This window comes from Streptococcus sp. S5 (assembly GCF_034134805.1).
Lineage (GTDB): Bacteria > Bacillota > Bacilli > Lactobacillales > Streptococcaceae > Streptococcus > Streptococcus lingualis.
The window spans coordinates 459,873-690,558 of the sequence record NZ_CP139419.1 but is presented as its reverse complement, the minus strand read 5'-3'; the positions used below and the strand labels follow the sequence as shown (position 1 = coordinate 690,558).

Genomic DNA, 230,686 nt, shown 5'->3' with positions numbered 1-230,686 from the left:
GTTCATTAGCTTGGGCCTGATGAGGGACTAGTTGAGATCCTGTATTCGATGAGGAAGGGCTGTTTTGATCCGTTGCTTGGACTGTATTTCCTTGTTGATCATCCGTCGGCGTTCCTGGAGTTTGTGCTCCACTAAAGTCGATTTGGACCAAGACAGGATCATGGTCTGATGCACGACCGTGTTCCTTCATAAAGGAAGCATTGATATGGACTGGTTCAAACCTTGCTTTAGCTGCCATGTTGTTTGAGATAAAAATGTTATCCAAAACCTGATTGCTTCCACGGTAGAAATAAGAATAGCGATCGCCTGCATCATGTTGGGCCATTAAGTTGGTTAGTTCGTTGCCAGCAAGGATCTGCGCCGTGGTTGAGAAATCGTAGTCATTAAAATCACCCGTCAAAACAAAGGTGGTCTTCGGATTTTGCTTCAAGCCTTCTTGAACGAATTGATGGATGACACTAGCTTGTGCTTCACGAGTTGGCAAGGTATGTTCCACTGCTGGTTGGCTTGCCCCATAAATAGCATCATCTCCGATTTTTGATTTCAAGTGATTGGCAATCACCACAACTGGTTGACCTTTGAATTCAAATTCAACAGCTAAGGACTTGCGAGTATGATCAAACGATGGGTCATTAGGGGCAATCCGAGCTGGATTTTTAACCAGGTGTCCCTTGTCAAATTGCGCTGCCTCGTTGCTAGTTGCTGCCTCTTTTTTGGCTAAGGTTACGCGTTCTGGATTGTAGAGGATTCCCAAACGAATATTGGAACCAGGCTTTCCTCCGTCAGCGCCATCTACTGGAGCAACCTCCGTATACTCATAGCTCTTGCCACCCAATTCCTTGATCCGATTGGCTAGTTTGCGTCCACTTTCAACACCACTGGTCGTTCCGTCATCCACACTACCATTATTGTCCTGCACTTCGATCAAAGTAATGATGTCTGGATTGTGAATTTCATGGATAAAGGAATTGGCAATCAGCGTCACCTTATCCTCTGGGGTTTCATTTTTGGCATTGTTGGCCGAGAAATTTTCAATATTGTAGGAAGCGATGGTCAGCTTGTCCTCACTTGGTTGGGTTTGAGCTGCTTGACGCTGCAAACCACCATCTTGGACTGTCAACTGTTGAGTAGGTTCTAACTTATAAAAGCTATTCCGATACGTTACCACTCCTGTTACGTCTTCTGTAAAGTAATCCTTGGCTTTTGCGACAAATTGATTCCCAACATAAATCGGGATCGTCGCTGTATTTTGCGCATGTGGCCGTAGATTCAGACCTCCAATATTGTTTAAAGGAAGGCCAGTAAAATCTTCTCCCAAGACATAGATATCTCCTTTGTACTGGGGACCAAGGACATGCGGTTTCTTCACCACCGTGAGCATTCCTTCCAGGCTTTCCCAATAATCGAGAGCATCAGTTTCTGGAGCATAAGCAGTCGGATTAGGCTTCACATCTGCTGGCATGCCCTCAGTGATATTCACAGCTTCTGGAAGAGGGGCTGTCCCATCTTTTGTGATCCAAGCATCGACCAGCATGGTCACCGTTAAACTATTCGTTGGTTCCTTAAAGGTTTTCCCAGCTCCCAAGGTAACCTCTTCCATATAGCCTTCCTTGACGGTACCAGTGATTTTCACCTTGTCACCGACTTTCACCTTGTATTTGGAAACAACATAAATCCCATCTGAAGTACGGCTATTCCCATCCGACTCAATATCTTGGGCATAAAAACCATAGCGGTCTGTCTTAGTCACCACTGCATTTTTGATGGCTACCTTTTGGCCTTCCAGTGGAGAGCGTTGCGATTCCCCTTGAATGTCCCCGACCTTAACCGTTTTCTCCTCAGTAGCGTCTGAGGAACTGCTAGATGTCTCTTCTTTATCACTCGAAGCTCTCGTCGTAGCTTCTGTAGTTGTTGTTGTAGCAGAAGTCGAATGATTTGTCGAGCTTTCCTCGCTGCTAGTGTTCGTCACAAGCGCTGACTCTGAAGTCGAAGCTGTGGTCTCGTCTGCAACTACCGTGAGGGCACTGCTAAAGACCCCCAACTGACTAGCCAATAAGGCGGCTACTCCCAGTAGGCGAATCTTTTTACCGTTTTTTCTCATGCGTTTCTCCATCCCTAAAAATTTTTCCTCTTTTATTATAAGGGAATGACTTTGCATTTTCAAGCGCTTTCAAAAATGTTATTCAAAAAAACAGACAAGCGAGTCCAAATCATGAAAAAATACCAACAAATCTACCAAATTTTAAAAGAGCAAATACTAGAAGAAAAATATCTAGTCGGGGATTTTCTGCCTAGTGAGAACGACTTAAAAGAGCACTACCAGGTCAGTCGCGATACCATCCGTAAAGCCCTCAAGCTCTTGCAGGAAGAAGGCTTTATCGAGACTGTTCAAGGAATGGGGTCGCAAGTTTCTAGACAAGCTCACTTTGACTTCCCCGTTTCCCAATTAACCAGCTATCAAGAAATCGTCAAAGCTTCTGGTCTTCACTCAGAAACCAATGTCATTCGTTTGGAAAAAATCAGTATCGATGAAAAAGGAGCTAAAAAGACAGGTTTTCCCCTTCACCGTTTGGTTTGGAAAGTAACCCGGCAACGGGTGGTGGATGGCGTCGCTTCAGTCTTAGATATTGATTACCTAGATAGAGAGCTCACCCCTGGCCTTACTAAGGAAATTGCCCAGCACTCTATCTACCACTATATAGAAGAAGACTTGAAATTGCAGATTGGCTATGCTAAGAAAGAAATCTTGATTTCACCAATCGATAATCGCGATAAAATCTTACTGGATCTTGGAAAAGACCAACACGTGGTGACGGTCCGCTCCCAAGTTCACCTAGCAGACGGTCGGCAATTCCAGTTCACCGAAAGCCGACACAAATTAGACAAGTTTCATTTTGTCGACTATGCAGAGCGGAGAAAATAAAGGAGGCTGGGACAAAAGTCCTAGCCTCTCAATTATTTTTGGATTGTCGAGCAAGACGCAGTGGTTGAGTGGGCTCTACTACGCTGATTTCATCAGCTTTTACAGCCCTACTCAACTGTGCGGAGGTGGGACGACGAAATCGAATTCTAACGAATTACCGATTTCTGTCCCACTCTCATTTTATCCTAATACCAATTCATCACTCACCAGGGTTTCACCACTGTTTTGTTGGAAGAGGCGCATCAAATCTTCAACCGTTAGGTTTTTCTTTTCTTCTCCTTTGACGTCGACCACGACCTTGCCTTGGTAGAGCATGATCAAGCGGTTGCCGTATTCAATCGCATGGTTCATATCATGCGTAATCATCAAGGTTGTCAAATCATGGCTTTCCACGATCTTTTGGGTCAATTCCATGACCATTTCACTAGTCTTTGGATCGAGCGCTGCGGTATGTTCATCCAGAAGCAAGAGTTTTGGTCTAACCAAAGCTGCCATGACCAAGGTCAAAGCTTGACGTTGCCCACCAGACAAATATTGGGTATCTACCTTGAGACGATTCTCTAAACCGATATTCAGTTCCTTCAAGGCTTCACGGAACAATTCGCGATCTTTCTCCCGAACTCCCCAGCTCAAACCACGAGATTTCCCCCGACGTTGGGCAATGGCCATATTTTCTTCAATGGTCAAACGAGAAGCCGTCCCCATCTTAGGATCTTGGAAGACACGCGCAATATCTTTCGCACGCTTCCGAACACTCGTATTTTTAATGGAGTTACCTTCTAGCAAGATATCCCCTTCATCCACGACTAGATTTCCTGCCAAGATGTTCATCAAGGTTGATTTCCCAGCTCCATTTCCACCGATAACCGAAATGAAATCCCCTTCTTCTACTTGGAGATCCAAGCCTTTTAAGACATGGTTTTCATTAACCGTTCCTGCTTCAAATGTCTTATGAATGCCTTCAATTGATAATAATGTTGCCATACTTTTCTCCTACTTATTTCCTAACTTCAATCCGCGAACACGAAGACGTTTTTGCGCCTCAGGAGCGAACAAGACAATCGCGAGCAAGATCGCATTGAAGAGACGAACCATATTTTGATCGAGATTTGGGATCTCATAAATATTTAAGATAATCAAACGGTAAACAATGGCTCCAACCCCGATGGAAAGCAAGCGCCAACCAATGGTCAATTCGTGGATTAAAACTTCAGCGATAATCACAGCACTCAAGCCGACTACGATCGTCCCTGTACCAGAAGTCACATCTGAGAAACCATCATTTTGTGCAAACATGGCTCCACAAAGGGCAATCAAGCCATTGGAAATCATGTAGCCCAACATCTTCATGTTATCTACATTGACCCCATTGGCCTCACTCATTGGAATGTTATCACCAGTCGAGCGCAAAACCAAGCCAAGTTGCGTCTTCATTAAGAGGGTCAATAAGATACAGACGATGATCAAGCAAGAAATACTAATCAAAAAGACTGCTTCTTCATTGGACAAGCCCAATTTCATGACACTTTTGAAAATGGTACTGGCATCGCCAATAGAGAGGTTGGGTACTCCCCCCATGATTTTAATATTGATAGAGTAGAGACCGGTCAAAGTGACAATCCCTGTCAAGAGGGCTGGAATTTTCATTTTTGTATGGAGAATCCCAGAAACCAATCCTGCGATCATTCCTGCCAGAAAGCCCAACAAGGTTGCAAGCCAAGGATTTCTTCCGGCTTGAATTTGGGATGCTACAACTGCTGCCCCAAGTGGAAAGGCTCCTTCTGCCGTCATATCAGCAATATCTAAAATTCGAAATGTTAAGTAAACACCGATCGCCATGATCGACCACAATAAACCTTCTGATAAACTTGATAAAACAAAATTCATCTCAAACCTCCTATTTTTCTACCTTCAACGAGCTAATATCAATTCCAAGCTCTTTAGCCATCTCTTTATTGGTGTGCAATTCTAATTTTTCAGGTGTTTCAACTGCGACTTTGCCGGGTTTCTCACCCTTCATGATGCGAATGGCCATCCGAGCAGCTTGTCTTCCCAATTCCTCATAATCAGTACCAAAGTTGTACAAGCCACCAGTAGCCACCATTTCAGCAGAACCTCCAAAAACTGGCACCTTATGACTAATCGATACCTGTTTTACAGTTTCCATTGTAGAAGAGATAATATTGTCTGTCGGAACAAAGACGATATCTGCTTCTGACATGATACTGTCTGCTGCAGCTTTCACATTGTTACTATCGAGAATTGTTTTTTCAACCACTTGATAGCCTTTAGCTTCAAGGATCTTCTTCGCATTATCTTTTTGGACGACGGAGTTAGGCTCACTTTGCGTATAGAGGATCCCAACTGTTTTCGCCGTTGGAAGCACTTGCTTAATCATGTCTACCTGTGTAGAGATCGCATCTTCTGACTGGTCACTTGTCCCTGTGATATTGCCACCAGGCTCTTTCAAGTTTTTCACCAATTTCGCTGCCAATGGATCGGTCACAGCTGAGAAGACAACCGGCGTTGTTTTAGTCGTATTAGCCAAACTTTGAGCCGAAGGGGTTGCAATCGCAAAGACTAGATCACTTTTCTCCGCCAATTGTTTGGAAATGTTTTTCAGATTTCGTTGCTCTCCTTGAGCATTTTGGAAATCAATCTGGATATTTTTCCCATCCACATATCCCTCTTTCTTCAACTCATCGATAAAGCCTTTCCGTGTCGCATCGAGTGACTTATGGGTGATGTACTGGGAAATCCCAATCCGAAAGACATTGTCTTTTTTTGCATCCTTCAGATGGTGTAAGGTCACCAATGATGTTAACAAAAGGCCTACGACCAAAACTGGTGCCAGTAATTTTTTGACTACTTTCATTTAAAACTCCTTTTCTGCAAAATAAACAAAAAATCCGCTTAGATGATTCTCTAAACGGATGCTGAAATTCTCCAACAAGTTACAAAACCTCGGTCCATTTAGATACTAGCTCTATGGACCATCATCAAAAATCTTAGCCACATAGATACAAACAAATTGCTTGGGTTGTTTGCATCCATGAGATCATGTCTACAAACACTATCTAAAGTAGCTAAAGTAAAATTTTTGAGTTGAAATAGCTTGTTGCTTCATGTTTATTTTCTGCTTTCTTTATTTATGGGTATTATCTTACCTTAATTTTTTTTGGCTGTCAAGATTATTTCAGAAATTTTTCAAATTTTTTGAAAATTCAACTAGCCCTGACAAGAAAAAAACAGAGGCTAGAACACGTCCAGGCCTCTATTTTCTAATCTTCTTTTGATTTGGTTTCTTCATCTTCTTCGACGATTTCAGAAATTTCAACCTTCACCTTGGTCACACGACCGTTTTTCACCTTGTCATTCGTCAAGATCAAGTGTTTCTTTTGACTATCGACTTCACAGCTGAGGCGTTCTTTCAAGGATGGAATCCGCCCAACTTCAGTCAAATAATACCCTGCAATAGTATCCACATCATCACTTTCCAACTCAACGCCAAAGTATTCATTAAAGTCGTTTAGTGACATAGCTCCTTGCACGACATAAGTATTATCCCCAATTTCAAAAACATCAATTTCAGCTTTGTCAGTCTCATCGTCAATTTCACCGACGATTTCTTCCAACAAGTCTTCGAGGGTAACCAATCCAGACATCCCACCATATTCATCGAGTAGAATGGCCATTTGATTTTGCGTATTACGCAATTCCTTCAAAAGATCATCCACAAAAATGGTTTCTGGAACAAACAAAGGTTCTTGTAAAATCTTTCTTAAGACAATATTATCAAAGCCATTGATAAATCCTTCGTTCAAGAGACGTTTGGTATGGATGAGGCCGATGACATTGTCCTTGTCATCATCATAGACAGGAATCCGTGAAAAGTTTTGCTTAAGGATACTTTCAATAATTTCTTTGGTATCATCATTGATATCAACCATGAAGGCATCTGTCCGTGGCACCATGACTTCACGCGCTACCATTTCATCTAATGAAAAGATCCCTTGGAGCATCTCAATCTCGTCCGCATCTAGTGTTGCTTCACTATTGGTCAGCATATACTCGATTTCATCCCGCGTCATCTTTTCATCCGGATCATCGAATTCCATTGGCGTGATACGGCTCAAAAGGTTGGTCGATGCTGAAAGCAACCAAACAAAGGGGCTGACAATTTTTCCTAATAGAATCACAATCGGAGCTGTTCGAACAGCCAACTCATCTTTCAAGTTCATAGCGATTCGTTTCGGATAGAGTTCACCAAATACGATCGAAATATAAGTCAAAAATGCTAGAGATAAAAAGCTTCCAGTTGCAAGAGCCGTTTTAGTATTGCCCATCCATCCAGCAATGACATGACCGAGACTTTCTGCAAGACTCGCCCCAGATAAGATGGTAATCAAGGTGATCCCCACCTGAATAGTGGATAAGAAATGGTTCGGTTGTTCCAATACGCTAAGAAGACGAATGTATTTTTTATCTCCTTCTTCAGCTTTTTGCACTACACGAGAGCGATTCAACGATACCATTGACATTTCAGTCGCCGAGAAAAAGGCGTTCAATAATGTCAAAACAATCAATAAAATAACTTCCAGTAAAATTTCCTGACTGCCAGGGTCTTCCATGGATAATTTCCTCCAGTATATAATATTGTATATTATACCACAAAATAGGAGAGCCTGCATTCTTCTATAAAATTTTCTTTTTTTACCATCAAAAAATCAGGAACAAGTCCTGATTTTAGAATGTAAACATATTGTTTTTTTCACATAAAATAACCTAAGTGACGCTGAAAACTTAAAACAATCTATATAATCAGTTTCATTCAAACCTACACTGAAACTTTTCGCCGTGAGAAAAGTGCTAGAAACACGATTGTTTCTAGCACTCGGGAGTTTTGGGAGTAAAACAGTTTGGGAAACTGTTTTAGCCTGAGCCTAAAAAATTAAAAAGCGAAGGGGTCCAAAATGAATTGAACACGGGCTACGGATCGTGTCAAAAAGATAAGTTTTCCTAGAATCTAAAGATTCTGCGTCAAACTTCCTATTTTGACTTTATCCGCGAACGCCCTTTGTATCTTAATTAGTCATGGAACTTCTTCGAAGTTCGCTGACGTCCGTACTCACCTAAGGAAAGTTTCTAAGAAGGCTTTGTCTTTAGTGTTCTGCACTGGTAAAATCATAAAAGAAGGCATTGAGTTTTTCAACCAGCTCAAGCGATGAGAGACTACTTGTACAAATAAATGGTTTTTTCTTTAATTCAGGCATCATAAAGTTGGCCACCACCACATCTGCATCCGAAGCTTCAATATCATCTACTGTCAGATTGTACTTGATCATCTGCGTAAATTCAAAGTTATCCGTACAGTAGAAATCAAGGAAATCGATCATGGATTTGGCATGGTGATCGTCAAAACGACTGATAATCAAGACCTTAATGGACTTCCGACGGCGCAATAACTGCGGTAAGAGACGTTCCCAGTGAGTATAGACCGTATAGATCATGTGCTTGATGATCTCATCATTCAGATCATGCTTCATGGTCTTCATATAAGTGATGATATGCTCCTTCAAATCATCATAGAAGGCTGGGAAGATGCTCATGAAATCTTCGTTGGTATTGGTCTTGGTATCAAACAAGAGAAACTCAGAGAATAATTCCTTCCGATCGAGATGAGACGTGTTATGGACATGCATCAACATCTCATCAAGATTTTCAATGTCTAAATCATAGGTATAGCATAGATCCTTGAACATATCTTTGATGAGTCTAGTCGATTCTTTGGCATAAGGATCCGTTTCTGCAGCTTCGATCAAGCTTTCTGGACTGAAATAGAAATTCTCTTGAATAAAGATAATAAAGAACTGTTCCAGCACTTTTTCATTCAACTCGACACCCAACTGCAAGCTAAAGTAGCGCAACATCTCCTCGACATTGGTCACCCCTTGATACTGGTCCTTATACACATCATAGTTCGTTGGCATGTCGATGAAGTAACCTTGCTTAATCCGTGACAAGTAGACTGTCAAGAGAACTTTATAAGACCTGAGGACAGAGAAGGTCAATGGATAGCCATAGAGCTTGAAGAAGAAGGTGATCAAATCGGTCACCGCCTCTTCCTTAAATTCTGGGAAAGGCCACTCCATGTAGTAATAACGTTCCGCAAAATATTGGGCATAAAAGAAACGAACGTCAATCTCATCCCCGACAAGATTCAAGGGTTTCAAATCAATCTTTACATTGTATTTGGTTTGAAGCTTCTGATTAATCGTCCGAATCAAGCGGTAGAAAGATTGGTAACTCAAATCAAACTTTCTGCAAATATATTCATTGGAAACATCCTTGTTGAAGAAAAGATATTCAATCAAGGCGAAGGCTTGTGATTCTTTAAAAAAGTGATGATAGATCACTTCTAGTCCAACCGAATCCTCATAACTGATCTTGATCCCATTGGTGGACGATTCAATTAAAAAGTCATCAAATGTACTACGAAGATTAGACAAATCTTCTTTTAACGAACGTTCTGTACAATCCAAACGCTTGGCCAACTCTTTCAAGTGGAACCATCTTTTTTCCTTAATCAAGATTTCCAATAATTGCAATTGGCGTCTCTGTTTTTTCGATAAGAGCAGTCTCATCTTTTCCTACCTTTTCATATTTTCTTTCAAAATCACTTATATTTTAACACATTTCATAGCACTTGTTGACTTTTTTCCAGCATTTTTTCAAAAAACTGTACAAAAAAGACTCCAAGGCCCATATAGGCGCTAGAGTCTATGATTTATTAATGATACCAAATTCTTCTTTTTTCTTCTGCTCCTTAGCAGCACGGTGGTTATCATAAAGATTCACCAAGAATTTTACAATTTCTTTTCCAATCGAATAAACTGGAATCGCAACGACCATCCCGATAATGCCGTAGATATTACTTGAGAGCAATAAGAGAACCATAATGGTAATCGGGTGAACCTTCATCACGCCTCCAACGATACGCGGATAAAGAATATTCCCATCAATCTGCTGGATAATCAACATGTAAATGACTGCTTTGATCATCATATCCATATCTGTGAAGGCATAGGTGATGATCATCGGAATCAACCCGATGGTTGGTCCTACATATGGAATGAGATTGGCCAATCCAGAAAAAATGGCAAAGACCAAAGCGTACTTCAATCCAATAAAACTATAGCCAATGTAGGCTAGGGTTCCAATGATAAAGGCATCGATCGAAATCCCACTAATATAGCGAGAGACCGTTTCATTCAAACTAATCAAGAGGCTTGAAATGTGGAGTTTGTCATTGCGTAAAATGGTCCGCTCCAACATCGGTAATAACTTCTTCCCATCGACCAAGAAATAAACCAAGAAGACGGGGGTCATGATCAAAATAAAGACCGTATTGACAATGGTGTTAACCACACTTCCTAAACTGTTGGTCACACTATTCAAGAGATTTTGTAGGATATCCATATAAGAGAGATTCAACTGCTGAATCGTCGACTGGATATTCACATTCTGGAACAAAGGATTGGTCGAGAGTTTTCGAACCAAACTTTGAACTTCCCAGTAAAGTCCTTGAGTCGAATTGATCAAGCTGGTTAACTGATTGATCAAGATAGGGAGCAGATAAAAGATCCCTAAGCCAATGATCCCAAACAAGAGGACTAAGGTGATCAAAATTCCAAACACACGCTTGATTTTTAAATGTTTTTCCAACAATTCAACAATCGGATTGGTAATGTAATATAAAAAACCTGCAATTAAAAATGGTAAGAGGATGGTATTCAGAACAGATACAAATGGAGAAATTAAAGTCCCCATTGATTTCCAAATATAGAAAATCACCGTCAATAATAAGATCTCACATGTCCAGAATAACAATTTACTATTTCGAAACATTCCTTACCTCCTGTTTTCTATTCTACCATATTTTATGATAGAATAAAGGAGATTTTAATCAAAAGGATGAAGTTATGAATAATTTGATTGAACTACAAGACGTCAATTTGATCCGCAATGGAAAAGCCCTTTTAAAAGAGATTAATTGGCAAGTGAAAGAAAATGAATGTTGGGCCATTTTAGGCCTCAATGGGGCAGGAAAATCGACCCTCCTCAAACTTCTCATGTCTGAATACTGGGCTAGTTCTGGCCAGGTAACGGTCCTTGGAACCCGCTTTGGAGAAGGGGGTATTCCTGAGTTACGTAAGCGTATTGGGATCGTTAGCTCCTTTATTTCAGAAAGACTGCCAGAACATCTTTTGACAGAACAAATTGTCCTAACTGGTCAATACAAGAGTAGTATCTTATATGCTGCTTACGGGGAGGAAGAACTAAACTGGGCACGGGATATGCTAACTTCAATTGGAGCTAGCTCTTTGATCGGTCGCAAATACCGGGAGCTCTCCCAGGGAGAAAAGCAGACGGTCCTCATTGCACGAAGCCTCATGGACCAGCCAGATCTGATCATTTTTGACGAAGCTTCTAGTGGATTGGATCTCTTTGCCAGAGAAAAGCTCCTCCGTCAGATCCATCATATCAAACAACTGGATCACGCACCTACCATGATCTACGTCACCCACCATGCCGAGGAAATTACAACAGACATGACCCATGTCCTCTTACTCAAACATGGCCAAGTGGTCGAGCAAGGACCAAAGGAAAAGATCCTAACTCCCCATGTCCTAAGCCAATTTTATGAAGCACCAGTATCCCTTATTGATCTTGGTGACGAGCGACTCTTTGTCAAACCAGAAATCGCACACTGAAAAGAAAGTAAATAAAGCAAAAGAGAGTGGGACAGAAATCGGTAATTCGTTAGAATTCGATTTCGTCGTCCCACCTCCGCACAGTTGAGTAGGGCTGTAAAAGCTGATGAAATCAGCGTAGTAGAGCCCACTCAACCACTGCGTCTTGCTCGACAATACAAAAATAATTGAGAGGCTAGGACTTTTGTCCCAGCCTCTTTTACTCTTATCTCAACGATTCCGTGCATACTCGATCAAATCGTATGGAAGCGTATTGGCACTTTCTCTTAGGGAGTAGCTTTCTAATTCATTGACATTTTGTCGCATACGTCGCGCTTGCTTGGCAGTAATCAGGTGTTGCGCTTCATATTCAAAAATAATCTTACGCTCCAAATAATAGCCTCTCAACATTTCATCGATATTATTTGGTTTCACGCGATTAATAACCCGCTCCACAAAGGCCCCACTGGTAATAATAGCTGTCTCTCTCAGACGAGATTCTTGTAGGAAAGAAATCAAACTGCTCCGATAAACCCCCTTGAGGTCTTCCAAACTTTCGATGATGATTTCCGTATTGGCCAGATAAAGGGCCGCAATCTGGTCATAATCAATGGCCTCTAACTTGCTGTCTTCTCGGGTCCACCAGTTTCGCAAGCCAGACCCAAAAGTTAAGATCTCATGGACTAATAAACGCAAAAGGCGGAAAGACACCAAGAGGTAATAGGTTAAGCGAGACGAAAGATTGCGATTGACACGTTGCTCCATATTGCGAAGATAACGTTGGTAGACGCGGTAGCCCCGCTCTCGAATCTTCCCTTCTTCATAGGCTTGTTCCAAGCCGTCACTTTCAATACTCAAAATCAGGAGCTTCAACTGTTCCCAGTCCTTTTGAATGAGCCTGTTTTCTTGGACCAGAATCAAGTTTTCTATGCGACCATGGTAGTTATCAATCGCCGCATACAAGGGTCCCTTGTGCTTGCTATTCTTTAGGTCTGCTTCTAATTCCATGACGACATCATTTAAAATCGCGATCTGCATCAGGTAGTCATTGGTTTCTTCCTTGTCTTCTGATAATTTTGGAAGTACCACTAAGCCAGCAATAAAGCTGACAAGGGTAACTCCTGCCACTAAAAAGAGTAGGATAGGGTATTCTTTTTCGATCTTGGTTGGAATCAAAAGAATCGTCGCAATCGAAACCGTTCCCTTCACACCCGAAAAGGTCAGCAATAAGGCATCTTTTAGATAATTTCTCAACGATTTTTTTAATCGAACAGTTCGGTACCAATAAAAGAGGTAAACCATGACAAAACGAATCAAAAAGAGCAAGGCTGTCAACAAAAAGACAGAAAGAACTAAAAGCAGATTATTGTAAATGGGACTACTTAAGATGGGCTTGGAAATCATTTCCAATTCCATTCCTAAGATGACAAAGACCGACCCATTTAAGATAAAGTTGACCGTATTCCAGACAGTATGACTCACAGTATCTACCCGCGCTTCAAGGAGGGTAATGTGCTTAAAGCGACTGGCTTTTAGGATTCCTGACACAACTACTGCAATGATACCAGAGACATGGAGTTCTTCTGCTAAGAAGAAGGTCAACAAAGGGAGACTCAGTTCTAATAACAATTCACTAGCAATATCACTGGCGCGAACACTCAAGAGCAAGGTTTGCAGCCACCGGTTCACAAAGGCCGTCAAGATCCCCACCGCAAATCCTCCAATAATGGAGATTCCTAAGGAAATCCCTGCCTCTCCAAGAGAGAAACTCCCGGTCGCAAGAGCTGCCAAGGCCACTCGAAAGGCGACTAGACCAGAGGCATCATTTAGTAATCCTTCGCCTTTTAAGATATTCGAAACCCGCTTTGGAAAGCTAAAGCGCTCAGACAGGGAAGCAAAGGCTACTAAGTCTGTAGGCCCAAGGGCTGCCCCCACGGCCATACAGGCTGCTAATGGAAGGCTCAGCCACAAAGAGTGAGCTGCCCAGCCCAAACTAATGGTTGAGATAAAAATCACTGGAAAAATCAAATAGAGGATGACCCGCCAGTGCTTTAAAACAGAAGTAATATCTGCTTCTTCTGCTTCTCGAAATAAGAGAGGGCCAATGACCAAGGCCAGAAAGAGCTCGGTATCCAGATGAAAATTTTCTTCTGGCACAAAGAGAGCCCAGCCAATCCCTAGTAAAATTTGAATCAAGGGTAGAGGAAGACTCGGCACAAGTTTATTCGTGGCATTTGAGACGATCAAAATCATCGAAAAGATCACTGCATAAAGGAGTAGTTCCATATCACTCCCTCCCTAGCGTTCTTGGCAGCAGGTCTCAAATTGCTGTTTTAACTCCGCAATCTTTTGGTCTGTCTTGGTTACATCCTTGTGCTCAATCTTCTTTTGGCACCGTTCCATCTCAAGCGAAACCAATTTCTTTTTTATTTTGAGCATCTTTTTGGTCATATGGGCTTCATCATAAAAACCTATTGCACGCTCGTGGATGGTTGATTCGACAAAATGATGTCTTAATCCTTCGATTTTATTCTTTAAATATTCTTTATCCATGACGGTAGCTTTCTAATTTTTCGATCATGACCAAAAACGGTGGCTGATTCACTTGATTCAGTGTCCGGTAGATGGTCGCTGTATAGTCTTTTTGAGGAAGCTGACTGACAAAATCCAGCACTGCATCACGCTCGATGTCTCCTCCCTCATGACCATAATAGATCATAATAGCCATTCGCCCACCTTTTTCTAGGCGAGCACAGATTTTTTCCATCGCTTCAATCGTGGTAGCTGGAAGAGTAATGACCGATTTATCTGCAGATGGTAGATAACCCAGATTAAAAATAGCTGCTTTGAGGGTCTCCACATATTGGTCCACATGCTGGTGGCCATCCAAAATCAACCGGACATGTTGAAGTCCCAACTTTTCCAATCTTTCTTGGGTATTTACAAGGGCCTGCTCTTGAATATCAAAGGCATAGACCTGGCCTGCTAGTTGGGCTAAAAAGGCCGTATCATGTCCATTTCCCATGGTCGCATCCACCACCACATCTTCTTTGGTGATGACTTCTGCTAAAAACTGATGGGCCATTTCAAGTGGTCGAAGCATCGGCAGTCTCCTTTTCTTCTAGCTTACATCCTTGGGTACTTCCACGGCGACGCATTTCAGTTTCAATGGCGTTTAGGACTTCCCATTTGTTGAGGCTCCACATAGGGCCAATCAACATATCCCGTGGCGCGTCCCCTGTAATCCGGTGGATGACAATGTGTTTGGGGATGATCTCCAACTGGTCACAGATGACCTTGACATACTCCTCCTGGCTCATAAGTTGAAGTCGTCCTTCATGATAGTCCCGTTGCATCCGTGTATTGGTCATCAAATGCAAGAGGTGCAACTTGATGCCATCAATTTCATTATCGGTCACACAACGGCGAACATTTTCCACCATCATCTCATGGGTCTCCCCAGGAAGGCCATTGATCAAATGGGAGACGATCTCTGCCTTGGGCACCTGTTGGCGAATCCGCTTGACTGTTTCAACATAGAGGTCATAACTATGGGCCCGATTGATCAATTCAGAAGTCGCTTCATAAGTCGTCTGAAGGCCCAACTCAATCGTCACATGCATGCGCTCTGTCAGCTCTGCTAGGTAGGCCAAGGTCTCATCTGGTAAACAATCCGGACGCGTACCAATGTTGATTCCTACCACTCCTGGTTCATTGATGGCCTGTTCATACCGCTCTCGAATGACTTCCACTTTATCGTGGGTATTGGTGAAGTTTTGAAAATAGACCAGATACTTCTTCACATCTGGCCATTTCCGATGCATAAAATCAATCTCTTTGTAAAACTGTTCTCGGATTGGAGCTTCTGGAGCCACAATGGCATCTCCTGAACCCGAGACCGTACAAAAAGTACAGCCACCGTGGGCGACTGTTCCGTCTCGATTAGGACAATCAAAGCCTGCATCAATTGGGACTTTAAAGGTCTTTTCTCCAAATAAGGTTCGATAATAATCATTCAAGGTATTGTAGGATTTCATACCCTTCATTATAGCAAAAAAAGAGTCGAACTCAAAACGCGAGTTCGACTCCTAGTTGTTAGATACTTATTTTTGCTTGCCAGTAAAGCGCCATTGAAATCGCAAGCGATCATACAAGGGATACTCAAACTGTAAGACAGCAAGACCCAAAATCATACTGCCGAGAACGTCTGATGGGTAGTGGACCCCGACATAAACGCGGGAAACCACAATGGTCACGATTCCCAGAACCAGCAAGCCTTGAAGGCAATAGCGGGCTGTTTTATGTTTTACATGTTGGCTGATGATGATGATCAAACTTCCCAAAACAAGGGTAGACGCCAGTGAATGACCACTCGGGAAAGAAAAGCCTTTTTCCTCTACTAGATGAAGAATACTTGGTCTCGGTCTCTGGTAGATATTCTTTAGAAGAAGAACCAAAAGACCAGTCAATACCAGATTGCTTCCAAGGAAGAGGGTCTCACTGTACCATTTCTTATAGGCAAAGACCGCTAGCAGAAGACCCACCCAGATGACAATGATCTTGGTATCCATGACATGGGTCACCTTGGTAAAGAAGACCGTCAGTGTTGCAGGCAGATCGCCTCGAATAGCAGATTGAATGGTGCTATCAAAGCCTGTTAATTGTTGCGGGTAAAAGCGAATCACATACCCAAGAATGACAAAAATGAGAAGGGCGAAGCTTGCCTTCGCCCAATGTTGTTGTTTATTTTTCATATTTTTTCAAAATCGGTTGCAATAAGGTATAGATCAACCCAAATGCGATGGCCCAAATCACCCCTTCGATCAGGTTAAACGGTGCAACCATTGCGGCTAAATAGTGGACAAGCCCTAGTGTTTTCGAAATATCATAGTTCATAAAACGAGCATATAAAGGGATTGCATAGACATAGTTTACCAATACCATCGTGATACTCAAGCTGATCGTTCCAACAATCGTTGCCAGGACAAATCGACCATGGGTCCGTTCCTTGTTCCAAATCCATGCAAAAGCAAGAACAAAAACAAGAACTCCAATGATATTGATTGGTAATCCGATCAAGGTTTCAAGCCCCTTATTATTGAGGGCTAATTTAAGGACAGATCGGATCAAGGTCACCCAAACGGCACTTTTAAAATCCAACAGGACCAAGGCCAACAAAATGGCGATAATACTCAAATCAATTTTGAAGAAATCTATCAAAAAAGAAAATTGATAGAACATCAAAATAAAAGATAAAGCGGATAAAACAGCCACTAGGGTCAGTTTACGTGTATTTGTCATAACAGGTTCCTCCAATTTTTTTAAAAATTAGAGAAGCTGGAAAGACGTCTACCCCATCATTCTACTCTAAACTATTTAAACAAAGCTTAAACTAGAAACTATTCTAGTTACTTTAGCTGATCTCCATCGAAACATGCCGTTAGTCAGTCCCAGCCACTAACGTTTTATTCCCATGCATCAGCTCTAAACAGATCAGAATAGCTGTCAGTCTATTCGTCTCTCGTCTTCTCCCATCCAGACTATACTGTCGGTTGTGGAGTCACACCACATCAGCTTGCGCTCGCGGACTTCTTTTAGAGCATGGAAAAGAACATTTCCTAGTAAAAGTCACCGCCGGTCGGGAATTACACCCTGCCCTGAAGACCCTTTTATGATAACAAAAAAAACTTGCCTAGGCAAGTTTTTGTAACGTCATGGATTACATCGTTCGGGTTTTAATTTTTCGTTTTTATTTGAGCTTGTCATGCTCATAACGATGGCTCAACTCCAGCCCCTTAAAACCTTGCTGACGGAGAGCCTCATAGACAATCATGCAGACGGTATTGGAGACATTTAAACTACGGACATGCTCGTCATTCATCGGAATGCGAATGGCCTTCTCTTCGTGCTGGCGCATAAATTCTTCCGGCAATCCTTTATCTTCGCGTCCAAACAAGAAATAATGGGACTTCCCATCCTGATAAGAAACGTCCGAATAGGTCTGATTTGCAAACTTGGACACTAGGTGTACCTGACCGTCGCTCGCTGCTTCCATAAACTCTTCTAGGCTATCATAAAAACGGACATCCAGCTTGTCCCAATAATCGAGTCCTGCTCGCTTCATTTTGCGATCATCGATCGGAAAAGCCATGGGTCGTATGATATGCAAGGGGGAATTGGTCGCCGCACAAGTCCGTGCAATATTTCCCGTATTTTGTGGAATCTGAGGTTGGAACAAGACGATGTGGTTTTGAGCAGCTGACTCTTGGTAGTCCAGTTCTTCAATATTCATACTCGATCTCTTTCTGATAAAAAAATAGCCACACTGCCCGGAGTCAAGCTCAGCAAACAGCGTGGTTACAGCTTCATTAACTTAACTCACAACAGGTTTGAGGTAAATCAACGAAGGTACTTTCTAAGTATAACACTTTTGAAGCTCCTGTCAATAGTTTTTTTAGATTTTTTTAAGAAACTTTACCAAAGTTTTCAATCCCTCCTCGTTCTACTCTTTTGACGATTTTTCCTACTTGTTCTTAGCTTCTCACAATTCCACCAGAAAATCCTTAAAAAAGATGAATTTTTCTTGAAAATAGAGTATGATAGAAGCATACTCTGGAGGTATTCTATGAAAATTATTGTTGTTGGTGGAGGAAAGGTCGGAACGGCCCTTTGTCGTTCTCTCGTTGCTGAAAACCACGATGTTATTTTGATCGAAAAAGACGAATCCGTTCTTAACCATATTACCAAACGATTTGATATCATTGGAATTTTAGGAAATGGGGCAAACTTCAAGATCTTGGAGCAAGCGGATGTTGAAGACTGCGACATCTTCATTTCCATGACCGAGTACGATGAAGTGAATATGGTCTCTGCTGTTTTGGCTAAAAAAATGGGAGCCAAAGAGACCATCGTTCGGGTACGGAATCCGGAATATTCTAATTCCTACTTCAAGGAAAAAAATATCTTGGGCTTCTCCCTAGTTGTCAATCCGGAATTGCTGACAGCACGTTATATTGCCAATATCATTGACTTCCCAAATGCCCTTTCTGTGGAGCATTTTGCCAATGGTCGGGTAGCCTTGATGGAATTTAAGATCAAGCCAGATAGCAATCTCTGCAATATGAGTCTATCCCAATTCCGGAAGAAATATGGAAATGTCATTGTTTGTGCGATCGAGCGTGGAAACGAACTCACCATTCCAAACGGGGACTTTGTCTTGCAACCTCAAGACAAAATTTTCGTAACAGGTAATCGGATCGAGATCGTTCTCTTCCACAACAATGTTCGCCCTCAGGTCATTAAGAGCATGATGATCATTGGCGCTGGGAGAATTGCCTACTACCTACTCAATATTCTTCAAGATGTGCGCCGCAAGATCGATCTCAAGGTCTTAGAGGTCAATCGCGAACGGGCGGAATTCTTTAGTCAGGAATTTCCTGATCTCTATGTCGTCCATGGAGACGGAACTGCTAAAGACATTCTTTTAGAAGAGAGTGCCAATAACTTCGATGCTGTGGCTACTTTGACAGGGGTCGATGAAGAAAATATCATCACCTCCATGTTCTTGAATTCTGTCGGAGTCAAAAAGAACATTACCAAGGTCAACCGAACTAGTCTGTTGGAGATCATTGGCGATCAAGATATGACCAGTATCGTTACGCCAAAACGCATCGCCGTAGACACCATTATGCACTTTATTCGCGGGCGCTACAATGCACAGTTCTCAAACCTAGAAGCTTTGCACCATGTCGCAAACGGCCGAATTGAAACCTTGCAGTTCCAAATTAAGGAAGACAATAAACTAACCCAATATCCCCTCTCTGAATTGAAATTGAAAAAAGGCGTCTTGATCGCTGCCATTATTCGAGATGGTAAGGCGATTTTCCCTAATGGAGATGACCGTTTGATGGTAGGAGATCGGATTATCGTAACCACCTTGATTCAAAATGTCACTAAAATCTACGATTTAGTTGAGAGGTAAGCCTGATGAATAGAAGCATGATTCGTTACCTCTTGTCCAAGCTCCTCTTAATCGAGGCAGCACTCCTGATCGTTCCCTTAGTGGTCGCTGGCATCTATCAGGAACCGGCCAAGGTCTTTGTCTCTATTGGGGTAACCATGGCCATCTTACTTGGGCTGGGGCTCCTTGGTAGTTTTCACAAACCAAAGGACTTTCACATCTATGCTAAAGAAGGAGTCCTGATTGTAGCCCTCTGTTGGATCCTCTGGTCCTTCTTTGGTGCCCTTCCCTTTGTCTTTTCGGGACAAATCCCCAACATTATCGACGCCTTCTTTGAAGTCAGCTCTGGCTTTACAACAACAGGGGCAACGATATTAGATGATGTGGGTGTCCTCAGCCACTCTCTCCTCTTTTGGCGCAGTTTCACCCACTTGATTGGGGGGATGGGAGTATTGGTCTTCGCCCTTGCCATTATGGACAATAACAAGAACAGCCACCTCGAAGTCATGAAGGCGGAAGTTCCTGGTCCAGTTTTTGGAAAGGTCGTTTCCAAATTAAAAAATACAGCTCAAATCCTCTACTTCTTGTACTTGGGCTTGTTCTTCCTCTTTGTGGTTCTTTATTTCCTTGCCGGCATGCCCCTTTATGATAGTTTTGTCATCGCCATGGGGACGGCTGGGACCGGGGGCTTTACCGTTTTTAACGACGGAATTGCCCACTACAATAGTAGTTTAATCACCTATTTGGTCAGTATCGGGGTTTTAGTCTTCGGGGTTAACTTTAACCTCTACTACTTCCTCATGATCCGAAAATTCAAGGCCTTCTTTAAAGATGAGGAATTGCGGACCTATATCACCATCGTCCTCGTGTCCAGTGTCTTGATCGCTTACAATGTCCTTCATCTCTATGCCAATGTCGCTAAGAGTTTTGAAATTTCCTTCTTCCAAGTTTCCAATATCATCACCACCACCGGTTTTGGTTATGGAACGACGGAAAAATGGCCTCTCTTTTCTCAGTTCATCCTCTTGATGCTGATGGTCATCGGTGGTTCTGCTGGATCGACCGCTGGGGGGCTTAAAGTCATTCGGTGCTTGACCTTATGGCGAATCGCAAAAAATCAGGTTCTTTCGACCTTGTCTCCGAATCGCGTTCTAACCTTGCATGTCAATGATACGGTATTAGATAAGGATACACAGCATCAGATCCTCAAGTACTTTACAATATACAGTTTTATCACAATCGGCCTACTCTTTGTAGTCAGTCTAGACAATAATAACTTCATGACGGTTGTCAGTGCTGTCTTTAGTTGTTTCAACAACATTGGACCTATGATTGGAACAGGTCAAACCTTCTCCATCTTTAGTCCGATTTCAAAACTATTACTTTCCTTAGCCATGATTGCCGGACGGCTTGAAATCTATCCAATGATTCTTCTCTTCCTCCCTAAAACATGGTCTAAACGCTGATAGACAACTCTAGTACAAAATCAACGAGAGTGGGACAGAAATCGGTAATTCGTTAGAATTCGATTTCGTCGTCCCACCTCCGCACAGTTGAGTAGGGCTGTAAAAGCTGATGAAATCAGCGTAGTAGAGCCCACTCAACCACTGCGTCTTGCTCGACAATCCAAAAACAATTGAGAGGCTAGGACTTTTGTCCCAGCCTCGTTTCTGTTTATTTGCGATCGTCCTATTTTGATTCTTCATTTCGCTTCAGACTAAAATGGTCTGGCAAGGGGTCCGGTCCTGCTTTGGTTCCAGGATGGCAACGTAGAATCCTCGCAATCCCCATCAAGACACCTTTCACACCAAAACGTTCAATCGCTTGGATCATATAATTGGAACAGGTCGGTTGAAAGCGACAAGAAGGCGGAAATAGGGGAGAGATCCATTTTTGATAGCCTCTGACCAGCGCAATCAGGATTATTTTCATGCTTTTTTAGATTTAGTCACTGCTAGATTGTGCAACTGGCTGATTTCTTTTTTATTCAAGCGACGGTATTCACCCGGACGTAGTCCTGAGACGTCCAAATTTCCAAATTGGGTCCGAGAGAGTTTATCCACTAAAAGTCCCACAGCTTCAAACATCTTTTTAACCTGGTGGTTACGCCCTTCATGAATGGTCAACTGAACCACTGAACGGTTCTTTTCGACATCCACTTTTAAGATCTCGTAAGTCGCTGGCTTGGTTTTCTTTCCATCAATGGTCACCCCTCGCGTCAAGGGACGCAAGTTTTCCTTATTGGCAATCCCTTTGACACGCGCCACATAGACCTTATCAATTTCATTTCGCGGGTGAATCATCTCATCTGTAAAATCACCATCATTGGTCAAAATCAAGACACCAGATGTATCCCAGTCCAAACGTCCTACTGGGTAGATACGCTCTGGTACTTGAGATAAAAGGTCAACGACTGTTGTCCGCCCTTTATCATCCGATACACTAGAGATGACACCACGTGGCTTATTTAAAAGATAATAGACCTTTTCTTCGTTATAGATTGGAGTCCCCTCTACTTCAACCTGATCACCGGTTTTAATGATGGTCGCTAATTCACGCACAACTTGGCCATTGACCGTCACCAAGCCTTGCTTGATCAGTTCTTCGGCCTTGCGACGACTAGCCACGCCTGCATGGGCAATATATTTGTTAATTCTCATCTAGTTCCTCTGTTCTCTCTGAAAATAATTGACCTTCTTCTGGATCAATGTCCACTTCCTCAACCTTTGGCAATTCCTCCAAATGATTGATCCCCATATAATCCAAAAAATACTCCGTCGTGACATACAAATTAGGACGCCCGAGGACTTCTTTTTTTCCATCTTCACGGATCAGATCAAATGACAGTAGTTTGGTAATAGCACCACTGGAATTGACACCTCGAATATCATCGACCTCCACGCGGGTGATCGGTTGCTTATAAGCAATGATTGACAAGGTTTCAAGGGCAGCCCGAGACAAACTTTGGTTCATAGGCGTTCTAGAATAGTCTCGTAAAACCGAAGCGTAGTCTGCCTTTGTCACCAATTTATAACGGGAAGCTGTCTCCATCAAACAGAGACTCGTATCTGTATCCTCCTGGTATTTTTGGGCCAATTTTTCTAAACTTTGCACCACACCTGTTGGGGGTAAAGAGAGAAGATCTGCGATTTGTCTGGCAGTAATTCCTTCTTCACCCGCTACAAATAAGAGTGCTTCAATTTCAGCTAATTTGCTCATGTTCAATCCTATTTAAGTAAATTTCTCCAAAAGCCCTATCCTGTACCACTGTTACCTCTTGAATCTTGATTAATTCAAGGGTTGCAAGAAATAGGGTAATGACCTCTTGGAGATCCGCTGCTTCTAGAAACAAGTCCTGTAAGAGAACTTGTGAGCGATCGTGGAATCGGTGACGCAGCTGGTCCATCAGATCCTCAATCTTGTATTCATCCTTGACAATGGTTGTATGGTTCTGGCGGAATTCTTCTTTTTTCTTGGTCAATAGTTTTGAGAAAGCCAAGAAGAGATCCACCGTGGTGCGATCATGAAGTAATTCGGTATCGTCATAGACCAATTCCATCTTCGGTTTCGAATAATAGAGGGCGCGCTCCTCGTGCTGCGAGGCCATCAACTCTCCTAATTGCTTGTAAGTACGGTACTCTTCCAGTTGAGAAAGGAGGTCCTGCTCTAGATCCTCTGCTTCATCCATCTCCTCTGCGACCTTAGGAAGAAGTCTACGACTCTTGATCAGGGTTAATTGACTAGCCATCAGCATGTATTCCCCTGCTACCTCTAGTTTCATCGCCTGAAGAGTCGCCAGATAAGCCAGATACTGTTCGATCACCTCAATCAAGGGGACCTCATAGATATCCATCTGGTATTTAGAGACCAAGTGGAGCAAGAGGTCCAAAGGCCCTTCAAAATCTTTAATTTTAATATCCATTATTTATATTTTTCTAATGTCACCATGGTTTTTAGGCCCAATTCACGCGAAATACTAAAGAGATCCACACCGAGTTCACGTTGTTTCAAAATATACTGCTCACGAATCGATTGCGCCGAAAGGTCTTGGTTGCCTTTTTCGATCAAGAAGGCTTCTAATTGTCGGAATCCCCACTGACGGGAGTATGATTTTCCTTTATTATCAAAGAGATAGACACCATCGAGGAAGAGTTGCAACTCATCCAGTAAAGGATCTGGAACTTTTAAAACCCGTTTTTGGCCATCTTTGCCCACTCGAATGACATGAAAGTCCAGCTGAATATCTTCGACTTTGACTTGGAGGATCTCACTTGGCAATAAGCCCATCTCCAGAATCAATAAGGCCATCAAGCGTCCCTGTGGGTTGGTTGATTCTTCCCAAAAATGGGTCAGATCCAATAATTCACGATCATGGGTTTTGGCCGGTTGAATTTTAGGCAAGACCAAACGATGGTATTCAGAAATAAAGCGTTCTTGATACAAATAATATAAAAATTGGTTAACAGCGGATAATTTTCGTTTTTGAACCGCCGGTTTAAAATCTTTAATCGAAGCTTGGTAAATTCTCAAATTTGTCGGTGTCACTTTTCCATGAATTGATTCAATAAATTGGTCCAAATCATAGAAATAGGCTGACTGAGAATTTTCACTTAGTTCTTTTTGATCAATAAAACTTGCAATAAATTCTTTCATTTTGGAATCATCTCGTATTCATTTGAAAAATTATGCATTAGCGAATTGATGGCTTTGAGAATCGATTTCCGCGTAATAATCCCTTGGAAATACCCTTCTTCATCCACCACTGATAAGAAGGAGTCATCCACCAACTTGTGAAGGACTTCTGTCAAATTGAAGTCTAAGCCGATGACCCCGACCTCCTTCTTTGCAACGTCTACGATATCCATCGAAGCAAAAGTCTCCTCAGGAATCTCGTGTTTCAATTGATAAGATAGAATATCCGTTAGGGAGATCGTCCCCACAAACTTGCGTTCATCCGTCACTACCGGGATGCGACTATAGCTAATCTGACTCAACAGCAAAACCGCATGGTCTACATTGTGGGTATCAATCAAGACCGCTAAATTTTTGGCAGGAGTTAAGAACGTCTCTTCCTGCGCCAGTAAGAAACGCTCAAATTCCTTTGCTATCATCTGCTAAACTCCTTTGTCAATTCAGGGTACAATTCATGATCTCGCGTATAATACTCTACCTTGAAGTTCGAATCGGTAATCTCTATCTTGGCATACAAACACTCGCGAATCAGACCACGAGGTTGGCTAATGGATCCAGGATTCACAAAGAGGGTTCTTCCTTCCTTCCAAGCATCTGGAATATGAAGGTGGCCGTATAGACAGATATCTGCTTCCTCCTCTTGGGCCCACAGATCCAATTTTTGAAAACTAAAATTGATCTGGAAGAGATGTCCGTGGGTCTGGATGATCCGTGTTGGCCCCAGTTGGGTCACCAAGCGTTCCGGATAGCCTTCATAAAAATCCATATTTCCTTGGACAACGTGGATCCCTTCCCAGACAGGATCATCACTTTTTAGTTCAGAATCCCCATTGTGAAAGATCCCATCGACCTGACCTAGGTATTTTTCTTTAATAGCTTCAACAATGGAGCGGTCTCCATGCGAGTCACTCATAACGATGATTGTTTGCTTTGCCATGATGGAAATACCTCCAATAACTTTTTAACAGCTAAAGCACGATGTGATTGTGTATTTTTTTCTTCTAGCGTTAATTCAGCAGCAGCACGGCCCGTTTCCCCAACTAAGAAGAGAGGGTCATATCCAAAGCCATGTTCCCCTTTGGGCTCAAAATTAATATACCCTGGCCAATCTGCTTCCACCACTAGGCTTTCCTTGCCTGGTCTTGCAACCACCAAGGTCGTATGGAACTGAGCTGAGCGATCTTTCAAGTCAAAAACCATGGCCAATTCGTGCAACAATTTCGCATTGTTTTCCGCATCTGTCGCACCAACTCCCGCAAAGCGAGCTGACCAAACTCCTGGTAAGCCTCCCAAGATATCCACCTTCAAACCTGAATCATCCGCTAAGACTGTTTTCCCAGTTAGCTCTGCAATGGTTTCAGCTTTTAGGCGGGCATTCTCTTCAAAGGTCATACCTGTCTCTTCGACTTCTGGAAGCTCTGGGTATTGATTGAGATTTTCCACTTCAAAGCCCAGCTTTTCAAACATATTACGGAATTCTTTGGTTTTTCCCTCATTTCGAGTCGCAATAAGAATCGTATCTTTGACCTTGTCTTGACCCAAGAAGGCTTCCAAATCCACCCCATCACTTGGCAAATGCAAATAGAGCAATTTCCCTTTTTCAACCAAGAGCAAGGCTCCTTGACGCTGTACAATCTCAAAAGCTCTTCCCTTGACTTCATTCAAGATTTCGGTCAAAAAGGTTAGAAAACGGAAGGCTGAACCATAGCGCATCACCGATAGATTGAGAGGGAATCCTTCAGGATCCTTGGCAAAGAGAAGTTCCAGCTGGTCTAACAGAGTGGAAGCTTCCGCAGGAACTTGACTAAATTGGTTGTAGTCTGCATCTTCTCCCCATTGGGCAATATACCAATCTTGGGGATCTTTGTATTCAAATAGTTTGTCACTCATAAATTTATGTGCTCCACATTCACTGAACGTTCTAGCCATTTTTCGGCAATCGCTGCAAAGCTATTGGCATTTGCAGTGGTATAAAAGCGGTGGGTCTGCTCTAAGAGTTCGCGACTCTTATTGAGCTCAAAATAGTTTAATAAAACGGAAATATCCCGAACACACTCTGCCCCACTATCAATCAATTTGACATCCGGTCCCATCACATTTTGAATGATCGGTTTTAAAAGGGGATAATGGGTGCATCCCAAGACTAAGGTATCAACCTTTCCAACTAGTGGTTTTAGGGTTTCGTAAACCACCTTTTTGGTCACACTGGATGCCAACTCGTTTGATTCCACTAAAGGAACAAACTTGGGACAAGCTAAACTGGTGACTTTCATATCTGGTGCTAGACTTTGAATCTTCTCTTTATAAATTCCAGAAGAAACCGTCATCGGTGTCCCAATGACCCCAATTTTTTGATGGGTCGTCGATTTAATGGCTGCAGAAGCTCCGGGCAAAATCACTCCTAAAACAGGAATATCAAGTTTCTCCTTGACTTCTTCCCAAACAACTGCCGTCGCTGTATTACAGGCTAAGACAATCATCTTGACATTTTTGGTCAGAAGGAAGTTCACCATCTGCCAAGTATACTCGCGAATTTGGTCTGCTGGTCTAGGACCATAAGGTGCACGCGCTGAATCTCCAATATAGACGACATCTTCGTGAGGAAGCTGACGGAGCAATTCGCGGACAACAGTCAGGCCACCTACTCCAGAATCTAAAAAACCAATCGGTCGGTTATCCATATCTCTTCCTTCCAAAAGGAGGGACTAAGAAATTCCTCCAAGCCCCTCTCATTTATTATCGTGAGATTGCCCCACTCTTATTTTTTCTTGTTTTTCGCCATTGCTGATTTTTGTTGGTTCACAATTTGGCGATAGACTTGTTGAACTTTTGCTTCGCTTGGACGTTGGCCGCTGGCACCTAAAAGCGTACGGACTGCTTCAACATTCAAACGTGGGTTTGATGCAAATTCTTTTTCAAATTGACGACGAAGCAAGAACATTCCTGCAATCATCCCACCAAAGAAAGCTAAAATAATCAACAAAATTCCTAAAAAGAGATTCATACAATTTTCTCCGATCCATTATTTTTACATAACTATCATTATATCAGACAATCGCTTATTTTTCAATGTCAAAGCCGTAGAGTGTCGCAAGATAATCTTCTGGTTTTTCTGCGCGACGAATCAAACGGGCCTGCCCATCTTCTTGAAGCAAAACTTCTGCTGAACGCAACTTAGCATTGTACTGATACCCCATTGAAAATCCATGGGCTCCAGTGTCATGGATCACGAGCAAATCTCCAATCTCCGTCACAGGTAGTTCTCGTTGTTTGGCAAATTTATCGTTATTCTCACAGAGACTTCCCACGACATCGACCACTTCAGTCAGTTCCTCTGGACGATCCATATTGGTAATATGGTGATAAGCACCGTACATAGCCGGTCTAAGAAGGTTCACAGCTGAAGCATCAACCCCGACATAAGTCCGGTAAGTTTTCTTTTTATGCGTCACTCTGGTTACTAAGAGGCCGTGTGAAGCCAGCATAAAGCGACCAAGCTCGGTATAGATTTTCACATGACCAAGTCCTGCCGGTTTGAGAATCGCATCAAAGACGCGGTGTACGCCCTCCCCAATAATGGCAATATCATTTGGTTCTTGCTCTGGCTTGTAATTGACCCCAACCCCACCAGAAAGGTTGATGAAGCCCAAGTGGACACCTGTTTTCTCGACGACTTCTACTGCTAATTCAAAAAGTTGACGCGCTAGCTCTGGATAGTAGTCGTTGGATACAGTATTAGAAGCTAATAAAGCGTGAATGCCAAACTCTTCCACACCTAGTTCTTTCAACTCGATAAAGGCTTGGATCAATTGCTCCTTGGTCATTCCAAACTTGGCTTCTTCAGGATTGTCCATAATATCGGTTCCCAGTTCAAAAACTCCACCAGGATTATAGCGGCAAGAAATGACCTTGGGAATGCTAGTCACAGACTTCAAGAAAGCAATGTCTTCATAGGCGTCCAGATTGATCGTTGCCCCTAATTCTCTAGCATAGACAAATTCATCTGCTGGCGTATTGTTAGAAGAAAACATGATCTCTTTTCCACTAAAGCCCAGTTTATCCGCCATTAACAATTCCACGTAGCTGGCGGTGTCGACACCACAGCCCTCTTCTTGCAAAATTTTTAGGATCGATGGGTTAGGAGTCGCCTTGATGGCAAAGTATTCTTTAAAACCTTCATTCCAAGCAAAAGCTTGATGGAGAGCACGAGCCGTTTCACGAATTCCTGCTTCATCATAGAGATGGAAAGGGGTAGGAAATTCTTGGGTCAGACTTTCTAATTGTTCACGGGTTACAAAGGGTGTTTTCATAAGCGCTCATTTCTATTCTTTAGTCACTATTAGTATAGCACAAGTCGAAAGACAAAAAAAGCCGAGGCAACTGCCCCAGCTCAATCTCTCTTTGATTAGTCGTTTCTTCCGAAGATACGAAGAAGGCTGATAAAGAGGTTGATAAAGTCAAGATAAAGTTCCAAAGCCATCGCTACTGCCCAACCTGTAGCAGGTTGACCATTTGTTTGATCATAGACAAAGCGAATCTTTTGGTTATCCCAAGCTGTCAATCCTGCAAAGAGGAAGACAGAGATAATACTCAAGATATAGTCCATTCCAGAACTTCTCAAGAACATGTTCACAACAGAAGCAATGATCACACCGATCAAGACTCCCATCAAGGCACGTCCCATTCCAGACAGGTCTTTTTTCACGACGCGTCCGATAGCTCCCATGACAATAAACATCAAGGCACTGACCAAGAAAGCCTTATAGACAGTTGCTTGCATGTAGCGAGCAATGATAAAGCTCAAGGTAAAGCCATTCAAAGCTGAGTAGATCAAGAAGATCGGAAGAGCAGACGGGCTATTTTTAACAGCCTTCCCACTTGCAACAAAGACCAAGATCAATTCTACAACCACTGCTGCGTAGTAAACCATTGGTGCGGTTGTCAAGATTTGTACGAAGAAGTCTTGAAAGACTGTCATCATCAGGCCAGACACAAGGGCTGAAATCCCCACACCGATCCCAACTAATGAGTAGATTTTGTTATAAAAAGCATTCAATCCACTTTGTTCTTGGATTACTGAATCATTATACATATTAACAAGTTCCTTTCAAATTTGTTTACTACGATTTTAACATTTTTCGATGAAAAAATCTCCTTTTAGCCATCTTTTTACGCCATGGTTCTGAAGCTTCTTTAACAGCCCAGTATTTATCCACCATGGTCACTACGAAGGATTCTTTGTAGCGAGGCGGGGCAAGGGTAGCTCCCCACATGTGTTTAATGATGATGTCTTCTTCCTTGGCATTGAGATCTGTAATCTTTCGCGCATTTCTCACGGCGATGCGGGGATGGATCCAGGCGTGACTCTTGGTAAACTTGGTCTCGCGCCAATCATAGTAAAAGAGGTCATGCAAGAGCCCACCCCGAGCCGTACTTTTGGCATCCCAGCCAAATTTTTTTGCCAATTTATAACTAGTATAGCTAACATGAATGGAATGCTCCAAACGATTGGAATGAATATGGTGGGGAATGTCGGCTAATTTTTGAACCTTAGGATGCTGGATCAGATGGCCTACATAGGTCATGTATTCTTTGTCACGATGATATTGCATAAGATAACCACCTTTCGTTGATAAGCTCTCCCAATAAGATCTCCATCAACTTCTTCTTACAGGTTAAGTATACTTCTTTTTCTCAAAATTTCCTTAAAGAAAACATCAAAATTCCTGCTGCCACTGCAACATTCAAACTCTCGGCCCGACCTGGCATAGGAATATGAACCAGCTGGTCTGCTTGTGCCGCCATTTCCTGGCTGATGCCATTTCCTTCATTCCCCATAACCAGAATAAACTGATCGGTCTGAGAAAGCTGACGGTAGTCAATGGAAGCTTCTGAAAGCGTCGTTGCGAGAACTGCTAGATGAGATTGCGCAGCTCGCTCCAATAGTTCTTCTCGATCCAGTTTCCAGATAGGAATATGGAAATGACTGCCCTGCATGGATCGAAGGGTCTTGAGACTGTATAGATCTGCGGAGGCTTTCGAAAGCATGACGCCATCAAAACCTGCTGCATCTGCTGTTCGAATCATCGTCCCTACATTGCCAGGATCCTGTACATCCTCCAAATAGAGGAAGCGTCCTTGAAGCTGATCCGGAAGCTCTGGCTGATCCAGAGCGATCTCTGCGACAATCCCTTGCGGAGTCTTCGAATCTGCCAAGAGACTTAAGATCTCCGGAGTCACGACGGTGACTTTTTGGATGTCCTCTACCCGGTCTAAATAGGCTTCTAAAACAAAGACCTGCTGAATCTTCGCTTGATTTTCTACTGCTTCTTCAAACAGATGCCAGCCTTCAATGAGATAAGAATCTGTCCGGTATTTTTTTTGATGTAATTTTTTAGCATTTTTGATTACATTATTGGATTTAGACGTTATAATATTCATAGAACTATTATAGCACAAAGAAAAAGAAGAAATCATGCCTCAGATAGATTTCTTCGAGTCAAGGAGGTCGCACATGCAAAAGGTAAAAATGATTGCCCAAGGACGGGTTCAAGGGGTTGGCTTTCGCTGGGGAGTGTACAGTCTTGCTTTAGAGATCGGTGGGATTACTGGCCGTGTCTGGAATAATGACGACGGAACGGTTGGCATTCTGGCCCAGGCAGAGTCTAGTAGCCAAATGGCCAAATTCATTCAAGAAATTCGCAAAGGTCCTACACCTTTTGCACATGTAACTTATTTAGATGTTACGCTCGCAAACTTTGAAAACTATACAGACTTTAAAATTGCAAATTAAGACTAGAGAACTATTGTGTATTTTAAAAAAAAACAGTAGAATAGAAAGGTAACATTTTAAAAAAGAAGGAACTATTTGTGAAAAAAAATAAACTTGCATTACTTGCATCGATGGGACTAGCTTCGCTTGTCTTCTTGTCAGGATGCGTGAGTGTCGATCGGAAAACTGGAAATCCGACTGGATTGATCTGGAATCTTCTTGGCCGTCCGATGGGCGAAGCCATCAAATTCTTTGCCAACAACCTTGGCTTGGGCTTTGGGATCGGGATTATTATCGTCACCTTGATCGTGCGGTTAATCATCTTGCCACTTGGTTTGTACCAATCATGGAAGGCAACCTACCAATCTGAAAAGATGAACTACTTAAAACCTATCCTTGGGCCAATCCAAGAGCGCATGAAGAACGCTAGCACACAAGAAGAAAAGCTATTGGCGCAACAGGAATTAATGGCTGCTCAACGTGAAAATGGAGTTAGCATGTTTGGTGGAGTTGGGTGTTTGCCACTCTTGATCCAAATGCCATTCTTCTCAGCTCTCTTCTTTGCAGCTCAACACACCAAAGGGGTAGCAGATAGTAGCTTCCTTGGCATTGCTCTCGGCAAACCAAGCTTGCTCTTGACAGCAATCGTAGCAGTTCTTTACTATATCCAAAGTATGCTCTCTCTTCATGGAATTGAAGATGAAACCCAAAAGGAAAGCATGCGCAAAGCATCACTGATGAGTCCGATTATGATCGGTGTCTTCTCATTGATCTCTTCAGCCGGAGTGACTCTTTACTGGGTAGTCGGTGGGGTGATCCAAATTATCCAACAATTTGTCATCAACTACTTGATTCGTCCAAATCTTCGCAAGCGCGTCGCTGAGGAATACAAAAACAATCCTCCAAAAGCGACTAGTCACCGCGTGAAAAAAGATGTCACACCTACTGCAACGACACAAATCCAACACAAACCAAAAAACAACCGCAATGCAGGAAAACAACGCAATAGAAAGTAGTACAAACTACTAATTCTAGCGGTATACAGTAGCACTTGAACCCAAGGTTCAAGTGCTTTTTTTGATATCGTTCAGTCAGCAAAGAATTTTCACTCTCACAAAAAGATTAAGAGCACAAAAAAACAAGCCCTCTTGGAGGGCTTGCGTTTTATAGTTACGCTGTTTTTTCTACGTTCAAAATTTTCACTTGGTAGCTTCCAGCTGGTGTCTCAACAGTGACAACGTCACCTGTCTTCTTACCAATCAAAGCGTGACCGATTGGGCTTTCGTTAGAAATCTTTCCTGCAAAGGCATCTGCCCCTGCTGAACCAACGATGCTGTATACTTCTTCATCTGTTTCGCCAACTTCTTGAACTGTAACGGTTTTTCCAATCGCTACTTCGTCTACTGCAACAGCGTCACTATCGACGATTTCCGCATAACGGATTTTTGTTTCCAAGCTAGAGATTTGACCTTCCACAAAAGCTTGTTCATCTTTTGCTGCTTCGTACTCAGAGTTTTCTGAGAGGTCACCATATGAACGAGCGATCTTGATCCGTTCTACCACTTCAGGTCGACGGACCAATTTCAATTCTTCTAATTCTTGTTCCAATTTTTCTTTTTCTGCTAGGGTCATTGGGTATGTTTTTTCTGCCATTATTCTTCTCTTTCTATTATTTGAATGAAAAAGCTGTGGACGCGCCACATGCTTTTTCTAGTTTGAACTTGCTTGTGTCAATTTACTATTGACGTGTTCTTCAACATTTTTATTGTGTTCTTCGTATGTCTTAGCGAAGAAAACTTCACCATTTTCGACATTTGCGACAAAATACAAGTAATCGGTCTTACTTGGGTTCACCGCCGCTTCGATCGCTGATACTCCAGGGTTATCCACTGGGCCAGGCATCAAGCCGGTATTCTTATAAATATTATAAGGTGAATCCAGCTCTGTATCGATCGTTGCATCTTCTTTTAAGGTCGTCTTTTGACCAAGTTTCCCTTCGGCATAAAGAATTGCAATATTACTTTGCAAAGGCATATCTTGGTTCAAACGGTTATAGAAGACACTCGCGATATCTTTGCGGTCCTGATCCGTCGCCCCTTCTTTTTCAACCAAGGAAGCAAGAGTCAATACTTCGTTTACATTGATGTTCTTGCTCTCAAGTGTTTCATAGTATGGGCTTAAGTTTTGATCCATTGCCGCAAGCATCTGATCGATCATCTCTTTCACTGTGGTATCTTTCCCATAGTTATAAGTTGCTGGGAAGAGATAACCTTCTAAACGGTAGCGAACACCAGAATCCTTACTTGGCAGATTCGCCAAGAGCTTAGGATATTTGGCCACCATCTTCTCAATAAAGGCATCGTCTTGGACAGCCTTCAAGAAATCTTCTTTCTTAAATGGAGTCTTGCCTGCCTTCTTAGTGGAGACATCGGTGGTGATAGCCGTCGCAATCTGATCGATCGTATAGCCTTCTGGAATCGTCACCTTCCCAAGAACTGGAGCTTGAGGAGTTTTGGTTCCCTCTTCCTGCAGTTTTTGGATGATGGTTTCTAGATCCATGCTCTTTTGCAAATTGAAATAACCAGATTTGAAATTGCTATAGTTCTTGAACTTGGTATAGTAGTTAAAGAACTGACCATTTTTCACGAGTCCTTTTTTCTCAAGGATCGCGCCAATCTCACGATTACTTGAACCTGCTGGAATCTCAACCGTTACGAATTCTGTTGCATTTTTATCCATTGGCTTGACAGCTGAATGGATATAGGTCACAGCAAAGATCCCTGTAGCCACGATCACAATCAGCAAAAGGCTGACCACTGTCCGCACAATTCGTTTAGCGATTTTATTTTGTTTCTTTTGTTTTTGTTGGCGCTGGTTACGAGAAGAGCGCGATAAGCTTTCCTCTACCGGTTCCTGACTTGGTTCTTTTTTAGCAGGCTTTATACGCTCACCCTTTTCTTCCACAGCAGGAGTCGCCTTTACCGGCTCCACTGGTTCTTCTTTGGGAGCCAACGCAGATTCTTCTACTTTTGGAGGTAGTGTTGCTTCTTCCTCCTCTTTCAGTGAAGAAGGGGTTTCAATACTTCGATCAGGTAGATCATACTCTTTTTCGATTTTTAGAAGTTGCTCATTGGCCTCTTCTAAGTCTCTGAGGATCTGCTCTTTGAAGCTTAATAACTTCTCACTGTCTTGTGATTTATCAGTCAAATAATTGACCTCCCTCATCATAATCCTTAATATTATATCTTAAAAGATTTAGAAAAGCAATACAAATCGCTCTTCTTCTTCAAAATACCTATTTAATCAAGTTTTTCATTTTCCCAGACCAGATTGTACCAAACTTCACCCGCATATTGGGATTCTGAGAGACCCTCATTGGTAAATCCTTGCTTTTCATAATAAGGAATCAAATAATCATGACAGGTCAAATTGATCCCTTGGCGATTATCTTTCAACGCAATCTCTTTCATCGCTTCAAGCAAAAGGGTTCCCACTCCCAGTCCTTGAGCTTCTTTAGCAATGGATAGACTCGTAATGGAAATAAAGCCCTGTTCTAACTGACTTAGATCTTCAACCTCTGAAAAAGAGGAATCGATCAAATAGCGCTCCAGTCTAACAGGTCCTTCTAAATAGCCTAAAATCTGACCTCGGCACTCTGCTACAAGAAATGTCGTTTGAATCTTTTCGATGTGATCTTTTAAAATCTCACGCGCAATCGCTTCTTCTTCTGAGAAATTCTCAAGCTCAATACGCTCGATGGCATCCAAATCCTGCAGCTCTGCCTGTCTAATGTGAATCTTTTCTTTCATCATTTACCCCTTCTATCGTTCCCAAACCATATGGACACCTCGATCAGACTCAGCTTCATCTCGAAATCCTTGCTGGGAAAAATAAGATAGCAAGTCTTCTGGGCAATCGATCCAAATGGCTTCCTTTTCCTTTTGAACAGCTAGATCCTTTAAAGCAGCGATCAAAATAGAGCCATAGCCTTGACCTTGAAAGGCTGCTCTCACTGCTAGTCGCAATACAATTAGGTCTCCTTTTAAAGGCTGGTCTTCTGTCGCCAACAAGTAAGCCACAGCATCCCCCGCCTGCTCTGCAAGCAAAGAAATGGCTTCCTTCGAACCTAGCGCTTCCTCAAGAGTGGCCTTGTGCTTCTTTTCTTCATTGTCATGAAGTTCTTCTTCTAGCAACAGCAACTGTTCTTGATCAGCTGGGGTGATTGATCGAATCATCATCCTGCTTTCCTCATCTCATACTCCTTCAGTGGACAGATAAATTTGAGTCTGGAACCAATCGATTCCAGACTCAATCATCTCTTATTGTACACTATGTGTCAAACTAGATAATAAACGCTCAAATGAGTATTCATAGGTTTGAATATCTCCTGCTCCCATAAAGACATAGACTGCATTATCATGGTCAAGAAGAGGAGAAACATTCTCAGCTGTAATAATCGCTGAACGTTTGACAATTTTTGCTTCCAAATCTTCAACTTTCACATCGCCGTGATCGACTTCCCGTGCAGAACCATAGATCTGTGCCAAGTAAACAGCATCTGCTTGATTCAAGGCTTCAGCAAATTCATCCAACAAGGCAATGGTCCGTGTAAAGGTATGTGGTTGGAAAATAGCCACAATCTCTTTACTTGGGTATTTTTGACGGGCTGCATCCAAGGTTGCAATAATTTCCGTTGGATGGTGCGCAAAGTCATCGATGATCACTGTTCCATTGACTACTTTTTCAGTAAAGCGACGTTTCACTCCAGCAAAGGTCTTCAAATGCTCGCGGACTAAATCTAAGTCAAATCCTGCAATGTAAAGCAAACCAATGACTGCTGTGGCATTCATGATGTTGTGGCGACCAAAAGTTGGAATATGGAATTGCCCCAAATCTTCTCCACGGAAATGAACGTTGAAGGTTGAACCAGTCGTTGAACGAAGCAAGTTGCTTGCCACAAAATCGTTCGTCTCCTTATCAAAACCATAGTAATAAATTGGTGCTGATGAGGTAATCCGACGCAATTCTTTGTCTTCTCCGTAGATGAAGAGGCCTTTGCTGATTTGTTTGGCATAATCGTTAAAGGCATTAAAGACATCTTCCAAGCTCGTGAAATAGTCTGGATGGTCGAAGTCAATATTGGTGATGATGCTGTATTCCGGATGGTAAGGCATAAAGTGGCGTTCATACTCATCTGATTCAAATACAAAGTATTTGGCTGCTGCAGAGCCACGACCTGTCCCGTCACCAATCAAATAACTGGTATCAGTGATATTTGATAAGACATGCGAAAGCATCCCTGTTGTTGAGGTTTTTCCGTGTGCTCCGGCAACCCCCATGCTGACGAAGTCACGCATAAATTCACCAAGGAATTCATGGTAGCGTTTATAGGTTAGGCCATGCTCATCTGCATAAGCAATTTCCACATTGTTATCTGGACGGAAAGCATTCCCAGCAATGAGGATCTTGTCGCCTTCCAAATTTTTCACATCAAATGGATAAATTTGAATTCCTGCTTGTTCCAAGCCACGTTGCGTAAAGTAATACTTCTCAACATCTGACCCTTGAACCGTATGTCCCATTTGGTGAAGCATGAGGGCTAAAGCACTCATCCCTGCTCCTTTAATTCCAATAAAATGGTATGTATTAGACATGTTTTCTCCTTATTCTTGATCTAGATGGGTTAAATCCAATTCTTGTTTGATTGGCTGTGGTTTCAACTTGTGCTGATCTTTATTGTATATTTGGCTAGTCTTTAAGAAATCATAATTGTTTTTCTTTTCAGTCGGTTCTGCCACTTCTGGTTCTCCTGCAGATTCGAACTCTGCAAGGATCAACTGATCTTGTCGTAATCGTTTGCTATATTTCAATAATTCACCCGGATTTTCCTTTTGGAAGGGAGCCGTTGGCTGACCAGGTTTCCGTTCTGAAATAAACGGTTTTTTCCGCTTACTTGTAGTAGCTGCTGGATCCGTTGTCAGATAGGGGGCTGTGCGTTTCTTTTTCAGATCTTCACGCGCACGCTCTCTCGCTTCCTCTGCATAACGGTTGGCAGGACTTTTTTTATCAATCGGCTCTTTAAAATCAGGTTTTCTTACTGGCCGTCTTTTCGGTAGGGGCTCTTCTAGTGGTTGATGGTAAGGATGCTTAGGTTTGGTGTTTTCAGCAATCGGTTGCCATTCCAAATAATTTTTATCCACATAGTCGCCTGTAATGTTACTAATCAAGTCTGTTTCATCATACAGGTTCATGTGGGGCATCTCTTTTAACATCAACTCATTATCCCCTACTTGAGGAAAATATTTTTCTGTCATGCTTTCTTCCTTTCGACACTCCATTAATTATAAACTATTCACAGAATTTTTCAAGCTATTCTGACGGAATTCCAAGAATCTCACGAATTTCCTCAACAGATAAGCTGGACCGTGTTTCCGTTCCATCTAAAATTGTTGAGACCAAGTGTCTTTTAGATGCTTGAAGTTCCTGGATTTTTTCTTCAATCGTGCCACGAGTAATCATACGGTAAACTTCAACATTTTGTTCCTGTCCCATTCGATGGGCACGTCCAATAGCCTGGTCTTCCACTGCAGGATTCCACCACAAATCGACTAGGATGACGGTATCGGCTCCCGTGAGGTTCAAACCGACTCCTCCAGCCTTCAAAGAAATGAGAAAAGCATTACGCTCACCTGCATTAAAGGCATTGGTCATTTCTTGACGATCTTTGGCCGGAGTGGATCCCGTGATTTTGAAGGAGGTCATGCCAAGCTGGTCAATTTCCTGCTCTAGGATATCCAGCATGCCTCTAAATTGAGAGAAGATCAAAACCCGGTGTTCGCCATCCTTGATTTGACCCAAAAGATCTCGAAGGCTCTCCAATTTCCCACTATCTCCTTGATAGTCTTCCATAAAGAGGGCGGGGGTATCACAGATTTGGCGAAGGCGCATGAGACCAGAGAGAATTTCCACCTTGCTCCGATTTAGTTCTTCCTCACTAGAGGTTCGAACCCGATCTTGAATTTGTTTTAATTGAGCCAAATAGATCGTTTTTTGACTTTCATCCAATTCATTGTGGTAGATTGTTTCAATCAAGTCCGGTAATTCTTGGAGCACTTCATCTTTTTTCCGTCTCATGACGAAAGGTTTGACAAATCGCGCAATAGTCTCAGGACTCAACTTTTGAAATTCTTTTTTAGCTGGGAAGAGCCCTGGAAGGACAATTTGGAAAATAGACCAGAGTTCTCCCACATGATTTTCAATCGGTGTCCCAGATAAGGCAAACACATGCGGAACCTCAAAGCCACGTAAGTGTTGGGCAATCTTGGTTTGGGCATTTTTCATGACCTGGGCTTCATCTAGAATCAAGTACTCATACTGATTCTTCTGGTATTCCTCCACATCTTGACGGAAAGACGCGTAACTAGTGATAACTACCTGTGGATTGGTTGCGATGAGTTCATCTCGGTGCTGCTTGAGACCATAGACGACCGCCACCTCCATCTGAGGAGCGAATTTTGAAAATTCTTGTTTCCAATTGTAGATGAGACTAGATGGAGCTAGAATCAAGATTTTAGTTTCTTTTTTTGCAACACTGGTCAAGAAGGAAATAGTCTGCAGGGTTTTCCCAAGCCCCATATCATCCGCTAAAATACCACCAAAACCATAATGATTTAACATGGAGAACCATTTGACCCCTATTTCTTGGTAATCCCTTAGGGTCGCTTGGATTGTCATCTGAGGGAGTTGGAAGTCTTCTGGATGAGTCAAATCATGAGCTAAAATTCGAAATTCTTCTGAAAAATGAACATTGTCTTGATCTGCCAACAAATCAGATAGCTGATAAGCGGCAATCCGGCGGGCTTGTAGTTTCCCACCCTTGCTCATTTTCGCCCGCAGATCTGCTAGGGCTCGACTGATTTTCTTGGTTTCTTCATCAAAGACAAGAACTTTACCTGTATGGCTGACAAAATAGTCTTTTTGCCCTACTAGAGCTTTGAGGACCTGGTCCACTTCGGCTGGATCCACACTTTCAAAGTCAAAACCGATCTCCAGTAGACTGCCATTGGTTTTAACATCAATTTTTGGACGCTCCACTTGATAAAGATCTAAAAGGCTATCAGAGAGGGTAACCTCTCCTAAGGCTTCAAAAGCCGGGATCTGTTGGTGAAAGAACGGATAGATTTGCTCACTTGATAACGGACTTCTTTGGGAAGAAAAGTCGTCTGTAAAACCTGCTGCTAGCATGGTTGAAAAGACTTCTTGCTCCTTATCGAAATCACTGGAATAAGGAAGATTAAGGAGTTCCTCACGCGTGGTCACCACACGATCCTGGTATTGAAAGACAACATCCAGTAAAACAGTCTGGTCCTGTGCTAGATCAAAATGAAATTCTGGAGTGAAATCGTGGATTAAAAAGCTGGTCGGAGCTGTTATTTGCCCCAGTTTTTTGAACTCTTTTAAACTATAGGAAAGCTTTGTTTGATCCGTTGGATCAAAATGCAGTCGTTTTTTGCGATCCTGATCCATTGGTAAGTCTTGAATCGCCTTCCATAGGGTTCGCTGTTGGGGCGTCAGGTGATAGAAGACACCATTTCGAAACAGGTAAACAGCAGACTCGACAACCTTCACTTGTGGCTCAGTAATGATCAATTCGTAAAAATCACCATGGTCTTCCACCTGAAAATGAAAGAGATCTTCCTCCCCATGGACATCCTGAAAATAGACTTCAGAAAAATCATACATGCTGTATTGCAAGAGGAAGGAATCCAAATTCATTAGTAATTCTACAGCTTCTTCAAAGAGAGTCGGTGGAAAATAAAGATGGCGCCCAGCATTGGGAAAGAAATCTTGCTCTTTCGAGCCACTATCTGTGACCAAGCCTTGTAGGAAATTGATCACATCCTGACTAGGCCCATCAAATTCTAAGTAAGAAATGGGTTCATAGTAACTTTTGCCAATTGCAAAGTGGCCTTCTTTCTGAAGGGTCTGCAAAAAAGCTAGCACATCTCTGATCACATAAGAACGCTCGTCTGGCAAGCGACGAATGCGAAGAGTCCATAAGAATTGACCAGAGTATTCATCCTCCTGCCCGACTGCTGATAAGACATAGCGTGTTGCTTTCTTTTCGATTTTTGGAAGGACCTGGTCTAAAAACAAACTTCCAAAAGAGACCTTCTCCTGCGTTTCTTCAGTCGCCGTGGCGTCTTCTTCAAGGCTTGTAAGAGCTGCTTTCCCACTGTCATCATTCTTCAAAAAAGCTTCCACAGCTGCTAGATGTGTACAGAATTTTTTCTTTTGAAAGAAAGCACAGCTACAAAAAACAGCATCGTCATCCAAACTGTACCGCAAGCTTTCTTCTTCCACCCGAAAATACAGGTATTTTTCTTTTACTTCCTGAAGGGAAACTTTCCCAGCTTCATAGAGAAGGCTCCCTTGTGAACGAACCTTCCCAGGAATTAATTTTGCCATGTTTACCACCTTAGATTAATCCCTTTATTATACCATATTTAAGAAAAAATTAGAAAAGATAATTTTACTATTAAAAGGATTTTAACTTACTTTTAGAAAAAAACTGAGACAGTATTGTCCCAACTTTTCACCTGATTTCGTAATAGAGTTACCTCAATCAGCTATCCATGATTTTTCTCTTTTAACCGTCTGAGCGAACAATAGACAGAATAGATAAATAGAGAGGAGAAAGATCCCGATAGCCCACAGAAAAAGACAAAAAACACGACCTATTTTTTAATAAAATCCCCAACAATAGGATCAAGGGCTCCAAGCTTACGATCGAACCGAGAAACAAGAGATACAGATAGATTTTAAATAATAAGTACACAAACCTAAAGCTCTCATGATCTTCATGAGTTTACTCTACTCATCCTTAAAAAAGCATAAGGAATAAAGAATATCCGGACTATGAAACTACGCATCTGACTATTCTCCACTTCATTTTACCAGCTTATTAAAAAAAGCAACGCTTATGCGCTACTTTTAGTTGTTTTCATAGTTGGAAGAATGAGCATTTTATCATTTGAAATATCCTTCTCCACTTTGATCCATTTGTCTCGTATTCCCTACTTCCGTTTCCGCGCAATCAAATGGATTGGAGTTCCTTCAAAAACAAAGGCCTTGCGAATTTGGTTCTCCAAGAAACGAAGGTATGAGAAGTGCATCAGTTCTTCTTCGTTAACAAAGACCACAAAAGTTGGCGGCTTGGTTGCCACTTGTGTCGCATAGAAGATCTTGAGGCGTTTTCCTTTATCGGTCGGAGTTGGATTAATGGCAATGGCATCCATAATCACATCGTTCAAGACAGCTGAAGGAATCCGTGTATTTTGACTCTCACTGATCTGTTTGATCATCTCTGGCAACTTGTGCAAGCGTTGTTTGGTTAAGGCAGAGACAAAAACAATCGGCGCATAAGAAAGGTATTGGAATTGATCACGAATGTCATCTTCCCACTGCTTCATGGTATGGTTGTCTTTTTCAATAGTATCCCATTTGTTGACAACAATGATCATCCCTTTACCAGCTTCATGAGCAAAGCCAGCGATCCGCTTGTCATACTCCCGAATCCCTTCTTCGGCATTGATAACCATCAAAACCACATCTGAACGGTCGATGGCACGCATGGCACGCATGACAGAATATTTCTCAGTGTTTTCATAGATTTTACCAGATTTGCGCATACCGGCTGTATCGATCATGGTAAATTCTTGGCCATCTGCATCGGTAAAATGGGTATCGATGGCATCCCGTGTAGTTCCAGCAACAGGGCTTGCGATGACCCGGTCTTCTCCAAGGATCGCATTGATCAAGCTTGATTTCCCAACATTTGGGCGACCAATCAAGCTAAATTTGATGATATCTGGATTTTCTTCTTCTGTGTCATTCGGAAGATTTTCGATGATGGCATCGAGCACATCCCCAGTTCCGATCCCGTGGACAGAGGATACCGGTAGTGGCTCGCCCAGTCCTAAGGCATAAAAGTCATAGATATCATTGCGCATCTCTGGGTTATCCACCTTGTTGACTGCAAGAATCACCGGTTTATGGGTCTTATACAAGATACGAGTGACATATTCATCCGCATCCGTGATCCCTTCTTTTCCAGAAACAACAAAGACGATCACATCTGCTTCGTCCATGGCAATTTCTGCCTGATGCTTGATTTGCTCCATAAATGGGGCATCTACGTCATCAATTCCCCCCGTATCGATGATACTAAATTTTCGATTCAACCACTCAGCTGTTGCATAAATGCGGTCACGAGTGACTCCTTCTACATCCTCAACGATGGAAATCCGCTCACCGGCAATCCGGTTAAAGAGTGTAGATTTTCCGACATTGGGACGGCCTACAATCGCAATAGTTGGTAGGGCCATGATTTCCTCTTTTCTAATGAAAGGCGAGACCTCGGTTCAAGAACGCCTCTCTTCATTTCATAATAGTTTGTGTTTTTCTAGTAGTTTTTTGGTCTCTTCTTGTTCAGGTTGACCAAATTGAGCTGCAAGGCGCTCGCTCCAGCTGTCTGTTGCACGCGCTCCAGCATAATCTGCCTGAACCTTGTCATAGGCAGTCACAACTGATGGGTCTTGTTCTTGGTATTCTTCTTCAAAAGCAACCTGCTCCAATGGCAAACGTGGTTTCACTGCATGCTGCTGATTAGGTACTCCGAGAGCAATCCCAAAAACAGGATAGGTATAGTCTGGCAGACGGAAGAGTTCTGCGACTTCTTCTGAACAGTAGCGCAACATGCCGATAATCACTCCACCATAGCCGAGACTTTCAGCTGCCAATAGCGTATTTTGAGCTGCTAGAGCCGCATCCACTGAGGTGATCAGTAAGTTGTCCACCCCTTCAGGATGGAAATCCTGCTCATGAAGTTTGACAGCTTTTCCAGCGCGGTTTAAATCCCCAACAAAGAGGAGAAAGACGGCTGATTGGCGAATCGCTTCTTGAGGAAGAAAGTCGTAAAGAGCTTCTTTCTTTTCCTTGCTTTTGACCACAATCACAGAATAAGACTGAAAGTTTTTCCAACTTGATGCCATCTGCCCAGCTGATAAAATTTCCTTGAGGTCAGCTTCTTTGATGGCTTCTTCCTTAAAACGGCGAACAGAAAAATGAGATTTCATTAAACGGATGGTTTCATTCATCGGCGATTGACTCCTTCCAGATGGATTTCCTTGGCTAAAAATTTCACGCGCTCCATGACCCGTTTGGCCTGCCAGGTTTCATCTCCATTACGCGAAGCTGCAAAATGACGTTCCAACTCTTCAAAATTAAAGTTAGAAGTAAAGAAGGTTGGGAGATTTTCCTGCATTCGGTGCTGCAAAATCACTTGTAAGATTTCATCTCGCACCCAGGCTGACATCTGTTCCGCACCTATATCATCGAGAATTAAAATTTCGGCTTTTTTCACCTGATCGACGGTTTCTTTGACCAAGCCTGAACTGATGGCATTTTTAACATCGATAGCAAAACTTGGAAAATGAAGTAGGGTAGTAGAGGCCTGGCGTTTTTCGGATAAATCATGAGCCAAGGCTGCCATCATGTAGCTCTTTCCTACTCCGAAATCACCATAGAGGTAGATCCCCTTTTGATATTCAGGATAGTTGGCCACAAAATTAGCTAATTCTTCAAAGGCCTCAAATCGCCCCTTATCATCGAGTTCCACCTTGGCTAGACTCGCTTCTTTCAAGGTTGAAGGGAGATTGATCAAGTTGAGACGTTGGTTGATCGCAGCTCGTTTTTGGGCTTCGATTAACTCTGGCGTTTCCTCATAAGCGACATCCGCATAGCCTTCATTCATGGTGAGGATGGGCTTATAACCTTTGGCAATATAATCCGGATCTCCCAATAAGAAACGGTTGCGTTCACTAATGTATTGATTAAATTTTGAAATACTCCGTCGAATTTCTTGTTCAGACAAAGACTGGTCCTTGATAAAGGCAGCCACTTCTTGGTCTGCCAAGATCTGTGCGACCAAATCCTCATAGTTAAATTGACGCGCACGGTTCATGTGAGACATGGTTTGACCTACACTTTCCATCTACTCACCTCCTTGATTCAGTTTTTCTAATAGGCGTTGTTTCTCTTTAGCAAGATCCACCTTTTCTGCTTGACTGGTTTGATTTTGATAGTTTGGTTGGCTCCACTTGGGAACATTGCTGTTCTTGCCCTTGGCTGATGTAGGACTCGTCCCCTTGTTTCCTTGAGCTTTAGCTTGTTCCTGGCGTTCTCGAACTTTTAAAATCGCTAGTTCTGCACTGTTGACCCCTTGATAAGAAAAATCATTTCCCACCTTCAAAGCATACTTTTCATTGAGATTAGCAGACTGGGTCTTGTTAAAGGTCAACAACAAGATAATATTGATCACCTCGTCTAGTAAGCCTAGATCAGCTAACTTGGATAATGTCTTGCGTTCGCTCTGCGTAATGGTCGCATTGCGCGCCTTCTTAATCTCTGCTAGAAATTGTAGGCTGGATTTTGCCTTAGCTTCCCTCAGAATGGTTTCTTCCTGACGGCTATAGGACATGCGTGGTTGCTCTTGGCTCGCCTGAGCCAACTTTTGCTTCATTCTCTTTGGAGAGACAATCCGGTCTACAGCTGTTTCTTTCGCTAAAAGATAAGTTTCATACCAGGTCCATTGTTGCTCTTCTGCGATGGCAAAGAGGGCTAGGGTTGCTTCTCCTTCATCCACAAAACGAAGTCCATCACGCCCCATCATTCGCTTAAACATCTCCATATCAAACTGCTGTTTCTTACTTGGAAGAACAGTCACCTCCCCAGCATCTAGTCCAAAGACTTGCGAGAAGGAAACTTGCCGTCTAGTCCCTAAAGAGCGTGCTGGGAGCAGATCCTCCACGGCCTTTTCCCCAATCTTTTTTTCAAGCAAGCGTTTGAAAACAGCATTCGAAAAAAATTGTTCTGAGGCAAGAGGAGCATGTAACTGGATGGTGATCCCAACTTCTTCCTCATAGAGATCGATCAACCCCATAGCAATTAAGCGATCAAAGGCGAGTAGCAACTGTGGAAATCCTATATTTAAGTGATTGAGGATTTGAGCAAGTAAATATTGTTTTTCACCCTGATCATAAGAGGCGAGCAGATAACGATAAACTGCTACTGTTTCCGTCTCCAAAATAGGCAGGTAATACTGCTCCAATGCAGCCCCTGCCGGTGGAAGAAGATTATTTTTTAAAAATGCGAAAGGCGTATTGGGCTTCATCTATTTTTCCTTTTTCTTCTTGGTTCCCTTCGTAATTTGTTTCAAGAGGGTCTCTAACTCACCGACATCCTTGAAACTCCGGTAAACACTAGCAAAACGGACATAGGTGATCTCATCTAGATCTGCTAACTCATCCATGACCAACGAACCAATATATTCACTGTTGATTTCATTATCACTTTGGCTGCGAACCTTTTGCTCGATCCGGTTTACAATTTCTTCGATTTCGTCACTAGAAACAGGCCGTTTTTGAGCTGAGCGGATAATACCATTAAAGATTTTATCACGAGAAAATTGCTCGCGTGTCCCATCCTTTTTGACGACCACTAGAGTCCGCTCTTCCACTCGTTCGTAGGTAGTAAAGCGATAATGGCACTCTTCGCATTCCCTGCGACGACGGATGGTATTCCCATCTTCAGCTTGTCGACTATCCACCACACTAGACTTACTTCCACCACATTTTGGACAACGCATTTGCTACCTCCTTAAACTGTTTTAACACTTCATTTTACCATAAATTGAATCGTAAAGAAAGCAGAAGAACAGGAGAATCCCCTATGCTTGCTCCTCATTGATCCATAAAAAAGAGTCGAAGGACGATTGAATAAAATCGTTTTCCTTTCGACTCTCCATTTATATTAAAGTGATAATTCGGCTTCTAAGCCATAGTGATCACTGACATGGGGTTTGTTTTGATCATCAAAAATGACATGTAGACGCTGGATGTCCCATTCTGGACTTGCAAAGACGTAATCGATTCGCAATGGAACTTGATTATCCGTCCAGCCATCGATTCCAGGACCTACAGTATAAGTCCCCTTTGTTTCTTTAGCTTCGATAAAGCTGTCTTGAAGCTTAAGGGAACTGGATAGAATCGTCTCATACCCTTCTTGACCGGCAGGATTATTGAAATCACCAGCTAGAATAAAGGGTTTGCCTACTTGGCTGAAGTAGTTCTCAATGCGTGGCCACTCAAATTGGAAACCTTTGTCCCACCAAGAAAGATGGACGCTGGCAACAGCAATCTCTTTGCCATCTACACTTGTATGGGCAACGGCTACTCGACGAGTATGGTAGTCCGTTGGATCATCCATATTGGATACCAAAATCTCATCCGCCTTCAAGGGTTGACGCGAAAGAACGGCCACACCCTCATTGAGGTGATCATAGCCAATATGGTTATAAGCCCAAGTCCAATAATAGTGGAGTCCTTGAGCAGCTAACTCTTCTACCAATACGCGAACAAAGTGATCTTTGTGAATGGCTACAGATGATGGCAAGGCTTGATAATACTCATCTGTTTCGACTGCTTCTGAGCCCATTTCTTGATTGACCTCTTGGAAACAGATCACATCATATTGCGCTTCCAAAATTTGTTCCTTGAGGGTTTCAAATTTTTGCTGAGCATTCTCTTCCATCCAACTATGGGAATTTAATGTTAAAAATTTCATCCCCTGATTTCTCCTTCTCTCCAAATCAAGAAACGGCAAGAGGCCGGGTGCACTGCCCCAACCTCATTTTCTTTGCCGATGTCTTTTATAATTCTACTGTTGCAACTGGCGCATTTGCTGCCAATTTACCAGTATGTTCGACCTTAACGGATTTAATCGCATCTGCATTTGTGAAGACAACAATTGTTGAAGTTTCACGACCAGCTTCACGGATCGCATCAAGGTCTGCTTCTACCAAGAGGTCTCCAGCAGCCACTGTTTGACCTTCAGAAACTTTAACCTCAAATGGTTTTCCTTCAAGACTAACAGTATCTAGACCGATGTGAACCAAGACTTCCAAACCATTATCTGTTACCAAACCAAGGGCATGTTTGGTTGGGAAGACGCTAGTAACTTTACCAGCAACTGGTGAAACGATGTGGCCATTTTCAGGCTCAACCGCAAATCCGTCACCCATCATTTTTTGTGAGAATACAGGATCTTTCACATCTTCGATGTTGATCACTTCACCATCTGCAACGGAATGCACTTCATCAGTTACCCCTTTAAAGGTTGCTTCAGCTTTTTGAACTGCTGTCATTTGGCTAGGAAGTGTTTCAGGAATAACTTCACCTGAATCAAGAACGTCTTGGATATCAGATTTCAATACGTCAGCTTTAGGTCCGTAGATCGCTTGGACCCCTTGTCCTTTCATGACAAGACCCATAGCGCCTTCAGCTTTCCATTGTTCTTCTGTTCCTACTTTTTCAGCATCCTTAACGGTTACACGAAGACGAGTCATACATGCGTCAACGTCGACGATGTTAGCACGTCCACCAAGAAGGTTGATAATGTTAATGACTTGTGAGCTTGCTGAGCTTGTAGCAGCACCTGCTGCTGCACCATCTCCTGCAGGGGCATCATCATTTTGTTCATAGTTACCGTTACGTCCTGGAGTTGCATAATTGAATTTCTTAATCATGAAGTTAGCAATGAAGTACATGATAAAGGCAAAGAGGACTGTTACCCATACAAAGTTAAAGATATCTAATGCCAAACCAGCGTTGATGGCCATTGGGGTACGTGTCAAGAACTCGATTGAACCGAATGAGTGGACACGAAGGTGAACCAAGTCAGCCATTGCAAAGGCAGCACCTTGAACAAAGGCGTAGATCAAGTACAATGGTGTTGCAATGAACATGAACATGTATTCAATTGGTTCTGTAACACCTGTCAAGAATGTAGCAAGGGCAGTTGCAAAAAGCATCCCTTTGTATTTTTCTTTCTTATCTGGGTCCACATTGCGATAGATAGCAACTACAACCCCCATCAAGATACCAAATGATCCAATCATTTGACCAACTTTGAAACGAGCTGGTGTGTACGCATGAAGCAAGTGTTGGTATTGGCTAGGATCTGCCTTCTTCAAGTTAACAAGGTCTGTTACCCAAGCTAACCAAAGTGGATCTTGTCCAAATACAGTTGTTCCTTTGGCAGCACCTGTAAGAACTTGGTAGCTACCACCCAATTGAGTATAGTTGATTGGAATGGTCAACATGTGGTGAAGACCAAACGGCAAGAGAAGACGTTCCAAGGTACCAAACAAGAATGGTGCCAATACTGGAGCTGTTGATTGTGAGTTGGCGATCCAGACACCGAATCCATTAATTCCTGATTGAACCACTGGCCACAAGGCTGCCAAAACCAAGGCTGTAAGAGCTGAACGAACGATAACAACGAATGGGACAAAGCGCTTCCCGTTAAAGAAAGAAAGGGCTTCTGGAAGTTTACGGTAGTTATAGTATTTATTGAAAGCAGTTGCTCCAACAAAACCTGAGATAATCCCTACAAACACCCCCATATTAAGTGCCGGTGCCTCAAGGACACTAATGAAGTAGTCTGCAACTTTAATTGATCCACCTAAGATCGTATGAACGGTAGCATCCTTATCAGCCAACATTGCAGATGTAACTCCAAAAACTGCACCGGTAATACGGTTAATCAAGATGAAAGAGAGACCAGCCGCAAAGGCACCCCCAGCACGCTCTTTGGCCCAGCTACCACCGATAGCGAGTGCAAAGAGGATGTGAAGGTTACCGATAACCCCCCAACCGATTTGTTCGAGAATCCCACCTGTAATAACAAGTGGAGATAAATTCGGGTTGATCATAGGGATTGATTTCCCGATTGAAATCATCAACCCAGCAGCTGGCATGACAGCGATAACGACCATCAAGGCCTTACCAAACTTCTGCCAGAATTCAAAGCTAAATAAACTTTTGAATGATCCTTTATTCATCATTCAACCTCCTTATATTGTTTAAGGCTTTTGTTTTTAAGAAAACGTTTGCGCTTAATTTGTTTCTAGTATACCACATTTTAAAAATTTGTAAAGCCTTACATTCATTTTTTTCTCTAAATTTTATCTTTTTTTATCTTTTTTTAGCCAAATCCTTTTTTAAACCCATCCTTTCCAAACGCAAACGTTTCCCTTGAGTCATAAAAATATTCGAACCCTCTAAGGGTTCGAATATTTTATTCTAATGTGTCTTGCATGGCATAGCCAATCCCACGAACGGTCTTAATATAGCTTTTTTGACCGGGTAGATCAATTTTCCCACGGAGATAACGGATATAGACGTCCACAATATTAGTCTCACCTGTACTCTCGTACTTCCAGACACTTTCCAACAACTGATCTCGTGTCACCACCCCTTTGCTTCCCATCAGAGTCGCTAAGAGATCATACTCTCTGCGGGTTAAACTAATCATGTCTTTCCCACGATAGACGGTATGGTGTTCCACATCAATGCGCAAATTGCGGTATGATGTTGGGATTTTCATCTGGCTACAATGTTGGTCAATATAATCACGTCCTCTAAAAATGGCTGTGATCTTATCTACCAAATCGCTGATAATAAAGGGTTTAACCATATAGGAAACGGCAAAGCGCTGAATACTCTCTTTGTGCTCAGCAATTTTTTCGCGGCTATCCAAAACAATCAAAACAGAAGCTGGGCGAATCCGACTGATTTCCTCTGCGAATGTTTCACCAGACATATCTGACAAATCGTAATTAAACAAGATCAGATCATATTTGGTCGCAGCAATCAAAGCCAGACCCGCTTTTCCATCCTCGACCACATCAACTTGGTACCCTTCTTTTTGAAGTTCCAAATCAATGAAGCGAGCGATTTGCTTCTCATTTTCTACTAGTAGAACTCGTTTGACCATAGAGCAAGATTATTTTTCGTCGTACCAAGAATAGTGGAAGGTACCTTCTTTGTCTTTACGTTGGTAAGTGTGAGCACCAAAGTAGTCACGTTGTGCTTGGATCAAGTTTGCTGGAAGATCCTCTGAACGGTAGCTATCAAAGTAAGTGATGGCTGCTGAGAAGGTTGGTACGGGTACACCAGCTTGAACAGCAAGAGCTACGATATCCCGAACTGATTGTTGGTACTTAGCAGTAACATCTAAGAAGTACTCATCCAATAGAAGGTTAGCAAGATCTGCATCGCGGTTGTAAGCATCTGTGATCTTTTGCAAGAAACGAGAACGGATGATACATCCATCGCGCCAGATAGATGCGATGTCCGCAAACGGCAAGTTCCAGTTGTTTTCTTTAGAAGCAACACGCAATTGCGCAAAACCTTGTGCGTAAGAGATGATTTTTGAGAAGTAAAGGGCTTGACGAATTTTTTCGATCAACTCAGCCTTGTCTCCTTCAAATTTGAATGCAGCTGGTTTTGGAAGAACCTTGCTAGCGTGTACACGTTCTTCTTTGTAGGCAGAGATGTAACGGGCAAATACTGACTCAGTGATGAGTGACAATGGCACACCAAGGTCAAGCGCTGATTGGCTAGTCCATTTACCAGTTCCTTTGTTTCCTGCAGCGTCCAAGATGTAGTCTACGATTGGTCCATCTTGACCTTCGTCGTCTTTGCGTTTCAAGATATCAGCAGTGATTTCGATCAAGTAGCTGTCCAATTCACCCTTGTTCCATTCAGTGAAGATTTCAGCCATGTCTTCTGCAGAAAGACCAAGCAAGTGTTGCATGAGGTCATAGCTTTCTGCGATCAATTGCATATCCCCGTACTCGATACCGTTGTGGACCATTTTCACGTAGTGACCAGCTCCATCAGGACCGATGTAAGTCACACATGGTTTTCCATCTTCAGGCGCTTTTGCAGAGATTTCTTCAAGAACGTCAGCTACCAAGTCATACGCTTCTTTTTGTCCACCAGGCATGATTGAAGGACCTTCAAGGGCGCCTTTTTCCCCACCAGATACACCAGTACCAATAAAGTTGATCCCTGAATTCGCCAACTCTTCGTTACGACGGATAGTATCTTTATAGAAAGTGTTTCCTCCGTCGATCAAGATGTCACCTTTGTCCAAGTGTGGAAGAAGGGCTTGGATAGTTGCGTCTGTACCAGGTCCTGCTTGAACCATGAGCATGATACGACGTGGTTTTTCGATAGAGTTTACGAAGCTTTCGATATCATAGCTTGGCACAAAGTTTTTATCAGGATGGCAAGCAATCACATCTTCTGTTTTTTCTTTACTACGGTTAAAAATGGCAACTGTGTAGCCACGAGATTCGATATTAAGGGCAAGGTTACGACCCATTACGGCCATACCAACAACACCAAAGTTTGCTTTAGTCATGTGACACTCCTCTTTATAGTTTGCCTTTATTCTACCATTTTTCCTCCTCAAAAGAAAGCAGAAAATAGCTTCCCGCCTTCTCCAAGAGGGAGAAGATCATGCAAGTCATTTGATCTTAAAAACAAAAGTGCCCGAGAAACAGTTCTCAGACACTTCTTGATGAATGGCATTAATCTTCTTTAGAAGCTAACTCCTCTGCTTCAATGACCGGTTGTTCTCCTTCTTTGAGTTTATTGACCGTCATATTAACTCCAAGAGCTCCTGCTAGCAATTGACGAATATCAAATCCAGCTCCTTGAGAGACTTGGTCGATACTTTGCATAATATCGCCCACCATCTTAGAAGCATTGCCTTCCCCGTACATGGTGATCTTATCAACCTTGGTTAATGGTTCTGCGACAGCACGCGCAATTTCAGGCAACTTGTCAACGACCATTTCAGTAATGGCTGCTTCTTGCATTTTCTTCATTGCTTCGGCCTTTTGGTCTAAACCTTTGGCTTCGGCTTCCAGTTTCAAGCGAATGGCTTCAGCCTCGGCACGACCTTTAGCCTCAATAGCTTCGGCCTCTTGCAATTGGGCAAATTTCTCAGCTTCGGCTTGAGCTTTTCGAGCTTCGGCTTCTTTTTGTGTTTCGAAGAGTTCTGCTTCCGCCTTGCGTTGGCGTTCAATCAATTCTGCTTCTGCAGCTTGTTGACGCGCATATTTTTCAGCTTCAGCTTGTTTGCGGATGTTGGCATCCAATTCTTGCTCACGAACCTTAACTTCGCGCTCTTTGACTTCCGCTTCTTTTTCCTGTTTCATGATATTGGCTTCGGCTGCCACGCGCTCTTGTTCACGACGTTGCACTTCTGCCTCAATCCCTTTAGCGGCATCTGCTTTTGCTTGGGCAATATCTGCTTCTTGCTTGAGGGCTGCTTGTTTGAGTTTTAATTCGTTTTGTTTTTGCGCGATTTCAAGATCGGCAGCGACGCGTTTGTCGTTGGCCAATTTATCTTGTTCTGCTTCGACTTCCTTGCGTTCGCGTTCTGCTTTGGCTTTGGCAATCAAGGCATCTTTCTTAATGGTTTCAACATTTTCAATCCCGAGGTTATCGATGACTCCCCCTTCATCAGAGAAGGATTGAACCGTAAAGGCGATGACTTCTAGACCCATTTTAGCCAAGTCTGGTGCTACGTTATCTTGCACTTTTGAGGCAAACTCTTGACGGTCATTGACCATCTTACGGAGCTCCATCTGACCGATCACTTCCCGCAGGTTTCCTTCCAAGACATCTTGGACAGAGTTGGAAATATCTGTCGTATTCCAGTTCAAGAAGTTTTCTGCAGCCCGGGCAATCATTTCATCGGTTGTACCAATTTTTAATTTAACAGCTGCATCGGCACGGACGTTAATGAAGTCCAATGTTGGGACTGCTTCTGACGTCCGAACATCTGTCGAGAATTGCTCAATATCAAGATAAGAGCGTTGTTCGACAAAGGGAATCATAAAGCCAGCTTTCCCACGCAAGTGACGTTGCTTCCGAAGACCGGTAATGACCACGACTTCGTTGGGTTTAGCGTTCACATAACCTTTAACAAGCAAAATCAAAATAATAACTGCGACTATTAGGCCGGTAATCAACCAACCTGGAATAAATAAAGTATCCATACTTTTTCTCCTTTTTAGAGGTCTCCCCTCTGTTGTTTATTAATCCTAGTATATCAAAAGAAGGCCTTTCCTCAAAGAAAAGACCTGTATTTATGTCTAAATTTATCAAATGCAATCTCTAGCTTATTCTTCGTCAAACAAGCCATTTAGACCGGCGAAAGGACTGTTTTCTTCTTTCTTAATCGCTTGAGCGGCTTGGTATTCTTCTTCGGATAGGATTTTCCAATCATTGCCTTCGATAAAACCTTGTCCAGCCTCTTCTTCTGGAGTGAGAACCTTGAGAGGAATATTGAGCAGAATATTATCCGCTACACTCTCACTCAGGTCAATCTTCCCACCTTCGATTGGAAGGATCAAGTCTTCCTCTAGGGCCTCGATATCTGCGTCAGACTGTACATCCTCCGCAAACACCTCTGTTACAGGATAGCTCTCTTGAAGCTCAACAGGCTCCATGCTTCGGCTAGATGCCAAAACGATGGTATAGCTCAACTGGTAATCCAAGACATAGAGGCCTGTATCATAGGCTACTCGTCCTGTCGCTGTCACATTCTTTAAATCAAGAATTTCTGGATTACGCTTTTGCAATTCTTTGAGCAAATCCAACTCTTGATCAAAGGCTAGTCCTTCAGGATTTTTACGGATTTCTTGTGTAAATAGGTTCATTCTTTTGTCCTCAAATCTTCTAGATACTACTAGTATATCATGAAGCTGCCCCTCAACCAAGAAGTCTCCTCAAAAATTTGTTATAATCATGAAAAAAGATACAGTAACTAGGCCAATTGGTGTTGTACACAAGGTCCCACCATCTCTTGGACAAAAGAGGGTCACTGGCTAGGGCATTGTTAGATAGAGGAGAATTCATGAAAGAAATCGGAGCTGTTTTTCGGCAAATACGTGAAAGTCGTCACATCTCTTTAGAGGAAGCTACGGGTGGCGAATTTTCGCGCTCCATGTTATCTCGATTTGAAAGAGGGGAAAATGACCTGACGACCCAACGGTTTTTTCAGGCTTTGCAACAGATCAAAACGAGCCTCAGTGAGTTTTCCCATCTAGCTGGAATCGATCAGCACTCCTTTATTCCCAAATTGTTGAAAGAGCACTATGAAAACATGAGCTTGGAACACGATCAAGCCTTGTACCAAAGCTACCAGCTAGCCTACCAGAAACATCAGAAAAAAGAAGACTTCTTAGCCAGCATTATTCTCAAGGCCCAAATGCTTGGCAACTATCCTGAGGTAGAGTTGGCTGCTAGCCAAGAGGAACTAGATTTCCTCTATGACTACCTTTTCTCTGTCATGGTCTGGGGAAATTTTGAGTTAAGCCTATTTTCACTGACCTCTCCTCTTTTCTCTAGTCAGCTCTATCGACAATACACAGAGGAGTTGGTCCAACGGGAGGATTTCAAGCTTCTCCTAGATTCCTCTCGTCCTGCCATCAATTCTATTTTCCTTAATGGCTTTTTTCTCGCCATTAGTTCAAATGAATTTGAAGATGCATCTTTTTTTGACCACCTAATTAACGACCACTTTTACTCTGAGAACGAAGCCTACCTTCGGACGGTTTATCTCTACGCCAAAGGAGAATTTCTCTATCGAAAGGGAGGAAAAGAAATCGGTCTTGAAAAGATGGAACAGGCCATCCAGGTTCTCTCTATTCTGGATTGTAAGGACAGCGCCAACTACTACAAACAGGGCCTGCAAGAACTGATCAATAAATCCTAAAAACTCACAGATCTACTCTGTGAGTTTTTGTTGAAAATATGCAACATTAATTTTTTCTTGCTTTTTAGGTTTACAATAGGACTATCAAGTAAAGAAAGAAGGTTCTTCCCATGATGACCAAACTAAAAAACCACTTCCTCCGCTTTCTTCTCTCACATACCTGCGTTTATCTGAAGGATCAGGAACTAGCTCTCTCTGAAAAGGAGAAGTTGGATCTCTTCAAACAGATCTTTCGATCTATCAAACAAGTCATACCAACTGATCACGTGAAGGAGGAAGGCTTATGAAACTCTTAGTCCGTAATAAGATTTTTGCCTTACTTAGTCTTTCTCGCTTTTTGAATACCCTTGGTGCTGCCATCTACAATCTGGTCTTTGTGGTCTTTGCTGCCAGCATGCCACAACCGAGTCTGGCGGTTGGCATTGCCAATCTCATTGTATTTATTCCTAGCCTCTTTACCATTTTTGTCGGAATGAAGGCTGATCGCACGAAGAAAAAAGCTAACTGGTTGATCCGCATTGGCTATCTTCAAGCCAGCCTCTTCATCCTTATTGCTCTCATGACCAAGATTCCGGGTTACCTTGCCTTTTCGATTGTTTGCTTCTTAAACATTGTTTCAGATTGTTTGAGTGATTATCGCGGAGGTTTGCAACTCCCTATCATGAAAAAGAACATCCCCGACGAGGATTTGATGGAGGCCTATTCCTTCAACCAACTGCTTAGCATGGTCTGTTCGATTTCTGGACAAGCTCTAGGAGTTTGGCTGCTAGCTATCAGCCATCAAAATTTTGCTATGGTCGCTTCGATCAATGCCGTGACTTTTCTCCTGTCTTCCACTTGTCTCCTGATGAGAAAAAAGCAGCTGACACATGCTCCCGTCATTGAGCCCAAAAGTAAGAAATCTTTGGTACACGATTGCCAAGAGATGTACCAGAACGCAAAAAGTATTTTTGCAGATGAGGAGGTTCACCACTTTGGCAAGTTGCTCTTCTCATTGGTTCTCATCAATGCCCTAGGGGGATCCATCTCTGGTATCTACAATTTGCAACTGCTTCACTCCCCCTTCTTTCAGTTGAGTTTTAGCCAATCCCTCTTGATCTTAGAGGCTGTGACTATTTTAAGCATGGTCTGGGCTAGCTTGACACCCCATGACTATTTTTCCAAACAATCGCTCCATCATATCCTCCTGTGGATCGCAGGTGGGCTGACCATGCTTGGGCTCACAAATATCCTGGTACACTGGGACATTCTTTCTCTTCTACTCATCACTTTCCTTGGTTATCTTGTAGCAAAAATCAACCCAAAAGTTTCCAGTCTTTTAATGAGCAAATTGCCTGCTGAAAAATTAGCTTCTACCTCTAGCTTTTTGGGACTGATGGTCAGCTTTGCCATGCCACTTGGGACAGCTCTCTTTTCTAGTCTAGCTATCTGGAGCCTTCCCCTAGCTTGGGGGACCTTTGCCATGCTTGGTTTCACTACCCTCCTCTTAACAACCAAATAAAAAGTCCACCGTTTGGTGGATTTTTTTTTTTACATTTTTCTTAGGCGAGCCACCCGTTCAGCAATGGGTGGGTGGGTATAAAAGAGTTTTTGCAATCCGGATTCTTTTTTTGGATCGTTGATAAAAAGAGCACTGCTCGCATCATCGACATGTCGTTGCATTGGTTCGCTATTGTCTAGCTTTAACAAAGCATTTATCATTCCTTGAGGATTCCGTGTCAATTCAACACTTGAAGCGTCTGCTAGGAACTCCCGTTGACGAGAAATGGCTAACTGGACCAAGGTCGCTGCTAATGGTGCTAAAACGATGGCAAGCAAGGAAAGGATCAAAATTACAATCTCCAAACCACCGCTACCTTCTCGATCATCGTCCCGGCTACGACCACCGCCCCACCACATCATCCGGCCACCAATGCTAGAAAGCATGGTGATGGCACTGGCAAGGGCCACTGCAATCGTAGAGATGCGAATATCGTAATTGCGAATGTGGCTGACTTCATGTCCGATGACTCCCTCCAATTCCTCACGGTTCATCACAGCTAGAAGACCTGTCGTTGCTGCAACAGCAGCATTTTGAGGATTGGACCCTGTCGCAAATGCATTCATAGAAGGATCATCTACAATATAGACCCGAGGCATGGGGATCTGAGCTACCATAGCCATATCTTGTACAATATGGTAGAGCTGAGGGGCTTGCTCTTCCGTCACTTCACGCGCCCCATTCATCCGCATGACAACTTCCGTGGATTGGAAAATCATGCTAAAGGCATAAATCCCACCAATAATCAAAGCTAGGATGACGCCACCAAGGGAGGAGCCTAACCAGAGGTAACCAACGGCTGCTCCGATAAGAGCTAAGAGTATGAAAAAAGCAATAAGGAGAATCCAGGTTCTCCTTTTATTGCTTGCAATTTGGTCAAAGAGCATATTAGTCTCCTAATCCGCTAAAGTCCACCTTTGGTACTGCTTTTTCTTCTTCAGGCACTTGAAGAAATTCAGCTTGTCTGAAGCCGAACATTCCAGCAATTACGTTTGTTGGGAAAGTTTCCAACTTGACATTGTAATTGCTTGTGACACTATTGTACAATTGACGAGCATAAGAAATTTTGTTTTCTGTGTTGGTCAATTCTTCTTGCAATTGCATGAAGTTGGTGTTGGCTTTCAAGTCTGGGTAATTTTCAGCCACCGCAAAGATGCCTGCTACTTGGCGTGAAAGAGCATCACTGGCTGCCATTGCTTCTGCAGGTGAAGAAGCTTGCGCTACTTGTTGGCGAAGTTGAGTCACTTTTGCTAGTGTATCTCCTTCGTACTTGGCATAGCCTTTAACGGTTTCGATCAAGTTTGGAATCAAGTCATTCCGACGTTTCAATTGCACATCAATTTGACTCCATGCTTCACGAGTTTGCATCCGGCTTTTCACCAAACCGTTGTAAACTCCTACTACAATCAACACAAGGACCACAATGATCCCAAGAATAATCCAAATCATTTTATTGAATTCCTTTCATTTCTTTCTACCAGTATATCAAATTTCCCTTATTTTGTGGTAAAATAAAAGCATGAAACCAGAAGAATTTTATGTCCGTTTAGCCGATCTCGGCTTTCCATTAACTGATCGTCAAAAAGAGCAATACGAACGCTATTTCGAGCTCCTCGTGGAATGGAATGAAAAGATTAATCTCACTGCCATCACCGAAAAAGACGAAGTCTATCTCAAGCATTTTTATGATTCGATCGCACCCATTTTACAAGGTTTGATCGAAAACCAACCCATCCGTCTCTTGGATATCGGAGCTGGCGCCGGCTTTCCAAGCCTACCCATGAAGATCCTTTTCCCTGAGCTGGATGTGACCATCATTGATTCCCTTAATAAGCGGATCAATTTTCTCCACTTGCTGGCTGAAGAGTTAGGTTTGAGCGGAGTTCATTTCTACCATGGACGTGCGGAGGACTTTGCACAAGATAAGGCTTTTCGTGCCCAATTTGACCTCGTAACAGCCCGCGCTGTTGCCCGCATGCAGGTCCTCTCTGAACTGACCATTCCTTACCTGAAAGTAGGAGGACGTCTTCTTGCTCTCAAGGCTAGCAATGCTCCAGAAGAGTTGGAAGAAGCCAAAAACGCCCTCAACCTGCTCTTTAGTAAGGTTGGAGACAATCTACAGTATGAATTGCCAAATGGGGATCCACGCTATATCACTGTTGTCGAAAAGAAAAAAGAAACCCCTAATAAATATCCAAGAAAAGCAGGCATGCCCAATAAGCGTCCATTGTAGTAAGATACAAAGGGCTAAGCGGATAAAGTCAAATAAGAGGCTGGGACAAAAGTCCTAGCCTCTCAATTATTTTTGGATTGTCAAGCAAGACGCAGTGGTTGAGTGGGCTCTACTACGCTGATTTCATCAGCTTTTACAGCCCTACTCAACTGTGCGGAGGTGGGACGACGAAATCGAATTCTAACGAATTACCGATTTCTGTCCCACTCTCTTTTTTATTTTTGTTTCAATTCTGTTCGCAGGGCTTCTTGTTGCTCTTTTGTCAGATGAACGCCCTTACTTGCAACAATCTGGCTAGAGACTTTGTTGGCAAATCTTAAGGCTTGCGTCATATCTAAACCTTCTAAACGAGCGGATATAAAGGCTCCCACATGGCTATCTCCAGCACCTACTGTATCGACAACTTCTGTTGGAAAACCGTCTGCTTCATACCAGTTGCCATCATAGGCAACCGCTCCGTTTTCACCCAAGGTGACAATGACTAATTGTCCCGTTCTCTGATACAAGTGTTCGATGGCTGGCTGGATCTCTCTACACCCTGAAAAAGCCAGTGCTTCAGCCTCATTAACATGGAGAATTGGATGCAGATCATAAATTGCTTCCAGTCGATCCTTTGGAATCAAGAGTCCGCGTGGCCCTGGTGCAAAAATCACCTGACCTTCTAGTTGCGAAACAGACTGGACCAATGCAAGACCGGTTGGCTCCTCGACTTCAAGGCCACATAAGTAGATGTAATCAAACCGATCTGTCTCAATCTCTTTTAGCCACTCTGCTTGGAAGCTATACTCCACTCCGTGGTCCGATAAGAAGGTCCGCTCACCATCAAACTCTACAAAGCAGTAACAGCAACCATTGGCCCCTTCTAATGAGATGCTAGAGGAAATCCCTAATTGTTTTAGCTCTCTCCGAATAAAATCACCATATATTCCAGAACCGACTGGCGAGACAAACTGGTAGGGTTGCTTCAAAAAATGAAGGATATTAACGACATTAAAGGCACAACCTCCCACAGACCATTGCTGGTGATCAATATGGGCATCTCCTTCACGACTTGGCAAACGATCCAAGTAAATCATCACATCACAAACGGTTGAACCAATAATTAACGCAGCTGTCATCTTTTTCTCCTTACTTTGCCTTCTATTATACCAGAGGAAAGATAAAAAACAACCAACCCCTTGTGGAGTGGTTGCTTCTCTTTTTAATCACGATAAACGGGTTGAGGACCAAAGGTTTGGGAAACCGGCATGATTTCAATCCGGTTGACATTGACATGCTTGGGCTGTTGGATCAACCAAGCTACTGTGTTGGCAATGTCTTCCGGCTGAATGGCATGGGCATCTCGATAGAGGGCTTCTACCCGTTTTTCGTCTCCTTTAAAGCGAACAGAAGAGAACTCTGTCCCTTCACAAAGACCGGGTTCAATATTGCTGACACGAATCTTCTTGCCAGCTAGATCCGCCCGAAGATTGAGGGAGAATTGCTTGACAAAAGCCTTGGATGCCCCGTAAATATTGGCCCCTGGATAAGGCACAGTTCCTGCTGTAGAGCCCAAATTGATAATATAGCCATCATTTCGTTCCACCATCTGGGGCAAGATTTTCCTTGTCAGATAGGTCAAACCAACAATATTGGTCTGAATCATGGTCAGCCAGTCTGCGACCTCTGCTTCATAAGCTGGGGCGAGGCCTAGAGCCAAGCCAGCATTATTGACCAAAACATCCACTTTCTCCCAAGCTTTTGGCAAACTGGCAAGTGCATGATCTACCTGAGAAAGATCCGTCACATCCATTTGCAGGGGATAAAAGGCTTCTCCCAACTCTTCTTGGAGGGCCTGTAATTTTTCGATGCGTCTAGCTGATCCGATCACACGATATCCATCTGCTACTAAACGACGGCAAATCGCTTGACCAAAGCCAGCTGAAGCTCCTGTTACTAAAATCGTTTCTGACATGTCATTACCTCCATGGATTGTAAAAAAATTCAGATTGAGCAGATCCATCAGGTTCTGTCTCGAATTAGAATCTAGATGAACCATCCCTCACTTGCAAAATTACTTCTTGTATTGGAAGGAAAAATCCTTCAGTTCAATCATTACTTCTTTCATTTAGTTCGCCTTTTCCCATAAGAGCGCAAATTGGATGGCTAACTCCGCGATTCGATCCTTGCTATCTAAATCCTCATGACTAGATAAGGTTCGGATATCCCATTTTTCTTCCGAGAGGTGGTCAGCTGCATAGAAGAAATGGCAGAGCTCAAAGCCCCTATAAGCTGCTAAGGCTGCCACTGCCGAACATTCCATATCCACACAGATGGCTCCCGCTTCCTTTCGTCGCTTCATCTTGTCGATGGTTTCCCGGTAGGGTGCATCTGTCGTCCACACTTTTCCTGACTGATAGGAAACCTTGTGGCTTTCAAGAAAGGCTTGGAAGAGAGGAAGGTTTTTCTTGTTTACTTCCACTTCATCACTAGCCGGAAGATAGTGGTAACTGGTCCCCTCGTCGCGAAGAGCAGCCGTTGGAATGATGATGGAAGTCGCTTCGATATCACGGTCTAAAACCCCACAGGTTCCAAAGAGCACCAGTTTTTCCATCCCAAATTGAATCAGGTCCTCTATAATCCCCACACAGGAAGCAGCCCCAACTGGTGCATTAAAGGCACCAATCTGTTGGTCTCCAATAGTGATCCCATAGACCACGACTTCAAAATTGGCCATGGAGGTTCTTGCAATGACCTCATGTTCATAATTTTCAAGGAGGCGAGCAAAAGTTACTCTTGAAAAGCAAGAGATGACTACTTTGGGAAATCCTTCAATTGGTTGGTGTAAGTCTTGTGGATTGATAATCGCCTGTCGATTGGCATCAAATTCTTCTAACAGCATTTCGTGCACCTCTTTCATTCTACTTCTAGGCCCCTATTATACCATAATTAGCCTAGTCATTGGTTTTTGATCAAAGGAAGAAGCATAAAAAAAAAAGAACTGCTCCCAGACGTTAGATTTTTCGGATCAAACGTCGGAAGAACAGTTCACTTCGATATTTTTTACTTGTTCTCCAATTGCGCTAATTCTAGCAATCGTTCTTTGGACAATTTTTTAATTTCAATTTGACTAGCATCAAGCAACTGGAATTCATCTGGCTCTAGTGCTTCCAGTAGATTCTTCAGAGCAAGAGAACCAATTGGATGGTAACTTTCTGGCTTATCAGGATCTCCATCGATCGCAACCAATAGAACTCGCCAATCAATGATACCCGCTAAGCCCACAATTTCTACATATTCTGCAGGAACATGTGGCACGCTTGGCAAGACCGTATCCGTATCTTCTGTCAAGCTATAGCTAGCTAAGAAGGCTCCTGTCTCCTCCTGTTGATAAAAACGGACTTGACTGAAATAAGCTGCACTATATTGAATCTTCTTGATAAAGGCAGAGTAGGCTTCTAGTGGATGGACATGGTTCAAGACTTCCTGCACTGTATCCCGATCCAAATAAACCAGATGAGCGAAGCCTTGTACTTCAAACTCTTTTAGATCTTTTTCTTTCGTCAAATTACCCAGCGTTTCTAGGATGACGACTTCATAATCAAAATGGAAAATAGAATCTGGAGTATAGCTCACGCCGTCGCTGGCCACAATCTCCGTTCCTAATACTTCTGCGAGGCGACTAAGCCATCGAAGGGCCAACTGCCAATCTTCTTCTATCGCAAAAGAGGGCACCTGAATCTGATAAGACTCTTCCTCATCAAAATAGCGTAACTGCAGAGGAAGACCGCTCTTACCAAATACGATACAGTTCAAACCTTCAAAATCATTTAAGGGACGATGAAGGGTGGCAGGATCATAGTTGTAGGTCGTCAACCCTTCCACTAATTTAAGAACTTCCTGTGCTGCGAGTACTTTCTGATAGCCAAATAAGCTCTTTTTATTTTTGATTGAAAACACGATACTCATTTGTTTTCTCCTTTGTGAAATCGCTTACCTAAAGTATAGCACAATTTTCAATCAATTTCCATATAAAAACAGCCTGAGCTTTCAGACTGTTTGTTTCCATTATGCAGGTGCTCCATCAAGCGTCTCACCGATAAGGGCTAAACGCTCACGAACTTCTGCTTGTGACAAGTTGTGTTCTTCTACATAGCGATTGCGAGGGTGAACTCGGCACTCATGTGAGCAGCCACGGAGGTACTTGTCTTCGTTTTCTTCTGAGGTCAAGATGCGACGGTTACAGAAAGGATTTCCACAGTTGACATAGCGTTCGCATGGTGTTCCATCAAACCAGTCTTTTCCGACAACGCTTGGATCGACATGGTTGACATCGACTGCAATCCGCTCGTCAAAGACGTACATTTTCCCATCCCACAGTTCGCCTTGAACTTCTGGGTCTTTCCCGTAAGTGGCGATTCCGCCATGCAATTGACCAACATCTTTGTAGCCTTCACGCACCATCCAGCCAGAGAATTTCTCACAGCGGACTCCACCAGTACAGTAGACGACAACACGCTTGTCCATGAATTTTTCCTTGTTATCACGAACCCATTGTGGCAATTCACGGAAGTTACGGATGTCAGGACGAATAGCCCCACGGAAGTGACCAAGATCGTACTCGTAGTCATTCCGAGTATCAAGGACGACTGTATCTTCGTCTAGAAGAGCATCTTTAAACTCTTTTGGAGACAAATAAGCACCTGTCGTTTCAAGAGGATTGATGTCATTATCGAAATTATCATCTTCTAAACCAAGGTGGACAATCTCTTTCTTATAACGTACAAACATCTTCTTGAAGGCTTGCTCTTCTTCCTCATCGATCTTGAACCAGAGGTCTTCCATCCCTGGAAGGCTGTGAACGTAGTCCATGTATTTTTGCGTTGTTTCATAGTCACCAGAAACGGTTCCGTTAATCCCTTCGTCAGCGACTAGGATACGACCTTTAAGGCCGATTGATTTACAAAAAGCCAAGTGATCAGCCGCAAATTGTTCTGCGTTTTCGATGGGAACATATTTATAGTAAAGTAATACACGAATAGGTTTTGCCATGTCATTCTCTTTTCTAAGATTAAATTATCAGAATTTTTCATTCAACTATACCAGTATACTCTCCCAAGAAAACGAATGCAATTTATTTGACTGAAAAATAAAAGCCTGGTTTCCCAGACTTTTATACGACGAAACCAAGGTTCCAACTTTCTACTCTTCCTTTTCCAACTGATCTAGATAGGCTTCATAGCGTTTTTTCTCAACTTTTGCAAGAAGCATTACAAGGGTATTGACTCCCCATACAATTGGAAGATTCAGTAAAAAGGTAATAGGTAGTACCAGTAAGAATTTTGAATGGAAGGGATTTGCCTGATAGACAGCTTGGTTTAATTGAAAATTTTGAGCCCAGATGAACAAGGAAAGAATAGAGGTTACTGCTACAATTCCCGTCACATTTAGATAGCTATAACTGATAAATTTCACACCCAATCGTTGACAACGAACAGAGTAATACAATCCTGAGACGATGAGTAAGGCTACCACCATGATTGGACTGAGCCCCACCTTAGATGTAAAAATGGATCCCACACTAAAAACAGTTAAGGCAAGGAAAAGAAAACCGGCTGTCTCAGCACCAGCCTTATTAGCTAAGCCTTCTTCTCGTTCATCTATGATTTGTTTGTTCAGCAATTGTAATCTCATTGCTTTCTCCTTATTCTTCATCCTCTAACTCTGCCTCGATCTTCTCTTGTTTTTTCCGATTGATAAGAGCAAGTGGTTTTTCAAGCAGATCTGTCAGGATGGCAAAAACGATGATTTCTAATAAAATTTTGATCAGATACTTGGGACTCAAGATAAAGCTCGTTGCCTCTCGCTTTCCAATCACATCCATGGCTATCATCAGCACAGCAAAGACTAGACCTGACCCAAGGCGACTCAACCAGCTATCTTTTTCTAACACATCTCGGATATCAATCCCTGAACTGATCCTTCTTAGCAGAGCATAAGCCCCCATGGCAATCAGAAGGAACATCTCGGGGAGATAAGCGACTAGGTCTAAGTCCAGGATACTGGACTTCACAAAGGCAGATAGGGCAATAAAGCAGGTCATGCCAAGGACAAGTTCTCCTGCGATTTTTCCATCAAGTAGCATAGTCCGTTCATCTTTTACAATTGGTTCTTTCTTTTGTTTCATATTCTTCCTCTTTCTATTATTAAAACTGTTACTCCCAGAACAGTTGATCCAGCGTCTTATCCAAGGTCTTACAGATGGCAAGGCAGAGACTGAGGGTTGGGTTATACTTTCCCGCCTCAATCAGACCGATGGTCTGGCGCGTCACTCCAATGGCATCTGCAAGATCCCCCTGGGTCATATCATGCTCGACCCGGGCCATTTTTAATTTGAGATTTTTCGCCACAGGCTTTTCCTTTCTTATTTTTATAGCTCTATTATACACTATATTTTCTATTTTGCAATATATATCTTGCATTTTGTAAAAAATATTTTTTACAAAACAAAAAAAGCCTGGTTTCCCAGGTTTTCTTAGTTTCCTCTTCTTTTTGTTAGAAATGACTGTAGGATATATGATAGTCCCCATCCTAATCCAGCACCCAATATGACCGTGAGGACAAACCAAGTGATGGTCGCTAGATCTGGTGATACCATCACCCGATTGACATAGTCTATCGATTTACCACGATCCAGTAACGACATGCGGTAACTGGCTGGATAGAACCACATCATAAGAATGGGCCCTGTCGTCGCAAAGGCAAAAATGACAAAAGACAAAGCATTTCGTAAATTCGAGCGAAAACGACCACTTAAGGCGACCATTTCCGCAAAACTTCCGGCGATCAAGGCTGGAATAAAGGCCCCTGCACCATGACGCGAAAAGAGGAAGAAGGATCCAATCACGCAGCCAACTATAAAGATAGATCCAACTCCTTTTATTTTTTCTAGATAATAGCGGTAGATCATCCCGCCAAACAAGGCTGAAAAGGCAGGAGCATAAAACATATTTCCTTGATGATCGACCAGATTTCCAACTAAGACCCCCAGTCCAATCGCAAGAAAATAGAGGAAGATGAAGGCTCCAACTTGTTTTATTTGATTCACATTTATTCTATTCATTGGATACTGATCCTAACGGTGGCTAATTTTCTTCGAAAGGAAGTCCCCGATAAATTGGACCAGAACGATCAGAATCAGGATCAATAGGGTCGCCACAAAGATGACATCATTGTTAAACATGTTTTTCCCGTAGTTGATGGCTAAGGTTCCTAATCCTCCAGCACCAACGGCACCCGCCATGGCGGTTTCTCCAATCAAGGAAATGATGGTCACTGTTGTTACACGGATCAAATCAGGAAGTCCTTCACGCAGGTAGACACCGACAATATCCCAGAAGGTTGCCCCACTGGCTTGTGCTGCTTCAATCACGCCTCCATCCAATTCTGACAAGACTACTTGGACTTGGCGAGCAAAGAATGGAAAGACAGCCAAAGACAGCGGAACAAGGGCCGCTGTAGGACCGATGGTATTTTTCAAGAGCAAGTAGGTCAAGGGATTAATAAAGGCCAACAAGATAATGAAAGGAATGGCGCGGAACAAGGAAGTAATCTTATCCAAAATTTGGAAAACGATTCTATTTTCGATGACACCTCCTGGACGGGTCAAGACTAACAAAAGTCCTGTCACCAAACCTAAAAATCCACCAATAATGAAGGAAATAACGGTCATGTAAAGAGTCAAGTAAATAGCGGTTCCCCATCCATACTGGCCAGACCACCCTAATTTATAGACATTTGGTAAATATGTTTGAATTAACTGGATCATGCTTTTCTCCCATCTTTCACAATAGTCACGGAAACTCCTGCATTTTCTAACTCAGCTTTGGCCGTTTCCAGATTTTGATTTTCACCTGATAAGATGACCACCAACTCTCCAACAGGTGTGTTATCAAGGATCTCGATGTTCCCAAATAAAATGTTGGCAGATACTTGGTACTGCTTGTAAATATCATTGATGATAGCTGTATCTGTCACAGAACCTGCATACTTGAGATGCGCCAAAATCGAATCATCAGGCAAGTTCTTCACAATCGCTTGTTGATTGATTTTCACCATGGCTTCATCAATTCCTGTTGCAACCGTGATAAAGTCTTGCGTCAAAGCATTTTTCGGATTCGAGAAGATATCTAACACAGACCCTTCTTCAATCAGTTCGCCATTTTGCATGACAGCTACCCGGTTGGCAATATCTTTGACAATTTGCATCTCATGGGTGATCAAGACAATGGTTAAACCAAGTTTTTTATTCAATTCTTGCAACAAAGCTAGAATTTGTTTGGTCGTCTTTGGATCCAAGGCTGAAGTTGACTCATCTGAAATCAAAATTTTTGGATCGTTGGCAAGGGCACGCGCTATCGCCACCCGTTGCTTTTGACCACCAGACAATTGGGCTGGGTAATTTTCTGCACGGTCAGCTAGACCAACTAGATCCAACAATTTCGCCACTTTTTCATTCTTTTGTTCTTTATTTAAATTTGAATGTTTAAGAGCGAAGGCTACATTTTCTGCGACGGTCATTTGAGCCATCAAGTTGAAGTGTTGGAAGATCATCCCGATATCCCGACGTTTCTCTCGAAGAGCAGCCGGTTTTAAGGTCACCCGATCTTGGTAAATCACATCCCCATCCACAGTGATGGTTCCGGCACTTGGAACTTGTAAGAGATTGATCACCCGAACCAAGGTCGATTTCCCGGCTCCAGAATAACCTACAATCCCATAGATATCACCTTCATTGATATGAATGGTCACATCTTTGACAGCTTGGATCTGACGTTTCTTTTGCTGGAAGGTCACATCAATGTGGTCCAGCTGAATCATTGCTTTACTCATAACTTGCTATTAACTCCTTTATCAATTCAATATGGGTGTAATAATCGGCGATTTTCACATTTTCATCGCCCCCATGGTCCCGGCTATTGGCATTCCCAATTCCAAAGGCTGCCATCGGCACCTGCAAAGCCTCAAAGACCGTATGCATGGGGCCTGTCCCTGCTGTTGTTGGAAGAACAGAAACTCCTTCTCTATAGAAATCTTTGGCCAGCCGTATGACATTTAAAATCGATGGGGCACTCATATCACTTCGGTAACTCATTTCACCGAGAGTATAGACCAATTCGACCTGATCATAGCCATTTTTCTTCAATTGTTGCTTGATCTTTTCTAAGACATCCTTGGGATCTAGACCTGGAACCAAGCGCACCTCCATCTTGGCACGCGCCTCTGCCGGAAGAATCGTTTTAACACCTTGTCCTTGGTAACCAGAGCCAAAACCTTCAATATTCAGGGCTGGTTCAAAATAGAAACGACGCAGGAATTCTTTTCGGTCTTCCTTCAAGATTGGAAGGGTTAGACCATAGGTTTCCGCTACATCTTCTGGTCCTTTGTTGGCATATTGCTCGATCAAAGCTAGTTCGCGTTCATTGGGTTCTTGGATCTGATCATAAATCCCATCCACCAAGATTCGGCCTTCTTTGTCACGAAGACTGGCGATAGCATTTAACAAATACCAAGAAGCAGAGTCCACCACGCCACCATAGCTGGAATGGATATCCACTTCTGCACTCTTCACCACCATATCAAAGGTGACGATCCCTTTGCTACCACCGGAAATTTCCAACTGACCCTGATTATTTCGGGTACCTTGTTCCCACACTAAGAGGTCTGCCCCACGCAAGTGTTTCTTATGTTTGGCCAAGTATTTATCCAAGTCAGTCGATGCAGACTCCTCTGCCCCTTCGATAATAAAGGTGATATTGACTGGCAAATCGCCACTTTCACGAATGTATTTTCGAAGAGCTGTGAGACGAGCTGTGATATGCCCCTTATCATCATCAACCCCTCGACCGTACATGGTTCCATAATGAACTGACAAGGTGAAGGGATCTCCCGTCCAAGGTTGGTCTCCATCAGCTGGTACCGTATCATAGTGGTTATAAAAAATGATGGTTTTGGCTTCAGGATTTGGCGAGAAAAATTTGGCAATCACAAAAGGAGCTGTATAGCTATCATCAACTTCGACTTTGGCTCCTGCAGCTGTAAAAATTTCCCCCAAATAGTTGGCCACTTCCTTGAGACCAACTTGTTGGGCAAAGATGGATTTTTTTGAAATCAAGGTTCGCAACACTTCAAAATAATGTTGTGCGACCTCATCATTTTCAAATTTACGGATTTGTTCCGCTTCTGTTGCAAAAGGCATGCATTCCTCCTAATACACGATAAGAGGTAGAGAATTGCTTCTCCACCTCCTTCATACACTTGAGATCAAATCTTAGAAGACTGGTTGGTCCATTCCTTCTGAAGATTCTTCGATCACTTTCTTCACATTGTCTTTGTGATAGGCTTTGATGATTTCTTTGATTGCTTTTGCTTTATCAGATTTTTCCCAATCTTTCTTAGCAGCGATCACGTTGTACCATTGTTTTGAGTTGTTGTCTTTCTTTTCAACATAGATAGCTTTTTTGAAATCAACGCCTGCTTCACGAACGAAGGTATTGTTGATGACTGCAGCATCTACTGATGGAAGAGCAGATGGTGTTTGTGAAGCATCCAATTCAGAAATCTTCAAATCTTTTGAATTTTCTTTGATGTTTGACACGTTTGCCAATTGACCATCTTTGGTATCCAATTTAATCAAACCAGCTGATTGCAAGACATACAAGGCACGGCTTTCATTTGTTGGGTCATTTGGTACAGCGATTGTTCCACCTTTAGGAATTTCTTTAATTGAAGTGTATTTGTTTTTACCGTTTTCTGTACCAGAGTAAAGACGGATTGGAGCGATGTACGTATCTGCTACTGCAACAAGGGCATTGTCGTTTTTAGAGTTCCAGTTATCAAGGAAGTTGTAGTGTTGGAAAGCATTGATATCCACGCTACCATCTTTTACAGCCACGTTTGGTTGTGAGTAGTCTGTAAATTGAGTGAATTCCAATTTGATTCCTGTTTTAGCGTCATCCAAGTTCTTTTGAACTTGATCCCAACGAGCTTTTTCAGTGTCGCTCAAAGTCATAACACCCACTTTTACAGTTGTTTCACCATCTTTGCTAGATGATTTTGAAGAACCACATGCTGCAAGAGCAAATGTTGCAATAGCTGCAAGAGCTGTTAAACCAAGAATTTTTTTCAATTTCATTTTGAAGTCTCCTTTAATTATATATTATTCTTTAATATCTTTTGCTTCTGGTAGATAAACTCCACCAAAGTATTTTTTAGACAGTTTTTCAAGGGTTCCATTGTCATAGAGTTCCTTGATCCGTTTGTTGACAAATTTTTGAAGGTCTTTATCTTCTTTTGCAATAATTGGATACACATAAGGTTGTTGGTCGCTTGGAAGCTCGATAACCTTCAAGTTGTCATAGCCTTGATCACGAATGATAGTATCTACTGAGATCCGTTCGAAGATCTTGTAATCTGTACGACCATCCGCTAAATTAGCCATGATGGTTTGAATGGTTCCATCTGTGTATTGCAAGTCAGTTGGATTATCTGAATGTTTTTTATTGTAATCTTCTAATTGTTTAGCAGTAGATGTTCCTTGAACAACTTCTGTTTTCTTGCCACCAATGTCATCCAAAGATTTAATAGAAGAATCTTTTGGTACGACCAATACTAATGGATTGCGAGCATATGGATTCGGATAGAGGTATTTTTCTTCCCGCTCTTTTGAGTAACTAATGTTGTTGGCACCGATTTGGAAACGGTCACTATCTAAGCCAGCAAAGACTGAAGACCACTCTGTTTTGTTAAAGTTTACTTCATATTTGTCTGAACCTTTGAAGATTTCACGCAAAACTTCGATTTCATAACCGGTTAGCTTGCCGTCTTTTTCTTCGTAAGAGAATGGTTTGGTTGTTCCAACAGTCCCAACTTCAATGGTTTTCTTCCCACTGGCTGATTTACCAGATGAACATGCTACTAAAGCACTGGTTGCAAGGACTGCAACTAATCCTAAAGCAGAATACTTAATCACTTTTTTTAGATTCATAGGATCTCCTTATCGTTTCAGGCACATAAAACGCCATTCTAAAAGTATTTTTTTATTTTATCAAAAAAGCATTTACTTGCCTAATATATATTTTTTATGGAGGTGATAGTTTTTCTTTATCACACTTCTTTGGCCTTAAAATACCGCAATAAAGCTTGCGCATTTTCAACATAATAGGGAACCGATACCTCAAAGGCTGCATCATCGATGGTCATGTGATCATGATGAAGGTCTGGAGCATCCGGCTCTCCATTTGAACCGATAAAGGCAAAGACTCCAGGAATTCGCTCTTGGTAAAAGGCGAAGTCTTCTCCAGCAGTAGAAGGATTTGCTGGGATCACTTCAGCCAAACCTTGTGAAGCTTCCCAAACCACTTTCGTCAATTCCTCATCATTAAAGGTAACTGGCGGGGTCACACCCCACTCAAAAGCTACATCTACTTCCAGACTTTCTGCAATGTGTCGAATGATGGAAATAAAATGTGCCTTCAAGTCTCTTTGCACACTTGGATTAAAGGAACGAATGGTCCCTTCAAAATAGCCTGATTTTGGGAGCACATTCCAAGTTGAGCCCACATCCAGGTGCGTAATGGACAAAACAGCTGTTTCAAAGGGAGAAACGGTCCGTGAAATTAATAATTGTACATTCTGAACCATGGTTGTGACGGCCGTTACAGTGTCAACTCCCAAATCCGGTCTTGCAGCATGACTACTAACCCCTGTCACAGTAACCTTGAATTTCTCAACCCCTGCCATCATAGCTCCAGCATTCAAGGCAAGTTGCCCTGCTTTTAGCTGAGGAATGTTGTGAAAACCAATAATTCCTTGAACATCCTCCAACAGTCCTGTTGCCAAAACGTCAGAAGCACCTTCTGAGATTTCTTCTGCTGGTTGAAAGATCAAGCGAACGGTCCCTTCAAGCTGGTCTTCTTTTTCCTTGAGAAGAGCTGCTGCTCCCAGAAGACTGGTTTGATGAAAATCATGGCCACAGGCATGCATGACTCCTGGATTCTGACTTTGGTAGGGCAGATTCGTTTGTTCCAAAATCGGAAGGGCATCGATATCTGCTCGAAGTGCCACCACCGGTTGGCCGGACCCAATTTCTGCAATCAGACCAGTTTTCAATCCACTCTCTAAAATACGAATCCCCAACTCTTCTAAACGCTCCTTTAGAAAGGCGGTTGTCTGGTATTCTTGACCAGACAATTCCGGGTGTTGGTGGATATAGTGGCGAATCTCTGCTAACTCTTCATAAGAAAAAGACACAAGCCTTCATCTCCTTTCAAACTTAAAATTATTTTATCACTAATAGGTGTTTCCGTCTAATTCCTGTTTCTTGGGTTTTGATATAGTTTCAAACTATAGATAAAAACACTCCTAGATTCATGTCCTAGGAGTGCCAACTTCAGCATTAAGAAAGATTTCCCTCGAATTTTTCCATAAAGCTATCACTATTATAGGCTTTTTCTACTTCCCATTTGCCATCTTTCTTAACAAAGGTCAACTGGTAGTCGTATCGATCCGGCGTCGTCAAGGGACGATCTGCAAGAGAAGCCATCATTTCCTCTCTATAGGCTTTGTTTTGAGCCTGGTTTGCTTCGATGATCCCTGGGTAGTCTTTTCGATGTTCCTGATAGAAGGTCTGCATGTGGTTTAAGATCGTCTTTTCCATGCTGACGGTCTCAGGATTTAGACTAATGACCACCTTGTCTGGGAGATATTGTTTGACCTTATAGGTTAATTTCGCACGCTTAGCATTTTCCTTTTCATAAGCATCGATAAACTGGTTCACTTCTTCTTCAGAGAATTGGTAATCATGTAATTGACGAGTAAAATCAGCCGCAAATTTCGCACGGAAATCACTGGCTTCCTTTTTCAAATCAGTTCCCAAAACAAAAGCGTCATCCTTTTTGACCTTTCGTTGGCCACTGAAGTAAACTTGATTGATGTATTCATCTGCTAGAATAGTGGAAGCTTCCACCTTATCCTCATACTGAGAAGAATCCACCGCAAATTTTAAAGGCTTGGATTTTTTATCAGAGCTATAGGTTTTTCGTTCATACTGCACTTCGTACTTCTTGCCTTTTTCGACTGGAAAAACGATATAGCCGGTTAATTTTTTATCCTGGGCCAACTGATCACTCTTGAGCAGTTGGAAGGCTTCACTTTGGTCATAAATTCCTGACTGCAATTTGACCTTGTTATTATCTGCATCGTAAATGGTGATATCTGAATCTGACACGTTGATAGATTCTTTGGCAACATTTTTAAATTCTAATTGAAGGGCTAAATAGGTTCCGTCTTCTGAGTCATTGAGGACAGGTGGTTTGATGTATTGTCCTCCTTTTAAACTCACCTCGACTTGACCGTCAGATGCCGAGCTTTTCGCTGCTTTTTCTGTCTTTGCTTGCTGCGAATTTGTCTTTTGAGCAGTAGTTCCACAAGCCGCTAAACTCAAGGTCGCCACAGCAAATAGGGTCCATTTAAAAATCTTTTTCATCCTCATCTCCTTAAAAAAGTTTTGTTCTATTTTAACATCTTTTTCTATCTATGTATACGCTATATAGTGATAACTCTCCCTCAAAGGGCGAGGATTACAAAAAGGCCAAGACTTTATTCTCAACCTTTTAACTGAAAAATAATTGATCTTGGTTTTACAAGATTCCTTTTTCTTTTTGAATCATGAGATCCTTAAGGGAAATCAAGAGGACCGCAAGGAGGATCATAGCCATTCCTATAAAATCAATGGCAAAGAAATGTTCATTCATAATGGCAAAAGCAAAGAATACAGCTGAAATAGGCTCAATAGCTGCAAGAAGGCTACCTTTGACCGGTCCAATCAGAGTTGTCCCTTTCAAAAAGACCGTATAGGCAAATATGGTCCCAATCACCACCAAGCCAACTAAGCCCATTAGATTGTCCATGCTATATTGGCCATGAAAAAGTCTTCTTCCCGTGAAGGGAATCATCACAAGCCCTGGAATGAGCATACCGATACCAATCACCAACATACTACCCCATTTTTGAATTAACTGAATAGGCAGAATGATGTAGAGGGCATAGGCAAAGGCAGAAACAAGTCCCCAAGCTAGCCCTTTAGGAGTGATTGCCAATTGATTGAGTTGACCATGGGTTGCAATGAGAAAGGTCCCTGCGATGGCTAAGATCATCGAAAAGATTTCCGATACCGTAGGAGCTACCCGGTCCTTAACACAAGAATAGGCCAAAACTCCAATGGGACAGAGATATTGCAAAACAGTTGCAGTACCTGCATTAGTCGCATCAATCGCTTCTAAATAAGTCAATTGGGTCATTAACAATCCCAAAAATGCAAATAAAAGCAAGGGGATGTATGACGAGCGGTCTGTTAGAAAGGCCTTTACTTTTTCCTGGTCCGCTAGATATGCAAGAAGCAGTAGTACAGCTCCTGAAAACACTAAACGAATTGTTGTCAAACCAATTGCTGTAAATCCATGAGCCATCAGGTACTGGCCGCAAGCTCCTGATAAACCCCAAGCGATCCCAGCAATCAAGGTCATGAGCGTCCCCTTCATCGTCTTTGACATAGTCCCCTCCCAAATCTGTTCCTTACTTTTATTGTATCACAAAAGGCCGAAACGAAACGTTTCAGCCTCATATATTTCATATAAAATTATTAGATTATTCAGGTTGAACCAAGATCTTGATTTGAGATTTATCTTGTGTCAATTCAACAAATCCTTCTTCAACGATATTTTCCAATTTGATTTTCTTAGTAACCAATTTCTCAGCAGAGAAGTAGCCTTGTTCCATCAATTCCAAGACTTTAGGGAAGATGTGACGGTAGGCAATAATTCCTTTGAGGGATTTTTCTTGAATAGCGAATTCATTTGGATTGATGCTAGCTTCACGTTCCCAGATAGATACGACCATACATTCCCCAGCTTTATGAACAGCTGCCAAGGCTTGACCTAAAACAACTGGAACCCCAGTAACTTCATAAGAAACATCTGCTCCACCACCTGTTAAACGATGGATCGCTTCAACGATTGATTCACCTTCTTTTGGACGAACCACAATGGCACCCAATTCTTCAGCCTTAGCTTGGCGTTCAGGAGACAATTCAACCGCATAGATTTTTGATGCTCCTGCTGCACGAAGGGCTTCAACAATCAAAAGACCAATTGGGCCCAAACCAAAGATAACAGCTGTATCTCCAGTTTTCAAAGCAGATTGACGAACGGCATACACAGCAACCGCAGCAGGTTCTGTAAGAGCGGCTTGTTCATAGCTCAAGCTATCTGGAATCACATGGACAAGATCACCATCAAGAACACAATATTTAGCAAAACCACCATCTGCAGCGAGTCCGACAAAGTTCAAGTTTGGATCGAGGTTATAATCACCAATTAAGTTGTGCTCTGCAAGAATTGGTTCGATAGTGACACGATCGCCAACTTTGACACGAGTCACATCACTTCCGACTTCTACAATTTCACCAGAGAATTCATGTCCCAAAGTAACCGGTGCTTTTTGACCAGAATACACATGTTCTTCAGTTGGGATGAAGATCGGTCCATCCAAATATTCATGCAAGTCCGTACCACAGATCCCTGTGAACTTAACTGCCACTTTTACTTGATGTGGTTGTACTTCAGGTACTTCCACTTCTTCGATACGAACGTCTTTTGCTGCATGCCAGCGAGCTGCTTTCATAGTAGCCATATGATGATCTCCTTGTTTTCACCTTTTTTGTTTTCTTTTCAGGAAACTTTATATTTAAAATTGTAAACGTTTTCCTTTTGTTTGTCAAGGAAAAACTGAAGATGAAAAAGAGCAGCCCTTTGACTGCTCCTTCTTATTTCTTCTTGATCCGAGAAGATTCCAATCTCCACCCAACAATCCAACCAAGGACTAGGAGATAATTTTCAAGCGCACCGATCCCATTGACCGGCAGATGATAGTGAAAATAACTGTAGAGATGATTGGTCCCGATCCCAAGCCCACCTAGGATCAAAGCCAATAGAACCGTCCGAAGATAAAACCAATCGTATTTGAGATTGACAGCAATCAGGATCACAAGGACCGCCACATTCCAAATCCCAATCTCCCGCTGCCAACCGACAGAAATACCATATCCCGAATGACTTCCCATATAGGATGGAAAGAATAGCTGGAAGATAATCGCTCCAGTCATGGCGATGATAACCAGGACAAATAAGACTCTTAAAAATTTGTTCATGTAACTCCTCCTAATGCCAGTTGATATGTAATGGTCTTTCCTATTCTAACACAATTTTATGGATAGTAAAAACCAACCTCTCGGCTGGTTCTTTATCTATTACTCTTCTTTCAACTTCGCCAATTCTTGGGCAAGTAGTTTAAGAGCTACTTGTGGGTTGGCTTGGCCTTTGGTTGCTTTCATAAGGAAGCCTGTGAAGGCCTTGTCCGCATTCCGTTTGCCTGACTTGAAGTCAGCTACGGCTGCTTCATTGTCTGCAAAGACTTGGTGGATGATTGGTATCAAGACTTCAGGATCTGAAATCTGTACCAAGCCAGCTTTTTCGACGTATTCACGCGCACCGCCACCGTTTTTCGCCAAGTGAACGAAGACTTTCTTGGCAATCTTAGATGAAATGGTTCCATCTTCGATAATGGCAATCATTTCAACCAAGTTTTCTGGTGTCAATTGGATTTCTTCCAGCGTTTTGCCTTCTGCGTTCAAGAATTGTGCGACTTCACCTTGGAGCCAGTTAGACACTTGTTTAGCATCGCCACCAAGGGCTACAGCTGCTTCAAAGAAGTCAGAAGTAACTTTCGTCGCTGTCAATTGGTTGGCATCATAGTCAGACAAACCAAGCTCTGCCACATAGCGAGCCCGACGGTCTTTTGGAAACTCTGGCAACTCAGTACGCATTTCCTCGATCCACTCATCTGAGATTTCAAACAATGGAAGGTCTGGTTCTGGGAAGTAACGGTAATCCGCTGCTCCTTCTTTGACACGCATAAGAATCGTGCTCTTATTCGCTTCATCATAACGACGTGTTTCTTGACGAATGACCCCACCTGAACGCAAGATTTTCGCTTGGCGCTCCACTTCGTATTCAAGACCTTTACGGACGTTTGAGAAAGAGTTCAAGTTTTTCAACTCCGTCTTGGTACCAAATTCCTCTTGACCGTATGGGCGAAGGGAAATGTTGGCATCTACACGCATCGATCCTTCTTCCATTTTGACGTCTGAAATACCAGTGTATTGGATAACTTCTTTCAAAGCTGTCAAATAAGCGTAGGCTTCTTCTGGAGAACGCATATCTGCTTCAGATACAATCTCAATCAATGGCACCCCTTGACGGTTGAGGTCTACATAAGAGAAGCCATCTGTTCCGTGGGTGTTTTTACCGGCATCTTCTTCCAAGTGGGCTCGTTCAATCCCGATTTTCTTAGTTGAACCGTCTTCCAATTGCACTTCAATCCAACCGTTGTAACCGATTGGCTCGTCAAATTGCGAAATTTGGTAGGCCTTTGGATTATCAGGGTAGAAATAGTTCTTCCGGTCAAAGTGCATGTGCTGATGGATATCCATATTCAGCGCCAAAGCAGCCTTGATACCAGCATCCACAACACCCTTGTTCAAGACAGGAAGCACCCCTGGGAAAGACCAGTCAATCACATTGGTATTGGCATTTTGCTCGTTCCCAAAGTGAGCAGAGGTTGGTGAGAAAATTTTTGAGTTTGTATTCAATTCAACGTGGACTTCAAGTCCGATGACTATTTCAAAGTTCATTAATTGTCACCTCCGAAAATAAGGGGTTGTTGCTTGTGGTAATCCGTCGTTGCTTCAAAGGCAGCTGCAGCTTGGTAGATGGTTTCTTCAGAATACTTCGGACCAATCAACTGCAAACCAACTGGAAGACCTTGCGCAAAACCTGCAGGAATCGAAATCCCTGGAAGACCTGCCAAGTTGACTGGAATGGTCAAGAGGTCAGCCAAGTACATGGCAACCGGATCATGGTTGAGCGAATCCAAATCAAAGGCAACGCTTGGAGCTGTTGGACCAAGGATGAGGTCGTAATCCGCAAAGACTTTTTCGAAGTCTTGGATAATGAGGGTACGAACTTGACCTGCTTTCTTGTAGTAGGCATCGTAGTAACCAGATGACAAACTAAAGGTACCAAGCATGATCCGGCGTTTAACCTCATCACCAAAGCCTTGGCTACGAGTGTTCACGTAGATATCATCCAAGTTTTTAGCATCTTCCGCACGGAAACCATAGCGAATCCCATCGAAACGTTGCAAGTTTGAAGAAGCTTCAGATGAAGCGATGATGTAGTATACGGCAACTCCGTATTTAGAATGAGGCAAGCTGACTTCTTCGACAGTTGCTCCCAATTTTTCAAAGTGTTTGGCCGCTTTAAGGATAGTTTCTTTGACTTCTGGGTCAATCCCTTCCCCAAGGTATTCCTTCGGAAGGGCAATCTTCATGCCTTTAATGTCTTGACCAATCTTAGAAATATAGTCTGCTACGCGCACTGGCGCTGAAGTTGAATCTTTATCATCTTCACTGGCAATAACATTAAGCAAGAGCGCATTTTCCTTAACCGTTGGTGCAAACGGCCCAATTTGGTCGAGTGAGCTACCAAAAGCAATGAGACCAAAACGGGAAACTGTTCCATAAGTTGGTTTGAGACCAACAATCCCATTAAAAGCAGCCGGTTGACGGATAGAACCACCTGTATCTGAACCAAGGGACAAACGGACTTGACCTGAAGCGACAGAAGCTGCTGAACCACTAGAAGATCCACCAGGCACCTTGCTGTGGTCCCATGCATTCTTGGTTGGTCCATAGTAAGAAGTTTCACCAGATCCACCCATGGCAAATTCATCCATGTTGGTCTTTCCGATGACAATCATATCTTTGGCTTTGGCATTGGCAACCGCTGTCGCATCAAAGATTGGCTCGTAGTTATAGAGCATTTTTGAAGCCGCAGTTGTCAAGATACCATCTGTTGAGATATTGTCTTTGACAGCGAGTGGAATCCCTGACAGGAGGTTGTCTGCATCGATTCCTTTTTCATCAATGGCCTTGGCTTGTGCAAGAGCTGCTTCTTCGGCTACCGTTACAAAGGCATTAACCGCTTCTTCACGCGCCTTGATATCTTCAAGCGTAGCTTGTGTCAATTCGGTTGCCGAAATTTCCTTAGAGACAAGGAGGTCGTGCAACTCTTCAATGGTTTTATGGTTGAATGACATTAGACATCTCCTCCATCTTCTAGGATAGCTGGTACCTTGATGTAGTAGTTATCTTTTTCAGGTACATTTTTAAACAAGCGGTCTCGGTCAGTCCCTTTTTCAGCAACATCCGGACGCAATACAGTCTTACGATCCGCCATGGTCGTTGTTGGAGCAACGCCTGTTGTGTCCACTTCTTCCAACAATTCCACCATGTCGACAATTTTAGACAAGGTTGTCGCAAACTCAGCTGTCTCTTCTGGAGAGAATTTCAATTTTGAAAGATTGGCAACGTGGGTTACCTCTTCTTGCGTTATTTTCATCTTGCTTCCTTTCGTGAAATGATGATTTTTCAATACCCTCTATTTTACCATAATTTAGCCCAATTTGCTTGCCTTAGAAAAAATCTGTAGGACTTTTTTGTCGCTACAGATTCTTCATTTTATATTTCTTTTCCGCCGAATTGCCCCATCTCCATTAGAGTCTCTTTCCAGACTTCCTGGACCTTAGAAGCGAGGTAAGAAGAGGCCAAGTCATAAGAAGCCTGATGGAATGGAGTGAGGTCGCTTTCAAAGAGCTGGACCAGCTTGTCTGCCAACTCTTTCACCAACTCTTCTTCTGGCACTGTCTCGCTATAAGGTACCAAAAAGCCATTTTCACCCTCTTTTATAAAAGTTGGATTACCATAACGGGCATCAAAGCCCAGCAAGGCCAAACCTGCTCCAGCCGCCTCCATCAAAGTCAAACCAAAGGTCTCCCACTGAGAAGTGGTGAGGTAGGCTTGGTAGCAAGGATAGATCTGCTGAAGATCCGCATGACCGCGTAGGTGAATATAATCTTGTGCTGCAAGCTCCTGAATCAGGTGGCGCAAGTTGTCCGCTTCTCCACCCTTCCCATAAATATCAAACTGAAGGGCTGGGAGTTTTTCATGAGCTTGGGCCACTACTCGAATAGCCAAATCGATGCGTTTCCTTGGATCCAAACGGGAAGCTGTGAGCACACTAAAGGGAGGTCGATCTCCTTGTGATTCTGTCAATTCTTCTAGATGCCCAACCGGAATGCTATAGATTGGAATTCCTTGGCATCCTTGTTTAGCAAGTGTCTGCTCCAAGACTTCTTTTTGAAGATCCGTTGCCGTGATGAAATAATCGAAGCGTTTGTCATACTTGAACACATAATAATATTCATAATTGAGATGGCCATTTTCAAATTCATGCTCCGAATGAAACACCATGGCGAGCTTTGAAGGAGCAACGTTCTCCAACAAAGGACGGGCAAAATCCATGCGCGAAGCCCGGTCAAGCAGAATCAGATCTTCTTCTTTTAGCGACAGCGGCGACAAAAAACGTCTCATCACTTCTGTATGGTTGGTCAAAATCTCAGACCCCAGTTTATAGAGCCAGCGTCCACCAAACCTCAATTCTTCAAAAGCAATACTCCCATCTTGGTTGTGGTAGGTCCGTCTGACAACACTACCATACTGAAAATACTCGGTGACAAGTTTACAAGCTCCATAATACTCTCGCTTGATTCTATTTCCAGCCAAAAGATAGTCTACATAGCGGACACAGTTTGGATGATAGGGATCCAAATGAAAGGTCAGGGCGTTTCCATCCGCAAATTGGTAGCGAATGGCTCTTTCCGTTTTTTCAACAACATCCAGACGCGTCAGTTGAAACTCCATTTGCAAGGCCCCTACCGTCTTTTGAGGGACCGTAGTCTGTTGATCCGTAAAAGCTAAATGGGCAAAAAGCAGTTCCTCATCCCGGTGCCCCAATGAGAGGTAATAGGCCAATTTTTCTGGAGTGGGCCAAGTGGTAAAGATAAACTTCGCTGCTACTCCTAGGCCCCGGAGCATCTTTGCCCGAGAGGCTTGTGCAACATCGACCCCATTGGGTTCAAATCCCACTAATAGATTAAAGGTATAAATGGTCATGCTGTCCCTCCCTCTAATCGCTTAAACAGCTCTTCCAAAGCTTCTTTTTCAGGCAATTTCAAGATTCGTGCCTGCTCTCTTACCAATTCTTTGTGGGTCTCTGGATGCTGGAGCAAGGTATCTAGTTGCTGTTTCATTTCTTCGACTGTATCTGTGATTGTGCTCAAGTTTTTATAGGCTTCCTGATGAACCGTGCTCTTCAAACCAAATAAGACTTGCCCATTTTCAAGAGCATGAAGACTACTACTCCACACTTCTTCTCCCTGGTTGCAATCCAGATAAATAGAGCAGCTGGATAACAAGTCCTCATATTTGTCCGGCGAAATCCCTGGATAGAGGCGCACATTGGGACGAGTTGCTAAGTCTGTTAATTTTGGCCCCATAGCCGTCAAAGCAGCAATGTGAAAGGTCACTTGTGGGAATTGATGGACCAGGCTAGATAGGCCTTCGACCTCTTGAGAAGCCGTCATGACCATGGCTTCTGGTTGAAAACTTTCCTGCTCCACATCTACCAGCCCTGACAAGACTGTGATTCCGGCTTTTTTCTCCCTCAACAGACCATCTTCTACCAATAAAATCTGACTGACTTGTTCTTTGATCTCGTCTAGATCATGCGCATTACTGGCACAGTAGGCGAGTCTTTCCTTTGGTATCTCTTTCACAACATCTAGTAATGACTTGTCCATCAAAAGAACAGCTTCATCTTCCGGCAAGACTTGTTCTAAGACAGCTCTTTGCAGCTCTTTCTTATTGGCATACAGGCGATCCCGTCCCTTAGGAGTTTGAAGCAAAAAGGTTCCTTGTGAGACAAAGTGAAGCAAGACTTCTTCTTGTTGACGGTTCAAATAGATGTCTAAATATGGTTGGCCAGATTCCGTAAGGAGACTCTGTTTGCTTCTCCAGCCATAGCGGTTGTAGACATCAATGGATACGATCTCTTCTCCCTGACCAAACCATTCCACTCTGTCAACTGTTCGAGACAAGATATCCTCTCTCAAAACCACGTTGGCACGACGTTCCTCACCATCAAAAAGATAGGTTGTGATCCCTAGTGTCCAACATTCCCATAATTCTGGAACTGCTAGATCATTGAAAAATAAAGGTTTTCCAATTTTTGATGCTGCGTCTTTTTGGGTAAAAAAGGTCGCAAGACTCTCTGTCTGTTGGTCCAAATCTGTTTCCAGATTGGTCACAAATACTCGGTAGGGCTGGCTAAGTTTGTTCAAGTATTTTTGCAAACGATCCAGCTCTCTGGTCTGCTCTGATGCAATAATGAACATGCTGATCCTTTCTCATCAATAAGGGGTTAGTCCATCGTTTCAATAAAACGGAGGTTGGTCACCACGCGCTCATAGGTTTCTGTCCCTTGCAAGCCTGCTTCCTCTAATTTTTCAAGGGCCCGTTTCAAGCGCGTTTTGTAGATATAGCGATGCCAAGTCAAATCATAGCCCAACATCCCCAGTAGAGCCAACTTCTCCTGCTTAGCTTCCATCTCATCGACGACTCGCTTTTCGGTCCAAACCTGGGACAGAGTATCTGCACGCCCCACGCGATACCAATAAATACATTTCTCCGTATGAACTACTCGATGGGCTTTTAAGAAGAGCTTGTACATCAGGAAGTTGTCTTCAACATTTTTTCCGACTGGAAAACGAAGCCCTTCAAATAAGCTACGCTTATAGAGCTTCATCATGGCACAAGCCCAGGCCATATCTCTGGTCTCCTGGATGGCATCGTGGTCCATGATCTCTCTCCCCTCATAAAGAGTCTCTGAATAATCATCATCCGTTACCTTGATCAAGTATTTGCTACTACTGTCATCATAGAGGTTATAGTTGGCTACGGAAACATCCGCATTATACTTTTGAAGTTGGCGATAGAGCACTTCTACATAGTCCTCCGTCACCCAGTCATCTGGATCAATAAAGGTGAGGTAATCCCCAGTCGCTAGCTCAATCCCTGTATTCCGAGCAGCAGATAAGCCCCCATTTTCTTGGCGAACGTAGCGGATGCGCGCATCCTTCCTAAAAAATTCTTTACAGATCTCTTCTGACTGGTCTGGCGAACCATCATTGACCAATATGATTTCTAAATGTGGGTAAGTCTGATAGATAACCGTTTCCAAACATTGTCTCAAATAAGCTTCTACATTATAGATGGGAATGATGATACTCACTACTTCATTTGTTTCCATGCTTCTTCTCATTTCTCTTTAAATAATCGCGAATCGCTGCCACCATCTCCTGCACCTGATCATCCGCAAATACTTGATTCTCTCCATTCTCCACATGATTGGTTCCTTCAAAAGAGAAAATCGGTAAGCCCAATTGCTGGATCGTTTGCGTCATCTGATCCACCTCATCATAAGGATTGATATCCAAATAGAAATCCAATTTTTCTAAGACCTTTCGACTGGTCAAGGGATCAAAAGAGGGATAAAGAAAGAGGTTGGGGTAGCGTTCCAATTGCACCAAATTAAAACCAAAATGGCTATGGGCAAGGACATGAATCGCTACTTCTGGCAACTCTTTTAACAACGTCTCCAACTCGTGGATATCTGCTGTATGGGTATAAATGGCAGCATGATAAGGAAATTCTCCCACTAGGTCTTGATAGGTTTGCTTCAAAATCGGTTTTCGAAGCAAAATTTCCTCCCAAGAGAGGGCATAGTAAAACCACCATTGTTCCCGAAAACGATTGAAGCGTTTGGAGGTCCAAGGTTTATTATGAGAGGTGTAGTGAATGACCGCTGGAATCCCTTGAAAGGCATCGTACCAGTCTAGATCTCCATAGAGGTATTGATCCTTATCAGACCCCACTTGTAAATTATAGGTCCAAGGTAATGGAAACCACGCATCTTTGAAATACAGATTCAAAATTCCTTGATCTCCATAAACATGCTGATGGTGTTCACGAGTAAGATCAAAAAGCGCCTCTGTCACTTGGTGCTCTTGCCACCAAATCTCATCAATCACCAAAAGTCCAGCATTAAATCCATCTGTCGTCGTTGGCTTATCTACCACTGCACCCAGTCCATAACCTTTTAGATCGACCTCAAACAAAGGCGATAAATCCTGTGTAAAGATCATGTCACAATCCAGATAGAGAATCCGCTCTTCCTCCACCATCTCTGGAATAGCGTAACGGAAATAGGTCGCATAGTGAATATGGTCACTTGGAAGCGAGAAGGATTGGAATTGCTCGGGAGACATCCGACAATTGATCACTTCTGAATCCAACTGGCGCAAGCGTTGATTCATAATAGTAAACCACTCAGTTGGTAGATCTTCATTTAAGACGTAAATTTTCAACTGGTCCTGATGGGCACACAGTGACTTCATAGCGGTTTCCAACTTTTCCATATAAGACAGATTGGCTGAAAACACGACAGCTTTTTTACTCATAACTTCCCCTTTTTTCTTTCATTAGAATACCATTTTCAAGAGAGGAAAACAATTTCTAGGCCCGAAAAAGAGGCCTAGACAAATGTCTATGACCTCTTTCACAATCTTTTCTTATTTAGTATCTAATACAGCTAGTGCGCCGTCTACCAAGCTTGCCCCTAAGACATGCTTGAAATGATTTAAGGCAAACTGGTGATTTTCAGGAGTGAGCGACGCCACTGCAGGTTCCACGACTTCGATCTGGTAGCCGAGATTGTAGGCATCCACCGCTGTATGAAGGACACAGATATCAGTCAAGACCCCAGTTAAAATGACGGTATCTACATGGCGTTCCCGCAGGCGGATATCTAGGTCCGTTCCTGAAAAAGCAGAATAATGACGTTTGTCCATCCAAAAGACGCGTGGATCCGCTTTGTGCTCCCGATAAAAATCTGCTAAAGGGCCGTACAAATCCCGTCCGCTGGTCCCAATGATATTATGAGGTGGGAAGAGCTTGCTTTCAGGATGAAATGGATCCTCTACATCATGCGCATCAATGGCAAAAAAGACATAGGCTCCTTGGTCAAAGGCCAATTGGGTCACCTGAGCAATGGTCTCAGAAATGGCTTGGGCAGGAGCACCTGCCGTAAGCTTACCATCATCTGCTACGAAATCGACAGTGTAGTCAATTGAAATCAAGGCTTTAGTCATTAGTAATCTCTTTTCTTAATTTCCTCAAAGATATCTGGAATCAACACTTTGAGATAGGTTCCCTTCATTCCAAGAGAACGGCTTTCAATAATACCAGCTGACTCCAATTTCCGGAGTGCATTGACAATCACAGAGCGGGTGATACCAATCCGATCTGCAATGATAGAAGCAGTCAACTGTCCCTCATTTCCTTTCAATTCACTAAGGATGGCAGAAACAGCACGCAATTCAGAGTAAGACAAGGTATTAACAGCCATATTCACCGCTGTCCGACGACGAATATTCTTCTCGTCTTCCTCGCGTTGGTAGTTCAACATTTGAATCCCTACCACGGTACTCGCAATCTCAACCAAGATCAAATCATCATCCGCAAACTGTTTATCATTGCGCCAAATGATCAAGGAGCCCAACCGAATCCCAGAAACATGAATAGGCGCAATGGTCGTCAAGCCATCAGGAAATTCAGACTTGGTTTCGACCGGAAAGATACTCAAATCATGGTCCACATCTAAATTAGCTTCTGTATCGTAGACCAAACTAGCTGCCTTGGCATAATCTTCTGGTAATTTTTTATTTTGAAAGAAAGCTTCTACCCGGTCATTGTTGGTCTTGTAACGCATGAAATAACCAAGAAGGGTTCCCTTGCTATTAATGATACAGGCATTACAGTGGATAATATCCGCTAATTGCTGGGCAATATCATTATAAGGCATCTCGAACTGCAACTGTTCATCAGTCCGTTTCAAGATGGATGTAATTTTACGTGTCTTTTCTAATAAGTTTGCCATAATAAACCTCGCATATAGTCAGCTCAAGTATATCATATAAGTGTGGGAATTTCAATCAAATTATCTGAAAATTATTTATTTTTTCTACAATTATGCGCAATTCAGAAAAATATCGTTTCGATGACATGGATTTTATAAAATGAATCAAAAAAAGATTGAAGACTTTCCTCTTCAATCCTTTATCTAATTAACGTTTGTATTGCTTCAAGAAACGAGTCATTTTTTCTTGAATTTGAGCTAACTCATCGACACGTGGAAGGTAAACGATCCGGAAGTGATCTGGATCTTTCCAGTTAAATCCGCGGCCATGAACCAAGAGAATTTTTTCTTGCTTCAAGAACTCTAAAACAAATTGCTCGTCATCATCCACGCGGTACATGTCCCGATCAATCTTAGGGAAGATATAGAGACCAGCCTTTGGCTTAACAGCTGAGAGGCCTGGAATATCATTGATGGCCTTGTAGATAAAATTGCGTTGTTCATAGATTCGACCACCTGGAAGCAAGAGTTCATCCACGGATTGGTAGCCTCCCAGAGAGGTTTGCACAACATGTTGAGACAAAACATTTGAACAAAGACGCATATTGGACAACATATTCAAGCCTTCGATATAGCCCTTCACATGATGCTTGGGACCAGATAGAACCATCCAACCAACACGGAAACCGGCAATCCGGTGAGATTTTGACAAGCCATTCATACTCACACAGAAGAGATCAGGCGCTAAGCTTGCGATAGCCGTGTGTTTTTCCCCATCCATGACCAAACGATCGTAAATTTCATCCGCAAAGATGATCAAGTTATTTTGACGAGCGATCTCTACAATCTCAAGCAGGATCTCATCTGGATAGAGGGCACCTGTTGGGTTATTCGGGTTGATGACAACAATAGCCTTAGTGTTTGAAGTGATTTTCGACTTGATATCCTCGATATCTGGGTACCAGTTCGCTTCTTCATCACAAAGATAGTGAACCGCATTCCCACCAGCTAGGCTGACGGCTGCTGTCCAAAGAGGATAGTCCGGCATGGGAACCAAGACCTCATCCCCATTGTCGAGCAGTCCTTGCATGGACATGACGATCAGCTCACTCACTCCATTCCCAAGGTAAATATCATCAATATCCACATTTGGAATTTTTTTCAACTGGCAGTACTGCATGATGGCCTTGCGGGCTGAAAAAATCCCTTTTGAATCTGAATAACCTTCACTATCACGCGCATTCATGATCAAATCATGGATAACTTCATCTGGAGCTGTAAAGCCAAATTCAGCAGGATTCCCTGTATTCAAACGTAGAATTTTTTCTCCATTTGCTCGCATGCGCATGGCTTCTTCCAAGACTGGACCACGAATATCGTAAGCGACATGTTCGAGTTTGCTTGATTTATTATATTCCTTCATATTCTGCCTCGATTCACGAAATTATCTCTATTATACCACTAGTTGAAATAGAGTACAAACCGAGGACTTTAAAAATTCTGCAAAAATATACCAGAAAAGTGAGACTTTACCTTTACATTCTAGCTTAAAAGGAATAAAATATAAGTGTATGAAGAATAGAAGAACTTCTGTTCTATCCATGTTTTCAAGCTATAAGGAGGTAGGGTTATGTCTCAAAAATACGAAAACATCATGGTCGCTGTCGACGGTTCTCATGAAGCAGAATTAGCCTTTGAAAAAGGGGTTAATGTTTCTCTTCGCAACGGCTCTAAATTGACAATTGCCCACGTCATCGATACCCGTGCCCTTCAAAGCGTCTCAACTTTTGATGCTGAGGTCTACGAAGAATTGCAAGAAGAAGCCAACGAATTGCTCAAGGGCTACAAGGAACGTGCTGAAAAAGTCGGCGTTCAAAATGTTGTGACTGTTGTAGAAATGGGAAATCCAAAAGTCCTCTTAGCCAATGATATCCCAAGTAAAGAAGGGGTTGACCTTATTATGGTCGGGGCTACCGGACTCAATGCCTTCGAACGGTTAATGGTCGGATCCTCCTCAGAATATATCCTTCGCCACGCCAAAGTAGACTTACTAGTGGTACGTGATAAGGATAAAACCATGTAAGAAAGAAAAAGTTTGGAACCTTTGTTCCAAACTTTTTGAATGTAGACAAACTATTGTTTTACATAAAACAGCTAGATGATTTTCAAAAAATGACTTTTATTTTTTGAAGATTAAAAACTTTCCGCCGTGAGAAAAGTGCTAGAAAGGCTATTGTTTCTAGCACTCGGGAGTTTTGAGACCTTAGGCTCAAAACTAAGTCATGGAACTTCGTAGAAGTTCGCTGACGTCCGTACTCACCTAAGGAAAGTTTTTCAGAAGACTTTATCTTCAATCTGAAGAGGCTGGGACAAAAGTCCTAGCCTCTCAATTATTTTTGGATTGTCGAGCAAGACGCAGTGGTTGAGTGGGCTCTACTACGCTGATTTCATCAGCTTTTACAGCCCTACTCAACTGTGCGGAGGTGGGACGACGAAATCGAATTCTAACGAATTACCGATTTCTGTCCCACTCTCTTTTTAGTTGTCTTTTTTTGCTTCTTTTTGTTTTGCATGTTTTTCGTAGGCCTTGAGCTGGCGATCGAGTTCTTTTTTGATAGCTGGTTCCGGGGCGTATTTTTCTTCCCAATCATCTGGCTTCAGAATTTTGTGGGTTACTGGATCAAAGTGCGCCTTTCCATCTGGGAAAATCTTGCCCATATTGGCCCGGTGAACAATCTCAAAGACCTCTTCAGGATCGACTCCCATTAGTACAAAGCTACCATAAGTCAGATAGAGGGTATCAATCAAGGCATCAACCTGCCCTACCATGGAGATCTCAGCTGGATGCTTGCTCCGAACCTTATCTGCAGCCTTATCCAAGGCTTGGTGAAGAGCTGCTACCGAGCGGTCAAATTCTTCCTCACTTGTGCTAGCTGCTCGGACAAATTCTACCAACTCCTCTTGCTTGAACATGGTTCGATAAAGGGCGTCTTGAGGTTGCCAAACAACTGGTTTCTCCTGGGTTTCTCCATCCATCACACCATGGAAGGTTTTGACCTTATTGAAGTGATCATCCTTAGAAAGAAAGAGTTCTTTCTCTGAGAGAATACCAAAGTGTTGCAGGGCCTTTTGGATGCCATCCTTGCCATTACTAGTCGTGGTATGCTTGGCAATTGCCTTGACACTGGTCGTTCCATTTCCCATCGCAATAGACAAGCCAACACCTGACAGCATCTCTAAGTCATTATCCGAATCTCCAAAAGCCATCACTTCATCGATGTCAAAGCCAAATTCCTGACCAACGATGCGGATCCCTTCTAGTTTGGAAATGCCTGGGTTGAGGACGTCTGCTGCAAAAGGACTAGACCGTGTGAATTTCAGATCCGGAAACTCTTTTTCAATTTTTGCAGTCTCCTCTGGACTCGATAAGATCAACACTTGGTAGATTGGTTCTTGCGCTAGTGCATAGAGGGTATCCTGATCTTGTGGGACGACCTTGCTGACCACTTTGTTAAATCCTCGACTGACGGTACGGGCCATTTTGCGGGGCACAAAGCGACTGGACCAGGTTGAAATAGGACTCATCCCAAAACTCATGATCCGAGAACCAAATACCCCATCCTTGGTACCGAGAGCAATTTCCTTACGGTGTTCTCGAGCATAGTCAATTAGTTGGTGCAGACTCTTTTTATCGATTGGGCTGGTATACAACACGCGCTCCTTGGTCAAAATATACTGACCATTATAGGTCACAGCAAAATCAAAGCCATAGCGTTCCATAAACGGTTTGACAAAGGCCGGTCCCCGCCCTGTCGCAAGGCCTACATAGATCCCTTCTTCCTTTAAAGACTGAATGGCTTTTTCTGTTGATTTTAGAACCGCTCGACTATCATTAACCAGGGTTCCATCGATATCAAAAAAGACTGCTTTTATTTCCATGTCTACTGTTTCTTTCTTTTTATGATAAAATAAATTATATCACATATTCCAAGGAGCTTCACATGTTTAAGAAAATTTTAGCACTACATACCGGAGGGACCATTTCGATGGCAGCAGATGACTCTGGAGCAGTGATTACCAATGAAGTCAATCCCATGACCCAAGTCACTTCACCAATTGAAGGGATTGCAGTCACCTCAGAGGACTTCTTCAACCTTCCCAGCCCTCAAATGACCCCCCGTCACATGTTAGCTCTATATCAAAAAATCAAAGAGGAAGCTCACAACTATGATGGCATCGTTATTACCCACGGGACAGATACGCTGGAAGAAACGGCTTATTTCTTGGATACCATGGAGTTACCAGAGATCGCTGTGGTCATTACAGGAGCTATGCGAAGCTCCAACGAGCTCGGAAGCGATGGCGTCTATAATTTTCTGACAGCCCTTCGAGTGGCTGCCGATCCAAAAGCACGCGATAAAGGGGTCTTAGTCGTCATGAACGATGAAATTCATGCGGCTAAGTACGTCACCAAAACTCATACCACCAATGTCAGTACCTTTCAGACACCAACCCACGGTCCACTAGGTTTGGTCATGAAAAAGGAAATCCTCTTCTTTAAAACAGCCGAGCCAAGGGTGCGCTTTGATCTCGATACCATCGATGGTTTCGTTCCGATCATTGCTACCTACGCAGGGATGAAATCCGATCTGCTGGACATGCTGGATCTTTCAAAGCTGGATGGTCTCATTATCGAAGCCTTTGGAGCTGGAAACATCCCTAAAGAAACGGCACATAAACTCCAAGAGCTTATAGATGCAGGCCTTCCAATCGCTTTAGTATCCCGCTGCTTCAACGGGATCGCAGAACCAGTTTACGCGTATGAAGGCGGTGGCGTCCAACTCCATCAAGCCGGTGTCTTTTTCATCAAAGAATTAAATGCCCCCAAAGCTCGCATCAAACTTCTCATCGCCCTCAATGCCGGCCTAAAAGGACAAGAACTCAAAGACTATATCGAAGGGTAAAATAAGATACAAAGGGCGTAGCGGATACAGTCAAAATAGGGAATACGACGAAGAATCCAAAAGATTCTAGGAGGATTCATCTTTTTGACACAATCCGCAGCCCGTGTTCAATTAATAAGATACAAAGCCCGTAAAATGCCATCTTAAAGGGAGTAGAGTGGAATCCAAAGAATTTCCACTCTACTCCCTTTTTATGCTCTAATCTAAATGTTCTTTCTTTTCTAAATGAAGTGAGAGCAAATGCCAATCGGGGTGTTCGCGCCAATCTGGCGTGGCTACGATCTGGCTGGCAACTTTCCTTGCTTCTTCCAGAATGGGATAATCTTCTACCAAATCCGCCACTTGAAATTCTGGGATCCCAGATTGGCGGGTTCCAAAGATTTCACCTGAACCCCGCATTTTCAAATCTTCTTCCGCCAGCACAAAGCCATTGGTCGTCTCTGTCATGATTTTCATGCGCTGCTTGCCACTATCTGTCTTAGGATTGGCTACTAGAATAGCATAGGATTGCTTGTTTCCCCGCCCAACCCGACCTCGAAGCTGGTGAAGTTGGCTAAGACCAAACCGATCTGCATCCATAATGACCATAACGGTCGCATTGGGCACATTGACTCCTACTTCAATAACGGTCGTAGACACCAAAACATCGACTTGGTGCTCTTTAAAGGCCTGCATGATGGCATCTTTTTCTTCACTTTTCATCTTCCCATGAAGAAGAGAAACACGTGCCCGCTGACCAAAGAAGGCCTCTAACTCCGCTTGTAGAGCAAGGGCGTTTTTCAAATCTAGCGCCTCTGACTCCTCAATCAATGGAGAAATAAAGTAAGCCTGAGAACCCTTGCCAAGTTCTTTGACTAACCAGTCGAGGACCACTTCTAACTGCTCATGCTTGACCCAACGTGTGATGATTTCCTTTCGTCCCGCAGGCATCTGGTCAATGATGGACACATCCATATCTCCAAAAGCCGTGATGGCCAAGGTTCGGGGAATAGGGGTAGCCGTCATCATCAGGACGTCTGGATTTTGTCCTTTTTCTCGAAGAATACGGCGCTGGGAAACCCCAAAGCGGTGTTGCTCATCAATAATGACCAAGCCTAGATCTTGGTAGTGAACTCCCTCTTGAATCAAGGCATGTGTCCCCACAATCAGTTGAGCTTTCCCTGAGGCGATCTCTTCTAAGACTTCTCGTTTCTCAGCTGCCTTTAATCCTCCTGTTAGAAGGGCAATTGGCAAGTCTGGAAAAAGATTTTGCAAGCTTTCCTTGTGCTGCTCTGCCAAAATCTCCGTTGGCACCATCAAGGCAGCTTGCTTCCCAGCGCTTAAGGCTGCATACATGGCAAGACCGGCCACGACTGTCTTCCCGCTTCCCACATCCCCTTGAAGCAAGCGGTTCATATGATAAGGAGAAGCCATATCTGTCAAGATTTCATTCAAGCTGTTTTCTTGAGCTTGCGTTAGCTCAAAAGGAAGCTGTTTTTTTCGTTCTGCTAATTTTTCTGGATCCCAGTCCAAGGAAATCCCTTGGCTGGCATCGTGGTTTTCTTCTTTTAGCACTTGGAGTTGCAGCTGGAAAAAGAGGAGCTCTTCAAATTTTACCCGGCGAAGAGCTTGCTTGTACTCTGCTAGATCCTTAGGAAAATGCATAGCTTGCACTGCTTGGGAACGAGACATGAGTTGATAACGATCTCGTAAGATTTGGGGTACGTTCTCTTCTAAAAGCTGGTCTAAGCCCTGATCGAACGCTATTTTGATCAATTTCACCAGGCTGTTTTGGCTCACTCCTTGTGTCACCCGATAGACCGGCTGCAAATCATCTTCCACTTGAGCCAGGAGCTTCATTCCTGTCAAACTGCCTTTGGCCTTGTCCCATTTTCCAAAAATAGCCACTGTCTGCTGGACCTCGATTTTGTCTGCTAGATAGGGTTGGTTGAAAAAATTAACCGCAATGACTTGGTCTCCCTGTTTGATGGAAAAACGCAAGCGATTTCGTTTGTAGCCATAATATTGGACATTGGCTGGTGTTGCTACCACCCCAGAGATGACAGCTTTTTCCCCATCTTCCAACTCTAAAACATTGCGCGTTTTGAAGTCTTCATAGCGAAAGGGGAAATACAAGAGCAGATCTTCTAAGGTTTCAATCCCTAACTTTTTAAATTTTTCCGCCGATTTTGGACCGACTCCAGGCAGTACGGATAAGGGTTGGTGTAGATTCATTTCTCCTCCTTTCTTTTATAAAAAAGCAGGTCCATCCGGGAAAATCCCACCTGCTTCTTCTTATTCTTCACCTGTATAGTCACGAGGAATCCGATCACTCAAGAGACAGACTACTTCGTAATTAATGGTCCCACGGTAGTCCGCAACTTCTGTCGCCGTGATTTCTTTCTCGCCCTCTCGTCCAATCAGGGTAACTCTAGTCCCCAAAGGCAATTCTTCGGGAAGGCGAACCGTTATCTGGTCCATCGAAACGCGACCAACAATGGGACAAAAGTCACCCTTGATCAGCACATGGAAATTTTGCATCTCTCGGATCCAACCATCCGCATAGCCAATAGGAATCGTCCCAATCCATTGGGGGTCTTCCGTCGTATAGGTTGCCCCGTAGCCAATATCTTGACCAGCTTCTAACTGTTTCACATGAACTAATTCGCTCACCAAACTCAAAGCTGGCTTGATTTCATAAGGCAAGGCTAACACAGATCCGCTCGGATTCAAGCCATACATGACATCTCCCAAGCGCACAGCCGTGAAAATTGTATCCGCATGCCACAAAGAGGTGGCAGAATTACTTGCATGGACAATGGGAGGAAGGGTTTCAAGAGTAGCCAATACTTCTTTGAAAAAGTGGTATTGCGCTTGAAATTTTCGATCATCTGCTTCATCTGCTGTCGCAAAATGAGTAAAGATCCCTTCAATTTCAGCTCCAGCTGCCAAGAGGAGGCGTTCAGCCTCTTTGATCTCTTCGATCCTTCGGAATCCAATCCGTCCCATTCCTGAATCCACCTTGATATGGACCTTCAATCCTGAAAGATCTGCTTCTTGTCCAAGCAATTGATCCAACCAAGCAAGACTAGCCACCGTTAAGCGGATGTCATGCTCTTTGGCTAGATTCACTGTTTCACTTGGCACAACTCCCAAAATCAAAATAGGGTGTTGCAAGCCTTCTTCACGGATTTCGAGAGCTTCATCCATATTGGATACACAAAAGCCATCAACCTGAGGTGCCAATTTTTTGGTTACTGCAGCGAGCCCATGACCATAGGCGTTGGCCTTGACGACTGCATATTTCAAAGCTTGACTCGGAATATGCTCACTGACTTGTTGCACATTAAAGGCAATGGCATCCAAATCGACTCTTGCAACAGTTGGTCTATGTTTACTTGCTTTCATTTTCTTCCTCCAAAATGACACTGGTCGACACTAGGTCTCCCTTGTGACTGATCGAAATCCATACCTTCCCAGAAAAAGGAGACTTGGAAAAATAGGGAGCTCCCTGGGCATCATTTAAAATTTCTAAATCTTGAAAACCAACTGGTCCAATCCCTGTTCCCATTGCCTTTGAAAAGGCTTCTTTGGCGGACCATCGGCCCGTTAAATATTCCATTTTCCGTTTTCCAGACAATTCCTCAAAGCGCTCTCTCTCAGCCTCGGTTAAGACTTTTTCAGCGAATCGAGTATTCTTCTGATAGGCTTTTTCAATCGCAGCGATCGATTCGATATCGATGCCATGTCCTTTGATCATCTTGTTTTATCCTTATTTATCGTTTCAGTATTGTTTTACTGACAAAAGAGAAGGGGCTAAAGAATCACTCCTTCCGCCCCTGCCTTTTACTTATTCATCGTTGCAATTTCTTTAACCAAGGCCTGTGTTTTTTCCCAACCCAGGCAAGGGTCTGTGATGGATTGACCATAAACCACTGGTTCATTTTGACGACCATCTTCTAGATAGGATTCAATCATGAAACCACGAACTAAAGTTGCCAAATCCTTATTCCAAGCACGGTTCATCATGGTTTCTCTCACGATGCGTACTTGCTCTTCGAATTGTTTGCCAGAGTTATCATGGTTGGTATCCACCAGGATGAAGGGATGTTGCAAGCCCATTTCGCTATAGCGTTTTGCTGCCGCAAGCAAATCTTCATAATGGTAGTTTGGAATATTCTTACCACTTGAATCCAATCCTCCACGAAGGATCGCATGAGCTAAAGGATTTCCTGATGTTTCCACTGCTTGGTCATTGAACAAAAAGTTTTGGGGATGTTGGGCTGCATAAATCGCATTGAACATGACTGAAAGATTTCCAGAGGTTGGATTCTTCATGCCTGTCGGAGCAGAGATCCCACTAGATACAAAGCGGTGCTCCTGGTCTTCAACTGAACGCGCTCCAATGGCATGATAAGAAATCAAATCCTCAACATACGGAAGACTTGCTGGATAAAGCAACTCATCCGCAGTTGTCAAACCAGTTTCTGTAATCACACGGTAGTGGAGATGTCGAACCGCTTTCAAACCGTCCACAAAGCTTGGTGCTGCATGTGTATCTGGTTGGTGCATCAAGCCTTTATAGCCATCCCCATTGGTCCGAGGTTTAGCCGTATAGACCCGCATCACAATGAAAATCTGATCTTTCACTTGCTCTTGCAAGTCTGCCAAACGACGGGCATAGTCCATCACAGCTTCTTCATTATCAGAAGAGCAAGGTCCGATCACAAGAAGGATCCGTTGGTCTTCTCCTTTGATAATAGCTTCCAATTCTCGATCACGCGCTTCTTTGCGCTCCAAGGCTGGACCTTCCAAGCGGTAAAGCGAAGTGATCTCTTGCTCATCAATCTTATTGCTCTTCGTAATGAATACCATACGGCCTCCTTATGCTACCTAGACCCATCCTCTTTCTATTTCAGAGGAGCTCTTAAAATTTACGCCCGTGACAGTTTTTGAATTTCTTGCCTGAACCACAAGGGCACAAATCGTTGCGTTTCACTTGTGACAAGTCAATATCTGCTGGAATATCTTGTTGTTGCGCTGCAATGTTGCGAGTCGCAGTTGTTGAAATACTGTGTTCCGTACGTGGACGTTCTTGTTCGTGAATTTGGGCTTTCATCATGAGACGAGTCACATCAAATTCAATCGATCCGATCATATCGTTAAACATACGGAAACTTTCTGATTGGTATTCTACCACTGGGTTATTTTGCGCATATCCACGGAGTCCAACTGCATTTCGCAATTGATCCAAAGCATCGATATGGTCCGTCCACTTGCTGTCTACCACTCGAAGGATCAAGACTTTTTGGAATTCTTGCACAGACTCTTCGTCACGCAATTTCGCTACTTGGCTAGCATAGATTTCTTCTGCACGTGCATACAAGTAATCGATAACTTCCTTGTCAGATTTTCCTTCAATATCGCTTGCAGAAATCGTATCTTCCGGAACCAAATTGTATTTGGCAAAGTTCAGAATCGCTTCAACGCGTTCTTCCTTGCTTGAGTGGCTGGCCCCTTCAACAATCCGTTTGATGGTCCGTTTGATCATGGCCTTGATTTCAGGTGCCAAGTCACGGTTAGCTGTGATGACATCATAGCGTTCAGCGTAGATAATTTCCCGTTGTTCCCGCATCACGTCATCGTATTGAAGGACTTGTTTACGGGTATCGTAGTTGTTTCCTTCAACCCGTTTTTGTGCACCCTCTACTTGACGGGTGAACATATTTGAACGGATCACCGATTCTTCTTCGCTCAACTTGAAGCGATCAAGCACTGCTTTGATCCGTTCAGAACCGAAACGGCGCATCAATTCATCTTCAAGAGACAAGTAGAATTGAGATTCACCTGGATCCCCTTGACGTCCTGAACGTCCACGAAGCTGGTTATCGATCCGACGGCTTTCGTGACGTTCTGTCCCGATAACACATAGTCCACCGAGTTCGCGAACACCTTCACCAAGCTTGATATCGGTACCACGTCCGGCCATGTTGGTCGCGATGGTAACAGCACCACGTTGACCAGCGTTCATGATGATTTGCGCTTCTTTGTAGTGGTTTTTCGCATTCAAAACTTCGTGAGGGACACCTGCTTGAACCAACAATTGAGAAAGGTAATCACTGGTTTCAACGGCAACGGTACCTACTAGGACTGGTTGACCTTTTTCATGACGAGACTTCACATCTTCCACAACAGCCTTAAATTTTGATTTCAAGCTTGGGTAGAGAAGGTCTGGATGGTCAATACGGGCAATCGGACGGTTGGTTGGAATTGGAATCACGCGAATGTTATAAATTTCACGGAATTCTTCTTCTTCGGTTTTCCCTGTCCCTGTCATCCCTGACAACTTCTTGTACATACGGAAGAGGTTTTGGTAAGTAATCGATGCAGATGTTTTGGTTTCTTCTTGAACTGGAACACCTTCTTTGGCTTCAATCGCTTGGTGAAGTCCATCAGAATAGCGACGTCCTTCCATGGTCCGACCAGTAAATTGGTCGACGATCAAGATTTCTTGATCTTCGCTGACCACATAGTCGATATCCAAAATCATGATGTAGTTGGCACGAAGGGCGTTGTCGATAAAGTGAGTCAAAGCTACATTTTCAATATCGTACAAGTTTTCAAGATTAAAGTAGCTTTCTGCTTTATCGATTCCTGAATCAGACAAACCGATGGTTTTAGATGGGACATCGATAATGTAATCGTCCTCTGTCAAGGTCTTCACATAAGCATCCGCCATGTGATAGAGCTGGCTCGTATCAGAAGCTGTCTGACCAGAAACGATCAACGGAGTACGCGCTTCGTCAATCAAGATGGAGTCTACCTCATCGACCAAGGCATAGTTCAATGGACGTTGAACCATGTTTTCTGCACGCACAACCATGTTGTCACGCAAGTAGTCAAAACCAATCTCTGAGTTGGTTGAGTAAGTGATATCACAGAGGTAAGCTTCTTTTTTCTCAGCTGGAGATTTTGCTGCAAGGTTGATCCCTACTGAAAGGCCAAGCCATGAGTAAAGTTCTCCCATCTCTGTTGCATCCCGCTCTGTCAAGTATTCATTGACGGTAACAACGTGCACCCCTTTACCAGACAAGGCATTCAAGTACACCGGCATGGTTGCTGTTAGGGTTTTTCCTTCCCCTGTACGCATCTCTGGAACGTCACCATGGTGAAGGACGATTCCCCCCATGACCTGAACCTTGTATGGGAACAAACCAAGAACCCGTTTTGCAGCTTCACGAACAACTGCAAAAGCCTCGTACAAGAGATCATCCAAAGACTCACCATCTTGGTAACGTTGCTTAAACTCAACTGTTTTCGCTTTTAATTCGTCATCCGTCAAAGCTGCCATTTGGTCTTCATAAGAAAAGACCTTATCAGCCATTTTTTCAAGGCGTTTGATTTCGCCTCGATCATTTTCAATAATTGTTTTTAATAAATTTGCCATTTTTTTCCTTACTTTGAATTTTTCAAAATCTAAAATGTTCTTTTTATTCTAGCATTTTTTAAACATTTTTTCAAGATCAAGGCTGTATCTTACAAGACTTTCGAGTGGTTTTTTTCGTGTAAGAAAATCCAAAAAGATGCCTGCTCAAGCAGACATCTTTTCTTTAGGCGATCGTTATTCAGACAAATGGTAAGAATAGCTTGCCACAACCACTTCTTCATGCCAACGAAGTGCATACTTCAATTTCAAACTCATTTGGTTGTGGAGAATATTTTGCCAATGTTTTTTAGGGATAAATTGAGGGACTAGGACTGTAACGGTGTTGCCTTTTTCCTTGGCCTCCTCAGCCACTTTTGAGACAAATTCAACTGTTGGCTGGATAATATCCCGGTAACTGGTCATGACATTTTCAAAGCGAATATGAGGGAAATAGTGCTTAAATTCTTCTGCTACCTCAGCGTCTTTAACCTTGGTTTCTTCCGTTGAGACGTGCATAGCTATAACATCGTTTCCTAGGCTATTTGCATAACTCATAGCTCCCACACTTACCTGAGTGACATTCCCAACAAGGACAATCACGGTATTGCCCGCATAACTTGTCTTTTCGATCTTACCTCCCAAGCGCAATTGAGCCGCAACTTTATCATAGTGATTACGGATACTCAAGAACATCCAAAGCAAGAGACCAATAATAGGGAAGAAGGGCCAGATCTCACGCAAACGGAATAATAAGAGGATCAAGACAATTCCATAACAGATGGCTGCCCCCAGGATATTGGCAAGCGAATACTTAAGAAATCCTTTTTGATATTGGCGTTTCCAGTGGATCACCATCCCTGTTTGAGAAAGGGCAAAAGGAATGAAGACCCCAATGGTATAAAGCGGAATCAAGCTTTCTGTTTGTCCATCAAAAATCAAGAGCAAGACGATGGCACCAATCGCCAAGGTCAAAATCCCATTAGAATAGCCCAGACGATCCCCTTTTTCCATATACATGTGTGGCATGTATTTATTTTTAGCCATGTTAAAGGCCAACATTGGAAAGGCGGAGAAACCGGTATTAGCCGCAACTGCCAAGATCAAGGCTGTTGATAATTGGAAGATGTAAAAGAAGGCTTGTCCAACTGGGGAATTCCCTAAGATGGCTTGGGCCATTTGGGCTAGAGTTGTTACCCCTTTAGCCGGAACGACACCCACCCAGTAATTGAGGAAGGTAATCCCTGCAAACATGATCCCCAAAATCAAAGCCATAATGGTCAAGGTAGAAGCTGCATTCTTTGCTTTTGGTTTCTTAAAGAAAGGAACCGAATTGGAGATGGCTTCAACCCCTGTTAGGGAAGCGGATCCACTCGTAAAGGCCCGCAATAAGAGAATAATACTAACCCCTGAAATGGTTTGACCCACATGAGCAGTTGCGTTATAGGCCAAGTGACCCGTCAAGATTTGGATCACACCATAGCCGATCAAGGCAATGGTACTGACAATGAAAAGGTATACCGGAATCATCAATGATGTCGCTGATTCACGTAGCCCCCGAAGGTTCATCAGCATCAAAATCAAGACCAACAAAATGGAAATGTGAAGATTATAAGGATGAAGAGATGGAATCGCTGACGTGATGGCATCTGCACCGGAAGACACAGATACTGCTACTGTCAGCATGTAGTCGACTAAGAGACTACCACCAGCGATCAAACCCGCTTTGGGAGACAAGTTCTCCGTAGTCACCATATAGGCCCCTCCCCCTTGAGGGTAGGCATGAATGACTTGGCGATAAGAAATCGTTAAACTAGCTAGGAGAACCAGGACCACAATCCCAATTGGAATGGACCACCAAATAGCTCCTGCTGATACGGTCATCAAGACCAAGATAACTTGCTCTGGACCATAGGCAATAGAAGAAAGTGCGTCACTAGAGAGCATGGCCAAAGCCTGCATTTTCCCTAGCAATCCGCCTTCACCTTCTGCACCAGATTTCAACGGACGGCCAATAAACCATTTTTTCAATGTTGAAAACATAAAAAACTCCTTGAAAAAAGATCATGAGGCCGGGAATTCCCTGCCTCTTTTTCATAAAACTGGGGTTATTCTACTCTTTTTTTTCAAGACTGTCAACTGAAATTGTGAAATCTTCGTAAAGTTTTCATTGTGTTCATTTATCCAACCTCTCTTAGATCAGCCAGCTTCTTTTCAAATTGATCCAAGCAAAAAACGAGGCTAGGACAAAAATCCTAGCCTCTCAATTATTTTTGGATTGTCGAGCAAGACGCAGTGGTTGAGTGGGCTCTACTGCGCTGATTTCATCAGCTTTTACAGTCCTACTCAACTGTGCGGAGGTAGGACGACGAAATCGAATTCTAACGAATGACCGATTTCTGTCCCACTCTCTCTTTTTTATTTGGGTTGATGTGCCACATAGTGGGCAATGACATCCGAAGTGTACTGGGCTGTGCCAGCTCCAAACTTGTCGATGTTTTCCTTGAATTCTGGGTTATAGACATAGCCTTTGCCGATATGGCCAAAAACCTCTATAGAGCAGTCAAATCCATACGTTCGAATTGCTTCTAAAAGTTTAGCTGCCTGATTTTGATTTTCATTTGCGGATACGGATAGACCATCTTTGAGATTTTGCGCCAAAGTTTGAAAAACTTGGTTGAAGGCTTCCGTAGCCTCATCTTCACGCCCCTTTTGGCGCTCAAGCGCTTGGTCCATGACTTCTTGACCGTACTTCTCTACCGCCTCTTGCTGGTATTTTTGAGTATCTTGATAGCTAAATCCAGTGAATTTTTCCTCAATGGTCATTTTTCTTTCTCCTTTTTGTTCTTGAATGGTTTTTTGCAAGGTAGAAATCAAGGTATCCAGACGTTGTCTTTCTTGAGTCAAATAGTCCAACTGTTTGGTCAAATGGGGCAATAAGTTAGCTTTTTCTTCAGCTAAGAGTTCTGCTATTTGGTCTAAGGAAAATCCTAGATACTTGTAGTAGAGAATCACCTGTAATCGTTCTAAATCTTCTTGACTGTATGTCCGATAACCATTTTCAGATTTCACAGGAACGAGAAGTCCTATCTTGTCATAGTGGTGCAAGGTCTTGACAGAGACACCCGACAGCTCTGCAGCTTCTTTGATATGGTACATGATTTCCTCCTTGTACTCAATGAAAATCAAAGAGCAAACTAGGAAGCTAGCCGCAGGTTGCTCAAAGCACTGCTTTGAGGTTGTAGATAGAACTGACGAAGTCAGTAACATATATACGGTAAGGCGACGCTGACGTGGTTTGAATTTGATTTTCGAAGAGTATTACAAGGATAGTATAACCCCTCCCCTTAGGTCAGAGTCAAGGCTTAACATAAAAAAAGTTTTCAGATAAAAAAGGCTTGAGTTGTTTCACAACTTTTAACTCAAACCCTTTCTTTTTTATGGATGACTCACGATCAATTCTAAACCTTGCCCTTCCAAAGTCCAAGATTCAACATCGCTCGGTAAGATAAAGTGACTTCCTTTTCGAATAGGATAATCCTTTCCATCTACCGTCAATTTTCCTTCTCCGGCTAAGACGCTTAACAAGCTGTAATCAGCAGTCTTTTCAAAATCAGCTTTTCCAGTCAGTTCCCACTTATAAACAGTGAAGAAATCACTGGCAACCAAGGTGGTCATTCGAAGATCATCGACAACAACTGTATCTGGATGACTATTTGCCGGCTCACCGATGTTTAACACATCAATCGATTTTTCCAAGTGAAGCTCCCGCAAGTTTCCTTGAGCATCCTTGCGGTCAAAATCATAAACCCGGTAGGTGGTGTCACTCGACTGTTGGGTTTCAAGAATCAAAATTCCAGAACCAATGGCGTGCATGGTCCCGCTTGGCACATAGAAGAAATCTCCAGCCTTGACTGGAACCTTTGTCAGCAAAGCATCCCAGTTCTTGTCCTCAATTTGCTGACGGAGTTCTTCTTTTGACTTGGCATTGTGTCCATAGATAATCTCAGATCCTTCATCAGCCGCAATCACATACCAACACTCAGTTTTTCCAAGTTCTCCTTCATGTTCCATTGCATAGGTATCATCTGGGTGCACCTGTACACTGAGCCAATCGTTGGCATCTAAAATCTTTGTTAATAAAGGAAAGACAGGCTCTTTACGATTACTGAATAATTCCCGGTGCTCTTGATAGAGCTGATCCAATCCCATTCCTTCGTATGGACCATTGGCTACTTTAGAAACACCATGTGGATGGGCTGAAATCGCCCAAAATTCACCGACATGGTCGCTCGGAATTTCGTAACCAAATTCTTCTTTCAGACGAGTTCCTCCCCAAATTTTTTCCTGCATGACTGAATGTAAAAATAATGGTTGTCCCATAATATCCTCCTCGCATTTCATGTTTCTATTATACAAAAAAAAGAAAGTTTTTGAAAGCCCTTCCCATTATTTTCCTCTCTCGCCAGAAACTTCATTTTTGTGTATAATGAAAGGGATGACACTAAAAGAAAATATTATCCAACTGGCGCATTCTATTGGGATTTCAAAAATTGGATTTACAACTGCTGATGACTTTGCTTATTTGGAAAAATCGCTCCGCTTGGCCGTTGAGGAAGGACGGAATTCTGGATTCGAGCATAAGAATATTGAAGAGCGCATCCAACCCAAATTAAGTCTCTCCTCCGCAAAGACCATCATCTCAATCGCTGTCGCCTACCCCCACAAACTCAAGCAACAACCTCAAAAAACAGCCTATAAAAGAGGAAAATTTACCCCCAACAGCTGGGGATTAGACTACCATTATGTCCTTCAAGACAAGCTCAACCGCTTAGCTGCTGGGATTGAAGAAATGACGCAGGATTTTGAATATAAGGGTATGGTCGATACTGGAGCACTGGTAGATACAGCCGTCGCCCAACGAGCAGGGATTGGCTTTATCGGAAAAAATGGCTTGGTCATTTCAAAAGAATACGGTTCTTACATGTTTTTAGGGGAATTGATTACCAACCTCGAAATCGAACCAGATCAACCAGTCGACTATGGTTGTGGAGACTGTCGGCGTTGTTTAGATGCTTGCCCAACCTCCTGTTTAATAGGGGATGGCTCTATGAATGCCAAACGCTGTTTGTCCTTCCAAACCCAAGACAAGGGCATGATGGACCTAGAATTTCGCAAGAAAATTAAAACGGTCATCTATGGATGTGACATCTGTCAGATTAGCTGCCCTTATAACAAAGGGCTGGATAATCCCTTGGCAACAGAAATCGATCCTGATCTGGCTCATCCAGAGTTGATCCCCTTTATTGAACTGTCTAACGGACAATTTAAGGAAAAATTCGGGCATGTTGCTGGAAGCTGGCGAGGCAAGAATATCCTCCAACGCAATGCAATTATCGCACTAGCCAATGCCAATGACCGCTCAGCCATCCCTAAGCTCCTGAACATCATCGAAACTTCACAAAATCAGATTCATATTGCAACGGCTATCTGGTCCTTAGGGCAACTGCTTCGTGAAGTCACGCCGGACCTTGTTGAGCTCTTACGGAATATCAAACATCCGACCGATGCTATCATAGAAGAACGAACTGCTTTCTTTGAAAAATTCGGCATTCAAGCAGATTCACAGCTACAATGAAAAAACACTAAGGTTGTCACCTTAGTGTGAAGGCGTATACAAATTGCTATTTTATACAAATCTATTAACTTCTGTAAAAATAAAAAAATTTATTCGTTAGAATTATTCAATCATCAACTGAAACTTTCCGACGTGAGAAAAGCTCTTGAAACTTAATAGTTTCAAGAGCTCGGGAGTTTTGAGACCTTAGGCTCAAAACTAAGTCATGGAACTTCTTCGAAGTTCGCTGACGTCCGTAGTCACCTAAGGAAAGTTTCTAAAATGACTTTGTCATCAATCTGACACTAAGGTTGTATCCTTAGTGTTTTTTTAGTTCTTTCAAGAAATACCAACTACCCATCTCTACTTGGTTAAAGCTAATCTCACTTGAATAGACTTCCTTGTAGCCATTTTTTGTGTAAAAATAGACATTTCCTTTGGTATTGGTATAGAAGGCTAGTTTTTCCCCTTTGATCTCTTCCAAGAAAGGCTCAATTCCTTCTGTCATAAAGCGACTGCCATAGCCCTGCCGTTGGTGTTTAGGGGCGACTGCGAGAAGCATCAAATACCAATCAAAATCTACATTTCCCTCCAATTCCTTATCCGTGTCCTCCATAAATTTAAAGTAGGCCAACATATTTTTCAAGGAAATAAACTTGAGCAAACCGAATCCCCCATTTAAGAGATAGGCCCGAAAAGGAATCGGTCCTTTTTGCAACAAGGCTACCGCATAAATTTCATCGTTTTTTTCTGCCACAAGGCAAATATGGTGCTTGAGAAAAACCTTCACCAAGATGCGCATCATTGCCTCAACAAAGGCAGGATACTGCTTGGGATCACGCACCAAATCCTTGATGACTTTTAAAAATAGATAGTCCTCAAAGGCTGTACTGGCTACTCGAACCACCTGATCCAGATCTGCTTTTTTTGCTTTTCTGTACTTCATCTTCTCTCCTATTCTAAGTCCACTTTCCAGTATACACTATCCCTCGCTCTTAGACAAAGGTCAATTTTTAAGAATTTGTTCATTCAAGCCAGCAAAAAGAGTCCTCCCCAGACGAGTCCCAATCCCCAAGCGACGAGGACATCCTTGGGATAATGAACCCCTCCAAGAACTCGGACAAGGGCTAATAGAAGAGATAGGAGCATCGAGCACATTCCTAGCGGAAGCGACAACTGGCAGACACACATGGAGATAATGGTGGCCGAAAAAACATGTCGGCTAGGAAAGGAATGTCCGGATGAATTCTTTTCCAATAAGGGTTGAATCTCCCATTTCTCATAAGGTCTCGGAATATTAACCCAATGACGAAAGAGGCTAAACAAGACAAAACCCGAAGCAGGGATCCAGATAAAAGGCCAGATGCCTCCCATTGAAGTTTTCTTAAAAAACAGCCAACAAAAGACCAGGCCGTAGATGCCTGGCATGGCGAACGTCAGGATTCGATTCATCCTTTGAAGGACCCGCACACGATGTGGTTTTCTCGCAAAAGGCAGGGTTAGCCAACGATAAAATTTCGGATAATCTTGAAGATTGGGCTTCATGTTGGCACTCCTGTCTTTCATCTTATTTTATACTACTAGTATACGCGATCCTAAGAAAACCTGTCAAGCCAGGCTTCTTTTTTATCCTTTCTTTCTTCTTTTTCACATGATTTATCACTAAAATCTGATGATTTATCATTTTTCTGTCTCTAAGAAACGTCTTTTCCATTACTATTATCGATAAAAAAATGAGGCTGGGACAAAAGTCCTAGCCTCTTAATTGTTTTTGGATTGTCGAGCAAGACGCAGTGGTTAAGTGGGCTATACTACGCTGATTTCATCAGCTTTTACAGCCCTACTCAACTGTGCGGAGGTGGGACGACGAAATCGAATTCTAACGAATTACCGATTTCTGTCCCACTCTCATTTTTTCACTTTGTATGTTACGCCCTTTGTATCTTGTTGGAATTGCGACAGGACGAAGGTGGATCGATATTATCCACCTGAGGAGTTAGTGAGTCGTGTCGGCAAGGCACCATTGTGCTTGCCATTGCACGAATTGAACACGCCCTAAATGCTGTGTGAAAATAGGAAATTCTCTTGTGAGCATGTCTCACTGCAAGAATTTCCTATTTTCACTGTGCATTTTACGGGCTTTGTATCTTGTTCTTACGCTACTTCTTCTGTGAATTGGCTATTGTAGAGATCGGCATAGAAGCCATTTTGGCTCATGAGTTCTTGGTGGTTACCCTGCTCGATAATATTTCCATCTTTCATCACGAGAATCAGATCCGCATTACGGATAGTGGACAAGCGATGGGCAATGACAAAGGAGGTCCGGCCTTCCATGAGTTTGTCCATGGCTTTTTGAATCAACTCTTCTGTACGGGTATCGACAGATGAGGTTGCTTCATCCAAGATGAGGAGCGGGGCATCCTTCAAGAGGGCACGCGCAATGGTCAAGAGTTGCTTTTGACCGACGGACAAGGTGACAGAATCATCTAGCACGGTGTCATAACCATTCGGCAAGGTCCGAATAAAGTGATGGACCCCAACAGCTCGTGTTGCTGCTTCCACCGCTTCGTCTGAAATATCCGTTTGATTGAAGACCAGGTTTTCTCGAATGGTCCCCTCAAATAGCCAGGTATCTTGCAAGACCATCGAAAAGGCATCATGAACTTCTTCTCGGCTCATGGCCTTAGTATCCACACCATCGATGGTAATTTTACCAGCTTGAATGTCGTAAAAACGCATCAAGAGATTGACCATGGTCGTCTTACCTGCACCTGTCGGACCAACAATGGCCACTTTTTGCCCCGGTTTGGCTTCAGCTGTAAAGTCATGGATAATAGTCTTGTCTGGTGAATAGCCAAAGCGAACATGCTCAAAGGTGACATGACCTTTTGGTGTTTCCAATTGACGTGTTTTTTGGGATTCGTCTTCCATTTCTTCTTCGTCTAAGAATTCAAAGACACGCCCCATAGCAGCACTGGCTGATTGCAATTGGGTAATTCCTTGGGCCATTTGACCAATTGGTTGGGTAAAGATGCGGACATAGGTCATAAAGGCCACAATTGTCCCGATGGTAATGTCTCCATTAATGGTGAGGACAGCCCCAACGATACAGACCATGACATAGCCGAAATTCCCTACAAACTGCATCAAGGGCATCATGATCCCAGAGAAGAATTGGGATTTCCACATGCTATGGTACAAATCTTGGTTGATGGCATCAAAATGATCTTTAGCTTGATGGCGGCCATTATAGGAAATAACAACATTGTGGCCACTATAGATTTCTTCAACATAGCCTGAAACTTTGGCAAGATTATCTTGTTGCTGTTTAAACAAAGGCTGACTCTTGACCATAATGATGCTAGAAAGAGCAAAGCCAGCAAAGACGGATACAATCGCTGTGACAGCTAAGTGCCAGTCCGTCTTAAACATCATGAAGATGGAGCCGATCAATAAGACGATAGAGGAGACCATTTGAACCAAGCTTTGGTTAAAGGATTGGGTCATCAAATCCACGTCATTGGTCACACGAGACAAGGTATCTCCTTGTTCGTGACTATCAAAATATTGGAGGGGTACACGATTGATCTTTTCAGCGATGGCATTGCGCAAGCGTTCTGCGAAGCGCTGAATCATCGTTGAGATAATGAAGCTACTGCTGTAGGACACTAGTGCTCCAACTCCATAAAGGATGGCTAAGGTCAGAGCAATCGAAGTGATCTTGTCAATATCAATGACTCCTCCCATCCCTTTTGTGATAGTATCCGTGATTTCTTTTAATTTATCCGGTCCAATAACCGTGATAATACTCGATACGACCGAAAAGAGGATAGCAACTAGGAAAAATAGGTGGAAGCCCTTCAAATAGGGAGAAAGTTGTCTCCAAAGGGACGATTCTTGTTTTGTTTTATGCATGTTCCAACTCCTCCTTAGACAATTGTGAATAGGCAATTTCTTGATAGACTTCATTGGTCGCAAGCAATTCCTTGTGGGTACCTTGACCGACGACCTTCCCTTGATCCAGGACCAAAATCAAATCCGCATCCATAATGGTCGAAATCCGTTGGGCAACGATCAATTTGGTCGTATCTGCCAACTCTTCTTTTAGGGCTTGTCGCAAGATACGATCCGTTTTATAATCCAGGGCTGAGAAGGAATCATCAAAGATGAGGATCTCGGGCTTGCGTGCAAGGGCACGCGCAATGGCCAAACGTTGACGTTGTCCTCCAGAGAAGTTGCTTCCTCCTTGCGCTACTTCTGTATCCAAGTCCTTCTCTTTTGTGGCAACAAACTCTTTGGCTTGGGCCAATTCAAGAGCTTTCCAAATAGCTTCATCCTCTAATTTTCCTTGACTACTTTCTCCAAATTCCATATTGGAGCGAATAGTGCCACTGAAGAGCACTGCTTTTTGGGGAATGTAGCCGACTTTATTGTTCAATTCTTGGTGGCTATAGCCCTTGACATTGACGCCATCCACTAAGATCTTTCCTTCTGTCGCATCGTAAAAACGTGGGATTAAATTGACCAAAGTGGATTTACCAGAACCAGTTGATCCGATGAAGGCAACAGTTTGTCCTTTCTGAGCTGAGAAGGTCACATGTTCAATCACCGCACGGGAAGTCCGTCCATAGCGGAAGGAAACATCTTGAAATTCTACTGTACCTGCTTGGCCTGTTGTTTCTTTTGACTCACTTGGGAAGGCTACAGACGGTTCAAGAGCCAAGACCTGATTAATCCGTTTTGCGGATACTAGTGCACGAGGAAGAATAATCAAGATGGCCACCATCATCATAAAGCCAACGACAACCTGCATGGCGTAAGAAGAAAAGGTGATCATATCTGAGAAGACCTTGGTCCGATCCGCTAATGCAGGACTGGTGAAGATCTTTGTAGGATCTTTTGGCATGGCGATATCATTGATCAAGTGCGCCCCAATCCAGTAGATAGCAAGGGTCAAGCCACTTGATACCACTGTCATGACAGGGTTCATCAGAGACATCAAACGATAAACAAAGAGATTTAGACGGGTTAAGCCCTTGTTTTCAGCCTGGAATTTCTCATTTTGATACGCTTCCGCATTGTAGGCGCGAACGACCCGCACCCCAGTCAAACTCTCCCGTGTCGTCGCATTCAAGGCATCGGTCAAACCTTGAACCTTTTGCTGGCGTGGAAAGGCAATCAGAACCAGAACAGAAAGCAGAATCAAGACCATCAAGACCGCAATCCCAACAGAAGTTGTCCAGGCACTGCTCTTGCCCCAAATCTTGGTCAAGGCCCAAATCGCCATAATAGGCCCACGCGTCACGACCTGCATCCCCATGACAATCATGATTTGTAACTGGGTCAAATCATTGGTCGTCCGAGTCAAGAGAGAGGGAACGGAGAATTTCTTGATCTCTGCATCAGAGTAATCCATCACCTGGTGGAAAATCTCTCCTCGAAGCCGCGTCGTAAAGCTGGCAGCGACTCGTGAAGCCAAAAAGCCCACAAGAACTGCCATCAAAAAGCTTCCAAAAGAGAAGAGCAACATCTTACTCCCTGGCTCCATGATATCAGAAACCTTGGTCCCCTCCTTAGCTAAGAGGGTCGTAATATCGGACAAGTATTCCGGGGTCTTTAAATCCATCCAAACTGCCAGACAGATAAAGACCGTACTAAGGGCAATCACGCCCCATTCTTTGGCGGTTAAGCGCCGAAATATATTGATCATTCCTCGCTCCTTTTTTTCATATTCTCATAAAATTGATGCATAACCTTGAAAAAGATAGCCAATTCTTCTTCTGATACACCCGCTACTAGACTCCGTTCTACCTCTTCAAAGAATTGCTTCATGTCATTCAAATTGGCTTTCACACTGTCTGTTAGGTAGACATACTTGGCCCGTTTATCGGTCGGACTAGCCTCTAAATAAATAAACCCATTTTTCTCCATTCGCTTGATCAGATTACTGGTCACGGATTTTGTGATATGAAGTTCCTGTTCAACATCCCGAATTAAGGTCACTTTTCCCTCCTTTTCACGATGAGATAAGAATCTCAATACCTGACCTTGTGGTCCTGCGCTAAATTCAAACCCTCTCTTCTTGGCCTCTCTTTCCACCATGAGGTGAATGAGATGGCCAATTTTTTTTAATTCTTGTAATGGCTTTTCCATCATTCCTCCAAATAGTTCTCATAAGAACCTTAAAGTTACTATGAGAACTATTTTAGCACAAAAAAGATCCCTGTCAAGAAAAAAGTTTCTATAAGAACTAAAAAAATGGAGCCCAATCGACTCCATTAATGACTTCTAGATAATAATGCCTTCTAGATGATCCATTTCGTGCTGACAGATCTGGGCCGGAAAGCCTGACAAATGAATTGTTTTTGCATTCCAATTCACATCTCGATAGGTCACTGTAATCTCCTCATAACGGGTGGTCGGCCGACTCCCTACCAAGGACAAGCATCCTTCCTCTGTTTGGTAAGGTTTTTTCTTTTCAAGGAGAACAGGATTAAACAGGACCAAATTTTCACTTCCTATTCGGATGATAATCGCCCGTTTTTTCACCCCGATCATATTAGCCGCTAAACCAACACACTCAAGGAGATGAGCATTTAAGGTGTCCTGCAAATCCAAAGCCAAGGTGCGATCCTCAGGTGTCGCTTCTTCTGACTTTTGACCCAAGAATAAGACATCCTTTACAATATTCTTTTTCATTCCTTCCTCACTTCTTGATAGATAGACGAAAGAAGAGAGTGGGACAGAAATCGGTAATTCGTTAGAATTCGATTTCGTCGTCCCACCTCCGCACAGTTGAGTAGGGCTGTAAAAGCTGATGAAATCAGCATAGTAGAGCCCACTCAACCACTGCGTCTTGCTCGACAATCCAAAAATAATTGAGAGGCTAGGACTTTTGTCCCAGCCTCCTCGCTCTTGTTTCTAACCTCTAAGAGACAATTGCTTCTTATTTTTTAAGCTTTTCGCTCACTTCTTTTGCAAGGACAAAGTTCCCCAAGGTCGCTGAACCATTGCCGGCAACTGCAGGTGTCACAATATAATCTCTCACATCTGGTACAGGGAGGTAACCGTTCAAGAGGGCAGTAAATTTCGTGCGAACACGATCTAACATATGTTGTTGAGCCATTACTCCCCCTCCAAAGACAACGACGTCTGGGCGGAAGGTAACTGTCGCATTCACTGCTGCTTGTGCGATGTAGTAGGCTTGAATATCCCATACATTGCTGTTGAGTTCAATGTTTTCCCCACGAATACCCGTACGAGCTTCGAGACTAGGACCAGCCGCAAGACCTTCCAAACAGCCATTGTGGAAAGGACAAACACCCTTGAATTCTTTTTCCACATCCATTGGGTGTTGAGCCACATAGTAGTGCCCCATTTCTGGGTGTCCAGCTCCCCCGATAAACTCGCCACGTTGGATGACACCAGCTCCGATTCCTGTTCCGATTGTATAGTAAACCAAGTTTTCGATATGGCCACCCGCGTTATTGCGTGCGACTACTTCTCCATAGGCAGAACTATTTACATCTGTTGTGAAATAGATAGGTACATTCAAGGCACGACGGAAAGCCCCAACGATATCTACATTGGCCCAATTTGGTTTTGGAGTCGTTGTGATGAAACCATAAGTGTTTGAATTTGGATCGATATCAATTGGTCCAAATGATCCAATCGCAAGCCCAACTAGATCCTCAAATTTTGAGAAAAATTCAATACACTTATCAATCGTCTCAATTGGCTTGGTTGTTGGAAATTGTACTTTTTCCACAACATTATAGTTTTCATCACCAACTGCACAAACAAATTTTGTACCGCCAGCTTCCAAACTTCCATATAATTTTGTCATGTTGGCTCCTTTTTTATTATGAAAAATATCCTGTATTTATTATAGCATATTTTGTAGTCAATCTTTTTCTCTTCTCTAAAGAAAAAACACACTTTTTTTGAGAAATAAAATTCAAGGACTGGAGATGATAGACCAGTCCTTGAGAACTTATTTTTCGATTAAGCTTTGACTTCGATGATCGCATCACCCTTCGCAACAGATCCAGTTGCAACAGGTGTGACAGAAGCATAGTCAGCTGTGTTAGTGACGATCACCATAGTTGTGTCTTCAAGACCAGCTGCGGCAATTTTCGCTGCATCAAATGTACCAAGGACATCACCAGCTTTCACTTTATCACCTTGAGCTACTTTTTGATCAAATCCTTCACCGTTCATTGATACGGTATCAATCCCAACGTGGATCAAGATTTCAGCACCATTAGCGGTCTTCAAACCGTAAGCGTGACCAGTTGCAAAAGCAATGGTTACTTCAGCATCAGCTGGTGCATAGACAACGCCTTCAGTTGGTTTGATGGCAATTCCTTGTCCCATCGCTCCACTTGAGAAGACAGGATCATTCACATCAGACAAAGCAACAGCTTGACCAACGATCGGAGAGATAATGGTTTCGTCTTGAAGAGATGCTGGAAGAGCTCCAGTTGTTTCTTCTTCAATAATAGCTTCTGCTTCTTTGTCCTCTGCAGGAACTGATGAAGCTTCATCTTCATAACCAAACATATAAGTCAAACCGAAACTTAGGGCAGTTGTAAATACAACCATAAATACATATTTCAATAATTGACCGTTTAGATAGAGAAGCGTTCCTGGAATAATTGTAATACCAAATCCTGTACCAGCAAGATTTAACATAGATGCAATCCAACCACCTACTGCACCTGCTCCCAAAGCAATAACGAATGGTTTCACATAACGCAAGTTTACACCAAAGATTGCAGGCTCAGTAATACCTAACAAGGCAGAGATAGTTGCAGGAAATGCTAGAGCTTTCACTTTTTGAGATTTAGATTTCACTGCCACTGCTAAAGTAGCTCCAGCTTGTGCAGTCATAGCCGCTGTAATAATTGCATTAAATGGATCTTTTTTATCTGCAGTAATTAATTGTGATTCAAGAAGATTAAAGATATGATGGACGCCGGTAACGACAATCAACTGATGAACGCCACCAATAAGAAGACCTGCAAGACCAAATGGTAAATTCAAAATAAACTTAGTTACATTTAGTACATATTCTTCGATACTGTGGAAGAATGGACCAATAATAAACAAAGCGAGGAATGACATGATTGTCAATGTGAATAATGGAACCAATAACAAATCTAAGACATCTGGAATTTTCTTATGGAGCCACTTTTCAAGTTTCGCACCAATTAGACCAACGAAGAAAGCGGGAAGAACTGAGTTCTGGAATCCAACCACATGATGGAAGATACCAAAGTATGTTGCTGCTTTAGAAGGATCTTCCGCTACAACCCACGCATTTGGAAGTGTCGGACTAACCATCATCAAACCAATTACAATCCCAAGAACAGGATTTCCTCCGAATACTCGGAATGCAGACCATGAAATCAAGGCTGGGAAGAAGGCAAACGCGGTATCAGTTAAAATTGTTGAATAGGTATAAAAATCAGTAGATTTAAATGCATCTGCTGTTGTGCCAAACAAAGCCAAAACCTGGTCTTGAGCAATGGCACCACGAATCCCCATAAACAATCCAGTCGCAACAATTGCTGGTAGAATTGGAACAAAAACGTCTCCAAAGGTACGGATCGCGCGTTGGAACCAGTTTCCTTGTTTAGCGGCTTCTGCTTTCATTTCATCTTTTGATGATGTTGGTAAGCCAAGAGCTACTACTTCATCATAGATCTTGTTTACAGTACCAGTACCAAAGATGATTTGGTATTGACCTGAGTTAAAGAAAGCACCTTGTACTTTTTCAATGTTCTCAACAACATCTTTGTTGATTTTTGATTCATCTTTTACCATCACGCGAAGACGAGTCGCACAGTGAGCAACACTGCTAACGTTCTCAACCCCACCGATTGCATCGATGACCTGCTTTGCAATTTCTGTATTTGACATTTTGCAAAAATCTCCTTATTTTTTGTAATGTAAACGGTTAAATCGTTTCTACGTTTTTAATTGTACCACGTATTGAAAATATGTCAAGCGTTTTGCAGGATTTTTTTGAAACTTTTTTGGACTTTTTGACACCTTTTGACAGTATGAAACTATTTTCATTTTAAAACAGGCCTGTACTACGCTTTTTAGCACTTTAAATCAGACTTTTATTTTCATTTTCTTTCATATTTTATAAATTTTCAACTTCTCCTCTTTTCTTCAGGCTGCAAAATAGCTGTCAATCGTTTGACATTTTTTGCCATTTTTTTCATTTATTGCTTGCATTTTTAATAGGAAATCGTTACTATGGAAGTAAGAAAAAATTCGGAGGAATAAAATGGAATGGACAACTGAACGTCGTTACAGACGTTACGAAGACTGGACAACAGAGGAAAAGCAAGCCATCCAAGAAAACATGGCGAAATCTCCTTGGCATACACACTATCATGTTGAGCCAAAAGCAGGTCTCTTAAATGATCCTAACGGTTTTTCCTACTTTGATGGGAAATGGATCTTGTTTTACCAAAATTTTCCATTTGGAGCAGCTCATGGATTGAAATCATGGGTACAAACAGAAAGCGAAGACTTGGTTCATTTCAAAGAAACTGGTGTAACGCTTCTTCCAGACACAGATCTGGATAGTCATGGAGCTTATTCCGGATCAGCCATGCAGTTTGGTGACAAACTATTCCTATTCTACACCGGAAATGTTCGTGATGCAGAATGGGTTCGTCATCCATACCAAGTCGGTGCTTTGATGAACAAGGACGGAAAGATTGAAAAAATTGACAAAATCTTGATTGATCAACCGGCTGACTCTACGGATCACTTCCGTGACCCACAGATTTTTAATTTCAAGGGTCAATTCTACGCTATCGTTGGCGGTCAAGACCTTGAGAAGAAAGGATTCATCCGTCTCTATAAGGCTGTAGATAACGACTATACCAACTGGGTTGCAATCGGTGACTTGGATTTTGCAAACGATCGGACAGCTTATATGATGGAATGTCCTAACCTAGTCTTTGTTGGAGGCCAACCCGTTCTCCTCTACTGTCCTCAAGGCTTAGATAAATCCGTTCTCGATTATGACAATATCTATCCAAATATGTACAAGATCGGGGCAAGCTTTGACCCAGAAAAGGCCAAAATGGTCGATGTATCTGAATTGCATAATCTCGACTATGGTTTTGAAGCCTATGCCACTCAAGGATTTAATGCTCCCGATGGACGTGCCTATGCTGTTAGCTGGCTAGGTCTTCCAGACGTTTCTTATCCAACGGATTCCTATGACTACCAAGGAGCTCTCTCACTGGTCAAAGAATTAACCATCAAAGATGGCAAACTCTACCAATACCCAGTTGAAGCGATCAAGGACTTGAGCGCTGAGAGTGAGGCATTTGCCAACAAGGCACAAACCAAGAACTGCTATGAATTGGAATTGCAGTTTGAAAAGGATAGCCAGAACGAAATCGTCCTCTTTGCAGATGCAGAAGGAAAGGGCTTAACTCTCACATTTGATCTGGCTAAAGGATTGGTCACAGTCGATCGAAGCCAGGCTGGTGAGCAATATGCCCAAGAATTCGGTGCGAGCCGTAGCTGCACAATCGCTAACCAAGCAACAACCGCTAATATTTTCATTGACAATTCGATTTTTGAAATCTTTATCAATAAAGGAGAAAAAGTATTTTCTGGTCGGGTCTACCCACATGCAGATCAAAATGGAATCTTGATCAAGTCTGGAACCCCTACTGGAACATACTACGAACTTGATTATGGTCGCAAAGCTAACTGATGTCGCCAAACTCGCCGGTGTCAGCCCTACTACTGTCTCACGGGTTATCAATAAAAAAGGATACCTGTCTGAAAAAACGATCCAAAAAGTCCAAGAAGCCATGCGAGAATTGGGCTATAAACCTAACAATGTTGCTCGTAGCCTCCAAGGAAAATCAGCCAAGTTAGTCGGCTTGATCTTTCCCAACATCAGTAATGTTTTCTATGCTGAATTAATCGACAAACTAGAGCACCAACTCTTCAAACACGGCTATAAAACCATCATCTGCAATAGTGAACACGACTCCGAAAAAGAGCGCGAATACATTGAGATGTTGGAGGCCAACCAGGTAGATGGCATCATTTCAGGAAGCCATAATTTGGGCATTGAAGATTACAACCGGGTAACTGCTCCTATCATTGCTTTTGACCGCAACCTCTCCCCAGAAATTCCGGTTGTCTCTTCAGACAACTACGCTGGCGGGGTGCTTGCAGCAGAAACTTTAGTAAAAACCGGAGCCCGAAAGATTATCATGATCACAGGGAATGACAACTCTAACTCCCCAACTGGCTTGCGTCATGCGGGATTTGCATCAGTTCTACCTGAGTCCATGATCATTAATGTTTCCAGTGATTTCTCCCCTATTCGCAAAGAAATGGAAATCAAACAGATTTTAACCCACCACAAACCAGATGCCATTTTTGCCTCCGATGATTTGACGGCGATCTTGATCATGAAAGTCGCTAGAGAATTAGATATTCAGATTCCTCAGGATTTGAAAGTGATTGGTTATGATGGAACCCAGTTCATCGAGACCTATACACCTGAACTGACAACCATCCAACAACCCCTCGAAGACATTGCTATCCTCATGGTGGATCTTTTACTCCAAAAGATAGAAGGAAAAAAAGTAGCAACTACCGGTTATTTCTTGCCCGTTAGTCTCCACTCTGGAAAAAGTGTCTAAAAGCAATATCCCCTCAGTAGAAACTGTGGGGATATTTTTTACCAAAAAAAGAGCCAGTAGGCTCTTTTTACTTATTCTTCTGTCACAAATTGACTGAGGACACCGTTGACAAATCGTGAAGAGGTTTCATCTGAAAAGGCCTTGGCCAATTCCACCGCTTCATTGACTGCGACGATCTGTGGTGTATCAAACTCTGTCATTTCATAAATTCCCAGACGAAGGATGTTTTTCTCTACCAAGGTCAAGCGCTCAACAGTCCAGCCGGTTTTCAAATGTTGACCGATTTGTTGGTCTAGTTGATCTTTTGACTGATAGACACCCGTCACGAGATTCATGAGAAAGGCAGGAAGATCGACTTCTTTGTCTTCTGCTAGGTCCTTGTCATGTAGATAAGCAAAGCGACAAGCTTCAACAATGTCTCCATCGTATTCCAAGGCCATCAAGGCTTGGAAGGCGCGCTCACGCAAATCTCGACGTGATTCTAATAAAATTTCATCAGTCATTGAGGAAGTCCTCATTAAACAAGTCTTTCAAGTCTGGTTTTGGAGATTTTTCCGTTGCAATACCAACAACGTGAATGTTGACAGCATCCAAGGTTACATCTGCCATATCATAAACTGCAGACTTAACCGCTTTTTGAATGGCTACAGCGACAGATGGTACAGCCACTCCATATTCTAAATAGAGATAGATGTCTACTGAAACTTGACCATCTTCTTCTGTATGAAGGTAAACGCCACGTCCAAGTGAGCGTTTGGATAAGCTATCTGAAACACTCTTGTTTTCAAGCGAATAGACACCCTCTACTTTTGCTGTCGCAATCGCAATAATTTTTTCTAATACACGTGGTGCAATAACGATGTCACCAAATTGTTCAGTTGCCATAGAAGTTCCTTTCTATTTGACACCCTGAGATGTCTCTTATGCACGAGAAACGTAAGTTCCTTCAGTAGTGTTAATGACCAATTTTTGTCCAGCTTCGATGAAGTCAGGAACGTTTACGACCAAACCAGTTTCCATTGTAGCAGGTTTACCAGAACCAGTCACTGTAGCACCTTTGATAGATGGTTGAGTTTCTGCAACAGTCAATTCAACAGTTGTAGGTACTGTTACACCGATGACTTCGCTTCCGTAGAATTGAATTTTTACTTCTGAGTTTTCAAGGATGTAAAGCAATTCTTGTTCTACATTCACAACTGGAATTTCATATTGGTCATATGTTTCAGTGTTCATGAAGTAGGCTGTATCATCCATTTTGTACAAGTATTGAGCTGGAACAGTTTCGATAATCGCTTGTTCAAATTTTTCTTCTGGACGGTAGCTTGTATCAAATGTTGAACCAGTACGGACATCACGCAATTTCATACGCATGATAGTGTTTCCTTTACCTGGTTTGTGGTGGCTAGCTTCCAAAACGCGGATCAATTTTCCGTCAGCTGTTTCAAAAGTCATACCAGCTTTCAATTTACTTGCTTCGATCATGTTTTATTACCTCTTTTTTAAAAATAGATTACTCTTTATTGTAACACACTATTTGATTTTTCTCAAACAGCAATCTTCTCTTTTTGAGAAGAAAGGATTGCTATGGACCGCCCCTGATCCATCCAGATCCAAATTCCCCTTTGCTTCTTTCGTGTTTTGTTATTGTAGTTCCTATACCAAAATGGATAGGGCTCCAAATAAGATGTCTGGGAGAAGAATTACTCTACAATTCATTTCATAGTCTTCTCTTCACATCTCTGTCTAAACAGAAGTTAAGAAAAACGTATATTTTATAGGACAATCAATTCTTTAGGAGCAAGGGTCAAGACTTCACAGCCTGTTTCTGTGATCAAGAGGTCATCTTCGATCCGCACACCAGAGAGACCTTCGATATAAATACCTGGCTCATCTGTTAAGACCATCCCTGCTTGAATCGCTTCTTTAGACGTTTGGCTGAAGTATGGCTCTTCGTGGATATCTAGCCCAATTCCATGACCGATTCCATGAGTAAAGTATTGACCATAGCCGGCTCTTTCGATCACATCACGTGGAATTTTATCAAAATCACGGAAGCCAAGTCCATCTTTAGCCGCATCAATCAAGGCTTGATTGGCTTTCAAAACGGTTTCGTAAATTTCTCTTTCCTTGTCGCTGACATGTCCTGCATAGATAGTCCGTGTCATATCGCTGACATAGTGGTTATACAAGCAACCAAAATCAAGGGTCAAGGCATCTCCTGCTGAAATGACCCGATCACTTGGAGTCGCATGAGGCATGGCAGAGCGTTCACCAGCTGCTGAAATAATATCAAAAGATACACCAGAAGCTCCCAACTCCCGCATTCTAAAATCAAGGAAAGTTGCTGCTTCCAACTCTGTCGTTTTCCCTACCTTGATATAGTCTAAAATATCATGGAAGGCTTGGTCAGAGATGCTACAAGCTTTTTTAATGGCCGCAATCTCAGTTTCATCTTTAATCAAGCGCAATTCCATGACAAAGTTCGCTAGGGATTGAAGGCTAATGCCACTGAAAACAGAAGCCATGCGGGCATGGTAGGCCACCGTCACTTCGTCCTCAAAACCAAGTTCTTTGATGCCAAGATCCTTTACGATCTCTGCAGCTCCAGTCAACTCATCGCGGGTTTCCACAATCTCTACAAAGGGGAAACAAGTCGCATGGGCATGAATGGTGTAGCGCGAATCTGTAAAGAGGACCACGCGTTCTTCTGTCACCAAAGCAGTCCCGTTTGAACCCCAGAAATTGGTCAAGTAATAAACATTTTTCAAATTGTTAATCAATACCGCTTTGAGGTTTTGGGCTTTCATTTTGTTTCTTAAGTTGCTGATCCGTTGATTCATTGTAATTTTCCTTTCAAATATTGTCCTGTGTAGCTAGCAGGATTTGCTGCTACTTCTTCTGGTGTTCCGGTCGCAATAATGGTTCCTCCACCGACACCACCTTCTGGTCCTAAATCGATGATATGGTCTGCTGTCTTAATGACATCCAAATTGTGCTCAATCACAAGGACTGTATTGCCATCATCCACAAATCGCTCTAAGACTTTGATCAAGCGAGAAATGTCTTCGGTATGGAGTCCGGTCGTAGGTTCATCCAAGATATAGAAGGATTTGCCTGTAGAGCGCTTGTGCAATTCAGAAGCCAACTTCATCCGTTGCGCCTCCCCACCTGAAAGGGTGGTCGCTGGTTGCCCCAGCGTTACATAGCCCAAGCCCACATCTTGGATGGTCTTGAGTTTGCGTTCAATTTTTGGAATGTGCTTGAAGAATTCAACTGCCTTGTTGACCGTCATATCCAGCACTTCAGCAATATTTTTTTCCTTGTAGTGGACTTCAAGGGTCTCACTATTGTAACGACGTCCATGGCAGACCTCACAAGGAACGAAGACATCTGGCAAGAAGTGCATTTCAATCTTGATGATCCCATCTCCTGAGCAGGCTTCACAACGCCCACCCTTGACATTGAAACTAAAGCGGCCTTTTTTATAGCCCCGAATTTTGGCTTCATTGGTCTGAGCAAAGAGATCGCGAATATCATCAAAGACGCCTGTATAGGTCGCTGGATTGGAACGAGGAGTCCGACCAATCGGGCTTTGATCAATGTCGATCAAGCGATCGATATGCTCAATCCCCTGAATCGTCTTGTATTTCCCTGGTTTTTCCGAATTACGGTTGAGCTTTTGAGCGATGGCTTTTTTCAAGATGCCATTGATCAAGGTCGATTTTCCAGAACCGGAAACTCCAGTGACTGCAATGAATTTGCCCAGAGGAAAGCGTGCAGTGATGTCTTGTAAGTTGTTCTCACTGGCCCCTGTAATTTCAATATAGCGACCATTTCCTGAACGGCGCTCTGTTGGAACCGGAATCTTGCGTTTGCCGGACAAGTACTGGCCAGTGATGGATTTGCTGTTGCGAGCCACCTGCTTAGGAGTTCCAGCCGCAACGATCTCTCCCCCAAAAACACCGGCACCTGGGCCGACATCGATCAGGTAGTCTGCCTCTCTCATGGTATCCTCATCATGTTCGACGACGATCAAGGTGTTGCCTAAATCGCGCATCTTCTTGAGACTGGCAATCAAGCGGTCATTGTCCCTTTGATGGAGGCCGATAGACGGCTCATCCAAGATGTAAAGGACACCAGAGAGGTTGGAACCAATCTGGGTTGCCAAGCGAATGCGCTGGCTTTCTCCACCTGACAAGGTCCCAGCCGATCGTGACAAGGTCAAGTAATTGAGCCCCACATTGTTTAAGAAGGTCAAGCGATCCTTAATCTCTTTTAGGATCGGTCTTGCAATCGTAGCTTCATTGTCTGTTAAGACCAACTGATCCACAGCTTTTAAGTGGTCCGCAATTGATAGATCTGACACTTCCCCGATATGCATCCCCTTTTCTCCTCCGACACGAACAGAAAGAGCCTGGTCATTGAGACGGTAGCCATGGCAGGTCGCACAGGTCAATTCGTTCATATAAGAGCGCATTTGGTTGCGAGTGAAATCACTATTGGTCTCACGGAAACGACGGTGAATATTGTTTACGACCCCTTCAAAAGGAATCTCGATATCTCGAACTCCACCAAACTCATTTTCATAGTGGAAGTGGAATTCCTTCCCGTTTGACCCATAGAGAACCAAGTCCTTTTCTTCTTGAGAAAGATCGGAAAAAGGTCGGTCCATATCAACGCCAAAATGGATCATGGCCTGCTCCAACATCTGTGGATAGTAGTTGGAAGAGATCGGATTCCAAGGAGCAAGTGCTCCTTCGCGAAGGGTTAAGCGATCATCTGGCACCACCAAATCCAAGTCCACCTCTAGCTTAATGCCCAGCCCATCACAGTCTGGACAAGATCCGAAAGGTGCATTGAAAGAAAAGAGGCGGGGCTCTAATTCAGGAACGGTAAAGCCACAGACTGGACAAGCATAATGCTCAGAAAAGAGTAGCTCTTTGCCATCCATGGTATCAATCACCACATAACCATCCGCAATCCGAAGAGCTGCTTCAATCGAATCAAAGAGCCGCGAGCGAATGCCCTCTTTGATCACGATTCGGTCCACAACCACTTCAATCGTGTGTTGCTTGCTTTTAGACAGTTCTGGAACCTCTGTCACATCATAGATCTCACCATCGACCCGCACCCGGACATAGCCGTCTTTTTGCACCTTTTCAATGATATTCTTGTGCTGGCCTTTTTTCTTGCGAATAATGGGAGCTAGAATTTGCAGGCGTTGGCGCTCTGGTAATTCCAAGACTTGATCGACAATTTGCTCAACCGAAGAAGCTGTAATCGCTCCATGCCCATTGATACAATAAGGCGTCCCTACACGCGCATAGAGCAAGCGCAGGTAGTCATTGATCTCTGTTGCCGTCCCCACTGTAGAACGGGGGTTTTTACTGGTCGTTTTTTGGTCGATGGAAATGGCTGGACTCAAGCCGTCAATGGAATCCACATCTGGTTTTTCCATATTTCCCAAGAACTGACGGGCATAGGCCGATAAGCTCTCCACGTAGCGGCGCTGACCTTCTGCATAAAGGGTATCAAAGGCCAGACTGGACTTTCCAGAACCAGACAACCCCGTCACCACGACTAATTTGTCCCGTGGAATTTCCACGTCTATATTTTTTAAATTATGGGCGCGTGCCCCATGAATGACAATTTTATCTTGCATGTTCTTACTCTAATCACCTTTTTGTTAACCTCCATTATAACAAATTTTTTAGTATTCTTTTATCCAAAACCGTCCTTTTTCTGATATAATGTTAAGGTGTAAAAAAACAAGGGGAGGCACCATGAAACAGGTCTTTTTATCGACAACGACTGAATTTAAAGAAATAGAGACACTGGAACCCGGTAGCTGGATCAACCTTGTTAACCCTTCTCAAAGTGAATCGATGGAAATCGCCTCTGCTTTTAATATCGATATTGCCGACTTACGGGCACCACTCGATGCGGAAGAAATGTCCCGTATGACCATCGAAGATGAATATACTTTGATCATCGTAGACGTTCCCATTAAGGAAGAGCGGAACAATCAGACCTACTACGTGACCATTCCGCTAGGGATTATCCTGACAGAAGAGGCTATTATCACGACTTGCTTGGAGAAATTGCCACTTCTCGATATCTTTATCAACCGACGCTTGCGGAATTTCTATACCTTTATGCGGTCGCGCTTTATCTTTCAGATCCTCTATCGCAACGCTGAACTGTACTTGTCTGCACTTCGTACCTTGGATCGCAAAAGCGAACAGATTGAAACCCAATTGCACAAATCAACGCGTAATGAAGAGCTGATTGAGTTGATGGAGTTGGAAAAAACCATCGTCTACTTTAAGGCCTCTCTGAAAACCAATGAGCGCGTGATCAAGAAATTGACCAGTGCTACTAGTAACATCAAGAAATACCTAGAAGACGAGGATCTGTTGGAAGATACCTTGATCGAAACCCAGCAGGCCATCGAGATGGCAGATATTTATGGAAATATCCTGCACTCCATGACCGATACCTTCGCATCGATCATCTCCAACAACCAGAACAACATCATGAAGACCCTGGCCCTCGTTACCATTGTCATGTCCATTCCGACCATGATCTTTTCGGCCTACGGGATGAACTTCAAGGACAATGAGCTTCCGCTCAATGGCGAACCTCATGCCTTCTGGCTGATTATTTTCATCGCCTTTGCCCTGACCGGGTCTCTCGTCGTCTACCTCATCCATAAAAAATGGTTCTAACCAAACTTGTACATCAAAGGAGTAACTATGTCTCACACCGACCTTCATCAACTTAGTAAGAAAAATCTAGAATTTATCCGGATCGCCAAACACCAATTGCTTGAAAACGGAAAGACAGAGGAAGAAGCAGAAAGCCTCATCCAAGAAATTCTTCCAGCTATCCATGAAAACCAAGGGAAAGGAATTCCGGCACGGACCCTTTTTGGAGCTCCAACTGTATGGGCGAACTCTTTCAGCGAGAAAGAGCGCTATGAAAAAGAGCATCCGAAATTAAACGATGCTCCCTCTCTCATGATTTTGGATTCCTTCCTCTTTATCTTTGGTGTTTTTGCTGCGATTAGCGCCTTTATGAACTTGGTTGCACCACGTCGTACTGGCTATGGGTTGATCACCTTGATTCTTGGAAGTTTGACAGGGGCCCTGCTCTTGTACCTTATGTACTACTTCTTCTATCAGTATATGGATGGTACCAAAGATCGTAGCGAACGTCCTTCTCTTTGGAAATCTATGCCGATTCTTGTCGGAGTCATGTTCCTTTGGGTCATTGTCTTGTCCTTTACTTCCTTACTCCCACAGGTTCTCAACCCAACTATTCCAGATGTTTTTGCCATCGTTTTAGGTGCTTTAGCACTTGTCCTTCGTTTCTACCTCAAGAAACGCTTTAATATTAAAAGCTCGAGCACAGCACCCGCAACTCGACGCTAAAAAGAAACGGATGAAGTTTTCATCCGTTTTTGTTTTACTGTATTTCCCTGTTCAATCTTTTTGAAAAATAGAGGACTAAGTCATCATTGTTTTCACAAGAACTGTAAGGGGCCAAGGGGTGATCACTAAACCAAACCCCAGATCCATCTGGGATATAGCCCCGTTTGACATACAGTCTTTGAGCTGGGCCATAACCCGAGTGTAAACCAACCCCTAAAGTAACAATCTCTGATAGTAGCCGGACTCTTTTTTCCGCCTCTTCTAAAAGTTGATTCCCAATTCCTCGATTTCTAAACGGCTCAAAAACATTAAAATCAGATAGTTCAGGATAGACTCCCACGAAAGGGCCGTGCTTGGCAACAGGCAATATAGTGATATAACCTGCCACAAATCCATCCGACTCAGCTACTAATACGTCCCTCTCTCTATTCTCCTGTTCCTGAAAATAGCTAGTCAGGATATCCTCTCTACCTGGCCACCCTTGGTGGATAAAGGCTTTAGAGATGTGCTCAATATCTGCCTTTATCATCCTCCTGATGATTACACCTTCCTTCATGTTGCGCTCCTTGATACCTTTTTCTTCATCATTATAGCATAATTAGAGCTTGAGAAAGGTCAAAGAGCTTCACACGGACCTAACTCACTACCACATTTCTATGCTCGCAAAAAAAGATCCAAAGGGTCTGAAAAAGAGGTCCACCGGACCTCAACTCGCTCTTACATTTCCACGCTCGTGAAAAAAAGACCCGTTAGGGTCTTACTCGCTTTTTTATTTTCAAGCTCGTGAAAAAGAGGTCCACTGGACCTCTTTTTTAATCTTCGTTTACGAAAGGCATCAAAGCCATTACGCGAGCGCGTTTGATAGCTGTTGTTACTTTACGTTGGTTCTTCGCTGAAGTTCCAGTTACACGACGAGGAAGGATTTTCCCACGTTCTGAAACGAAACGGCTAAGAAGCTCAGTATCTTTGTAATCGACATATTCGATTTTGTTTGCTGCGATGTAATCAACTTTTTTACGGCGTTTGAATCCGCCACGACGTTGTTGAGCCATGTTTAATTCTCCTTTATAGTTTTAATTCGTTAAACCCATTCTTAGAATGGAAGATCGTCGTCTGAGATATCCATTGGATTCGCTCCAAATGGATTTTCTTCACGACCAAAGTTTGGCGCTGCATTGCTTGGTTCAGATCCACCAAAACTTGGGGTTGCATTTCCAGCAAAACCACCGTTGCCTGATGAATAGCCACCACCTGCATGCCCTTCGCGTGCTGCACGGCTTTCCAATAGTTGGAAGCTGTCTGCTACGACTTCAGTGACATAAACACGTTGACCTTGCTGGTTTTCGTAATTACGTGTTTGAATGCGACCGGTAATCCCAATCAAAGCACCTTTCTTAGCCCAGTTGGCTAAGTTTTCTGCTTGCTGACGCCAGATCACACAGTTGATGAAATCGGCTTCGCGCTCTCCATTTTGACTCTTGAAGTTGCGGTTGACAGCTAGGCTGAAAGTAGCAACTGCTTGATTGCTTGGAGTGTAGCGAAGTTCAGCATCACGGGTCATACGACCGACAAGTACAACATTGTTAATCATAAGTCACCTCTGATGATTTCTTACGCGTCAACTTTTACGATCATGTGACGAAGAATGTCACCGTTGATTTTTGAAAGACGGTCGAACTCGTTAAGAGCTACAGCGTCGTTCGCTTCAACGTTTACGATGTGGTAAAGTCCTTCACGGAAATCTTGGATTTCGTATGCAAGACGACGTTTTTCCCAATCTTTTGATTCAACAACAGTTGCACCGTTGTCAGTCAAGATAGAATCGAAACGTGCTACCAAAGCGTTTTTAGCTTCTTCTTCAATGTTTGGACGAATAATATAAAGAATTTCGTATTTAGCCATTGATAATGTTCCTCCTTTTGGACTAATGACCCCCTGTCTTTGCAAGGGGTAAGTGAGGTTTACTCACAAGAAACTATTATACCAGACTTTTCGAACAAAGGCAAGAATTATCTTTAGGATTTGAAAAATGATTCTGGACGTCCCCTTCGAGAAAAAAGAAAGAAATGTCCTAAAATATGACATTTTATAGAAAAAACTCTTTCCCTTCTTTCTCCTCTTTCCTTAAAGAAAACTGATATCAGTTAGCTTTAAGCTTGAGTCTTTATACTAGCTACAACAAATCTCAAGAAACGAGGAACGATTATGAATTATCTTATCATCCCCGCCTATCAACCAGATCTGAATCTTGTCAAACTGGTTCGCTTGGTCCACGCTAAGAGCGATCTCCACATCATCGTTGTCGACGATGGGAGTGACGCTGACAAGAAAGTAATTTTTGACAAATTAGAGGGTCTTGCGACAGTTCTGACTCATGAGCACAACCAAGGAAAAGGGCAAGCTCTCAAGACTGCTTATGCCTACATCCTAGAAAGAGGTACCTATGGAAGCATTGTTACAGCTGATGCAGACGGTCAGCACAAAATTTGGGATATTTTCAGGGTTGTTAACCAATCTCAAGAGCATCCTGGAGCACTTATTCTAGGAGCACGCGCCTTCTCTGGAAAAGTTCCTTTGCGTTCTGCTTTCGGGAATAAATTGACCCGCTTCTTGTTTAAGCAACAAACCGGAGTGGCGGTCAGCGATACCCAAACAGGCTTACGGGCTTTCACTACGAATCTCTTGCCTTTCATGCTTGAGGTTGAAGGACAGCGCTATGAGTATGAGATGAATGTTCTCCTTGCAGCAAGCAAGTCCTTCCCCATCGTGGAAGTTCCCATCGAGACGGTCTACATCAATGACAACGAAGGCTCCCACTTCCGACCTATTCGAGATGGCCTCATGATCTACAAGGACATGTTCAAGTTTGCCCTCTCCTCTCTGAGTAGTTTTATCGTTGACTATCTGGTCTACGCCTTCTTCCTCTTCGTGATGATGGCCGTGCCCATTAGTCTACGTATTCTCCTAGCCAATGGGATCGCTCGTGTAACGAGTTCCATCTTTAACTACTCGACCAATAAGCACCTAGTCTTTAAGAACAAAGACAGCGTCGCTAAAACTGGAAGTGGCTACTTTGGCCTAGCTCTTGGCCTCTTTATTCTCGATACGCTCTTGATTCGACTCTTCTATACTGCTTTCGGGCTCAATCTCCTGATCAGTAAGATTGTTGTCGGCTTCCTCCTCTTTCTGGTCTCATGGGTGATCCAGAAAAAAGTGATCTTCAAAGAAAGGACTGCTCCCCACCATGAAATTCTTTAAAAAATCCTACACCTATGCTGCCTGCTTTGGCCTTCTTTTGACCAGCAGTTTTAGCTACTCGATGCTCAAGACCTTTGTCTTATCCGATGCCATCCAAACTGTAAAAGCTACGACTACGGACACCAAGGCAGCCAAAAAAGCAGCTGCATCGGCTACAACGACCGATACTAGCTATTCAGATGACAATATCCAGGTGAGCCTAACAGAAAAAACGGTTGAAAATACCCAGGTTTACATCGCAGATATCACAGTCAGCTCATCTGACTACCTCAAAACAGCCTTTGCACAAAATACTTACGGAACCAACGTGACTGCTAAGACCTCTGTCACAGCCGCCAACAACAGTGCCATTCTGGCAGTGAATGGTGACTATTACGGGGCTAACAGTACAGGATACGTCATCCGAAATGGAGTGGTCTACCGAGATACCGTTCGGGAAGATTCAAGCAATGGGGACCTAGCCATTTACAAGGATGGATCCTTCAAAATTATCTACGAAGATGAGATCTCTGCGGATCAATTGGTCAAGGACGGGGTCGTCAATCTCCTCGCTTTCGGTCCTTCCTTAGTTGAAAATGGAGAAATTACCATCGATACCAACTCAGAGGTCGGGCAATCTATGGCATCCAACCCACGGACAGCGATTGGGATCATCGATGAAAACCACTACATTATCGTCGTGTCAGACGGACGGACTTCAGAAAGTGAAGGGCTTTCTCTCTACCAATTAGCGGAAGTGATGAAATCGTATGGCGTTAAAACAGCCTACAACCTGGATGGGGGTGGATCTTCTACCCTTTACTTCAATGGCCAAGTCATTAACAAACCAACAACAAATGGTACTATCTCAGAAAGGGCGGTGAGTGACATTGTCTACATCGGTTACTAATCCTATTAAACAACGGTTGAAAAAAACGATTCTCTGGTACACTCTGATTTCAGCTTTCTTCTTTGTCGGAAGTCGCATCTATGAACACTTTAGTTTTGGCGAAACCTCTGCCTTCATGCACTACCTCTTCTTGATTCCTTTGATCGGTGGCGCCCTACTAGTGCTTCTACAGTTGATGGTGAAAGGCCTCTCTCGCCTGAGTCTCAATCTTTGGAATTCAGGAGTGGCTACGCTAACAGCCGGAGCCCTCTACCGAGGGATTGTCAACCTCTCTGGTCGATCTACCACAATGGATCAACCCTATTATTACCTTGGAGTCGCCTTTCTAGCACTAGCTCTGATCAGCCTCTTCTTTGTCCGCAGTGTCTGGGTGGAGAAAACAGCCTAAGATCAAAAACGTCCGTTTCTTTATAGAACGGACGTTTTTTAGGGTAAGTTAACGGATGAAGAACTTAGCCTTCGCGTTTTTTGCTGGCTACAAAGCCTGCTAAAGCTAGTGAGGTCATGCCAAAGAGGCTAAGGACGGTTGAAGCCAATTCTTCTTGACCTGTTTTTGGAAGACCGGTTGCTGGTGTAGCAACTACTTCCGCTTGACCACCTGTATGATAAGTGACAGCGACTGGTTTGTTTGTTGCCACTTCTTTTGTTTCGCTTGCAGCTGGTTGAGCTGGGCTTACTGGGCTTTCAGGTTGAGGAGTTGGGGTAACAGGAGACACTGGAGCTACAGGATGAACTGGATTTACAGGACTTACTGGATCAACTGGCGCTGGCTGTGGTTCTGGAGTTGGTTGAGGTTGTGGTTGTGGTTCTGGAGTTGGTGTTTCTTCTTCCACTTTTTCCACAAAGGTCTTATTGCCCAAGATTGAAGCAGACAACTTCTTCCCTGCCTTATTCACATCTTCGATGTATTGGATAAAGACTTCAGTATCTGGATTAATCGCACCGATCAATTTTGTATCGCGGAAGACTGAGAAGCCATCTCCGCCACCATACAAGAAGTCGTTGATAATCGCCTTGTAGGTCTTGTTGCGATCAATTTCAGTTCCATCTGCCTTGTAAGCTTTCACGACCTTATATGGATTTTCTTCTGTTGCATCAGCTGGTTTCGTATAGGTGTACTTGATCCCTGCCATTTGCAAGAAGTAAAGCTCTTTCTCATCATATTGTTGGTCCAATGCCTTGTAGATTTGGTCTCCAGTAATTTCAACTACTTGAAGGATATTTCCAAATGGTTGCACCGCTTGAGCTGCACCCCAAGTTACTGTTCCGTCTGGTTTCACCACGAGGTCTGCACGGATTCCTCCATTGTTGGTGAAGGCAAAGTCAACATCCGGATAACCTGATTTTTTGGCAATATCTAGTTGCGCTGCTGTGACCAAATCTCCAACAGCACTTTCTTTTTGCGCATTCAACTCACGGGTAATATTTTCAGCCTTGTCTGCTGTACCGATTTTTGCTTCTGTTACCTTTTTAACCGTCGCATTGGCGTCATCGATGATCGCTTGAACCTTGGCATCTTTTGCTTTGCCTTTCGATGGATCCACCGCAATAATTTTAGCAGTTGGAGCTTTGACAAAGTCAGCTGTATCTGTATCTAGGACCCCACGGACATCCGAGTAAGCTTTCCCTTGAGAGGTACCTTGAACGATCAAGGTATTTCCAACCATCCCGTTTGTATATTGGTGGTTGTGACCTGCAAAGACGATATCCACTGAGTTTTCAGGATAGATTTGGTTTAATTTTTTGATCATATCTGCAGCAGGACCTTCTGCTACACCATTCTTACTAGTGGCAGCAACGTGGGCCAAGACAGCGATAGCATGCACACCTTGGTCATTTAATTCACGCGCATATTTAGCAATCGATTCTGCTTCATCCAAAACACGGTATTGTTCGTGATTTTTACGCAAAACAAGATTTGGGAATTCTGTCGTAACAACCCCGATAAATCCGACCTTAACGGTCTTGTCGTTGACTGGGATTTCTTTGATGGTATAAGGTTTCCAGTCAAATGGGATTTTATTGGTATCTTTGTCAACCAAGTTGGCAATTACAACTTCTTGTTTTGAAGCTTCATGAGGATACTCATCGACGATCTTATTGAATTGACCAGGTGTTGGGGCTTCTCCCTTCATGATCCGGTTGAATTCACCAAGTCCTTCGTCAAACTCGTGATTACCAAGAGTTCCGTATTCAAAGTTCATTTCATTGAAGACTTTTACAGTTGGTTCATCTTGAAGGAGGGCAGAGTTGGCTGGACTAGCGCCAACCATATCTCCCGCTTGCACACGGATGCTGGCATTAGGCGTTCCTGCATTCTCTGTTTCAAAGTCTTTTTGCGAATCGTTCAAATAGGTTGCCAAAAGTGGGGCTGTTCCTGCGTTTTTCACAGTTTCACCTTCTAAACGAGCTGTCCCTGTTTGTTCCAAGGCACCGTGGAAGTCATTGACGCCCATAAACTGCACGGGCAATTCGTCTGCAAAAACGCTATTGATCGCAAAAACACTAAGACCCGCAGCGACCGCTAGGATACTGCTTTTCAAGATAATTTTTTTCTTCATAGAATACTCCATTTTCTAATGTAGGATACTTCTCCAAAAAGGAGAACGCAGAACAGTTGATTTGCTGCAATCAGCTCTTCCATTTTACTATTTTTTCGTTTTTACTTCAATATTTTCCTGGAAACTCTTACAATTTTATTGGAAAACGCTTGATTTCCGAACATCTATTTTCAGTCTCTTCCTTTTGTTACTTGCTGTTCATCACAAAAGAGGCTGGGACAAAAGTCCTAGCCTCTCAATTATTTTTGGATTGTCGAGCAAGACGCAGTGGTTGAGTGGGCTCTACTACGCTGATTTCATCAGCTTTTACAGCCCTACTCAACTGTGCGGAGGTGGGACGACGAAATCGAATTCTAACGAATTACCGATTTCTGTCCCACTCTCTTTTCTTATTTATTCACGTTTTCCCATTTCCAGTTTTGAACTTCTGGAATGTCGTCTCCGTTTTCACGGATGTAGTCATGGTGGAAGGCGATTGTTTCATCCATTTGAGCTGCGAATTCAGCTGCTTCTGCTCCAAGAGCTGCATTAGCTGCATCTTGTGCCAAGTGGAAGCGATCCAACTCAGACATCACACGCATATCAAATGGTGTGGTGATATCCCCGTTTTCACGGTAACCATGCACACGAAGGTTATGGTTGTAACGGTTGAAGAAGATATCACGGATCATGCCTTCGTAACCATGGAAGGCAAAGATGACTGGTTTATCAGTTGTGAAGACTTTGTCGAACTCTTCATCTGAAAGTCCACGCGCATCAACGGATGGGTGACGCAATTTCAAGATGTCGATAACGTTGACAAAGCGGATCTTCAATTCTGGGAAGGCTTTGTGCAAGATTGTAATGGCAGCAAGAGCTTCTAGGTTTGGCTCAGTACCCGCGGCTGCAATAACAAGATCTGGCTCTTCATCTGCTGAAACAGTTGATGCCCAATCGATCACCTTGTATCCTTCACGAACCAATTCTTCTGCTTCAGCTGCTGAGTAGAATTGCGGACGTGGGTGTTTAGAAGAAACGATCAAGTTGATCACATCTTCTCCCTTGAAGGCTTCATCCATCACTGCAAGCAAGCTATTGGTATCTGCTGGCAAGTACTCACGGATATATTCAGGAGTTTTTTCTGCCAAGTGAGTCAAGATACCTGGATCTTGGTGAGTGTAACCATTGTGGTCTTGTTGGAAGACAGTTGAAGTTGCAATCAAGTTCAAGGCTGGGTAGTTTTTACGCCATGTTGTATGTGTCTTAGACTTACGCAACCATTTGAAGTGTTGAGTGATCATAGAATCCACAACACGAAGGAAGGATTCGTAAGAAGCGAAGAATCCATGACGACCTGTCAAGACATATCCCTCAAGCATTCCTTCTGCTTGGTGCTCTGACAATTGAGAGTCAATGACACGACCAGCAGGGCTCAAGGCTTCATCGTAGTCTGGTTTCATACGTCCTAACCATTGACGGCTTGTCCGTGTGAAGACTTCTTGAAGACGGTTTGATTTGGTTTCGTCTGGACCGAAGATACGGAAGTTATCTGGGTTCGCATCTACTAAGTCTGCCGCATACTTACCAAATTCGATCATGTCTTGAGCCATGATTTCACCTGGTGTGTTGAATTGAAGGGCATGTTTCTTCCAATCAGCTGTGTTCATTGGTTTGATCACACCAGCATTTGTGATTGGGTTCATCGCCATGCGACGGTCACCTTTTGGTGCAATTTCAGCAATTTCAGGAACTAGTTTACCAGTTTCGTCGAACAATTCAGCTGGACGGTAAGATTCCAACCATGAAAGAAGAGCATCAACATGCTCCATGTGGTGAGCATCTACTGGGATTGGCACTTGGTGCGCACGGAATCCACCCTCGATTGGTGTGCCTTCCCATGCTTTTGGACCAGTCCAACCTTTAGGAATACGAGCAATCAAGACAGGGTAAACTGGTTGAGTTGCTTCTTCAGCAGAACCTTTACGAGCTTCTGCTTGGACTTTCTTGATTTCTTCAATTGCTTCGTCCAATTTTTCAGCGAACAAAGCGTGTGCAGCTTCGTGGTCTTCTGAAATTGCAGTGACATTCGCAAAGATTGGTTTCCAACCAAGACCTTCAAAGAAGAGGGCCAATTCTTCGTCTGTTTTGCGTTCGAAGATGGTTGGGTTGTGGATCTTCCCACCATTGAGGTAGAAGATTGGAAGGATAGCCCCATCGTTGACTGGGTTCAAGAAGGTATTTGACAACCAACCAGCCATCAATGGACCTGTTTCTCCTTCACCGTCACCGATAACTGTGGCAGCAATCACATCTGGATTATCCAATACAGCACCAGCAGCGTGAGAAAGGGCATAACCAAGTTCTCCACCTTCGTGGATAGATCCTGGTGTTTCAGGCGCTGCGTGAGAAGCGATTCCTCCTGGGAATGAGAAGATCTTACACAAGTGTTTGAAGCCTTCTTCATTTTGTGGGATGTTTGGATTTAATTCAGTATAAGAACCATCTAAGTATGAGTTAGATACCATTACTTGTCCACCGTGACCTGGTCCTTCAATGTAGAACATATCCAAGTCGTATTTGTTGATGGCACGGTTCAAGTGAGCATAGATAAAGTTTTGCCCTGGTACAGTTCCCCAGTGTCCGATTGGGTGAGCCTTCAAGTCATTTTCAACGACTTCGCGCTTCAACAATGGGTTATCTTTCAAGTACATTTGAGCAGCTGAAATGTAGTTGGCTGCACGCCACCAAGCGTCTACTTTATCCAAGTAAGCTTTGCTGTTATAATCGACAGTCATCTTGTCTCCTCACAATTTCTAGACAGGTCTGTTGGACAACCTGTTCGTTTGATGAATAATTTAAACAATCTGTTTTCAAGTCAAACAGATGATATTGAAGAAAATATTCAATATTACTTCTATTCTATCAAGAATTTCCCTTTTTGTACATTAGAAAGTAAGAAAAATATTCTTTGAACGTCAAATTTTAATTTCCCACTAAAGTGGTTCCATTCCCTACAGGGATACGTTTTAAAAAAAGACTTTGCTGATTTTTGCAAACCAGCAAAGTCCCAAATGAAATGGAGTCAGTTAAATGACTTTTTGACCTTTCTTGTAGACATCTGTCACGAGATTTGTCGCAAAGAAATAGAAGAGATAATCTAGATTTGGTGCGTCAAAGATGGTAATGTCGGCCTGTTTGCCAACATCGAAAGAGCCGATTGTTTTAGCACGATCAACTGAATAGGCCGCATTGATGGTCACTGCATTGAGAATTTCTACTGGAGTTAGGCGCATCATGAAGCAACCTAGATGCATGGCAAACTGGAGATTGGCTGTTGGACAAGACCCTGGGTTGCTATCTGTTGTCAGGGTGATGGCCATGCCAGCGTCCAACATCTTACGAGCCGGTGCATAGGTATCTTCCATGAGGCTGAAGGTTGTAGCTGGTAATAGATTGCCGATGACTTTGGCTTTTGCTAGTTTTTGAATACCTTCATCGGTAATCACCATCAAGTGTTCTGCGCTGGTAGATTCCAATTCAGCCGCCACATCAACACCACCAATGGACTCGATCTCATCGGCATGAATCCGTAGCTTGAAGCCCATCTCCTTAGCTTTTGAAAGAAGATAGCGAGATTCATCTGCTGTAAAGACACCTTTTTCACAGAAGATATCACAGAACTCAGCTAGTTTTTCTTCCTTCACTTTGGGAAGCATTTGTTCCACAATGAGATCTAAATATTCTTGGGAACGACCCTTGTACTCTGTTGGGATCGCATGGGCTGCCATAAAGGTTGATACCAGATCAATTTCATGGTCACGGTCCAAGGCAGCTACTACATCTAGTTGGCGTTTTTCAGTTTCCCAATCCAAACCATAGCCACTCTTGGCTTCGACAGTAGTCACCCCATGACGCAACATGTAATCCAACAGTCGTTTGGACTTGTCATAGAGATTGTCAAAAGAAGCTTCCCGTGTCGCCCGAACCGTGCTCAGAATTCCACCGCCTTGGGCGAGGATGTCTAAGTAAGAAACACCCGCTAATTTTTTCGCAAATTCATGTTCACGACTACCTCCATAGACCAAGTGAGTGTGGCAGTCAATTAAACCAGGAGTCGCAACTTTTCCTTCACAGGATTTGACTTCCGTATGGTCATCGATCAGTTCTGGATCTGGTTGACCTGTCCCAACTGCAAGAATCTTTCCATCTTTAATGGCGATATAAGCATCGGAAAGAATTGTTGCCTCTGCCATCTCCTTGCCATAGAGAGGATGGCCTAGATCATTTGGACAAAACAATTGGTTAAAGTGGGTTAATAGGATATCAGCAGACATATGAAACATTCCTTTCTATTTCCATTGTTATTCATTTTACAATTCTACAGGAAAAGCGTCAAAAAAAAGTCAAAAAGTTTTTCCCTCATTTTTTTTTGCTTTATTAAAAATTATATTTTTTTTTGACTCTTTATTGACGTTTCTTCGATACAATAAAGAAAATATAAATTCACAGTCCAACTATAAGGAGGGTTCTGCTATGTCATTTATAGACGAGAAAGAAATTGCAGCTGCTATGTCTGTCAAACTTGACTTTGATGTCCTACCTGAAAAGGCGACTTTTCAAGAAGGCATCCGTCGTGCACCTGATAGAGGCTTCCGCTTAACGCAAGCTCAGACTGAAATTGCCCTTAAAAATGCTTTGCGTTACATTCCTAAAAAATTCCACCAAGAGTTGATTCCAGAATTTCTGGAAGAACTGAGAACTCGCGGTCGGATCTATGGCTATCGCTTCCGCCCAAAAGATCGCATCTATGGAAAACCAATCGATGAGTACAAAGGAAAATGCACTGCTGCTAAGGCTATGCAGGTCATGATTGACAACAACTTGAGCTTTGAAATTGCTCTTTATCCATATGAATTGGTCACTTATGGGGAAACAGGATCTGTCTGTGCTAACTGGATGCAATACAACTTGATCAAGAAATACTTGGAAGTGATGACAGAAGACCAAACCTTGGTCGTTGAATCTGGTCACCCTCTTGGCCTCTTTAAATCGAAACCAGAAGCTCCTCGCGTTATCATTACCAACGGTCTCTTGATCGGTGAATATGACAACATGCGCGACTGGGAAATCGCTGAAGAAATGGGAGTAACCAACTACGGTCAAATGACGGCTGGTGGCTGGATGTACATCGGCCCTCAAGGGATCGTTCACGGTACCTTCAACACCCTTCTCAATGCTGGTCGTCTCAAACTCGGTGTGGCTGATGATGGCGACTTGACCGGTAAACTCTTCATTTCATCTGGTCTCGGTGGGATGAGCGGCGCTCAAGGGAAAGCAGCTGAAATTGCAAAAGCGGTTGCCATTGTCGCTGAAGTCGACCGCTCTCGGATCGAAACGCGTCACTCTCAAGGTTGGATTAGCCAAGTGACCGACAGTGCCGAAGAAGCTGTGAAATTGGCTCAAGCAGCACTGGAAGCTGGTGAATCCACTTCGATTGCCTACCATGGTAATATCGTAGACTTGCTTGAATATGTCAATGAACACCAAGTGCACGTTCATCTCTTGTCTGACCAAACCTCTTGCCACAACGTCTATGATGGTGGCTATTGCCCAGTTGGTATCAGCTTTGAAGAACGGACACGTTTGTTGGCAGAAGACAAAGAAACCTTCCATCGTTTGGTAGATGAAACCTTGGCTCGTCACTTCGCAGTGATTAAAGATTTGACTGCTAAAGGCACCTACTTCTTCGACTATGGTAATGCCTTCATGAAATCCGTTTACGACTCAGGCATCAAGGAAATTTCTAAGAATGGTTTGGATGACAAGGACGGCTTCATTTGGCCATCTTATGTAGAAGATATCATGGGACCTATGCTCTTTGACTATGGTTATGGTCCATTCCGTTGGGTCTGCCTCAGCGGTAAACACGAAGACTTGATCGCTACTGACCATGCAGCTATGGAAGCGATCGATCCAACTCGTCGCTACCAAGACCGCGACAATTACAACTGGATCCGCGATGCTGAAAAGAACCAATTGGTGGTTGGTACACAAGCTCGTATCCTCTATCAAGATTGCATGGGCCGTGTCAACATTGCATTGAAATTCAATGAACTCATTCGCCAAGGCAAGATCGGACCGGTCATGATCGGACGTGACCACCACGACGTATCTGGTACAGATGCTCCATTCCGTGAAACATCAAACATCAAAGATGGTTCGAACGTCACTTGTGACATGGCGGTTCAATGTTACGCTGGTAACGCTGCTCGCGGTATGAGTCTCGTCGCTCTCCACAACGGTGGTGGTACTGGTATCGGTAAAGCTATCAACGGTGGATTTGGTCTCGTCCTAGACGGTAGCCACCGGATCGATGAAATCATCAAGTCTGCCATTGCCTGGGACACTATGGGTGGAGTTGCTCGTCGGAACTGGGCACGGAATAACCATGCCATTGAAACAGCGATCGAGTACAACCGTCTCCATGCAGGAACAGACCACATCACCATTCCGTATCTGGCAGATGAAGATTTGGTCAAAGAAGCCGTTCAAAAATTGTTTTAACATCAAAAAATAAAAACTGAGAAAGGGGAGGAAAATGCAAAGACTCCTCCTCCCCAACTTCTCCTATAAAAAGAGGTAATCATATGGCAAAAATTGTTGAGTGTATTCCAAACTTCTCTGAAGGACGCAATCAAGCTGTGATCGACGGATTAGCAGCAACAGCAAAAAGTATTCCAGGTGTCACTTTACTAGACTACTCGTCTGACGCCAGTCACAACCGCAGCGTCTTTACACTCGTTGGGGATGAAGAAAGCATTCAAGAAGTGGCTTTCCAATTGGTGAAATACGCTTCTGAAAACATTGATATGACCAAGCACGAAGGCGAACACCCTCGTATGGGGGCAACAGACGTTTGTCCATTCGTTCCCGTTAAAGATATCACTACAGCTGAATGCGTTGAGATTGCTAACAAAGTAGCCGAACGCATCAATCGTGAATTAGGTATTCCAATCTTCCTTTATGAAGATGCTGCAACTCGCCCAGAACGGAAGAACTTGGCGAAAGTGCGTAAAGGACAATTTGAAGGAATGCCAGAAAAATTGTTGGAAGAAGACTGGAAGCCAGACTACGGTGAACGCAAGATTCACCCAACTGCAGGGGTTACAGCTGTCGGTGTCCGGATGCCACTCGTTGCTTTCAATATCAACCTTGATACAGACGATCTAGAGATTGCCAATAAGATTTCTAAAATCATTCGTGGATCAAGCGGTGGATACAAATACTGTAAAGCGATCGGTGTCATGCTAGAAGATCGCAACATCGCCCAAGTCTCCATCAATATGGTCAACTTGGAACAATTCCCATTGTATCGTGTTGTGGAAACCGTTCGTTTCGAAGCGCAACGCTATGGTGTTCGCATCATCGGAACAGAACTCATTGGACTGGCTCCTGCTAAGGCTTTGATCGACTCTGCTGAATACTACTTACAATTAGAAGACTTTGACTACAGCAAACAAGTCTTGGAAAATCACTTGTTGGGTTAGAAAGGGAGTTCTATGAAACTAGTTGACTTAAGTATTACGGAGTTTGCCAAAGTTCTTGGTTCAGATGCTCCAGCTCCAGGTGGTGGTTCTGCTGCTGCTCTATCTGCTGCGAATGGGATTTCCCTTACAAAAATGGTCTGTGAACTGACCATTGGAAAGAAAAAATACGCAGAATTTGAAGACCACATCAAAGGGGTTCATGAAAAAAGCGCTCAACTCCAAGACCAATTACTAGAAGCCATCGATAAAGATACAGAAGCTTTCAACGTCGTATCAGCTGTCTTTGATCTTCCAAAAGAAACGGAAGAAGAGAAAGCCGCTCGTCGTGAAGCCATGCAAAAAGCTTTGAAACACGCGACAGTATCTCCTTTCTCTATGATGGAGCTCATCGTTGAGGCTCTTGAAACCACCAAAGAAGCTGTTGGCAAGTCCAACACCAATGCGGCTAGTGACCTAGGGGTAGCTGCTCTGAATCTTAAAGCTGGCCTTCAAGGTGCTTGGCTCAATGTCTTGATCAACATTTCAGGAATCAAGGACCAAGACTTCGTCCAAGAATACCATAGCAAGGGACTCGAACTCCTCCAAACCGGTTCTGATCTTGCAGATAACATTTACCAAACCATTTTAGAAAGTCTATCTTAAACCTAGCAAATAAAAATAAAGAAAGAAGGGATTCTATGGTTTTATCGGATATTGAAATCGCCAATTCTGTCCAAATGAAGCCCATCACCGATATCGCTGCTGAACTTGGATTGACCGAAGACGATATTTCGCTCTACGGAAAATACAAGGCAAAAATTGATAGCAACCAACTGGAACAACTCAAGGATAAGGAAGATGGAAAGCTAATCCTCGTGACAGCCATCTCACCAACACCTGCTGGAGAAGGAAAGACAACCACCTCTGTTGGCTTGGTCGATGCTCTTTCAGCTATTGGTGAAAAAGCCGTCATTGCCCTGCGCGAACCTTCTCTTGGCCCTGTTTTTGGGATCAAGGGTGGAGCTGCCGGTGGCGGGTACGCCCAAGTGGTTCCAATGGAAGATATCAACCTTCACTTTACCGGAGACTTCCATGCCATTGGGATTGCCAACAACTTGCTTGCAGCCTTGATTGACAACCACATCCATCACGGCAATGAGTTGGGCATCGATTCTCGTCGCATCACCTGGAAACGGGTGGTCGATATGAACGACCGCCAACTCCGTCATATTGTCGATGGTCTTCAAGGAAAAACAAACGGAGTTCCTCGTGAAGATGGCTTTGACATCACCGTGGCTTCTGAAATCATGGCTATTCTCTGTCTCTCAGAAAATATCCTTGACCTCAAAGAACGCCTCGATCGCATCATTATCGGGTACAACTACCAAGGACAACCAGTCACAGCTAAAGACCTCAAGGCTGGAGGTGCTATGGCAGCCGTCCTCAAAGATGCCATCCATCCAAACTTGGTACAAACCTTAGAACATACTCCTGCTATCATCCACGGCGGACCTTTTGCCAATATTGCTCATGGCTGTAACAGTGTGCTGGCTACTAAACTAGCTCTCAAATATGCAGACTATGTTGTGACAGAAGCTGGTTTTGGAGCAGACTTAGGTGCTGAAAAATTCATTGATATCAAGTGCCGCATTGCCGGACTCAAACCTGCTGCCGTAGTCCTCGTCGCAACCATCCGAGCCCTCAAGATGCATGGTGGAGTTGCCAAAGCAGACTTGGCTACCGAAAATGTCCAAGCCGTTATCGATGGACTACCAAACCTAGACAAACACTTGGCCAACATTCAAGAAGTCTATGGTCTACCAGTGGTCGTTGCCATTAACAAATTCCCACTGGATACAGAAGCAGAGCTAGAAGCTGTCTATGAATCTTGTAAGAAACGCCATGTAGATGTGGTCATTTCAGATGTCTGGGCACATGGTGGAGCTGGTGGTCGTGACTTGGCTGAAAAAGTCATTCAACTGGCTCAAGAAGAAAACCACTTCTCTTATGTCTATGACGAAGAAGACAGCATTGAAACAAAATTGACCAAGATCGTCACAAAAGTCTATGGTGGTAAAGGCATCAGCTTAACACCAGCGGCCAAACGCGAACTCAAAGAATTGGAAGCTCTTGGCTTCTCAAACTACCCAATCTGTATGGCCAAAACCCAATATTCCTTCTCAGACGATGCGAAGAAGATGGGAGCACCAAAAGATTTCACAGTTAAAATCAGTAACCTTAAGGTGGCTGCCGGAGCTGGCTTCATCGTAGCTCTCACTGGTACCATTATGACCATGCCTGGCCTACCTAAAGTTCCTGCCAGTGAAAAGATTGATATCGATGCCCACGGCAATATCACTGGTCTCTTTTAAGAAAGAAGGCGTCCTATGGTGACTCTCCTTCATCTTACCCCCGCAGATTATCAAATTTCTACCTGGTCCGGTGGCCAAACCACCCAACTCTTTCTCTCCCCAGAGGGAGGAAGCTATCCAGATCGGACCTTTGACTTCCGCCTCTCTACTGCAACGGTAGAGGTTGAAAAAAGTAACTTTACCGATCTCACGGGCTACCACCGAATCTTGATGCCCTTGAATGCCTCCATTCGACTCAACCATCAACAGAAAGAAGTGGTTTTGAACCCCTTTCAAAGCTACTTCTTTGATGGGGGAGATCCTGTATCTAGCCAAGGGACTTGTCAAGACTTTAATTTGATTTACAAACCTTCTTATCAGGGGCATATGAGTGCTATATCCCCAAAAGAGAGTGTCAAAAGTCAGAGTCGCTATCAATTGATCTACGCTCTCTGTCCACTAACACTCGAATGGGGAAACAATCATTCTCAAACTCTCCAAACTCACGAGCTCCTGGTGATCGAACAAGCATCTCCTCTTCAAGAGATGACAATCACGTTTTTACCCCATCAGTCTGGGGAGCAACCGATTGCTATCTGGACTGGACTACAATAATGTTCACAAAGGAGAAACATTATGAACGGAGCACATAAACAGTCGATTGAGGAACAAGAAAAAGCGAAATTCAGCTTTAGCGGTGCCACTCTTTACGGTATCAACGCCGTAATCGGATCTGGTATCTTCCTCCTTCCTCAAAAAATTTATTCTGGCCTCGGACCAGCTTCTCTAGCTGTCATGTTCGGGGTTGCCATTCTCGTCATGCTACTATCAGCCTGTCTGGCTGAAACAGCTGGCTACTTCGACAAAAACGGTGGAGCCATGCAATACTCAAAAGCCGCTTTCGGAGACTTCGTTGGCTTTAACGTTGGGATTCTCGGTTGGGCCGTTACTGTTATCGCTTGGGCTGCCATGTTAGCCGGATTTGCTAAGATCTTCATCATCACCTTCCCAGCATTTGAAGGCTACAACCTTCCGATCAGTATCGGTATGCTGATTCTCTTGAGTCTGATGAACATTGCCGGTCTGAAAACCTCTAAGATGTTTACTCTGACAGCTACTGTTGCAAAATTAATTCCAATTGTCCTCTTCTCACTCTTTGCCATCTTCTTCATTCCCGGTGGCGTGAGCAAGGGCAACTTCACACCTTTCCTTCAATTGGAAAGTGGAACAAACCTCTTCAGTTCTATTTCTAGTACAGCCGTCTACATCTTCTACGGTTTCATCGGATTTGAAACCATGTCTATCGTTGCAGGGGAAATGCGCAACCCTGAAAAGAACGTTCCCCGCGCTATTCTAGGTTCTATCAGTATTGTATCTGTTCTCTACATGTTGATCATCGCAGGAACAATCGCCATGCTTGGTGGTCGCATTATGCAAACTGGTGCACCAGTACAAGACGCATTTGTCGAAATGATTGGCCCTATCGGAGCTCCACTCGTTTCTTACGGAGCCCTCATTTCAATCGCCGGTCTAAACATCGGTGAATCCATCATGGTCCCTCGTTTTGGTGCCGCATTAGCAACTGAAAAACTCTTGCCAGAAGGGCTTGGAAAAACAAACTCTAAGAATGCCCCTGTCATTGCCATTATCATTTCTGGTATCTTCGCCTTCTTACTCTTGTTATCTGGCTCTTTCGAAACATTAGCAACCTTCAGTGTTGTCTTCCGTTTCTTCCAATACATTCCAACTGCTTTGGCAGCCATCAAACTCAGAAAAATGTACCCAGACAAAAAGGTTACCTTCCGAGTACCATTTGGTCCTGTTATCCCAGTTCTAGCTGTTGTGATCAGTATCTTGATGATTGCAGGGGACAACCTAATGAACTTTGTTTGGGGTGCCATCGGTCTCGTGATCGCAAGTGGACTCTACTTTGTTTTCCACGGCGATAAACTACATAAATCGAAAACCCTTCCTCACTAATTTTCTTTACACACTAGATGGGAACAGAGACGGGAGTGAAGCTCGGTTTTGCTCCCTAACCCATCTAGGACTCCACGAATGTCAAACCTGAGCCCTTTTCTCTATGACTCCTTTCAATTTTTTTAGATCAATAGACAATGGGCCCATGTTTGGTATTCAAACCGAAGTAAACAACACTACTTCCACAGAACAACTATTCATAATCGGAGGTTTTATATGACTCAATTGATTCATTTAGATGGTAATAGCTTAACACTCGAAGAAGTCATCGCTGTCGCTCGGCACGGTGCCCAATGTGAGCTTGATGAACAAGCCAAAGAAGCCGTTATCGCATCCCGTAAAATCGTTGATGACATTGTCCGGGAAAAACGAGTCGTCTATGGTGTAACCACTGGCTTTGGTTCCCTCTGTAATGTCAGCATCTCTCCAGAAGATACTGTTCAACTGCAAGAAAACCTGATCCGAACTCACTCATCTGGCTTCGGTGATCCACTTCCTGAAGATGCTGTTCGTGCCATCATGCTGATCCGTATCAACTCACTCTTGAAAGGTTATTCTGGCATTCGTCTGTCAACCGTTGAAAAACTGTTAGAATTGCTCAACAAAGGAGTCACTCCTTATATCCCTGAAAAAGGCTCTCTCGGAGCTTCTGGAGACCTTGCTCCTCTTTCTCATATGGTTTTACCAATGTTGGGCCTTGGACGTGCCTACTACAAAGGAGAACTTCTCAGTGGTCAAGAAGCCTTAGATCGTGCTGGAATTGAAAAGATCCAATTAGCTGCCAAAGAAGGGCTTGCCTTGATCAATGGTACGACTGTCCTAACCGGTATCGGTGCTCTTGCGACTTATGATGGTATCCAATTGCTCAAACTCTCTGATATCGCTGGTGCTCTCTCAATGGAAGTTCACAATGGAATTACCAGTCCATTCGAAGAAGACCTTCATTCCATCCGCCCACAAAGTGGACAATTGGCAACTGCTCGCAACATCCGTAACCTTCTTGAAGGAAGTAAGAATACCACTGTTGCGACTCAACAACGGGTACAAGATCCTTATACACTTCGCTGTATCCCTCAAATACATGGAGCCAGCAAGGATTCTATTGCTTACGTAAAAGAAAAAGTTGAAATCGAAATCAACTCTGTCACAGATAACCCAATCATTACCAAAGAAGGACACGTCATCTCAGGAGGTAACTTCCACGGTGAACCAATGGCGCAACCATTTGACTTCTTAGGCATTGCCCTTTCTGAAATTGGGAACGTATCTGAACGTCGGGTGGAACGCTTGGTCAACAGCCAACTCAGTAAATTACCATCCTTCTTAGTCAAACACCCTGGACTCAACTCAGGCTTCATGATTACCCAGTATGCTTGTGCATCCCTTGCATCGGAAAATAAAATTTTGGCTCACCCTGCTAGTGTCGATTCTATTCCATCTTGTGAAAACCAAGAAGATTTCGTCAGCATGGGAACGACTGCCGCTCGTAAAGCAGCAGAAATTCTTAAAAACTCACGTCGCATCGTTGCTACTGAAATCATGGCAGCTTGCCAAGCCTTGGATCTCAAGCCAGAAAATCATGAACTTGGTAAAGGTACAAAACCAGCTTATGAGCTGATTCGTCAAAAACTGAACTTCATTGAATTTGACAAAGATATCGAAATCTTTGAAGAACTTAATAAAGCATCTGCTGTTGTCGAAAGCGAAGAATTCTTAGCAACCATCGAAAAAGCAGTTGACTTAAGCATTCAATACTGATACAGTAAGAATAAAGCAAAAACAGAGGCTGGCGATCTTCTCAGCCTCTGCCTGCTTTCAGAAAAATAAGGGAGGCGACAAGCTTGCTCACAAACTACTATCCAATGACCTACAGCTACTACCAAGGTAGCATCGAGGACAATCCCTACACTGCCAAATGGGGAATGGTCACCAAATTTTTAGACCTGAACGACGAGACCCTCACTCCATTTGAGGGGATGACCTTTGGGATCATCGGCTTTAAGAGCGACAAAGGAGTCTATATCAACAACGGGCGTGTAGGAGCGGTTGAGGGTCCTACAGCCATCCGTTCTCAAATCGCTAAACTTCCATGGCACTGGGGAACCAATGTCACAGTGTATGATGTGGGAAATATTGACGGGCCCAACCATTCACTAGAAGAACTCCAAGAAAGTCTCTCACAAGCGATCCAGCGCATGTACCAATTAGGGATCCAACCTATTGTCCTAGGAGGCGGTCACGGAACTGCTTACGGCCACTATCTAGGGATTCAATCCAGTTTAGAAAAAGATGAACAACTGGCTGTGATCAATCTGGATGCCCACTTTGATTTGCGTCCTTACGACCAAACCGGGCCCAACTCTGGAACAGGTTTTCGTCAAATGGCTGATCATGCGAAAGAAAAAGGGCAGGACTTCCCTTACCTCATCCTTGGGATCCAAGAGCACAATAATAACCTCTTCCTCTTTAATTACGTTGCTAAAACACCAAGTATTGATTTTTTAACTGGCCAAGACCTCTTCCAGATGAGCCACCAAGCCATTCTGGATCGAATCGATCAATTTTTAGAAAACCAAACCGCGATCTATCTGTCTATTGATATGGATTGCTTTGCAGTCGGCTCTGCTCCCGGTGTTAGTGCCATCCAATCACTTGGTGTCGATCCTAAACTGGCCCTCCTGCTTCTCCAACACATTGCTGCCAGTGGCAAACTAATCGGATTTGATGTCGTGGAAGTTTCTCCTCCTCATGACATAGACAACCATACTTCAAACCTTGCTGCGACCTTTATCTTTTACTTGACCCAAATATTGGCGCAACAAAAACTGAACTAAGAAGATTTCTACACACATAAAAAGCATAGAAACACTCATTGCTAGGGTATTTCTATGCTTTTTCTTCGTTTTCAGACACAATGATCTTTGCCTGAAAGGAGGCATGGCCTCTTATCCTTCACTTATGATTTAGATAAGAGACACTACAGGTCTTTTAATTTCTTAAGAAACTGACGATCTCTGTAAGGATTCAAGTGTTGTTCTGCCACTTTCTTGTAGTAATTCTTATCTTCTTTCAAGAAGGTGCTCAGGGCAGGATCGAGCTCTTCCCCCTTCTCCTTTTGATCAGATAAGAAAGCTAATAGATAATGAACCATCCCCTTATCCCGTGAATTAGCAGATGGATTCATCGTCCTTTCTTTTCGAGCCAGATAATCCGCAACCTTCTCCTGATCCCCTTGCTGACAAGCAATCAAGGATTGGTAAAATTCGAGCAATTCTTCCTTCCAAGGGAAGCGAACACTGAACAAAATCTTCTGTGCTCTGTCAAAACAGCGGCGAGCTTGGATCAAATCTCCCTTCCAATAATAGGCGATCCCAAGATCAATATCAAAGACGACGCGGACGGAATCAACAGCTTGATCTCCCACTAAACGCAGAACCTCTTCTAAGTGGGTGACGGCTACTTGGAAATGGCCTCTCACTTGCTCGATTTCAGCGAGGTAGGCCAAAGAAGCCGCAATTTGAATGGCATACTTGGCCTGCATGCTATTGGTCAAACTAAAGCAATCAATGGAGCGATACAGATGCCGGGTCGCCTGCTCCTCATCCCCAACCATCAGGTGATACAAGCCCTTCAAACGCAACTGGATCGCGATGACCTCATGATTATTAGCTTGGATGGCATCTTCCAAAGCCAAATCTGTATAATAGGCCATCTCAGAGATATTTTCCGTTTGAATGCAATAATAAATGATTTGCCGATAACCCTCTAAGAGGAAGTCGGATTGCTTGAGTTCCCGCGCATAGGAGATGACTTTTTGGATATCATGAATCCCCTTTTGATACTCCCCACTTCGAATAAAATAGCGACCTTCTAGGTACAAGTAACGAAGTTGTAAATGCTTGTATTCTCTATCTCTTTGGTGCCTTGAAAAGAGGTTATCTAATTCTTGGTGTATGCGGGATAGCTCTCCAAAAATGTCCAAATGACTATTTGAACCATCTGATAGGAGCCCCTCATCTGCCTTGGAATAAATCGGAAACAGTTCATGTTCCAGCTGAAGGATTTCTTCTAAATAGGTCAACTCAAACGATAAGGAACGCAAAAGATTTTGCGATCGCTTATATTGGTAGGCAATTTCCTTATAAAGAAGAAGGTCCGTCGAATCTTCTAAGCTTTCTTCCAATTTTTGCGCAATTTGTTGGTGGAAGAGCCGCCGTCTAGCTGGCGAAAGAAGATGGTAAAAGTACATGGCTACCAATTGCTTGCAAAATTGAACCAAGAGAGCCTCGCCTTCTTCTACGATTGAGACGATCGCTCTTTCAGATAAAGGCTCGATTAATTCTGTCAAAACAGGAAGCTCTGTAGCCGTCAATTCTGCCAAGATAGACAGAGAAATTGGCTTATGAAAACAAGATAGGTAGTGTAGAAGAGCCTCTTCCTCACTGCTCATATCCCCAAGTTCCTGAGAAAGATAGGCTTGAATGATATCAGGCAAGGGTTCTAAATTTTCATTTTCTTTCCACTCTTCGATATAGCTGGACAGTAAGAATGGACTGCCTTCACTCCATTCGATCATCTGCTCCATCACTGCAGGCTCTATTGCTCCCAGTTCCCCTTTCAAGAGAGCACGACTTTCACTTGGATCAAAATTGGTCAACTCTAGTTGAGACAACCGTTTCTCTACCTTCAAGCTTCCCAAGAAGTTGACAAAGGAAGCTGGCAGAGGCTCTTCCGCTGTAAAAATCAGTTGCCATTTCTCCTGGTTTCTTCTCTCCTCTAGTTGTTTCACTTTTTCTAGAGACACTGCATCGATCCACTGGGCGTTTTCAAGCAGAATCAGGAGCGGTTTTTCTTTGCTAAGGCCTTGAAGCTGATTCCATACAGAAATGAGATCATCCTCCTCTTCCAGAAGGGAAATCCCCATCTCATCCCCCAGTTTCTCTAGCGCTTGTCTGAGATCATTCCAGCTGCTTTCTTCGTAGCGTTGACTAGTAGCTCTTCCTTCTACCTTAATAAAATTAAAACTGCGATTGGACATCAAGACCAACTGTCGCAACAGACGTTTCTTACCTGTTCCAGATTGCCCCATCACGAGAAAAGGACCTACCGCTTCACCTGTCTCGACTAAGGAAAGGTATTCCTCGAGTTGCGAGAGTTCTTGTTTCCGACCAAAGAAAGAAAGTTCACGAATATTCAAGCGATTGGTCAGTTTATGAGTTCGTTTGGCTTCCAAAACGGAGTGATAAAGTTCCTCAATCGCTCGACTGGGACGCACACTGAGCTCGCGATCCAATAAATCGACTAGCTTATAATAGGTCTCGAAAAATTTTCCTAGCTGATGATGGAAGCTATAATACTCCATCAAGAGTTGGTAGTTTTTCTCTTCAAATTCATCCAGTTCTACCAAATGATGGAGCAAGAGTTCTATACCAGGATCTCCGAAACCGACCTTTTCAATTTTTTGATAGCAGCTTTCGACATAGAGCTTCCTATAAGCATCTCGTTTGCGAGAAGCCCACTGATCAAAGTCTTCATCATCCTTGACATAGAAGCCCTCTAGAAAGTCTCCCCGATAAAGATCCAAGGAACTTAGTGGATCTCTTTCAAAGAGCTGAACATCCAAAGAAAGACTCAACTCAGGATTAAGAGCCAAACTACTTCGGCTTGGTGAGACAATGATATCTTCTTCAAAGATTTTATTGGCTTGGTAAACCGTATTCCGTAAGTTTTTGCGAGCTACTTGGTTTTCCTTATCTCCCCAAAGGATACCGGCTATTTCATCACGGTTGACTTGGCCCATGACCGCTAAATAATAAAGCAAGGCCTCCATCTTCGAAAAAGAAAACCGAATATCTTTCTGATTGAAAACAACCTTAGGGGGTCCAAATAACTTTAACGTGAGATCTTTCTTCATTGCAAGCGCCTCCAAAATCGTCTTAGTTATACTATAAAAAAAAAGTTGGCTTTTAGCAAGTGATTTATCCAAATAAAAAGAGATTGAGAACGATTCTTTCTCAATCTCTACACTCCCTACTAAAAGTGTTGATTAATTCACTTCAAAATTCGGTTGATGATCAAATAACGCCTTTGTTGCTTGGTAGACGTGGTAAGCGACATCTTCATTGTTCATGGTGTAAAGGTGGACACCTGCCACATCTTGAGTGACCAAATCAACGATTTGATCGACTGCATAAGCCAAGCCAGCTGCGCGAAGGGATTCTGGATCATGCTCGTACTTATCCAGAATGGCTTTAAACTTCCGTGGGATATGAACATTTTCACAAGTCTTAAGGAGACGAAGGGCCTGATTGCGATTGAGAATCGGCATCACTCCTGCATGAATAGGAACATTGATCCCAGCCAAGGTACACTTATCCTGAAAATCATAGAAACGCTCATTGTCAAAGAAAAGTTGAGTGACCAAGCTAGAGCACCCTGCATCTACCTTCTTTTTAAGATTTTGAATATCTGAAATTTGGTTTGGAGAATCTGGGTGTCCCTCAGGATAGCAAGCACCAATCACCTCAAAATGAGGGGCTTCTGTTTTAATAAATTCAATCAGATCCGTTGCATAACGAAAGTCTTTTAAAGGTTCCACACCAGGGATAATATCCCCACGCAGAGCCAAAATCCGATGCACCCCGACTTCATCTAACTCATGAAGAGTATCGGCCACTTTTTCCTTGCTCAAATAAACGGCTGGCAAGTGAGCAATCGTCGGAATAGACAATTCATTTTGAATGTAATTGGCTAAAGCAACCGTCGTCTCTTTGATATTGTATTTATTATTGCTAGCGGTCACACTAATAAAGTGGGGAGCTAGCTCCTGCATATTTGCCAAGGCACGTAAGAGTTTGGCATTGCCTACTTCAGGATTTGGAGGAAAAACTTCAAATGACAGAGACGGTGTGTGTTGTGACATATTCTATCCTTTTCTTTTGTTTCTTTGATCAAGAACTCTGAGCCACTATTTCTAGGATAAGGGAACGATTCGAAAACCCTCTACACGATGATAGAAGGTCCTCGAAACATTTCTTACAAGTGTTCACGCGCTTCTTTAGCAGCATTAACGAGTTTGATCAAGCTTTCTTTTGTTTCTTTAATTCCACGAGTCTTCAAACCACAGTCAGGGTTGATCCAAACTTTGCCACTTGGTACTTTAGCCAAGATTGCTTCGATGGTGTGATCAATTTCACCGTCTTGTGGGACACGTGGTGAGTGGATATCGTAAACCCCAGGTCCAACTTCTGTTTGGAAGTTTTTGGCTTTCAACTCATCCAAGATTTCAAGGTTTGAACGGCTTGCCTCAAATGAGATAACGTCAGCATCCAAGTTGTCGATAGCTGGGATGATATCTGTAAATTCTGAATAACACATGTGAGTGTGGATTTGGGTGTCTGGTGCGACAGTTGAGTGTACCAAACGGAAGGCTGGAATCGCCCAGTCAAGGTAGTCTTCATACCAGTCACTACGACGGAGTGGCAATTTTTCACGAAGAGCAGCTTCGTCGATTTGGATGATCTTCACGCCTGCAGCTTCAAGGTCAAGAACTTCATCCTTGATGGCAAGAGCGATTTGAAGAGTAGAATCCTTGATAGAGATATCTTCACGTGGGAATGACCAGTTAAGGATGGTCACAGGTCCAGTCAACATCCCTTTAACAGGTTTGTTCGTACGGCTTTGTGCGTAGCTAGACCATTTGACAGTGATTGGGTTAAGACGAGTCACATCACCCCAGATGATTGGTGGTTTCACTCCACGCATACCGTATGATTGTACCCAACCGTTTTTAGAGAAGAGGTAACCAGACAAGTTTTGACCGAAGTACTCAACCATATCGTTCCGCTCGAATTCACCGTGTACAAGCACGTCAAATCCAACTTCTTCTTGCCATTTGATCCATTCGTCGATGGTTTCAGCAAGGAAGGCATCGTATTCTTCTTGAGTCAATTCACCCTTACGGAAGGCCAAACGTTTGGCACGTACTTCCTTAGTTTGAGGGAATGAACCGATGGTAGTGGTTGGAAGAGCTGGAAGCTTGAAGGCTTCTTTTTGGATTTCTTCCCGTTCTGCGAAAGCTGGCAAACGAGTGTAGTCTGCTTCTGTCAAAGCTGCGATACGAGCATGAAGTTCAGCATTCGCTCCAACACGTTCTGTTGCAAAGAGTTCTTTGTTGGCAGCAAGAGCTTCCGCCCCTTGACCATTGCGGATGGCATCCAAGTCACGCAATTCACCCAATTTTTCAACTGCAAAGGCGAAGTGGTCCAAAATAGCTGGTTCAAAATCTTCGTTAGCCGTTGTAAATGGCACATGAAGCAGTGAGCAAGAAGTCGTCAAGACAACCTTTTCAGCTGGAACTTGATCCAAGATTTCTAAGCTCTTTTCATAGTTGTTGCGCCAGATATTCTTCCCGTTCACAATCCCTGCGTAAAGAGTCTTATCAGCTGGGAAGCCACCTTTCACCAATTCAAGTGTTTTCTTCCCTTCAACAAAGTCAAGACCGATACCATCTACTGGCAAGTTTACAAGGTCATTGTAGACATCACGAACATCACCAAAGTAAGTTTGGATCAAGACTTCAAGGCCTTTCTTGTCAGCCAAGAGTTTGTTGTAGAGGTTCAAGAAGAGAGCTTTTTCTTCAGCTGACAAATCTTTGACAAGAGCTGGCTCATCGAGTTGAATACGAGTCGCACCAAGCTCAGCCAATTTTGCAAAGACTTCTTGGTAAGCAGCAACCAAGCTGTCTACGAAGTCCTCAGCTTTCACACCATCTTCAAAGTCAGATAATTGAAGGAAAGTGAATGGTCCAACGACTACTGGACGAGTGTTGATCCCCAATTCTTTAGCTTCTTGGTACTCATCAAAAATCTTGTGACCAGCCAATTTCACTTCTGTTGTTTTTTCAAATTTAGGAACGATGTAATGGTAGTTGGTGTTGAACCATTTTTTCATTGGAAGGGCACGCACATCCCCTTTTTCACCTTGGTAACCACGCGCCAAAGCGAAGTATTGTTCAAGGTCTGTCAAATCCAAGTTTTGAACAGATGCAGGCACGACGTTGAAAAGGAAGGCTGCATCAAGGAAATTGTCGTAGTGTGAAAAGTCATTTGAAGGAATCTCTGAGATGCCTTGTTCTTTAACGATGTTCCAGTGTTTTGCACGCAAGTCTTTAGCAGCTGCCAAGAGCTCGTCTGCTGAGATTTCTTTTCTAAAGTATTTTTCAGTTGTAAATTTTAATTCACGGAATTCACCCAAACGTGGGAAACCGATAATTGTAGTTGACATGTTGTGTCCTCCAAAAATTCTAATTGACACTATCATATCAGAAGATAGCCGTCTTGTATAATTGCTTTTACACGAATTTTGATATAGCCAAAAACTATAACACAGATTTAATGGGCCTTGAGAGCAGAAATCAAAATCAAAAACTAGGACTTCTTATAAATATTTCCTATAACCCAAGCATCCCCAAAACCATTTTTGAGCGGATTTTGCTAGAAGAACAGCCCCTAAAAACAAAGCAGGCCTTCTCTATTGAGAAAGACCTGCTTCTACGAGGAAGTAATTTCCTCTATTTTTCTTACTTGTATTAGGCTAGTTTGATACAGAAGGCATCCCAAGGGGCCAACTTGCCTGATTCAAGGACTTGCTCCACCTTGGTATTGGCAATGAGAACCTCTTCAACCCCATTGACAAGTGGCAACTCTTGCTCTTGACTAGAGAGATTGACAACCACCAGATAGGCGTGCTCTCCTTCTACCCGCTTGTAGGCAAAAACCTTGTCTGCTGCGTCCACCAATTCATAATCAGCAGTCACAAGCCAAGGGTACTCTTTTCTCAAAGCAATGAGGACTTGGTAGGTATAGAAAATAGAGTCTGGATCTGCTAGGGCAGCCTCCACATTGATCTCTTTGTAGTTTGGGTTGACCGCAAGCCATGGACGACCTGTCGTAAAACCGGCTTCTGCTTCATCATTCCACTGCATCGGTGTCCGAGCATTGTCCCGACCAATATGGCGGATTTGATCCATGATCACTTCGAGTGGCACGCCTTTTTCTAAGGCTTCATGAGCATAGTTGATCGACTCGATATCTTCTACGTCCTCAAGGCTCTTAAATGGATAATTGGTCATCCCGATTTCTTCCCCTTGATAAATATAAGGAGTTCCCTTCATCAAGTGAAGCAGAATCGCTAAAGCCTTGGCAGATTTGACACGATAGTTCCCATCATCCCCCCAAGTTGACACAATCCGTGGCAAATCGTGGTTGTTCCAAAAGAGGGAATTCCAGCCTTCCTCTTCTCCTAATTCCGTCTGCCATTTGGTGAAAATTTCCTTCAATTTAGGCACATCCAATTCCTTGGCGTAGTGCCACTTTGGTTGACCCGGTTGGTATTGAAGACCGATGTGTTCAAATTGGAAAACCATGGACAATTCTTGATTTTTTGGATTGGAGTATTGCTTGGCAATCTCTGGAGTCGCCCCCCAAGTTTCCCCCACTGTGAGCAGATCTTTATCGCCAAAGGTCGCTTGATTCATTTCCTTCAAGTAAGGATGGAGCATGGGACCATTGTTGATGATTTCCTGATCTGGGATCTTACCGATCATATCGATGACATCCATACGGAAGCCACCAATTCCCTTGTCAATCCAGAAATTCATCATGTCATAGATCTGATGACGAAGCTCCTCGTTTTCCCAGTTGAGGTCTGGTTGCTTCTTACTAAAGTTGTGCAGGTAGTATTGACCTGAGGTCTCATCAAATTCCCAAGCAGAACCACTAAAAGCAGAAATGATGCCATTTGGCTCATCCCGCCAAATATAGAAATCACGCTTTGGACTATCCGGATTTTCACGCGCCTCGATAAACCAAGCATGCTCATCAGAGGTATGGTTGACCACCAAGTCCATGATGATTTTGATCTTGCGTTTCTGACCTTCTGCGATCAATTCTTCCATATCTTCCATGGTACCAAAGATGGAGGCAATATCCTCGTAATCCGAGATGTCATAGCCGTTATCATCCATAGGACTCTTGTAGACTGGTGAGAGCCAGATGGCTGTAATCCCAAGCTTTTCCAGATAGTCTAGCTTGCTCGTGATCCCCTTGAGATCCCCGATGCCATCGCCATTACTATCCTTGAAACTTTTTGGATAAACTTGGTAAATTACGGCATTATGCCACCATTTTTGTTCCATTTTTTCTTCTCCTTTATGATTGTGAAATCACTTTCATCATACAAAAATAGGGGTGAAATTGCAAGAATTTACAAGTCTTCATTCTCTTCACTGGAATAAATCACTTCAAAGAGACGTTGGCGCAAGCCTTCCTCCAAAGGTGTGATGACCTTCATCAACTGTTTCCAATCCTTGGCTCTTGAACAAGCCGCAAATAATTCGTTTTTCCTATCGTAGGCCAGGTTAGCAGATTTCAAGAGTTCAAACATCCGATCTTCTTTGGCAATCGGACGCGATTGCAGCTCACCCATCGCAATTTCCTGACTTTGATTGCCCACTATGATAGGGTCCGTCTCAAAGGTATGGAGCAAGAAACGGTGCTGTCTCTTTTCAGGAAGCAAGACTAGATCACCTGTCAAATCCAGCCTAATCTTTCTTTCATCCCAATCGACTGTTAGGCGGGTTTCAACCTTGCTAGCTCCTTCTCCTTCGACGAGTACGAAGGAACGATTGTCACCTGGGAAGAGATGCCAGTCTAGCATTTCTGGAAGGTCCACTCCTGTCTGTGGTTGTGCATCCATAGGGATGATGGCTCCCGCACGTGCAAAGACTGGAATATCCTGGCTGGTCCTAAAGACCGTGAGCTTGCCTCTTCCTTCATACTTCCAATCATGGAAGAAATCGTACCAAACGCCGTCTGGGAACCAAACGCTCACAGACGCACTATGAAAGACCGGATGCAGCACTTCTGTAATTGGTGCCACCATGAGTTCACTGCCAAAGAAATATTGATTTTTCGCTTCATAAGCCTCTTCTTCGTTTGGATAGTGGTAATAGAGGGGTTGAACCAAAGGTAGTCCTTCTTCGTGTGTCGCCACATTCATAGTGTAGAGATAAGGCAGTAAGCTATGGCGCAGGCGCAAATACTGCTTCATCAAGCGACAGGTCTCAGACGAGTAAAACCACGGTTCCTTACTGTTAAAGGCATTACAAGAACTATGAAGACGATTGATCGGGCTAAAAACCCCAAACTGCAACCAGCGAAGAGCCAAGTCTTCATCATAGTAGCCCCGCATATGGCCACCGATATCGTGACTCCACCAGGTGTAGCCGATATTGGAAGCTGTGCTAGTAAAATAGGGTTGAAAGGCTAGGGATTCCCAAGTCACAATAGTGTCCCCTGAAAAACCGATCGGATACCGGTGGCTGCCAGGACCCCCATATCGTGATAAAATGAGACCAGCTTGGCCTTTTCGACAATTGTCTAGATAATGATAGTGATTTAACAACCAAAGGGGATCCATCTTGCCATGACTTCCCTGTTGCCAATCAATCCACCAAAAGTCGACTCCTTGATCTTCCAAAGGATGGTGAACATCTTCGAAATAAGCTTCGCGAAAGGCTGGACTATAAAAGTCAAAGCTAGCTGCTTCTTCTTTTTCAGCATCCAGTCCCAAGCGTTTTGCGACCATGGGATAAGCATCTTCGAAGGCGCGAATTCCATCTGCCGGATGGACATTTAAGGTCACCTTTAAACCACGCTCATGTAGGCCATTTAAGAAGGTAGCTGGATCAGGAATCAAATCCCGGTTCCAACTATAGCCCGTCCAACCACTTCCAAAGCGAGCAGGGATCGCTGTCTTGTGCCAGTCCATATCGATCACACTGACCGCAAGAGGCACCCCTTCTGCTTTGAAGCGATCCATCAAATCTGTGTACTCCTGACTGGTATAAGGCCAATACCGGCTCCACCAGTTGCCCAGAGCATAACGTGGCAAGAGGGGTGGCTGTCCTGTCAGATGGTAAAAATCTTTCAAGGCGCCTAGATAATCGCGCCCATAACCGAAGAAATACAGATCCACTTCTGGATAGGGCCGTGCTCTAAACCCGCTTTCGTCATCATACAAGTAGGAAGCGGAATCGTCTAAAAGAGCATAACCGGCCTTGCTCAAGATCCCATCTTGCAACTCCATAGCCCCATCGACCTCGTCAAGCGTCCGACTGGTCCCCTTTAAGGTCTCAGGCTGATCTCCATAGTGCCACCGGCTACCATAGACTGCATACTGACCCTTGAGCTCGATAAAAAGCCGATCCGGTGCAAAAGGTCCCTTTTCAAAATGAAGGTGGAGATGCTCCGTATGCAGCTCGAGGACCTCTTCGGTCTCTGTGATCTCATAAGAAACTGGTCCAAAATCTCGATCTTGCACAACTTGCGTCTGACCATCTTCAAAAACACCATCTTCTGAGTATTCCAAGCGCACCAAAGATTCCGTTAATACGGAGATCCGATAGTTTTCTCCCTCTATCACTGGTCCTGCCATTTGTCTGTCCTCCTCTTTTTATAGGGCATCTGATTTGCCCTCTTTTCATCTGCTTCGCCTTACTAGGTAAGCGCTTACGATTTTACTATAGCACTCAAAAAAAGGCCTGTCAACACTTGACAGAGCCTTTCCTAAAATTTTATAAGATCAACTTCCCCAATTGATCAAGAGATACATAAGACTCGAGCCAAACATATCTGCCAAGGCATGCATGAGGAAAAATGGCAGGAGATTCTTGACGACTTTCTTGTACATGACGTAATAAAAGAGTCCATAAATGACGCCAATCACAAAGGCCCAGAGAAGCCCTTGATAGGTGTGGAAGGAAAAGCGGATCAGGGTTGAAAAGGCCAGCGCCTTCCACTTGTTCTTCTCACTTACCGAAGTCATTAAGCCCAAAAAGAAAAATTCTTCATAAAATCCATTGAGTAATCCATAAGCAATTGCCATGGGACTCAGAGCCATGAACTTATGGAGGATCTGCATAGGATCGATAAAAGGCCAAAGACTCGGACTTAGGTAATTGTATTCACCCGAAACTGTTGAGATTACATCCCCAAAAAGTCCCATCGCTGCAAAGAGCAGGGGTACCCAGATCAAGGTGGACCACTTGAAGCGGATCTGCAATTGTTTAAAGTCAAAGCGACGGAGCAGCAAGTAAAGAAGGGCCAGAGCCAGCAAGATCAACTGCAAGGTCATATTGCTGGAATAAGCAGCTCCTTCACTTGCAGTATTGCTACTGCTTGTGGCTACTGCAGTCTGCGCGACTGGCTGGAAACTGGCTAAAAACAGCTGGGTCGAGCGGATAATGAATTGCCCAAAAAGAATAGCCGTCACAATACCAATATCAAACCATTTGAGCTCTTTTAAGGGCTGTTTGGGTCGTATTCTGTTAAAAAAAGTCATCTTTCATCCTTCTATTCCCACAATGGAAGTATTTTTGTTTCTCTTACTTTAGCAATCAACGCTTAAAGAAGAGTTAACCTAGAGAAGAAAAAAACGACCTTTCGGCCGTTTCCATTACACTATTAGTCTAACAAATCTTGGATTCTATCTAAATATTGGTTGTCTGTCACTGCCATCACGCGCATGCCTTCTGGCCAGATAAAATCAGGACCAATCTGAATCTGAAGTGGCTGGTCTTCCGCATTTCGGTAACCAATAATATTGAGATGGTACTCCTCTCTGACAGCCAAGTCTTGAAGGCTTTTTCCTACCCAGCTAGCTGGAACCGTAAACTCAACCACTACCACTTCTTCGTCCAACTGGAAGACTTCAATCCCATGTTGGAAGAGGATCATCTTAGCTAGGGACATTCCCGCTTCTACCTCTGGTAGGATGACCAAATCAGCCCCAATTTTCTCAAGAACCTCCTTGGTCACTTCATTTTTGACCTTGGCAATGACGTGCTCAACACCAAGTGCCTTACAGTGCATGACAGCCAGCACACTGGACTCCAGGTTTTCACCCGTCGCGATAACGACCGTGTCACAATTCCCAATATCTACTGCATCCAAGAGGTCCAAGTCCGTAATATCTCCGACAATTCCAGTTGTAATCATGGATTCATACTGATTAATCACATCAGCGTGATCATCAATTGCAATAATATCCACATCCTGATCCTGCAGGGTTTTCAGGACACTCTGTCCAAAAATTCCTAATCCTAAAATTCCAATGGTTCGATTTGCCATAAGTCTCTCCTATCCGATAATGATGTCTGCTTTAGCATACTGCAAGGTATCTGCTTTCTTGGCTTGGTAATTGTTCAAGCTAACCATGAGGGTCAAAGGACCGATCCGTCCAATAAACATGAGGACCATGATAATGGCTAGTCCCGCTCCATTTAAGGTCGAGGTTACATTGGCGGTCACTCCCACTGTCGCTAGAGCGGATACCACCTCAAAGACCAAATAAATAAAGCGTTGGCCATCCGGCGTCACTAAACAGATTCCTAATAGCCCCATTAAGAAGGTCAACTGGAAAATCACCGCCGTCCCAAAGGAACGTTGAACCAAGTCTGGTGCAATGGTGCGCTTACCCAGATTGGTATGTGGCAAGCCGAGCAATTCTTTGCGTGCTAAGAGAATCAGCACTAAGAAAGTGGTGATCTTCATCCCTCCTGCTGTCCCGCCTGGTGCTCCACCTAGAAACATCTGCAAGAGATAGATGAAGAGCGTCACTGGCCGGACTGCTGTATAATCTAAGGAGGCAAAACCAGCTGTCCGCATGCTGACGGTTTGGAAGAAGCTGACTAAGATCTTGTCTCCCAATGGGAGAGACCCAATGGTTGCTGGATTATTAAACTCGGTCAAGAGACTGGTTACTGTCCCAAAGAGGAGGATCGCAGCGGTTAACCAGAGAACCACCTTGGTATGGAAGCGAAGAGTTCGCCGTCCTGATTGATTGCGGGCCTTGGTGGCCAGGTCAAACCAAACCATAAAGCCCAAGCCCCCCGTAATAATCAGGGCAGACAAGGTCAGGTTCACCAGCCAATCGGTCTGGAAGCTCATCATACTATCGCCCCCAAAATTATCAAAGCCCGCATTACAAAAGGCGGAAACCGCGACAAAGATGGAATTAAAAATCCCATGGCCCCAGCCAAAGCGAGGAATGAAGCGAATCATGAGGAGCAAGGCCCCCAGTCCTTCGATGGTAAAGGTGGTAATGAAAATAGAACGGACAAAACGGGCCAAGCTCTGGTTATTGCTAAAGCCAAAGCTGTCCCGGATGGTCTGCCGGTCCTTGTAGCCGAGCTTTTGACGACTTTCCATAAAGAAGAGACCGATAAAGGTCAAGATCCCCAGACCACCGATCTGAATCAAGAGCATACAAATCAATTGCCCCCAACCATTATAGGTCGAAGCCACCGACTGGGTAAAGAGCCCCGTCACACAGTCCATGGAGACCGCTGTAAAGAGGTGGTCGACATAGCCTGCTGTTGAGCTTGCTTGCTGGACAAAAGGCAGACTCAATAAGAGGGAGCCAAGCAAGATAACCAAGGCAAAACTAAGAAAAATCCGTCTTGCCGGAGACAGGCTTTTCATCTTGGACTTCCATTGTTTAAAAAATAATTTGACTAACATAGCTTCATTATATCACAAAAAGTGAATAGACCTACAAGTGATGAACCATTTCTAGGCACAATTCTAAGGCTTTCTCAAACGCTTCAGATCCCCAGTCACGCTGGTCATAATTTTCCAGATCTGCAAGAGAATCTGCGGTAAAGAGGAGCAAGCCCCAAACCGCTTCTCGAAGTTGGGCTACTGCTGCAAGTGAGGCGCACTCCATCTCCACAACACGACACCCTTCTTCAATACGGTAGGCCACCTTGTCGGGCGTTTCTCTATAGAAGCCGTCCGTCGACCAAGTCATGACCTCTTGATAGGGAATTTCTTTTCCTTTCAAGACAGTTTCAATGGCGGTCAGTGCACGACTGTCCACTTCGATATAACGAGAAGGCGCTACATAATGGTAACTGGCTCCCTCATCTCGCAAGGCCTTGGTCGGGATCAAAAAGGTATTTTCTTCCATGTCCACCAAGACGCCACAGCTTCCTGAGGAAATGATTTTCCTCACCCCATAGCCGATCAACCAATCCATGAATTGGGCAGCAGCTGCAGATCCAACTGGCGCTTGTGTCAAGCAGAGTTCCTCCCCTTGGTGCTCCAGAACATAGACTGGATAAGCCTTGGTAGCTGAGACAAAGCTAGCTACTTGCTCAGCTCCAGCAGCTTTGGCAAAGCGGTCAATCTCATCCCCTAAGAAAGCATAAACGCATTTTTCAGGTAGGTGCAGGTCTAACCCCTCATGAGTCGGCATAATGACTGCCTGTGGGTTATCGTCGAACTCTAAAATCGGAATTTCGTGTTTATGGATCATTGTTTCTCCTTTTTGACGGGTATTTCTTTGATGACACGGGCTGGGTTTCCTCCAAGGACCACATTGTCTCCAAAGGACTTGGTCACAACTGCCCCAGCTCCAGCGACCACATTGTCGCCCAGTGTCACACCAGGAAGAATGGTGACGCCTCCTCCTGCCCAGAAATTGTCCCCTATCCTAATCGGTGCGCCGTACTCCAGACCAGAATTGCGCTCGTCTGGATCCAGCGGGTGCAAGGGCGTCAAAAATTGACAATTGGGACCGATCATGGCATTCTTTCCAATGGTAATGGGACATACATCCAACATGGTCAAATTGTAATTGGCATAGAAATTTTCTCCCAGATGGATGTTGATTCCATAATCCACAAGAACGTGACGATTGAGATAGAGGTTTTCACCGCTAGAACCAAACCACTCTTTAATAATGCTTGCCCCTTTTTTAGGGTCCAACTCCTGGTTAAAGGCCTCTTGCTTCTCCCGAGAGACTTTTGCCAAAGCCCGTAATTCAGGGTCTCCGGGTCTATAAAAGTCGCCTGCAATCATTTTTTCATATTCACTGGCCATAGGAAACCTCCAATTGATTTTGACATATTATAGCAGAATTCCCCCTTTTAAACAAACGTCAGAAAGAAGGTTTTATAAGAAAAACAGCAAAAATACTTAAAATTACGCAAAAAACACTTGTATCCGCTTATAAAAGCAAGTATAATACAGATAAGAACAGAAAGAAGGAGCCAAGTGATGTACCAGGAACAACGACTCGAAAAAATCCTAAAACTCTTAGAGGAGAAAAAGCAATTATCTGCCAAAGAAATGGTCGACTACTTCAAGGTCTCCAAAGATACTATCCGCAGAGACTTTGCCCTTCTGAGCCAACGCCAGCTAGTCCGTAGGACCCATGGTGGACTTCTCCCCTTAAACAAAGAACCCGGCCCTTCTTACCTAGACCGTAGCCAGAGAGCCAACAAGGAAAAGACTGCCATGGCTCAAAAGGCCCTGCAATTGATCCAAGATGGACAAGTGATCTTTCTCGATGTTTCCACCTCGATGACCCTGCTTGCTGGCATGCTGAATAAGGAAGTCACGGTCTATTCGCATTCCCTTGACAATGCCATCCAGCTCAGTAGCCATTCCCAGATTGACGTTCATCTCTTAGGCGGGAAATTCTACCCTAAAAACCGCTTCTACTATGACGCGAATCAAGCACACATACTGGACAATCTTCGCTTTGATCTTGCTTTTTTTGGAGCGAGTAGCTTAGCCAATGGCGAGGTCACCTTCGAGGATGCTGAAGACGTTGCAGTCAAGTCTCTCGTTTTTGAGCGGACTCGTACCAAGGTGCTGGTAGCAGAAAGTGCCAAGTTCCACCAACATGCTAACTACTATCTCGCTCGTCTCCAGCAATTTGACTATTGGATAACCGATCAAAAACCTAGCCCCGACATCCTTAAACTGGTTGGGAGCGAGACCACTATTCTCTATTAGGAGGTAATCTTTATGTCTCACATTCGTCTCATCATCAGCGACATCGATGGTACTATTTTAAATGATCACCATCAGATCGATCCAGAGTTGGCATCATTGATCCCGGATTTAAAGCGCGAAACCATTCCTTTCGTGCTGGCCTCTGCTCGCTCTCCAAAAGGGATGGCTCCTATTGCCAAAGAGCTCGGCATAGAGGACTGTCCCATGGCCTGCTACAATGGAGCCTTAATCCAAAAAGGAGATCAGGTTCTGTTTGAGCATCCCCTAGACAAGATTGAAGCCCGTCAATTTATTGATTGGGCCAACCAACACTTCCCTCAAGTTTCGATCAACCTCTATAGTGGAAAAGACTGGATGACCGATCATCTCGACCAATGGAGCCAAGAGGAAGCCCGGATTACAGGGGAAAAACCTCTTATTCTTCCCCTATTGGATCCTTTGCTGGATATGACAAAGCCCCTCCACAAATTGCTCTTAATTGGAGAAGCAGAAGAGATCCAAGCCCTCTATCGTGCAATTCCCGCCGACGACTTTCCTTCTACCGCCTTTTATCTCTCCAAAGCCAACTACCTAGAAGTTACTGCTAAGCACGTCTCTAAAGAGGATGCTCTGGTTGAGCTCGCTAATCACTACCACTTGAGCTTAGAAGAAGTCCTCACCATGGGGGACAACTTCAATGACCTCCCTATGCTCAAAAAAGCAGGCATCGGGGTCGCTATGGGCAACGCTCCTCAAGATGTGAAAGAGGGAGCAGCAGTCGTGACAAAGACCAATAATGAAAACGGGGCTGGGCAAGCGGTTGAAACCTATGTGTTGATCTAGTCATCCGTTTAAAAAGGACGTCGAGTATAATACCCGACGTCCTTTTTAACGAATGTATAGCACTAAAACTACATCCTTTTCATATAAATGCTATCCCAACAATGTCTGCAGAATTGGAACCACAATCACAAATAAGACTGTGCTGAGAGTGACCACATTCGTTGAAAACTCAACATCGCCTTTACCTTGATTGGCAAGGATAGGAAGAACTGCCAAGGCTGGTGTTGCTGATTGAATCATAAAGGTTCTAAATTCTGGTGCCACCATATTTGGAGAGAAGAACTTCAGAACCAAGAGCATGATGACCGGTGCAAGAATAAAACGACCAACCAGTGTGATAATGGTATCTTTATCAAAGCGAATGGTGTTCAAACCTGCCTTAGCTAGGACGATACCGATATAGACAAGAGATAAGGGCGTTGTTAAACTACCAATATAAGTCAAGGTGCTTTCCGCAAAACTTGGAACAGGAATACGCAACACCAAAAAGACGAGGGCTACGAGAAAACCTAATAAAGGAGCTGGGAAAAGCTTCTTCCAATTAAATTTTTGAGCCTGTTTTGAAGCCCCTTCTTTACTATCAGAAGTCATTAGATAGACACCTAATGTCCAAGTAGATACTGTATTTGTAATATAATAAACCAAGAAGTAAGGAAGGGCTTGATTTCCAAACAAAGCGATATTTAAAGGCAAACCAATAAATATGGTATTGGCATTAACAAAGGTATTAATCATGGTTCCTCGACGACCCGGGCGCACTTTAAAAACTTTCACTGCGATAAAGGCCGCTAGGTAACCAAGAATGAAGGCGATAAAGGTATACAACAAACCGCCAGACAAGCTAATCAATTTATCTAAAGTTAAATATTTAAGAACAGAGGTAAAAATTGCAACAGGCATGGCCACGTTCATAATCAGTTTAGATAGGTCATTTCCGAAGCTCTCTTGAAACCAACCGCGGACTTGCAAGAAATAACCAAGAATGATGATGACGATAATGGGTACAATACTCTGAATTGAAGTTAAAAAGATTTCCATAGTCTCTCTTTCTATCTAACAGGACATACAAGAAAAGGTGTACGAGGCATCCAGTCGCACTCGTACACCTCCATTAAATCTACTTATTTATATTCTGGATACCATTTCAAATCACGAACTGCTTTAGCCATATCTGTTTCTTGAGCACGCGCAAGACCTTGTTCTTGCGCTTTTTTAGCAACTGCTTCTGCTACTTTGATAGAAACATCAGCTACATACTTGAATGGAGGCAAGACTGGTGCTCCTGGTTCGCCTGGATTGACAATACCACTCAATGAATGTGCGGCTGCTCCAATCATTTCATCCGTCAACAGACTCGCTTCAGAAGCTAGCATACCAAGTCCAAGACCTGGGTAAATCAGGGCATTATTCGCTTGACCAATCACGTAGTCCACCCCTTTATAGGAAATCGTACCAGCTGGAATTCCTGTTGCAACAAATGCTTTTCCGTCTGACCATTCGATCAAATCTTTGGCACTTGCTTCAGCTAGTTTGGTTGGGTTTGACAATGGGAAAATGATAGGACGTTCAGTGTTTTCACACATAGCTTCTACAATTTCTTTTGTGAAAGTATTTGGCTGAGTGGAAGTTCCCACAAGAATAGTTGGCTTAACCGTCTTCACTACTTCAAGAAGGTCCGTCAACTGATCTGCATTGGCAAAATCAGAACGTTTCTTAGCAAATGGTTTTTGTTGCGGAGTCAGGTCATCCATGTCATCAAAGAGCAGACCTTGTTTGTCGACCATAAAGAAGCGTTTATAGGCTTCTTCTTCAGAAAGGCCTTCACTGACCATTTCACGAAGGACACGAGAGGCAATCCCTGCACCAGCAGTCCCACCACCATAGCAGAGATAAACTTGATCCGTTAATTTTTCACCTGTAATATCCAATGAACCAAAGATACCTCCAAGGGTTACGATACCAGTTCCTTGGATATCATCGTTAAAGGTTGGAATTTGTTTTCGGTATTTTTCAAGGATGTTGGCAGCGTTTAAGCGACCGAAATCTTCCCAGTGAAGGTAGAGTTTAGGGAAGAGGCGTTCTGCAGTTTGAACAAATTGATCGATAAAATCATAGTAACGATCACCACGCACACGTTCGTGACGATTTCCTAAGTAATTAGGATTGTTACGCAATTCTTCACGGTTGGTACCTGCATCAATGACCAAAGGAAGTACCATTGAAGGATCAATTCCTGCAGCCCCAGTATAGACCATCAATTTCCCAACAGAAATATCGACACCATTTGTTCCCCAGTCGCCAATACCGAGAATACCTTCTGCATCTGTCACAACAATGAGACGAATTTCACGGTCCCCTGCTGCATTTTTCAAAGTTGCTTCGATATTTTCAGGATGATTGATATCAAGATATGCGGCATATTGTGGATCTACAAAGAGATCGCTATACCCTTCAATGGTATCAGCAATAGTTGGATCATAGACAATTGGATTAAACTCTTCCAAATGTTGAGCAAATAGGTAGTAAAATAGAGTACGATTAGTATTAAAGATTTCCATTAGGAACAAACGTTTTTCCAAATCGTTAACCTTCGTTTGCATTTGCGCATAAGTTTGCGCTGCTTGTTCTTCAATGGTTTGAACGTAAGGTGGTAGAAGGCCAATGAGACCTAGTTGCTTACGTTCCTCTATAGTAAAGGCAGTTCCTTTATTGAGGAAAGGGTTGTTTAAAATATCATGTGCAGTCATCATGTGACCTCCTTATTAGTTTATTCTATTATATCACTTATTTGCATTAAATGACACTTCGTTCTATATATGATACAATATGAATGAATCAGTTAATGAAAGTTCAGGCGATACAACCGAAAATGATGCGATTTCAAAAGATAACAAAATAATAGGTTCATCCATCACTTCCTAGATAGTCACGGTCATCTCTTAAAAAAGCCTGTTCCTTTCCACCTTTTAGAAGGTTATTCTCATCAAAAGATCCACTGTTTTCAGGTATTCTTTTTTCTACTTATGATGATCAATACCTATAAAAGCCATAGATAATAAATCCAAAATATGTTTGTTATAAGATACTTTGTTTTGTTTAAGGTGTTATTTTTGTCATTTAAAACTTGTATTCTGGTTACATGAAAACAAAACATTATTTACAACGGTATATAGCGCAAAAGGTCAAATATTTGCGAAAAAAACAAAACATGAGTCAAGAGGAGCTATCGGAACGGGCAGATCTTGGATTAAAATACATCAATCAATTGGAAAATCAAAACGTGAATCTGACCATTCACAGTCTTGAAAAAGTCATTTCTGCTCTTGAGTTAACGCCTGAAGAATTCTTCAATTTTAATTCACTTGAATCATCTTCAGATCCTAACGACAATCTTTCACTTAAGAGAGTAAATATGAAAATTAAGCAACTTCCAGTTGGAAAAAGGGAGAAGATCCTAACGATTTTCGAAGATCTTTTAGATAGCCTTTAATGATCCTCTGACTCACCTCAGATTGTAACAAACAAAAAATCATATAGTCAAATTAGCTATCACGGATAATTTTTGCTTATCCATGTCTGTCTATTTAGAAGAGGGAGCCCAATGAATCTTAAGGACTTTTATTATTTTCTTGATCTTAGTCAACAGCAATCCTTTACTGGGGTTGCCCAAAAACACGGGATCAGTCAACCATCCGTTTCCTATGCGATTAAACGACTAGAAAAGGAATTTCACTGTCCATTAATCGCGCACGATCCTTCTCATCGTACTTTCAAATTGACGCCCCAAGGAGAAATCTTGCTACGACATATTCAAAAGGTCTTACCTGAGATTCAAGGGGCCAAAAAAGAGATCCTCCGGAGTCTCTCTCAATTCAATACGGTTGGTTTCCCACCAATCATCATTGACTATCTTGTCCGAAAACAACCCGCCTTTATCAGTAATGTTGCAGCTCTTCAAAGTATCCATCCTGTCCAAGAAGGATCTGTCGAACTTTTAGAAATGCTTTCCAAAGGGGAACTAGATGCTAGTTTTTTAGGGAGTTTGGAACCGATTAAAGATCATCGCTTCCAGGTAAGAGAAATAGCCAAACGAGATCTCTTCTATATCCTTCATCATAACCATCCACTAGCCTCCAAAAAAGTATTACAATTTTCAGACGTCATCGATGAAGATTTTATCATTCCAGATGAGCACTTTGTTCATTTAAAAGCCTTTGAACAGTTGAATGAGCGCTATCACCATGAGGCTACACCCTTCTTTCAGACGGATGATATTCAGCTTCTAAAACAACTCCTTCGTAAACAAGTGGGGATCAGTTTACTAGCAGATCTTGCACTAACAGATGGTGAAGAAGAACTGATCGCGATTCCGATGGCAGAAAGTGAACGGATTAGTTTTTACGTTTCACTAGTTGAACCGAAGGAAAGTAATCTCAAACCAGAGGTCATCCAATTCTTTGAAAAATTACTAAACTAATCGTAGTCTTTGTTCTTAGTGCTAATGCAGAAACATAAAAAAAGTGACTAGCTAGTATTTTTTACGACTAAAAAATAGAGTAGAAATGCCGATAAAATAAGGATTCCTGCAAATTTGTGGGAATCCTATTTTCTTTTGCATGTTTTGTATATTTAAATTATTATGTGAATATTTTTCTTGTTCGGCTTTTTATCAATAACTAGAGATATAAAAGTCGGCAAAAGCCTTGATTATTATACCGTTGACAAGTTTTTCAAAAACCTGTATGATAGAAAAAAGTTTATTAAAAAGGGGACGTATTTTGAAAAAATATACTATTTCACGTAAACAAACTTTAACTTTAGCATCCGTTGTTTTAGGAACTGTCTTCACAGGAACGACTATTGCTTCAGCTGATGACGTTGCACCTAGCACAACCCAAGCTGCTCCTGCAGCTACTACAGCCACAAAATCACCTATCACGGCTGCAACAGAAGAAATCAACGCCAAAGCCAATACACCAGTTGTTCCTGCTGATAAAGCAAAAACTGGGGATATCATCGCTGTGGACGTCAAAAAAACTGGCCCATCTGCTAAAACAGACGGTGCAGACACCACCACTACTTCAACAGCAACCATCAAAACGACTAGCTTAGCAGATCCAAACACACCTGTTGGCACTTCAAAACCGGTCTCATCTACTAAGACAGCTACATCAACCAAGGAAACAGCGGACTACACTGAGACAACAACTGAAACAGTTAATAAAACAACTGTAGTCGAAGTGACAAAAGAAGCCGATGTGGTCAATAAAAAAGAAGTTCAAGCAACATCAGACATCGTCTTTGTCATTGACAAATCAACTTCAATGGATTCTCACATCAGGGATACGATGAAGAATGTCGAGACCTTCGTTCGTAATCTATCGGCAAAAAATATTCAAGCTCGTTTAGGATTGGTTGAATACGAAAGAGCTAGTGAAGTTAAATACCATGATTTCAATGGATCTAAGTTCACAAGTGATCCAGAAACTTTCATTTCTGCTTTGAAAACCATCAAAACTAAAGGCTACTATGAAAATGCTACTGTTCCATTGCATCATATCGCTACTTCAGGAGACTACAACTGGGGGACTGGGGCAAACAACCATCGCTTTGCTTTCTTGATTACAGATGAGGACATTGATCTTACAAAGGATACACCAACAAAAGAAGCGACACTGAAAGCCCTTCAAGATGCTGGTATCTCTTTGACAGTGGTTGGTGAAACACGTGAAAAAAAAGACTTTGATCCATTGGTCAATGGAACAAATGGTCTCTACCTAGATATCGACAAAAACTTTGCTAACTTGTTGAACGTTCAATTTGCCAATAAAGTCGTTGAAACTGTCCAAAAAGGTCGTGTCTTCAAAGTCCAAACAGACAAGTATGAGTTGATCTCAAAATCTCATCGTGTGGCGAAAGCAAAACCACAAACACCTAGTATCCAAACGCCTGCAACACCGACTCCTACTCCTCAAAAACCGGCTGTTGTAACCCCTGCGAAACCGACTGTATTCACACCTGCTAAAAACGAGCCTGCCAAAACAGCAGTCTATATCGCACCTGCAGCTCTTCCTCAAAAAGAAGCAAGTCTTCCAAATACAGGAAGCAAAAACTCCATTGCTTTGACGACTCTAGGTCTTGGTCTTCTTAGCATGGGTGCTGCCTTTGGACTCTCTCGTAAAACAAAGAAAGACTAACATGAAAAAGCCTAATCAAATGATTAGGCCTTTTTCAATCTCTATTCCAAAAACTCTACCATCCATTGCTCTAAACAGTCCATAAATCGTTGAACAGCTGGAGATACTTTTTCTTTTTTAGGGAGGGCCATCCCAAGAGAAACAAAGCGTTTCGGACTGAGCGGAACTTGCACCACTTCTTCTTTCCAGTCTCTTGCGATCATCGCTTGGTTAAAGCTGACTCCTAGACCAACCTTGACCATCTGATAGGTCGTAAAGCCGTCTTTTGTTGTGAATCGTGTCTGCAGATTAAGGCCTTCTTGCTTGATTAAACGGTCTTGGTCTGTATCTTGACCAGGTAAGGTATGGATAAAATCTTCTGTTTCCAGATCTTTAATTTTGTAAGTCTTTTGTTCGGCCTTGGGATGATTTTTCGGCAACCAAGCCACCAAGGGGTCTCGATACAATTCTTTCCAGCTGTACTCTCCACTATCCTGAGGCTCCGCGCACAGACAAATATCGACAGATTTCTCAGCTAGCCACTTGGCAATCTCCTTATTTCCACCTTCTAACAGAGTAATCTGAATGGATGGATAGGTTTCGGAAAATGCTTTTAAGAGGCTAGGCATCCACATGGAGGACACGCTAAAGTAGCAGCCAATTGTGATGGAACCTCTGACTAAGCCCTTGATTTCCTCACTGACTTCGACCGCCACCTGATTGGCATCGACAATCTCTCTAAAATAAGGCAACATCAATTGCCCATTTTCCGTTAAGCGAACGCCCTTTTTGTTGCGGATGAAAATTGGAAAGTCCAACTCTTCCTCTAAACTCGAGATCATCCTTGTAATCCCTGACTGGGTATAGTTCAGCTGTTCAGCTGCGGCTGAAAAAGAGCCGGTCTCACTCGCTACTAAAACAGCTTGGCATTTACTGGCATCCATAAACTTCTCCTCCTTATCTATTCCATTATATCATAGATAAGATGAGTTTTTGCCGTTTGTGTAATATCAAAAATTATTTTAAACTAATAGCATCAATAAAGAAAGAGAAGCAACCAAATGAAAACACAACTGAATTTCGCCAACGACTATTTACAAGGAGCACATCCTAACATCCTTAAGCGGATGATGGAAACCAACCAAGTGGAAATGACAGGTTACGGGACAGATCCGATTACTGAAAGTGCCATTGAACGGATTCGAGAGGCATGTGACTGTCCCCAAGCAGAAGTTCGCTTTCTTATGGGCGGGACCCAAACCAATCAAATCATGATCGATAGCCTCCTTCAATCTTATCAAGGAGTGATCGCAGCGAAAACTGGGCATGTCAGTGTGCACGAGGCTGGGGCTATCGAGTTTGGTGGCCACAAGGTTCTAGAACTCGATACAGCAGACGGAAAATTGAACGCCCAACAAATCAAAGAAACCATTGAAGATTACTGGGCAGATGGCAATCACGAACACATGGTCATGCCAGGCATGGTCTACATCTCACAACCGACTGAGCTTGGGACCCTCTATAGCAAATCTGAATTGGAAGCCATTGCTCACGTCTGCAAAGAGCACGAGGTCAAACTCTTTGTCGATGGAGCCCGTCTAGCCTATGCTCTGGCTTGTCCTGAAAATGATGTGACTCTAGCCGACCTCGCCCAGCTCTGTGATGCTTTTTACATCGGTGGCACCAAGTGCGGGGCCATGTTTGGAGAGGCGGTAGTCATTCCCAATCCTCGTCTTCTGCCTTATATGACCACCATCATCAAGCAACACGGTGCTCTCTTAGCTAAAGGCAGACTGTTAGGCATCCAATTTGACGAATTGTTCAAGGACCATTTATATGACACTATCGGTCAAGATGCGATTACTGATGCCAATCAAATCCGTCAAGCTTGTAAAAGAGCAGGACTCCCCCTCTATTTTGAAAATCCGACCAACCAGATCTTTTGCTTGGTGACCAAAGAGCAGATGGAAAAACTCTCTGAAAAAGTGGTCTTCTCCTTCTGGGAAAAGTATGATGATGAACTAACCGTTATTCGTTTTGCGACCTCCTGGTCCACTCGAAAGGAAGATGTAGAAGCCTTGTGTCAGGTGATTGAGTCACTCTAAGGCTTGAAGGGATCGGTCGCTCACCTCATTTATGATATAATAATCCTGATAGAGGGAGGAAACCAATGTTACAAGAACTAGCCTTTACAGGTCAATGGAGACACTATCAAAAACGAGTTCTCGATAAGAGTGACGCTTTTATGGCGGATGGCCACCTGCATTTGGTAGCAGCTCCTGGCTCTGGAAAAACAACCCTGGGAATCGAATTTATCAGACGCTTCGGCCAGCCAACCCTGATCTTGGCTCCTACGGTCACCATTCGTCAACAATGGGTGGACCGGATTATCCAGGCATTCTTGAGTGATGAAAGCCAAGCGGAGCAATTGATCTCTCAGGACCTCAAACATCCTAAGCTGATTACAGTGGCTACCTATCAAGCCCTACACAGCGCCATGAACCAAGTCGTCGGTCAATCACAAGCTGAGGATACCGATGATCAGGCAGAGATTGAAACATTTGATTTCAAAGACTTTGATATCTTTACTACTTTCAAAGCCATCTCACTCGGCACCCTTTGTTTAGACGAGTGCCACCACCTGCGCAATGAGTGGTGGAAGAGTTTGGAAGCCTTTCGTCAAGCCTTCCCTGACTTAAAGATGATCTCCCTTACCGCTACCCCTCCCTATGAAGGAGACCCTGCCCTTTGGGATCGCTATATCCGCATGTGTGGTGAGATCGATGAGGAAATTACGGTTCCCGAATTGGTCAAGGAAGACACCCTTTGTCCTCATCAAGACTATGTCTACTTTGCCTTTCCAACCAAGGAAGAGCAAGAGCAATTGGATGCTTTTAGCCAACAAAAGAATGCTCTCTTGCAACAACTGACTTCCGATCCCCTCTTTTGCCAATACCTCCAAAACTGCCAAGCTTTATCGGGTCAGATCAGTGATGATGAATTGCTCAATGATCCCAAGTATCTCTCTGCTACCCTGATCTTTCTTCGAAGCAAGGGAATTGACTTTCCCCAACGTTTCCAGGACCTTTTAGGAGCCAAAAAACTACCTGCTTTCACCCTGGACTGGCTTGAAATTCTCCTGCAAGGCCTACTCTTTCAGGTGCCTCACTGGTACAATCTACCTGAGGATTACGAAAAGCAAGTTCTCCATGAACTAAAAGCAGCCAGCTTGATCGATCGAAAACAAGTCAAACTGGTCCGCAACAAAAAACAAGACCTTCTGCTCAACCAATCCCTCGGAAAACTCAATGCGGTTCGAGAGATTTTCAAGGCCGAATACCAGACTCTTGGTAGCCGACTGCGCCAACTGGTCCTAACAGACTACATTCGCCAAGACTTTGAGGTTCATCTCGGGAATAGGGACGCCCAATTCACTCAGTTGGGAGTACTCTCTTATTTCGAATCCATTCGCAGGGAAAGCTTAGAGCAAGCAACTCCTCCCGCCATCGCTGTCTTGACTGGTAGCATCGTCATCATCCCGACGGTTGCTAAGCCAAGATTAGAAGAACTTCTAGGGGCGGACAGACTGACTTACCAAAGTGTCGGCCAATTATCTCCAGATGACTTTCTCAAGGTTCGCTTGGTTGGTTCTCAACATGAGTTGGTGACAGCTGTGACCCAGCTCTTTCAAGAAGGGCTTATCCAAGTCGTCATTGGAACCAAGTCACTTCTAGGGGAAGGCTGGGATGCTCCTTGCGTCAATTCCCTGATCCTAGCGAGCTTTGTCGGTAGCTTTATGCTCAGTAACCAAATGCGAGGTCGTGCCATCCGAGTGTGGCCCGAAGATCCAAATAAGACCAGCAACATCTGGCACCTGGTCTCCATTAATCTTTCCCTAAAAAAATGGTATGAAAAGTCCGATCTTGAAAAAGAAGAGATCGAAGCCATCACTGATCAGTTGAAAGAATACAGTCCTGATCTGGAGCTCTTAGAAAGACGGATGAAACAATTTTTAGGCCTCCATTACAAGGAGCCCTTCATCGAATCTGGCATCGAACGTCTAGCCTTTGACAATATCCGCTATACTAAAAAACAGTTGCAAAAACTCAATGAAGAGACCTTAGAGCGCTCTACCCATCGTCAAGAACTCCGAGACGGCTGGAAATCAGCCCTGCCGATTCTGGAGAATATGGAGATTGCTAACGAGGTACAAGTGGATAAACACTTCCTGCCCCTGGCCCTATTTTTTGACGCCAGAAAGCTAGCTCGTTGGCTGACGGCCGCAGCTTTGACCGATTCTGTCGCCAACCTTTTTTACTATTCACATAGAGGCGGAGGGAATAAAGCGTCTCTAATTCTTCTATTCGTTTTAGCTGTTCTCGCTCTCCTTGCTTGGCTGCGCTACTATCTCTATAAGAGCCCTTATAAACGGTTAGAAGTCTTCGGCCAGGCTATTCACCAAGCCCTACTCCTTTCTGGCCAGATCCAGACCCAAGAAACCCGCATCCAAGTCGTACGAGACAGAAAGGATGCCATCAACACGCTGATCTATTTGAAGGGCGGAACCATGCGGGAAAAGGAACTCTTCTCGCAAACCATGATCGAATTCTTCGCACCGATTGAAAATCAGCGCTATATCCTGAAAGCACAGGAAAAGGTATCCGATCAAACAGAATATTTCGCTGTACCAAGCCTCTTTGACAAACGGAAAGAGGATGCCCAAGCCTTTGTGGAGCAAATCCGAAAGAGCCTAGGTAAGTATGACCTCGTCTATACCCGAAGTGCCGAAGGTCGCGCTATTCTCCTTGATGCGCGCATTAAGGCCTTAGCTAATAAACAAGAGCGCACCTTCACCAAGAAACAAGTGATGTCGAATTTGAAATAAAAGTTGTAAAAAACCATATTCCCATTGAAATGGAATATGGTTTTTTGGTTTGTTTCTATCAGATCCCCCTATTTCCACAAGCCACCTAAGATTTGCTTTTCGACCAAGGAAAGATCTTCATCGGTCACTTGCCCATTAGTTCCAAGAATATAGAGCTGACCAAAATAGGCAAGCAGCGGGCCAATCAGAATACGCAGGAATTGGGAAATAGTCAGATCAGGATTGATGCGAGGGTCCGCTTTCAGTTCTTGAAGGAGGTCACCAATTCTACCCTGAATGAAACTCCAAATATGTTCTTGCTCCTGCTTGATCTTTTCATTCGAAAACATCTCCTGTAACACGATTTTTAAGAGAGCTTGATTGGTTTTGAGGTAGTTCATTCGGTCATAAACGAAATAGTGAATTTTTTCCTCTGTTGTTTGAAAATTTAAGAGTTGATCCAGAAAATTTCCCAGAAGACTAGGAAGGATCGGATGTAAAATAGCTGTCAGCAACTCATCTTTGGTCTGGAAATACTTGAAGAGAGTGGCTTGGCTAAGCCCGGCATGCTCCGCAATTTGAAGGGTTGAAGTCCCATTATAACCCTTGGTCGAGATCAAATCGACGGCTGCCTGCATAATTTTCTTCTTTCCTTTGGGATAGTCTGCCCCCTCTAAATAAGCTTCAAACGACTCAAAAATACTCTCGTTCATATCCATCCTCACATCCTTATTATTTTTATACCTTACGATACCGACGCAATCCGACAATATTCAGCATTGTCAAAGCAACAAGGAAAAGCAGTAAAACACCGATATTTGGCAAAATATCCCCAAGGTTACGTCCGTAAAGAATAATCTGACTCATGGCATCACCTGAGTAGGTCAAAGGCAAGAACTTCCCAATTGTTTTTGCCCATTCTCCCATTGAATCAAGAGGAATGATTCCTGAGAAAAAGAGCTGCGGCATAATCACAAGAGGAATAAATTGCATCATTTGGAATTCTGATTTTGCCAAGGTGGACAAGAGAATTCCGAAGGCGAGTGCTACAAGAGCCAATACTACATTAACTATTATAACATTTAATAAACTTCCGACAACTTCAATATTCAACAACCAGATAGCTGCTAAAACAACAACCGCTGTTTGAAGAATAGCGATGATCCCATAAGACATCATGTAACCATAGACGATTTCAGAGCGTTTAACTGGAGTGGCTAATAAGCGATCTAGGGTGCCGCTGGTGCGTTCTTTCAACAGCGCCATCCCTGAAATCAAGAAAACAAAGAAGAAAACGACAAATCCAATCAAGACTGGAATCATACTGGCAAAGAAGCCTGTATCTTCATTCCCATACTCATAAGATTCCTTAATTTCTGGTGATTTTGCATCCAGTTTCAATTGAGGAAGGGCCTGTTTAACACGAGTTAATAGTTGATTGGTGCCTTCACTGGCGATACTGGTCCGCAATACTTGACGGGTCATAGCAGTTTTCGAAGCATCTGTATTGGCATAATCTACCTGATACTCCCCGTCTTTATAAGAAATGACGGCGTCGACTTTCTCATCAGCCAAGTCTTCTTTGGCTTGCTCCATGTCTTTGTATGTTTTCACATTGACATGGTCCAGATCATCCATTTTCTTTACCAAACTAGTTGGTAGATCCTGCGTTGCTAGCTTGATGTTCACGGTTGTACTAGCCGAAAACATGAGGTTCATCAACCACATGATAAAGACTGGAGCCACAAACATCATGGCAAGGGTTCGTTTGTCACGAAGCAATTCTTTGATAACTTTTTTTGCAATGGCAAGGGTTCTCATCTTATTCTCCTTCCGCTTTCAAAAAGACTTCTTCAATACTTGAAACACCATAACTTTCCTTGAGATTTTTTGGTGTATCAAAGGCAATGATGTTTCCACCTAACAAGAGGCCAACCTTATCTGTCAGCTCTGCCTCATCCATGACATGGGTGGTAACCAAAATTCCTACACCCTTGTCTCTAAGAGTAATTAATTCCTTCCAGATTTTCTTTCGAAGAGAAGGGTCGATTCCAACTGTCGGTTCGTCCAAAATCAGGAGTTGAGGATTTCCTAAAAGCGCAATCGCCAGCGACAAGCGTCGTTTCATGCCTCCGGAATAACCAGACACAGCCTTATTTAAGTGCTCTGTTAAATCTACCACCTGAGCCACATGGGCAATTTCATCCTTTAAGTCTTTTTTGGAAAGGCCTTTTAGCTGACCGAAAAATTCCAAATTTTCTTGTCCTGACAAAGCCTCATATAAAGCATCAGACTGGGCCATATAGCCAATATCTCCCAGAATATGACGATTGGGCATGGTGTGGTCTAAGACTAAAGCGATACCGCTATCTGCCTTTTCCATTCCTAACATGGTTTTTATCATGGTTGATTTACCAGCACCAGAAGGACCGATTAGACCAATGATTTCCCCAGACTGTAATTCAAAACCAACGTGGTTTAACACAAGTTGTTGACCAAAAGATTTTTGTAAATCTTGTAAATGTAGCAATGTTTTCATCTACTTCCTCCCAGGTGAGTGTTCACTCACTTTTTAATGATAAATCTATTATAGTGAGTGAACACTCACTTGTCAAGTAGAAAATTTCATTTTTTTCAGAAAGATAAAAACACCAGATGAATACATCTGGTGTTGATAATGGAAATTTCTGCTGTTAAGCTTCTGTCTGCATCTACTCGCGATACTCTGAAATAGTCTGTCCGGTCCATTTTTTAAAGGCTCGTGAGAAGGAAGACACTTCGGAGTATCCTAGTAAATAGGCTACATCAACTGTTGTCATGTAATGACAATTTGCGTCACAATGAAATTGATTGGTCTACTCCCCTTCCTTCCATCATATACTGTCATTTTTCTGATATAATAAATTGTTCAAACATCGCAGAAAGGATAACCCATGTCAAATCTTATCAAACACAAACGGGTTGAGTATAGTGAACTCTTTTATGATCTGGTCTTTGTTTACGCTATTTCCAAAACCACTGCCCTTATCCATCATCTTCACCATGGAGTCTTATCATTAGATGCCATCTTTGGTTTCCTGATGACACTTCTGGTTTTGGTCAATTCTTGGATGATTCAGACCGTCTATACCAACCGCTATGGAAAGAATTCCCTTTTCAATATGACCGTCATGTTCATCAATATGGCAATGTTGCTCTTAATCTCAAACATGATTACCAATGACTGGCAGAGCTACTTTCATACCTTCTGCTGGACAGTGGGAACCCTGACCTTAACCCTATTTCTCCAATACTTAGTAGAGTATTTGCGTAAGTCTACTACTCCAGCCAATCGAAAAAGTATCAAGGGCTTTCTTTGGATGACAGGGCTCAGGACCTTGGCTATCTACATAGCTGCACTTCTTCCGATAGATTTTGGTATCTATGTCTATATGCTAGGGATTCTCTTGACCTTCGTCATGCCTATTATCTTAACTCGACATACAAGTCTTTTTCAGATTAATCTCCCCCACCTGATTGAACGCATCTCGCTTTTAGTTATCATCACTTTTGGTGAGATGATTATGGGCCTTGCAGATTTTTTTACACTTGAAAATTTCTCTATCCACTCTATCCTTTACTTTATCATCATGGTCAACCTCTTTATGAATTACTTTGGTAAGTTTGACCATGCCATTGATGAAGAAGGAAAGAATAAGGGAATCTTCCTAATTTATAGTCACTATCCAATTTTCATCGGCTTGATTATGGTGACTGTGTCTATGAGTTTCTTGGTCAATCCAGAAGTCCATCACCATTTTGCGACTGGCTTCTTCTATACGGGTATCGGCCTCTTTCAAGCTGCTATCCTTGCAAATGGCTATTTTAACAAGAGTCACCTCAAGTATGACAAGCTCTATTATGGTTTGCAAGCAGGGATGTTCCTTATCGGACTGGTTCTCTCCCTTCTTTTCTCAGCCAATCCAACCATTGTCATTACCATCGCAACCGTGATGACTTTAGCAATGGAAGTTCACTTTATCCATTTTTATATGACCCGAACCAAGAAATTTTCAAGTCCGGATTGGGAATTGTATTAAAAAATTCTAGTAGATATTTTCTACTAGAATTTTTTCGTTAGTCCAGTACAATCATAGCCTTAATCGTCTTACGTTCATCCATATCTTTATAGGCTTGATCAATCTCATCCAAGCTATAGCTATGAGTAAAGACGCGACCTGGGTTGATGTCGCCATCAAGTACAGCCTTGAGCAAGAACTGCTTGTCATAGGTAGTAACAGAGGCTGCCCCACCTGCCACCGAAATGTTTTGGGCAAAGGTCGAACCAAGGGCACGATTATTGTAATGAGGGACACCGACAAAACCTAAACGCCCACCATTATGAAGCACCCCAAGGGCTTGATCAACAGCTGCTGCGGTACCGACACATTCAAGGGCCGCATCTGCTCCGCCACCAAGGATTTCACGGACCTTGGCAATGCCTTCTTCACCACGCTCAGCCACAACAGCTGTCGCACCTGACTCCAAGGCCATTTGTTGACGGTCTTCGTGGCGACTCATAAGGACGATTTGCGATGCACCACGCATCTTAGCTGCAATGACAGCACATTGGCCAACAGCACCGTCACCAATGACCACGACTTTGTCACCTTTTTGCACATCTGCTACACGCGCCGCATGATAGCCCGTCGGCATGACATCTGCTAGCGTCAAGAAGGATTTAAGCATAGCTTCTGTATAATCAGAAGGTTGCCCTGGAATTTTGACAAGAGCCCAATTGGCAAAGTGGAAACGGATGTACTCTGCTTGAACCCCGTCAGACCAGTTAGTGCCGATATGGCGGTCACACGTCCCATCATAACCTGCACGACAGGCATCACACTCCCCACAGCCATGGGTGAAAGGCGCGATGACAAAGTCTCCTGGTTTGACCGTGGTAATGGCCTCACCGATTTCTTCGACGATCCCAATGGCTTCGTGGCCACTATTTTGATGACCTGCTTCAATATCTGGATTGCGGTAGCTCCATAGATCGGATCCACAAACACAGGTGCGGACGATACGGAGAATAACATCATCTGGTGCTTCAATCTGTGGACACTCCACTTCTACTAGACCCACTTGCCCAGCTTTTGTATAGACTGTTTTCTTCATAGGAACAACCTACTTTCTATTGCTTCCTTATCTATAGTATACACTTTTTCTTAGGCTTCTGCTCATACCAAGTCGTCATTAATGGTGGTGATGATCATGCCCATGATCTTGATCGGTTTCTAACTCCTCAATATTGCGCTTGTGGGCTCGATGAGTTGCTAAGTCTTCATCAACCTCTATAGTAACGTTTTGAAAGCCGCAATCTTTGAGCAAGGTACGAATCGCTTCTTTACAAACCTCCATGTGGTTAACATGCTCCAGACAAACATGGACAATAGCGTTTTTTTCTAAGCCATCCATGGTCCATAGGTTTAGCTGATTGATACTAGCCACATGGTCCAACTGCTCCAAATCACTCTTGACTTGCTGGATATCTACTCCTTCTGGCACGGCATCGAGGAAAATCCTGAGCGTGCTCCAAAAACGTGGAATGGCTTTTGACAGAATAAAGATGGAAATAGCAAGAGATAAGAGCGGATCCAGGATATACCAGTCGGTAAATCGGAGGACAATAGCCATCAGAATGACAGCCACCCAACCCAAGGTATCTTCAAGAAAGTGCAGGCTGAGAATGGATTCGTTCTTGGTTTGCCCTTTGCGAATGACGAGGCTCGCTAGCACATTGATGCTGACGGCTATGATTCCTAGCCAAAGGATGCCCTCATCGTTGACAGGTTGTGGATGAAAGATTTTCGTTATATTTTCCAAAATAACCAGAACGGACCCTGTCATGAGAATCACTGCCGTTACCATGGCCCCTAAAAGGCTAAAGCGCTTGTAGCCCAAGGTATAGCGGCTGTCTTCTTCACGATTGGAAATACTCTCTAGAAAGGCGGAGATCCCAATAGCGATCGCATCTCCCAAGTCATGGACCGAATCCGCAAGGACTGCGCTGGATCCAAAAATCCCTCCTGCAATAAACTCAACAATGGCATAACTCAAATTCAAGAAAAAAGCGATCCAGACCGCATGTTTTGTCTTCATAATCCTTAATCCTCTGTTATAATGGGAGTGGGACAGAATAAATTTTTATAAAAATTTATTCGTATTCCCACCCCCGCAAGGTTGATTAGGTACTCTTTGTAGTGGAGTTAAAGAGCGAAAAAGAGACCAATCAGCTACTGCGTCAAACATTTATTTCTATAGATTTTCTGAGAGATGAGACTACTATCTCTTCCCTTCATGATCTATTATCCACTACTATCAACAGAAAGGATAGGGGCAAACCGTTTAGGGTGTACGTTACTGAACAGTTTGTTCTAGGTGTCCATATGACAGAACAGGATCGTCGTATCACCAAAACTCGAAAAGCTATCTATCAAGCTTTTTTACAATTACTCAACCAAAAAGACTACGAGGCCATCACGGTTCAAGAAATCATTGACTTAGCCGATGTGGGGCGATCAACCTTTTACAGCCATTACGAAAGTAAGGAATTATTGCTAGATGAACTCTGTCAAAAGCTCTTTCACCATCTCTTTGAGCGTGCTGAACACCTCTCACCACAAGACTACCTGGCCCATATCTTCCAGCATTTCAAGAAAAATCAAGACCATGTGACCAGTCTCTTGCTCTCTAAAAACGATTATTTCATCCGGCAACTGCGAAAAGAGCTGGAACACGATGTCTATCCAATGGTAGCAGATGAACTCATCAAGTCCCATCCAACCATCCCTCACTCCTACCTCAAACACCTGGTCGTCAGCCATTTCATCGAAACCCTCAGCTGGTGGTTGAAAAAAGGCAAGTCCTACACCGAACAAGAAGTGACCCAGTTTTATTTGGAGATACTGAAAGTGGGCTCGAACTAGAAGGGAGTATTTTCAATGACCAGCGTGCAATTTTACTTTCTATTTCCATCACTCTTCATGCTTCACGAACTGGAAGAAATCGTTTGGATGCCATCCTTTGTCAAAAAAATATCAATCCAGTATCCAAACAATCGAATCCTATCTTATTACACTCCTTTTGCTTTCAATGCCATTGTCTTGGAGCAATTTCTGATCCTAATGACATCGCTATATCTTAGTTACCAGTTTAACAACTATAGCATTTACGCAAGCATCATAATCGCTTATATCTACCATGTTTTCGGACATCTGATTCAAACAATCGTTATACGAAAATATGTGCCTGGATTGTTGACGGGCATTTTAACGAGTTTGTTTGCTCTTTGCAATCTCAAAAATGAATTTCCAATTAAACTTTATGGTTACTCTCTTTTTACCTTATTGGTTATTATTTTAAATCTTGTAGTATCATTTATGATTCTTCATAAAATCAGTCATAAAAAATAGTACTCAGGCAATCATATCTTAGAAAGGAAACCCTATGTTCTTCCACATTCTTCTCGGCTTTTTTACAGCCTTCTTTGCCCTTGCTTTTGCTCTTCTTCACTTATTGGCTTCTCTTTCTGAAGTTAAAAAAGGGAATCACACTCTAGGAAATACATTTCTCCTCATCGGAAGTAGCCTTGCGACCTTATCTCTCATCCTCTACTTCTTTTTACCGATTGTCGCTCTAGTCCTTTGGCTGATCGGCTGTGGTTTGATTTGCTACGGGGCCTATTGGAATGGGAAACACAAAGGAAACTTCCATCCAGCCCACCATCTGATTCGGACGGGCATCGCTCTGGTCCTCACCATCTTGTTAGCCTTGTTATAAGAAAAGCTCAAGTTTTTTTAAAACTTGAGCTTTTGTAGTTTCTATTTGTTAAGCCATCAACAGCATAAGAATAGGGATCACCACCATGGTTGCAAGGGTCGTCTCTGTCACCATGACGGCTGCATAATCACTATCAGCTCCGTAGAGTCTGGCAACAACCGGCGCATTGGTCATCACAGGCATGGCGGACTGGATGATAAAGACTTGCTTCATCAAGCTTGGAAGAGGCAACCAGTAGACGATGGTCGCCATCAAGAGAGGGGCAACCAGGAAGCGACCTAGTAGAATCAATAGCTGATCTTTTCCCAGAACCAACTGCTTCACACCTACATGAGACACTGACAAACCGATGAATATCATGGATAAAGGGGTTGTTAAATTACCCAGATACTGCAAATCACTGGCTAGAAAGGCTGGCAACTTGATCTGCAGCATCACCAAGACTAGTCCCAAGAGAAAGCCCATGAGTGGCGGAGAAAAGACTTTTTTCAGACTCGTTTTGAGATCAAACCGAGCTTCTCCCTCACCATCCCGCTGGATGAGATAGGTCCCCAAGGTCCAGAAAAAGGTCGTATTACACATGTAATAGATCAAAACATAGGGAATGCTGTCATCCCCAAAGAGGGCCTGGTTGATGGGAAGACCCACAAAAATCGTATTGGAATTAAAAAACATGGAAATAAAGAGGCCACGGCGGTCCTGTCTCACTGCAAAAATTCTAGCTACTGCTGTCGCGATGCCAAGTAAAATAACCATAGACAGGGCAGGAAATCGCAAGGCTGGCAACATTTTTAGAAGGTCAGCTGCCGTGAAGCGCTGTGTGATGGTGTAGAGCATGTAGCAGGGCAGAGCAACTTGAGTGACCAATTTAGCGATCAAGCCACGTGACTTGTCATCGAACCAGCCTTTTTCACCAATGATAAAGCCCACTAAAATCATGCCCAGGATGACGAGAATCCCTGATATGCTCCTCAAAAAGATGTCCATGTTCTCCCCTTTTCTTTTTTAAATTTGAACTAAAAAAAACATTTTTTACAAGTCTCAAAAACTACTCTAGTATATCATAAAAAGAGGTGGGGCAACATGCCCAACCTCATGCATTTTATTAATTGTCACTAATACCCCTTCTTAGCTGCCTTACTCCATTGGTACCAACCAACGAGACTGTTGATAAAGTAAATCAAGAAAAACCAATAAAATGGTGGGGACTATGGCGAAAATAGATGATTCAGTTAAAAAGAAAGTTCCAGAATTGCGATTTAAAGGATTCACGGATGAATGGGAACAGCGTAAGTTGGGAGACAAAGTTCGAATAGTGATGGGACAGTCTCCTAATTCAGAAAATTATACTGATGATCCTAATGGGCGCTAAAAATGCGAAGACCTATGAAGACCTATTTTGTATTAGTCAAACAAAAGATCCAAAAGAAATGGTATATGATTATGACCATGAAATAAAGTAAAACCAAACCGAGTGATCTGAGGAAGCACCCGATGATCATGAAACGTTATTAAACACAAAAGTCACCCATGTGAGTTCTTGCCAGAAGCTGAAGTTAATCCTTCAACCTGGAAAACCCGCAGAGGTGACTTTTTCTATACATCTCGATTTTTCTGGCAATAATCATTAACCGATAAATATGTCTGTGAATCACCCAGCGACTTCGCTATGTCCATAATCCGCGGTGGTAGTAATCCCACTCGCTGGACAAGTTCGTGATCGCTGAACAATTCCCGTGGACTGCCGGCGAAGCCAAACTTCCCGTGTTCCATAACATACACCGACTCAAACTCGGCGGCGACCCAATCCATGTCATGGGTGATGGTCACAACTTGGTGGCCCGAATCAGCCAACTGATGGAAAATTGCGGTCAACTTGCGCCGGCTTTCCCAATCAAGCGACATCATCGGCTCATCAAATAAATAAATCGCCGGATCCACTGCCAAAACTGTGGCAACGCTCAACAGCTTGCGTTCCGACAATGACAGGTCATATGGACTTTCAGCTGTTTTATCATCCAAGCCAACTCTTTTTAGAGCCGCTAAAGCCCGCCTCGTAATCGTGTCGTGGTCATCCATGACCTGCGCGACACTCCACTCCACCTCTCGTTGAACGGTCGGGTTGAAAAGCTGATCGTCAGGATTCTGAAAAGTAATCCCAACCTTCAGTAACTTTTCGACTGGTTTAAGATCATTAAAATTTTCTCCATCGATCTTAATCACACCGGTTTGTGGTGTCAGCAAGCCCGTCAACAATTTGAAGAGCGTTGATTTGCCGGCACCATTTTGGCCGACAATCGCCACCATCGGATCGGCGAAGAGTTTGTCTTCAACATCCAAGCTAAAGGACCGTTCCGGATAAGTGAACGTCAGGTGGTTCAGTTCAATTGTGGACATAACAAACCTCCTTCAGTTCAGCGTCATTCACCGGACACCGGCCATCAGCCAAGCGCCAATCCATTTTTTGAGCAAGTTGCTGGATTGTCGGGGCTGGAATCTGCCAGTCAGCTTCCAAATGATTAAACACCTCACCCGGCCTGCCCTGGGCTACCATTTGACCCTCGTGCAGCACCCACACAACGTCGGCGACTTCGCACAAATCGTCAATTTCACTGGTGACAATGAAGACAGTCGTCTCTTTGACTTGGGCCAGCCATTGGAAAAATTGTCGGCGGCCAAGGGGATCCATCTGACTGGTCGGATCATCCATAATCAAAACAGCCGGGTTAGTCGCAATCGCCGTGGCAATTGCCAACCGCTGGCTCTGACCACCGGAAAGGCTCTCGGGACGCAAATTCAGCTGTTCAATCAGCCCCATTTGCGTGGCAACTTCTTCAACCCGTTTTTGAATCAGTCCTTCAGCCATTCCCTGATTAATCAAGTCAAAGGCGATTTCATCGGCAACCGTGTCTGCCAACCCGCTTAGTTGGCCAGCTGGATTTTGCAGTACAACTCCATTCATGGCATTATAAACGGGCCAATTGTCGGACACTCGCTGGCCAAACATGTGCCAGTCGCCCTCAATCTCAGCAGACACCATTTTGGGAATGACCCCTGCCAGCACACGGCACAATGTCGATTTGCCGGAGTGGCTATTCCCGATAATCCCAACCACCTGGCCGGTATGAACCTCCGCGTTAATCTGACGCAGTTGTGGTTGCTCAGTACCCGGATAACGGGTGGTCAAATTTTCAATTACAATCCGTTTATCATCGTCCATATCTTCCACCCAATCAATAAAATTGCCAATCCAGTCAGACCAATGTGCAGCGTCCGCGACAGGCGATACACGCGCTGGGAGGTTCTGACAGTCCGGTTGGGATTATCAAAACCTCTCAGTTGGAGAGAAATCGACCGCGCCATCGATTGATCCAAGGTCTTAATCACCAATGGAATTAGAACCGGCAGGATTGACTTTAATTTCTGAATCAACGTTTTTTGCGGATTGGTTCCGCGAACTTTTTGTGCCTGCTGGATTTTCCGCATATTGCGCATCATTTCCGGCAAAATATAACACACCGACATCAGAACGTAGACGGTTTTATAAGACAATCCGGACAGTTCCAAATAGGCCGCGTTTTCTGAAATACTCGTGGTCACCATAAAAAAGCCACTGGTCAAAATAATCACCAATACTCGACAACCCAGAGTGGTGGCGTAAATCAGGCCTTCTTTGTAGAACGACACCCCAAGCACAGAAAACAGCACAGTTTGATTCCGACTGTAAAATAACCCTTGGATGATCAGCATGGTGCAAATCATAAACAGGCTGAATCCCAGCGCCTTAAAGATGGTAGAACTCAATTTGGAAAATAACAGTAGCAGTGTTGCGACAAGAATTAATCCGGCCTGAAGCAATAAATTCATACTGGCAAAGCTCAACAACGTCATGTCCAAGATGAACAAGAGCTTAGTAATCGGATCGATCACCTGGTACCACTTGAACTTGACCCGTGGCGCTCCAGAAATCAATGTTTGATCAGTCATCATTTATCACCGCTAAAGAAGTGCACCATCCGCTTCGGCAGCTGACGATAGATGAAGAATGCCAGGTAGGCCACACAGACTTTATCCAAAATATCCAAGACAAACTCATCGGTAAATGATGCCAGCCACTTTGGTGCATGATTGGCAGACATTACCGCAAACAATGAGTCACCCCAAGCGATACCGGTCTGACCACCCCAAAAGATGACGTTGAGTGGCGTTGAAATGACAGCTGAAACGATGGCAATAATAATAGCAGAAACAAATACTCGTCGCGCTGACGAGAACCACCCATTGGCGTGCAAAACTCCGACAGCAATCCCAATTCCGATGCTGGTAATCGCATACACGGTTGAAATTGGCGATAAGGTCAGCCCATAGATCACGTTGTTGATGAAACCACTGATGGCACCGGCAACCGGCCCAGCCAACATGCTGGCAAGAAAGGTTCCCAAAGACCCCAGCCAAACGGGCAACTTTAACCCCTCCGCCAAGGCTTTGGCAACATAGTTAATCCCCACGGCAGCGGGAATCAAAGTCATGGTGGCAGCACTTAACTTAAATTTCCACATACTGGTACGATGAATCGGTTCTGTTTTCATAATCTTCTCCTTTTGTTTTTAAAGAGCCGTGTCTGTTTAGACTTTCGGACGCAACGCTCTATAGATTTTCGATTTGAACCGCTTCTCCTTTCACAGATCCCTTAGTCGACATCAGGGATTTTCTTGAAAATGATTGTTCAACAGTTCACAACTAATCATACTCCGATTTTCATAGAAGTCAAGAATTTTCTGAATTTTTTTTGAAAACGTTCGGGAATTAAAAAATAGAGCAAGCGCCCATGAGAATGATCGCAAGACAATTATAAGAGGCCACTATAAAAAAACAAACACCATCTCTGGTGTTTGTTTCATTTTATAAAGGAAGCACTAGCTTATTTTTTCTTTTTCTTCAAAATATAAGCTGCAATGCTTGCCAAGACAAAGGCTAAAACTAAGCTAATAATAGAGATGGTCGTACCTGTATTTGGTAAGAATCCTAAGATCTTGCCTGGTTTCTTCGGCTCTGGTTGGCTTGGTTTTTTAGGTTCAGGTTGACCCGGTTTCTTTGGTTCAGAAGAACTTGGAGGAGTTGGTTGTTTTGGAGTTTCTTTTGGAACATGCTTGTTAGTAATCACAACATTTCCTTTACGATCCTCGTCATTACGAGCTTCATAGCCCTTTGGAACACTGACTTCTCTCACTGTATAAGTGATGGTGTTTCCATTTGCTTTTTCATCTAAATCTGCAAAGGTATGGGTCCACTTGTTTTCAGCTGACAATTCTACTTCTTGACCGACTTTTTGATCATTGGCATAGAGTTGAACGCGAATACTCTTCGGACGAATTCCATCCTTGTCATTCTCATCATCCCACTTCTTAGTGACCGTGACGCTTGTCTTACCAGGTGCATGGGTATTGGTAATGGTATAAGCAGCCTGATCAATTGTAGTCGTATATTCAGCTACCTTCTCTTCTTGAAGAGTATAGACGATTTCTTTTCCATCCTTGAATTTTGGTAGACCTGTGAAGCTTTCTTTCCAATCTGTCGCATTCGTGAGTTCTTTTTGAGCAACTTTTTCACCATTGGCAAGAAGATTCACCACGATACTTGCTGGACGAAGACCATCTTGATTGTCTTGGTCATTCCAGATCTTGGTCACTGGAATATCGATCACCGCAGGCGTATGCGTATTGGTCAAGATCGTGTGAGCAGCATCAGAGGTATCAGCAGTGACTTGGTAGCCTTCAGGAACAGAGACTTCTTCCACACGGTAGCTGATAGCTTGACCGGCTTTCTTTTCAGCTAATTTACTAAAGGTATGAGTCCACTGATTGTCCGCTGACAACTCAACTGGATCTCCTACTTTTTCATCACCAGCATAGAGTTGAACCTTAATGGATTTTGGACGAAGACCATCTTGGTCATTGGCATCTTCCCATTTCTTCGTAACTTTCATCTCTGTCAAAGCTGGTTCATGCGTATTGGTCAAGACAACATTGGCCTTGTCCTTATCATTTACCGTCACCTTGTAACCATCTGGGACAGCGACTTCTTTCACCGTATAAGTGATTGCTTTTCCAGCTGCCTTGGCATCAAGGTTTTCAAAAGCACCTTTCCAATCATTCGCTGCTGAGAGTTCTACCACTTGATCCGTCGCAAGGCCATCTTTGTATAATTGAACTTGAATGCTGGCTGGACGAAGGCCGTCTTGGTTGTCTCCATCTTCCCACTTCTTGCTCACTTCTACTTTGGTCTTTTCTGGTTCGTGCGTGTTGGTCACGACTACTTGACCTGGGTTAGTTGCTTCGACAGCTTGTGTGTAGCCTTCTGGAACATCGATTTCTTTGACTGTATAGTTGATAAATTGGCCAGCTTTCTTCTCGTCTAGGTTTGAGAAGGTATGGGTCCATTTGTTATCTGCTGACAATTCAACCGCCTTACCAACCTTTTGATCACCAGCATACAATTGAACCTTGATTGTTTTTGGACGAAGGCCATCTTGGTTATTGGCATCCTTCCAGTTTTTCGTAACAGTAAGGCTTGTCTTACCTGGTTTGTAAGTATTGGTAATCGTAGTTCCATCAATCTTAGTAGTGTAATTGTCCACTTTGTCTTCTGTCACTGTGTAGACAACTTTTTGACCATCTTTATAGACGGGTAGGTCTGTGAAGGTATGAGTCCATTCATCTCCTTCACCAGTCAGATCAAGAGCTTGCACCTCTGTTCCATTTGCCAAGAGGTGAACTTTGATGGTAGATGGGCGAAGACCATCTTGGTTTTGTGCATCATCCCAGACTTTCTTGACTGTGATAGTCGTTGTCTCAGGAGTGCGCTTGTTGGTGATGGTGGCTTTTCCATCTGTGAAGCTGGCTTCTTCTGTATCGACCGTATAATGAGTCGGAACTTTCACTTCTTTAACAGTGTAGGTATTGAGCTTGCCATCACTGTCTTTATCTGGAAGATTCGTAAAGTGGGCTTTCCAGTCTGTTGCGGCTGAAACCGTGACTGGTTTTCCTTGAGCTTTGCCATTCTTGTAGAGTTGGAATTCCACACTTGCTGGGCGAAGCCCTTCTTGGTTGTCTTGGTCATCCCAAACTTTTGAAGCTTCAAGATCGAGATACTTGATATCTGCTTCATTAGCGATCTCGACTGGGACTGCTTTTGAGCCAACCGCTTTTCCATCCACCGTGACGTGGTAGATTTGTTTGTCCGCATCATAGGTGACAACCACAACATGTTCTGTTTCATCCAACTTGTAGTTTTCAGGTGCTTTGGTTTCTTTGAGCGTATAGGTTCCTTCTGTTAAGGTGTTAAAGGAAAGTTCCCCTTTTTTATCAGAAGTTGCCGTCGCAACAACCGCACCATTTGCATCAGTTAAGGTAAATTTAGCACCTTCAAGGACTTTCTTAGGATCATCCTTGTCCACCTTCTTGACTTGGAAAGCAGCCGAGAAGATTTGTGCAGTTACGGTGTTAGACTCACGATTTCCTTCGTGACCTTTGGCCTTGTAACCAAATTGGTTATGGGCTTGAACAAGACCGGAACGACCGCCGTTGTCTTCATTATCTTTGGTACGTTTTTGCATCAAAGCCTTGACTTCATCGGTCAATTCACTTGGATTTACAACCGGGACACCAAAACTTGCTTCACCACGCGCAGGAATCGTAGTACCAGCATTTGCAACTAACTTGATTCCTGTTACTTGACTGTAATCAGCCACAGCTGTCGTCCAGATATCCTTGTCAGCAGCTTGCGCCATGGTATCTGTCGTAACGCCTGTATCAGTTGTATAGTAGACCGTCCATCCTTCTGGAGCTGTCACTGGTCCACGAAGGCTGACCGTGTATTCTGTCATCCGACCAGATCCGTCTAGTGTGTTAACGTCTTTTACTTTTGGTAGGACATCATAGACGACTCCGTCTTCTACTGCCTTATCCGTATTATTTTTAATAGTGAGTTTGTAGTTAAAGGTCTCACCTGGTTTGAAGGTACGTGTCACAATCGAAGCGTCTGACAGGTCATCATTTTTAGCGATATATTTGCGTGCATAGATTCCTTCAGCCGCAACAATCGTATAGTTTGATTGAGCATATGGAATTTTATCCGTTGTTGAACCATTTCCGTTCAGATCATACACATCTTCCGTGACCCGATCAGGGTTGGCATTTTCAAGATCGTGGATCCCATTTCCAGCGACATAAACCTTATTGGTGAAGGTCCCACCATCGTCTTTCCCTTTCAGATCGGCCACGATAAATGGTAGACGCACGCGATTAAGATCTTGAAGAGAAGCTTTAATAAACTCTTTTTGATCCAAATGCATGATGAGAGCTGTCCGTCCAGAATTGTGGTAGTTTTCAATGACATCGTAGCTCTTTAAGAATTTCATACCTTTTTCATTAGAGGCAAGGTTTCTCTCAAAATCTTTATAGTCGACTTTAAGGGTATTTGGATCATAAAGATCAATGATTCGCAGGTCTCCATAATCCTTATCAGGATCTAAAACTACTTTGGTTGCCATCAAACCAAAACGAATATTTTCTCCATCAGTATAACGAACATCATTGTAATCCGTCGTTTTTGAAATCTCAAAGCTTTCCTTCAAAGGAATCAGCTTAAAGGTCCAATCTGATGTTTGGTCTTTAGCAAGGTTTGATTGCGTTTGATAAGTGACACGACCTGTATTCTTGAATTCATTCTTGGTCGCATCATTTTCATCGTAACGAGTCTTTTCTGGATCTTTGAAGCTTGTATAGGTATTGAGGCGAATTCCTTGACCAGATTTTAGGACAAAATCATCCTTCATTTCCATCCGCCAACCGACAACGGTTCCATACTTGGTTAAATCAATCAAGCCATTGCCATCTTTATCGGTTTCTGGCTGAATTTCTTTTTGGCTACCATCTTCTAAAGTAAGGGTCAAGCGTTTTACATATTTACTGATATGCTCACCAATACCGTAAATTCCTTCCATAAGACGAGCGTAATCAATCTTGGTGAATTTTAACCGAGAGTCCACTGTCTCATCATAGAAAACAAAATTCTTTTGTGTCGAAGGAGTTTTATTATCAAAAGCGATGATCCATTTATAGTTTGCTGCCTTGTATTCAGTTGAATCATAGACATCACCATCTGCTTTTTTGGCAAAACTTCCAGCCCCTTCCAGGTCACGAGAGGTCAAGCGGAAAATGAGGGAATCTTCAGCTGTAATATCCGGTTCTCCTTCTCCACGATTGGCAGGAATTCCCACAATACTTCCTGAGTTTGTCAAATCCTTACTAAGGACGTCTTTGAGAGTCTGGTCCTTTTCCAAAACTAAATCAGGAAACTTCAAGTAAAGGTAACTTGTATTCTTGATTTTTGCCATGAATTCTTGGTGATAAGCTGCTGGATTACCATTTGCATCTGCTGTAAACGTCTTAGAAACGGTGCCATCTCCATTATCTACCCAGCCTTCAGACTTAGCTGTATCTAAAACTGCTGTCCGGGTATTGCCATTTTTATCTGTATAGGTTGGCAACTTATCGGTAAGCGTTACTGATTCTAATTGACGATATTGTCCCCCATACTGTCCTTGCATTCCCTCCAATTGAAATGCAAATGGAACAGATGATGGGGTTTCAATATAATTTTTTCCGTCAGCCCCTTTGACAACACCAGGCATGGCTTCCGCATAGTCCTTGGACATGGCTTCGTTCAAGTTTTGGTTGATATACTTGGTTAAGCGATAGTCATTGTACTTGGGTTTCCAAATGATATCATTGAGTTTTGCTTCTTGACCATTGATATTCAAGGTACCCGTAATATCCAATGAATAATTGGTCGGTGCATAACCGACTTTAAATTTTCCAATAAATGGTAAAGTCAGGACCTCAGACTTTTGGTAATTGTTAAAGTGAAGTGTGACTTGATAATCATCTCCAACTTTTGTAACCGTTGGTTTGTCATGCTCTGAAGCACTATTGAAGTCAGGGAAACTAACTTCTCGTAAGTACTTTCCAGGAACCTTCAAGGTCACCGTTACTTCATTAATATCCGTTGTCAAATTCTTAGGGGTGATCTGGATATAACCAGACATGGTATCCCCTGTATAATAGGACATTCCACCTGGATGATCTTGTTTATCCCCATACATAAGGGCAACATCCAAGGCCCCATTATCCCCGACTGCTAGCTCATTGGCAAAGGCTGTGATCGCCCCTTGACCAAGCTGGCCTAGCATCATGAAAATTGTTAAAATGGCAAAACCTTTTTTCAAAAAGTCTTTCCATAATGAACGAAGCTTTTTCATGTCTTATCTCCTTTACTTTTGTTAGCCTTCCAAAAGGCCCTCCCTTTAATTTTATCACTTATTTTTTAAAATATCCTTTGCTTTTCAAATTAAATCATCACTATTCAATAATATAGACATTATTTGCAATGATGTCTATATTATAAATCACTATCTGGTACTGATTTCCCCTTTCTTCTATCCAAGGGCAAGAAAATAAAACATTTATAAACAAGGAGGAGCAGTCTGCCAATTCTTATTCTTCCTTGATTTTCTTCATACAAAAAAACTCAAACACATCTGCTTGAGTTTTGTACACCCTACTATTGGTTGGTTATTTTATCTAACTCTTCACCATTTGAAGGAATCTTTTGTTTTTCCCTTCTCTCTCGTACCCACAGCATGGCTAGTCCAAAGAGGTGGCTGCCAAACAAGGCAGTCACAAAAATCAGCTTGCCCCTGTCTGGATAAGAGAGAGGGAGGCTGCTAAAGCCATAGCGAGCCCACTCGATAAAGATCGGATGCGAGAAGTAAAGAGCTATACTCATTTGCTTTAAATACTGTAAATCATAGCTTTTCAAAAAGGACGATCGCAGGCAGGCATTGACAAAATAAACGGTCACAAAGGGAAGAAGAAAGAAAAAGTTCTTATCAATTCCTTCGTGTTGAAAAATGATGATGCCTTCGAGGCAGAGCAAACCAAAGGCAAGTGCTAGCTTTTGCCAACGGTGAATGCTAAAAGTTTGTGCATGAAAATGGTCATACAGATAATAACCCATATAGATAAAAATGGGCGTGTAAAAGAGACCATTTCGCGCTGTAAAAAATAAATTGCTGTAGAGCTGGTAACCCTTAAGAAGACTTGTGGTGTCCAGATAAGCCGAATAGGTCTCGATCAAGCCCCAGCAGTAAAGAAGAAAAGTGATCACCCCCGTCCAAACCATACCTAGGCGTTTGACCAATTGATTGACCAAAAACAAGCCCAGCAAAAAGGCCGGGATATACCAGAGTTGGTAGCACATTCCCAGATAGATCAGTGCGATGAGAACACCTGCTGGAAAAAGATAGATAGGAAGATGGAGACTAGAGAAAAAGAGCCAGGCATAAGGAAGGTAAACAAAACTCCAAAACAAATAGGTTTTTACGATTTTGACCAGATAGGCCTTCATTTTCTGAGAATTCCCTAGGGATTGCTTGAGGAAAAAGCTGGCACAGACGATAAAAAATGGCACCGCTAGCCGGCCGAGCATACTCTTAAGACCAAAATGCAGTGGCTCATAGGAGGTCAAGCGACCACTATGCACCAAAATCACTGCAATCGCAAAGAGGTATTGAAAAAAGCTGATACTAGAGGTGTTATAGAGGGGATTCTTTTGCATGGTCCTACTCCTTGCCCAAAGCAGTTTCTATGGTTATTTTAGCATGAAAGGAAAGGCCAAGCAAGGAATCTTACATCCTTATCTACCTTTTTTCCTCTATTTTTGATATACTCAAAGCATGCATAAACAAACCATCATTGATTTTAAAGAGCTTGGTTTGCGCCACCTTTTCACCAAGCCCATAAAGGAATTAAAAACTAGAAACCTCGACCAGGTAGAGGCTCTTCTTAGAGAAGTCGAAGCCTACCAGAAGCAAGGCTTTTATGCTGTTGGCTATGTCAGCTATGAGGCTGCTCCTGCTTTTGAGAAGAAGTTTGCTGTCCATCCAGCACCTCTTATGGGAGAGTATCTCCTCTATTTTACGATCCACGAGAAGGTCGAAACCCTTCCTTTTCCAGAGGACTATGAAGCTGTGGATCTTCCAGCCAATTGGAAGGAAGAGGTAGAGGCGCCTGCTTATCAAGAAGCCATCAAGACGATCCATCACCATATCCGCCAGGGAGATACCTACCAGGTCAACTACACTGTCCAGCTTTCTCAAGAGCTAAAAGCAGATCCTTTGGCTATATACAATCGCTTGGTGGTAGAGCAGAAAGCCCATTACAATGCCTTCATCCAGCACGATGATGTCTCCATCCTCTCCATCAGCCCTGAACTCTTTTTTGAGCAAGTCGACCGGCTACTGACCACGCGCCCTATGAAGGGAACGACGCGCCGTGGTCTCACTAACCAAAAGGATCTTCAGGAGGCTACTTGGCTAGAAGCCGATCCGAAAAATCGAGCAGAAAACATGATGATCGTCGACCTCCTCCGCAATGACATGAACCGGATTTCGGAGATTGGAAGTGAGCATGTGACCCATCTCTGCCAAGTCGAGCAATACTCCACTGTTTGGCAGATGACCTCGACCATTGAAAGTCGCTTACGAGCTGAAATCGACCTGATCCAAACCTTCCGAGCTCTCTTTCCTTGTGGCTCGATTACAGGAGCACCGAAGATCTCCACTATGGAAATCATCCAAAAGACGGAGAAGTCTCCTCGAGGTGTCTACTGTGGAACGATCGGCATCCTTTTTCCAAAAGGGAAACGGATTTTTAATGTAGCCATCCGGACCCTTCAAATGCAGGGAAATCAAGCCATCTATGGCGTGGGAGGAGGCATCACTTGGGACAGCAAATGGGAAAGTGAATACCAGGAAACCAAGCAAAAATCGGCGGTCCTTTACCGGCAAGAGCCTCGATTTGAGCTCCTGACGACTGGCCGCATCCACCAAGGAGAGTTGACTTTCCTGGAGCAACACCTAACCCGTTTGAGAGAGGCTAGTCGCTACTTTGCCTATCCTTATGATGAACCCAAACTCCTGAAAGAACTTCAAGAAGAACTCGCTCATTTAGATCTCAACCTTGACTATCGTTGTCGGATTGCCTTGCAAAAAAACGGAACCTTCCACATAGAGATCACAGAGCTGACCGACTTGCCCGCTAGCTATCTACAGGCCCAACTGACAGAACAGAAGCTTGATTTAGCGACGCCATTTACTTATTTCAAAACGAGTCAGAGAGACCATCTCAGCCAGTCAAATCACGAGCAAATTTTCCATCTGCCAGACGGAACCTTGCTAGAGACGACGATTGGCAATCTGGTGCTGGAGATAGAGGGACAACTCTATACCCCACCAGCTCACCTCCCCTTACTCGATGGCATTTATCGGCGCCATCTTCTTGAGACCCAGCAGGTGGAAGAAAAACTCTTAACTCTGAACGATTTAACAGACGCTGATCTTATTTATGCCTGCAATGCTCTTCGTGGTCTCTACGAACTCGATTTTCAAAGAAAGGATTCCTGATGAAACTAATTTTTTTACATGGACTAGGGCAAGATGTCCTCTCTTGGCAAGGAGTCCAATTTGCACTTTCACCCTTGCACTCCAAAACTTTTGATATTTTCTCCCATCCAAAAGAAAGCTATCAGGAAGTCAAAGAAAGGTTGATGGAGCGCCTCCAGCAAGAAAGCGAACCCTTTATTCTGGTAGGACTCTCACTAGGTGGCGTGCTCGCTCTTGATCTCTCCAGACAAGACTTCCCGCAACTCAAGGGCTTGGTCCTTGCAGGAACACAATACAAACTCAACACCAATCCCCTCTATCGGCTCCAGATCCTTCTCTTTCGTCTACTTCCCAAGCATGTCTTTGAAAAACAAGATGCCAATAAACAACAGATGCTTCAAATCTTGACCGAATTAAAAGGGCTCAATTTAACCGATACCGCTAAAGCTTGCCCTCTCCCTAGCTTGGTGATTTGTGGTAGCAAAGATTGGGCCAATCAATCTTCTTCAAAAAAATTGGCCAAGCTCCTGCCAAAAGGTCGCTATCAAGAAATCGCAGACGGAGGCCATCTACTCAATACCGAGAAACCCTATGAACTGGCCCAAGCCATCAAGGAGTTTGTCGCTGGATTTTAATCTGAACAAACCCAGAAATCAACGGTTTAAGACAAAACAAAAAGCCCACTGTAGTAGGCTTTTTGCAAGTTTTTTCTTGAAATTAAAGCATTTTGTTGTAGAATTCAACGACAAGTGCTTCGTTGATTTCTGGGTTGATTTCATCACGTTCTGGAAGACGTGTCAATGAACCTTCCAATTTGTCAGCATCGAATGATACGAATGCTGGACGTCCAACTGTAGCTTCAACAGCTTCAAGGATAGCTGGAACTTTAGCTGATTTTTCGCGAACTGAGATCACTTGACCTGGAGTTACGCGGTATGAAGGGATATCAACGCGTTTTCCGTCAACAAGGATGTGACCGTGGTTAACGAATTGACGAGCTTGACGACGAGTAGTCGCAAGTCCAAGACGGTAAACAACGTTATCCAAACGACGTTCCAAAAGAAGCATGAAGTTGAAACCGACAGTTCCTTCTTTAACTTTAGTAGCTTGTACGAACAAGTTACGGAATTGTTTCTCACCAAGTCCGTAAGAGAAACGAAGTTTTTGTTTTTCAGCTAATTGCAAACCGTATTCTGACAATTTTGAACGGTTGTTTGGTCCGTGTTGACCTGTACGTAGTTACGACGTGCCAATTCTTTACCTGTACCTGTAAGTGACAAGCCAAGACGGCGAGATTGTTTCCAAGATGGTCCTGTATAACGTGACATTTAAAATGTCCTCCTATAAAAATAATTTTTGTAGGAAATAACGTTTTAGACAAACCTGATTCGTTCAGAAAGCCTTCGCCCAAACAGCAAAGGTTACTTTTCTAGCTGACTTCCTGTTGACGAGCTTCATTTTGTCCTGCTGTCATTTCGCACAAAGGCTGTTGTACCATGAAAAGCTAGATTTGTAAAGGGATTTTACGGCTTTATTTCAAACTAAGGCTAAATGTAAACTTGCTTCCTAAGCCATACTGACTTTCTGCTGTAATTTCGCCACCAAGCTGATGGGCTAGTTCTCGTGCAATCGCAAGACCTAAGCCATGCCCACCTGTTTTCATATTACGCGAAGTTTCGACACGATAAAGACGTTTGAAAATATTTTCCAAATCCTCTGGGGCAATACCCTGCCCCTCATCGATCACACTGATTGAAAGCTGGCTATCCTCCAGCTTAGCTACCACCTCCAGCTTGGTTCCTGGAGCAGAGTATTTAAAAGCGTTATTAACCAGATTAACCAAGATACGAGAAAGTTTGGCATAATCTCCTTCAATCCGAGCAGACTCAGGAATCACTTGCAAGTGGACATCTCGCTCCTCCTGCTCAATCAAAAATTGAAACTCACTCATGCACTCAATCAAAAGTTGATCCAGAAAAACGCTGTCTTTACTAGTCGTCTCCTCCTGATTTCTAGCTGTATTAAGGGTTAAAAAATTCAACTCTTCAACCAGTTTATTAAGCCGTTCTGTCTGGCGTCCAATGGTTGCTAAATAATGGGCTTGTTCTCCTTCTTTGATAACTCCATCCAAAATTCCTTCTACCGTTGCTTGAATAGAGGTAATGGGGGTCTTGATATCATGCGACAACTGGGCAATCATCAAGCCCTTTTCTCGTTCGCTTTCTTCCAAGGAATCAAAGGTTGCTTGCAAATCATGTGACATTTCATTGAAAGCTTGCCCTAACTGCTGAAATTCTGCAGGCCCTTGAACCTCCAAATTTGCAGGGAAGTCCTTGTCCGCTACTCGCTTGGCGTGTTCCTTAAGTTTGGCCAATGATGTAAAGACAGGCGATAGGAGAAAGAGACTAATCCCAGCACCGACAAAACTTGCGATTAAAGTCATGCCAATCAGAAAATAAATCTCTCTTTCGTCAATTAACATTCGCTGGATGGCCCAAAAGACAACGATAATCGTTAGGAGTGTTGAAATGATATACCCCACTAAAATATAACTTTTTAATTTCATTGACTACCTCGTGCTTTCTCAATCTTGTAGCCCAAGCCCCAGACAGTTTTGATAGTAGGCGTTTCTGCACTGGCATGTTTAGCCAACTCCTGTCGAAGAGCATGAATATGAACATTCAAGGTATTGGTATCATCCACATAGTCTTCTTGCCAGACCTTTTCATAGAGATCTGTCTTAGAGAAAACTCGCTCTGGATTGCTGGCTAAAAGCCATAGAAGTTCGAAGGATTTGACTGTCAAATCAAGCACCACATCTCCGACTTGTACCTCATGGCTAGCATGATTCATCCGTAAATCTCCGAGACTGACGACCTCTGTCTCACCTCCACGATGAAGGCGACGCAAGATATTGTGGACACGCAAAACCAGCTCACGAGGGCTAAAAGGCTTGGCAATAAAGTCATCTGCCCCTAAGCTCAGGCCATAAATCTTGTCCTGCTCACTAGTCTTAGCCGTGATAAAGAGAAAAGGCTGATCTGGAGATTGATACTGAACTTCACTAATCAAATCATAGCCATCCATACGGGGCATCATGATATCTGTAATAATCAAATCAATCGGTTTTCGCTTGAATATTTCTAAGGCCTCTACTCCATCATGAGCTACCAAAACCTGATAACCTGCCTGAACCAGATAGCGTTGATGAATATCTGTGATTTCTACCTCGTCGTCAACGAGTAAAATTGTCTTTCCCATCTGTCTCTCCTTTGAAAAAAACAGTGCTATACCACAATAGTATAACACTATTTTAATCGCTTTACGAACATTCTAATCGCTATCTGGATTTTTCAAATCCTAGATAGAAAGCCTGTAGCTAGACTAGTCATTTTCCTCTTTTTTAGCTTTCAAACCGAGTCCACCTAGCAGTCCAGCCAAGGCGAGTCCAAAGAATCCAATAGTAGCCATTGATGTTTGAGCTTCACCAGTATATGGAAGCATGTCTTTTTGCTCTTTCATTTGACCAGCCATCATTGGACTTGACACCTTGTTATTAGATGCCATCTTGCCTTTATCAGACATTTTGCTTGAGGCTACTGAAGCTTGATCTTGTTTCATGCTTGGTGTTGCCATTTGCTGGCTAGCAGCTGGCATTTGAGATTTCATCTCATCTTGATGAGCACTTGGCATTTGAGCGTTCATATTAGACGCATCTTGATGACTATTCATCATTGGAGCCGGCATAGCTGAACCATTAGAAGATGGGACGAAGCCTGACTGCATCGGAGCAAGAGACTGATGTCCATTCAAGTTCACTGTCAAATCCTTAGTCGCTACGAGATTGCTCAAGTCTGCCTTGCCATCTTTTGCACCGTAGACTTTGATAGTAGCTTTATAGCTTTGCGTACCATTTTGTTTCAAAAGGTCTAGAAGCTCTTTATCTGATTTGCCTTGAGTACCGGCCAAATCTACTTCGTAGAAGTAGAGGCCTTTGCCCAATTTTTCTACTGGTGGAAGGGCAGGATTTTTAGCTGAACCATTGTCTGACCATGGAGCCTTGTCGGATGCTTTCAAGATAAGGCGAGTTAACATACCGTCACCAGCGAAGAATTCATATGGAATGACTTGGTTGACCCCAGCTGTGAATGGACCAGGGAAGTTGGCCTTGTCCAAGTAAGTGGCTGGGACATCCACTGTGTCTTTGGTATTGTCAGCCACACCTTTTTGCACTTCAGCTGGAGTGGTTAAGCCATTCAAATTGACATCCAAATCTTTTGTCGCTACGAGGTTGCTCAAATCCGCCTTGCCATTTTTTGCACCGTACACTTTGATAGTAGCTTTATAGCTTTGAGTGCCGTTTTGTTTCAAGAGGTCAAGAAGCTCTTTATCTGATTTACCTTGAGTACCTGCCAAATCCACTTCATAGAAGTAGAGACCTTTGCCCAATTTCTCTACTGGTGGGAGGGCGGGATTTTTAGCTGAACCATTGTCTGACCATGGAGCCTTGTCGGATGCTTTCAAGATAAGACGAGTTAACATACCGTCACCAGCGAAGAATTCATATGGAATGACTTGGTTGACCCCAGCTGTGAATGGACCAGGGAATTTGGCCTTATCCAAGTAAGTGGCTGGGACATCCACTGTGTCTTTGGTATTGTCAGCCACACCTTTTTGCACTTCAGCTGGAGTGGTTAAGCCATTCAAATTGACATCCAAATCCTTAGTCGCTACGAGGTTGCTCAAATCCGCCTTGCCATTTTTTGCACCGTACACTTTGATAGTAGCTTTATAGCTTTGAGTGCCGTTTTGTTTCAAGAGGTCAAGAAGCTCTTTATCTGATTTACCTTGAGTACCTGCCAAATCCACTTCATAGAAGTAGAGACCTTTGCCCAATTTCTCTACTGGTGGGAGGGCGAGATTTTTAGCTGAACCATTGTCTGACCATGGAGCCTTGTCGGATGCTTTCAAGATAAGACGAGTTAACATACCGTCACCAGCGAAGAATTCGTATGGAATGACTTGGTTAACACCAGCTGTGAATGGGCCTGGAAAGTTCGCTTTATCCAAGTAAGTGGCTGGAACATCTACTGTGTCTTTAGTATTGTCGGCTACGCCTTTTTGAACTTCAGCTGGGGTAGTCAAGCCGTTCAAATTGACATCCAAATTTTTAGTCGCTACGAGATTGCTCAAGTCTGCCTTGCCATTTTTTGCACCGTAGACTTTGATAGTAGCTTTATAACTTTGAGTTCCGTTTTGTTTCAAGAGGTCAAGAAGCTCTTTATCAGATTTGCCTTGAGTACCTGCCAAATCCACTTCATAGAAGTAGAGACCTTTGCCCAATTTCTCTACTGGTGGGAGAGCAGGATTTTTGGCTGATCCGTTATCGGACCATGGAGCCTGGTCTAAGGCTTTCAAGATAAGACGAGTCAACATACCGTCACCAGCGAAGAATTCGTATGGAATGACTTGGTTAACTCCGGCTGTGAATGGGCCAGGGAAATTAGCCTTGTCCAAGTAAGAAGCTGGAACATCTACTGTGTCTTTAGTATTATCGGCCACGCCCTTTTGCACTTCAGCTGGGGTGGTTGCTGGTTTAGTTTCATTTGCTTCACGCTCTTGTCCAGAAACTGTAGGCGCAGGATTTGTCACAGGTTTAAACGCATCTTCTGTTTCTTTCTCAGATTCTGGTTTTGCTTGCACTTCTTCTTTTGGCGGTACCACTTGGTCTTTATCAGCTACATTCACTTTTTCTGGAGAGCTTGTAGCATCCAGGCTTGCTTTAGGTGTTGAGTCTACCTGTTCTGAAGGAAGAGCTGTATCGACTGCTTCTTTGAGAAGTTCTACTGGTAAGTCACTCTTTTCACTCACCGAAGTAGCATCTGGCACAACTTGAGCAGGGGTCTGATCGACCACATCGGCACGTACAGAACTTGGCTGACCAACTAGGACAAAGAAGCCACTAGCCACAACAACTGAGGCAACACCGACACTAAGACGGCGAATAGACCAACGAGTATATCTTTGATTTGGATTGAATTTCATAGGATTCTCCTTAGAGCTTTTCTTTATTTGATGACTCTAGTATAATCTCCTATAATTAAAAAGGATTAAGAAAAAGTTAAAATTTTTCTTAAATCCCTCTTATAAAATACTTATATTGACTCAATAGTCACTAGAAAAAAGAATAGTCATTTCTCTTTTAATCATTGAGGCGTGCTAGATAATCCAAATATTGGTTGTTAATCACCTCCATGATATAGGTATCAGGTTTTAATAAGTCATTTGGACCAAACTGAACGTCTAGAGGAGCATTTTCATAGTCACGAAAACCAAGAATATTGAGATTGTATTGTCCTCGAAGATCAAGTTGACTTAGACTCTTGCCTGACCACGATTGTGGAATAAGGGAGTAGGTATGGCAGAAAGAAACGCGTGGAAAACAAGCTCTTTGTAGAGATTTGCATGAGAGAGCAAACAGTTATCCCGATTTTAAGACGGAATTCGGCCATCTAGAAGGGGATACAATTGTGGGAGAAAAACACAAAAGTGCCGTCATTACCTTAGTGAAACGCTGCTCAAAAGCCATCATCACACTGAAAACCATCTGGAAATTGAAGTTTATCGGTCATCTCTCTACCTCACTTGATTTGATAGTTCTATTATACCCTTCTCCAACCCGAAGATCTTACAACATCCTAGGAAAAACTGATACTATTCTAAGGTATCTACCACACTCATACAAGAAAACAGATCGGACGAATCCGATCTGTTAAAATGCATACTCTTTTGCCAAATATAATATTTGGCTTTCTTAAATCTAATAAATTCCGTTAAATATAGAAAAATTTTATTCGTTAGAATTATTCAATCATCTACTGAAACTTTCCGCCGTGAGAAAAGTGCTTGAAACACGATTGTTTCTAGCACTCGGGAGTTTTGAAACTTTAGGTTCAAAACTAAGTCATGGAACTTCTTTGAAGTTCGCTGACGTCCGTACTCACCTAAGGAAAGCCTCTAAGAAAACTTAGTCTTAAAGTCACGGCTAACTTTTTAAAAGTTAGTCGTTTTTTTAGAAATATTTGAGAATTGCTTGATAGTTATTTGAAAAGCAAGCTGTATACTAAGAGTGTAAAGAAAACAACTAGTCATTTGGACGAAGGAGAAAACCATGGAAAAAGTATTAGAAATTTCCCATTTGAGTAAAAAATTTGGTCATCAATATGCCTTAAATGATGTGAATCTCACCATTCGCAAAGGCGACGTCTACGGCCTGATCGGTAAAAATGGCGCAGGGAAAACCACCCTCATCAAGGTCATCACCCAGCTAATTCAAGAAACTGACGGAAGCGTCTCTCTCTTTTCTTCTACAAATCGTTCCCAGTGGACCCAAGACCTGAAACGGGTTGGTTCCGTCATTGAGAGTCCCGTGGCCCACAAGCATATGACCGCTTATCAAAATCTGGTCTACTATTGCAAGGCTCGCCATATCCCCAATCCCGACCAGGTCATCAAAGAAACCCTGAACTATGTTGGCCTGAATAATACGGGTAAGAAGAAATTCCGTGACTTTTCACTAGGAATGAAACAACGGTTGGGAATTGCGATTGCGCTCATTGCCAAGCCCGACTTCCTCATTTTGGATGAGCCCATCAATGGTCTCGATCCTGTCGGAATCAAGGAATTCCGTCAGATGATCAAGCGCCTCAACGATGAACTCGGCATGACCATCCTCATTTCCAGTCACATCCTGTCCGAACTTTATCTAGTTGCCAATCGTTTTGGTATTGTCGACCAAGGACGCCTGATTAAAGAAATTAGCAAGGCTGAATTCGAAGAACAAGGAGAAGATTACATCATCCTCAAGACTAGCCAGCTAGCCCTTGCCAGTCAACTGATCCAGGATCAACTCCATCACCGTATCAAAGTCATCGATAAGGATGGAGAAATCCATATCTTCGGCCAGACTCACGATATTAAAGTCATTGTCAAATCCCTCGTTCAAGAGGATATTGACGTGGATGAAATCTACTATGCCCGCCAAGATCTGGAAAAATTCTTTACGGACTTGGTAGACTAGTCAACCCACCGTCTTGCATTACTTATCCCACATATTTCATTTAGGAGATTTATCATGTTGCATACCATTCAAGCAGATTTTTATAGACTTTTTCGCTCCAAAGGCTTTTGGATTACAGAAGCCATTCTCGTTCTCAACATCCTGTCTGGAGTCATCTTTGGAGCTACCGGCCACGTCGGCGTCAATACGGAATCCAAATTACCCCAAGCAACCGAAGTTTGGACGGGCTTTAAAGCCTTGACCAACTACTCTTCCAGCATCAGTGTGACTATCCTCTTTACCATTATTGTCATCACCTTGGTTCTAGGAACAGACTTAACGCAAAACTTATACAAGAATAATCTGGCCTATGGGGTTTCGCGCACCAGCTACTACTTTGCCAAAAGCGCCGTTGTCCTGACCATTGCCCTCTTCCAATTTCTCGTTTCTTATGGTCTCGTCTTCTTGATCGCGACCCTCTACAATGGGCTTGGAACCATGCCAGAGCACTTCCTTGCTCATTTTGGACTGACCGTGCTGATTCAGTTCCTTTCCACCCTGGCTTGGGTCAGCATCATTTCCTTCCTTCTTTACGCTAGCCAATCCATCACCCTAGCCTTCGTTGGCTACTTCATTGGAAATATCCTCTTAAGCCTGCCTGCGCTCTTCTTTAAAGATATTGATATTCTCCACTATCTAAACTTGGAATTCCAATATTCCATGGTACAGAGCACAACAGCAACGAACAACACTCTCTCGATTGCTCTTGGATTCATCCTTGTTTTCGGCTTCCTAGGACTCGCTACTTTCAAACACAAAGATTTATAACAAAAAGGCTTGACGAGTGGTCAAGCCTTTTTTCTCAGTGTAATGGTCAAGATAAACCAATCTGCCTCTGTTGCCAGTTGCAAGTCGCCCCCTAAGATCTCTACAAAATTTTGAATGATATAGAGACCCAAGCCAGATGATTCTTCTGTATCCGATAGATTTTCTGAGTAGAAGCGACTAGCCAACTGGTCTAAGTGCTGGATCGGTTGTTGCACAATATTGCGCAGCTCGACCCGAATCGTGTCCTCATCCGACATCAAGGTCAAGCGGGCCTGATCCTTCCCATGCTTGAGGACATTGCTGAGCATATTTTGCAAGAGGCGCTCCCAGAGCTCAGGATCGGTAGCATAATGAAGATGCTCTTCTAGCTCTACCTCTAAGGCAATCCCCGCCTCAGACAGGCTGTCATAATACTGGAACAACTGCTGAGTCAGGACTTGGCTGAGATCGACGTCTGAAATCCGAGGCTGAATGGCTCCCTCCATCAAGCGTCTGTATTCCAAGAGAGATTCCAAACGTTTTGAGACGACTTGAAGATTGGAAGCAATTTTCTTCAGCTTTTCCTCTTCCTGCGTCCCACCCTTGATGATTTGTTGGGTATAGCCCGATGCAATGGTCAAAGGCGTCCGGATATCGTGGGCAATATTACTAATGGCCATATCCAAGGTCTTTTTCTCTTGAAAGGCAATCCGATTGGTCCGCTCGATCTGATCAAAGAGATCACTGACCTGCTTGGTCAAGGCGACCAATTCTTTTTTTGAAACACATGACGTTAACCGTACTCCACTCCCATTTTGGAGCTTCTGTTGAATCTGCTCCTGCAAATCTTTGAGAGCAGATAGTAGGCGAAGGTAGCCCAGTCCCAAGAGAAGGACAAGGACGACAAGAATTAGAACTAAAACCCACATTACTTGTCTCCTTTCAAGCGAACACCCAAGCCCCAGACCGTTTCAATATAGTCCTCATCTGGGTCAAGCTGGGCAATTTTCTTTCGAAGATTGCTTAATTGGGCATTGAGGGTATTGTCTCCAGGCAGATAGACTTCTTCCCAGACAGCTTCATACAATTCTTCTTTGGTGAAAATCTTCTTTGGATGCGCCAGCAAGGTCTCAAAAATTTGAAATTCTTTTTTGCCCAATCGAAGCGTCTGTTCGCCGGACTCCAGTTCAAAGGTTTCTGGATTTAAGACCAAATTCTTAAAGGATCGCTTTTGCGACGCTTGAGATTCCTGTGCTACCGTCGGTTGATTTCTCAACTGCACCGTCACCCGAGCCGCCACTTCGTCCAGATTAAAGGGCTTGACAATATAATCATTGGCACCTGCAAGGAGATACTGGCTAATGAGGTGTTTGTCTCCCAGAGCGGTCATCATGATAACCGGTGTCTGACTCTGCAAACGGATCTCCTCAAGGACCTGATCCCCATTTTTCCCTGGAAGCATGATATCCAGAAGGACCAAATCAACGGCTTCTTGCTGGAAGAGCCGCAGCCCTTCTGTACCTGAAAAAGCCTGAAGGACCTCATGATCTTCACTTAAGAGACTGTATAAAATTTCTTGGATATCATTATTATCCTCGATTAATAAAATCCGTGTCACTTGCCTCGCTCCTTTTTCCTTTGAACTCCAAATCATTTCTATTTCTCTAGCCTATCAAATAAAAGCTCCTTCGTCAATGAAAATCTGACTAAAAGCCTATAGTCCCCAGCTAGATCTGCATGTTAGGTCATCACAAGATGAACTTGACGATCCTTTCTTTCTAAGGGTATAATAGGACCAATGACACAATAGGGAGACTCATCTATGAAAAATAATGCTAAAACTAAAATCAGTCTTGTATCCATCCTTGTCATCCTGGGCGTTGCTGCAAGAATGATGCGAGTCATCCACCGCCAGCAAATCAGGGAGCAAAACAGACAAACCATTCAAACGACTAAAAAGGTTGCAGAGTTTCAGAAAACACTAGACGAGGAAGAAACGAAGAAACGCAACGAAACCTTCAACAAGATTTATAATGAATCCCTTGTTCGGAATAAGTTTGAGAATTGGCAAAAAGTCGATGAAGTCCATGGTTTGGGACAAAGAACTGGGCAATTTTATATCTATAACTTTGAAAAAAAGGAAGAAATCCTTTTAGAGAATACAGATCAAGCATTTGTTCTACCCATTCGAGACAAGAGCAATAACGTCACATTTGAGGCCATCTTTGCCCACAAGGACGGTCAGTGGCACATCATGAAGCCAGACGGAAGTTCACAGTTGCAACTAGGAGCAGCCAACATTTCCGCTGAATCTAAGTTTGTCATCGAGAACAATGTCTTAGATTACGACCAGTAAATCCGTAATGACTTGGCTAAACTACATACAAAAAGCTTAGGACCCCAGCTTGTGGTTGGGATTCTAAGCTTTTTCGTTGAGAGGAGAAAGTCGGCCAGCAAGTACCGAAAACTTTTATTCAACAGAAGCCCCATTGGTCGCAATGACTTCTTTGTACCAATAGAAGGATTTCTTACGTGAGCGGGCCAAGCTTCCCTTGCCTTCGTTGTCCCGGTCGACATAGATAAAACCGTAGCGCTTCTTCATTTCTCCTGTCCCGGCAGAGACGAGGTCAATACAGCCCAAAGTCGTATAGCCCCAGAGGACAACACCATCTTCATGGATGGCCTCCCGCATGGCCTTGATGTGGGCAGCCAGGTAATCAATCCGGTAGTCATCCTCAATCTCCCCGGCTTCATTTGGGGTATCAACGGCACCTAGTCCATTTTCTACGATAAAGAGAGGTTTTTGATAACGATCCCAGATGGTGTTCAGCGTAATGCGGAGACCAAGAGGGTCAATCTGCCAACCCCATTCTGAGCTTTCTAGGTAGGGATTCTTCAGAGAGGCAAAGATATTGCCCGCTGTTTTTTCCCTTTCAGCTGGATCCCCTGAAGCGACCCGACTGGCATAGTAGGAGAAGGAAATAAAGTCAACTGTATGGTCTTTCAACAATTGAAGGTCCTGTTCCGTCATCTCGACCGTGATCCCCTGACGCTCCCACTCTTTCTTGGCATAGTTAGGGTATTCCCCACGCGCCTGCACATCGATAAAGAAATAGTTCTTGCGGTCTTCTTCTAGACCAGCCCAGACATCTCGCGGAGCACAGGTATGCGGATAGTTTTGCCCAGCTGCCAACATACAGCCCACCTTATTGTTGGGATCAATCTCATGGGCTAGCTTGGTAGCAATGGCTGAAGCGACCAACTCATGGTGAGCCGCCTGGTATTTGACCTGCTCCTCATTCTCCCCTTCTTCAAAGCAGAGACCTGCTCCCATAAAAGGCGCATGAAGGATCATATTGATCTCATTAAAGGTTAGCCAGTATTTGACCAAGCCCTTGTAGCGAGTGAAGAGGGTCCGGCAGAGACGTTCATAACATTCCAACATCTTACGACTGCGCCAACCTCCATACTCGGTAATCAAATGCATGGGACAGTCAAAGTGGGTAATGGTCACCAAGGGTTCAATGCCATACTTATGGCACTCCTTAAAGAGGTTTTCATAGAACTGTAGACCTGCTTCGTTTGGCTCTAGTTCATCTCCTTTTGGGAAAATCCGAGACCAGGCAATGGACAAACGATAGGTTTTAAAGCCCATTTCCCCAAAGAGGGCAATGTCTTCCTTGTAGCGATGGTACATATCAATGCCATCCTTAGCCGGATAAAAATAGCCCTCTTCAAAATCGAACATCTTTTTCTGACCCGTAATAATGGCGTGACGATCAGGCCCAATCGGCACCACATCCACATTGGCCAAGCCACGGCCATCTTCAGTATAAGCTCCCTCACACTGGTTAGCAGCCGTCGCTCCACCCCAAAGGAAACCATCTGGAAATTGAAGTTTGTCGGTCATCTCCCCACCTCACTTGATTTGATAGTTCTATTATACCCTTCTCTTTCCAAAAAATCCTACAAGATCCTATGAAAAACTGAACCTATTCTAAGGTAACTCCTACACTTGGGAACATAAAAAGACCGGATAACTCCGATCTTTTTATGTTCCACTCCAAGAACGTTTAAATTTTTTGATAATAGAATTACCTACTTCATACGATAAAAATCAAGCACTAGGCCAGCTGGGCCTTCAACTAGCAAGCTTTCGGTTCCCCAATCGGTTACAACTGGACCGTTTAAAACCTGGATACCAAGCTCTTTCAATCGTTTGTAGTTCTGGTCTACATCTTCAACCTCGATATGAAGAATGATTCCTGACTGAAAGTTTTCCAAAGGAACCAAATGATTTTGAGACAACATGAGACAGTGACTGCCAATCGTGAACTGAGCAAAACTGTCGTCAACATAATCGGCTTTTTTATCCAAAATACGCTCCAAGCTAGCACAAACTTGGGTAACATCTGAAACGATAATATCTAATTGATTTAAATTCATTTACTATCCTCCATAAAAAGACCGGATGGCTCCGATCTTTTCAAGTTTATCTCCACAAAATCAAAGAAAATAATCTACAATATTTACATTTGATTTTCGACGAGCAGGATTATTTGATTGCGCGTGATTGCAACCCTTCTTCTTCCAAGAAGAGGCGGAATGGTACGAGTTCTTCTGCTTCGTATTTTTCCTTGAAGGCTTTGATCGCTTCTTCTGAGTGTTGTTTTGGATCCAACTCAAGTACTTCTACTGGAAGTGGACGATGTGGAGTGATGCGAGCATCGATAACAACAGTTTTACCTTCTTTGTTCAATTTAACAGCTTCTGCAACGACTGCGTCGATGTCTTCGATACGGTCAACTGTAAATCCAATAGCTCCTTGAGCTTCAGCGATTTTCGCATAGTCAGCATTAGGGAAGTCACAACCAAACAAGTGTTTGTTTGTGTCTTCGTATTTGTCCTTGATGAAGGCATATTTACCATTTGAGAAGACAACGTTGATAACTGGAAGGTCGTATTGAACGTTTGTGATAACGTCTGGGTAGCACATGTTGAATGCACCGTCACCCATGATGTTCCATACTTGGCGATCTGGATTGTCTTTCTTAGCAGCGATACCACCAGGAAGGGCAATACCCATTGTCGCAAAGAGTGGAGATGTACGCCACATGTTCTTAGGTGTCATGTGAAGGTGACGAGTAGATGTTTGAGTAGTGTCACCTACGTCGATTGAATAGATCGCATCTTGATCAGCATGTTTGTTGATTGCATTGTAAACTTGATACAATTGCAATTCACCCTCAGTTTTACCTTCGAGTTTGTTCATGTAATCACGCCAGTTTTGGTTATTCTTAACGTTTGCACGCCACCATGGAGTAGATTCAACTGGATTCACTTTGTCAAGGATTGCTTTGGCTGCTTGACCTGCATCCCCAAGGATTGAAGCGTCTAGGGCATGACGTTTACCAAGTTTGTAAGGGTCGATATCTACTTGGATGAATTTTTCAGTATTTTTGAATGCTTCGTATACTTCAGCAAATGGGAAGTTTGAACCAAGGAAAAGAACTGTGTCTGCTTCAAAGACAACTTCGTTGGCTGGTTTCCAACCAACACGGTAAGCAGAACCTGTCAAACCTTCGTAGTTCCATTCGAACGCTTCGAAGTTTTTACCAGTTGTGATGATTGGGGCTTTGATTTTACGTGACAATTCAGTAATCACTTCACCAGCTTTCACACCACCGTAACCAGCGTAGATCACTGGACGTTCCGCATTGTTCAAGATTTCAACCGCTTTGTCGATCTCCACTTCGTTCAAAGCAGGAGCGATGAATGAACGCTCGTAAGAACCTGAACCGTAGTAAGAGTTTTCGTCGATTTCTTGGAAACCAAAGTTTACTGGAATTTCAACAACGGCTGGACCTTTTTTAGAAACGGCAGCACGGCAAGCTTCGTCGATTACTTTTGGTAATTGTTCTGCGTAAGCTACACGTTTGTTGTAAACAGCGATACCGTTGTACATTGGGTTTTGGTTCAATTCTTGGAAGGCATCCAAGTTCAATTCGTTAACTGGACGTGATCCAAGGATAGCAAGGAATGGAGTGTTATCCATAGCTGCATCGTAAACACCATTGATCAAGTGAGTCGCACCAGGTCCACCTGAACCAACTGCAACCCCGATAGAGCCACCAAATTTAGCTTGCATAACCGCTGCAAGAGCACCAGTTTCTTCGTGACGAACTTGCAAGAAACGGATATCTTTGTCTTCAGCCAAAGCGTCCATAAGTGAGCTAAGTGTTCCAGATGGGATACCGTAGATCGTATCTACGCCCCATGTTTTCAATACATTAAGCATTGCTGCAGATGCAGTAATTTTCCCTTGAGTCATTCTAACTCTCCTTTAATTCTATTTTGATCCCTTAAAATGCAGCATAGCGCTTCTACTTCATCTTTGCGATCATCTCGCCTTGAAAATGAGTTTTTTCTGACTTTTCTCATGAAAACGATTTACAAAACGATTACAGTATTAATTTATCACAAAGAGATTCACATGTATAAGGATCTGCTCAGAGATGCTCAATCCCTATTCCATAACAGATGCTCTTTTTGAGAAATTTTCACAAACTATCCTACAATAGGGTATTTTACTATAATTTGATACCTCCTCTTTTCCTCGTCGCTCTAGGTAAAAGAGAAAAAGAGTGATACAGAATTCTGTACCACTTCTTATTTTCGTTAATCTATTTTCGCAACATTGAGAAGCAGAGAGCTAATCAAAACAGACAAAGAACTAAGGGCCATGGCAAGACCTGCTAGTTCTGGATTGAGGGTCAATCCCAGTCCTACAAAGACTCCAGCAGCAATTGGAAGCCCAAGGAGATTGTAGATAGAGGCCCAGAAGAGATTGAGTAAAATCCTGCGGAAGGTCTTTTGACTCATGTCAAAGGCGCGCACAACGCCAAGCAAATCATTTTGCGTGAGCACGATGCCACCGGACTCGATCGCAATATCCGTTCCAGATCCCATAGCAATTCCGACATCGGCGATCGAAAGAGCTGGAGCATCATTGATCCCATCTCCAACAAAGGCGACCTTGCTATCTTCTTGCAGTTTTTGGATGGCGCTAGCTTTTTCTTGAGGAAGGACATCAGCAATGACGGTGTCAATTCCCACTTGCTTAGCAATAGCTTGGGCCACCCGTTCATTATCACCCGTTAACATGACCGTTTTCAAGCCCCGTTCTTTGAGCTTTTTGATCGCTTCTTTTGAGCTGGCCTTCGGAGCATCTTGAATGGCAATCAAGCCAATCACTTGCCCATCCACAGACAAACTGATCACTGTTTTGGCCTGCTCTTGCAACTCTACCATCCGTTTTTCAAGCTCCGGATCCATCGCTGTCCCGTCATGAAGTTTGCCATTTCCCAAGGTCACCAACTGCTGGTCGATCTGACCTTGGACCCCTTTTCCTTCAATCGCTTGGAAGTTTTCCACAGGGGATAACACCAAACCTTTTTCTTCTGCTTGGGATAACACCGCTTGGGCTAGTGGATGTTCTGAAAAAGTTTCAAGACTAGCAGCCAGTGTCAAGACACGCGCTTCATCTCCTACAACATCGGTTACAAGTGGTTGGCCAATGGTAATAGTCCCTGTCTTATCAAATACAACGGTTTGAATCTTTTGCACTTCTTGAAGAACTGTTCCATTTTTAATCAGAACCCCCATCTTGGCACTACGGCCGGTTCCGACCATCAGGGCTGTTGGGGTTGCTAAACCAAGGGCACAAGGACAGGCAATAATGAGGACAGAGACTGCATAGAGCATGGCCTCTTGAAGCGACGCGCCCAGAAGCACGGACCAAACCCAGAAAGTCGCAATGGCCAAAATCGTCACCACTGGAACAAAGATACCTGAAATCTTATCCGTCAAATCTTGAATAGGAGCACGACTGGATTGGGCCATTTTGACAAAGTCCACAATTTGAGATAAGAGGGTCTCACTACCGACTTTTTCAGCCTTAAAGAGAATGGTCCCATTGCTGTTGATAGTGGAGCCGATCACTGCATCACCAACTGATTTTTCCACAGGCAAGCTTTCACCTGTCACCATCGACTCATCAATGGTCGTACTTCCTTCTACAATCGTCCCATCAACTGCGATCTTTTCCCCAGGACGGACCCGAATCAAGTCACCAATTTGGATATCTTCTGCCGCCACCTCGACATAGTTCCCATCACGGAGAACTTGAGCCGTTTTTGCCTGCAAATCCAACAATTTTTCCACAGCCTCGGAGGCATTGTTACGCATCCGTTCTTCAAAGATTTGCCCTAAGAGGATAAAGAAGATGATAAAACCCGCAGCCTCAAAGTATACTGGCTGACCAGTAAAAAGGGCAAATACACTATAGACATAGGCTACCAGGGTTCCAAGAGCTACCAAGGTATCCATATTGGAATGGTGCTTCTTAAATGAGGCCCAGGCACTCTTGATAAAAGGAACTCCTGCTACCAACATGATCGGCGTTGTCGCTAGAAAGTTTCCCCAGCGATTGACTGGATGGGAGACAAATCCTGCCCACATCCCGATCATCAAGATTAATAAAGGAAGGGTAAAGATACTAGTAATCCAAAAGCGATCCCGTAAACTTAAGACACGACGGCGTTTTTCCACAACCGTGTAGGAACCCTTTTGCATCTTCATTCCACATGAAAACTCAAAGTCCCCTGTTTCTGTCGGGGTAAAGGATATCACCTTATCCACACCGACTTCCAAAGGCTCTAAAATCCCCTGATCTTCAAACAAAATTTCCTTATAACAGCCGGAAGGATTGACCCGATGGAAGGTGATTTCAGCAGGGATCCCTTTTTGAAGTTGAAATTCTTTGGGACTATAGCCCTTTTCTGCTGTAATACGGATCTTTTGCACTCCGTTTTCCACAACTGCTTTTTGTTTTTCTACCATACCTACTCCTTTATTCCACAATCATTTGACCATGCATCATGTTCATTCCACATGAAAACCCATATTCGCCCGCTTTTTCTGGCGTAATTTCAATGACATGTTTTTCACCTAAAGGCAAATCTTCATGAACGCCAAAATCTGGAAAGATCACTTGAGCCAGACATGAAGATGGATCCTTGCGATTAAAGATAATCCGGGCAGGAACATTCTTTTTCAGGACAATGGTTTCAGGCGAATACCCCCCCATGACTTCGACTTCAATTTCTTGATAACCTGATTTCTGACGAGCGTGGCCGCTTACCTTTTCATGCTCTGCAAAGAACCACCAAGCAATAAAAGCAACCCCAAGTAAACAAACAATACTAATTAACAATCCAAACATGGAAATTCCTTCTTTCTATTACATACAATTGCAAGGGACTGTTTCGACAGCCTCAGCTTTCTTTTCTTCCAGGACCTGCTGCAGCTGATTAAGATCTGCAAGCGTAAAGTCACTCTCCTGAATCAAGTTTTCAAGCACCTGGACAATTCTTTTTGAGCAAACCTTGTCTTTCACATCCTCAACCACCAAGTCTAAACTTTGGTCCTGCTTCAACAAAGCCGAGTAGACAAAGGCTTTGCCAGATTTTTCTCTGGTCAGACAGCCTTTCTCCACCAAGCGCGTCAAGAGGGTCTTGATGGTCGACTTCGACCAGTCAAAGCGCTCGGACAAGACGGCGATCAAATCCCTGCTGGTCTGCTTGCCTTCCATCCAGATAATTTTCATGATGCGCCATTCCGCATTGGAAATTTGCATGGCTTCTCCTTTCTAAATCTACATTTGTAAATCTTATGATGCTATTCTACTCCTAAGATTTACATTTGTCAACCAAAAAGACAAAAAAATTTCCTCTTGGAAATAGAGGAAGGTAGACAATCTGTTTTTACAAAAAATCATCTAAAGAAATCTAAAAAGAAATAGAATTGATTTCAATTATAAGAACCATTCAAATATTTCCTGAAACTTTCCGCCGTGAGAAAAGTGCTAGAAACACTATTGTTTCTAGCACTCGGGAGTTTTGGAACCTTAGGTCCAAAACTAAGTCATGGAACTTCAAAGAAGTTCGCTGACGTCCGTACTCACCTAAGGAAAGTTTTTAAGAAGACTTTATCTTCAATCTGAAATTTTTCTTTGAAGATTTGTCTAGTTGGGCTTTTTCGCTCCCTATTTTGTCTCTACAATGTCTCCTGCAGAGCTTGGGCTAGAACTCGGTAACCAGCCACACTTAAATGGAGACCATCTGTCGTATAGGCTTCTGCTAACTGCCTCTTTTCATCCAATAAAGACGAATACACATCAATATAGCTGACCTGGTGGTAGGCTTGGGCCAATTCGCGATAGGCCTGGTTAAGGGATTGAATTTTTTCATTGGTCCGCACATAGACCTTTTGCTTGTAGCGCTCTTCTTGACTCACCGGTAGAACCGAGATCAGGTTGATGTGAGTTAGCGGAAAATCCCGCATAATTGCTTGTAAGACCGCTTCTACATTGTCTAGGGTTTCCTTTTGAGGAATTTCTTTTCCGATATCATTGGTCCCGATCAAGAGAAAGATCTGATCCACCGCCGTTCCAAAGACATGGGCGTCTAGATGTTCACGAAGGAGATCTGTCTTATAGCCTCGCACTCCCCGATTGACCATGTGCTTCGGACTTTGTAATAGTTCATGAATGGGGAAATACTCCACGATGGAATCTCCGATAAAGATCAAACCAGGCTCCTTCAGAGGGGCTTGATTGAGTTCCCGATAGGTTGTTACGATCTTCTCCTGCTCCTTTATGAGCCAGTCTTCTAACAGTTGTACCGCCATCTAATTCTTTTCTTTCACTTGTTCCCAGGGGGGCAATCCTAGATACTCTTCGATCACCTGGTAGACACCACCTTCCTGATGGCTCGGTGCTAGGTGTTTGGCAACAGCCTTGACTCCTGCTTCTGCATTGGCCACAGCATAGGAGTGACCTGCCATTTCAAGCATTTCGATGTCGTTTCCGCTATCCCCAAAGGCCATGACCTGGCTGGCATCAAGCTGCCACATCTCCATTAATTGAGCCAGACCCCAAGCCTTGTGAATGCCTGCTTGTAAGAGATCCATGCTGCCAAAACCGCTCGAAACCGCCATGAGCTGATCTCCAAAAGCCCGCTGGACTTCTTGGCTCACTTGATCGAGACGATCCAAGCCAACCACCAAGCTCATTTTAAGCACCTGATCAAATAGATCTGCTGTCAATTCCGGAACAAACTTCATCCGCTTGTACAAGTCTTCAATCACTTCCGGCTGCATGAATTTCTCAACCTCTGTAAAGACCGTTCCTTCCTTGACAAAGCCACCATTGACAGCTGACACAACCAGCTGGTCTGAGATTTCCCGCCCCTTAAAATAAGCAAGAACCGCCTCTACTAGCTCTCGATCCCAGAATTTCCCAAGAATCATCTGATCATCCTCAAAAATCCGAGCTCCATTGGCTACGACCAGGGTCACCCGCTTGACCAAAGGACCCAAGAGCTGGTGCATGCGATGGATTTCATTTCCCGTCGCAATGACAAAGCGAATCCCTTTTTGATCCAAGTGGTCCAACATCCTTTCCAGACGCGGAAGATCCACCTCTCCTCGCTCATCTAATAAGGTTCCATCCATATCTGTTGCAATCAACTTAATCATACAATCTAACCTTTTCCCTTTCATAGGGTGCAAACTATCTGTTCCCATTATACCACAGATCAAGCAAGTCAAAACCACCCGTGAAAACAGGTGGTTTACTTTTAGTCTGAAAGTTGCTACTAAAGACCAAGTGATATCATAAATATAATCCCTTTTCTACACTTTCCTGAACCAACTCTTCCGTCAGTTTCCATAACGCTTTGGACTCATTTTTTATAAATTTTTTCTTTTCTAATACCATCTCTGAACGGATATGATCGGGATTATAATTTACTTCTGACACTTCCAAGTGATTGATCAGTGGTACCAAAGCGTCAATCACTCTTGCATATCTTGCCTCAGGACTCTGTCCTTTTTCAAACTCCAACCACAAATTTTTCATATTCAAATAGGTTGCTTCTGGAAGGAGGCTCATTGTTTTTTCTATAGATGCTAGCTCTCTATCATGAGCATGAACCTTTTTTTCATCATCAAACACCCAAGTATCTCCGGCATAAATCTCACCTAAATCATGAATCAATAACAGAAACATGACCTTTTCCATATTCAATTTTTCAGGATAATAATCTTGCAAAACCATCGCAGCTATCGCACCCTGCCAGGAATGCTCGGCACTATTTTCAAACCGTCCATCAAGAGTTCTATTAAACCTTGTTACTGACTTTAATTTCTCGATTTCTTTAATAAATTCAACTGTCTGATTCAAATCACTCATGGCGACCCCAACCTCCCTATTCGAAATTACGACTATCATACCAAAAATCAGGTTTTACATAAATGAATTCCCATATTTGCAAAAAGAAAACTCCCTCCTTTTCGGAGCATCTTCATTTTTCTAATCGGAGCATCTTCATTTTTCTAACAAGACTACAAGGACAATCAAAAAAGCTAACCTATCCTTACCGGTTAGCTTCTCTTTTTTACCCAACAAAAGCCCAAATAATGGCAATCAACACTGCTGGAAGGAGGTTGGCGACCTTGATTCGTTTGCCCCAGATGAGGTTGATCCCAACACAGAGAATGAGACTGGAGCCAACCAGTGAGAGATTCGAAAGAGCTTGTGGGGTCATGATCGGTGCGATCAAATGGGCCAAAAGCGTGATCAAGCCCTGAAGGATCATGAGTGGGACTACCGCAAAGATCGCACCCTTTCCTTTCGAAACGGTCAAAACTAAAACGATGACCATATCCAGAATAGCCTTAGCCAACAAGGTCGAAGTGTCACCTGTCAAGCCATCCTGGATAGCTCCGACCACCGCCATAGCTCCGATACAGATGGTCAGGGCCGTGGTCATAAAGGCATCGACAAAGCTGGTATCACCTTGATTGCCCGTCTTTTCCTTCAGCCATGTCCCGAGGTGCTCCAAGCCCTCTTCAATCTTCAAAAGCTCTCCAAGCACCGTCCCAAGCACTAGACTCAGAATCAACATCATACTGCCGTGACTTTCCACATGACTTCCATGCACCACCAGCATCTTTTCCAAGGTCCCCGCGATGCCCAAGACAAAGACAGCAACTCCTGTCACTTTCAGAAGAGTCTCATGAAAATCTTCTGACAAACGTTGGCCGATGAGCAGTCCTAAAAGCCCACCAAATACAACTCCTAAGGCATTATAGAAGGTTCCTAAACCGATCATTTACAAATTCCTTCGTTCATTTTCATTCTTTTTCAATTTCTTTCAAAAACCAGTGTCCCGTCTCTTCATACTGGTCAATCAAGTCCTTGGCTGTTTGCGTAATCTCCTCTGGATAATGCAGGCTTTCTAGAGTATTGACCGCATTCTTGGTTACTGCTGATCCTGGCTTGATCTGGTAGTCAAAGACAATCTTGCCATCCACATAGCGACTGTCAAAATGGTAATTATCATTGACCTTACCAGAAGCTGCGACCAGCTCAATATCGTGACTGGAAATCATGTAGAGGCAGTTTTGGGCAGCCAACCAGCGGACAATCCCAAGACCTGATCCGATCCGCTCGATGGTATTGGTCCCCTTAAAGAGCTCGTCAATAAAGAAGTAGTGAAAGCCAGACTTCTTCAGATGCTGAATCATACGTAAAATAGCTTTACTTTCAGTGATGAAGTAACTATCTCCAACTTCAATGTCATCGCTCACATCCATAGCCGTTAGCACATGACCATAGGGAAGGGCTAATTTTTCTCCATAGGCAAAGCCTAATCCTTGAGCCAGAATAGCATTGATGGCGACAGTTTTAAGGTAGGTCGATTTCCCGGAGGCATTGTCCCCACTGATGACCATATTTTTCTGAAAATGCACATCATTCGCAATCGGATTGGACAGCAAAGGATGATAGAGCGTCTCGCCCTCAATGCCACCTGTCTCCATAAAGACCGGCTCACAGACCACTTCTAGATCCCGCTTATGGCGCAAGAGACTAATGGCGACTTCCATCTCTCCAAGGAGATCCAGAAGCTTCTGGGCCTCTTTTTGATGAGCCTTCACCTGATTGTAAATATAAACCTGAGCGATCTGCGGGAGTAAAAAGAGGACGTTGAGGTAGAGGAGAATAATTTCCATTTCCGAAGTCCCCGTTGGACTCTGCAAGACACTGGCAAGGATCCGCGTTTTCTTAAAGGGTTTGACCGCTTGCTTCAATTCTTCTTGTTGTGGCAAGGCTAGATGGCTCAAGCGTTCTGCCGAAGCAAAGATGCGGACCAAATAGCTAACATTGTCCAGACGGATTTTATTGGACCAATTGCGCAAACTCGAAAAGACAATATTAAAGACCACACTGATAACCAAGAGGGTAATGGCACCGACTGGCTCAAAGGGGATGGCAAAGAGACAGACAATAGGAAGACAGGCCAAGGCTAGATAGAGGGGTAAACCTGCATAATGCTTGCCGGGATTTGCGACAATGCTCCGCGCCATGTTGTGGTTCTTCTTGCCCAGTTGGTTGAAAATGACCTGGACCTTGAGGCGCAAATCAGGATGCTCTTCAAAGAAGGCTTCTAAGTCATGAAGCTGGTCCTGAGGCTGGAATTCCAGCAGGCGCATTTTTTGATAGAGAGCCTCTGCTCCAAGGCTCGATTGGGTATAGTTGAGCTGATCAAAGACCGCATCCAAAGCCAAATCATGCCAGGTCTGATCATCCACTTGGCTATCGATCGTCCTTCCCTTAGCTGGATAAGTCAGACTATCTATCAAACTTTCTTCTGTGTCTTTCTTGCGAAAGAAAGGCGCCCCATCCCAAGCCTTCTTCAGCTTTTGCTTGAGGCGGATGGCTGTAAGAAATTTGGTTGCCCAAATCACCACTATCAATCCTAGGATCCCAAGCGGGATACAGTTCACATTTCCTTCCATGCTCTATTCCTTTCCACTCTGAGGCCAGTCCAAGTGAACATGTTCCTTCATTTCTCGATAAGCCGTGTCCACTCTCTCCTTGGTCTCCTCATCTAGCTTATCGCGGTATTTGCCACCCTTGATAAAATCTTCCAAAATATAGGTTTGGTAGTTGTACAACTCATAACCTTCAGGAGAATAGGTTCCCTTTGGAGTCCGACTGACCCAGGTTGGATGAGCAGTAGCCGTCTTAATCCGTGTCTTGCGACCAACCTTTTCGATGGTCACATCCATCAAAACTCCACGCTCTGTCCATTGGGCAGTCTCTATACCTTCCATAGTTTCCAGACGTTGATTGGAGAGAAAATTCCCCATCGAGTAGATGATCAGCTTGTTTTGACCATCTTTATTGACCACTTCAGCAGGCTCTACAACATGGGGATGTCCGCCAAAAACGATATCAGCGCCCCAAGAAATCATTTTATGATAGAGCTCTTTTTGCTCTTCTGTCGGCTCTAACTGGTACTCAACTCCCATCTGGGGCATAACAATGGTGATATCAGCCTCTTGCTCCGCCTTTTGGATCTCTGCCTTCATCCGTTCTTCGTCTAGGTCAGACAAAACATTCGCCTGCTCTTCTGGAGTAAGGGTCGTTTCCATTCCATTAAAGCCGTAAGCGTAGGCTAGAATAGCAATCTTGATGCCATTCACTTCCTTGATCACTAAGGGGGCCTGGCCTCTCTTTTCATGCGTGTAAACACCGACAGGGGTGATGCCTGCATCTTCAAAGGCCTTGGCTGTCGAATAGACCCCTTCTAGGCCTGAATCCAGGATGTGGTTGTGTCCCAAATCCATGACATCATAACCAGCATCCTTGATGGCTGGTACGACTTCGCTTGGCGCATTAAAGAGGGGATAACCTGACAAATAGTAATTCGGGTCAATGGTTCCCTCAAAATCACCCAAGGCCAGATCCGCCTTTTGTAGCCAGGGTTTGACATACTCATAATTTTCATGAAAATCATAGGTCCCATCTTCTTTTTGTGCACTCATATAGACCAGATCATGATAGAGCTGATCTCCATTAGCCATGATCCGCGCTGTATGAGGAATCTGATCAGCCGGTGTTTTTGCCTTGTACACAACCTCTGGCCGTTCCGTTGCGGTGATCGGAAAGCCTTGAAACTTTTGTACCCACAAGATGGCATTAGCCACGATAAAAACGACTGACAAGAGCACATAGACAAACTGTTCATTAGTCAGCTGAATCCTTGAAAAGAGACGATCAAAAGCCCAATCAAAGGCCGCTGACAACTCTTTTCCCATCGTCTTGATGGTCTCTTTCACATTCTCCCATTTCTCTATCATTTCTACCTCTTCTTCATATCCAGTTTCTCCAATGATCCGCCAACAGATTGAGCTGTCATTGAAATACTTTCTCTTCATTGTATCACAATTTTTAAGAAGAGAAAAAAGAGAGCAGGACAGAAGCGCCATTGTTTAGAAACGCTTCATCGTCCTGCTCTTGCACAGTTGATTGATTCATATAAATGGTCGCTAATCACTTCTTATCGTTTGATTTGGACAAGCTAATCGCAACCATGACAAGACTTAGGAAAAAGGCCGAAAGCAACCCTTTTGTAGTCCGATTCATAAAAGGTTGATGAAATACAAAATGATTATAGGCAATAAATCCTAATCCAATTAGAGTCACCAAAGCCGAAAGCGCAAAAATCGTTCGCCATAAATTTCTATTTTTCATCATAAACTCCGTTTCTCTAAAATGAATGTTTGGGAAATGAATCAACTAAAAAATCGTCCTACAACATCCAAAATATACCGATTCAACAAACAGTTATATATCCTACTGTAGGAAACATAGATTTCTGACATCTTCACCTTTTTTATGATTTCAGTCTAACATAAAATAAAAAAAGCAACATGACTTAAATGTCGGGTTGCTAAAAATCGTTCTTTTTTTCTTCTATTAATCTTTGTACCAGCACTTCATCATCCAATAATTCAGCAAATGTAATTGCCTTTCCATACAACTCCTCAGATTTCTCCTTGCTCTTTTCCACATGGAGCATATATTTTGCTTTAAACATATAAATAAGAGGTTTGTAATAAACATGTCTCGTCTTATCAATTACATCTTCGAAAGTTTGAATATATTTAAGCGTACATTTTTCTTCCAACTGAGCTAGCAAAACAAGCAATATTTTTTCCAACTGTGTCAGGTATTCCTTGTCCCTATAATCTATGTCAAGCATTACTTTATCAGCCAACTCCTGAAAATACCTTTTATCTTCTAATCCTACAGCACAGCAAAAAAAGTAGAGTTCGATAATTAACAAGTCATTAACCGTATAAATTGTTTTCTTTAAGATTTGTTGAAAGTATTCTTCTAAAAGAGCAAGACCATATCTCACATCCGAACTATTATAAATATCTAGACGCGCTTGAATCACATCTATAAGTAATTGTTCATCCTCTGGAAGAAGATCGTAGTAACATTCCCCAATTTCTTCTAAAATCGCTTGTTTCCGCTCAATTCGTTCTTGATCCGCATAGGTCGGACTATCTACCAATTCTTTCTTTAACCTTAGATAATCTTTTGGTATTTCAATTTTGTCAATATCAACAAAATACTGAACTTCGACATTCAGTTTTTTCGCTAAATATATTAATTTGGGTACAGTGGGCATAGCCTGACCATTCTCAATTCGGGCTAATTGCCGAATAGTCAATTCAGATTCATCATCGCAAATATCTGCTTGTGTAGATTTTCTATCTAGTCGTGTAGATTTTATTTTTTTCCCAATCTCTTTTTTTAAATCTTTCATCATCAGTACATCTCTACAAATTAAATATTATACTAATTTTAACACATATTTTGGTAGAATAACGAAAACATTTTCATATTTTCCTTAAAAAGCATCCTAACTTGAAAATCATGCTCCTTATTTATAAAAGTGGCTTCTGTCTCTCAGAATGTGGATCTTTTTCTTACCTAAGGCAACCCAAGTGGTATTGCAGAAAACATCATCACGATTTTCAACTGATGCAAGCATCTACTGAAACTTTCCGCTGTGAGAAAAGTGCCTGAAACAATGATGTTTCAGGCACTCGGGAGTTTTGGAACCTTAGGTCCAAAACTAAGTCATGGAACTTCTATGAAGTTCGCTGACGTCCGTACTCACCTAAGGAAAGTTTCTAAGATGCTTTTTCTATTATTTCAAAGCTTTTAACAAATATCCATAACCTTCTCGCTCCATTTCCTCTTTTGGAATAAAGCGCAGAGAGGCCGAATTGATACAATAACGAAGACCTCCTTGGTCTTTGGGTCCATCGGTGAAGACATGACCGAGATGGGCATTGCCTGAGCGGGAACGAACTTCGATCCGCTCCATCCCGTGGCTATGATCCTGGTAATAGTGGACGACATCTTTGGCAATGGGACGGGAGAAACTTGGCCATCCACATCCAGACGCAAACTTATCCTTGGCAAAGAAGAGAGGCTCCCCAGTCGTAATATCCACATAGATGCCCTCTTCGAAGGTCTGATCATAGGCATTGTGGAACGGGCGTTCCGTCGCACTCTCCTGAGTGACTTGGTACTGTTCTGCCGTCAATTTCGCCTTTAAGGTTTCTTGATCTGGCTTCTGATAGGCTGCTGGATCAATCAAGGGTTGCTCAGCATCCGTCACATCAATATGGCAATAACCTCCAGGATTCTTCTTGAGGTAGTCTTGGTGGTAGTCCTCAGCTAGGATGTAGTGGCGCAAAGGTTCTAGCTCAACCGCTATTTTGCGGCCCAGTTGCTTCTCTTCTTCCGCAAACACTTGGGCGATCACTTCACGATCTGCCTCGTCTGTATAATAGACACCGGTCCGATATTGGCGGCCTCGATCATTTCCCTGCTTGTTAATGGACAAGGGATCGATCACCCGGAAATAGTAGAGCAGAATCGCTCGTAGGGTGATTTTATCTGGATCGTAAATGACCTGAACGGTCTCTGCGTGATCCGTTTCCTTGATCAGTTGGTAGTTGGTCGTTTCTACCTGGCCATTGGCATAGCCCACCGTCGTCTCTTCTACACCGGGGATTCGTGAAAAATATTCCTCTAAGCCCCAAAAACAGCCACCTGCTAGATAAATCTCTGCCATCTTTTCCCTCGCTTCCTGCATTCCCCACAAGGAACGCTTGACATCTATTAGCTCCATCATAATCCAAGAGCCTCAGATTTTCAAGGATTCTGCATCAAAAATCCCTTCTACTATATGTAAAAGGGATTCAATCCTTCTTATTTTTCAAATAAGAAAAAGAGCGAGTAATAAAAATTCCAAAACGATAGGGTTAACTGATGTAGAAAATCATGAAGGACTACCATGACCAACACATCCTCTGAATATCTGTGGACAAACTCAAGGCACATCAACTACAAAACCACCGTCGGTCCATAGACCTGTAAGTGAGGCTTCACAACCTCGAAATGCCAGTGATCATAAGCTCGCCAAGCTTGAAAGGCCTCTTCGTTCAAAGCTAGCCCACCCAGGCCAATCAATAGACTGGCGGTCTGATAAAACTTTTCTAACTCAATCAACAGACGATTGTCTACCCGCCTAGCCTTTCGTAAACCTTTCAACATCTGATCTAGATTTTCTCGAAATCGAAGGGCATCTAAACTGGGGGTGAATCCCTTAGAAAAGGCTGTTTGAAGAAGAATGATCGTCGTTCTTGCTTCTTGAATCACATCCCTTTCTTCCATATAAATCACCTTCCTTTTCACCTCCATTGTACACCTTTTTCTCTCTATAAAAATGGAAAATTCCTAAAACTAGGAACAGAATGAGGTTGGGTCAAAAGTCCTAGCCTCTCAATTATTTTTGGATTGTCGAGCAAGACGCAGTGGTTGAGTGGGCTCTACTACGCTGATTTCATCAGCTTTTACAGCCCTACTCAACTGTGCGGAGGTGGGACGACGAAATTGAATTCTAACGAATTACCGATTTCTGTCCCACTCTCATAAAAAACTTCCCCAAGTTTCCACTTGAGGAAGTTTTTTTTTCGAAAGATTAGTCAATGTAGTGCAATTTCCCACGGAAGTCTTCTAGACTTTGGTAGCCTTTTTCTTCCATGATGGCTTTGAGCTCCGCAGTGATGCGGTCAAAAGCTCCTACTCCTTCTTTATGCAGCGTCGTTCCGATTTGCACCATACTAGCCCCACAAAGGATATGTTCAAAGGCATCTCGACCAGTCAAGACACCCCCTGTCCCCACAATCTGAATTTCTGGGTTCAGACGTTGGTAAAAGGCATGGACATTGGCGAGAGCCGTTGGCTTGATGTATTCTCCACCAATCCCACCAAATCCGTTCTTCGGACGGATCACCACGGATTCATCCTCGATGTAGAGGCCATTTCCGATCGAATTGACGCAATTGACAAACTTGAGCGGGTATTTGTTAAAGATCGCTGCTGCTTGATCAAAATGAACGATATCAAAATAAGGTGGCAACTTGATGCCTAGAGGTTTGGTGAAATAGGCAAAGACCTCAGACAAGATCCGATCTGTCGTATCAAAATCATAGGCGATCTGAGGTTTCCCAGGGACATTGGGACAAGATAGGTTCAACTCTGTCAAGCCTTTAAAGTCGCTGTCTTGCACCTTTTTCAAGATGGTATGAGTTTCTTCAGGAGACATGCCGACGAGAGATAAGAAGAAGGTCCGGTCAGGATCCGTTTCTTGCAACTCCAACAAGTAATTCAAATAATAGTCCAACCCTTGGTTAGGTAGCCCCATCGAATTGATCGAACCAAGCGGCACATCTTGGTAGCGTGGCTCTGGATTACCAGCACGGAATTCTAAGGTTGCTGTCTTGGTCACAAAGGTCCCCGCAGCTGAGTTCTTCACTTCTTCTAATTCCTCAGTGGTCATACAGGCTACACCTGCCGCATTCATCAAGCAGTTGTCAAATTCAAAACCAGCAATTTGCGTCTTTGTCGATACCATCTTGTACTCCTTTTTTGAAACACCACCAACAGAATTGTTCGGGATGCTCTCTATTTTCTTCTTTCATTATACCATCACTTGGAAGCTTCTGGACAATCAAAGCTAAAAATTCTTCCAAACATTCGGACTTTCCTAGTCGCGATAAAATTTTCAGAAAATTCAACTTTTTTCTTTACAAGCCAAAAAAAGTCTGCTATAATGATCCATGTAATAAAACATGACATTGTTTGTCAACTGTCTCAAAACCACTCCCCTAGCGGGTTTACTGGTTTTCGTTTCATTCACAAAGGAGAATTAACATGACAACTGCTAAAGAATATATCCAAAGCACTTTCGAAACTGTAAAAGCTCGTAACGGCCACGAAGCTGAATTCCTTCAAGCTGTTGAAGAGTTCCTCAGCACTTTGGAACCCGTTTTTGAAAAACATCCTGAATACATCGAAGAAAACATCTTGGCTCGTATTACAGAACCTGAACGCGTAATTTCTTTCCGTGTTCCTTGGGTTGACCGTGAAGGAAACATCCAAGTAAACCGTGGTTACCGTGTTCAATTCAACTCTGCTGTAGGTCCTTACAAAGGTGGTCTTCGTTTCCACCCAACTGTTAACCAAGGGATCTTGAAATTCCTCGGTTTCGAACAAATCTTCAAAAACGTCTTGACTGGTCTTCCTATCGGTGGTGGTAAAGGTGGATCTGACTTCGATCCTAAAGGAAAAACAGACGCTGAAGTGATGCGTTTCTGCCAAAGCTTCATGACTGAATTGCAAAAACATATCGGGCCTTCTCTTGATGTCCCAGCTGGTGATATCGGGGTTGGTGGACGTGAAATCGGATACCTTTACGGTCAATACAAACGCCTTCGCCAATTTGATGCTGGTGTCTTGACTGGTAAACCTCTTGGTTTCGGTGGTAGCTTGATCCGTCCAGAAGCAACTGGTTACGGTTTGGTTTACTACACTGAAGAAATGCTCAAGGCCAACGGCGACAGCTTTGCTGGTAAGAAAGTCGTGATCTCAGGTTCTGGTAACGTTGCTCAATACGCTCTTCAAAAAGCAACTGAACTTGGTGCAACTGTTATCTCTGTATCTGACTCAAACGGTTACGTGATCGACGAAAACGGTATTGACTTCGACCTTCTTACAGACGTCAAAGAAAAACGTCGTGCTCGTTTGACTGAATACGCTGCAGAAAAACCAACTGCTACTTACTACGAAGGTTCTGTATGGACTTATGCTGGTAACTATGACATTGCTCTTCCATGTGCAACTCAAAATGAAATCGATGGCGATGCTGCAAAACGTTTGGTCGCTCAAGGTGTAAAAGTTGTCTCTGAAGGAGCAAACATGCCAAGTAACATCGATGCCATCAACGTATACAAAGAAAATGGTATCCTTTACGGACCTGCTAAAGCAGCTAATGCTGGTGGGGTTGCTGTATCTGCTCTTGAAATGAGCCAAAACAGCCAACGTCTTTCATGGACACGCGAAGAAGTGGACGGACGTTTGAAAGACATCATGACCAACATCTTCAACACTGCTAAAACAACTGCAGAAACTTACGGACTTGGTAAAGATTACCTTGCAGGTGCCAACATCGCTGCCTTTGAAAATGTCGCAAACGCGATGATTGCACAAGGTCTTGTATAATCAATCGATATTTTTCTTTAAGACCTTCGGGTCAAAGCCTCTCAACTCCTGAAACCAGTATGTTTCAGGAGTTTTTTTGTAGTCTCCGATCTCTGCGAGGGCAACTGACCCTAAATCATGAGAGTCATTTTTAAAGACAAGGGGCTCGACTGTCTGTAGTGGGGAGATTTGAGCCTTCTCTTTTTCTGTATCTTTTTCTAAAAAATTTTTATTTTTTTTACTTTACCCCCTTGCATTTTTAATAAATTAGTATTAAACTATAGCAAAAGGAGGTGTGCTTATGTTTCTTTTAGCTCAAGAAAAATCAGATACGATCGAATTCCTTAAGTCTGAATTGGTCCAATTACTCTCCAATATGCGACAAGAAATCGCAGCTAGCCGTCAATCACAGACCGGCGCAGCTTGCCATCATATTGAATATTGCATGGACAAGATCCAAAGGGCAAAAAGTTCCGTAGCCATTGCCCTCCCGATCGAATCCTTAAATCTTGAAATCACGACTATGTTGCGCCAGCAACTCATCGTCTTGCCACCAGAGGCTCGAAAAAATTGGGACCAGATTAAAAAGCTGGATTTCAAATACTGCCACTTAAAATAGACCAAAAAAGAGAGTGGGACAGAAATCGATAATTCGTTAGAATTCGATTTCGTCGTCCCACCTACTCAACCACTGCGTCTTGCTCGACAATCCAAAAATAATTGAGAGGCTAGGACTTTTGTCCCAGCCTCTTTTTTGTATTACATGATCCCGTTCTTTCCTGTCGGTAGGCTAATCCCTGCTTCCATCAAGGCATCATGGTAGAGTTTATAGTAGGTATGATAGACAGTCGTCTGGGTTCCATTTTGCGCAGTCATCGCAATTCGGAAGGAATAACGACCATTTTTTTCGATCTGTGGGCCTAAAATCGTAGGACCTGTCAACACCTCTGGGTGTTTATCTTGTTCAGACTGATTAACCTGAGCAATCATCTGATAGATCTTGTCGAGATCGGTATTTGCATCTAGCGGAATATCGATCAGCACGCGCATATCACCACGTGAGAGATTGCTGACGACGGTGATGTTGCGATTCGGAACAAAGTGGAGAGTCCCATCAAAGTCCCGCACCTGGGTCGTGCGAATCCCGACACTGCTGACGATGCCGGCAATATTAATAGACCCATTCGTGAGACGAACATTGTCTCCCACGTCCAACTGGCGTTCTAAAAGGATGAAGAAACCATTGACCAAATCGGAAAGAAAGCCTTGGGCTCCCATCCCAATCGCCACCCCAGCAATCCCAGCACCAGCCAAGAGACTAGAGACTGGAAGACCTAGAATCGACAAAATCCAGTAGATCAAGATGAAATACAAACAATAGTTTAAAAGGCTCTCAACCAAACGGAGAATCGTATTTTTACGGGCTTCATCCTGCACCGTATACTTAAAGGAAGGGGTTAATATCCGCTTAACCAGGCTATGGATGACCTTTTTAGCAATAAAAAATAAAAGAAAGACAAAAATCAGAGAGATACATTTTGATATCAGATCATCAAAAATCTTCGTCCAGTCTATTTTACTGAAATAACGTTGGAAAGCTTGACTCATTTATTCGGGCCTTTCTATCAAAGAATAGTATGATTATATCAAATATTCGGAAATAAGGCTATTTTTTGAAAATTTCATTGCTTTTCCCCCCTAACTATCGTATAATATTCCTTAATTATTTTTTAAGGAGGTCCTACATGATTCATCGATTGATTACCACTTGGAATAAAACCAACCTTATGAAAAGGATCGCAATCGGGATTGTACTTGGTGTTATCCTAGCCCTTATCTTCCCGAAAGCAACTGGCATTGGACTCTTAGGTCAGTTCTTTGTTGGAGGGCTCCGTGCGATCGCACCCCTTCTGGTCTTTGCGCTTGTCGCAAACGCTCTCTCCCAACACCAAAAAGGGACAGAGACCAATATGAAAAAGGTCATCGTCCTCTATCTCCTAGGAACCTTTGCAGCTGCCTTCGTCGCTGTTTTGGTCAATTACATCTTCCCAATCACCATTACCCTGACTGGAAAGGCCGCTGAAGGATCCTCTCCAAACGGGATTGGCGAAGTGATTAGTAACCTCTTGCTCAAGATCGTCGACAACCCGGTCAACGCCTTGCAGCAAGCCAACTACATTGGGATCCTTTCTTGGGCAACTGTCTTTGGGATTGCCATGAGAGAGGCGAGTGAACATAGTAAAGACCTCCTCCAAACTCTAGCAGACATCACTTCAAAAATTGTTGAGTGGATTATCAACCTAGCTCCATTTGGGATCTTAGGCTTGGTCTTCACGACCATCGCTGGCCAAGGACTCAGTGCCCTTAGTAACTACGGGATTCTCTTACTTGTTTTGGTTGGTACCATGGCATTTGTAGCCCTGGTCATCAATCCATTGATCGTCTTTTTCATGATCCGCAAGAACCCCTATCCCCTTGTTTTTAAATGCCTCCGTGTCAGTGGGGTAACAGCCTTTTTCACTAGAAGTTCTGCAGCTAACATCCCTGTCAATATGCGTCTCTGTGAAGAGTTGGGGCTGAATCCAGATACCTATTCTGTCTCCATTCCACTTGGTTCAACTGTAAACATGGCAGGCGCAGCCGTGACGATCAATATTTTGACGCTCGCTGCTGCCAATACCTTGCACATTCAGGTTGACTTTGGAACTGCTCTCATTCTGAGTGTGGTAGCGGCTATCTCTGCTTGTGGAGCATCTGGAGTTGCGGGAGGATCTCTCCTTCTCATCCCTGTTGCTTGTAGCCTCTTTGGTATCACCAATGATTTGGCCATGCAAGTCGTCAGCGTCGGCTTTATCATCGGGGTCATCCAAGACTCTTGCGAAACAGCCCTCAACTCTTCGACAGATGTGCTCTTCACCGCCATCGCCGAAATGAGTAGCTGGCCAAAAGAAAAACGCTATTAAATGCTCCTATCTCAAATAGATAAGAAAACCCAGATCCATCAATCTGGGTTTTCTTATTTCTTAAAGTATTGTTTGCTTTCTTTGATGATGACAGGGGAGAGAGCTAAAAGAGCAATCAGGTTAGGCAAAGCCATCAGCCCATTCACAATATCCGCGATCACCCAGACCAAATCCAGCTTAAGGAAGCCTCCCAGTCCAACCATAAAAACAAAGAAGGTCCGATAGAGGTTGATATGTTTAACACCAAATAGGAATTCAAAACACCGCTCTCCGTAATAAGACCATCCAAGAATGGTCGTGGTCGCAAAAAGCACTAAACATAGGGTCAGAATGATGCCTCCGACTGGGCCAAAGACGCCTGTAAACGTATCCTGAGTCAGGGTACTAGTACTGCCCTTAGCCGTCCACTCACCTGAAACCAAGAGCGAAAGTCCTGTCAAACTACAGATGATAATGGTGTCAATAAAGGTTCCTGTCATGGAGATCAAACCTTGCTCGACAGGTTCATTAGTCTTCGCCGCAGCTGCTGCAATGGGGGCAGATCCAAGACCCGATTCATTAGAGAAAACTCCACGCGCCACCCCTTTTTGGATAGCCATTTTGACCGTTGCTCCTGCGAAACCTCCCATAGCTGCAGTCCCTGTAAAAGCACCCGAAAAGACCGATTTCAAGGCTGGAAGCAATTGATCCAGATGCAAGGCAATGATCGTGACAGTCGCAAAGATATAGGCAGCAGCCATAAAAGGAACCACTTTTTCAGAGACTTTGGAAATCCAGTGAATCCCACCAAAAATGATAGTCGAAACCACTAACGCAATCACTACACTAGCCACTTCTGGAGCTGTTCCAAAACTAGCTTGAAGGGATCCCGTAATGGAATTAACCTGGGTCATGGTTCCGATCCCAAAGAGGGCTACCAGCACTCCTGCAACTGCAAAGAAAATAGCCAGTGGTCGCCACTTCTCTCCCATCCCGTGAAGAATGTAGTACATGGGACCACCCGAGATATGACCGTTGTCATCCTTGGTCCGATAACGAATGGCTAAGAGCCCTTCTGCATACTTGGTCGCCATTCCAAAGAAGGCTGCCATCCACATCCAAAAGAGGGCACCTGGGCCACCTGTCTGAATCGCTGTAGCCACCCCTACAATATTCCCTGTTCCTACAGTAGCCGCAAGGGCTGTCGCAAGGGCTCCGAAGCTTGAGATATCCCCGTGTCCCTCATCTTCTGTAAAGATCAAGCGAAAAGCTTTTGGAAGGTAGCGTATCTGAAGCAAACCCAAACGAAGGGTCAGGTAGATCCCTGTTCCTACCAAGAGCACCAACAGCGGGGCGCCCCACACTAGATTATCGAGCTGCTGAAAAAACTGCAATACATGATCCATTTTCTGTCTCCTTTTTCATCGACCGCTCGACAGAAAAGAGAAAAAGAAAGAGCACATGTCAAACATGTACTCTGGTCCTGCTTAAAATAGGGGCTTCCCCTATCTTTCGCTCTGTCCTTTTACCTGAGAGTTTGAGTAGATATATCCTCTACCTTGCCCCTTCGGTGCCATTTCTGGTCTCTCCAGAGTTCCGTCCATTCACAGTCACTCGCGCTCCTGCAAACTTCATTCGGTCGTATGTAATTTTCTCTATTTTAATTGATTTTCAAAAGTTTGTCAATCGTTTCTGAAAATATCTTGTAAACCACCTGAAAATGTACGGTTTTTAATCACTCAAGGAGAAGTGATTGGTCATGAGGTTGCTAGCATCGAGCAAAATCTTGTCCAAGAGTTGATCTGTTGCTTCCTGGATTTGATCACTCATAGCTTGGTTTTCCGCCTCAAAATCAACGGTTTCACCTGCTGCAAGTGCACGATCGACTTTATTGATGCGCGCATGTCCCCAGGCCATTGTCGTTTCTTGGTAATCGTCCAAATCACCAACATGGTGAGCATAGTGAGGATCTGCTAGTCCTGCAATAATCCGGTTGGCCCAGTAGAAGGAATCCGTTGTTACCTT

201 protein-coding genes, 6 pseudogenes and 2 riboswitches (2 of these 209 only partly in view) are annotated in these 230,686 nt (G+C 43.3%); of the genes and pseudogenes, 48 read left to right on the top strand and 159 right to left on the bottom strand.

The window, feature by feature from the left end:
- Positions 1 to 2,101, bottom strand: partial view of an endonuclease/exonuclease/phosphatase family protein gene (locus SM123_RS03160; protein WP_320909804.1) — the 5' portion only. It extends 209 nt beyond the left edge of the window; the window shows 2,101 of its 2,310 coding nt (coding positions 1-2,101); it begins with the start codon at positions 2,099 to 2,101; its stop codon lies off the left edge, out of view.
- 111 nt (positions 2,102 to 2,212) lie between these two features.
- Here SM123_RS03160 and treR point away from each other — a divergent pair, with 111 nt between their 5' ends.
- The gene (gene treR / locus SM123_RS03155) at positions 2,213 to 2,923 is read left to right on the top strand and encodes a trehalose operon repressor (RefSeq protein ID WP_049514292.1); all 711 of its coding nucleotides are present in this window, start codon (positions 2,213 to 2,215) and stop codon (positions 2,921 to 2,923) included.
- A 180-nt stretch (positions 2,924 to 3,103) separates the two neighbouring features.
- Here treR and SM123_RS03150 read toward each other — a convergent pair whose 3' ends face one another.
- From SM123_RS03150 to SM123_RS03125, 6 genes are all read right to left on the bottom strand, one after another.
- On the bottom strand, positions 3,104 to 3,907 hold the full coding sequence (locus SM123_RS03150; RefSeq protein ID WP_014713718.1) for an ABC transporter ATP-binding protein: 804 nt from the start codon (positions 3,905 to 3,907) through the stop codon (positions 3,104 to 3,106).
- Between the two features lie 9 nt (positions 3,908 to 3,916).
- A complete protein-coding gene (locus SM123_RS03145) occupies positions 3,917 to 4,810 on the bottom strand; it encodes an ABC transporter permease (RefSeq protein WP_003005682.1) in 894 nt (297 codons plus the stop codon).
- Between the two features lie 10 nt (positions 4,811 to 4,820).
- Entirely contained in the window at positions 4,821 to 5,798 is a 978-nt protein-coding gene (locus SM123_RS03140) for an ABC transporter substrate-binding protein (protein ID WP_070588756.1), read from the bottom strand.
- A 406-nt stretch (positions 5,799 to 6,204) separates the two neighbouring features.
- Positions 6,205 to 7,554, bottom strand: coding sequence for a hemolysin family protein (locus SM123_RS03135; RefSeq protein WP_118227907.1), 1,350 nt, complete (start codon positions 7,552 to 7,554; stop codon positions 6,205 to 6,207).
- 531 nt (positions 7,555 to 8,085) lie between these two features.
- Positions 8,086 to 9,567 (bottom strand): AcpB/EbpR/MafR family transcriptional regulator, encoded by a 1,482-nt coding sequence (locus SM123_RS03130; protein WP_049471761.1) that lies wholly within the window; start codon positions 9,565 to 9,567, stop codon positions 8,086 to 8,088.
- A 136-nt stretch (positions 9,568 to 9,703) separates the two neighbouring features.
- Entirely contained in the window at positions 9,704 to 10,831 is a 1,128-nt protein-coding gene (locus SM123_RS03125; protein WP_003008322.1) for an AI-2E family transporter, read from the bottom strand.
- A gap of 74 nt (positions 10,832 to 10,905) precedes the next feature.
- Between SM123_RS03125 and SM123_RS03120 the strand changes: the two genes are divergently transcribed.
- Complete coding sequence (locus SM123_RS03120) at positions 10,906 to 11,697, top strand: ABC transporter ATP-binding protein (RefSeq protein WP_024054785.1); 792 nt, start codon at positions 10,906 to 10,908, stop codon at positions 11,695 to 11,697.
- 210 nt (positions 11,698 to 11,907) lie between these two features.
- Here SM123_RS03120 and SM123_RS03115 read toward each other — a convergent pair whose 3' ends face one another.
- From SM123_RS03115 to SM123_RS03085, 7 genes are all read right to left on the bottom strand, one after another.
- Positions 11,908 to 13,962 carry a cation:proton antiporter gene (locus tag SM123_RS03115; protein WP_320909803.1) on the bottom strand — a complete coding sequence of 685 codons (2,055 nt, stop codon included), beginning with the start codon at positions 13,960 to 13,962 and terminating at the stop codon, positions 11,908 to 11,910.
- A 12-nt stretch (positions 13,963 to 13,974) separates the two neighbouring features.
- Positions 13,975 to 14,229 carry a hypothetical protein gene (locus SM123_RS03110; RefSeq protein WP_023918874.1) on the bottom strand — a complete coding sequence of 85 codons (255 nt, stop codon included), beginning with the start codon at positions 14,227 to 14,229 and terminating at the stop codon, positions 13,975 to 13,977.
- A complete protein-coding gene (locus SM123_RS03105) occupies positions 14,222 to 14,779 on the bottom strand; it encodes a tRNA 5-(aminomethyl)-2-thiouridylate-methyltransferase MnmM (protein ID WP_003013293.1) in 558 nt (185 codons plus the stop codon). Before SM123_RS03105 ends, SM123_RS03110 begins: the two co-directional genes overlap by 8 nt.
- On the bottom strand, positions 14,763 to 15,722 hold the full coding sequence (locus tag SM123_RS03100; RefSeq protein ID WP_151378672.1) for a tRNA modification radical SAM protein MnmL/YtqA: 960 nt from the start codon (positions 15,720 to 15,722) through the stop codon (positions 14,763 to 14,765). Before SM123_RS03100 ends, SM123_RS03105 begins: the two co-directional genes overlap by 17 nt.
- A 57-nt stretch (positions 15,723 to 15,779) precedes the next feature.
- Entirely contained in the window at positions 15,780 to 16,430 is a 651-nt protein-coding gene (locus tag SM123_RS03095) for a phosphatase PAP2 family protein (protein WP_320909802.1), read from the bottom strand.
- The gene (locus SM123_RS03090; protein ID WP_003005658.1) at positions 16,420 to 16,977 is read right to left on the bottom strand and encodes an ECF transporter S component; all 558 of its coding nucleotides are present in this window, start codon (positions 16,975 to 16,977) and stop codon (positions 16,420 to 16,422) included. The genes SM123_RS03095 and SM123_RS03090 overlap by 11 nt, the downstream gene beginning before the upstream one ends.
- 218 nt (positions 16,978 to 17,195) lie before the next feature.
- Positions 17,196 to 17,345: riboswitch (FMN riboswitch) on the bottom strand.
- Positions 17,346 to 17,425: 80 nt separating this feature from the next.
- Entirely contained in the window at positions 17,426 to 17,968 is a 543-nt protein-coding gene (locus tag SM123_RS03085) for a tRNA (cytidine(34)-2'-O)-methyltransferase (protein ID WP_024055209.1), read from the bottom strand.
- A gap of 333 nt (positions 17,969 to 18,301) precedes the next feature.
- Here SM123_RS03085 and trkA point away from each other — a divergent pair, with 333 nt between their 5' ends.
- Positions 18,302 to 19,657 (top strand): Trk system potassium transporter TrkA, encoded by a 1,356-nt coding sequence (gene trkA / locus SM123_RS03080; RefSeq protein WP_320909801.1) that lies wholly within the window; start codon positions 18,302 to 18,304, stop codon positions 19,655 to 19,657.
- A gap of 5 nt (positions 19,658 to 19,662) precedes the next feature.
- Positions 19,663 to 21,102: a TrkH family potassium uptake protein gene (locus SM123_RS03075; protein ID WP_320909800.1), complete on the top strand. Its 1,440-nt coding sequence runs from the start codon at positions 19,663 to 19,665 to the stop codon at positions 21,100 to 21,102.
- 223 nt (positions 21,103 to 21,325) lie between these two features.
- On the opposite strand, the gene yidD is transcribed toward SM123_RS03075, so the two are convergent.
- The 14 genes from yidD to SM123_RS03005 form a co-directional block, all read right to left on the bottom strand.
- Complete coding sequence (gene yidD / locus SM123_RS03070) at positions 21,326 to 21,568, bottom strand: membrane protein insertion efficiency factor YidD (protein WP_037617183.1); 243 nt, start codon at positions 21,566 to 21,568, stop codon at positions 21,326 to 21,328.
- The gene (locus SM123_RS03065) at positions 21,565 to 22,296 is read right to left on the bottom strand and encodes a pseudouridine synthase (RefSeq protein ID WP_003005375.1); all 732 of its coding nucleotides are present in this window, start codon (positions 22,294 to 22,296) and stop codon (positions 21,565 to 21,567) included. The genes yidD and SM123_RS03065 overlap by 4 nt, the downstream gene beginning before the upstream one ends.
- A complete protein-coding gene (gene scpB / locus SM123_RS03060) occupies positions 22,286 to 22,855 on the bottom strand; it encodes an SMC-Scp complex subunit ScpB (RefSeq protein WP_003017403.1) in 570 nt (189 codons plus the stop codon). The genes SM123_RS03065 and scpB overlap by 11 nt, the downstream gene beginning before the upstream one ends.
- Positions 22,839 to 23,558, bottom strand: a complete 720-nt coding sequence (locus tag SM123_RS03055; protein WP_024055478.1) for a segregation/condensation protein A — start codon at positions 23,556 to 23,558, stop codon at positions 22,839 to 22,841. Before SM123_RS03055 ends, scpB begins: the two co-directional genes overlap by 17 nt.
- Positions 23,558 to 24,289, bottom strand: coding sequence for a site-specific tyrosine recombinase XerD (xerD, locus tag SM123_RS03050; RefSeq protein ID WP_320909799.1), 732 nt, complete (start codon positions 24,287 to 24,289; stop codon positions 23,558 to 23,560). Before xerD ends, SM123_RS03055 begins: the two co-directional genes overlap by 1 nt.
- The gene (gene cbpB, locus SM123_RS03045) at positions 24,286 to 24,747 is read right to left on the bottom strand and encodes a cyclic-di-AMP-binding protein CbpB (protein WP_003008353.1); all 462 of its coding nucleotides are present in this window, start codon (positions 24,745 to 24,747) and stop codon (positions 24,286 to 24,288) included. The genes xerD and cbpB overlap by 4 nt, the downstream gene beginning before the upstream one ends.
- Entirely contained in the window at positions 24,744 to 25,265 is a 522-nt protein-coding gene (locus SM123_RS03040; protein ID WP_254732877.1) for a metallophosphoesterase, read from the bottom strand. Before SM123_RS03040 ends, cbpB begins: the two co-directional genes overlap by 4 nt.
- Complete coding sequence (locus SM123_RS03035; RefSeq protein WP_049488452.1) at positions 25,238 to 26,218, bottom strand: nucleoside-triphosphate diphosphatase; 981 nt, start codon at positions 26,216 to 26,218, stop codon at positions 25,238 to 25,240. Before SM123_RS03035 ends, SM123_RS03040 begins: the two co-directional genes overlap by 28 nt.
- Positions 26,215 to 27,009, bottom strand: a complete 795-nt coding sequence (gene racE, locus SM123_RS03030) for a glutamate racemase (RefSeq protein WP_320909798.1) — start codon at positions 27,007 to 27,009, stop codon at positions 26,215 to 26,217. The genes SM123_RS03035 and racE overlap by 4 nt, the downstream gene beginning before the upstream one ends.
- 77 nt (positions 27,010 to 27,086) lie before the next feature.
- Positions 27,087 to 27,332, bottom strand: a complete 246-nt coding sequence (locus tag SM123_RS03025) for a YneF family protein (RefSeq protein ID WP_003013425.1) — start codon at positions 27,330 to 27,332, stop codon at positions 27,087 to 27,089.
- A 55-nt stretch (positions 27,333 to 27,387) separates the two neighbouring features.
- Complete coding sequence (locus tag SM123_RS03020) at positions 27,388 to 28,638, bottom strand: diaminopimelate decarboxylase (RefSeq protein ID WP_155167434.1); 1,251 nt, start codon at positions 28,636 to 28,638, stop codon at positions 27,388 to 27,390.
- Between the two features lie 95 nt (positions 28,639 to 28,733).
- Complete coding sequence (locus tag SM123_RS03015; protein ID WP_320909797.1) at positions 28,734 to 29,420, bottom strand: Bax inhibitor-1/YccA family protein; 687 nt, start codon at positions 29,418 to 29,420, stop codon at positions 28,734 to 28,736.
- A gap of 28 nt (positions 29,421 to 29,448) precedes the next feature.
- Positions 29,449 to 29,940 carry an HDIG domain-containing metalloprotein gene (locus tag SM123_RS03010; protein WP_003005617.1) on the bottom strand — a complete coding sequence of 164 codons (492 nt, stop codon included), beginning with the start codon at positions 29,938 to 29,940 and terminating at the stop codon, positions 29,449 to 29,451.
- An 82-nt stretch (positions 29,941 to 30,022) separates the two neighbouring features.
- Positions 30,023 to 30,769: a TrmH family RNA methyltransferase gene (locus tag SM123_RS03005; RefSeq protein WP_155167432.1), complete on the bottom strand. Its 747-nt coding sequence runs from the start codon at positions 30,767 to 30,769 to the stop codon at positions 30,023 to 30,025.
- A gap of 73 nt (positions 30,770 to 30,842) precedes the next feature.
- Between SM123_RS03005 and SM123_RS03000 the strand changes: the two genes are divergently transcribed.
- Together SM123_RS03000 and yidC are read left to right on the top strand one after the other, a co-directional pair.
- Positions 30,843 to 31,121 (top strand): acylphosphatase, encoded by a 279-nt coding sequence (locus SM123_RS03000; RefSeq protein WP_023918900.1) that lies wholly within the window; start codon positions 30,843 to 30,845, stop codon positions 31,119 to 31,121.
- 77 nt (positions 31,122 to 31,198) lie between these two features.
- The gene (gene yidC / locus SM123_RS02995) at positions 31,199 to 32,116 is read left to right on the top strand and encodes a membrane protein insertase YidC (RefSeq protein ID WP_003008377.1); all 918 of its coding nucleotides are present in this window, start codon (positions 31,199 to 31,201) and stop codon (positions 32,114 to 32,116) included.
- A 154-nt stretch (positions 32,117 to 32,270) separates the two neighbouring features.
- On the opposite strand, the gene greA is transcribed toward yidC, so the two are convergent.
- The 18 genes from greA to SM123_RS02905 all read right to left on the bottom strand — a co-directional run bounded on the left by greA (position 32,271) and on the right by SM123_RS02905 (position 53,742).
- A complete protein-coding gene (greA, locus tag SM123_RS02990; protein ID WP_003005389.1) occupies positions 32,271 to 32,753 on the bottom strand; it encodes a transcription elongation factor GreA in 483 nt (160 codons plus the stop codon).
- 57 nt (positions 32,754 to 32,810) lie between these two features.
- Positions 32,811 to 34,340, bottom strand: a complete 1,530-nt coding sequence (gene mltG, locus SM123_RS02985) for an endolytic transglycosylase MltG (RefSeq protein WP_438271749.1) — start codon at positions 34,338 to 34,340, stop codon at positions 32,811 to 32,813.
- A gap of 59 nt (positions 34,341 to 34,399) precedes the next feature.
- Complete coding sequence (locus tag SM123_RS02980; protein WP_173019372.1) at positions 34,400 to 34,909, bottom strand: GNAT family N-acetyltransferase; 510 nt, start codon at positions 34,907 to 34,909, stop codon at positions 34,400 to 34,402.
- Between the two features lie 12 nt (positions 34,910 to 34,921).
- Positions 34,922 to 35,338, bottom strand: coding sequence for a GNAT family N-acetyltransferase (locus tag SM123_RS02975; RefSeq protein ID WP_155167428.1), 417 nt, complete (start codon positions 35,336 to 35,338; stop codon positions 34,922 to 34,924).
- A gap of 81 nt (positions 35,339 to 35,419) precedes the next feature.
- Positions 35,420 to 36,754, bottom strand: a complete 1,335-nt coding sequence (gene murC / locus SM123_RS02970; RefSeq protein ID WP_003005130.1) for a UDP-N-acetylmuramate--L-alanine ligase — start codon at positions 36,752 to 36,754, stop codon at positions 35,420 to 35,422.
- 9 nt (positions 36,755 to 36,763) lie between these two features.
- A complete protein-coding gene (locus tag SM123_RS02965) occupies positions 36,764 to 37,414 on the bottom strand; it encodes a divisome accessory protein ZapJ (RefSeq protein WP_155167424.1) in 651 nt (216 codons plus the stop codon).
- A gap of 55 nt (positions 37,415 to 37,469) precedes the next feature.
- Positions 37,470 to 40,568, bottom strand: a complete 3,099-nt coding sequence (locus tag SM123_RS02960) for a pilus expression-regulating Snf2 family helicase (RefSeq protein ID WP_320909796.1) — start codon at positions 40,566 to 40,568, stop codon at positions 37,470 to 37,472.
- A 608-nt stretch (positions 40,569 to 41,176) separates the two neighbouring features.
- Positions 41,177 to 42,487 (bottom strand): ribosome biogenesis GTPase Der, encoded by a 1,311-nt coding sequence (gene der / locus SM123_RS02955; RefSeq protein WP_031575509.1) that lies wholly within the window; start codon positions 42,485 to 42,487, stop codon positions 41,177 to 41,179.
- A 57-nt stretch (positions 42,488 to 42,544) separates the two neighbouring features.
- Entirely contained in the window at positions 42,545 to 43,258 is a 714-nt protein-coding gene (locus SM123_RS02950; protein ID WP_049492441.1) for a nitroreductase family protein, read from the bottom strand.
- Positions 43,255 to 44,154 carry a primosomal protein DnaI gene (gene dnaI / locus SM123_RS02945; protein WP_003008404.1) on the bottom strand — a complete coding sequence of 300 codons (900 nt, stop codon included), beginning with the start codon at positions 44,152 to 44,154 and terminating at the stop codon, positions 43,255 to 43,257. Before dnaI ends, SM123_RS02950 begins: the two co-directional genes overlap by 4 nt.
- Positions 44,155 to 45,333: a replication initiation and membrane attachment family protein gene (locus SM123_RS02940; protein WP_049492437.1), complete on the bottom strand. Its 1,179-nt coding sequence runs from the start codon at positions 45,331 to 45,333 to the stop codon at positions 44,155 to 44,157.
- The gene (gene nrdR / locus SM123_RS02935) at positions 45,334 to 45,807 is read right to left on the bottom strand and encodes a transcriptional regulator NrdR (protein ID WP_003005476.1); all 474 of its coding nucleotides are present in this window, start codon (positions 45,805 to 45,807) and stop codon (positions 45,334 to 45,336) included.
- 164 nt (positions 45,808 to 45,971) lie between these two features.
- Positions 45,972 to 46,784 carry an endonuclease/exonuclease/phosphatase family protein gene (locus SM123_RS02930; RefSeq protein WP_049492433.1) on the bottom strand — a complete coding sequence of 271 codons (813 nt, stop codon included), beginning with the start codon at positions 46,782 to 46,784 and terminating at the stop codon, positions 45,972 to 45,974.
- 85 nt (positions 46,785 to 46,869) lie between these two features.
- Positions 46,870 to 49,065, bottom strand: a complete 2,196-nt coding sequence (locus tag SM123_RS02925; RefSeq protein ID WP_118095474.1) for a PTS transporter subunit IIBC — start codon at positions 49,063 to 49,065, stop codon at positions 46,870 to 46,872.
- Positions 49,066 to 49,298: 233 nt separating this feature from the next.
- Positions 49,299 to 49,997 (bottom strand): response regulator transcription factor, encoded by a 699-nt coding sequence (locus tag SM123_RS02920; RefSeq protein ID WP_049492430.1) that lies wholly within the window; start codon positions 49,995 to 49,997, stop codon positions 49,299 to 49,301.
- Between the two features lie 9 nt (positions 49,998 to 50,006).
- On the bottom strand, positions 50,007 to 51,431 hold the full coding sequence (gene gndA / locus SM123_RS02915) for an NADP-dependent phosphogluconate dehydrogenase (protein ID WP_320909795.1): 1,425 nt from the start codon (positions 51,429 to 51,431) through the stop codon (positions 50,007 to 50,009).
- Positions 51,432 to 51,600: 169 nt separating this feature from the next.
- Positions 51,601 to 53,079 (bottom strand): flotillin family protein, encoded by a 1,479-nt coding sequence (locus tag SM123_RS02910; protein ID WP_003005145.1) that lies wholly within the window; start codon positions 53,077 to 53,079, stop codon positions 51,601 to 51,603.
- 123 nt (positions 53,080 to 53,202) lie between these two features.
- The gene (locus tag SM123_RS02905; protein ID WP_003005275.1) at positions 53,203 to 53,742 is read right to left on the bottom strand and encodes a YceD family protein; all 540 of its coding nucleotides are present in this window, start codon (positions 53,740 to 53,742) and stop codon (positions 53,203 to 53,205) included.
- 197 nt (positions 53,743 to 53,939) lie between these two features.
- Between SM123_RS02905 and SM123_RS02900 the strand changes: the two genes are divergently transcribed.
- Together SM123_RS02900 and SM123_RS02895 are read left to right on the top strand one after the other, a co-directional pair.
- The gene (locus tag SM123_RS02900; RefSeq protein ID WP_320909794.1) at positions 53,940 to 54,800 is read left to right on the top strand and encodes a helix-turn-helix domain-containing protein; all 861 of its coding nucleotides are present in this window, start codon (positions 53,940 to 53,942) and stop codon (positions 54,798 to 54,800) included.
- Between the two features lie 283 nt (positions 54,801 to 55,083).
- Positions 55,084 to 56,301, top strand: a complete 1,218-nt coding sequence (locus tag SM123_RS02895; protein WP_049492423.1) for an MFS transporter — start codon at positions 55,084 to 55,086, stop codon at positions 56,299 to 56,301.
- Between the two features lie 29 nt (positions 56,302 to 56,330).
- On the opposite strand, the gene htpX is transcribed toward SM123_RS02895, so the two are convergent.
- Together htpX and SM123_RS02885 are read right to left on the bottom strand one after the other, a co-directional pair.
- Positions 56,331 to 57,227, bottom strand: coding sequence for a zinc metalloprotease HtpX (gene htpX, locus SM123_RS02890; RefSeq protein ID WP_118095475.1), 897 nt, complete (start codon positions 57,225 to 57,227; stop codon positions 56,331 to 56,333).
- A gap of 1 nt (position 57,228) precedes the next feature.
- On the bottom strand, positions 57,229 to 57,789 hold the full coding sequence (locus tag SM123_RS02885) for a LemA family protein (RefSeq protein WP_023918932.1): 561 nt from the start codon (positions 57,787 to 57,789) through the stop codon (positions 57,229 to 57,231).
- A gap of 70 nt (positions 57,790 to 57,859) precedes the next feature.
- On the opposite strand from SM123_RS02885, the gene rsmG reads away from it, so the two are divergent.
- Positions 57,860 to 58,573: a 16S rRNA (guanine(527)-N(7))-methyltransferase RsmG gene (gene rsmG / locus SM123_RS02880; protein ID WP_320909793.1), complete on the top strand. Its 714-nt coding sequence runs from the start codon at positions 57,860 to 57,862 to the stop codon at positions 58,571 to 58,573.
- A 215-nt stretch (positions 58,574 to 58,788) separates the two neighbouring features.
- Here the strand turns inward: rsmG and SM123_RS02875 are convergent, their stop codons facing one another.
- The 29 genes from SM123_RS02875 to SM123_RS02735 all read right to left on the bottom strand — a co-directional run bounded on the left by SM123_RS02875 (position 58,789) and on the right by SM123_RS02735 (position 87,025).
- Positions 58,789 to 59,691, bottom strand: coding sequence for a carbohydrate kinase family protein (locus SM123_RS02875; RefSeq protein ID WP_320909792.1), 903 nt, complete (start codon positions 59,689 to 59,691; stop codon positions 58,789 to 58,791).
- Between the two features lie 83 nt (positions 59,692 to 59,774).
- Entirely contained in the window at positions 59,775 to 60,527 is a 753-nt protein-coding gene (locus SM123_RS02870) for an SDR family oxidoreductase (protein ID WP_049492410.1), read from the bottom strand.
- 153 nt (positions 60,528 to 60,680) lie between these two features.
- Positions 60,681 to 61,454 carry a nucleoside phosphorylase gene (locus SM123_RS02865; RefSeq protein WP_049492406.1) on the bottom strand — a complete coding sequence of 258 codons (774 nt, stop codon included), beginning with the start codon at positions 61,452 to 61,454 and terminating at the stop codon, positions 60,681 to 60,683.
- 161 nt (positions 61,455 to 61,615) lie between these two features.
- Entirely contained in the window at positions 61,616 to 62,521 is a 906-nt protein-coding gene (locus SM123_RS02860) for a DUF4299 family protein (RefSeq protein ID WP_118227885.1), read from the bottom strand.
- A 99-nt stretch (positions 62,522 to 62,620) separates the two neighbouring features.
- Positions 62,621 to 63,604: an oxygen-dependent tRNA uridine(34) hydroxylase TrhO gene (gene trhO, locus SM123_RS02855; RefSeq protein WP_118227884.1), complete on the bottom strand. Its 984-nt coding sequence runs from the start codon at positions 63,602 to 63,604 to the stop codon at positions 62,621 to 62,623.
- A gap of 150 nt (positions 63,605 to 63,754) precedes the next feature.
- On the bottom strand, positions 63,755 to 64,246 hold the full coding sequence (locus tag SM123_RS02850; RefSeq protein ID WP_049492396.1) for a DUF6773 family protein: 492 nt from the start codon (positions 64,244 to 64,246) through the stop codon (positions 63,755 to 63,757).
- A 10-nt stretch (positions 64,247 to 64,256) separates the two neighbouring features.
- The gene (locus tag SM123_RS02845; RefSeq protein ID WP_049492393.1) at positions 64,257 to 64,739 is read right to left on the bottom strand and encodes a DUF6773 family protein; all 483 of its coding nucleotides are present in this window, start codon (positions 64,737 to 64,739) and stop codon (positions 64,257 to 64,259) included.
- Between the two features lie 28 nt (positions 64,740 to 64,767).
- Entirely contained in the window at positions 64,768 to 64,962 is a 195-nt protein-coding gene (locus tag SM123_RS02840) for a helix-turn-helix transcriptional regulator (RefSeq protein WP_003005328.1), read from the bottom strand.
- Between the two features lie 125 nt (positions 64,963 to 65,087).
- On the bottom strand, positions 65,088 to 65,675 hold the full coding sequence (locus SM123_RS02835; RefSeq protein ID WP_049492390.1) for an MptD family putative ECF transporter S component: 588 nt from the start codon (positions 65,673 to 65,675) through the stop codon (positions 65,088 to 65,090).
- Between the two features lie 12 nt (positions 65,676 to 65,687).
- Positions 65,688 to 66,380 (bottom strand): methionine ABC transporter permease, encoded by a 693-nt coding sequence (locus tag SM123_RS02830; protein WP_003008487.1) that lies wholly within the window; start codon positions 66,378 to 66,380, stop codon positions 65,688 to 65,690.
- A complete protein-coding gene (locus SM123_RS02825; protein WP_045759787.1) occupies positions 66,377 to 67,444 on the bottom strand; it encodes a methionine ABC transporter ATP-binding protein in 1,068 nt (355 codons plus the stop codon). The genes SM123_RS02830 and SM123_RS02825 overlap by 4 nt, the downstream gene beginning before the upstream one ends.
- Positions 67,437 to 68,810 carry a M20/M25/M40 family metallo-hydrolase gene (locus SM123_RS02820; RefSeq protein ID WP_003013394.1) on the bottom strand — a complete coding sequence of 458 codons (1,374 nt, stop codon included), beginning with the start codon at positions 68,808 to 68,810 and terminating at the stop codon, positions 67,437 to 67,439. The genes SM123_RS02825 and SM123_RS02820 overlap by 8 nt, the downstream gene beginning before the upstream one ends.
- Before the next feature lie 72 nt (positions 68,811 to 68,882).
- Positions 68,883 to 69,746 (bottom strand): MetQ/NlpA family ABC transporter substrate-binding protein, encoded by an 864-nt coding sequence (locus tag SM123_RS02815; protein ID WP_049492388.1) that lies wholly within the window; start codon positions 69,744 to 69,746, stop codon positions 68,883 to 68,885.
- A 24-nt stretch (positions 69,747 to 69,770) separates the two neighbouring features.
- Positions 69,771 to 70,598, bottom strand: a complete 828-nt coding sequence (locus SM123_RS02810) for an amino acid ABC transporter substrate-binding protein (RefSeq protein ID WP_031572958.1) — start codon at positions 70,596 to 70,598, stop codon at positions 69,771 to 69,773.
- A gap of 119 nt (positions 70,599 to 70,717) precedes the next feature.
- The gene (locus tag SM123_RS02805) at positions 70,718 to 71,863 is read right to left on the bottom strand and encodes an amidohydrolase (protein WP_049492385.1); all 1,146 of its coding nucleotides are present in this window, start codon (positions 71,861 to 71,863) and stop codon (positions 70,718 to 70,720) included.
- A gap of 145 nt (positions 71,864 to 72,008) precedes the next feature.
- Positions 72,009 to 73,097 (bottom strand): DUF4352 domain-containing protein, encoded by a 1,089-nt coding sequence (locus SM123_RS02800; RefSeq protein ID WP_320909791.1) that lies wholly within the window; start codon positions 73,095 to 73,097, stop codon positions 72,009 to 72,011.
- A gap of 154 nt (positions 73,098 to 73,251) precedes the next feature.
- Complete coding sequence (locus SM123_RS02795; protein WP_049492378.1) at positions 73,252 to 74,163, bottom strand: DMT family transporter; 912 nt, start codon at positions 74,161 to 74,163, stop codon at positions 73,252 to 73,254.
- A 94-nt stretch (positions 74,164 to 74,257) separates the two neighbouring features.
- Complete coding sequence (locus SM123_RS02790) at positions 74,258 to 75,301, bottom strand: 2,3-butanediol dehydrogenase (protein ID WP_320909790.1); 1,044 nt, start codon at positions 75,299 to 75,301, stop codon at positions 74,258 to 74,260.
- 133 nt (positions 75,302 to 75,434) lie between these two features.
- Positions 75,435 to 75,818 (bottom strand): hypothetical protein, encoded by a 384-nt coding sequence (locus SM123_RS02785; protein ID WP_320909789.1) that lies wholly within the window; start codon positions 75,816 to 75,818, stop codon positions 75,435 to 75,437.
- 99 nt (positions 75,819 to 75,917) lie between these two features.
- Positions 75,918 to 77,360 (bottom strand): Asp-tRNA(Asn)/Glu-tRNA(Gln) amidotransferase subunit GatB, encoded by a 1,443-nt coding sequence (gene gatB, locus SM123_RS02780; protein ID WP_320909788.1) that lies wholly within the window; start codon positions 77,358 to 77,360, stop codon positions 75,918 to 75,920.
- Positions 77,360 to 78,826, bottom strand: a complete 1,467-nt coding sequence (gatA, locus tag SM123_RS02775; RefSeq protein WP_320909787.1) for an Asp-tRNA(Asn)/Glu-tRNA(Gln) amidotransferase subunit GatA — start codon at positions 78,824 to 78,826, stop codon at positions 77,360 to 77,362. The genes gatB and gatA overlap by 1 nt, the downstream gene beginning before the upstream one ends.
- Positions 78,826 to 79,128, bottom strand: coding sequence for an Asp-tRNA(Asn)/Glu-tRNA(Gln) amidotransferase subunit GatC (gene gatC / locus SM123_RS02770; protein ID WP_320909786.1), 303 nt, complete (start codon positions 79,126 to 79,128; stop codon positions 78,826 to 78,828). Before gatC ends, gatA begins: the two co-directional genes overlap by 1 nt.
- 119 nt (positions 79,129 to 79,247) lie before the next feature.
- The gene (locus SM123_RS10305; protein WP_320909785.1) at positions 79,248 to 80,741 is read right to left on the bottom strand and encodes a glycosyltransferase; all 1,494 of its coding nucleotides are present in this window, start codon (positions 80,739 to 80,741) and stop codon (positions 79,248 to 79,250) included.
- On the bottom strand, positions 80,738 to 82,021 hold the full coding sequence (locus SM123_RS02760; RefSeq protein WP_070595391.1) for a glycosyltransferase family protein: 1,284 nt from the start codon (positions 82,019 to 82,021) through the stop codon (positions 80,738 to 80,740). The genes SM123_RS10305 and SM123_RS02760 overlap by 4 nt, the downstream gene beginning before the upstream one ends.
- Before the next feature lie 26 nt (positions 82,022 to 82,047).
- A complete protein-coding gene (locus SM123_RS02755) occupies positions 82,048 to 82,935 on the bottom strand; it encodes a glycosyltransferase family 2 protein (protein WP_320909784.1) in 888 nt (295 codons plus the stop codon).
- Positions 82,922 to 84,145: a glycosyltransferase gene (locus SM123_RS02750; RefSeq protein ID WP_320909783.1), complete on the bottom strand. Its 1,224-nt coding sequence runs from the start codon at positions 84,143 to 84,145 to the stop codon at positions 82,922 to 82,924. Before SM123_RS02750 ends, SM123_RS02755 begins: the two co-directional genes overlap by 14 nt.
- Positions 84,146 to 84,256: 111 nt before the next feature.
- Positions 84,257 to 84,835: a cysteine hydrolase family protein gene (locus SM123_RS02745; RefSeq protein ID WP_045759798.1), complete on the bottom strand. Its 579-nt coding sequence runs from the start codon at positions 84,833 to 84,835 to the stop codon at positions 84,257 to 84,259.
- Complete coding sequence (gene codY / locus SM123_RS02740; RefSeq protein WP_024054997.1) at positions 84,835 to 85,623, bottom strand: GTP-sensing pleiotropic transcriptional regulator CodY; 789 nt, start codon at positions 85,621 to 85,623, stop codon at positions 84,835 to 84,837. The genes SM123_RS02745 and codY overlap by 1 nt, the downstream gene beginning before the upstream one ends.
- Before the next feature lie 187 nt (positions 85,624 to 85,810).
- The gene (locus SM123_RS02735) at positions 85,811 to 87,025 is read right to left on the bottom strand and encodes a pyridoxal phosphate-dependent aminotransferase (RefSeq protein ID WP_021153766.1); all 1,215 of its coding nucleotides are present in this window, start codon (positions 87,023 to 87,025) and stop codon (positions 85,811 to 85,813) included.
- A gap of 207 nt (positions 87,026 to 87,232) precedes the next feature.
- On the opposite strand from SM123_RS02735, the gene SM123_RS02730 reads away from it, so the two are divergent.
- Positions 87,233 to 87,685, top strand: coding sequence for a universal stress protein (locus SM123_RS02730; protein WP_003008541.1), 453 nt, complete (start codon positions 87,233 to 87,235; stop codon positions 87,683 to 87,685).
- Positions 87,686 to 88,140: 455 nt separating this feature from the next.
- On the opposite strand, the gene SM123_RS02725 is transcribed toward SM123_RS02730, so the two are convergent.
- Entirely contained in the window at positions 88,141 to 89,541 is a 1,401-nt protein-coding gene (locus SM123_RS02725) for a Cof-type HAD-IIB family hydrolase (protein ID WP_320909782.1), read from the bottom strand.
- Positions 89,542 to 89,603: 62 nt separating this feature from the next.
- Between SM123_RS02725 and SM123_RS02720 the strand changes: the two genes are divergently transcribed.
- Entirely contained in the window at positions 89,604 to 90,566 is a 963-nt protein-coding gene (locus SM123_RS02720) for an asparaginase (RefSeq protein WP_150906471.1), read from the top strand.
- Positions 90,567 to 90,764: 198 nt separating this feature from the next.
- Here the strand turns inward: SM123_RS02720 and recG are convergent, their stop codons facing one another.
- The 8 genes from recG to manA all read right to left on the bottom strand — a co-directional run bounded on the left by recG (position 90,765) and on the right by manA (position 102,351).
- Entirely contained in the window at positions 90,765 to 92,780 is a 2,016-nt protein-coding gene (gene recG / locus SM123_RS02715; protein ID WP_320909781.1) for an ATP-dependent DNA helicase RecG, read from the bottom strand.
- 60 nt (positions 92,781 to 92,840) lie between these two features.
- Positions 92,841 to 93,953: an alanine racemase gene (gene alr / locus SM123_RS02710; protein WP_320909780.1), complete on the bottom strand. Its 1,113-nt coding sequence runs from the start codon at positions 93,951 to 93,953 to the stop codon at positions 92,841 to 92,843.
- Positions 93,940 to 94,305 (bottom strand): holo-ACP synthase, encoded by a 366-nt coding sequence (gene acpS, locus SM123_RS02705; RefSeq protein ID WP_061454959.1) that lies wholly within the window; start codon positions 94,303 to 94,305, stop codon positions 93,940 to 93,942. Before acpS ends, alr begins: the two co-directional genes overlap by 14 nt.
- An 86-nt stretch (positions 94,306 to 94,391) precedes the next feature.
- A complete protein-coding gene (locus tag SM123_RS02700) occupies positions 94,392 to 95,420 on the bottom strand; it encodes a 3-deoxy-7-phosphoheptulonate synthase (RefSeq protein WP_320909779.1) in 1,029 nt (342 codons plus the stop codon).
- Between the two features lie 52 nt (positions 95,421 to 95,472).
- Positions 95,473 to 97,992: a preprotein translocase subunit SecA gene (secA, locus tag SM123_RS02695; RefSeq protein ID WP_021153773.1), complete on the bottom strand. Its 2,520-nt coding sequence runs from the start codon at positions 97,990 to 97,992 to the stop codon at positions 95,473 to 95,475.
- A 174-nt stretch (positions 97,993 to 98,166) separates the two neighbouring features.
- Positions 98,167 to 100,011: an APC family permease gene (locus SM123_RS02690; protein WP_155198784.1), complete on the bottom strand. Its 1,845-nt coding sequence runs from the start codon at positions 100,009 to 100,011 to the stop codon at positions 98,167 to 98,169.
- A 375-nt stretch (positions 100,012 to 100,386) separates the two neighbouring features.
- Positions 100,387 to 101,127, bottom strand: a complete 741-nt coding sequence (locus tag SM123_RS02685) for a MerR family transcriptional regulator (RefSeq protein ID WP_049523116.1) — start codon at positions 101,125 to 101,127, stop codon at positions 100,387 to 100,389.
- Positions 101,128 to 101,406: 279 nt separating this feature from the next.
- Positions 101,407 to 102,351 carry a mannose-6-phosphate isomerase, class I gene (gene manA, locus SM123_RS02680; RefSeq protein ID WP_049522813.1) on the bottom strand — a complete coding sequence of 315 codons (945 nt, stop codon included), beginning with the start codon at positions 102,349 to 102,351 and terminating at the stop codon, positions 101,407 to 101,409.
- Between the two features lie 115 nt (positions 102,352 to 102,466).
- On the opposite strand from manA, the gene queG reads away from it, so the two are divergent.
- Entirely contained in the window at positions 102,467 to 103,606 is a 1,140-nt protein-coding gene (queG, locus tag SM123_RS02675; RefSeq protein ID WP_070466486.1) for a tRNA epoxyqueuosine(34) reductase QueG, read from the top strand.
- Positions 103,607 to 103,904: 298 nt separating this feature from the next.
- Here queG and SM123_RS02670 read toward each other — a convergent pair whose 3' ends face one another.
- From SM123_RS02670 to SM123_RS02635, 8 genes are all read right to left on the bottom strand, one after another.
- The gene (locus SM123_RS02670) at positions 103,905 to 104,531 is read right to left on the bottom strand and encodes a GNAT family N-acetyltransferase (protein ID WP_320909778.1); all 627 of its coding nucleotides are present in this window, start codon (positions 104,529 to 104,531) and stop codon (positions 103,905 to 103,907) included.
- An 83-nt stretch (positions 104,532 to 104,614) separates the two neighbouring features.
- Positions 104,615 to 105,130, bottom strand: a complete 516-nt coding sequence (locus tag SM123_RS02665; protein WP_320909777.1) for a phosphatase PAP2 family protein — start codon at positions 105,128 to 105,130, stop codon at positions 104,615 to 104,617.
- Positions 105,131 to 105,739: 609 nt separating this feature from the next.
- The gene (locus tag SM123_RS02660) at positions 105,740 to 107,500 is read right to left on the bottom strand and encodes an ABC transporter ATP-binding protein (protein WP_201036779.1); all 1,761 of its coding nucleotides are present in this window, start codon (positions 107,498 to 107,500) and stop codon (positions 105,740 to 105,742) included.
- Entirely contained in the window at positions 107,493 to 109,295 is a 1,803-nt protein-coding gene (locus SM123_RS02655) for an ABC transporter ATP-binding protein (protein WP_320909776.1), read from the bottom strand. Before SM123_RS02655 ends, SM123_RS02660 begins: the two co-directional genes overlap by 8 nt.
- Positions 109,292 to 109,738, bottom strand: a complete 447-nt coding sequence (locus SM123_RS02650) for a MarR family winged helix-turn-helix transcriptional regulator (protein ID WP_298620032.1) — start codon at positions 109,736 to 109,738, stop codon at positions 109,292 to 109,294. The genes SM123_RS02655 and SM123_RS02650 overlap by 4 nt, the downstream gene beginning before the upstream one ends.
- A gap of 135 nt (positions 109,739 to 109,873) precedes the next feature.
- The gene (locus tag SM123_RS02645) at positions 109,874 to 110,284 is read right to left on the bottom strand and encodes a peptide deformylase (protein ID WP_320909775.1); all 411 of its coding nucleotides are present in this window, start codon (positions 110,282 to 110,284) and stop codon (positions 109,874 to 109,876) included.
- A 247-nt stretch (positions 110,285 to 110,531) separates the two neighbouring features.
- Positions 110,532 to 111,431, bottom strand: coding sequence for a fructokinase ScrK (scrK, locus tag SM123_RS02640; protein WP_023918997.1), 900 nt, complete (start codon positions 111,429 to 111,431; stop codon positions 110,532 to 110,534).
- Positions 111,432 to 111,589: 158 nt separating this feature from the next.
- Positions 111,590 to 113,509, bottom strand: a complete 1,920-nt coding sequence (locus SM123_RS02635) for a sucrose-specific PTS transporter subunit IIBC (RefSeq protein WP_003008594.1) — start codon at positions 113,507 to 113,509, stop codon at positions 111,590 to 111,592.
- 376 nt (positions 113,510 to 113,885) lie between these two features.
- Here SM123_RS02635 and SM123_RS02630 point away from each other — a divergent pair, with 376 nt between their 5' ends.
- Together SM123_RS02630 and SM123_RS02625 are read left to right on the top strand one after the other, a co-directional pair.
- A complete protein-coding gene (locus tag SM123_RS02630) occupies positions 113,886 to 115,340 on the top strand; it encodes a sucrose-6-phosphate hydrolase (RefSeq protein ID WP_320909774.1) in 1,455 nt (484 codons plus the stop codon).
- Positions 115,321 to 116,286, top strand: coding sequence for a LacI family DNA-binding transcriptional regulator (locus SM123_RS02625; RefSeq protein ID WP_024055083.1), 966 nt, complete (start codon positions 115,321 to 115,323; stop codon positions 116,284 to 116,286). Before SM123_RS02630 ends, SM123_RS02625 begins: the two co-directional genes overlap by 20 nt.
- A 71-nt stretch (positions 116,287 to 116,357) precedes the next feature.
- Here the strand turns inward: SM123_RS02625 and nusB are convergent, their stop codons facing one another.
- From nusB to uvrA, 5 genes are all read right to left on the bottom strand, one after another.
- The gene (gene nusB / locus SM123_RS02620) at positions 116,358 to 116,789 is read right to left on the bottom strand and encodes a transcription antitermination factor NusB (RefSeq protein WP_003008602.1); all 432 of its coding nucleotides are present in this window, start codon (positions 116,787 to 116,789) and stop codon (positions 116,358 to 116,360) included.
- Positions 116,782 to 117,171 (bottom strand): Asp23/Gls24 family envelope stress response protein, encoded by a 390-nt coding sequence (locus SM123_RS02615; RefSeq protein ID WP_003005404.1) that lies wholly within the window; start codon positions 117,169 to 117,171, stop codon positions 116,782 to 116,784. The genes nusB and SM123_RS02615 overlap by 8 nt, the downstream gene beginning before the upstream one ends.
- 36 nt (positions 117,172 to 117,207) lie before the next feature.
- Positions 117,208 to 117,768: an elongation factor P gene (efp, locus tag SM123_RS02610; RefSeq protein WP_003005479.1), complete on the bottom strand. Its 561-nt coding sequence runs from the start codon at positions 117,766 to 117,768 to the stop codon at positions 117,208 to 117,210.
- 290 nt (positions 117,769 to 118,058) lie between these two features.
- The gene (locus SM123_RS02605) at positions 118,059 to 119,126 is read right to left on the bottom strand and encodes a M24 family metallopeptidase (RefSeq protein ID WP_155126460.1); all 1,068 of its coding nucleotides are present in this window, start codon (positions 119,124 to 119,126) and stop codon (positions 118,059 to 118,061) included.
- Entirely contained in the window at positions 119,123 to 121,948 is a 2,826-nt protein-coding gene (gene uvrA / locus SM123_RS02600) for an excinuclease ABC subunit UvrA (RefSeq protein WP_129299820.1), read from the bottom strand. Before uvrA ends, SM123_RS02605 begins: the two co-directional genes overlap by 4 nt.
- 121 nt (positions 121,949 to 122,069) lie before the next feature.
- On the opposite strand from uvrA, the gene SM123_RS02595 reads away from it, so the two are divergent.
- Positions 122,070 to 123,014, top strand: a complete 945-nt coding sequence (locus tag SM123_RS02595) for a magnesium transporter CorA family protein (protein ID WP_129299821.1) — start codon at positions 122,070 to 122,072, stop codon at positions 123,012 to 123,014.
- A 27-nt stretch (positions 123,015 to 123,041) separates the two neighbouring features.
- On the top strand, positions 123,042 to 123,719 hold the full coding sequence (locus tag SM123_RS02590) for a DUF1129 domain-containing protein (RefSeq protein WP_049482986.1): 678 nt from the start codon (positions 123,042 to 123,044) through the stop codon (positions 123,717 to 123,719).
- Between the two features lie 34 nt (positions 123,720 to 123,753).
- On the opposite strand, the gene SM123_RS02585 is transcribed toward SM123_RS02590, so the two are convergent.
- From SM123_RS02585 to rpsF, 4 genes are all read right to left on the bottom strand, one after another.
- A complete protein-coding gene (locus SM123_RS02585; RefSeq protein ID WP_049482988.1) occupies positions 123,754 to 124,275 on the bottom strand; it encodes a GNAT family N-acetyltransferase in 522 nt (173 codons plus the stop codon).
- A gap of 256 nt (positions 124,276 to 124,531) precedes the next feature.
- Positions 124,532 to 124,771, bottom strand: coding sequence for a 30S ribosomal protein S18 (rpsR, locus tag SM123_RS02580; protein ID WP_000068664.1), 240 nt, complete (start codon positions 124,769 to 124,771; stop codon positions 124,532 to 124,534).
- Between the two features lie 41 nt (positions 124,772 to 124,812).
- Positions 124,813 to 125,310, bottom strand: a complete 498-nt coding sequence (locus tag SM123_RS02575; protein ID WP_003008622.1) for a single-stranded DNA-binding protein — start codon at positions 125,308 to 125,310, stop codon at positions 124,813 to 124,815.
- 20 nt (positions 125,311 to 125,330) lie between these two features.
- Complete coding sequence (gene rpsF, locus SM123_RS02570; RefSeq protein WP_003005040.1) at positions 125,331 to 125,621, bottom strand: 30S ribosomal protein S6; 291 nt, start codon at positions 125,619 to 125,621, stop codon at positions 125,331 to 125,333.
- Positions 125,622 to 125,924: 303 nt separating this feature from the next.
- Between rpsF and SM123_RS02565 the strand changes: the two genes are divergently transcribed.
- The 3 genes from SM123_RS02565 to SM123_RS02555 are packed head-to-tail and all read left to right on the top strand — an operon-like array spanning position 125,925 to position 128,254.
- Complete coding sequence (locus SM123_RS02565) at positions 125,925 to 126,977, top strand: bifunctional glycosyltransferase family 2/GtrA family protein (protein ID WP_320909773.1); 1,053 nt, start codon at positions 125,925 to 125,927, stop codon at positions 126,975 to 126,977.
- Entirely contained in the window at positions 126,964 to 127,866 is a 903-nt protein-coding gene (locus tag SM123_RS02560; protein WP_320909772.1) for a phosphodiester glycosidase family protein, read from the top strand. The genes SM123_RS02565 and SM123_RS02560 overlap by 14 nt, the downstream gene beginning before the upstream one ends.
- Positions 127,847 to 128,254, top strand: a complete 408-nt coding sequence (locus SM123_RS02555; protein ID WP_049482999.1) for a hypothetical protein — start codon at positions 127,847 to 127,849, stop codon at positions 128,252 to 128,254. Before SM123_RS02560 ends, SM123_RS02555 begins: the two co-directional genes overlap by 20 nt.
- A gap of 64 nt (positions 128,255 to 128,318) precedes the next feature.
- Here SM123_RS02555 and SM123_RS02550 read toward each other — a convergent pair whose 3' ends face one another.
- The 3 genes from SM123_RS02550 to hutI form a co-directional block, all read right to left on the bottom strand.
- Complete coding sequence (locus SM123_RS02550) at positions 128,319 to 130,427, bottom strand: surface-anchored 5'-nucleotidase (protein WP_195424388.1); 2,109 nt, start codon at positions 130,425 to 130,427, stop codon at positions 128,319 to 128,321.
- Positions 130,428 to 130,816: 389 nt separating this feature from the next.
- Positions 130,817 to 133,201, bottom strand: coding sequence for a phosphoketolase family protein (locus tag SM123_RS02545; protein ID WP_320909771.1), 2,385 nt, complete (start codon positions 133,199 to 133,201; stop codon positions 130,817 to 130,819).
- Positions 133,202 to 133,492: 291 nt separating this feature from the next.
- Positions 133,493 to 134,740, bottom strand: a complete 1,248-nt coding sequence (gene hutI / locus SM123_RS02540; RefSeq protein ID WP_320909770.1) for an imidazolonepropionase — start codon at positions 134,738 to 134,740, stop codon at positions 133,493 to 133,495.
- Positions 134,741 to 134,939: 199 nt separating this feature from the next.
- Between hutI and SM123_RS02535 the strand changes: the two genes are divergently transcribed.
- From SM123_RS02535 to hutG, 8 genes are all read left to right on the top strand, one after another.
- Entirely contained in the window at positions 134,940 to 136,970 is a 2,031-nt protein-coding gene (locus SM123_RS02535) for a urocanate hydratase (protein ID WP_320909769.1), read from the top strand.
- 83 nt (positions 136,971 to 137,053) lie between these two features.
- The gene (gene ftcD, locus SM123_RS02530) at positions 137,054 to 137,953 is read left to right on the top strand and encodes a glutamate formimidoyltransferase (RefSeq protein WP_003008641.1); all 900 of its coding nucleotides are present in this window, start codon (positions 137,054 to 137,056) and stop codon (positions 137,951 to 137,953) included.
- 12 nt (positions 137,954 to 137,965) lie between these two features.
- Positions 137,966 to 138,595 (top strand): cyclodeaminase/cyclohydrolase family protein, encoded by a 630-nt coding sequence (locus tag SM123_RS02525; protein ID WP_023919035.1) that lies wholly within the window; start codon positions 137,966 to 137,968, stop codon positions 138,593 to 138,595.
- Between the two features lie 35 nt (positions 138,596 to 138,630).
- Positions 138,631 to 140,304 (top strand): formate--tetrahydrofolate ligase, encoded by a 1,674-nt coding sequence (locus SM123_RS02520; protein ID WP_049497965.1) that lies wholly within the window; start codon positions 138,631 to 138,633, stop codon positions 140,302 to 140,304.
- A gap of 15 nt (positions 140,305 to 140,319) precedes the next feature.
- Entirely contained in the window at positions 140,320 to 140,898 is a 579-nt protein-coding gene (locus tag SM123_RS02515; RefSeq protein WP_031576515.1) for a HutD/Ves family protein, read from the top strand.
- A 21-nt stretch (positions 140,899 to 140,919) separates the two neighbouring features.
- Positions 140,920 to 142,263 carry an APC family permease gene (locus SM123_RS02510; RefSeq protein ID WP_049471849.1) on the top strand — a complete coding sequence of 448 codons (1,344 nt, stop codon included), beginning with the start codon at positions 140,920 to 140,922 and terminating at the stop codon, positions 142,261 to 142,263.
- Between the two features lie 216 nt (positions 142,264 to 142,479).
- On the top strand, positions 142,480 to 144,021 hold the full coding sequence (gene hutH / locus SM123_RS02505) for a histidine ammonia-lyase (RefSeq protein ID WP_031576511.1): 1,542 nt from the start codon (positions 142,480 to 142,482) through the stop codon (positions 144,019 to 144,021).
- A gap of 83 nt (positions 144,022 to 144,104) precedes the next feature.
- Complete coding sequence (gene hutG, locus SM123_RS02500; protein ID WP_024054987.1) at positions 144,105 to 145,097, top strand: formimidoylglutamase; 993 nt, start codon at positions 144,105 to 144,107, stop codon at positions 145,095 to 145,097.
- Positions 145,098 to 145,240: 143 nt separating this feature from the next.
- Here hutG and SM123_RS02495 read toward each other — a convergent pair whose 3' ends face one another.
- The 10 genes from SM123_RS02495 to SM123_RS02450 all read right to left on the bottom strand — a co-directional run bounded on the left by SM123_RS02495 (position 145,241) and on the right by SM123_RS02450 (position 160,208).
- Positions 145,241 to 148,177 (bottom strand): ATP-binding protein, encoded by a 2,937-nt coding sequence (locus SM123_RS02495; protein ID WP_320909768.1) that lies wholly within the window; start codon positions 148,175 to 148,177, stop codon positions 145,241 to 145,243.
- Positions 148,178 to 148,309: 132 nt separating this feature from the next.
- The gene (metF, locus tag SM123_RS02490) at positions 148,310 to 149,185 is read right to left on the bottom strand and encodes a methylenetetrahydrofolate reductase [NAD(P)H] (protein WP_003005168.1); all 876 of its coding nucleotides are present in this window, start codon (positions 149,183 to 149,185) and stop codon (positions 148,310 to 148,312) included.
- A gap of 113 nt (positions 149,186 to 149,298) precedes the next feature.
- Positions 149,299 to 151,548 carry a 5-methyltetrahydropteroyltriglutamate--homocysteine S-methyltransferase gene (gene metE, locus SM123_RS02485; protein ID WP_320909767.1) on the bottom strand — a complete coding sequence of 750 codons (2,250 nt, stop codon included), beginning with the start codon at positions 151,546 to 151,548 and terminating at the stop codon, positions 149,299 to 149,301.
- A gap of 304 nt (positions 151,549 to 151,852) precedes the next feature.
- Entirely contained in the window at positions 151,853 to 153,460 is a 1,608-nt protein-coding gene (locus SM123_RS02480; protein WP_320909766.1) for an alpha-glucosidase, read from the bottom strand.
- 68 nt (positions 153,461 to 153,528) lie between these two features.
- Complete coding sequence (locus SM123_RS02475; protein WP_320909765.1) at positions 153,529 to 155,760, bottom strand: glycoside hydrolase family 31 protein; 2,232 nt, start codon at positions 155,758 to 155,760, stop codon at positions 153,529 to 153,531.
- Positions 155,761 to 155,907: 147 nt separating this feature from the next.
- Entirely contained in the window at positions 155,908 to 156,666 is a 759-nt protein-coding gene (locus SM123_RS02470) for a CPBP family intramembrane glutamic endopeptidase (protein ID WP_320909764.1), read from the bottom strand.
- 122 nt (positions 156,667 to 156,788) lie between these two features.
- Positions 156,789 to 157,454, bottom strand: a complete 666-nt coding sequence (locus SM123_RS02465; protein ID WP_320909763.1) for a TrkA family potassium uptake protein — start codon at positions 157,452 to 157,454, stop codon at positions 156,789 to 156,791.
- 9 nt (positions 157,455 to 157,463) lie between these two features.
- Positions 157,464 to 158,846, bottom strand: coding sequence for a TrkH family potassium uptake protein (locus SM123_RS02460; protein ID WP_320909762.1), 1,383 nt, complete (start codon positions 158,844 to 158,846; stop codon positions 157,464 to 157,466).
- A gap of 31 nt (positions 158,847 to 158,877) precedes the next feature.
- A complete protein-coding gene (locus tag SM123_RS02455; protein ID WP_320909761.1) occupies positions 158,878 to 159,642 on the bottom strand; it encodes a nucleoside phosphorylase in 765 nt (254 codons plus the stop codon).
- A complete protein-coding gene (locus tag SM123_RS02450; protein WP_320909760.1) occupies positions 159,639 to 160,208 on the bottom strand; it encodes a sugar O-acetyltransferase in 570 nt (189 codons plus the stop codon). Before SM123_RS02450 ends, SM123_RS02455 begins: the two co-directional genes overlap by 4 nt.
- 177 nt (positions 160,209 to 160,385) lie before the next feature.
- Here SM123_RS02450 and SM123_RS02445 point away from each other — a divergent pair, with 177 nt between their 5' ends.
- Both SM123_RS02445 and SM123_RS02440 read left to right on the top strand, forming a co-directional pair.
- Positions 160,386 to 161,129, top strand: a complete 744-nt coding sequence (locus tag SM123_RS02445; RefSeq protein WP_320909759.1) for a DeoR/GlpR family DNA-binding transcription regulator — start codon at positions 160,386 to 160,388, stop codon at positions 161,127 to 161,129.
- Positions 161,130 to 161,141: 12 nt separating this feature from the next.
- Positions 161,142 to 161,951: a Cof-type HAD-IIB family hydrolase gene (locus SM123_RS02440; RefSeq protein WP_320909758.1), complete on the top strand. Its 810-nt coding sequence runs from the start codon at positions 161,142 to 161,144 to the stop codon at positions 161,949 to 161,951.
- A gap of 90 nt (positions 161,952 to 162,041) precedes the next feature.
- On the opposite strand, the gene SM123_RS02435 is transcribed toward SM123_RS02440, so the two are convergent.
- Together SM123_RS02435 and SM123_RS02430 are read right to left on the bottom strand one after the other, a co-directional pair.
- Positions 162,042 to 162,989 (bottom strand): AEC family transporter, encoded by a 948-nt coding sequence (locus SM123_RS02435; protein WP_003008680.1) that lies wholly within the window; start codon positions 162,987 to 162,989, stop codon positions 162,042 to 162,044.
- An 83-nt stretch (positions 162,990 to 163,072) separates the two neighbouring features.
- Positions 163,073 to 164,698: a malolactic enzyme gene (locus SM123_RS02430; protein ID WP_320909994.1), complete on the bottom strand. Its 1,626-nt coding sequence runs from the start codon at positions 164,696 to 164,698 to the stop codon at positions 163,073 to 163,075.
- Positions 164,699 to 165,090: 392 nt separating this feature from the next.
- Here SM123_RS02430 and SM123_RS02425 point away from each other — a divergent pair, with 392 nt between their 5' ends.
- The 3 genes from SM123_RS02425 to SM123_RS02415 all read left to right on the top strand — a co-directional run bounded on the left by SM123_RS02425 (position 165,091) and on the right by SM123_RS02415 (position 168,148).
- Positions 165,091 to 165,441, top strand: a complete 351-nt coding sequence (locus SM123_RS02425) for a helix-turn-helix domain-containing protein (protein WP_003008684.1) — start codon at positions 165,091 to 165,093, stop codon at positions 165,439 to 165,441.
- Between the two features lie 111 nt (positions 165,442 to 165,552).
- A complete protein-coding gene (locus SM123_RS02420; protein WP_070586908.1) occupies positions 165,553 to 166,428 on the top strand; it encodes a LysR family transcriptional regulator in 876 nt (291 codons plus the stop codon).
- 301 nt (positions 166,429 to 166,729) lie between these two features.
- The gene (locus SM123_RS02415) at positions 166,730 to 168,148 is read left to right on the top strand and encodes a VWA domain-containing protein (protein WP_320909757.1); all 1,419 of its coding nucleotides are present in this window, start codon (positions 166,730 to 166,732) and stop codon (positions 168,146 to 168,148) included.
- A 41-nt stretch (positions 168,149 to 168,189) separates the two neighbouring features.
- Here SM123_RS02415 and SM123_RS02410 read toward each other — a convergent pair whose 3' ends face one another.
- Positions 168,190 to 169,071, bottom strand: coding sequence for a LysR family transcriptional regulator (locus SM123_RS02410; protein ID WP_320909756.1), 882 nt, complete (start codon positions 169,069 to 169,071; stop codon positions 168,190 to 168,192).
- Between the two features lie 117 nt (positions 169,072 to 169,188).
- On the opposite strand from SM123_RS02410, the gene SM123_RS02405 reads away from it, so the two are divergent.
- Entirely contained in the window at positions 169,189 to 170,232 is a 1,044-nt protein-coding gene (locus SM123_RS02405) for a threonine aldolase family protein (RefSeq protein ID WP_320909755.1), read from the top strand.
- Between the two features lie 65 nt (positions 170,233 to 170,297).
- The gene (locus tag SM123_RS02400) at positions 170,298 to 173,012 is read left to right on the top strand and encodes a DEAD/DEAH box helicase family protein (protein ID WP_320909754.1); all 2,715 of its coding nucleotides are present in this window, start codon (positions 170,298 to 170,300) and stop codon (positions 173,010 to 173,012) included.
- A gap of 68 nt (positions 173,013 to 173,080) precedes the next feature.
- Here the strand turns inward: SM123_RS02400 and SM123_RS02395 are convergent, their stop codons facing one another.
- From SM123_RS02395 to SM123_RS02380, 4 genes and pseudogenes are all read right to left on the bottom strand, one after another.
- A complete protein-coding gene (locus tag SM123_RS02395) occupies positions 173,081 to 173,704 on the bottom strand; it encodes a TetR/AcrR family transcriptional regulator (RefSeq protein WP_037617500.1) in 624 nt (207 codons plus the stop codon).
- Positions 173,705 to 173,729: 25 nt separating this feature from the next.
- On the bottom strand, positions 173,730 to 174,812 hold the full coding sequence (locus SM123_RS02390; RefSeq protein WP_320909753.1) for an ABC transporter permease: 1,083 nt from the start codon (positions 174,810 to 174,812) through the stop codon (positions 173,730 to 173,732).
- A gap of 1 nt (position 174,813) precedes the next feature.
- Positions 174,814 to 175,530: an ABC transporter ATP-binding protein gene (locus SM123_RS02385; RefSeq protein WP_037608085.1), complete on the bottom strand. Its 717-nt coding sequence runs from the start codon at positions 175,528 to 175,530 to the stop codon at positions 174,814 to 174,816.
- A 172-nt stretch (positions 175,531 to 175,702) separates the two neighbouring features.
- Positions 175,703 to 175,810 (bottom strand): annotated as a pseudogene (locus SM123_RS02380) (helix-turn-helix domain-containing protein); the annotation flags it as partial.
- 114 nt (positions 175,811 to 175,924) lie between these two features.
- On the opposite strand from SM123_RS02380, the gene SM123_RS02375 reads away from it, so the two are divergent.
- A complete protein-coding gene (locus tag SM123_RS02375; RefSeq protein WP_003008695.1) occupies positions 175,925 to 177,070 on the top strand; it encodes a low temperature requirement protein A in 1,146 nt (381 codons plus the stop codon).
- A 37-nt stretch (positions 177,071 to 177,107) separates the two neighbouring features.
- On the opposite strand, the gene SM123_RS02370 is transcribed toward SM123_RS02375, so the two are convergent.
- Both SM123_RS02370 and SM123_RS02365 read right to left on the bottom strand, forming a co-directional pair.
- Positions 177,108 to 178,145, bottom strand: a complete 1,038-nt coding sequence (locus SM123_RS02370; protein WP_320909752.1) for a zinc-binding dehydrogenase — start codon at positions 178,143 to 178,145, stop codon at positions 177,108 to 177,110.
- A gap of 78 nt (positions 178,146 to 178,223) precedes the next feature.
- Positions 178,224 to 179,129 (bottom strand): cation diffusion facilitator family transporter, encoded by a 906-nt coding sequence (locus SM123_RS02365; protein ID WP_320909751.1) that lies wholly within the window; start codon positions 179,127 to 179,129, stop codon positions 178,224 to 178,226.
- Between the two features lie 287 nt (positions 179,130 to 179,416).
- On the opposite strand from SM123_RS02365, the gene SM123_RS02360 reads away from it, so the two are divergent.
- The 3 genes from SM123_RS02360 to SM123_RS02350 are packed head-to-tail and all read left to right on the top strand — an operon-like array spanning position 179,417 to position 180,809.
- Entirely contained in the window at positions 179,417 to 179,956 is a 540-nt protein-coding gene (locus SM123_RS02360) for a TetR/AcrR family transcriptional regulator (RefSeq protein WP_320909750.1), read from the top strand.
- Between the two features lie 15 nt (positions 179,957 to 179,971).
- On the top strand, positions 179,972 to 180,442 hold the full coding sequence (locus tag SM123_RS02355) for an HXXEE domain-containing protein (protein ID WP_320909749.1): 471 nt from the start codon (positions 179,972 to 179,974) through the stop codon (positions 180,440 to 180,442).
- Between the two features lie 34 nt (positions 180,443 to 180,476).
- Positions 180,477 to 180,809: a glucuronide permease gene (locus tag SM123_RS02350; protein ID WP_070588674.1), complete on the top strand. Its 333-nt coding sequence runs from the start codon at positions 180,477 to 180,479 to the stop codon at positions 180,807 to 180,809.
- A 48-nt stretch (positions 180,810 to 180,857) separates the two neighbouring features.
- Here SM123_RS02350 and SM123_RS02345 read toward each other — a convergent pair whose 3' ends face one another.
- Positions 180,858 to 181,796, bottom strand: a complete 939-nt coding sequence (locus SM123_RS02345; RefSeq protein WP_320909748.1) for an AEC family transporter — start codon at positions 181,794 to 181,796, stop codon at positions 180,858 to 180,860.
- Between the two features lie 223 nt (positions 181,797 to 182,019).
- Between SM123_RS02345 and SM123_RS02340 the strand changes: the two genes are divergently transcribed.
- Positions 182,020 to 182,181: a hypothetical protein gene (locus SM123_RS02340; protein WP_173018768.1), complete on the top strand. Its 162-nt coding sequence runs from the start codon at positions 182,020 to 182,022 to the stop codon at positions 182,179 to 182,181.
- Positions 182,182 to 182,405: 224 nt separating this feature from the next.
- On the opposite strand, the gene SM123_RS02335 is transcribed toward SM123_RS02340, so the two are convergent.
- The 6 genes from SM123_RS02335 to SM123_RS02310 all read right to left on the bottom strand — a co-directional run bounded on the left by SM123_RS02335 (position 182,406) and on the right by SM123_RS02310 (position 192,488).
- On the bottom strand, positions 182,406 to 183,206 hold the full coding sequence (locus SM123_RS02335; RefSeq protein WP_320909747.1) for an energy-coupling factor ABC transporter ATP-binding protein: 801 nt from the start codon (positions 183,204 to 183,206) through the stop codon (positions 182,406 to 182,408).
- Positions 183,193 to 184,029 carry an ABC transporter ATP-binding protein gene (locus SM123_RS02330; protein WP_320909746.1) on the bottom strand — a complete coding sequence of 279 codons (837 nt, stop codon included), beginning with the start codon at positions 184,027 to 184,029 and terminating at the stop codon, positions 183,193 to 183,195. Before SM123_RS02330 ends, SM123_RS02335 begins: the two co-directional genes overlap by 14 nt.
- Entirely contained in the window at positions 184,005 to 184,796 is a 792-nt protein-coding gene (locus tag SM123_RS02325; protein ID WP_320909993.1) for an energy-coupling factor transporter transmembrane component T, read from the bottom strand. Before SM123_RS02325 ends, SM123_RS02330 begins: the two co-directional genes overlap by 25 nt.
- On the bottom strand, positions 184,796 to 185,398 hold the full coding sequence (locus SM123_RS02320; RefSeq protein ID WP_320909745.1) for an ECF transporter S component: 603 nt from the start codon (positions 185,396 to 185,398) through the stop codon (positions 184,796 to 184,798). The genes SM123_RS02325 and SM123_RS02320 overlap by 1 nt, the downstream gene beginning before the upstream one ends.
- 332 nt (positions 185,399 to 185,730) lie before the next feature.
- Positions 185,731 to 191,130, bottom strand: a complete 5,400-nt coding sequence (locus SM123_RS02315; RefSeq protein ID WP_320909744.1) for a Cna B-type domain-containing protein — start codon at positions 191,128 to 191,130, stop codon at positions 185,731 to 185,733.
- 302 nt (positions 191,131 to 191,432) lie between these two features.
- A complete protein-coding gene (locus tag SM123_RS02310) occupies positions 191,433 to 192,488 on the bottom strand; it encodes an acyltransferase (protein WP_320909743.1) in 1,056 nt (351 codons plus the stop codon).
- Positions 192,489 to 192,606: 118 nt separating this feature from the next.
- Between SM123_RS02310 and pabB the strand changes: the two genes are divergently transcribed.
- The gene (gene pabB / locus SM123_RS02305; RefSeq protein ID WP_320909742.1) at positions 192,607 to 194,334 is read left to right on the top strand and encodes an aminodeoxychorismate synthase component I; all 1,728 of its coding nucleotides are present in this window, start codon (positions 192,607 to 192,609) and stop codon (positions 194,332 to 194,334) included.
- Positions 194,334 to 194,948: an alpha/beta fold hydrolase gene (locus tag SM123_RS02300; RefSeq protein ID WP_320909741.1), complete on the top strand. Its 615-nt coding sequence runs from the start codon at positions 194,334 to 194,336 to the stop codon at positions 194,946 to 194,948. Before pabB ends, SM123_RS02300 begins: the two co-directional genes overlap by 1 nt.
- 82 nt (positions 194,949 to 195,030) lie before the next feature.
- Here SM123_RS02300 and rpsD read toward each other — a convergent pair.
- From rpsD to SM123_RS02275, 6 genes and pseudogenes are all read right to left on the bottom strand, one after another.
- Positions 195,031 to 195,641: pseudogene (gene rpsD / locus SM123_RS02295) on the bottom strand (30S ribosomal protein S4).
- Between the two features lie 203 nt (positions 195,642 to 195,844).
- The gene (locus SM123_RS02290) at positions 195,845 to 196,879 is read right to left on the bottom strand and encodes a sensor histidine kinase (RefSeq protein WP_070659528.1); all 1,035 of its coding nucleotides are present in this window, start codon (positions 196,877 to 196,879) and stop codon (positions 195,845 to 195,847) included.
- The gene (locus SM123_RS02285; protein ID WP_003013273.1) at positions 196,876 to 197,574 is read right to left on the bottom strand and encodes a response regulator transcription factor; all 699 of its coding nucleotides are present in this window, start codon (positions 197,572 to 197,574) and stop codon (positions 196,876 to 196,878) included. Before SM123_RS02285 ends, SM123_RS02290 begins: the two co-directional genes overlap by 4 nt.
- 123 nt (positions 197,575 to 197,697) lie before the next feature.
- A pseudogene (locus SM123_RS10300) lies at positions 197,698 to 197,814 on the bottom strand (LPXTG cell wall anchor domain-containing protein); the annotation flags it as partial.
- Between the two features lie 296 nt (positions 197,815 to 198,110).
- Positions 198,111 to 200,358: pseudogene (locus SM123_RS02280) on the bottom strand (SSURE domain-containing protein); the annotation flags it as partial.
- A 157-nt stretch (positions 200,359 to 200,515) separates the two neighbouring features.
- Positions 200,516 to 200,719: pseudogene (locus tag SM123_RS02275) on the bottom strand (TrkA family potassium uptake protein); the annotation flags it as partial.
- 19 nt (positions 200,720 to 200,738) lie between these two features.
- Between SM123_RS02275 and SM123_RS02270 the strand changes: the two are divergent.
- The 3 genes and pseudogenes from SM123_RS02270 to SM123_RS02260 form a co-directional block, all read left to right on the top strand.
- Positions 200,739 to 200,915, top strand: a pseudogene (locus SM123_RS02270) (IS30 family transposase); the annotation flags it as partial.
- 569 nt (positions 200,916 to 201,484) lie between these two features.
- The gene (locus SM123_RS02265) at positions 201,485 to 202,393 is read left to right on the top strand and encodes an ABC transporter ATP-binding protein (protein WP_320909739.1); all 909 of its coding nucleotides are present in this window, start codon (positions 201,485 to 201,487) and stop codon (positions 202,391 to 202,393) included.
- Positions 202,394 to 202,447: 54 nt separating this feature from the next.
- Positions 202,448 to 203,200, top strand: coding sequence for an ABC transporter permease (locus SM123_RS02260; RefSeq protein WP_048716360.1), 753 nt, complete (start codon positions 202,448 to 202,450; stop codon positions 203,198 to 203,200).
- A 20-nt stretch (positions 203,201 to 203,220) separates the two neighbouring features.
- On the opposite strand, the gene SM123_RS02255 is transcribed toward SM123_RS02260, so the two are convergent.
- A complete protein-coding gene (locus tag SM123_RS02255) occupies positions 203,221 to 204,108 on the bottom strand; it encodes a sensor histidine kinase (RefSeq protein ID WP_320909738.1) in 888 nt (295 codons plus the stop codon).
- Entirely contained in the window at positions 204,108 to 204,797 is a 690-nt protein-coding gene (locus SM123_RS02250) for a response regulator transcription factor (RefSeq protein ID WP_070586883.1), read from the bottom strand. Before SM123_RS02250 ends, SM123_RS02255 begins: the two co-directional genes overlap by 1 nt.
- A gap of 204 nt (positions 204,798 to 205,001) precedes the next feature.
- Here SM123_RS02250 and SM123_RS02245 point away from each other — a divergent pair, with 204 nt between their 5' ends.
- The gene (locus SM123_RS02245) at positions 205,002 to 205,535 is read left to right on the top strand and encodes a hypothetical protein (RefSeq protein WP_024055193.1); all 534 of its coding nucleotides are present in this window, start codon (positions 205,002 to 205,004) and stop codon (positions 205,533 to 205,535) included.
- 114 nt (positions 205,536 to 205,649) lie between these two features.
- Here the strand turns inward: SM123_RS02245 and SM123_RS02240 are convergent, their stop codons facing one another.
- From SM123_RS02240 to SM123_RS02160, 16 genes are all read right to left on the bottom strand, one after another.
- The gene (locus SM123_RS02240; protein WP_320909737.1) at positions 205,650 to 207,089 is read right to left on the bottom strand and encodes a 6-phospho-beta-glucosidase; all 1,440 of its coding nucleotides are present in this window, start codon (positions 207,087 to 207,089) and stop codon (positions 205,650 to 205,652) included.
- A gap of 188 nt (positions 207,090 to 207,277) precedes the next feature.
- On the bottom strand, positions 207,278 to 207,625 hold the full coding sequence (locus SM123_RS02235; protein ID WP_320909736.1) for a VOC family protein: 348 nt from the start codon (positions 207,623 to 207,625) through the stop codon (positions 207,278 to 207,280).
- A gap of 109 nt (positions 207,626 to 207,734) precedes the next feature.
- Complete coding sequence (gene spxB / locus SM123_RS02230) at positions 207,735 to 209,510, bottom strand: pyruvate oxidase (protein ID WP_155199853.1); 1,776 nt, start codon at positions 209,508 to 209,510, stop codon at positions 207,735 to 207,737.
- 347 nt (positions 209,511 to 209,857) lie between these two features.
- A complete protein-coding gene (locus SM123_RS02225; RefSeq protein ID WP_320909735.1) occupies positions 209,858 to 212,080 on the bottom strand; it encodes a heavy metal translocating P-type ATPase in 2,223 nt (740 codons plus the stop codon).
- Between the two features lie 10 nt (positions 212,081 to 212,090).
- Positions 212,091 to 212,462: a cupredoxin domain-containing protein gene (locus SM123_RS02220; RefSeq protein ID WP_003013285.1), complete on the bottom strand. Its 372-nt coding sequence runs from the start codon at positions 212,460 to 212,462 to the stop codon at positions 212,091 to 212,093.
- A gap of 18 nt (positions 212,463 to 212,480) precedes the next feature.
- On the bottom strand, positions 212,481 to 212,876 hold the full coding sequence (locus tag SM123_RS02215; RefSeq protein ID WP_045759854.1) for a CopY/TcrY family copper transport repressor: 396 nt from the start codon (positions 212,874 to 212,876) through the stop codon (positions 212,481 to 212,483).
- Between the two features lie 419 nt (positions 212,877 to 213,295).
- Positions 213,296 to 213,928 (bottom strand): SGNH/GDSL hydrolase family protein, encoded by a 633-nt coding sequence (locus tag SM123_RS02210; RefSeq protein ID WP_070586870.1) that lies wholly within the window; start codon positions 213,926 to 213,928, stop codon positions 213,296 to 213,298.
- On the bottom strand, positions 213,929 to 214,777 hold the full coding sequence (locus SM123_RS02205) for an HAD family hydrolase (protein ID WP_320909734.1): 849 nt from the start codon (positions 214,775 to 214,777) through the stop codon (positions 213,929 to 213,931).
- 136 nt (positions 214,778 to 214,913) lie between these two features.
- The gene (locus SM123_RS02200; RefSeq protein WP_320909733.1) at positions 214,914 to 215,492 is read right to left on the bottom strand and encodes an HD domain-containing protein; all 579 of its coding nucleotides are present in this window, start codon (positions 215,490 to 215,492) and stop codon (positions 214,914 to 214,916) included.
- Positions 215,493 to 215,697: 205 nt separating this feature from the next.
- Positions 215,698 to 216,414, bottom strand: a complete 717-nt coding sequence (locus SM123_RS02195) for a DUF554 domain-containing protein (RefSeq protein ID WP_320909732.1) — start codon at positions 216,412 to 216,414, stop codon at positions 215,698 to 215,700.
- A gap of 22 nt (positions 216,415 to 216,436) precedes the next feature.
- Positions 216,437 to 218,101 carry a MutS-related protein gene (locus SM123_RS02190; protein WP_320909731.1) on the bottom strand — a complete coding sequence of 555 codons (1,665 nt, stop codon included), beginning with the start codon at positions 218,099 to 218,101 and terminating at the stop codon, positions 216,437 to 216,439.
- 3 nt (positions 218,102 to 218,104) lie between these two features.
- On the bottom strand, positions 218,105 to 219,448 hold the full coding sequence (locus SM123_RS02185) for a CapA family protein (RefSeq protein WP_407073124.1): 1,344 nt from the start codon (positions 219,446 to 219,448) through the stop codon (positions 218,105 to 218,107).
- 593 nt (positions 219,449 to 220,041) lie between these two features.
- Positions 220,042 to 220,929: a helix-turn-helix domain-containing protein gene (locus SM123_RS02175; RefSeq protein WP_320909730.1), complete on the bottom strand. Its 888-nt coding sequence runs from the start codon at positions 220,927 to 220,929 to the stop codon at positions 220,042 to 220,044.
- Between the two features lie 384 nt (positions 220,930 to 221,313).
- Entirely contained in the window at positions 221,314 to 222,249 is a 936-nt protein-coding gene (gene msrB, locus SM123_RS02170) for a peptide-methionine (R)-S-oxide reductase MsrB (RefSeq protein ID WP_320909729.1), read from the bottom strand.
- A 272-nt stretch (positions 222,250 to 222,521) separates the two neighbouring features.
- Positions 222,522 to 222,878, bottom strand: coding sequence for a helicase BlpT (locus SM123_RS02165; protein ID WP_320909728.1), 357 nt, complete (start codon positions 222,876 to 222,878; stop codon positions 222,522 to 222,524).
- 280 nt (positions 222,879 to 223,158) lie between these two features.
- Entirely contained in the window at positions 223,159 to 224,094 is a 936-nt protein-coding gene (locus tag SM123_RS02160) for a dihydroorotate oxidase (RefSeq protein WP_003016837.1), read from the bottom strand.
- A gap of 299 nt (positions 224,095 to 224,393) precedes the next feature.
- Here SM123_RS02160 and gdhA point away from each other — a divergent pair, with 299 nt between their 5' ends.
- Positions 224,394 to 225,740 (top strand): NADP-specific glutamate dehydrogenase, encoded by a 1,347-nt coding sequence (gdhA, locus tag SM123_RS02155; RefSeq protein WP_003004977.1) that lies wholly within the window; start codon positions 224,394 to 224,396, stop codon positions 225,738 to 225,740.
- A gap of 280 nt (positions 225,741 to 226,020) precedes the next feature.
- Positions 226,021 to 226,338 carry a hypothetical protein gene (locus tag SM123_RS02150; protein ID WP_003016835.1) on the top strand — a complete coding sequence of 106 codons (318 nt, stop codon included), beginning with the start codon at positions 226,021 to 226,023 and terminating at the stop codon, positions 226,336 to 226,338.
- A gap of 140 nt (positions 226,339 to 226,478) precedes the next feature.
- Here SM123_RS02150 and SM123_RS02145 read toward each other — a convergent pair whose 3' ends face one another.
- A complete protein-coding gene (locus SM123_RS02145) occupies positions 226,479 to 227,327 on the bottom strand; it encodes a mechanosensitive ion channel family protein (RefSeq protein WP_320909727.1) in 849 nt (282 codons plus the stop codon).
- Positions 227,328 to 227,464: 137 nt separating this feature from the next.
- Between SM123_RS02145 and sstT the strand changes: the two genes are divergently transcribed.
- A complete protein-coding gene (gene sstT / locus SM123_RS02140; protein WP_013904166.1) occupies positions 227,465 to 228,682 on the top strand; it encodes a serine/threonine transporter SstT in 1,218 nt (405 codons plus the stop codon).
- A 53-nt stretch (positions 228,683 to 228,735) separates the two neighbouring features.
- Here sstT and SM123_RS02135 read toward each other — a convergent pair whose 3' ends face one another.
- On the bottom strand, positions 228,736 to 230,067 hold the full coding sequence (locus SM123_RS02135) for an alanine/glycine:cation symporter family protein (RefSeq protein WP_320909726.1): 1,332 nt from the start codon (positions 230,065 to 230,067) through the stop codon (positions 228,736 to 228,738).
- Positions 230,068 to 230,168: 101 nt separating this feature from the next.
- A riboswitch (glycine riboswitch) is annotated at positions 230,169 to 230,263 on the bottom strand.
- A 129-nt stretch (positions 230,264 to 230,392) separates the two neighbouring features.
- Positions 230,393 to 230,686: the final stretch of a C69 family dipeptidase gene (locus tag SM123_RS02130; RefSeq protein WP_320909725.1), read on the bottom strand. Its footprint extends 1,125 nt past the window's final position; the window shows 294 of its 1,419 coding nt (coding positions 1,126-1,419); the start codon falls outside the window, past its right edge; the stop codon is at positions 230,393 to 230,395.

Excerpts from the sequence above, each read along its gene's own strand:
- cbpB (WP_003008353.1), bottom strand. The coding sequence starts at position 24,747 with ATGATAGCAAAGGAATTTGAGCGTTTCTTACTGGCGCAGGAAGAGACG.
- SM123_RS02445 (WP_320909759.1), top strand. The coding sequence starts at position 160,386 with ATGTACCAGGAACAACGACTCGAAAAAATCCTAAAACTCTTAGAGGAG.
- SM123_RS02370 (WP_320909752.1), bottom strand. The coding sequence starts at position 178,145 with ATGAAGAAAACAGTCTATACAAAAGCTGGGCAAGTGGGTCTAGTAGAA.
- SM123_RS02760 (WP_070595391.1), bottom strand. The coding sequence starts at position 82,021 with ATGTTCATTATTGCATCAGAGCAGACCAGAGAGCTGGATCGTTTGCAA.
- SM123_RS03125 (WP_003008322.1), bottom strand. The coding sequence starts at position 10,831 with ATGTTTCGAAATAGTAAATTGTTATTCTGGACATGTGAGATCTTATTA.
- SM123_RS02950 (WP_049492441.1), bottom strand. The coding sequence starts at position 43,258 with ATGAATGAAACCATCCGTTTAATGAAATCTCATTTTTCTGTTCGCCGT.
- SM123_RS02495 (WP_320909768.1), bottom strand. The coding sequence starts at position 148,177 with ATGAAGAAAGATCTCACGTTAAAGTTATTTGGACCCCCTAAGGTTGTT.
- nrdR (WP_003005476.1), bottom strand. The coding sequence starts at position 45,807 with ATGCGTTGTCCAAAATGTGGTGGAAGTAAGTCTAGTGTGGTGGATAGT.
- pabB (WP_320909742.1), top strand. The coding sequence starts at position 192,607 with ATGCATAAACAAACCATCATTGATTTTAAAGAGCTTGGTTTGCGCCAC.
- manA (WP_049522813.1), bottom strand. The coding sequence starts at position 102,351 with ATGGGACAACCATTATTTTTACATTCAGTCATGCAGGAAAAAATTTGG.
- SM123_RS02885 (WP_023918932.1), bottom strand. The coding sequence starts at position 57,789 with ATGATTTGGATTATTCTTGGGATCATTGTGGTCCTTGTGTTGATTGTA.
- SM123_RS02810 (WP_031572958.1), bottom strand. The coding sequence starts at position 70,598 with ATGAATCTAAAAAAAGTGATTAAGTATTCTGCTTTAGGATTAGTTGCA.
- SM123_RS02285 (WP_003013273.1), bottom strand. The coding sequence starts at position 197,574 with ATGGGAAAGACAATTTTACTCGTTGACGACGAGGTAGAAATCACAGAT.
- SM123_RS02150 (WP_003016835.1), top strand. The coding sequence starts at position 226,021 with ATGTTTCTTTTAGCTCAAGAAAAATCAGATACGATCGAATTCCTTAAG.
- trhO (WP_118227884.1), bottom strand. The coding sequence starts at position 63,604 with ATGGCAAAACCTATTCGTGTATTACTTTACTATAAATATGTTCCCATC.
- SM123_RS02455 (WP_320909761.1), bottom strand. The coding sequence starts at position 159,642 with ATGATCCATAAACACGAAATTCCGATTTTAGAGTTCGACGATAACCCA.
- SM123_RS03085 (WP_024055209.1), bottom strand. The coding sequence starts at position 17,968 with ATGAATATTGAAGAACTGGACTACCAAGAGTCAGCTGCTCAAAACCAC.
- der (WP_031575509.1), bottom strand. The coding sequence starts at position 42,487 with ATGGCCCTACCAACTATTGCGATTGTAGGCCGTCCCAATGTCGGAAAA.
- SM123_RS03040 (WP_254732877.1), bottom strand. The coding sequence starts at position 25,265 with ATGGCAAAGCAAACAATCATCGTTATGAGTGACTCGCATGGAGACCGC.
- scpB (WP_003017403.1), bottom strand. The coding sequence starts at position 22,855 with ATGAGCAAATTAGCTGAAATTGAAGCACTCTTATTTGTAGCGGGTGAA.
- SM123_RS02385 (WP_037608085.1), bottom strand. The coding sequence starts at position 175,530 with ATGAAAACATTGCTACATTTACAAGATTTACAAAAATCTTTTGGTCAA.
- SM123_RS02665 (WP_320909777.1), bottom strand. The coding sequence starts at position 105,130 with ATGAAGCCCAATCTTCAAGATTATCCGAAATTTTATCGTTGGCTAACC.
- SM123_RS02240 (WP_320909737.1), bottom strand. The coding sequence starts at position 207,089 with ATGACCGACAAACTTCAATTTCCAGATGGTTTCCTTTGGGGTGGAGCG.
- SM123_RS02845 (WP_049492393.1), bottom strand. The coding sequence starts at position 64,739 with ATGAAACAAAAGAAAGAACCAATTGTAAAAGATGAACGGACTATGCTA.
- SM123_RS03015 (WP_320909797.1), bottom strand. The coding sequence starts at position 29,420 with ATGTATAATGATTCAGTAATCCAAGAACAAAGTGGATTGAATGCTTTT.
- queG (WP_070466486.1), top strand. The coding sequence starts at position 102,467 with ATGACACTAAAAGAAAATATTATCCAACTGGCGCATTCTATTGGGATT.
- SM123_RS02975 (WP_155167428.1), bottom strand. The coding sequence starts at position 35,338 with ATGATGATTCGATCAATCACCCCAGCTGATCAAGAACAGTTGCTGTTG.
- SM123_RS02520 (WP_049497965.1), top strand. The coding sequence starts at position 138,631 with ATGGTTTTATCGGATATTGAAATCGCCAATTCTGTCCAAATGAAGCCC.
- rsmG (WP_320909793.1), top strand. The coding sequence starts at position 57,860 with ATGAAACCAGAAGAATTTTATGTCCGTTTAGCCGATCTCGGCTTTCCA.
- alr (WP_320909780.1), bottom strand. The coding sequence starts at position 93,953 with ATGAAAGCAAGTAAACATAGACCAACTGTTGCAAGAGTCGATTTGGAT.
- SM123_RS02160 (WP_003016837.1), bottom strand. The coding sequence starts at position 224,094 with ATGGTATCGACAAAGACGCAAATTGCTGGTTTTGAATTTGACAACTGC.
- SM123_RS02920 (WP_049492430.1), bottom strand. The coding sequence starts at position 49,997 with ATGGTCAAACGAGTTCTACTAGTAGAAAATGAGAAGCAAATCGCTCGC.
- SM123_RS02450 (WP_320909760.1), bottom strand. The coding sequence starts at position 160,208 with ATGGCCAGTGAATATGAAAAAATGATTGCAGGCGACTTTTATAGACCC.
- SM123_RS03010 (WP_003005617.1), bottom strand. The coding sequence starts at position 29,940 with ATGCAATATCATCGTGACAAAGAATACATGACCTATGTAGGCCATCTG.
- gatB (WP_320909788.1), bottom strand. The coding sequence starts at position 77,360 with ATGAACTTTGAAATAGTCATCGGACTTGAAGTCCACGTTGAATTGAAT.
- SM123_RS02420 (WP_070586908.1), top strand. The coding sequence starts at position 165,553 with ATGAATCTTAAGGACTTTTATTATTTTCTTGATCTTAGTCAACAGCAA.
- SM123_RS02835 (WP_049492390.1), bottom strand. The coding sequence starts at position 65,675 with ATGAATAGAATAAATGTGAATCAAATAAAACAAGTTGGAGCCTTCATC.
- SM123_RS03095 (WP_320909802.1), bottom strand. The coding sequence starts at position 16,430 with ATGAAAAATAAACAACAACATTGGGCGAAGGCAAGCTTCGCCCTTCTC.
- SM123_RS02720 (WP_150906471.1), top strand. The coding sequence starts at position 89,604 with ATGTTTAAGAAAATTTTAGCACTACATACCGGAGGGACCATTTCGATG.
- SM123_RS02400 (WP_320909754.1), top strand. The coding sequence starts at position 170,298 with ATGTTACAAGAACTAGCCTTTACAGGTCAATGGAGACACTATCAAAAA.
- SM123_RS02410 (WP_320909756.1), bottom strand. The coding sequence starts at position 169,071 with ATGGATGCCAGTAAATGCCAAGCTGTTTTAGTAGCGAGTGAGACCGGC.
- SM123_RS02980 (WP_173019372.1), bottom strand. The coding sequence starts at position 34,909 with ATGAAAGAAAAGATTCACATTAGACAGGCAGAGCTGCAGGATTTGGAT.
- SM123_RS03055 (WP_024055478.1), bottom strand. The coding sequence starts at position 23,558 with ATGGATATTAAAATTAAAGATTTTGAAGGGCCTTTGGACCTCTTGCTC.
- SM123_RS02335 (WP_320909747.1), bottom strand. The coding sequence starts at position 183,206 with ATGTCCACAATTGAACTGAACCACCTGACGTTCACTTATCCGGAACGG.
- SM123_RS03110 (WP_023918874.1), bottom strand. The coding sequence starts at position 14,229 with ATGGATAAAGAATATTTAAAGAATAAAATCGAAGGATTAAGACATCAT.
- SM123_RS02905 (WP_003005275.1), bottom strand. The coding sequence starts at position 53,742 with ATGAACCTATTTACACAAGAAATCCGTAAAAATCCTGAAGGACTAGCC.
- SM123_RS02235 (WP_320909736.1), bottom strand. The coding sequence starts at position 207,625 with ATGAATTTAAATCAATTAGATATTATCGTTTCAGATGTTACCCAAGTT.
- SM123_RS02670 (WP_320909778.1), bottom strand. The coding sequence starts at position 104,531 with ATGAAGTACAGAAAAGCAAAAAAAGCAGATCTGGATCAGGTGGTTCGA.
- SM123_RS03100 (WP_151378672.1), bottom strand. The coding sequence starts at position 15,722 with ATGAAGGGTATGAAATCCTACAATACCTTGAATGATTATTATCGAACC.
- SM123_RS02315 (WP_320909744.1), bottom strand. The coding sequence starts at position 191,130 with ATGAAAAAGCTTCGTTCATTATGGAAAGACTTTTTGAAAAAAGGTTTT.
- metE (WP_320909767.1), bottom strand. The coding sequence starts at position 151,548 with ATGTCAACTACAATTATCGGTTTCCCACGTTTGGGTGAATTCCGTGAA.
- SM123_RS02185 (WP_407073124.1), bottom strand. The coding sequence starts at position 219,448 with ATGATAGAGAAATGGGAGAATGTGAAAGAGACCATCAAGACGATGGGA.
- SM123_RS02220 (WP_003013285.1), bottom strand. The coding sequence starts at position 212,462 with ATGTTTGGATTGTTAATTAGTATTGTTTGTTTACTTGGGGTTGCTTTT.
- htpX (WP_118095475.1), bottom strand. The coding sequence starts at position 57,227 with ATGCTCTTTGACCAAATTGCAAGCAATAAAAGGAGAACCTGGATTCTC.
- SM123_RS02465 (WP_320909763.1), bottom strand. The coding sequence starts at position 157,454 with ATGGCAAATCGAACCATTGGAATTTTAGGATTAGGAATTTTTGGACAG.
- SM123_RS02635 (WP_003008594.1), bottom strand. The coding sequence starts at position 113,509 with ATGTCAAATACAGAAATTGCAAAGCAGGTCATCGATGCAATCGGTGGG.
- SM123_RS02200 (WP_320909733.1), bottom strand. The coding sequence starts at position 215,492 with ATGAGTGATTTGAATCAGACAGTTGAATTTATTAAAGAAATCGAGAAA.
- SM123_RS02165 (WP_320909728.1), bottom strand. The coding sequence starts at position 222,878 with ATGGAGGTGAAAAGGAAGGTGATTTATATGGAAGAAAGGGATGTGATT.
- SM123_RS02755 (WP_320909784.1), bottom strand. The coding sequence starts at position 82,935 with ATGGAAACAAATGAAGTAGTGAGTATCATCATTCCCATCTATAATGTA.
- SM123_RS02480 (WP_320909766.1), bottom strand. The coding sequence starts at position 153,460 with ATGGAACAAAAATGGTGGCATAATGCCGTAATTTACCAAGTTTATCCA.
- SM123_RS02265 (WP_320909739.1), top strand. The coding sequence starts at position 201,485 with ATGGAAAAAGTATTAGAAATTTCCCATTTGAGTAAAAAATTTGGTCAT.
- SM123_RS03075 (WP_320909800.1), top strand. The coding sequence starts at position 19,663 with ATGAATAGAAGCATGATTCGTTACCTCTTGTCCAAGCTCCTCTTAATC.
- SM123_RS02345 (WP_320909748.1), bottom strand. The coding sequence starts at position 181,796 with ATGGACATCTTTTTGAGGAGCATATCAGGGATTCTCGTCATCCTGGGC.
- SM123_RS02195 (WP_320909732.1), bottom strand. The coding sequence starts at position 216,414 with ATGATCGGTTTAGGAACCTTCTATAATGCCTTAGGAGTTGTATTTGGT.
- SM123_RS02550 (WP_195424388.1), bottom strand. The coding sequence starts at position 130,427 with ATGAAGAAAAAAATTATCTTGAAAAGCAGTATCCTAGCGGTCGCTGCG.
- msrB (WP_320909729.1), bottom strand. The coding sequence starts at position 222,249 with ATGGCAGAGATTTATCTAGCAGGTGGCTGTTTTTGGGGCTTAGAGGAA.
- SM123_RS03130 (WP_049471761.1), bottom strand. The coding sequence starts at position 9,567 with ATGAGACTGCTCTTATCGAAAAAACAGAGACGCCAATTGCAATTATTG.
- SM123_RS03000 (WP_023918900.1), top strand. The coding sequence starts at position 30,843 with ATGCAAAAGGTAAAAATGATTGCCCAAGGACGGGTTCAAGGGGTTGGC.
- SM123_RS02470 (WP_320909764.1), bottom strand. The coding sequence starts at position 156,666 with ATGACTTTTTTTAACAGAATACGACCCAAACAGCCCTTAAAAGAGCTC.
- SM123_RS02190 (WP_320909731.1), bottom strand. The coding sequence starts at position 218,101 with ATGGAAGGAAATGTGAACTGTATCCCGCTTGGGATCCTAGGATTGATA.
- gndA (WP_320909795.1), bottom strand. The coding sequence starts at position 51,431 with ATGACTAAAGCAAACTTTGGTGTTGTTGGTATGGCCGTAATGGGTCGT.
- rpsR (WP_000068664.1), bottom strand. The coding sequence starts at position 124,771 with ATGGCTCAACAACGTCGTGGCGGATTCAAACGCCGTAAAAAAGTTGAT.
- SM123_RS02255 (WP_320909738.1), bottom strand. The coding sequence starts at position 204,108 with ATGTGGGTTTTAGTTCTAATTCTTGTCGTCCTTGTCCTTCTCTTGGGA.
- SM123_RS02355 (WP_320909749.1), top strand. The coding sequence starts at position 179,972 with ATGACCAGCGTGCAATTTTACTTTCTATTTCCATCACTCTTCATGCTT.
- murC (WP_003005130.1), bottom strand. The coding sequence starts at position 36,754 with ATGTCTAATACATACCATTTTATTGGAATTAAAGGAGCAGGGATGAGT.
- SM123_RS02320 (WP_320909745.1), bottom strand. The coding sequence starts at position 185,398 with ATGAAAACAGAACCGATTCATCGTACCAGTATGTGGAAATTTAAGTTA.
- SM123_RS02815 (WP_049492388.1), bottom strand. The coding sequence starts at position 69,746 with ATGAAATTGAAAAAAATTCTTGGTTTAACAGCTCTTGCAGCTATTGCA.
- SM123_RS03020 (WP_155167434.1), bottom strand. The coding sequence starts at position 28,638 with ATGAAAACACCCTTTGTAACCCGTGAACAATTAGAAAGTCTGACCCAA.
- secA (WP_021153773.1), bottom strand. The coding sequence starts at position 97,992 with ATGGCAAATTTATTAAAAACAATTATTGAAAATGATCGAGGCGAAATC.
- SM123_RS02745 (WP_045759798.1), bottom strand. The coding sequence starts at position 84,835 with ATGACTAAAGCCTTGATTTCAATTGACTACACTGTCGATTTCGTAGCA.
- codY (WP_024054997.1), bottom strand. The coding sequence starts at position 85,623 with ATGGCAAACTTATTAGAAAAGACACGTAAAATTACATCCATCTTGAAA.
- treR (WP_049514292.1), top strand. The coding sequence starts at position 2,213 with ATGAAAAAATACCAACAAATCTACCAAATTTTAAAAGAGCAAATACTA.
- SM123_RS02560 (WP_320909772.1), top strand. The coding sequence starts at position 126,964 with ATGAAATTCTTTAAAAAATCCTACACCTATGCTGCCTGCTTTGGCCTT.
- sstT (WP_013904166.1), top strand. The coding sequence starts at position 227,465 with ATGATTCATCGATTGATTACCACTTGGAATAAAACCAACCTTATGAAA.
- spxB (WP_155199853.1), bottom strand. The coding sequence starts at position 209,510 with ATGACTCAAGGGAAAATTACTGCATCTGCAGCAATGCTTAATGTATTG.
- SM123_RS02800 (WP_320909791.1), bottom strand. The coding sequence starts at position 73,097 with ATGAAAAAGATTTTTAAATGGACCCTATTTGCTGTGGCGACCTTGAGT.
- SM123_RS02135 (WP_320909726.1), bottom strand. The coding sequence starts at position 230,067 with ATGGATCATGTATTGCAGTTTTTTCAGCAGCTCGATAATCTAGTGTGG.
- SM123_RS02650 (WP_298620032.1), bottom strand. The coding sequence starts at position 109,738 with ATGGAAAAGCCATTACAAGAATTAAAAAAAATTGGCCATCTCATTCAC.
- SM123_RS02870 (WP_049492410.1), bottom strand. The coding sequence starts at position 60,527 with ATGTCAGAAACGATTTTAGTAACAGGAGCTTCAGCTGGCTTTGGTCAA.
- gatA (WP_320909787.1), bottom strand. The coding sequence starts at position 78,826 with ATGTCATTCAACCATAAAACCATTGAAGAGTTGCACGACCTCCTTGTC.
- SM123_RS02565 (WP_320909773.1), top strand. The coding sequence starts at position 125,925 with ATGAATTATCTTATCATCCCCGCCTATCAACCAGATCTGAATCTTGTC.
- uvrA (WP_129299820.1), bottom strand. The coding sequence starts at position 121,948 with ATGCAAGATAAAATTGTCATTCATGGGGCACGCGCCCATAATTTAAAA.
- nusB (WP_003008602.1), bottom strand. The coding sequence starts at position 116,789 with ATGACTGATGAAATTTTATTAGAATCACGTCGAGATTTGCGTGAGCGC.
- SM123_RS02660 (WP_201036779.1), bottom strand. The coding sequence starts at position 107,500 with ATGCATAAAACAAAACAAGAATCGTCCCTTTGGAGACAACTTTCTCCC.
- SM123_RS02340 (WP_173018768.1), top strand. The coding sequence starts at position 182,020 with ATGGCGAAAATAGATGATTCAGTTAAAAAGAAAGTTCCAGAATTGCGA.
- SM123_RS02895 (WP_049492423.1), top strand. The coding sequence starts at position 55,084 with ATGAAACTCTTAGTCCGTAATAAGATTTTTGCCTTACTTAGTCTTTCT.
- SM123_RS02210 (WP_070586870.1), bottom strand. The coding sequence starts at position 213,928 with ATGGCGGTACAACTGTTAGAAGACTGGCTCATAAAGGAGCAGGAGAAG.
- SM123_RS02405 (WP_320909755.1), top strand. The coding sequence starts at position 169,189 with ATGAAAACACAACTGAATTTCGCCAACGACTATTTACAAGGAGCACAT.
- SM123_RS02930 (WP_049492433.1), bottom strand. The coding sequence starts at position 46,784 with ATGAAATTTTTAACATTAAATTCCCATAGTTGGATGGAAGAGAATGCT.
- SM123_RS02375 (WP_003008695.1), top strand. The coding sequence starts at position 175,925 with ATGTCAAATCTTATCAAACACAAACGGGTTGAGTATAGTGAACTCTTT.
- SM123_RS02625 (WP_024055083.1), top strand. The coding sequence starts at position 115,321 with ATGGTCGCAAAGCTAACTGATGTCGCCAAACTCGCCGGTGTCAGCCCT.
- SM123_RS02360 (WP_320909750.1), top strand. The coding sequence starts at position 179,417 with ATGACAGAACAGGATCGTCGTATCACCAAAACTCGAAAAGCTATCTAT.
- ftcD (WP_003008641.1), top strand. The coding sequence starts at position 137,054 with ATGGCAAAAATTGTTGAGTGTATTCCAAACTTCTCTGAAGGACGCAAT.
- SM123_RS02545 (WP_320909771.1), bottom strand. The coding sequence starts at position 133,201 with ATGACTGTCGATTATAACAGCAAAGCTTACTTGGATAAAGTAGACGCT.
- SM123_RS02860 (WP_118227885.1), bottom strand. The coding sequence starts at position 62,521 with ATGAGTATCGTGTTTTCAATCAAAAATAAAAAGAGCTTATTTGGCTAT.
- greA (WP_003005389.1), bottom strand. The coding sequence starts at position 32,753 with ATGGCAGAAAAAACATACCCAATGACCCTAGCAGAAAAAGAAAAATTG.
- SM123_RS03035 (WP_049488452.1), bottom strand. The coding sequence starts at position 26,218 with ATGAGTGACAAACTATTTGAATACAAAGATCCCCAAGATTGGTATATT.
- SM123_RS03065 (WP_003005375.1), bottom strand. The coding sequence starts at position 22,296 with ATGAGAATTAACAAATATATTGCCCATGCAGGCGTGGCTAGTCGTCGC.
- SM123_RS03120 (WP_024054785.1), top strand. The coding sequence starts at position 10,906 with ATGAATAATTTGATTGAACTACAAGACGTCAATTTGATCCGCAATGGA.
- SM123_RS02290 (WP_070659528.1), bottom strand. The coding sequence starts at position 196,879 with ATGAAATTAAAAAGTTATATTTTAGTGGGGTATATCATTTCAACACTC.
- SM123_RS02575 (WP_003008622.1), bottom strand. The coding sequence starts at position 125,310 with ATGATTAACAATGTTGTACTTGTCGGTCGTATGACCCGTGATGCTGAA.
- SM123_RS02460 (WP_320909762.1), bottom strand. The coding sequence starts at position 158,846 with ATGTTAGTCAAATTATTTTTTAAACAATGGAAGTCCAAGATGAAAAGC.
- SM123_RS02645 (WP_320909775.1), bottom strand. The coding sequence starts at position 110,284 with ATGAAAAAGAATATTGTAAAGGATGTCTTATTCTTGGGTCAAAAGTCA.
- SM123_RS02750 (WP_320909783.1), bottom strand. The coding sequence starts at position 84,145 with ATGAGTAAAAAAGCTGTCGTGTTTTCAGCCAATCTGTCTTATATGGAA.
- SM123_RS02850 (WP_049492396.1), bottom strand. The coding sequence starts at position 64,246 with ATGAGATTACAATTGCTGAACAAACAAATCATAGATGAACGAGAAGAA.
- SM123_RS02215 (WP_045759854.1), bottom strand. The coding sequence starts at position 212,876 with ATGCAAATTTCCAATGCGGAATGGCGCATCATGAAAATTATCTGGATG.
- SM123_RS03135 (WP_118227907.1), bottom strand. The coding sequence starts at position 7,554 with ATGGAAGACCCTGGCAGTCAGGAAATTTTACTGGAAGTTATTTTATTG.
- SM123_RS02960 (WP_320909796.1), bottom strand. The coding sequence starts at position 40,568 with ATGGCAAAATTAATTCCTGGGAAGGTTCGTTCACAAGGGAGCCTTCTC.
- hutH (WP_031576511.1), top strand. The coding sequence starts at position 142,480 with ATGACTCAATTGATTCATTTAGATGGTAATAGCTTAACACTCGAAGAA.
- recG (WP_320909781.1), bottom strand. The coding sequence starts at position 92,780 with ATGAATCTACACCAACCCTTATCCGTACTGCCTGGAGTCGGTCCAAAA.
- metF (WP_003005168.1), bottom strand. The coding sequence starts at position 149,185 with ATGTCACAACACACACCGTCTCTGTCATTTGAAGTTTTTCCTCCAAAT.
- SM123_RS02510 (WP_049471849.1), top strand. The coding sequence starts at position 140,920 with ATGAACGGAGCACATAAACAGTCGATTGAGGAACAAGAAAAAGCGAAA.
- SM123_RS02735 (WP_021153766.1), bottom strand. The coding sequence starts at position 87,025 with ATGAAGGAATATAATAAATCAAGCAAACTCGAACATGTCGCTTACGAT.
- SM123_RS02350 (WP_070588674.1), top strand. The coding sequence starts at position 180,477 with ATGTTCTTCCACATTCTTCTCGGCTTTTTTACAGCCTTCTTTGCCCTT.
- SM123_RS02515 (WP_031576515.1), top strand. The coding sequence starts at position 140,320 with ATGGTGACTCTCCTTCATCTTACCCCCGCAGATTATCAAATTTCTACC.
- efp (WP_003005479.1), bottom strand. The coding sequence starts at position 117,768 with ATGATCGAAGCAAGTAAATTGAAAGCTGGTATGACTTTTGAAACAGCT.
- SM123_RS02260 (WP_048716360.1), top strand. The coding sequence starts at position 202,448 with ATGTTGCATACCATTCAAGCAGATTTTTATAGACTTTTTCGCTCCAAA.
- SM123_RS02655 (WP_320909776.1), bottom strand. The coding sequence starts at position 109,295 with ATGATCAATATATTTCGGCGCTTAACCGCCAAAGAATGGGGCGTGATT.
- SM123_RS02395 (WP_037617500.1), bottom strand. The coding sequence starts at position 173,704 with ATGAACGAGAGTATTTTTGAGTCGTTTGAAGCTTATTTAGAGGGGGCA.
- acpS (WP_061454959.1), bottom strand. The coding sequence starts at position 94,305 with ATGATCAAAGGACATGGCATCGATATCGAATCGATCGCTGCGATTGAA.
- SM123_RS02525 (WP_023919035.1), top strand. The coding sequence starts at position 137,966 with ATGAAACTAGTTGACTTAAGTATTACGGAGTTTGCCAAAGTTCTTGGT.
- xerD (WP_320909799.1), bottom strand. The coding sequence starts at position 24,289 with ATGAAAGAATTTATTGCAAGTTTTATTGATCAAAAAGAACTAAGTGAA.
- SM123_RS02820 (WP_003013394.1), bottom strand. The coding sequence starts at position 68,810 with ATGCCTTTTGCAACAGAAGCGGAACAAATCCGTAAATTTGAAAATGAT.
- SM123_RS02725 (WP_320909782.1), bottom strand. The coding sequence starts at position 89,541 with ATGGAAATAAAAGCAGTCTTTTTTGATATCGATGGAACCCTGGTTAAT.
- SM123_RS02910 (WP_003005145.1), bottom strand. The coding sequence starts at position 53,079 with ATGGATACTTTATTTATTCCAGGTTGGTTGATTACCGGCCTAATAGTC.
- SM123_RS02615 (WP_003005404.1), bottom strand. The coding sequence starts at position 117,171 with ATGGCAACTGAACAATTTGGTGACATCGTTATTGCACCACGTGTATTA.
- SM123_RS02175 (WP_320909730.1), bottom strand. The coding sequence starts at position 220,929 with ATGATGAAAGATTTAAAAAAAGAGATTGGGAAAAAAATAAAATCTACA.
- SM123_RS02795 (WP_049492378.1), bottom strand. The coding sequence starts at position 74,163 with ATGTCAAAGACGATGAAGGGGACGCTCATGACCTTGATTGCTGGGATC.
- SM123_RS03140 (WP_070588756.1), bottom strand. The coding sequence starts at position 5,798 with ATGAAAGTAGTCAAAAAATTACTGGCACCAGTTTTGGTCGTAGGCCTT.
- SM123_RS02825 (WP_045759787.1), bottom strand. The coding sequence starts at position 67,444 with ATGAGTAAAGCAATGATTCAGCTGGACCACATTGATGTGACCTTCCAG.
- SM123_RS02205 (WP_320909734.1), bottom strand. The coding sequence starts at position 214,777 with ATGATTAAGTTGATTGCAACAGATATGGATGGAACCTTATTAGATGAG.
- SM123_RS02475 (WP_320909765.1), bottom strand. The coding sequence starts at position 155,760 with ATGGCAGGACCAGTGATAGAGGGAGAAAACTATCGGATCTCCGTATTA.
- SM123_RS02685 (WP_049523116.1), bottom strand. The coding sequence starts at position 101,127 with ATGTACCATATCAAAGAAGCTGCAGAGCTGTCGGGTGTCTCTGTCAAG.
- gatC (WP_320909786.1), bottom strand. The coding sequence starts at position 79,128 with ATGAAAATAACGCAAGAAGAGGTAACCCACGTTGCCAATCTTTCAAAA.
- SM123_RS02390 (WP_320909753.1), bottom strand. The coding sequence starts at position 174,812 with ATGAGAACCCTTGCCATTGCAAAAAAAGTTATCAAAGAATTGCTTCGT.
- SM123_RS02900 (WP_320909794.1), top strand. The coding sequence starts at position 53,940 with ATGAAAGAAATCGGAGCTGTTTTTCGGCAAATACGTGAAAGTCGTCAC.
- SM123_RS03105 (WP_003013293.1), bottom strand. The coding sequence starts at position 14,779 with ATGCTTCGACCACTTGAAATGGCCCATCAGTTTTTAGCAGAAGTCATC.
- SM123_RS03005 (WP_155167432.1), bottom strand. The coding sequence starts at position 30,769 with ATGAATATTATAACGTCTAAATCCAATAATGTAATCAAAAATGCTAAA.
- rpsF (WP_003005040.1), bottom strand. The coding sequence starts at position 125,621 with ATGGCTAAATACGAAATTCTTTATATTATTCGTCCAAACATTGAAGAA.
- SM123_RS02875 (WP_320909792.1), bottom strand. The coding sequence starts at position 59,691 with ATGACAGCTGCGTTAATTATTGGTTCAACCGTTTGTGATGTGATGATT.
- SM123_RS02325 (WP_320909993.1), bottom strand. The coding sequence starts at position 184,796 with ATGACTGATCAAACATTGATTTCTGGAGCGCCACGGGTCAAGTTCAAG.
- SM123_RS03150 (WP_014713718.1), bottom strand. The coding sequence starts at position 3,907 with ATGGCAACATTATTATCAATTGAAGGCATTCATAAGACATTTGAAGCA.
- SM123_RS02590 (WP_049482986.1), top strand. The coding sequence starts at position 123,042 with ATGTCTCACACCGACCTTCATCAACTTAGTAAGAAAAATCTAGAATTT.
- SM123_RS02440 (WP_320909758.1), top strand. The coding sequence starts at position 161,142 with ATGTCTCACATTCGTCTCATCATCAGCGACATCGATGGTACTATTTTA.
- SM123_RS02595 (WP_129299821.1), top strand. The coding sequence starts at position 122,070 with ATGAAACAGGTCTTTTTATCGACAACGACTGAATTTAAAGAAATAGAG.
- SM123_RS03115 (WP_320909803.1), bottom strand. The coding sequence starts at position 13,962 with ATGGAACTACTCCTTTATGCAGTGATCTTTTCGATGATTTTGATCGTC.
- SM123_RS02310 (WP_320909743.1), bottom strand. The coding sequence starts at position 192,488 with ATGCAAAAGAATCCCCTCTATAACACCTCTAGTATCAGCTTTTTTCAA.
- SM123_RS02700 (WP_320909779.1), bottom strand. The coding sequence starts at position 95,420 with ATGGTATTCATTACGAAGAGCAATAAGATTGATGAGCAAGAGATCACT.
- SM123_RS02535 (WP_320909769.1), top strand. The coding sequence starts at position 134,940 with ATGTCATTTATAGACGAGAAAGAAATTGCAGCTGCTATGTCTGTCAAA.
- SM123_RS02585 (WP_049482988.1), bottom strand. The coding sequence starts at position 124,275 with ATGAAGGAAGGTGTAATCATCAGGAGGATGATAAAGGCAGATATTGAG.
- scrK (WP_023918997.1), bottom strand. The coding sequence starts at position 111,431 with ATGACAAAATTATATGGAAGTTTGGAAGCTGGCGGTACAAAATTTGTT.
- SM123_RS02605 (WP_155126460.1), bottom strand. The coding sequence starts at position 119,126 with ATGAATCAACGGATCAGCAACTTAAGAAACAAAATGAAAGCCCAAAAC.
- SM123_RS02435 (WP_003008680.1), bottom strand. The coding sequence starts at position 162,989 with ATGGAAATCTTTTTAACTTCAATTCAGAGTATTGTACCCATTATCGTC.
- SM123_RS02925 (WP_118095474.1), bottom strand. The coding sequence starts at position 49,065 with ATGATGAATAAAGGATCATTCAAAAGTTTATTTAGCTTTGAATTCTGG.
- trkA (WP_320909801.1), top strand. The coding sequence starts at position 18,302 with ATGAAAATTATTGTTGTTGGTGGAGGAAAGGTCGGAACGGCCCTTTGT.
- SM123_RS03025 (WP_003013425.1), bottom strand. The coding sequence starts at position 27,332 with ATGAATCTCTTTTTAGGAATTTTGTTGATTATTTTAGCTTTCTTTGGT.
- SM123_RS02425 (WP_003008684.1), top strand. The coding sequence starts at position 165,091 with ATGAAAACAAAACATTATTTACAACGGTATATAGCGCAAAAGGTCAAA.
- SM123_RS02330 (WP_320909746.1), bottom strand. The coding sequence starts at position 184,029 with ATGGACGATGATAAACGGATTGTAATTGAAAATTTGACCACCCGTTAT.
- SM123_RS02785 (WP_320909789.1), bottom strand. The coding sequence starts at position 75,818 with ATGAACAAATTTTTAAGAGTCTTATTTGTCCTGGTTATCATCGCCATG.
- SM123_RS02365 (WP_320909751.1), bottom strand. The coding sequence starts at position 179,129 with ATGAAGACAAAACATGCGGTCTGGATCGCTTTTTTCTTGAATTTGAGT.
- yidD (WP_037617183.1), bottom strand. The coding sequence starts at position 21,568 with ATGAAAATAATCCTGATTGCGCTGGTCAGAGGCTATCAAAAATGGATC.
- hutI (WP_320909770.1), bottom strand. The coding sequence starts at position 134,740 with ATGTCTGCTGATATCCTATTAACCCACTTTAACCAATTGTTTTGTCCA.
- SM123_RS10305 (WP_320909785.1), bottom strand. The coding sequence starts at position 80,741 with ATGACCATTTATACCTTTAATCTATTAGTGGGATTTGAACCCAATGGG.
- racE (WP_320909798.1), bottom strand. The coding sequence starts at position 27,009 with ATGGATAACCGACCGATTGGTTTTTTAGATTCTGGAGTAGGTGGCCTG.
- dnaI (WP_003008404.1), bottom strand. The coding sequence starts at position 44,154 with ATGGAAAGTGTAGGTCAAACCATGTCTCACATGAACCGTGCGCGTCAA.
- SM123_RS03145 (WP_003005682.1), bottom strand. The coding sequence starts at position 4,810 with ATGAATTTTGTTTTATCAAGTTTATCAGAAGGTTTATTGTGGTCGATC.
- SM123_RS02630 (WP_320909774.1), top strand. The coding sequence starts at position 113,886 with ATGGAATGGACAACTGAACGTCGTTACAGACGTTACGAAGACTGGACA.
- SM123_RS02790 (WP_320909790.1), bottom strand. The coding sequence starts at position 75,301 with ATGGCTACTATGAAAGCAGCTCGCTGGCATGCAGCAAAAGACGTTCGT.
- SM123_RS03090 (WP_003005658.1), bottom strand. The coding sequence starts at position 16,977 with ATGACAAATACACGTAAACTGACCCTAGTGGCTGTTTTATCCGCTTTA.
- SM123_RS02300 (WP_320909741.1), top strand. The coding sequence starts at position 194,334 with ATGAAACTAATTTTTTTACATGGACTAGGGCAAGATGTCCTCTCTTGG.
- SM123_RS02145 (WP_320909727.1), bottom strand. The coding sequence starts at position 227,327 with ATGAGTCAAGCTTTCCAACGTTATTTCAGTAAAATAGACTGGACGAAG.
- gdhA (WP_003004977.1), top strand. The coding sequence starts at position 224,394 with ATGACAACTGCTAAAGAATATATCCAAAGCACTTTCGAAACTGTAAAA.
- SM123_RS02430 (WP_320909994.1), bottom strand. The coding sequence starts at position 164,698 with ATGACTGCACATGATATTTTAAACAACCCTTTCCTCAATAAAGGAACT.
- SM123_RS02940 (WP_049492437.1), bottom strand. The coding sequence starts at position 45,333 with ATGAAGCCCAATACGCCTTTCGCATTTTTAAAAAATAATCTTCTTCCA.
- SM123_RS02690 (WP_155198784.1), bottom strand. The coding sequence starts at position 100,011 with ATGTTTTCAACATTGAAAAAATGGTTTATTGGCCGTCCGTTGAAATCT.
- SM123_RS02865 (WP_049492406.1), bottom strand. The coding sequence starts at position 61,454 with ATGCTGTTAGAAGAATTTGATGCCAATCGACAGGCGATTATCAATCCA.
- SM123_RS02965 (WP_155167424.1), bottom strand. The coding sequence starts at position 37,414 with ATGACAGAAAAATATTTTCCTCAAGTAGGGGATAATGAGTTGATGTTA.
- SM123_RS02245 (WP_024055193.1), top strand. The coding sequence starts at position 205,002 with ATGAAAAATAATGCTAAAACTAAAATCAGTCTTGTATCCATCCTTGTC.
- SM123_RS02730 (WP_003008541.1), top strand. The coding sequence starts at position 87,233 with ATGTCTCAAAAATACGAAAACATCATGGTCGCTGTCGACGGTTCTCAT.
- SM123_RS02830 (WP_003008487.1), bottom strand. The coding sequence starts at position 66,380 with ATGATCCAGTTAATTCAAACATATTTACCAAATGTCTATAAATTAGGG.
- SM123_RS02225 (WP_320909735.1), bottom strand. The coding sequence starts at position 212,080 with ATGGTAGAAAAACAAAAAGCAGTTGTGGAAAACGGAGTGCAAAAGATC.